Source organism: Sphingomonas silueang (genome assembly GCF_040049155.1).
Lineage (GTDB): Bacteria > Pseudomonadota > Alphaproteobacteria > Sphingomonadales > Sphingomonadaceae > Sphingomonas > Sphingomonas silueang.
The window spans coordinates 1-222077 of record NZ_JBDZDK010000005.1 but is presented as its reverse complement, the minus strand read 5'-3'; the positions used below and the strand labels follow the sequence as shown (position 1 = coordinate 222077).

The window sequence follows — 222077 nt, the reverse complement described above, 5'->3', positions numbered from 1 at the left end:
GAGCGGTAACGACAGCTGGACCATCACGCCCGCGGACGGATCGTCCAGCGTGGACGGCGGCGAGGGCACCGACACGCTGACGGTCGACTGGTCGACGAGCACCGATTGGGGCTATTTCTACTATTACGCCAACGGTTACGGCTATGGATATGCCTCGAGCGCAAACGGCTTGCTCAACGTCAGCCTGCAAAGCATCGAGCGGCTGAACCTCACCTTCGGCAGCGGCAACGACGATTTCTACCATAGTTCGCCCGAAAGCGACGGTTCGGCGACCATCGCCAACGTCAATGGCGGCGGTGGCATCGACACCTTCCACGGCAACTACGCCCTGTCGAACGCCAACATCACCTTCGTGCTCAAGGCGAACGGTGCCGCATCGACCGTCACCGGCATCGGCGACGTCCTCACCAACTTCGAGGCGGTGGACATCACCACCGGCAGCGGTAACGACAGCCTGACCGGCGGCGACGGCAACGATATCCTGCGCGGCGGCAGCGGGAACAACGTCCTGACCGGCGGCGGCGGCAATGACCAACTCTACACCGACTTCGGCACCGATACGGTCAGCGGCGGCGACGGCGACGACACGATCTATACCAACAACGGCCGCGGCACGGTCGACGGCGGGGCCGGTTTCGACACGTGGAACGGTAATTTCTCGCAGGCGACCACCGGACTTACCATGACCCGGACGGCCAGCGGCTACAGCCTGTCGAACGGCATGACGCTGACCGGTATCGAGCGGACCAACGTCACCGGCACCGACTTCAACGACAGCTTCGTCGGCGTGGACAGCGGCAGTTACGACGGTCTTGGCGGTACCGACACGCTGACGGTCGACTGGTCGACGAGTACCGATTGGGGCTATTTCTACTATTACGCCAACGGTTACGGTTACGGATATGCCTCAAGCGCAAACGGCTCGCTTAACGTCTTCACCAACAATATCGAGCGGCTGAACCTTACCTTCGGCAGCGGTAATGACGATTTCTACCATAGTTCGCCCGAAAGTGGTGGTTCGGCCACCATCGCCAACGTCAACGGCGGCGGCGGGATCGACACCTTCCACGGGGACTACACCGCGTCGAGTGCCAACATCACCTTCGTGCTGAAGGCGAACGGTGCCGCATCGACCGTCACCGGCATCGGCGACGTCCTGACCAACTTCGAGGCCGTGGACATCAGCGCCGGCAGCGGCAACGACAGCCTGACCGGCGGCGACGGCAACGATATCCTGCGCGGCGGCAGCGGGAACAACGTCCTGACCGGCGGCGGCGGCAACGACCAGCTCTACACCGACTTCGGCACCGATACGGTCAGCGGCGGCGACGGCGACGACGACATCTACACCAACAACGGCCTCGGGACGGTCGACGGCGGGGCGGGGTACGACCGTTGGTCCGGCGATTTCTCGCAGGCGACGACCGGCCTGACCATGACCCGGACCGCGAGCGGCTATAGTCTGTCGAACGGCATGACGCTGACCGGCATCGAACAGACCAACGTCGGCGGGACCAGCTTCAACGACAGCTTCGTCGGCGTGAACAGCGGTTACTACGACGGTCGCGACGGCACCGACGCGCTGACCTTCGACTGGTCTTCGGGCACGGAAACGGACTATTTTTCCTATTACGGCAGCGGGTACGGCAGCGGGTATAACTACAGCACCGGCGGCTCGCTCTCCATCAACAGCATCGAGCGGCTGAACCTGACGTTCGGCAGCGGCGACAACCGTTTCTACCACAGCACCTCCGACAGCAACGGTGTCGCCACGATCGCCAATGTCGACGGCGGTGCGGGTATCGACAGGTTCTACGGCGAATACGGTCAGTCGAGCGCCAACATCAGCTTCGTGCTGAAGGCCAATGGTGCCGCATCGACCGTCACCGGCATCGGCGACACGCTGACCAACTTCGAGCAGGTGGACATCACCACCGGCAGCGGCAACGACAGCCTGACCGGCGGCGACGGCAACGATATCCTGCGCGGCGGCGGCGGGACCAACGTCCTGAACGGCGGCGGCGGCAACGATACGCTGTACACCGACTTCGCTACCGACACGGTCAGCGGCGGCGACGGCGACGACACCATCTATACCAACAACGGCCTCGGCACGGTCGACGGCGGGGACGGGTTCGACGTCTGGTACGGCAATTTCTCGCAAGGTGCCACCGGCATTACCATGACCCGGACGGCCAGCGGCTATACCCTGTCGAACGGCATGACCCTGACCGGTATCGAACAGACCAACGTCACCGGCACCAACTTCAACGACAGTTTCGCCGGAACGAGCGGCAGCTTCAGCGGCCTCGACGGCACCGATACGCTGACCGTCGACTGGTCGTCGGGCACGGAAACGGACTATTTCTATTACTACGAAGGCGCTTACGGCAACGGGTACAGCTACGGCACGAATAGCTCGATCGGTATCAGCAGCATCGAGCGGCTGAACCTGACGTTCGGCAGCGGCGACAACCGCTTCTATCGCAGCACGTCCGACGGTACCGATCGTGTCTCGGTCGACGGCGGTACCGGTATCGACCGTTTCGATGCCAATTACACGCTGTCGACCGCCAACATCACCTTCGTGCTGAATGCGGGCGGTGCCGCCTCGACGGTCGCCGGCATCGGCGACGTCCTGACCAACTTCGAGTCGGTCGGGATGACCACCGGCAGCGGCAACGACAGCCTGATCGGCGGTGCGGGCAACGACTATTTCGCGGCGGGTGCGGGCAACGACTATGTCGAGGGCCGCGACGGCGATGACCAGATCGACGGCGGCGAAGGCAGCGATACGCTGTCCTATGCCTCTGCCAGCAGCGCGGTGACGGTCACGTTGCAGGGTCAGAACTATTATTACGGGGTCGCGTCCGGCGGCGGCGGTTTCGATACGGTCGCCAATTTCGAGAACCTGATGGGCTCGAACCTCAACGACACCCTCACCGGCGACGGCGGCAACAATATCATCGAGGGTCTGGGCGGCAACGACACTCTCGTCGGCGGCCTCGGCACCGATACCGCCTCCTACGCCAACGCGCTGGGCGGCGTCACGGTCAGCCTCGCGCTCACCACCGCGCAGAACACCGGCGGGGCGGGCATCGACACGCTGAGCGGATTCGAGAACCTGACCGGATCGGCCTATAACGACGTCCTCACCGGCAACGACGGCTTCAACCTGCTCTCGGGGCTGGCGGGCGACGATATCCTGAGCGGCGGCGTCGGCAGCGATACGCTGGACGGCGGCGAAGGGGTCGATATCGCCAGCTATGCGAGCGCATCGGGCGCGGTCGCCGTCAACCTCACGATCACCGTCGCCCAGAATACCGGCAGCTCGGGCAACGATACGCTGGTCCGGATCGAAGGGCTGATCGGTTCCGCCTACAACGACACGCTGACCGGCAATGCCGGTGCCAACCTGCTGGACGGCGGCGGCGGGGCGGACAATATGGCGGGCGGGCTCGGCAACGACACCTATGTCGTCGACAACGCCGGCGACGTCGTCACCGAGGCGGCGAACGCGGGCACCGATACCGTGCAGTCCTCGATCGCCTATACGCTGGGTGCCAACGTCGAGAATCTGACGCTGACGGGCACGGCCAATATCGACGGCACCGGCAACGCGCTGGCCAACGTCGTCACCGGCAACGGCGGCAACAACGTCCTCGACGGCGGCACCGGGGCGGATACGCTGGCGGGCGGCCTGGGCAACGACACCTATATGGTCGACAATGCCGGGGATACGGTGAGCGAGAACGCCGGTGAAGGCTATGACATCGTCTATGCCTCGGTCGGCTATGCCCTGAGCGCGAACGTCGAGCGGCTGAACCTGACCGGCACGGCCAACATCGACGGTACCGGCAACGCGCTCGCCAACGTCCTCGTCGGCAACAGCGGCGACAACGTCCTCGACGGCGGTGCCGGGGAGGATATCCTGCAGGGCGGGCAGGGCAACGACACCTATATCGTCGACGCCGCCGGGGACAGCGTGACCGAGAACGCCGGGGAAGGCACCGATAGCGTGCGGGCCTCGGTCGGCTATGTCCTGAGCGCGAACGTCGAGAATCTGACGCTGACCGGCGCGGCCAACATCAACGGCACCGGCAACACGCTGGCGAACGTCATCATCGGCAACAGCGGCAACAACGTGCTCGACGGCGGCGCGGGTGCCGACAGCCTTGCCGGTGGTCTGGGCAACGACACCTATGTCATCGACAACGCGGGCGACACCGTCACCGAACTCGCCGGAGAGGGCATCGACACGGTGCAGTCCTCGATCGGCTATGTCATTGGCGCCAATGTCGAGAATCTGACGCTGACCGGCACGGCCAACCTGAGCGGCACCGGCAACGCGCTGGCCAACGTCCTCACCGGCAACGGCGGCAACAACGTGCTCGACGGCGGCGCGGGTGCCGACACGCTGGTCGGCGGCGCGGGCGACGATAGCTATATCGTCGACAACACCGGCGATATCGTGACCGAGAGCAGCGGCCAGGGCACGGACACGGTCCGGTCCGCCGTCTCCTATGCGCTGTCGGCGAATGTCGAGAATCTGGTGCTCACCGGCACCGCGAACCTGACCGGCTTCGGCAACACCCTTGCCAATACGCTGACCGGCAATGCGGGCAACAACGTGCTCGACGGCTATACCGGCGCGGACACGATGATCGGCGGGCTGGGCAACGACACCTATGTCGTCGACAATGCGGGCGATCTCGTGGTCGAGAACGCGGGCGAGGGCACCGATACGGTGCAGTCCGCGATGGGCTATATCCTGGGTGCGAACGTCGAGAATCTGACGCTGACCGGTGCTGCCAATGTCAACGGGTACGGCAACGCGCTGGCCAACGTCCTGACCGGCAATTCGGGCAACAACTACCTCGACGGCGGCGCGGGTGCGGACGCCATGCAGGGCGGCGCGGGTAACGACATCTACGTCGTCGACAACGCGGGCGATGTCGTGACCGAGAATGCCGGCGAAGGCAACGACCTGGTGCTTTCCGCGATCAGCTATACGCTGGGCGCGAACGTCGAGTGGCTGAACCTGACCGGATGGGACGAAAACATCGACGGCACCGGCAATGCGCTCGACAACGTCCTGACCGGCAACAACGGCAACAACGTCCTGGACGGCGGGGCCGGGCAGGATGCGCTGATCGGCGGTATGGGCAACGATACCTATGTCGTCGACAACGTCGGCGACGTCGTGACGGAAGCCGCAGGCGAAGGGACCGACACCGTTCGGTCGTCGGTCGCGTTCGCACTCGGCGCGAACGTCGAGAATCTGATCCTGACCGGCACGGCCGATATCGATGGCACCGGCAACGGCCTCGCCAACGTCCTGACCGGCAATGCGGGCAACAACATCCTCGACGGCGGTGTCGGGGCGGACACGCTGGCCGGTGGCCTCGGCGACGACAGCTATGTCGTCGACGACGCGGGCGACACCGTTACCGAGAACGCGGGCGAAGGCACCGATACCGTCCGGTCGTCGATCGCCCATACGCTGGGCGCCAACCTCGAAAACCTGACGCTCACGGGTTCCGCGGCCATCAACGGCACCGGCAACGCGCTGGCCAACGTGCTGACCGGCAACAGCGGCAACAACGTGCTCGACGGCGGGGCCGGAGCCGATACGCTGCGCGGCGGTGCGGGCGACGACAGCTATATCGTCGACGATGCCGGTGATGCCGTCATCGAAAACGCCGGAGAAGGCATCGATACCGTGCGGGCGTCGGTCACCTATACGCTCGGGGCCAATATCGAGAATCTGATCCTGACCGGCAGCGCGGCGAACGGAACGGGCAACGCCCTCGACAACGTCCTCACCGGCAATGCCGCGGCCAACACGCTGCTCGGCCTCGACGGCAACGACACGCTCGACGGCGGCGCGGGGGCGGATACCCTGAACGGCGGCGCGGGGAACGACACCTATGTCGTGGACAATAGCGGCGACACCATCGTCGAGGCGGCGGGTGGCGGCACCGATACGGTGCGCGCGTCGATCAGCTACAGCCTGTCCGGGCAGCAGCTCGAGAATCTGGTCCTGACCGGCACGGCGAACCTGAACGCGACCGGCAACGGCATGGCCAACAGCCTGACCGGCAACAGCGGCAACAACGTGCTGGACGGTCTGGTTGGCGCGGACACGATGGCGGGCGGCCTCGGCAACGACACCTATGTCGTCGATAATGCGGGCGACGTCGTGATCGAGGCGGCGGGCGAAGGCACCGACAGCGTGCAGGCGTCGATCACCTACACGCTCGGCGCCAATGTCGAGAATCTGGTCCTGACCGGCACGGCGGCGATCAGCGCGTTCGGCAATGCGCTGGCCAACAGCCTGACCGGCAATGCCGCGAACAACACGCTCGACGGCGGCGCGGGCGACGACGTGATGGCCGGGGGGCTGGGCGACGACCGCTATTTCGTCGATTCGGTCGGCGACCGCATCGTCGAGGCCAACAACGCCGGGACCGACACGGTGCTGGCCTCGGTCAGCTACAGCCTCGCGGGGCAGTTCCTTGAGAACCTCACGCTCACCGGCACCGCCAACCTCAACGCCACGGGCAACGGCCTCGCCAATGTCATCACCGGCAATGCGGGCAACAACGTCATCGACGGCGGTTTCGGCAACGACGTGATGGCCGGTGGGCTCGGCGACGATACCTATTATGTCGACAGCACCGGCGACGTCGTGCAGGAAGCCAATAACGCGGGCAACGATACCGTGCTGAGCTGGGTCAGCTATACGCTGGCGGGCAGCTTCATCGAGAATCTGACGCTGCTCGGCCAGTTGACCAATACCAACGCCACCGGCAACAGCCTCAACAACGTCCTGACCGGTTCGGGCGGCAACAACATCATCGACGGCGGGCTCGGTGCCGATACGATGATCGGCGGCAACGGCGACGACATCTATTACGTCGACAACAGCGGCGACATCGTCGTCGAAAACGCCAGTCAGGGCACCGATACGGTGATCTCGTCGGTCGGCTTCACCCTGGCGGGTTCGCATATCGAGAATCTGACGCTCACCGGATCGCTCAGCACCTATGCCAACGGCAACGGGCTGGACAATGTGCTGGTCGGCAATGCCGGTGCCAACACCATGAACGCCCGCGGCGGGGCCGATCTGATCGACGGCGGGCTCGGTGCCGACATTCTCACCGGCGAGGCGGGGGCGGACAGCTTCCGCTTCTCCACCGCGCTCGGCAACGGCAATGTCGATACCATCACCGACTTCACCGTGGCCGACGACACGATCCTGCTGGACGATGCCGTCTTCGCCGCGGCGGGCAGCCTCGGCACGCTGGCGGCGGGGGCCTTCCGGATCGGCACCGCCGCGCAGGATGCGGACGACCGCATCCTCTACGACTCCGCGACCGGTGCGCTATACTATGACGCCGACGGCAACGGTGCCGGTGCGGCGGTCCAGTTCGCCACCATCGGTACCGGTCTGGCGCTGACCCATGCCGATTTCGTCGTGATCTGACGGACGACCGCCTGCCGCACCGCGAGGTGGCGCGTCAGGCGGTCGCTTCCCTACCCTGACGACAGGGCTCGGTGTCGTCGCATCGAGGGGAATGCCGGCATCCGGTGTACGCCGGCGCCGACGCCCCCCTGTCGGCAAGGGTCAGTTCGCAGCGGCGACCGGGGTTATCGCGACATAGTCGAAGTCCGCGGAAACGTTCGGGCTGCCGTTCGGATAGCAGACGAAGCCGAACACATCCCCTTCGTTCCAGCCGGAAAGGTCGACGCTGACCTCATAGGGCGCATAGCTGCCGGTCGCGGGCCGGGGGACGTTGCCGTGGAACTGACCGTTGCGGGTGATGATCGTGACCCATTCGCCGGTGGTCAGTGCCCCGGTCAGCTTCGCCCGATACTGGACGCGCTGGTTGGTGCGCGCCAGTTCCCGCCCGACCCGCAGCAGCGCGGAAAAGCACGAGCCCGGAATCTGCCGGTCGCAGCGCACGGCATGGCCCGCCGACGTATCGGCATCGCCGACGAAGCGGATCCTACCGCCGCCGGGCTGTCCGGTCGAAATGCCCCACCAGTTCGCGGCCGAGAGGAAGTGGTTGCGCGGCTGCGCGCGACCGCCGACGATCACCATCTCCCGGTCCGCCGCCAGCGTATCGATCGTCGCGCGCGGCGGATCGACATAGATCAGGCGGGGATGCCGCCCGATCGACAACTGGGCGTTGCGCGACGCATGGGTGATGCGCAGCCGCAGATCCTCCTGCGCATAGCCATAGTCGGTCGATGCGCCGTCGCTGACGATGCTGGGCGGTGTCAGCACGGTCGTCGTCGGATGCTCCAGCACGCATTCACGCGCATCGGGGCCGAGCTCGAACAACGGACCGTTCGACCAGAACGGCGAGACATAGCGGCCGCCATAGCCGTTGAGGTACAGATAGGCCCTGAGGTTGCCGCTGCCCGGCGTCTGCTCGAACAGCCCGCCGCTTTGCAGCGTCGTCTTGCTGGCGCTGTCCCACAGCATATACGCATCCTCGCCCGTGCGCGGATCGGCATTGCCCGCGTAGCGCAGGTCCACGACATTGTCGTTGCCGAACGTGCCGCTGCCCTGCAGCATCACATGGCGGTTGTTGCTGTACATCCGGCCGGAAACGTAACAATTGTCGCATCCCTTCAGCCAGAACGCGCGCCGCCAGCCTGCGAACTCGCAATTCGCCAGCACCTGTAGCTGGAACAGCTTGGCCGCCTTCAGGAAGTCGCCGGTCCCGCTGCCGGTGCCGACGCCGTAGATGCCGTCCAGGACCAGATTCATGACGAACCTGTGGTTGTCGGTATCGCTCGGATCATAGCTGGCGGGCCGGTTGATCGAGAAGATGGATGCGGACGGATCGACCGTCTCGAAGCTCAGCGCCTCGAACCGCCAATAGCCGGTCTGCGACGGGCCGCCGGTCGGAAAGTCGATGTCGAACAGGGCGTCGGTCCCCGTGAACCTGATCCGCGACGTGCGGTCGTACGGACCGTCGTTGTTCTGCCCGCTGCCCTGAAAGGTCAGGCCGGGCGGCAGCGCGAAGTCGGAACCGACGATCTGGCTGGTCCGCCCGACCCCGGACGGCACCTCGACGACCCGGATATTGTTCGTATCGGCATAGGTGATCGCGGCGCGCCACGCGGCCCTGTTATCGGTCAGGTCGTCGGCGACATAACCGAAATCGGAGAGTTTCACGACAGTTGCGGGCATTGGTACCTCGGCGGAATGGTTGCGAAGGACGCCTGCCATGTACTTGTTTTGTTCCTTCGTATCCAACAAAGACCGATGCGGCGGATGATGACCGGCGGCCAGCAGCGGGCAGCAGCGACGGGACCGGCGTGTCCGCTACGCGCCCTCATTTGACATGGCGACGCACCCGGAAGCGTGTAGGCGCGTGCAACGCAGAATGTCGTCGCGAGGGGGTTGCGTGATTCGTGCTTGGGTAGTCATCGGCGTCGCCGCCGTTTCGTTGGCGGCGTGCGGGGGCGGCGGGTCGACGTCCGGTACCGTCGCCGCCCCGGCACCCGGCGCGACACCCACGCCGACGCCGGGCCCGGCTTCGACCGCGATCGCCGGGGTCAGCAACCTTACCGCTGCCAGCCTGCCGCGATGGAAGGCGGCGCGTGCGGCGGTCATCGGCGGCAGGGCCAGGGCGCGGATCGCCGCCGTCGGGGATTCGACCACCGCCGGGCTCGGGTCCGCCGGGTCGCTGTTCGCGGACTCGGCGGCGCGGTCGTATCCCGCGGACATGGCGTCCTATCTCCGGTCCCGCGGATTGAACGCGCGCGCGACATCCTTCTTCGCCGATGCCGGATCGTCGGCGGAGCTGACGTTGAGCGACCGCCGCATCCTGTTGAACGCGGGCTGGGGCTTCGCGACCGCGACGCCCACGATCGGCGGCCATCCGATCGTCAATACGACCACGACGGCGCCGATCGCCTTTCGTCCCTTTTCCGCCGCCGATCGCGTCGACATCTATGACATACCCCGTACCGACGGGGCGACGATGGTCGTCGAGGTGTCGGGCACGCAGGTCGGCACCATCGCCCCGCCTGCCGGCGTTCCCGCCGGACTGCGCCGGACGCAGTTCGCCTTCGCGCGGGCGATCGACCCGTTCGTATCGCTCCATGCCACCGCCAACGGCGGGGCGATCGGCGGATTCCGGCTGGTCGGGATCGACGCCTATGACAGCACCGAGCGCGATGTCGCGGTCTGGCGGATGGGGGCCAGCGGGTCGACCACCGGATTCTGGCTGTCCGGCGGCTATCCGGGCAACCCGCTCGACGCGCTGAGCGCGGCGGCACCGGAACTGACGATCGTCTACCTCGGGCTGAACGACATGCTGCAGGGCGTGAGCACGGCCAGCTATCGCGCCAACATCCGCGAGATCCTGCGCCGGGCGAACGCGGTCGGCGACGTGATCGTCGTCGTACCGAACCGGATCCATCCGCGCCTCGTGCCGCTGGACGTGCAGCTGGCCTATGCGCAGGTGCTGGCGGATGCCGCGGCGGAGATCGGCGCGCCGCTGGTCAACCTGCCGCAGATACTGGGCGAGTATGACGCCGCGCAGGCCGCGGGCTATTATTTCGACGACGCGCATCTGAGCGGTCCGGGATATGAAAGGATCGCCGCGACGCTGGGCGAGGTGCTTCTGGCGTACTAGCGTTGAGCTTTCGGGACGTTGTTCATCCGGCATGACCGGGATGGGCAATCTCGACACGATCCGGTCCCCGATCGATCCGGCGATCGTCGTGGCGGACCGCATGCGTCCGGCGGTCACGCCGCAACCGGCATCCCGCACGACCTTCTGTCACGGCCCCGGACGATCGGCGGGCGGGCGGTCGGGGAATCACAGGGGCGGCGGCACGATGCCCGACGTGACCGACCCGTCGCCATCGTCGCTACCGCCCGCTCGGGCAGGCGGTGCGTTCGGATCGTGCGACGCTGTCGTCCGCCACCACCGCCCCGGTCCGTCGGCATCGACCGCGCGCATCGCGGACGTGCGACGTCACGGTCACGCGGTTCGGAGTCTCGCGGGGGGCGGTGAAGACGGACGAGGTCGGCGCGAAGGTCGTCATCGCCAGCGCGCTGTTCCGTCGCCCGGCTTCGTCGCTGACGGCCCGTTCCTTCGTCTGCGTGATCTGCGTTCCGTATTTTACGCCATGGCGCGGCGGATCGACCGGCATGACGATCGTCAGCACGTCATGGTCGTCGATGCGCCGCGTGCGCGACCGGCCGCCCCTCGTCGTCACGGTCGTCGAGTGGCGCGCGTCGTACCATTTGTCGTACCGGCCATCGTCGCGGGTCGCGATGACCTGCATGTCGAGGTCATAGGCGACGCGGGTGGTCGTGCGCCCCCGGGACGTCTCGACGTAGCCTTCGGCATAGCCCGATCGCCGGGCGGTCGTGACCAGCGTCCCGGTCCGATCGGGTTGCGTGCCCGGTCGCGTCTGGCGGGTCGCGACCATGGCCGGGGAAAGACGGCTGGCCACCAGTGCGCCCGGAACGACCGGGCGCATCGGATCGACGGTCGCGATCAGCGTGCCCGATAGCCGGAACAGCGTGCCCACCGCAGGCATGGCGAGGGTGACGTCATGCGGCCTTCCGTCGTTCAGCACCCCCGCGAACGGGGTCAGGTCGAGCCGGGCCGAGGGCAGGTTGAGTGCGTGCAGGCCCGGCGCCCGCCGCCACAGCGCCGGATTGATGCCGCCGGTGAAGATGACCGGCTGGACCGCGTGGATCGCGGCCAGTTGCCCGTCGATCCGCACCTCCACCTCGCGAAAGGGGGTACAGGGCGCGGCGGGAAACGGGTTGGGCCGGGCGAAGCCGGGCGGAATGCAGTCGAACCAGAATTCGTCGCGCTGCTGCCCGATCGCGAACAGGTCCATCTGCAACCCGGTCATGTTGCGCGGCAGGGTCAGCGTCCGCGAAACCGTGGGTTCCCGCGAAGACAGGTCGACGAACCCGGCGGTCACGGGAACGACGACCTGATGCCCGGCCGGAGCATCCCCGGCATAGAAGACCAGCCGCGCCCCCCACGATACCCGGCCGGTGTGATCCCCGTCGAGGAAGTTCACCAGCGTCGCCGCCCCGTCGGCCGGCTGCCGCAGCACCGCCGCAAGGTCGGTCACGTCCCGTTCGACATGCCAGTGCGGCGCATAGTCCTTGCCCGGCTCCATCGTCGTTCCGACGAACAGGGTCGCGCCGCCGATCGTCAGATCCGCCGTCCGGTCATATTGCAACCCGGCGGTCACGTCGAAATCCGCCTCCAGCACGACCTTCCGCCAGGGCCCCGGGCAATCGGCGGGCGGGCGATAGTCGAGTGCCAACGGCGCCTCCCCGCGGAATTCGCGCCGGTCGAACAGGGTGACGGTGCAGTGGCGGGTGCCGGGCCGCGGGACGGGGGGCGTCAGGTCGATCACCCGGTCGCCGATCGGCACGGACGCGACCGGCCCGTCCGCCGCGATCCCGGCACCGGCGAGGAACAGCGGCGCGAGCATCGCACCCGCGCGCATGATCGCTACCGCCATCGCGCTACCACCCCGCCGCATCGACCGCGACCGGCGTGGCGCGGACGTGCGCCCCCGCGCCCCGCGCCGTGACCGGCGGCGCGATATGCGTACCATGTTCCGGCAGGTCGCGCTTCGCCGACGGCGAGCGCGGTATGGAAGTGCGGCACCGTCCGCGCGCCCGTCATCAGTCGCGGCGTGTCGCGCAGCGAGCGTTGCTGGACGAAATCCTCCCGTGCCACGCCCGCGCCGTCGCGACGGTCATGGGCCCATGCGCCGAAGACGAGCGGGCGACTATCCTCATCACACTTCCCCATGCGGGCGATGTCCCTGCATTACATGGCGTGCCATGGCACGGCGCCCGGTCCGGCGTGCCGCCCGGCGCTGCCTATTTCGTCGCCACCACCTGTGCCGGGGTCACGACCTCGACCGGCAACCCCAGCGTTTCGAGCTGCGGGCGGATCGTCCCGGCGTCGCCGACCACGGTCCAGACCCATTTCGACGGTTGCAGATAACGGTGGAGCGCCGCATTCGCATCGGCGAGCGTCAGCGCGCGCAACCGGGCGGGAAAGCCGTTGTGGAAATCGTCCGGCCAGCCGTTGCGCCGCAGCTGCCGGGTGGCGGCGAGGATGAAGGATGCCGACCGGAAATTGGCCACGCCCTGGCGCAGGACGTTGGCGACCCCCTGATTGAACTCCTTCGCCGTGATCGGCCTGTCGGTCAGGACCGCGTTCAGTTCGCGCCGGATTTCGGCGATCGCCGGACCGACCTTGTCGGTCTGGACACGGGTGTCGACGCGATAGGTCGATCCCAGGTCCTGAATGCTGAAATCGGCCTGCGCGCCGTACGTCCAGTGCTTGTCCTCGCGCAGGTTCATGTTGATGCGCGACAGGAAACCCTGACCCAGTGCCAGATTGGCGATGCGCGGGGCAAGCGCCTCGTCGGTGCGCGGCAGGTCGACCATCTGGCCGCCCGCGATGGTCGCCTGCACCTGATCGGGCATGTCGATCAGCACGATCCTGGCGGGGCCGGTGGCGAGCGCGGGCGCGACCTTCAGCGCTTCGGGCGCGGGGCCATGGTCCGGCGTGCGCCACGCGCCCAGCGTGCGGTCCAGCTTCGGGAGCAGCGCCGCCAGCGGCTCGTTGGAAACCACGACCAATTCGGCCTTGTCGGGCCGCACCCAGCGCCGATAGGCAGCTTCGAGGTCGGCGCGGGTGACGGCGTTGACCTCGGCCTCCGTCGGTACGCTGGCCTCGCTGGCAAGCAACGTGCCCGGTGCGACGGCATGGGCAAACGCCACTTCGGTCAGCGTGCCGGGATTCTTCGGGGCCGAGGTGATGCGCTGCATCGCGTCCCGCCGTATTTCCTCCAGCCGTTCGCTCGGGAAATCCGGCTTGGTCAGCATCGTCATGACGGTGTCCAGCGTCTTGTCGAGCAGGGCGCTGGGCGCATCCAGATAGACCGTCGATTCCGTGGCCTGCGCCCCCGCGCCGAACGATGCGCCGGTCCGTTCGCGAAACTGCTGGAACCAGTGGTCGTCACGACCGCCCGCGCCCTGGTCGAGCATCTGGAACATCCAGGCGATCGCATTGGGCTTGCCCGCCGGATCGTCCACCCGGCCGACATCGAAAGCCAGCGTCGCGAGGGTGAAGGGCACGGTGGTGTTGTGGACATACGTGACCGGGATGCCGTTCGCCAGTCTGCCATGCTCGATCGCGGGGAAGCGCACGGTATCGACCGCGGCGGCGACGGCGGGCAGGGCGCCGCGGGTTCCGGTCTGCGGCGGAACGATCGCCGCCTTCGGTGCATCGGCGACCTCCGGTCCGGCGACGCTCTCGTCCCCCGGCGGGGTCATGCGCGGACCCGGCTTCAACGTCGCGCGATAGCCGGGCCGCCCCAGCCATGTCCGGGCCGCCGCCATGACCTGCGCGGGAGTCAGCGTCAGATAGGCCTTCAGGTCGTCCTTGTACGTGGCGGGCGAGCCGAAGACATTGTCGCGCTCCATCAGCAGCGAGCCGCGATTCTCCAGCAGTTCGTTGTTGCGGATCGTCGGCACGATCCGCGTGCTCTTCCACCGGTCCAGCGCCTCGACCGACGCTGTGCTGCGCAGGAAGGCGGCGATCGCCGCGTCCAGCGCGCGGGCCGCGACCTCCGGGTCGACACCGGTACGGACCGAACCGGTCACGCTGAACTCGCCGATCCCGCGATAGGTCAGATTGCTGACGTTGACATAGTTGAACAGCTTTTCCTGCCGGACGAGCCGTTCGGTCAGCGGCGCCGAGTCGATCCCGCCCATCAGGCTCGCCGCGGCGTCGAGCGCGAAATTGGTCTTGTCGAGCGCGCCCGGCACCGGCCAGGTGCGGGAGATGGTGGCGGTGGACACCGGCCCGGTCAGCACCTGGTCGACCGCCTTCTTCAATACCGGCACCGGTGCGACCGGCGGCGTGTTCTCCCGGCCACGCGGAATGTCGCCGAAATATTTTTCGACCTTCGCCCTGGCGGTGGCGAGATCGATGTCGCCCGCCAGCAGCAGCGTGGCGTTGTTGGGGCCGTAATAGTCCTTGAACCACTGGTGCACGTCGGCCAGCGACGCGGCGTTCAGGTCCTTCATCGACCCGATGACGCTGTGCCCGTAGGGATGCGACGCCGGATAGATGGCGTCGCGGCGGCTGTAGCCGAGGATGCTGTTGGGCTTGTTGTCGCCGTTGCGCTTCTCGTTCTGCACGACGCCGCGCTGCTCGTCGAGGACGTGCTGGGTGATCGCGCCGAGCAGATGCCCCATCCGGTCGCTTTCCATGAACAGCACCCGGTCGAGGCTGCCGGTCGGCACCGTCTCGTAATAATTGGTGTAGTCGAAGCTGGTGCCGCCGTTGATGTCGATCAGCCCGGCATCGCGCAGATGCTCGAAATAGTCGCCCGGCACATTCTCGCTGCCGTTGAACATCAGATGCTCGAACAGATGCGCGAAACCGCTGTGCCCCGCCGGCTCGAAGGTCGAGCCGACATGATAGGTGATGCTGGTATAGACCATCGGCACGGTGCGGTCGGTGAGGACGATGACCTTCAACCCGTTGGGCAGCGTGAACGTCTGGTAGGGAATGGTGAAGTCGTCGACCAGCTTGACCAGTTCCTTCGGCGCCACATAGCGGGCGGCAGCCGCCGGGCGCGCGGCACCGGTCCTGTTCGGCGCGGCATCCGCAACCATCGGCGTGAAGAGCAGCGCGGCACCGGCCAGCAACATCATACGCGGGGTCATCGACTATTCCTTGATCGTGAGGGCAGGCGCCACCGGAGCGTCGGGTCCACCGGGCGCCGATCCGACACGGGTCAGGGACAAGCGGTGCGGGCAAAGCCGTAACAGGGCGGGAACTTTTTCTTGCTTCGCGCGTGCGAAACGGATCGATGCGGATGCACCGCTCCCCCCGATGCAGGGAAAGCGGTGCACCGGGCGGGCGTCAGAATCCCTTGGTGACGCCCAGATAGAAGTTCCGCAGGCGAGGATCGCCGAACGGGCTGTAGAACAGCGGCTGCTGGGTCGCATCCAGCGGCGGCATCTTGTTGAAGACGTTGTTGATGCCTGCCCGGACCGTCATCTTCTGCGGGAAGCGGTAGGTGACGTTCATGTCGTGATAGGTCTGGCTGTCGACCTTCGCCGACCCTTGCGCGCTCACCACGGCCTGATCGGATCGCAGATAATAGCCGCTCATGTACCGCGCCTGCCAGCCGATGCTGAGCGCATCCCTGGTCCATTGCACCGAACCGCTGCCGCGCCAGCGCAGCGCGCCCTGGCCGCCGCCGATCGAGGCGAAGGCGTTGGTGATGCTCCCGGCGTAGTTCACCGCCGGAGCATCCCCGAAGGAGGCGATGGTCAGCGAGTCGACATAGGTCGCCCGGCCGACCGTCGACAGGGTGCCGCCGAACAGACTGGTGTCATAGTTGAGCGTGAAGTCGAATGCCTGCGTGCTGAGCGATTTCAGATTGACGATCGACACGTCGAGCGACGTGATCGGCCCCACCGCATACCCGCCCGACGGTGCGCCGCGGACGACGCGATCGGGGTTCTGCTGGATGAACAGTTCAAACTGTTCCTGGCTGCCGCCGAAGAACGGCGTCAGCAGCCTCGACGGATCGAAATAGACGTCCTTCTTCTGCAATTTCGTCCAGTCGATCGAGAAGCGCAGTCCGTCGATGAAATGCGGTTTCAGGATGATGCCGCCCGTAAAGGTCTTCGACGTCTCGGGCCGCACGTTCGGGTTGCCGCCGCCGAAGCCGGGCACGAGCCCGAAGCCGAACGGCGTCGCACCGATCAATTCGTTGCCGCGCAGGGGATCGTTCACCTGAAGCGCGATGAAGGGGACGGTCAGGCGCACCAGCTGGTTGAGCTGCGGCGGGAGATAGCCGGTCGTGTACGAGCCGCGCAACGTAACGCCATCGACCGGCGACCAGAGCATGCTGACGCTCGGGTCGGTGCGCGAATTGCGGGTCACGCTGCGCGGGATGATGGCGTCGGCCGTCGGGCAGCCGGCAAAATAATCGTACTTGCCGGTGACATAAGGCTCCGGGCAGGGAAAGGGGTCGACGCCGTCGCCCTTGTACGATTCATGGCGGGCGGAGAAGCGCAGTTCCAGCAGCCGGATGAGCGGCAGCGTGTGCTCGCCGCCAAGGAGCGGGAACGCGACTTCGCCATAGGCGGACCTCGCCGTCTGCCTGACCATCGGCGTATAGGTCGTGAAGGCGCCCTGATCCGTCAGGCTCGTCGCCCAGACCTCGCCGACCGTCTGGGTGTTAATTTCCGTGTTCAGGGTGATCCGCGGCCGCCCGCCCGGCAGCGTGAACGGCAGCGGCCCCGCCAGCCGCAGCGACGGCGCGATGTTCGACGAATGGCTGACACTGGACCGGTTGTTATAGGGTCCCGTATTATAGGGAACGTCCAGCGGGAAGGCGACGAGGTCGCGGAAGCCGTCGATCGCGCCTACCCCAAGGAGAGACAGATAGTTGTTGACCTGTGCCGGAGGCGTGGTTTCCCGCTCATAGCTCGCGCGGGAATAGCTCAGTTCGGCGACGGCCTGCCATTCCCACGGCAGCTGGATGATCGCGCCGCCCAGCGTCCGCAGGTTGGAATTGGTATTACGGACGTGCGTGTCGAAACGGCCGTCCGGCGGCGTGCCGAGGGCGATCGACTTCGTGAACGGATTGTTCGGCGCACTGGGCGAGATGGTGTAGACGCCGATCGAGTTGGAAAAGATGTTGACCGCGCTGGAATGTACCATGCCGACTTCGGCATAGGCGGTCAGCCAGCGATTGAACTCCCGGCGGACGGCCAGCGATCCGCTATACTGGTCGACCGGGTAGAGCAGCGGCGCGCGCTTGCCATAGCCGGAGGCGGTGTCGGGCTGGTCGAGATTATACTTGCCGATCCCCGCCAGCAGCGGGGCGATCCCGCTCTTCTGCAACCCGGCATAGCCTGCCGGAATATATCCGACCGCGGACGACAGCGTCTGGCCGCCATATTCCGGCTTGAGCTGCAACGGCGAGCCGTCGAACGTCTTGAAGTTCACCGCGCTGCCCAGCGGCGGATAGGCGAAGAAGCCGTAGAACTGCTCGGGATTATTCTTTTCGAGCGTGGTGATGCCGCGCTGGCGAATATTCTCGCGATCCCCATAGACCAGCGGATCCGCCTTGGTCCAGTTGCCGGTAAGCGAGATGCGCGTCCTGCCGTTTTCGATCGGCACCCCGGCGACGAGGTCGATCGAACCGCGGCCCTGCGCGAAATCCGTGGTGTTGCCGTAGTTGAGCGATAGTTCGCCGCCCCTGAAATCGCGGCGCAGCACGATGTTGATGACGCCGCCCGACGCGCCGCTGCCATAGATGCCCGATGCCGAGGAGGCGAGCACCTCGATACGCTCGACCGCGGAGATCGGGATGCCGGTGATCGACGGCTGGGTGATGTCGCCGCTGCCGATATTGACGCCCGGCTGGCGGCGCCCGTCGATCAGGATCAGCGTATCGCGCAGGCCGATGCCGCGCAGGTTGATGCTGCTGATCCCGACCGGCCGGTTGCCTGCGCCGCTGTTGCCCTCGTTCCCGCCGCTCACCTGGTCGCCGACGACGGGCGAGGCGTTGACGTTCAGCTGGTTGCGCAGGAACGCTTCCAGATTGGGCGCGCCGCTCTGTTCGATTTCCTTGCGGCTCATGACGATGAACGGCTGGCTGTCGTCCTGGGTGCGTTCGATGCCGGCGTTGAGCGACCAGCTCTTCTTGCCCTGCACCAGGATGTCCGGCGTCGCATTAGCGTCGAGTTCGTCTCCGGCCAAAGGGCGGAGTGCGATCGCGCCGTCCTCCGTCTCGACGATCTTCAGGTCGGTACCGATCAGCAGCGCCTGCAATGCCATCATTGCGCTATGTTCGCCGCGCACGCCGTTCGTCTGCTTCCGCCCGACATCGTCCATGCGGTAGACGATCTGCAGCTTGGTCGCCTTGCTCCAGCGCTGCAACGCTTCCGCAAGCCCCCCGGACGGAATGTCGAAGCGTTGCAGGGCCTTCTTCTGCGGCGCGGACTGCGCGGCGGCCCTGGTAGCGATGAACGGGCTAAGCGCCGTCGCGCCCATGGCGATCGCAACCACATATTTCTTCATATGCTTCCCCCGATTGCGAAACGACCTTCGTTCCGCCCCCCGGGAAAGATTGTCATTCCACGGCCGCAAATCCGTAACGGGGAATTTCAGGAAAGTTCACGATGTTGAAACATGCCGATGAATCGTCGTCATTTTCCGGGGCCTGCGCTTTTTTCGTTAGGGGTTTCGCGATGCGGGTTGTCATCGGTAGCAGGGCACTGACGACGAGGGAGTGTTTGGACGGCCGATGGTGAGCGATGCGCAGCTGGAGCGATGGTTCTGCGACGAGGTGCTTCCCCTGGAAGCGTCGCTGACCCGCTATCTGCGCCGCAACTGGCGTTCGTCCGAGCAGATCATGGACATCCGGCAAGACATATATGAGGCGGCGTTGACCGGTGGTCGGCAGGAGCTGCCCGCCAATACGGCGGGATATGTCTTCACGATCGCGCGCAACATCCTGGTCAACCGCGCCAAGCGCGAGACGATCGTCCGGTTCGATCATTACGCCGATCTGGAAAGCGTCGAGCAGGTGGTCGATCTGTCGGCGACCGATCGGCACATGGACGCCCGCGATGCGCTGCGGCGCGCGCAGGAGGGGATCGAGCGCCTGCCGCCGCGATGCCGCGAGGTCGTGCGCCTGCGCAAGATCGAGGGGCTGTCGACCCGGGAGGCGGCAGTGCGCATGGGTGTCGGCGTCGACACGATCGAACGGCAGCTGGTGCTGGGCATCCGCGCCATGGCCGATGCGATGCTGGGCGGCTCGGGCAAGATCCGCCGCGGTGCGGCGTCCGCCAGAGCCAGGGCCCGCCACCCATGAGCCGCGCCGGCGACATCGAGCAGACGGCGGCGGCATGGATCGTCCGGCAGGAAGGCGGCGACTGGTCCGACGAGGATGCCGCCGACCTTCAGGCATGGCTGGACGAGCAGATGGCGCACAAGGCCGCCTTCTGGCGGTTGCGGCATGGCTGGGCGGAGGCGGACCGGGTCGGGGCGCTGGGTTTCCACACCGCTGCGCCGCGGATGCGATCGTGGCGGACCTGGACGACGGCGCGACCGGCATGGGCCGGTGCCCTTGCCGCGTCGCTGGTGCTGGCGATCGGCGTCGGCACCCTCGCCGTGCGGCCGCCATGGTCCGGTGCGCCGAAGCCGGAGGTGATGCGGGTCCAGACGCCGGTGGGCGGACAGCGGACCATCGCCCTGAACGACGGCAGCCAGGTCAAGCTGAATACCGCGACGGTCGTGCGGACCGCCGCCGGTGACGACCCGCGCGAAGTCTGGCTCGACAAGGGCGAGGCCTATTTCGACATCGCGCATCGTCCCGACCGGCCGTTCGTGGTCCATGCCGGACCGCGCACCGTCACGGTGCTGGGCACGCGCTTCACGGTTCGGCGTGACGGCGAACGGGTGACCGTCGCCGTCCTGTCCGGCCGGGTGCGGGTGGAGGATGCCGTTGCCGATGCCGGCGAAGCGGCCCGGTCGGCGGTGATCGGGCGCGGCGATATCGCCTATGCCCAGCCGCATGGCACGCTGGTCGCGCTCGCCGCGCCGGCGCGGGTCGATGCGATGACCGGGTGGCGCGACGGGTTGCTGATCTTCGACAACCAGCGGCTGGCCGATGCCGTGGCGGACTTCAACCGCTACAGCCGCCGCCCGATCCGTATCGACGACCCAAAGGTCGCGAACATCCGCATCGGCGGCACGTTCCAGATCGGCAACAGCGCCGGTTTCCTGAACCTCCTGCATTCCGCTTACGGACTGGAAGTCCGCACGACCGATCACGAGGTGCTGGTCGGTCCCTGAACGCTATTGTCCAGTATCAATCATAGGGGGCCTCGTTGAAGGGTTTTGCACTTTTGACGGCGACGACGGCTGTCGCCTTGCTGACGCTCGTTTCGGAAACCGGGGCTGGCGCAGCAACAGGGGCGGCGGTCGCCGCTCGGGCTCAGCTTCGCGCGGTGAACCCGTCGAACGGGCTCGGCTGCCAGAGTCGATCCGCGCGCTATCCGTGGGGCCGGACAGCAATGCGGCAATGGACTCCGCGTGACACCCGGACGCCGGAGGACCCGTTCGCAACCCCAGGCCTGCTGACCGGTGCGCCGTTCTCCGCGCGCCTTGTCCAGGCATATGGCGAGGATAATGGCGAGGCCCGTCGCACCGTCATTCTCGAAATGGCGGATGGCTGTCGCCGCCAGTTCCGCGCGGAATCCTTCGTCGATGCCGATCGCGCACGCATCGATGCCGAGGTCACGCGCCATCCCAGCGCGCCTGATCCGGCGCATTATCGTCGTCGCGATGAATATGATGCCGATACGCAAAAGCTGATCGATGAAGGACGGCTCAGGGTGTATGAAACCCAGCATTTCGCGATTTGGTACGGCGTCAACAAGAACGGCTCTTTCTACAAGACGATGGCAGAGCAGGGACGTCCCTTCGACAAGGTGCTCGAGGAGACGGGCGCCTGGGCCGAGAAGCAATGGCTCATCAACCGCGACGTGCTGAACGCGCCGCTGCCCTATGCCGACAGCGCGGACAAGCAGAAGATCGGCATCCATTTTTGCGGCACCGGGCGCCCCCTGCCCGATGACGACGACATTCGGGATTGCGGCGCCAGTGGGGGAGGTGCGATCGCGATGGGCGGCCATTCGACGAAACGCGGATCGAACGTGCTGACCCATGAATTCGCGCACGTTATCCAGTTCTATACCGGCGGATACAGCGGCCGGAAAACAGCGGGTCCGTTCTGGGAAACAGGGGCGGAGTGGAATGCTTTCAAGATCAGTCCGACCTTCCCCGCCCAGCTCATCCCCTATTTCAACGCGCCCGAACGGGGACCGGTGTTCACCCAGTCCCGTTACAGCAATCACCCGGTGCTGAGCTTTCTGTTCGACAAGGACGATACCCGCGACCTCGTCTTCGGGGCATGGCGCCGCAACCTGCGCGACACCGACGGCACGTCCAGGGAGGATTATTTCCAGACCTTCGTCCGGATCGCCAAGGCGGACGGCGTCTATCCCAAGGGGTGGCGGTCTTTCGCGGACGATATGGGCTGGTATGGTGCGCGCCTCGTCAGCATGGACTTCGTGAACCAGCGAACGTTCCTCGACGTGCTCAGCATCCGCGAGCGTCCCTCTGCCGATTCCTTCGGGCGCAAGCACACCGTGCCGATCAATTTCTACACTGCGCTTACGCCGGTCGCGACCGGTGGCCAGGCAGCCGTCTACGCACCGCCGGCGCAGCGCGACCTGATGGAGTTCGGCACGCATATCGTTCCGCTGAAGGTAGTCGGCCGCTCGGTAAAGGTGACGCTGACCGGCGGCACGACCGCGAACGAGGCAGCATGGCGCTTCACGTTGGTGTCGGTCGATGCCTCGGGAGCGGCGACCTACGCGCCGATGGCCGCCGTCACCGGCAGGGGCAGTGCGACCGTCACGATGAAGCCTGCCGCGGGGGCGAAGCTGTTCCTCGCCGTCACCGCGACGCCGTACGTCTATGAGCCGATGGGCGCGGACGGGGCGAACAACCCCGGTTCTCCCACCCGCTTTCCCTATCGCGTGGACATCAGGGGCGCGACTCCCTGATCGGCTACCCGTTCCTTGCGTCGCCCGCCGGACCGCATCCGGCGGGAAGGCCGGGGTGGAACGGATGAACCGGACGATCGATGCAGCCATCTTTAGAGCGTGATGACGTGATGTTGACCCGTCGTGACGGAGCGGAATGTCGTTCGTGGACAGGAGCGAGGAAGGAACGGGGCTCTGCCCCCGTGACGGACGAGCCACGACGCCACGGAGGACATTCCGCCCGCCGCGCAGCGGTTGTCCTGAGCCGCCCGCCGGACATCGTCGCGCCGCTTGCACGGGCTACCAGCCCGCGCTGCGCGCCGCTCCTCGCCGACGAACGGCTCAGGACAATCACGACGGGTCAACACCACGTCATCCCGCTCTAAGGCATGGCAGAACGAGCCCGACCGGTTTGCATCGAACCCGCACCGCCAATCCGCCCGGATCAAACAGGGTAGACACCGCCGACTCCGCTGCGTTTGCAGCAGTCAGCCGTACCAAGCTGCTAATTCCCGAATTTTGATAAGATATTTAAATGCTTAAAAAATGGTGCCGGTTGCAGGGATCGAACCCGCGACCTTCGGTTTACAAAACCGCTGCTCTACCAGCTGAGCTAAACCGGCGTGGGGCCTGCCGTAGGATCGGCGGTCCGGCGGGTCAATCCCGAAGTCAGGCCCGAACTCAGGCGACCCCGAAGGTCCAGCCCTCGGTCCGCGCGACGGCGTCGGTCAGGCCGCCCGGTGCCCAGAGCGCGGCTTCGCCCGCCACCCGTCGCAGCCATGCCGCGCTCAGCAGCGCGTCGGTGGCATGGTCGTCATAGCGGTCGAGCAGGGCATGTGCCCCGCTGCCGAGGACGGCGAGCGCCGCGTCGAGCGTCGCCCCGTCGCGCAGCTTGCTGCGTCCCGCGCGGACCCCCGCCGCCCGCGCGGCGATGGTCGTGTAGATCTCGACCACGACCGGGCCGGTCGCGGGCAGCGGGTCGAACGGCCATACCGGCACCCGTCCGCGCAGGGCGTGCAGCACGCGCATGCCGGTCAGGCTCGACTTGCCGACCTGCGCCGCGCCGACGAGGTTGAAGCAGCTGGTGGGGGACAGGCCCGCGGCGCGCTGCCGCTCCTCGCATACGCGCAGCCGTCCGCGTCCGGCCTCGAACCGGTCGCCGCAGGCGCGGTGGCGGCGGAAATGCCGGGCGAGTTCCGCATGCGCGACGACGCTGGAGGCGGCGAGATGCGGATCGTCCGCCGCGATCGCCTCGACCAGCGCCCACAGCGTATGCGCGTCCGGGGGCGATTCCGGCCATCCGGGGAAATAGCTGCCGCGATCGCAGAAGGGCAGGGCGGGGGAGAGGTCGAGGCCGACCAGCATCTCCTCCCCGTCCGCCGCCGCCTGCCCCAGCCAGTCGGCGACGTCGCCGCGCGACCAGCCCCCGGCCCGCGTCAGCAGCACCGGCGCGTCCGGTCCCGCCGCGGCGACCGCGACCGCCAGTCCCTTCGGTCGCGCCACCGCCTGTCCCGACCAGTCGATCGCGGCGAAGCGGCGGAAGCGCCGCATCACGGGCGCGGGCCAAAGGCGCGGCGGGCGGCGATCGTCTGCCGGTCCCACCATGCGCGGCGCAGCAGCAGCGCGATCCGATCGGCGGCATCGGTGCCGTAACGGACCAGCACCACCGGATAGCCGCGATAATGATCGGTTTCCCAGAAGGTCGCCGGATCGGTCGCCAGCAGCACCTCCTTCTCTCCCTCCGCGACATGCAGCACGAAGCTGGCGGGATCAGGTGCGGTGGTGCCCGCGATGGTGCGCCCCCGCAGCCTGAGCGCCGGTTTCCCATAGCTGGTCCCGAGTTCGACGCCCGGCAGATCGGCGGCGAGCGCGACCACCGCGTCCCAGTCGTTCAGCCGCCCCGGCGACGTTCGTCCCACCATGCCATCCGCTCCGCGATACGTTGCTCGAACCCGCGTTTGGTGGGTTCGTAGAAGCGCTGGGCGTCCATCGCCTCGGGCCAGTAATCCGCGCCGGAAAAGCCGTCGGCATGGTCATGGTCATAGGCATAGCCCTTGCCATAGCCGATGTCCTTCATCAGCCGGGTGGGCGCGTTCAGGATCGACGGCGGCGGCATCAGCGATCCCGTCTCGCGCGCGCTGCGCCATGCCGCCTTCTGCGCCATGTACGCCGCGTTCGATTTGGGGGCGGTGGCGCAATAGAGGCACGCCTGCACGATCGCCAGTTCGCCCTCGGGACTGCCGAGGAAGTCATAGGCGTCCTTGGCGGCGAGGCATTGCACCAGCGCCTGCGGATCGGCGAGGCCGATATCCTCGCTGGCGAAGCGGGTCAGGCGGCGCAGGACGTAGAGCGGTTCCTCGCCCGCGGTCAGCATCCGCGCCATGTAGTAGAGCGCCGCCTGCGGGTCCGATCCGCGCAGCGACTTGTGCAGCGCGGAGATGAGGTTGTAATGCCCCTCGCGGTCCTTGTCGTACACCGCGACCCGCCGTTGCAGCAGCGCGGACAGCCCCGCCGGATCGAGCGGCGCGTCGAGCCGGATCGAGAACAGCGTCTCCGCATGGTTCAGCAGGAACCGCCCGTCGCCGTCGGCGCTGGCGATCAGTGCCGCCCGTGCGGCGGGATCGAGCGGCAGCGCGCGCCCCTCGATCGCCTCCGCCCGGTCGAGCAGTTCGCCGAGCGCGCCTGCGTCCAGCCGGTGGAGGATCAGCACCTGCGCCCGGCTGAGCAGCGCGGCGTTCAGCTCGAACGACGGATTCTCGGTCGTGGCGCCGACCAGCGTGACGGTGCCGTCCTCGACATAGGGCAGGAAACCGTCCTGCTGCGCGCGGTTGAAACGGTGGATCTCGTCCACGAACAACAGGGTGCGCTTGCCGATCCGGCCGTGCTCGCGCGCCTCGGCGAACACCTTCTTGAGGTCGGCCACGCCCGAGAATACCGCCGAGATCTGGGCATAGCGCAGCCCCACGGCGGCGGCGAGCAGCCGGGCGATCGTCGTCTTGCCGGTGCCGGGCGGCCCCCACAACACCATCGACGACAGCTTCCCCGCCGCGACCATCCGCCCGATCGCGCCGTCCGGCCCGGTCAGATGCGCCTGCCCGACCACGGCGTCGAGCGTGGTCGGGCGCAGCCGGTCGGCCAGCGGCCCGGACGGCGGCGGGGCGGGGGGTGCCGGGGGCGGATCGTCGGCGAAGAGGTCGGCCATGCCCCTGCATATAGGGCTGCTGCGAAAAGTCGGAAGCACCTCTTGCAGCTCGGCGCTTCCAAGATATATCGTAGTCTTCAAGATATATCGGAGAATGTCATGCGATTTGGAATGGGCTATGCGTCCTGGACCGGTGGGCCGCCGATGGGCGGGCGCGGGGGGCCGCGCGGGCGGGTGCTGGGCGGCGACGAACTGCGGCTGGTGCTGCTGGCGCTGATCGCCGAGAGCCCGCGCCACGGCTATGACCTGATCCGCGAGATCGAGGCGCGCACCGGCGGGGCCTATGCGCCGAGCCCCGGCGTCGTCTACCCGACGCTCACGCTGCTGGCCGACATGGGCCTGATCGAGGAACAGGCGAGCGAGGGCGCCCGCAAGCGCTTCGCCGCGACCGGGGCGGGGGCCGCGCAGGTCGAGGCCGAACGCGAGCAGGTCGCGCACCTCTTCGCACGGCTGGCGGCACTCGGCGAGCATCGCGCGCGGACCGACGGCGGGCCGATCCACCGGGCCAGGGCCAATCTGCGCGCGGCGATCCACCACCGCCTCGCCGGGCCGGAGGTGGATGCGGAGACGTTGCACGCGGTCGCCGCGATCCTCGACGAGGCGGCGCAGAAGGTGGAACGGCTGTGAGCGCCGCGACCGCCACGGCACGGGTGCCGACCGCGCACGCCGGCCGTTATCTGCAGCAACTCTGCAAGCATTGGCAGCATAATCTGGCGGTCGCGTTCACGCCCGATCACGGGACGGTCGTATTCCCGCGTGATGCGCGCGGGGCCGATCATCCGGGCGACGCGCTGGTGACGTTCGATGCCGTGCCCGATGCGCTGGACGTGCGGATCGATGCGAGTTCGCCCGAGCAGCTGGAAGGGCTGAAAGGCGCGGTCGCCCGCCATCTCGACCGCTTCGCCTTTCGCGAGGCACCGCTGGCGTTCGACTGGCGATGACCCGGCGCGCCACCCCGTGCGTTGAGGCGACATGAGCGAGACGATCGAACAACTACGCGCGCAGATGGAAGCCGCCGCCGCCGCGATGGATTTCGAGGCGGCGTCGCGGCTGCGCGACCGGATCACCCTGCTGCGCGGCGGGGCGGATGCCGATGCGGCGTCCGTCGCCGACACGCGCGGGCTGACCCGGCAGCAGCCCGGCGCGATGGGACTGGGCACCAGCCGCCAGCGCGTCGAGCCGCCCGAGGGGTGGAAGCCGCCGAAGAAGCCCGACCCGATGGTGACGCGCAAGCGGTAGGGCGGCACCGCACCGGTCCCCGCACGATCACAACGCGACCGTTCGTGTCGAGCGCAGTCGAGACACCTCATGCACCACGCGCGGCACGTCCCTCGACTTCGCTCGGGACGAACGGGGGAATCGCGAAGGGTCAGACCCCGGCGTCGGTCAGCCGTTCCAGCTGGTCCCTGCTCAGGTCCAGCCGCCACGCGCCGACCAGTTCCTCCAGTTGCGCCACGCTGGTCGCGCTGGCGATCGGCGCGGTCACGCCCTCCTGCGCCGCGAGCCATGCCAGCGCGATCTGCGCCAGCGTCGCGCCGGTTTCCGCCGCCACCGCGTCCATCGCCGCCAGCACCGCAGCGCCCCTGCCGTCGAGCAGGTCGCGCATCGATCCGCCGCGCACGCTTTTGCCGAGGTCGGCCTCGCTGCGGTACTTGCCGGTCAGGAACCCGGCGGCGAGTCCGTAATAGGGGGCGACCCCGATGTTGTGCTCGACGCACAGGTTCTGGAGTTCGCCCTCGTACTTGTGGCGGCTGACGAGATTGTATTCGGGTTGCAGCGCATGGAAGCGCGGCAGGCCCTCCGCCGTCGCCAGGTCCAGCGCCGCCTTCAGCCGCATCGCGCCGAAGTTCGACGCGCCGAGCACGCGCACCTTGCCCGCGTCGATCAGCCTGGCGAACGCGGCGAGATAGTCGCCCTGCGGCGTGTCGCTGTCGTCCTGATGTGCGTAATACAGGTCGATGCGGTCGGTGCCGAGCCGCTTGAGCGAGGCCTCCGCCGCCGCCGCGATCCGCGCGGGGGCCAGCTTCTCGCCGCCGTCGCCCGGCAGCATGCCGACCTTGGTCGCGATCAGCACCGCATCACGCTTGCCCGACGTGCGCAGCCATTCGCCGATGATCGTCTCCGACTCGCCGCCTTCGTGGCCGTCGACCCATGCCGAATAAACATCGGCGGTATCGATCATGGTGCCGCCATGATCGACGAACGCATCGAGGATGCGGAAGCTCTCCGCCCGGTCGATGGTCCAGCCGAAGACGTTGCCGCCGAGGATCATCGGCGGGGTGTGCAGGTCGGTCGCGCCCAGCGTGCGCATCGGCAGGTCGGTCATCGTCATTCCTTCGCCTCGCTGTTCACCGTCTCCGCCGACAGTGCATTGGCATCGAGCATCGCCGCCGCATCGTTGAGCGCGGCGGCCTCGCTCTCGCTCACCCCGCCTGCCGCGGGCGCATCGCCGTCGCCGCATCCGGCGAGCAACAGGGCGAAGGGAAGGGCAAGGACCGGCAGGCGACGCATGAGCTGCTCCAAACGAAGAAGGCCGCATCCCGTTGCACCGGGATGCGGCCTTCGCCTCTAGAGTCCGATCCGCTTGCGTGGAAGCGGCACCGGTGCCGCCCTGATCCAGCTTTGCGGGATCGGACTCTAACCGATCGCGGGGATCAGCGCTGCATGTCGCGACCGGCCTTTTCGAGTTCGCGGCCCGCCGCGGCGCTGGCGTTGTCTGCGGCGCGGTCGGCGCGCTCGGCACCGCGATCGATCGCCGCACCGGCGCGGTCGGTGGCATTGTCGATCTTGTCGGCGGCGCGGTCGGTCGCGTTTTCGGCGGCGCCGATCGCGCGTTCACCGGCGGCCTTCACGTCGCTGACCGCTTCGCCCATCGTCGAGTTCACGTCGGCGGCCACGGCATCGGCGGCCTCGCCGGTTTCGTTCTGGGCTTTCTGGCTGCACGCGCCGATCGAGAAGGCGGCGGCGGCGAGCGGCAGGAGGATCAGCTTCTTCATGGTCAGCCCTTTCACGTCGAGTAGGATTCGCCGCCCAACGCGTGGAACCGGGGCTGGTTTCATCAACGGAACGACATCGACGGTATTAAGCAAGTCGATTGACCTGATATAAAGATATCTTTATATCCCGCTGCATGATCGAGGCACTCGAGATATTGCGCGCGGCGAGCGACGCTACCCGCCTGCGGGTGCTGGCGCTGTTGCGCGCGATGGAGCTGTCGGTCGGCGAACTGGCGCAGGTGCTGGGGCAGAGCCAGCCGCGCGTCAGCCGCCATGTGAAGATCCTGTGCGACGCGGGGCTTACCGTCCGGCGCAAGGAGGGAAGCTGGGTGTTCGTCGCGCTGGGCAGAGCGGCGGTGGTGACGCCGCTGCTCGATGCGCTGGACGCATGGCTGCCCGAGGGCGACCAATGGGGCGCCGCCGACCGCGCGCGGCTGGCGGCGGTGCGCGCGGATCGCGCGGCGGCGGCGGCGGCATGGTTCGAGGCGCACGCCGGGGAGTGGGACGCTATCCGCTCGCTGCATGTCGCCGAGGAAGCGGTCGAGGCGGCGATGGCGCGGACGCTGGGCGGCAGCCGGATCGACCTGCTGGTCGATATCGGCACCGGCACCGGGCGGATGCTCGAACTGTTCGCACCGCAGGCGCGCGCGGCGATCGGCATCGATCGATCGTCCGAGATGCTGCGCCTCGCCCGCGCCAAGCTGACCGAAGGCGGGCTGGATCATGCCGAGCTGCGGCAGGCGGACCTGTACGCGCTGCCGCTGGCGGCGGGGGTGGCGGATGCGGCGGTGCTGCACCATGTCCTGCACTTCGCGCAACATCCCGGCGCGGCGATCGCCGAGGCCGCGCGCGTGCTGGGGCCGGGCGGGCGGCTGCTGATCTGCGACTTCGCGCCGCACCAGCGCGAGGAACTGCGCTCGCGCGACGCGCATGCCCGGCTGGGCTTCAGCGACGAACAGATATTGCGGTGGTTCGCCGATGCGGGGCTGGCCCCCGTGTCGGTCGAGACGCTGGACGGGGCCGAACTGACGGTCAAACTATGGATGGGGCGTCGCACCGGCGACGTGCAAGAGGTGAAGGCGGCATGACTCCGACCGTTTCCGACATGGAAGAAGCACGGCGCGCGCTCGACGCGCCGCTGTTCGCCGATCTGGCGGGCGACTGCACCGTTTCGTTCGAGTTCTTCCCGCCCAAGAACGAGAAGATGGAAGCGGCGCTGTGGGAAACCGTGCGCGCGCTCGAACCGCTGGCGCCGAAGTTCGTGTCGGTGACGTACGGCGCGGGCGGCTCCACCCGCGAGCGCACCCATGCGACCGTCGCGCGCATCGCCCGCGAAACCTCGATGCCCGCCGCCGCGCACCTGACCTGCGTCGAGGCGACCCGTGCCGAGATCGATCAGGTGGCGCAGGAATATTGGGCCGCCGGGGTGCGCCACATCGTCGCGCTGCGCGGCGATCCGCCGACGATGGGGCAGAAGTTCGTCGCCCATCCGAACGGCTATGCCAACGCCGCCGAACTGGTGGCGGGCCTCCAGAAGCTGCACCCGTTCGAGATTTCGGTCGCCGCCTATCCCGAATGCCACCCGGATTCGGCGCACCGGCAGGCCGATCTCGACAATCTCAAGCGCAAGATCGATGCCGGGGCGACCCGCGCGATCACGCAATTCTTCTTCACCCCCGAAGCCTTCTTCCGCTTTCGGGACGCGGCCGCCGCCGCGGGGATCAACGCCGATCTGGTGCCGGGCATCCTGCCGGTGTCGAACGTGGGGCAGGTGCGCAAGTTCGCGGGGCTTTGCGGCGCGACGATCCCGCCGTGGATGGACCGGCTGTTCGAGGGGCTGGACGACCACCCCGGCGCGCGCACGCTGGTCGCCGCGACCGTGGCGGCGGAGATGTGCCGCAAGCTGTATGCGGGCGGAGTGCGCGACTTCCATTTCTACACGCTCAACCGTGCCGAACTGTCCTATGCGATCTGCCACCTGATGGGGCTGCGTCCGAAGGCGAAACCGGTCGCGGTCGCGGCCTGAACCAAACAGCAATCCCGTTTGGTTCGAGCAGTTTCGAGCGAAGCCGAGAAACGACCGTCGAGAACGCCTTCTCGACTGCGATCTCGACAGGCTCGATCTTCGCTCGAAGCAAACGGGTAGGGATGACAATAACATGACCACCGCCCGCGAACGCCTGAACGCCGAAGCCGCCAAGCGCGTCCTCATCACCGACGGCGCCTTCGGTACCGAGATCCAGAACTGGAAACTGTCCGAGGCGGACTATGCCGGGCAGCTGACGCTCGGCCATGACCAGAAGGGCAACAACGACATTCTGGCGATCACGAAGCCGGAGGTGCCCGAGACGATCACCCGCGCCTATCTCGACGCCGGGTCGGACATCGTATCGACCAACACGTTCAGCGCGAACCTCATCAGCCAGGCCGACTATGGTGCGGAATCGCTGGTCGCCGACATCAACATCGAGAGTGCGAAGATCGCGCGTCGCCTTGCCGACGACTATGCCGCGCGCGACGGCCGGCCGCGCTTCGTGGCGGGTGCGATCGGGCCGACCAACAAGACGCTGTCGCTGTCGCCGGACGTGAACGATCCGGGTTATCGCGAGATCGATTTCGATTATCTGAAGAACGTCTATCGCGAACAGATCGACGCGCTGGTGCACGGCGGCATCGATTTCGTGCTGATCGAGACGGTGTTCGATACGCTGAACGCCAAGGCGGGCGTGATGGCCGCGATCGAGGCGGGGCAGGCGCTGGGCCGCGACCTGCCGATCATGCTGTCGATGACGCTGACCGACCTGTCGGGCCGCAACCTGTCGGGCCATACCGTCGAGGCGTTCTGGCACGCGGTCCGCCATGCGAAGCCGGTGACGATCGGGCTGAACTGCTCGTTCGGCGCGGAACAGCTGCGCCCGCACGTCAAGACGCTCTCCGACATCTGCGACACGCTCATCATGGTCTATCCCAACGCCGGACTGCCCAACGAACTGGGCGCCTATGACGAGGCACCGGCGACCACCGCCGGTCTGGTCGGCGACTGGGCGGACCACGGGCAGGTCAACATCCTCGGCGGCTGCTGCGGCTCCACGCCCGCGCATATCAGGGCGATGGCGGAGCGGGTCCGGGGCGTCACCCCGCGCAAGGTGCCGCAGGTGCCGGTGCGTACCCGCCTCGCCGGGCTGGAACCGTTCACGATGGCGGCGTAAGGCCCGCCAGCGGGAGAGGGCGAAACGATCCTCCCCGGCACCGGGAGGGGGACCATCCGCAGGATGGTGGAGGGGGGTCTCCGCCATCGCTATCGTGTCGTTCGAGGAGACCCCCCTCCACCATGCTGTCGCATGGTCCCCCTCCCCGCGGAGCGGGGAGGATTTGAGAAACCTCCATGACCAACGCCTCGACCAATTTCGTCAACATCGGTGAGCGCACCAACGTCACCGGATCGGCCCGCTTCAAGAAGCTGGTGATGGCGGGCGACTATGCCGCCGCGGTCGAGGTCGCGCTGCAACAGGTCGAAAGCGGCGCGCAGGTGCTCGACGTCAACATGGACGAAGGGCTGCTCGACGCGCATCACGCGATGACGACCTTCCTCAAGCTGATCCAGGCCGAGCCGGACATCGCCCGTATCCCGGTGATGGTCGACAGCTCGAAATGGGACGTGATCGAGGCGGGGCTGAAGTGCGTGTCCGGCAAGCCGATCGTGAACTCGATCAGCATGAAGGAGGGGGAGGAAGCGTTCCTCCACCACGCGCGCATCTGCATGCACTATGGTGCGGCGGTCGTGGTGATGGCGTTCGACGAGGTGGGCCAGGCCGATACCCGGGCGCGCAAGGTCGAGATCTGCACCCGCGCCTACGACCTGCTGACGGGGATCGGCTTCCCGCCCGAGGACATCATCTTCGACCCCAACATCTTCGCGGTGGCGACGGGCATCGAGGAGCACAACAACTACGGCGTCGACTTCATCGAGGCGTGCCGCGAGATCAAGGCGCGCTGCCCGCACTGCCATATCTCGGGCGGGCTATCGAACCTGTCGTTCAGCTTCCGCGGCAACGAGCCGGTGCGCCGCGCGATGCACTCGATCTTCCTCTACCACGCGATCCCGGCGGGGATGGACATGGGGATCGTGAACGCAGGCCAGCTCGACGTGTACGACACGATCGATCCGGAACTGCGCACCGCCTGCGAGGACGTGATCCTCAACCGCGATTCCGGTGCGACCGACCGGCTGATCGCGCTGGCCGAGACGTACAAGGGCACCGATGCGGTCGCCGAAAAGGCGGCGGCGGAATGGCGCTCGCTCCCCGTGGTCAAGCGGCTGGAATATGCGCTGGTCAAGGGCATCGACGCGCATGTCGTCGACGATACCGAAGAATGCCGCCGGCAGTTCGCCCGGCCGATCGAGGTGATCGAAGGCCCGCTGATGGACGGGATGAACGTCGTCGGCGACCTGTTCGGATCGGGCAAGATGTTCCTGCCGCAGGTGGTGAAGTCCGCCCGCGTGATGAAGAAGGCGGTCGCCCACCTGCTCCCCTTCATCGAGGCGGCGAAGGAGCCGGGTGCCAAGGGCAAGGGCAAGATCATCATGGCGACCGTCAAGGGCGACGTCCATGATATCGGCAAGAACATCGTCGGCGTGGTCCTGCAATGCAACGGGTTCGACGTGGTCGACCTGGGCGTCATGGTGCCGTGGACGAGGATATTGGAAGCGGCGAACGAGAATGACGCCGACATGATCGGGCTGTCGGGCCTCATCACCCCGTCGCTGGACGAGATGGTGACGGTGGCGGAGGAGATGAAGCGGGCGGGGATGACCATGCCGCTGCTGATCGGCGGGGCGACCACGTCCAAGGTCCATACCGCGCTGCGCATCTCGCCTGCGTACGACGGGCCGATCGTCCATGTGCTCGACGCGAGCCGCGCGGTCGGCGTCGCCACCACGCTGGTCAGCGAGACGGGCCGCGACGCCTATGTCGAACAGGTCGCCGCCGATTACGAGGCGGTGCGGATCGCGCGTGCGGGCAAGGGGCAGAGCGAGCTGACCCCGCTCAGCGATGCCCGCGCCAACGGCTTCAAGGCCGATTTCGCGCAGAAGCCCGCCGCCCCGGCGCGGCCCGGCCGCCATGTGTTCGACGACTGGGACCTGGCCGACGTGCGCGACTATATCGACTGGACGCCCTTCTTCCGCGCGTGGGAACTGGCGGGCAACTTCCCGGCGATCCTGAACGACGCGGTGGTCGGCGAGAGTGCGACCTCGCTCTACGCGGATGCGCAGGCGATGCTCGACCGTATCATCGCCGAGAAGTGGCTGACGGCGAAGGGCGTCGCCGCGCTGTGGCATGCCCGCGCGCACGGCGACGACGTGATCGTCGACGTGCCCGCCGAACAGATCGAACCCGCGCTCGAGGCGGGCCGCGTCTCGCCGCTGTCGGGGGTGCCGCACGACTTCGCCACGCCGATGCAGACGACCCACGCGACCCATGCGATCCGCATGCCGTTCCTGCGCCAGCAGGTGCAGAAGCGCGAGGGGCGGGCGAACATGTGCCTCGCCGATTTCGTCGATCCCGCGGGCGACTGGATGGGCGGCTTCGCGGTCGGCATCCACGGGATCGATCCGCATATCGCGCGGTTCAAGGCGGAGAACGACGACTATCAGGATATCCTGCTGAAGGCGCTGGCCGACCGGCTGGCGGAAGCGTTCGCCGAGCGGCTGCACCACCATGTGCGCACCGACCTGTGGGGCTATGCGCCCGACGAGCAGCTGACCAACGAGGCGATGATCCGCGAACAGTATCGTGGCATCCGCCCCGCGCCCGGCTATCCGGCGTGCCCCGACCACAGCCAGAAGCCGATCCTGTTCGCGATGCTGGGCGCGGAGGAGGCGACCGGCATCACGCTCACCGACAGCTTCGCGATGCTGCCGACCGCCGCCGTATCGGGCTTCTACTTCGGCCATCCCGACAGCGCCTATTTCGGCGTGGCGCGCATCGGGCGCGACCAGCTGGAGGACTATGCCGCGCGGCGCGGGGTGAGCATCGAACAGGCGGAGCGCTGGCTGCGCCCGAATCTGGATTGATCTTACTGCTTCTTCGTCACCCCGGACTTGTTCCGGGGACCACCTCGCCGCAGGCGCCGCCCCGGAAGCTGTAAGCGCACCGCCTGCCGAACGGTGGGCCCCGGAACAGGTCCGGGGTGACGGTCCGCAAGTGCGTCGAACCGAACGAACCAAAGCTCCCGCCGCTCGTTACCAGCCGCAATGAAACGATATGTTGTAACTTCGCGGCCGATGCGGCATAGCCGCGCGATGCGCAGTACCGCCATCCGTCCGGCCGGAGTCGAGGGCCGTCTCGACCGTATCGGCATGCTGCTGTCCGGGCTGTGCGCGGTGCATTGCGTTTCCACCGTGATCCTGACGCTTCTGCTCGCATCGGTCGGCGGCGTGTTGCTGCACCCGGCGATCCATGAGGTCGGGCTGGCGATCGCCGTCGCGATCGGCGTCGTCGCGCTGGGGAGCGGCTATCTACGGCACGGTCGCCGCCTGCCGACGCTGGTCGGCGGGATCGGGCTGGCCGTCATGGCGGGTGCGCTGGCATTGCCGCACGGCCTGCCCGAAGCGCTGGCGACGATCGCGGGCGTATCGCTGCTGGCGTTCGGCCATCACCTGAACCGTCGCGCCGCCTGATCGGCTTGCCGCCTGCGGTCGGTGCCCCTATTTCGGGCGGCATGGCGCACGAGCATCACGAACATCACGGGCCCGCATGGAACAAGGCCGCCGAAACCGCGCTGACCCGCGCGGGCGAGCAATGGACCGCGATGCGCGCCAGCATCTTCGACGTGCTCGCCTCGTTCGACAAACCTGCCTCCGCCTATGACATCGCCGATGCCGTATCGAAGGCGCAGGGGCGGCGGGTGGCGCCCAACAGCGTCTATCGCATCCTCGACCTGTTCGTGAATGCGAACCTCGCCCGGCGGGTGGAGAGCGCGAACGCCTATATCGCCAACACCCATCCCGACTGCATGCACGACTGCATCTTCCTGGTGTGCGACCGTTGCGGGCAGACGACGCATATCGACGACGACAGCATTACGCGGACGGTGCGGACGGCGGCGTCGGGCGCGGGATTCACCCCGGTGCGCCCGGTGATCGAGGTGCGCGGTACCTGCGCTGCGTGCAGTGCCGCATCGCCGGCTGCGTGAACCTGCACTGAATCTGCACGATAGTTTGTCCGGCGGCGACCCTGCGGCCAATCGACAGTCCGGTTGACCTGGGATACAGACCGCCGATGGCCGATACTCCTAGCACGCCGCTGCTCGACACCGTTCAGACGCCCGCCGACCTGCGCAAGCTCGCCCCCGGCGACCTCAGGCAACTCGCCGACGAACTGCGGCAGGAGACGATCAGCGCGGTCGGCACCACCGGCGGGCATCTGGGTTCGGGGCTCGGCGTGGTCGAGCTGACCGTCGCGATCCATTATGTGTTCGACACCCCCGCCGACCGGCTGGTGTGGGACGTCGGCCATCAATGCTATCCGCACAAGATCCTGACCGGGCGGCGCGACCGCATCCGGACGCTACGGCAGGGCGGCGGTCTGTCGGGCTTCACCAAGCGGTCCGAGAGCGAATACGACCCGTTCGGCGCAGCGCACTCGTCCACCTCGATCTCGGCGGCGCTGGGCTTTGCGGTGGCGAACAAGATCGCGGGCACGCCGGGCAAGGGCATTGCGGTGATCGGCGACGGCGCGATGTCGGCGGGCATGGCCTATGAGGCGATGAACAACGCCGAACAGGCGGGCAACCGGCTGGTCGTGATCCTGAACGACAACGACATGTCGATCGCGCCGCCGGTGGGTGGCCTGTCGGCCTATCTGTCGCGAATCGTGTCGAGCCGCGAATTCCTCGGCATCCGCGAGGCGTTCAAGAAGATCGCCCGCCGCCTGCCGCGCCCGCTGCACACCGCCGCGCGCAAGACCGACGAATTCGCCCGCGGCATGGCGACCGGCGGCACGCTGTTCGAGGAACTGGGCTTCTATTACGTCGGGCCGATCGACGGGCATAACCTCGACCATCTGATCCCGGTGCTGGAAAACGTCCGCGATGCGGAGGAGGGGCCAATCCTCGTCCATGTCGTGACCAAGAAGGGCAAGGGCTATGCGCCCGCCGAGGCTGCGGCGGACAAGTATCACGGCGTCCAGAAGTTCGACGTCATCACCGGCACGCAGGTGAAGGCCCCGGCCGGACCGCCGCAGTACCAGAACGTGTTCGGCCACACCCTGTCGTCGCTGGCCGACACCGATCATCGCATCTGCGCGATCACCGCCGCCATGCCTTCGGGCACCGGGCTCGATCGCTTCGCCAAGGCGCATCCCGACCGTTTCTTCGACGTGGGCATCGCCGAACAGCATGCGGTGACGTTCGCGGCCGGGCTGGCGGCGCAGGGGATGCGACCGTTCTGCGCGATCTATTCGACCTTCCTCCAGCGCGCGTACGACCAGGTCGTGCACGACGTGTGCATCCAGAACCTGCCCGTGCGCTTCGCGATCGACCGCGCGGGCCTCGTCGGTGCCGACGGCGCGACCCATGCGGGCAGCTTCGACGTGACCTATCTCGCCACGCTGCCCAACATGGTGGTGATGGCGGCGGCGGACGAGGCGGAGCTGGTCCATATGACCTATACCGCCGCCGAATATGACGCGGGGCCGATCGCGGTGCGCTATCCGCGCGGCAACGGCACCGGCGTGGCGCTGCCCGAAATTCCGCTGAAGCTGGAGATCGGCAAGGGGCGGCTGGTGCGCGAGGGGCACAAGGTCGCGATCCTGTCGCTCGGCACGCGGCTGGAGGAGGCGCTGAAGGCCGCCGATGCGCTGGAGGCCAAGGGGCTGTCGACCACCGTCGCCGACCTGCGCTTCGCCAAGCCGCTGGACGAAGCGCTGATCCGCAAGCTGCTGACCGCCCATGAGGTCGCGGTGACGGTCGAGGAGAATGCGGTCGGCGGTCTGGGCGCGCACGTCCTGACGCTGGCGAGCGATACGGGGCTGATCGATGCCGGGCTGAAGCTGCGCACGATGCGCCTGCCCGACATCTTCCAGGATCAGGACGCGCCCGCGAAGCAGTACGACCAGGCGGGCCTCAACGCGCCGCAGATCGTCGATACGGTGCTGTCCGCGCTGCGCTGGAACGAGAGCGGGGTCGCCGAAGCCCGCGCATGACCGGCGCGCAGAAGGCCGCGGCGATCATCGCGCTGGTGGTGATCGCGATGGCTGCGTTCAACTGGTCGCTGTGGCGGCGGCTGAAGGCGGCGCAGGCGGAGCGTGCCGGGTGGAGCGCGGCGGATTTCGACGCGCAACTGGTCGCCAACGGGGTGCCGGACGAGGTGGCGGTAGTGACGCGGGAGTTGGTCGCGGGCTATTATGGCGCGGACATCGCGCCGCATCCGGATGACGACTTCGGGCGGTTTCTTGGTGTGGATGAAACCGAAGTCGCTGACGTGGCCGCGACGGGATGCGAAGAACTCGGCCTGCCGCGACCGGACGCACACGCCATTCCTCCCATCCGCGACGTGCGTGATCTGGCGGAATATCTCGCAAGTCGAGCAGGTCTGGCGAACGTAACCGTTCGTCCTGAGTAGCCGCTGAGCGAAGTCGAAGCGGCGTATCGAAGGACTGTTGCGGTGTGTGCTTCGATACGGGCCTTCGACAAGCTCAGTCCCTACTCAGCACGAACGGTTCGGTATTTCGCCTTCGTGTGACGAACCCTCATCCCACCGCCGCGCGCACCGGCACCGACGCGCTGTACAGGCTGGCCCCCCGCTCGTCGCGCAGGTCGAACGACAGCAGGTCGCCCGCCACCTGCACCATGCCGAACCCGGCCGCCGCCTTGCAGAAGCGCGTGCCCTCGACCGGCGCGACCGGGCGCGCCTCCATGCCGCCGCCGCACTGGATCATGTCGATCCCGTCGCGGCGGATGTGCTGCAGGTCATGGTCGTGGCCCGCGATATAGGCCTGCACCCCGTGCCGCTTCAGGATGGGGAGCACGCGCGCGATGATCTCCGGCTGGTCGCCGTGCCCGCTGCCGCCCGATCGGATCGGATGGTGGCCGGTCACGATCTTCCACTTGGCGCGCGACTGGGCCAGCGCGCCGTCGAGCCACGCGAGTTGCGCCGCCGTGTCCTGCGACAGCGTGTTGCGCCCGATCGGCCTGGTCGCATCGGCGCGATAGCGTTCGACGAACGGCGACGTGTCGATCGCGAACAGATCGACGTCTGCACGCACCAGCGCCGGATCGCGCAACTGGTAATAGCGCGCGGGCATGCGCCAGCGGCGGCTCTTCGCCATATAGTCGATCTGCGCCTGCGGATTGCCGCGATAGTCGTGGTTGCCGAGCAGCGCGTACCACGGCACCTGCAACGCGGGGTGGGTATAGACCTGCTCGAACACGCTGTTCCACAGCGGGTCGTCGACCGACGCCACGCCGTCGCTGTAGAAATTGTCGCCGATCGCCAGCACGAAATCGCTCTGCGCGGCACCGGCGGTGCGGCCCATGGCGGCGGCGACATGATGCTGTTCGGGCGTGTCCCGGCCCCAGTCGCCCAGCACCACGAAGTTGCAGCCGCGCGGGGCGGGGCGGGCGGCGGCGGCGACGCCCCATCCGGCGGCCCCCACGGCGAAGCTGCCCAGAAGCGTGCGGCGGTCGATGCGGATCGTCATGGCGTGGAACCCCCTGAACACGCTCTAACCACCCGAATGTTACGATGCGGTTGCACCGTCGGGCGCTTCCCGTCCTAACCCGGCCTTAACCCGTCCCGGTCCATGTGCCGTACAGGAACGGGCGGAGCCGCATGGACGATCTGTTGCAGGAATTCATCGCCGAGACCCGCGAGACGCTGGAGGCGCTCGCGGGAGAGATCGTCGCGTGGGAAGCCGCGCCGGACGATCGCGCGCGGCTGGATGCCATCTTCCGCTTCGTCCATACGGTGAAGGGAAGCTGCGGCTTCCTCGATCTGCCGCGGCTGTCGCGGCTCAGCCATGCGGCGGAGGATGTGCTGGCCGACGTCCGCGACGGTCGGCGACGCCCGGATCGCGCGCTGGTCGATGCGGTGCTGGCGATCGTCGACCGGATCGGCGCGCTGGTCGAAGCGATCGATGCGGGCGCGCCGCTGAGCGACGAGGGCGAGGAACGGCTGATCGCGGCGCTGGCACCGGGCGGTTCCCCGCCGGTATCGCCGCCGGTCGAGCCGTCGCGGACCTCCGCGCGCGGCGTACGGCGCAACGTGCGGCTGAACATCGATCTGCTCGACCGGATGATGGTCGGCATGTCCGACATGGTGCTGGTGCGCAACGAACTGGTCCGGCGGCTGCGCGACATCGACCTCGATCCTGCGCTGGAGGCGGCGGTCGAGCGGCTGTCGGCCTCGGTCGCCGACATGCGCGACGCGGTGATGCGCACCCGGATGCAGAAGATCGAGACGCTGTTCTCGGCACTGCCGCGCATGGTGCGCGATACCGCCGCGACGCTGGGCAAGGCGGTGACGCTGACGATCGACGGCAGCGACGTCGAACTCGACCGCGAGATGGTCGAGGTCATGCGCGATCCGCTGCTCCACATCGTGCGCAACGCGATCGACCACGGCATCGAAGCGCCTGCCGAGCGCCGCGCGGCGGGCAAGCGCGAGACCGGGCGGCTGCACATCACCGCGCGCCAGTCGGGCAACCAGATCATGCTGGAGATCGCCGACGACGGGCGCGGCATCGATACCGACGCGCTGATCCGCAAGCTGGCGCGGCAGGGTGAGCGGAGCGAGGCGGAACTGCGCGCGCTGTCGCCCGCCGCACGGTGCGAACTGGTCTTCGCGCCGGGCCTGTCGTCGCGCGACACCGCGACCGAAATCTCCGGGCGCGGGGTCGGCATGGATGTGGTGAAGGCGGCGGTCGACCAGATCGGCGGCCGCATCGCGCTGGACAACATGCCGGGACGGGGCTTGCGCATCGCGCTCCAGATCCCGCTCACCCTGTCGATCGTCTCGACGATCATCGTCCGCGCGGGCGAGCACCATTTCGCCATTCCCCGCCAGTCGATCGGCGAGATCGTCAACCGGCGCGCGGCGAACATCCGGGTCGACCGGATCGGCGGCGCGCAGGTCGCGACGGTGCGCGACCGGCGGTTGCCGGTGGTCGACCTGTGCGACCTGCTCGGCGTGGAGCGTGGCGCGGCACCGGGCGGGGAGATGCTGGTCGTGATCGGCATCGGCGCGGGCGACTATGCGCTGGCGGTCGATCAGCTGTGCGATACCGAGGAACTGGTGGTGAAGCCCGCCGCGCCGGCGGTGATGGCGGTCGGCCTCTATACCGGCCAGACGCTGCCCGACACCGGACAGCCGATGCTGCTGCTCGACTGCGCCGGGGTGGCGCAGGTCGCCGGGCTGCATTTCGGCGACCGGCTGCAACCCGCCGACGACGCGCAGGAACAGGCCGATCCGGCTATCCCCGCCCTGCTGTTCGAGGATCTCGACGGGGAGCGTCGGGTGATGGCCCTGGCCGTCATCGACCGGATCGAGAAGGTCGCGCCCGGGAACCTTCGCACGACCGCCGGGCGGTTGCGCCTGTCGATCGACGGGCGGATCGTGCCGGTCGAGGCGATGGGACCGTGCGACCTGACGTGCCCGGTCGAGCTGCTTCGCCTGACCGACGGTACCGTGGAAGTCGCCTATGCGATCCGCGCGGCGCTGGATATCGTCGGCCTGCCGGAGGAAATGGTCCCGGCGACGGTGGCGGGGCCGGTGGCGGGCGTGGTGATGCTCGACGGCGAACAGGTGGAACGGATCGATCCGCTGTGGCTGTTTGAACAGCATGTCGCGGTCGGCGCCGCCGGGCGGGCGGCGCGCCCCACCTGCCTGCTGACCGATGCGGGCGGGTGGATGGGCACCTTCCTGCGCCCGATGCTGGAGCAGGCGGGCTATCGCACCATCGACCGGATCGAGGGCGACGCGACGCCTGCGCTGATCCTCGCCCCGGCGGGCGAGGCGGTCGCGGGCGGCGTGCCGGTGGTACGGCTGCGCGACCGGGCGGACGATACCGGCGACGGCAGCATCTATCGCTACGACCGGGAAGGCGTGCTGCGGGCGGTGCGCCGCGTGACGGGGGCATGAGCATGGCCGAACTGCTGCTGCTGGCGACGATCGACGGGCAGGACGTGGTGATCCGGTCCGATCAGGTCGAATCGGTGGTCGACATCGGGCCGGTGACGCCGGTCCCGCGCGCGCTCCGCGCGGTGCGCGGACTGGCGGCGCTGCGCAGTCGGGTGGTGACGGTGATCGACACCGGGATCGCGCTGGACCCCGCCGCCGTCGCGCCGCCGCGCCGCCGCGCCGTGGTCACGCGGGTGGAGGGGCATTATTACGCGCTCCTGCTCGACAGGCTGAATGACGTGGCCGAATTTCCGGTCCTGCCGCTCACCCCCGGCCTCGTCCTCGATCCGCGCTGGGCGCAGGTCGCCGATGCGATGATCGAGCGGGACGGGCATCCGATATTGCTGATCGACCTGCCCGCGGTGATCGCCCGCGCGACCGGCGAACGGCGCAGCGCGGCTTAACGCGACGGTTACGAAGTCCGGCGCAAGGTCGGACGATACAGGGGGAGCAGGGGCTGACGATGAAGACGTGCTTGGTGGTGGATGATTCGAAGGTGATCCGCAAGGTTGCCAGGCATATCCTCGAAGCGCTCGCCTATGACGTGCGCGAGGCTGCCGACGGGCGCGAGGCGCTGGCGATCTGCGCGGAATCGTCGCCCGACGTGATCCTGCTCGACTGGAACATGCCGGTGATGAGCGGCATGGATTTCCTGCGCGCGCTGCGCCAGAGCGAGGGCGGCCACCGGCCCAAGGTGGTGTTCTGCACCACCGAGAACGGCATGGCCTATATCCGCGCCGCGATCGAGGCGGGGGCGGACGAATATGTCATGAAGCCGTTCGACCGCGAGACGCTGGAGAGCAAGCTCCAGATCGTCGGCCTTTCCTGAACCCCGCGGGCGGCACGATGGGGCTCGCTCGTCTCCGCACCGAAGCGACGGTCGAAACGCCGGTACGCATCATGCTGGTCGACGATTCGGTGGTGGCGCGCGCGGTGATCGCCCGCATCGTCGAGGGGATGGCGCACCACCGCATCGTCGCGGCGGTCGGCGGCGTGGTGGCGGCAGGCCAGGTACTGGCGCGCGAGCGGGTGGACGTCATCCTGCTCGACCTGAACCTGCCCGGCGTCGACGGGCTGGCGGGACTGCCGATGCTCGCCGCACTGGCCCCCGATGCCGCGATCATCGTGCTGTCGGGCAGGTGCGACGACGGTTCGCCCACCGCGCTCCACGCGCTGTCGCTCGGGGCGGCGGCGACGATCGCCAAGCCCGCATCGGCTGCGATGAACGCCGGGTTTGCCGATCGGCTGGAGCATGCGATCGACGTCGCGCTGCGCCGGCAGCCGGGCACCCGTGCCTGCGCCTTCGACGTGGTGGCGATCGGCGCATCGACCGGCGGCATCCATGCGCTGGCACCGCTGCTTGCGGCGATTCCGATCGACGATCCCGTACCGATCCTGGTGACGCAACATCTGCCTGCGGCATTCACCGACTATTTCGCGCGACAACTGGCGTCGATGTCGGGCCGTCCGGTCGATATCGGGGACGACAGCCTGCGCGTGCGGCGCGGGCGGATCATCCTTGCGCCGGGCGACGCCCATCTGCGCGTGGTCGCCACCACCGAAGGTGCCGCGATCCGCCTCGATCGCACCCCGCAGCCGAGCGGCTGCCTGCCCTCGGTCGATCCCATGTTTCAATCGGCCGCACGGGTGTTCGGCAGCCGGACGCTCGGCATCGTGCTGTCGGGCATGGGGCGCGACGGATGCCGCGGCGCGATGCATATCCATGCGGCGGGCGGCATCGTCGCCGCGCAGGATCAGGGAAGCTCGGTGGTCTGGGGGATGCCCGGCGCGGTCGTCGATGCAGGGATCGCGCGGGTGATCGGCACCCCCGGCGAACTGGGCGCATTCGTGACCCGGGGTCGGCGACCGGCATGATGCCGCGTCCCGCCCTGACGCTGCGACGCTCGGCGAACGACGCGATCACCGCGCTGCTCGAGGCGCGTACCGGGCAGCAGCTCGATCCGGGGCGCAACTGGCGCATCGACAGCGCGCTGCAACCGCTGCTGCACGACGGAGGCTTCGCCAGCCTCGACGATCTGGTCGCGCGGGTCGTCGAGGGCAACGAGCGCGAACTGGCCGATGCGGTCGTCGACGCGCTGCTCAATCACGAGACGTCGTTCTTCCGCGACGGGCCGGTGCTCGATCACGTCGCGCGCGCGGCGGCCGACATGATACAGGCGAACCCGGCCCGGCGGCTGCGGCTGTGGTCCGCGGCATGTTCGAGCGGGCAGGAGCCGCTGTCGCTGGCGATGCTGTTCGGCGAAAGCCCGGAGCACTTCGGCGCGATGCTCCCCGAAATCCGGGCGAGCGACGTTTCCGCGCCGGTGCTGCGCCGTGCGCGGGCGGGACGCTATACCCATTTCGAGGTGCAGCGCGGGTTGCCGATCCGGCGGCTGATGCAATGGTTCGATCCGGTCGAGGACCAGTGGCAGGCCAAGGCCGAACTGCGCTATCGCATCCTCTATTCGCAGCAGAATCTGATCGCCGACCTGCCGCCCGCGGGACGGTTCGACATCATCCTGTGCCGCAACGTGCTGATGTACCTCGCCCCGCCGATGCGGCGGCGGGTGCTCGACCGGCTGGCATGCGTGCTGCGTCCGGACGGGCTGCTGGTACTGGGCGCGGGCGAGACGGTGATCGGGCACAGCGACGCGCTGGTGCCGTCCGAAACCTATCGCGGCTTCTATCGTCCGGCGCGGCGTTGACGGGCGGGCGCTGTTGCCTTTCGCGGGCGTCGGGGCCTAAGTCGGTGGCGACGGTGAACAGGCGGAAGGGCCGGACGTGCAGATGATCGAAACGCCTTCGCCCAATTTCGGCGAACGGCGGCTGCCGGTGACGATGCTGGTGCTGCATTATACCGGCATGGCCGATGCGGCGTCGGCGATCGCGCGGCTGACCGATCCCGCGTCGCAGGTGTCGGCGCATTATGTCGTCGAGGAGGACGGCACCATCCACCGGCTGGTGGCCGAGGACAAGCGCGCATGGCACGCCGGGCGATCGCACTGGCGCGGCATCACCGATGTGAACAGCGCGTCGGTGGGGATCGAGATCGTGAACCCGGGCCACGAATGGGGCTATCGCGCCTTTCCCGATGCGCAGATCGAGGCGCTGATCCCGCTGGTCCATGCCGTCAAGGAACGCCACGGCATCACCCGCGGCAATGTGGTCGGCCATTCCGACATCGCGCCCGCGCGCAAGCAGGACCCGGGCGAACTGTTCCCCTGGGGCAGGCTCGCCCGGCTGCGCCTCGCGCTGCCGCGCCCGACCAGGGGGCTGATGGACCCCGAATGGAGCGATGCGGGCTTCCTGCTGGCGCTGGAGCGCTTCGGCTATGACGTGTCGGACAAGGAGGCGGCGGTCGTCGCCTTCCAGCGGCGCTTCCGGCCCGAGATGATCGACGGGGTGATCGACGGCGAATGCCGCATGCTGCTGCTCGCGCTGCTGCTGCCCAGGCCGCAAGGCGACGATTGAACCTTGGCGCCCGCTCGGCTAGGGGCGGGCAGGTCAGAGGGTCGGGCGGCCGCGTCGCGTGTCATGCGCGCCGAGGAAAGTCCGGGCTCCACGGAAACGACGGTGCCGGGTAACGCCCGGCGGGCGGATCGCCTTCGGCGGTGCGTTCAGGGACAGTGCCACAGAGAGCAGACGGCCTTTGGCTTCGGCCGGGTTACGGTGAAAGGGTGCGGTAAGAGCGCACCGCGCGGACGGTAACGGACGCGGCATGGCAAACCCCACCGGGAGCAAGACCGAATAGGGGCGGCAAGGGGCGCAGCGATGCGCTCCGGGGCATGTTCCGGCCCGCTGCCCGGGTTGGTTGCTGGAGGCGGCGCGCAAGCGTCGCCCGAGAGGAATGGTCGCCTATCCCGCCCCCGGGCGGGTGGACAGAACCCGGCTTACAGACCCTCTGACATCTTCCCCGTGCGACGCCTTGCGCGGGCGGCGGCACGGCTTATTTCGGACAGCTATGGCACGGCATACGCGATCGAACGACTGGGGCTTTCCTCGCTGGCGCGGCTATTCCGCCGGGCGTGAGGCGGCACCGGTGCGGCTGTGCGACCGCCACGGCTGCGACGCGCCGGGGGACCGGCCCGCGCCCAAATCGCCCAACAGCCCCGAACGCTGGTACTTCTGCGAAGCGCATGCCGCCGAATACAACAAGGGGTGGAATTACTTCGAGGGGCTGAACGAGGAGGAAGCGCGCGCCCGCGAGGCGGCCGAGCGGCGCACCGCCAACGGCTATGCCGCCTCCGCGTCGAACGCATGGGCCGGATCGGGCGACGGCAGCCGCTCGCGCGACGAGATGAAGGCGCTCGAAATCCTCGAATGCGATCCCGACGCCGATTTCGACACGATCCGCCTTGCATGGCGCAAGCTGGCCAAGGTCCACCACCCCGACGTGCGACCGGGCGATGCCGAGGCGGCCAAGCGCTTCCACGCGATCCAGGCCGCATATGACGTGCTGCGTACCGCCGAGGAGCGCCGGACCTGGAAACCGGCGTGAGGGACCATGTCCGCGCCCGCTGGGGCAAGGCGGTGCTGGTCTGCGCCAAATGCTCGCGGAAGCTCGACGGCGGCTTCGGCGACGGCGGCAAGCCGCTGGCCAAGGCGCTGCGCCGCCATCTGAAGCTGAAGAACGGGCCGAAGGCGGCGGCGGGCGTGGTCGAGGTCAGGTGCCTCGACGTCTGTCCGAAGGGGGCGGTGGTGGTGGTCGACGGCGAGCGCCCCGGCGACTGGCTGCTGGTGCGCCCCGGCGACGATCTCGACGCGGTGGCGGCGCGGCTGGGGCTGGCGCGGTAGCGGGTCAGCGGCGTGGCGTGATGCCGGGCCCAATCGGCATTCAACAATTTCCTTCGTCACCCCGGAACAAGTCCGGGGTGACGACGTGGCTATGAATATCGATCCGACCTACCGCTGCGACGCATTGCCCCAAAGGTCATCCAGCCCTTCCTTGGCGAACAAGGCGCTGACCGCCTCCAGCGCATCGACCTGATCGCGCCGTTCCTTCAGCGGGCATTCGCCGATCCGCTTCGCCGTGACCAGCCAGCGATAGCCGACCTGCCGCTTGCCTCCGCTCCAGCCCGCGCCGCCGCCGCGTTCGATGCCGTCATGGTCCTGTTCGACGATATAGGTCAGCGACAGGCTGCGCGCGTCGTAGCGCCCTGACAGGTCGAGCCGGTCCGACGTCGCTTCGGTCATGCCGATGTTGTTGGGGTCCAGCCCGCTCCTGGTGCAGATGCGCGAACCGCTCAGCCGCCCGTCGCCGAACTTCATCGTCATCCGGCTGCACCGCGCGGAGGCGGGCGCCAGCATGCCCTCGCCGCTCGCCCGGCGCAGCATCGCCTCAATGGCGCCGGGGGGCAGGCATTGGGTGAAGTTCAGCCGCCCGGCAACGGGGCCTCCGCCGAACGACATCGTCGCGGTGCGGTTGAACTGCCACAGCCCGCCGCGCATCGTCGGGCGGTCGCCGGTCACGACGATGTCGGGTTCGATCTGCGCGGTGACGACGATGTCGGAGTCCGTCGGAGCGCTGCGCTGCGGCCTGGCGGCGGGCGGGGGCGGCGGCACGGCGGCGATCCGCGCGCCGGGATTCGCCAGCAACGCGGCTTCGGCGGCGGCGTCGAGCGAATCGATCCGGCCGGCGATACAGGCCTTGGCCGCATCGACCTCCGCATGCCCCGCCTTCACGCAGGCGCGCAGGATGCCGCACATGATCCGGTCGATACGTTCGTCGCCGCTCGAAATCTCGGCGGTGCAACTGCGCACCCACGAACCGCGCATGACATAGTTGATGCGGACCTTGCGCAGCTTGCGCGCGATGACGACGATGTCGGCGTCGTACACCGTGGGGTCCTGTTGCGGCTGCGGCGCGGCGGCACCGAGCGGGAGGGTGGCAACGGCGGCGATCGTCGCTGCCCAGCGTAATCCTGCCGCCATCCGCTCGTCCCCCGGCTGCGCCCGGTCGATCGCCGGGCCTGTGTCGGTGCAGCCTATGCCGGAAAGCCGTGGTTCGCCAGCGGCTTCATGCCAGCCGGGCGGCGGTTTCGCGGATCAGCGCGATCATGTTGGGAATGCCCTGCGTCCGGTTGGAACTCAGCTGGTTGCGCAGGTCGAACGGGGCGAGCTTCCCTTCGATATCCGTGTTCAATATGTCGGCGGCGCTGCGGTCCTGCACCGTGGCGAGCACCAGCGCGATGATCCCCTTGGTGATCGCGGCGTTGCTGTCCGCGAGGAAATGGAGCGTGCCGTCGTCCTGCTGTTGCGGATAGACCCAGACCGATGCCGAACAGCCGCGCACCAGCGTCGCATCGGTCTTGAGGGGGTCGGGCATCGGCTCCAGTTGCCGCCCCAGGTCGATCAGCAGGCGATAGCGGTCGTCGCCGTCGAGGAAGTCATATTCGTCGCGGATGTCGTCGATGCTCTGCATGGACGCCGCTATAGGGATTTGCCCCTAGAGTTCCACCCCGGCGGCGATCGCCTCGAGCTTGCGGATGCGTTCCTTCAGGTCGGCGATCTCGATGCGGGTGCCCGCATTGGGGGTGGGGGCGGCGAACGCCTTGTCCCCAAGACGCTGCTGCTGGAGCGCCAGCCAGCCGCGCCAGCCGGACAGGGCCGTGACCGATACGATCGCGACGGCGGCGAGGGACGTGACGGCGAGGGCGAGGAGGAAGGTCGGGGTCATGGGACGATGCTCCCTTGCGATCAGTTGAGGGGGGCGTCGCGCAGCCGCTCGATCTCGTCGGAGAGATCGACGCCGCGGTCGGTGATGATGCGTTCCAGCACGCGGACGCGCTGTTCGAGCCGTTCGGTCTGCGCGGCATATTGCGCGGCCTTTTCGGCGAGCATGTTCGCTTCGAGGGTCAGGCGGCGCTCGCGGTGTTCCAGCCACGGCTTGAAGACGAGATTGGCGAGAATGGCGATGACCGGGATCGAAATGCCGAGCAGCGGAATGAGAAGCGGACTCATCGGGGTTCCTCCTAGTTCGCGCGGCCGCGCAGCTGCTCGATCTCGCGATCCAGCGAATGGGCGCCGTCGGTCACGATCCGCTCGACATTGGCGAGCCGGTCCTTGATCGATCCCAGTTCGGCCTTGAGCTGGGCGTTTTCCTGGCTCAGCAGCTTCACCCGCTCGACCGTCTCGTCGTTGTTGCGGGGATAGACGCTCTGGCCCCAGCCGCCCTGCAGCGGATAGCCGTGCTTGATCCGCAGCCAGGTCGTGACGACCCATCCCGCGATGGCGATGGCTACGACCGTGCCGATGAAGGGCAGCAGCAGCTGCAGCACCGCCACCTTCTCCGGGGTCATGTTGTCGGTGTACATCATGGTCGAAAACCTCCGGGTTTCAGCGCAGCGCGTCGATTTCGCGCGCGGTGCGGGTGGCGGGGTCGGTCGCGATGCGTTCGAGGACGGCGATGCGTTCCTCGAGGCGCAGGACCTTGGCCTGCAACTGTTCGTTCTGCTGCGCCATCAGCCAGGCCTGGCGCTGCGCATCGGGATCGTCGTGCCGCTTGCGCTCGCCGTCCCCGTCACGTCCGTGCTTCGCGCGGATCGATGCCTTCATCACGCCCGCGATCATGGCCATGGCGATGATCGCCAGCACGAAACCCGGTCCACCCCAACTCATCGTCTCTCTCCCTCACATGTTCCCCCGGCGGGGACCGGATCAGCGCAGGCTGTCGATCTCGTCCGCCAGACGGGTGTTGCGGCTGGTATAGTACATCTCGATATCGGCGAGGCGACGGTCGATGTCGCGGAAGGTCGAGCGCATTTCCGATGCGGTGCGGGTCGGGTTCGACCGTACGCCCTGCCAGAACTTCTCGTCCTCGCGGCTTTCATAGAGGCCGTAAGGCTTCTTCGCCGCCATCCAGGCGATCATGAAATAGGCGATGACGGTCCAGGGGAAGCCCCCGGCGAGCGTCAGCAGCACCGTGCCGATGCGGATCCACATCACCTCGACGCCGGTATAGTCGGCGATGCCGGCGCACACGCCCGACAGCTTGCCGTTGGCCTTGTCGATGTAGAATTTCGTGCGGGGGCCGGACATCAGTTCCTCCGTGAAAAGTCGTTGTTGTTGCGGAAGTTGTCTTCCGGAAATTCCCGGCGGGGGGCCAGGGGGCGGAAATCCGGATTGTCGGCGGCGATGATCCGCTCGATGGTCTGGAGCCGCTCCTCGAGCCGCCGGGCGGTGAGGTGCATGTCGTCCAGCAGGCGCTCGTCCTCGTTGGTCAGCGTCGGCGACTGTTTCCACTTGGTGATATAGTGGAGGATCAGCCACGGCAGCCCGATGAACAGCACGCTGATCGCAACCGCTGCGGTCAGGAAGTCGCCCATCGCCTCAGCCCTCCCGGTTGAGGCGGGCCTTCAGCGCGGCCAGCTCGGCATCGATCTTGTCGGACGAACGCAACTCGGCGATCTCGTCTTCCAGGCTCTTCTGCCCCTGGCCCATGCCCGCCGCTTCGGCGCGCCCCTCGGCGAGGTCGGCACGGCGTTCCAGCACGTCGAACCGGCTGAAGGCTTCCGCGGTCTTGCTGCCCGCATACATCTCGCGCAGCTTGGTGCGGTTGTTGGCGCTTTCCATCCGGGTCTGGATGGCGCTCTGCCGGGCACGCGCCTCGCGCAGCTTGGACTGGAGCTTGGCGATGTCGACTTCCGAGGCGCGCAGCGCGTCGTCGAGCACCACGATCTCGGCGTTCAGCTGGTCGGCCATGTCGACCGCCTTCTGCCGTTCGACCAGCGCCGCCTTGGCCAGATCCTCGCGGTCCTTGCTCAGCGCCAGCTCGGCCTTTTCGGTCCAGCTTTCCTGGAGCTTGTCCAGCTTCGCGATATGGCGGCGCATTTCCTTCTGGTCGGCGATGGTGCGCGCGGCGGAGGCGCGAACCTCGACCAGCGTTTCCTCCATCTCGAGGATGATCATGCGGATCATCTTGGCGGGGTCTTCGGCCTTGTCGAGCAGGTCGGTGACGTTGGCGGCGATGATGTCGCGGGTGCGGGAAAAGATACCCATCGGTTACTCCTGATGAAAGCTGTTGGCCGGAGCGGAACGGGGCAGAACCGCCCCGGCCTGCCGCGTCACGCGATCGGTGCCGCGGCAAGGGTGAGGGCGATCGGACCGGAAGCGGTCGTCAGCCCAAGGACGAACAGGCTCGCCGCGACCGCGCCGACCATGGCGGTGAGCGACTGCGGGAGCGAGAGGTTCGACGTGTTGCGCATTGGGGTTCTCCCTGAACCTGGAATGTTGCGCCCTGTAGCGGGCTTGCACAATACATTGCAGGGACCGTGCCAATTCAGAAAACGGCGGTTTTCCAAGGGATTTCGTTACGACGGCGACGACCGGCAAATGACCGCTTGCGAACTATTGGGAAATTACGCCACAGGTTGCGGCCATGGAGCGTGCAACCCAGGTCGTCGGCCAGTCCGGCCCGTTTCTCGATGCATTGGAACGCGCCAGCCGCGCCGCCGCGCTCGATCGCCCGGTGCTGGTGATCGGCGAGCGCGGGACCGGCAAGGAGCTGGTCGCCGAACGGCTCCACCGCCTCTCGGGGCGGTGGGACCAGCCGCTGGTGGTGATGAACTGCGCCGCGCTGCCCGAGACGCTGATCGAGGCCGAGCTGTTCGGCCATGAGGCGGGCGCCTTCACCGGCGCGACCAAGGCGCGCGCCGGCCGGTTCGAGGAGGCGGACGGCGGCACGCTGTTCCTCGACGAACTGGGCACGCTGTCGATGGGCGCGCAGGAGCGGCTGCTGCGTGCGGTCGAATATGGCGAGGTGACGCGGATCGGATCGTCGCGCCCGATCCGGGTCGACGTCCGCATCGTGGCGGCGACCAACGAGCATCTGCCCGACCGGGTGGAGCGCGGCACGTTCCGCGCCGACCTGCTCGACCGGCTGAGCTTCGAGGTGGTGACGCTGCCGCCCTTACGCGCACGGCCGGGCGACATCATGGTGCTGGCCGATTTCTTCGGGCGGCGCATGGCGGCGGAGATCGGGCGCGACGACTGGCCGGGGTTCGGGCCGAACGCGGTCGACCAGCTGATGGAGCATCGCTGGCCGGGCAACGTCCGCGAGCTGCGCAACGCGGTGGAGCGTTCGGTCTATCGCTGGGAACGGCCCGGCCCGATCGATCTGGTCGAGATCGACCCCTTCGCCTCCCCCTATCGCCCGCGCACCGCCGCCGCACCGGTCGCCGCCCCCGCCGAAGGCGCGGCGGCGCCGGTCGATCCCGGCGAGCGCGACGATCCGGGCGACGACTTCAAGACGCGGGTCAACCGCTTCGAGCGCCAGTTGCTGACCCGGGCGATGGCCGAGGCGCGCTACAACCAGCGGACCTGCGCCGACACGCTGGGGCTGACCTACGACCAGTTGCGCCATGCGCTGAAACGCCACGGATTATTGGGGCAGGGCGGCTGACGGCGGTTGCGTCTCGGCCCGGCGCGCCTAGATGTTGCCCCGACGTAACGACCGGAGCCAAGCCCAGCGCGCGGCGTTCGGTCGATCGACGTTAGTGCCCACAGGAGGACTTGATGGCTTTCACCCTTCCCCCGCTGCCCTATGCCTATGACGCGCTGGAGCCGACGATCGACAAGGAGACGATGACGCTCCACCACGACAAGCACCACCAGGCCTATACCGACAAGCTGAACGAGGCGGTGTCGGAGGATGCGTCGCTGGAAGGCAAGTCGATCGAGGAGCTGCTGGCCAACATCGGCAGCGGTTCGGCCAAGCTGCGCAACAACGGCGGCGGCTACTGGAACCACAATTTCTTCTGGGAAAGCATGAAGGGCGGCGGGTCGCAGCCCTCGGGCGCGCTGGCAGCGGCGATCGACGAACAGTTCGGCGAGCTGGAAGCGCTCAAGGAAAAGTTCAACACGGCGGGCGCCAACCAGTTCGGATCGGGCTGGGCATGGCTGATCGTCGGCGCGGACGGCAAGCTGGCCATCACCTCGACGCCGAACCAGGACAATCCGCTGATGGACGTGGCCCCGGTGAAGGGCACGCCGATCCTCGGCAACGACGTGTGGGAACACGCCTATTACATCACCTATCGCAACGCCCGCCCGGCCTATCTGAAGGCGTGGTGGGACGTGGTCGACTGGGACAAGGCCGGCGAGCGCTACGACGCGGCGGTGAAGTAAGGGGGCGGGGGCAGTCGAACGACTGCCCCGTCCTTTTTGTCCCGACCGTTCGTGTCGAGCGTAGTCGAGACACGATGCGCATCGCGTGCGGCACGTCCCGCGACTTCGCTCGGGACGAACGGTCGGACGGTGCGTCAGGCGGCTTTCGTCTCGCCTGCCAACGTCCGCCGCACCGTCTCGTAACAATCGTCGATATGGCTGTTGCCGACCAGCTTCATCGCGCCGAAGCTGATCCCCGCCGCCGCCGCCTGTCCGGCGAAGGGCACGAAGCGCAGCGCCGATTTCGTCGCATAGCGCGCCGCCACCCGCCGCACGAGCGCGGTGACGATCCGCCGGGTGATCGACCGCCCGATCACGCCGTTGCCGAGGTTCGCGGCGATCAGCAGCACCTGCTTCGCCCGGTCCGGCTCGAGCGCCTGCACCTGCTTCTCGCTCAGCCCGAAGCGCGCGTTGATCTCCGGCAACAGCCTGGTCAGGATGTTGGCGTCGACCAGCAGGTCCGCGCCCGGCAGCGGCACCACCGCCGCGCCCGCCGACACCAGCGCCCGCTTCGTCACCAGCCTGCGCGCCTCGTCGCGCACCCGGTCCAGTTCGGCCAGCGTCGTGATGTGCATGGTGGCTGCGTCCCCGTATCGTTTCGTTGCCGCGTGAACGCGCGACCTTGCCAAGCGGCTCCCGTCGGATAGATTTAGCGATATTCGATATTGGGAACGGGTTTATTGATGCATATCGCGCTCGGACTGCTGATGGCCTCCACCGCGCTCGCGCTGCCGCTGGCGGCGGGTGCGCAAACCACCGCCGCCTCCGTCGATGCGACGCCGCTGACCGCGAAATGGCCCGGTCCCTATGAAGGGGTGCCGCCGTGGGACAAGGTGACGCCCGCGATGTTCCCGGTCGCCTTTCCGGTGGCGATGGCCGAGATGCGCCGCGACATCCACGCCATCCGCGACGACAAGCGCCCCGCCACCTTCGAGACGGTGATCGTGCCCCTGCAACTTGCGGGCAAGACCATGGACCGGGTGGGCGCGATGTGGGGCGTCTATACCAGCAACCTCGCCACCAGGGAGGTGCAGGCGATCGACCGCGAATGGTCGCCGAAGCTGTCGGCGTTCAACGACGAACTGTTCCTCGATCCCAAACTGTTCGCACGGGTGAAGGCGGCATATGACAGCCGCGCGACCCAGAAGCTGAACCCGCAGCAGTTGCGGCTGCTCGAGCGCACCTATCGCAGCTTCGTGCGGCGCGGCAGCCTGCTCACCGATGCGCAGCGGGCGCAGGTGAGCGGCATCAACCAGCAGCTTTCGGTCGCCTACAACGAATTCAGCCGCAAGGTGCTGGCCGACGAGGAGACGTGGATCGTCGTCGATGACGCGAAGCATTTGGCGGGGCTGCCCGACAGCTTCGTCGCCTCGTTGAAGGCCGCGGCGGACGAGCGTGGCCTCGCGGGCAAATGGGCGATCGTCAACACGCGGTCGTCGGTGGCGCCGGTGCTGACCTATGCCACCGACCGGGCGCTTCGGGAGAAGGTGTGGCGCGCGTTCGTGATGCGCGGCGACAATGGCGGAGCGAACGATACCAAGGCGACGATCGCCACCATCCTCAAGCTTCGACAGGCGCGGGCGAAGCTCCTCGGCTTCCGCAACCATGCGTATCTGCGGATGGACGATACGATGGCGGAAACGCCCGCCAACGCCCGCGCACTGATGATGCGCGTCTGGCCCGCCGCCGTTGCGCGGGTGCGCGAGGAAGTCGCCGACATGCAGGCGCTTGCCGTCAAGGACGGCGCGAAGCTCACCATCGAGCCATGGGACTATCGCTTCTATGCCGAGAAGGTGCGCAAGGCGAAATACGACCTCGATGAGAGCGAGGTAAAGCCCTACCTCCAGCTCGACAATATCGTGGCTGCGGCCTTCTATGCGGCGGGGCGGCTCTACGACCTGAAGTTCACCGAGAATACCGGGCAGATCCCGGTGTTCGAGAAGAACGTCCGAACCTTCGTCGTCACCGATGCGCGTTCGGGCAAGAACGTCGGCGTGTTCTACCTCGACAATTTCGCGCGCAGCGGCAAGCGGTCGGGCGCATGGGCGACGCGCTATCGCGGGCAGCAGAAGCTGGGCGGCGAGACGAACGTGCTGGCGTCGAACAACAACAACTTCGTGAAGGGCGCGGCGGGCCAGCCGACGCTCATCAGCCTCGACGATGCGACGACGCTGTTCCACGAATTCGGCCATGCGATCCATTCGCTGGTGCAGGACGTGACCTATCCGGGGCTTGCCGGCACGCCGCGCGACTTCGTGGAATATCCGAGCCAGGTGAACGAGAACTGGCTGCTGACCCGCGACGTGCTCGACCGCTATGCGAAGCATTACCAGACGGGGCAGCCGATGCCGCAGGCGCTGGTCGACAAGATCGAGAAGTCGTCGACCTTCAACCAGGGGTTCGCCACGGTCGAGTATCTGTCGTCGGCGATCGTCGACATGGAGTTGCATGACCGCGACACGCCCGTGACCGACGTGGCGGCGTTCGAGCGCGATACGCTGGCGAGGATCGGCATGCCCAGGCAAATGGTGATGCGGCACCGCCTGCCGCAGTTCAATCACCTGTTCTCCTCGGACGCCTATTCGGCGGGTTATTATTCCTACCTCTGGTCGGAAACGATGGACGCCGACACCTGGGCGGCGTTCGAGGCGACGGGCAACGTTTGGGACAAGGCGACCGCCGACCGTTTCCGCAAGACGTTGCTGTCGACGGGCAACGAAACCGATCGCAAGGAAGCGTACCGCGCCTTCCGCGGGCGCGACCCGGATGTGACCGCGCTGTTCAAGCGGCGGGGGTTTCCGGTGGAGTGAAACGATCCTCCCCGGCACGGGGAGGGGGACCGTTCGCGAAGCGAATGGTGGAGGGGGGTATCCTCCGGATGCAACGTCAGCATGCGTGGATAGCCCCCTCCACCAGCCTTCGGCTGGTCCCCCTCCCCGTACCGGGGAGGACCTAGAGGCGTTCCGGCCAGCGGCCCGCCGGTACCGACCGTTTCGCGCGGATCGCTTCGCCGCCGAGTTGCGTCCGCACCCCGTCCGCCCCAAACACAAGTTCCTCCGGTCCCAGCGCGTGGAGCGTCTCGCCGACGCCGCCGACGCCGCCGGTGCTGACCACCACATAGGCGATGGCGTTGTCACCGCAGCCAAGCATCGCATCGACGATGGTGCCGACGCCTTCCCCATCGGGCCCCGTCAGTCGCGCGCCGATTACCCCGCCCGCTGCGTAGAGCGACGGCACCGCCGCCGCGGCACTCGCGTCGGCGGCGGCGTGGCTGCCCTTGTCGTAGGTCGCCTGCCGGCCGAGCCAGCGCCAGATGCCGATCAGGTTCACGATCGTCAGAAAGCCGTTGGACAGGACGAGATTGGTCTGCCCGCTCGACAGTCCCACGATCGTCCACGCGACCGAGCCGACCGAGAACACGACGAAGCCCCAGCCCGTAACGCGCGCGCCGAGATTGGCGGCGGTCATCATCGCCGCGATCATCGTGGCGGCAGGGGCGACCCAGCCCGCGATCTCGTCCAACCTGCCTCTCCTAACGGTTTCAACGGGATACGGGTGAAGCGCCCGGCGGTTCCGACGAAAGATGCGGGACGGACGCAACCACCCCCTCGCCAAGTCCGTTGAAATTATATAACAAGCATTTGTAACGAGTCTGCGCGACCGGGAACCGGCGACGCAGGGTACATGGAGAGTGCATGACCGGCGAACGTCGCCCCAACCTGCCGCGCCTGGCGCTGCACGTGCCCGAGCCGAAGTTCCGCCCCGGCGACACGGTGGACTTCGCCGATGTGCGGGTGCCTGCCGCAGGGGCACAGCCCCGCCCGGATACCGCGGCGCAGCCCGACAGCTTCCATGATCTGGCCTATACGCTGGTCCGGGTGCTCGACGAGCAGGGGCAGGCGGTCGGTCCGTGGAACCCGCGCCTGTCGCCCGACACGCTGCGGCGGATGCTGCGCCACATGGCGATGGTCCGCGCGTTCGACGAACGGATGTTCCGCGCGCAGCGGCAGGGCAAGACCAGCTTCTACATGAAGTGCACCGGCGAGGAGGCGATCGCGGTCGCGGGCACCATGGCGCTCGACCGCGACGACATGACCTTTCCCAGCTATCGCCAGCAGGGTATCCTGATCGCGCGCGACTATCCGCTCACCGAGATGATGAACCAGATCTACTCGAACCGCGGCGACAAGTTGCAGGGCAAGCAGCTGCCGATCATGTATTCGGCGAAGGACCATGGGTTCTTCTCGATCTCGGGCAATCTGACCACGCAATATCCGCAGGCGGTCGGCTGGGCGATGGCGTCGGCGTCGAAGGGCGACACGCGCATCGCCGCGACGTGGTGCGGCGAGGGCAGCACGGCGGAGGGCGACTTCCACTCCGCGCTGACCTTCGCCACCGTGTACCGCGCGCCGGTGATCTTCAACGTGGTCAACAACCAGTGGGCGATCAGCAGCTTCTCCGGCTTCGCAGGCGCGGAGGCGACGACCTTTGCCGCGCGCGCGATCGGCTATGGCATCGCGGGCCTGCGCGTCGACGGCAATGACGCGCTGGCGGTCTATGCCGCCACCGCCTGGGCCGCGGAGCGTGCGCGGTTGAACGCCGGGCCGACGCTGATCGAGCATTTCACCTATCGTGCCGAGGGGCACTCCACCTCCGACGATCCCAGCCAGTATCGCTCGGCGGGCGAGCCGACCGCATGGCCGCTGGGCGATCCGATTGCGCGGCTCAAGGCGCATCTGGTGGCGATCGGCGAATGGGATGACGAACAGCACGCGGCGATGGATCGCGAGGTCGCGGAGCAGGTGCGTGCGGCGCAGAAGGAAGCGGAGGCCAACGGCATCCTCGGCCACGGACTGCATCAGCCGCTCGACACGCTGTTCGACGGCGTGTTCGAGGACATGCCGTGGCACCTGCGGGAACAGCAGGCGCAGATGCTGGCCGAGGAGGATGCCTCCGGCCGACCCTGGGCGCGCAAGGAGGGCCACTGACATGGCGCGGATGAACATGATCCAGGCGATCAATTCCGCGATGGACGTGATGATGGCGCGCGACGCGGGCGTCGTCGTGATGGGCGAGGACGTCGGCTATTTCGGCGGCGTGTTCCGCGCGACCGCGGGGCTCCAGTCGAAATACGGCAAGACGCGGGTGTTCGACACGCCGATCACCGAATGCGGCATCATCGGCGTCGCGGTGGGGATGGGGGCATACGGCCTGCGCCCGGTGCCCGAAATCCAGTTCGCCGACTATATCTACCCCGCGCTCGACCAGCTGGTCAGCGAGGCGGCACGGCTGCGCTATCGCTCGGGCGGGGAATTCACCGCGCCGATCACGGTGCGCTCGCCGTTCGGCGGCGGCATCTTCGGCGGGCAGACCCATTCGCAGTCGCCGGAGGGCATCTTCACCCATGTGTCGGGCATCAAGACGGTGATCCCCTCGACGCCCTATGACGCCAAGGGGCTGCTGATCGCCGCGATCGAGGATAACGACCCGGTGCTCTTCTTCGAGCCCAAGCGCATCTACAACGGCCCGTTCGACGGCAACTGGGACCGCCCGGCGCAGAACTGGTCGAAGCATGCGGGCGGCGATGTGCCGGAGGATTATTACCGCATCGAACTGGGCAAGGCGAAGGTCGTGCGCGAGGGGCAAGACCTGACGATCCTCACCTATGGCACGATGGTCCATGTCGCGCAGGCGACCGTCGAGGCGGCGGGCGTGGATGCCGAAATCCTCGACCTGCGCACGCTGGTGCCGCTCGACATCGACGCGATCGAGGCGTCGGTCAGAAAGACCGGGCGCTGCATGATCGTGCACGAAGCGACGCGCACCGGCGGCTTCGGTGCCGAACTGTCGGCGCTGGTGCAGGAGCGCTGCTTCCACCATCTCGAGGCGCCGATCGAGCGCGTGACCGGGTTCGACACGCCGTACCCGCACAGCCTCGAATGGGCCTATTTCCCGGGGCCGGTCCGCATCGGACAGGCGCTCAAGAAGATCATGCAGGACTGAACCGCCATGGCACGTTTCTCTTTCCGCCTGCCCGACATCGGCGAAGGCATTTCCGAGGCCGAGATCGTCGCATGGCATGTCGCCGTGGGCGACCGCGTCGAGGAGGATGGTCGGCTCGCCGACATGATGACCGACAAGGCCACCGTCGAGATGGAAACCCCGGTCGCGGGCACCGTCGTCGAACTGGCGGGCGAACCGGGCGACCAGATCGCGATCGGATCGACGCTGGTGGTGATCGAGACGGCGGAAGAGGTGGTGCAGCCCGCCGAACCGGAGCGGGTCGAGGCGGAGAATCTGGGCGTGGAGGAGGGCGCAGCCTCTCCCGAGACGGAACCGCAAAATCCTCCCCGGGACGGGGAGGGGGACCATGCGCAGCATGGTGGAGGGGGAGCGCAGCCGGACGCACCACCCGCCGTATCCTCCCGACCGGTGCCGCAGGAGGCGCACCCCCTCCACCATCCGGCTGCGCCGGACGGTCCCCCTCCCCGTGCCGGGGAGGATCATAGAGTCCTTGCCTCGCCCGCCGTGCGCCAGCGTGCGAAAGACCTCGGAATCGACCTCGCCTCGGTCCGCCACGACGGCCCGCACGTCCGCCACGCCGATCTCGACGCCTATCTCCGCTACGGCAACGCGCAGGGCTATCATGCCGCCAACGCCAGCCGTGCGCGCCCCGACGAGACGGTGAAGGTCATCGGCATGCGCCGCCGCATCGCCGAGAACATGGCCGCCGCCAAGCGCCACATCCCGCACTTCACCTATGTCGAGGAGATCGACGTCACCGCGCTGGAGGCGATGCGCGCCGACCTGAACGCGGCACGGGGCAGTCGCCCGAAGCTGACGATGCTGCCGCTGCTGATCGTCGCGATCTGTCGCACGCTGCCCGACTTCCCGATGCTGAACGCGCGCTACGACGACGAGGCGGGCGTGGTAACGCGGTCGGGCCGGGTGCATCTCGGCATGGCGACGCAGACCGATGCCGGGCTGATGGTGCCCGTCATCCGTGACGCGCAGGACATGAACCCGTGGATGCTGGCGAGCGAGATCGTCCGGCTGGCCGATGCCGCGCGCACCGGCAAGGCGAAGTCCGAGGAACTGTCGGGCGGCACGATCACCATCACCTCGCTGGGGCCGCTCGGCGGGATCGCCACCACGCCGGTCATCAACCGCCCCGAAGTGGCGATCATCGGCCCCAACCGCATCGTCGAGCGCCCGGTGTTCCGCGCGCGGGCGGGCGGCGGTGAGGAGATCGTCAAGGCCAAGCTGATGAACCTGTCGATCAGCTGCGATCACCGCGTCGTGGATGGGCATGACGCCGCCAGCTATGTTCAGGCGTTGAAGCGGCTGATCGAAACGCCGGTGCTGCTGTTCGCCGACTGACCCGTCCGGTCATCGCCGGTACAGCCGCCCCGGCATAGCCATGGTTGCAGGAGGTACCGTTGATGCGGATGACGGCGATGGTGTTGGTAGCGGCGCTGGCGGCCCCGGCGGCGGCGCAGGGCACGGCGGACTATGACTTCACCTACCGCTATCCGCCGCAGGCCGCGCGCATCGCACCGCTGAAGGCGTGGCTGGAGGCGGACAAGGCGAGGCTGCGTACCGCCACCGCGCGCGATGCCGCGGAGGATCGGCAGGAGGCGAAGCGCGGCGGTTTCCCGTTCCGCAAGTACGAGACGCAGCGCGAATGGAAGCTGGTGACGGACACGCCGCGCTTCCTGAGCCTGTCGTCGCAGCTCTATACCTATACCGGCGGTGCGCATGGCGGGACGGCCTCGGGCGGCATGGTCTGGGACAAGCGTGCCGGGCGGCGGCTGGACCCCAGGGCGCTGTTCGTGTCGAACGCGGCGCTACAGGCGGCGGTGATGCCCGCGTGGTGCAAATGGATGGTTGCCGAACGCAAGCGCCGGGTGGGCGTGGGGGCAGACCAGATGTTCGGCAAGTGTCCAGCGATCAAGGACGTGACGGTGCTGCTCGGATCGTCCAACGGGCGCGCGTTCGACCGGATCGGGGTGATCGCCGACCAGTATCTCGTCGGCTCGTACGCCGAGGGGCAGTATGAGACGACGCTGCCGGTGACGGCAGCGGTGCTGCGCGCGGTGAAGCCCGAATATCGCGCGGCGTTCGTAGCGCGGTAAAATCCTCCCCGGCACGGGGAGGGGGACCGTCGCCGAAGGCGATGGTGGAGGGGGGTATCCGCAGACGCGACGATTGCGTTCGCGGGCAACCCCCTCCACCATGCTGCGCATGGTCCCCCTCCCCGTGCCGGGGAGGATATCAGGCGATCGCCTCGCCGAACATCAGCGCCCGCACATAGCGCACCGGCGGAGAGCCGTGGGAGATCACCGCGTCGTTGTAGCGCATCAGGTCGAACTTCGCGCCCGCGCGCCGCTCTGCCTCGCGGCGCAGGTCCATATGCTCGCTGTAGCCGACGAAATAGCTCGGCAACTGGGTCGATCCCAGCCGCGCGCGGGTCCATTTGCCCGCCGCCTCGCGCTCCTGCTGGAACGCGCCGCGCATCATCATGTCCATCGCGCTCGCCTCCGACAGCCCCTCGGTATGGATGCCGATATCGAGCAGCGCGTTGGTGATCGATCGCATCCGCATCTTGAGGACGGTCAGCTTGAACAGCGGATCGCCGTCGAGATAATCGGCATCGGCCATCAGCCGCTCGGCATAGACCGCCCAGCCCTCGACGAACGGCCCCGACGACAGCACGGCGCGCAGCACCGACCGGTTCTCGTTGCTGTGCGCGATCTGGAGGTAATGCCCCGGCATCGCCTCGTGAATCGACAGGTCGTGGAGCATATAGTCGTTGTATTCGCGCAGGAACGAGGTCGCCTGCGCATCGGTCCAGTCCGCCGGGATCGGCGAGACGGCGTAGAAGGTGCCGAGATGCTTTTCGAGCGGCCCCGGACTGTCGCAATAGGCGACGGCGACGCCCTGCTGGAACTTGGGCATCTCGATGATCTCGACCGGGGTGGCGGGCACGCGCACCAGCTTCTTCTCGCGGACGAAGGCGGTCGCGGTGGCCAGCGTCGCGCGCGCCTTGGGCATGACCTGCGACCGGGTGGGGCGGCGGGCATAGGTCATCTCCAGCGCCGCCTCGATCGCCTTCTGCTGCTGGGCCGGGGTCGGGCGGGGCGGGGTGGCGGGTGCGCCGGGGCGACCGCGCAACACCCGGCGGGCGAGATCGTACATCTCGGCGCGGGTTTCGCTCGCCGCGCGGGTGGCGCGCGCCTTGATCTCGGCACGCGACAGCGGCGAGACGAGCGCGAACTTCAGCTTCTGGTCGTACAGCGCCGCGCCCAGCCGGAAATCGCCCCCGGCGGCGGGGACCAGCACCGTGTCGAGCCAGCGCTGCTGTTCGGCCACCGCGCCGCGCAGCGTCTCCACCGCCCGGTCGAATCGCGCCCGGTCGGCGCGCGACAGGCCGTCCTTATGGGGTGCCAGCATCGTGTCGACGATCTGGAGGATGCCGCCGTTCTGCTTGGCGACCGTGGTGGCGAAGATCGCGGGCACCCGCGCGGGCACGATGCTCTCGCGCATCTGCGCGTACATCGCGGGCACCTGTTCCATGCGCAGCGTCGCCGAGCGCAGCCGGTCGGGCCAGGGCGCGAAGTCGCGCGCCGCCAGCGCATACAGCCCGCCCGAGATGGTGCCGTTCGCCCCCTGCGGGTCCCACGCGAAGGGTTGCAGCACCTCCAGCGTCCACAGCTGATAGCGCAGGTCGTTGTCGAGCAGCGCGGCATCGACCTGATCGTCGCGCGACAGGGCGCTGCGATCGATCCGCCCCAGTTCGTCCAGCGTCGCACGCAGGAAGGCGGCATCGCGCGCGCGCCCCGCCGCCGACAGGTCCTCGACTTCCCCGTCATGCGCGTGGTTGCCGAGCGCGGTGGCATAGCCCGGATGCAGCTTCGCCATGCCGTCCAGATAGCGCGCCGACAGCCGGGCGAAGTCGCCCGCCGCCCCGGATTGCGCGACGGCGGGGATCGCGCGCGCAAGCGGTGCCAGCGCCATCAGCGCGACGAAATGGCGGCGGTACATCAGGCGTCATCCCCCTCGTTCAAGACGGCCACGCTATCGTCGGCCACGGCGGGTACAAGCGGAATCATGGGTTCACCGCGCAGTTCGATCGCGCGGGCGAAGACGGCGGCGAACATCTCAGGCGTCAGCCGCCCGGTGTTCTGGTTGTAGCGCGAGCAGTGATAGCTGTCGATCAGCACTACCCCGCCCGGCATCCGGTGTTCCGCCAGATGGGCGAAGCGCGCCTTGGGCAGCCGTCCGCCCAGCACCTTCACCGCCGACTGGTGCGCGATGGCCCCCAGCGCGACGACGACCCGCAGCGACGGCATCGCGGCCAGATCGGCGTCGAGGAACGGGCGGCAGGTGCGGATTTCCTCGGGCGTCGGCCGGTTCTCGGGCGGCAGGCAGCGCACTGCGTTGACGACGGCGATGCCGCGCGGGACCGGGCCGTCCTCGGCGCGGCCGGTATAGCTGCCGTCCGCCAGCCCCGCCGCGACCAGCGTGTCCCAGAACAGCGGCCCCGACCGGTCGCCGGTAAAGGGGCGACCGGTGCGGTTCGCCCCCTGCAATCCCGGCGCGAGGCCGACGATCGCGAGCCATGGGTCGACATCGCCCAAAGGCGGGACGGGCGCGTTCCACCAGTTGGGATGTTCTTCGCGCAAGGCTTCGCGGAGGGTGACGAGGCGGGGGCAGCGCGGGCAGTCACGCGGCGGGGCGGCGGGGGTGGCGGTTTCCATCGGCAGGCGATAGGCGCGGGCGGTGACGACCTCAACCTATGCCATCGCCATCGGATCGAACCGGCGCGGGCGGCACGGCGCGCCGGTCGCCGAAGTCCGTGCCGCGATCGCCACGCTGGAGGGCGTGCGCGCGGTCGCGCCGATCCTCGCCAGCGCGCCGCTCGGCCCCTCGCTGCGCCGCTACGCCAATACCGTCGTGTTGCTCGACAGCCCGCTTCGGCCCGATGCGCTGTTGCGGCGGCTGAAGGCGGTCGAACGTCGCTTCGGGCGCAGGCGGGGGCGGCGCTGGGGCAGCCGGGTGATCGACCTCGACATCGTCGCGTGGGGCGGGGGGTGCTGGCGCTCGCCCGGGCTGGTGGTGCCGCATGTCGCGTTCCGCGAGCGCGACTTCGTGCTGCGGCCCTTTGCGGCCATCGCGCCCGACTGGCGCGATCCGGTGAGCGGGCGGACGATCGCGCAGCTGCGCCGCCTGCTTGACCAGCCCCGCCCGCGGGCTTAGGGGGCCGGGTTCGGGATGGGCCCGTAGCTCAGTTGGTAGAGCAACGGACTTTTAATCTGTAGGTCTCGGGTTCGAATCCCGACGGGCTCACCATTTCCCCTTGCCGGAGGCTGCCGCCATGGCGCTTCGCCTGCTGTTGATCGGCGTCGCCGTCGTGCTGGTGCTGCTGGCCGTCGATGTCCGCGCGGGGGCGGTGTTCGCGCTCGACCGGCATCTGATCCTCGCGCTGCGCCATGCCGACGGGGTGCCGGTGGGATCGGCGAAGTTCGCTTCCGCCGTACGCGACGTGACCGCGCTCGGCGGTGCGACGGTGCTGACCATGGCGGTGGCGCTCGTCGCCGCGATGCTGGCCGGTGCGCGGCGGTGGCGCGCGGCGCTGCTCGTGGTCGCGGCGACCGGGCTGGGTTGCTGGGCCAACAGCCTGCTCAAGGCCTTCGTCCACCGCGCCCGCCCCGACATCGTGCCGCACATGATGGACGAGACCTCCGCCAGCTTCCCGAGCGGCCATGCGGCGCATTCGGCCATCGTCTATCTGACGATCGCGCTGCTGGTGCTGCCGATGCTGCGGCATCGCGCGACGCGGGCGGTGACGGTCGGCGCTGCCTGCCTGCTGGTGCTGCTGATCGGGATGAGCCGGGTGTATCTGGGCGTCCACTGGCCGAGCGACGTGGCGGCGGGGTGGCTGTTCGGGACGCTGTGGGCGATCGGCTGGTGGCGGATCGAATTGCGCCTGTTCCCGCGGGGTTGACGCCGGTCGCCGTCGCGGGCCACCCAGGTCTGAGCGACGGGAGGATGCGATGCGGGTGATGACGGCGATGCTGCTGGGTGGGTTCATCGCGGGCCCGGCATGGGCACAGGATGCACCCCCGCGCGGGACCGGTCGCCCTGCCGCCCCCGAAGGCTGGAGCGTGACGATCGGCGCGGCCCCGGTGCTGAGCCCCGCGTGGCAGGGATCGCGCGACATGGCGCTGTCGATCTTTCCCGACCTGCGCGTCAACTACGGCGACGTGCTGTTCGCGTCGGTGCCGGACGGGATCGGCTGGAACGCGGTGAACGCCGACGGCTGGCGCGCCGGGCCGCTCGTCAAGATCCGCTTCGGCCGGGACGAGCGCGACGGCGGATCGCCGTTCCTGATCGCGGGCGGCAGCGACGCGCTGGAAGGCATGGGCAATATCAGGGCGGCGGGCGAGGCGGGCGGCTTCGTCGAGAAGACGCTGGGCCCGTGGCGGCTGCGCGGCGAGGTGCGGCAGGGCTTCGGCGGGCATCGGGGGCTGGTGGGCGACGCCTCGGCGGCATGGCGCGTGCGACAGGGGCGCACGGCGTTCAGCATCGGTCCGCGCCTGACCGCCGCGAGCGGGAATTTCCAGCGGACCTACTTCGGGATCGATGCGGGCCAGTCGGCGCGTACCGGGCTCGCGCGCTATGCGCCCGGCGGCGGGCTGGTGTCGTACGGCGTCGGCGGCAGCGTGGTGCGCCCGATCGACCGGCGACAGGCGGTGACGCTGTTCACCGGGCTGGACCGGCTGGCGGGCCCGGCGGGGGATTCGCCGCTGGTACGCGAGCGCGGGCGGCGGACGCAGTTCACGCTCGGGATCGGCTACGGCTTCCGTTTCGGGCTGTAGTTCGGTTCAGCGCAGCGCGGGCGTGCCGCGCGCCTCCGCCCGGCGCAGCAGCGCCAGCGCTACGGCAGAGATCACCAGCGCTGCCGCCAGCGCCACGGCAAAGGCGACCGCCCCCGCCTGCTGCCCGCCCGCCGCATAGATGGCGGACAGCGCCCACAGGAACACGACCGCATAGGGCAGGTTGCCGTTGCCCCGGACGATCGCGACGGCGGCGATCAGCCCGCCGACGATCAGCACCCCCGCCGCGATGCCGGGGGTGATCGATCCGCCGTCGACCCCGTAGAAGCGCAGCGTGGCGGCGATGTTGACGATCGAGGCGACGGTCAGCCAGCTTGCCAGTGCGCTGAGCGGCACCATCGCGCCCCAGCGCTGTACCGGGGTAAAGGGGTGGGGCCGGTGCGCGAAACCGCGGTAGCAGGACAGCAGGCAGGCGAGCGTGAACAGGATGATGACCACCGACGGCAGCGCGAGGCCATAGACCTGGGTATAGGCCGCCCATAGCGCATTGCCGAGGAACGCGCCCGCCGCGGGCAGCCGCAGCGGCGCGAACAGCGGATCGTCGCGGCGCGCGGGCAGTGCCTGCACCACCGCGAACACCAGCGACCCGAAATACAGCACGCCCCAGATCGAGAACGCCCAGCCCGCCGGGGTAACGAGCGTGCGCACCGCATCCGACTGTTCCCCGATCGGTCGCCCGATGCCGAGGAACGGCAGCGTCGGCGTCGCGATCTGGAGCAGCGCGAACAGGATCGGCAGGGCGCGGGAGAAGGGGGCGGCGGTCATGGCGCTGACAACCCGCGAGGGTCGTGCGGGTTGCCTTGGATCGCGCGGCGCCGTATGGCGCGGCCATTCGCAAGGACCCGGTGAAACTCCGGGTGGCTATTCCGGCCGCCGATCCGCCGGACAACAACACGCACCCGTTTCCTCTGCGTACCGCCCCATGGGGCGGTGCCGCGTGCCCTGTTGTGGAATTTCCATGTCATTCGATTTCGCATCCTACCGCCGCCAGTGGTTCACCGACGGCGCGACCGCCCGCCGCGACGTGTTGGCGGGCATCGTCGTCGCGCTGGCGCTGATCCCCGAGGCGATCGGCTTTTCTATCATCGCCGGGGTCGATCCGCGCGTCGGGCTGTACGCATCGGTCGCGATCGCCGTCACCATCGCGCTGATCGGCGGGCGGCCCGGCATGATCTCCGCCGCGACCGCCGCCGTCGCGGTCCTCGTCGGCCCGCTGGTGCGCGAGCATGGCGTCGAATATCTGTTCGCCGCGACGATCCTGATGGGGCTGATCCAGATCGCCGCCGGGCTGCTGCGGCTCGACCTGCTGATGCAGTTCGTGTCGCGGTCGGTCATCACGGGCTTCGTCAACGCATTGGCGATCCTGATCTTCGTGGCGCAGCTGCCCCAACTGACCGGCGTCGGTTGGCAGACCTATGCGATGGTCGCGGGCGGGCTGGCGATCATCTACGGCGTTCCGCGCATCACGCGGGCGGTGCCCTCGCCGCTGGTCGCGATCCTCGTGCTCAGCGCGATCGCCATCGGTTTCGGCGTGCCGGTCCATACCGTCGGCGACATGGGGCGCTTGCCCGAGGGGCTGCCCGCCTTCGCATGGCCCAAGGTGCCGCTGACGCTGGAGACGCTGCGCATCATCCTGCCCTATGCGGTGACGATGGCGGCTGTCGGGCTGCTCGAATCGCTGCTGACCGCGCAGATCGTCGACGACCTGACCGATAGCGACAGCGACAAGCGGCAGGAGTGCGCCGGGCAGGGCGGGGCGAACATCGTCGCCGCACTGCTGGGCGGCATGGGCGGGTGTGCGATGATCGGCCAGTCGGTCATCAACGTCACCTCGGGCGGGCGGACGCGGCTGTCGACCTTCGTCGCGGGCGCGTTCCTGCTGTTCCTGCTCGCGGTGCTTGGGCCGTGGGTCGGGCGGGTGCCGATGCCCGCGCTGGTCGCCGTCATGGTGATGGTGTCGATCGGGACGTTCAGCTGGAACTCGATCCTGAACCTCAGGCGGCATCCGCCGACCTCGTCGATCGTGATGCTGACGACGGTGGTCGTCGTCGTCGCGACCCGCGACCTGTCGCTCGGCGTGCTGGCCGGGGTGCTGCTGTCGGGCATCTTCTTCGCCGGCAAGGTCCGGCGGATGTTCGCGGTCGAGCGCGATCTGTCCGCCGACGGTGCACGGGCGACCTACCGCGTCAGCGGCGAAATCTTCTTCGCGTCGGTCGATCGCTTCACCGGCGCGTTCGCCGGGGCCGACGATGCGCGGGAGGTGCGGATCGACGGGTCGGCGGCGCGCTTCTGGGACATTTCCGGCGTCGGCGCGCTTGACAAGATCGTCGCGCGGCTGCGGCGCGAGGGGCGGCATGTCGAGGTGGTCGGATACGACCGGGCGAGCGCCGACCTGATCGATCGCTTCGCGCTGCACGACAAGACCGGGGTAGAACTGGGGCTGGCCCCGCACTGACGCGAGGGATCAGCCCCCCAATTGCGCCAGCAACGCCTTGGCCGCCGCCGTCTCCGCTTCCTGCTTCGACGTGCCGGTCGCCTCGACCGCCGCCAGCTTGCCGATCGTCACGCGCACGGTGAAGCGCGGCGCGTGGCCGGGGCCGGACTTGTCGACGATCACATATTCGGGCGCGCGGCGGTTGTGCGCGGCGGCCCATTCCTGCAGCGCGGATTTGGGGTGGCGCGGCACCTTTAGCTGCGCATCGATCCGCCCCGCCCACAGCCGCCGGACCAGTTCGGTCGCGGCGGCATGGCCGTGGTCGAGATAGAAGGCGCCGATCAGCGCCTCCATCACGTCGCCCAGCACATTGTCGCTGTCGCCCGCGCCGTCGTCGCGCGCCTGTTTGCCGAGCTTCAGGTGCGGCACGACGCCGATCCCGCGCGCGATCTCGGCACAGACCGCGCCGGTGACGAGCGCGTTGAACCGTTTGGACAGCGCGCCCTCGCTCTCCGCGGGAAAGCGTTCGTAGAGCCATTCGGCGACGGCGAGGCCGAGCACCCGGTCGCCGAGGAACTCGAGCCGTTCATAGGTCGCCGCCGCGGTGCTGCCGTGCGTCAGCGCGCGGGCATAATCGTCGATCCGGGTCGGCGCGCGGCCCAGCGCCGCCGCGACCCAGCCGTCCAGCGCGCCGCTCAGAAGGTTTCCCCGATCCGGCCCCAGCGCGCGGCGCTCACCCACGTCCACGGCAGCAGCCAGTTGGCCGAACCGTCGGTCGAGAAGAAGTTCACCACCGCCTTGCCCTCGATATTCTCGAGCGGCACGATGCCGATCCCGCCGCCTTCGCGCGCGGGGAAGCGGCTGTCGGCGCTGTCGTCGCGGTTGTCGCCCATCAGGAAGGCGTGACCGGCGGGCACGGTGAACACGCCGGTGTCGTCCGCCTCGGTCGTGCCGAGGTCGAGCACGTTGTAGCTCTTGCCGCCGGGCAGCGTCTCACGGAACTGCGGATAGGCGCAGACCGGACGCTCGGCGACGACGCGGCGGAATTCCTCCATGCAGTCGGTGTTGGGCGACACCGGCACGACGAAATCGGCGATGCGCTGCTTCGGCACGGCGGTACCGTTCAGGAACAGCTGGCCGCCGCGCATCTGGATCGTATCGCCGGGAATGCCGATCACGCGCTTGATGTAATCCTGTCTGGCGGTCGGCGGCGCCTTGAACACCACCACGTCGCCGCGCGCGGGCGTGCGCGGCAGGATGCGCCCGGGGATCAGCGGCATGCTCCACGGCAGCGAGTGGCGCGAATAGCCGTAGTTCCACTTGGTGATGAACAGATAGTCGCCGATCAGCAGCCGCGGCTGCATCGACCCGGAGGGAATCGAGAAGGGCGAGAACAGGAACGAGCGGATCACGAACACCACGATCGCCAGCTTCAGCAGGAACAGCAGCAGGTCCGCCCCCTCCGAACGCTTCGGTTTGGCGGGTGCGGTTGCGGGAGTCGCGGGGGCGGGATCGAGTGCCATGGAAGCGTCCATGCTTGGGGCGGGCGGGGTGCGTCAAGCGGGATGCTTGCAGTTAGACGCTGGACCTGCCCCCGGTATCGGTCCTAGGGCCGGGGAGAACGCAAGACACGGCATGACGAGGGATAGTATGGCGATGCACGACTGGACGGCGATCGAGGGACTTCCGCAGACGAAGCTGACCGACCTGTTCGCGAATGACGCCGACCGGCTGGCGAAGCTGACCGTCGATGTCGGCGGCATCCATTTCGACTTCGCCAAGACGCATCTGGACGACGCGGCGCTCGACGCCTTTGCAGGCCTCGCCACGACGATGGAACTGTCGGCCAAGCGCGACGCGCTGTACTCGGGCGCGGTGGTCAACCCGACCGAGGGGCGCGCCGCGACCCACACCGCCGAGCGCGGCGAGGGATCGGCGGCGGATGTCGCACAGGCACGCGGCTTCCAGGCACGGATGCGCGCCCTGATCGACGCGATCGAGGCCGATGCGTTCGGTCCGGTGCGCCATATCCTGCACGTCGGCATCGGCGGGTCGGCGCTGGGGCCGGACCTGATCTTCGATGCGCTGGGCCGCGACGAGAACAAATATGACGTGGCGATCGTGTCCAACGTCGACGGCGTGGCGATGGAGGAAGCGGTCAAGGACTTCGATCCCGCCGCCACGCTGCTGGTCGTCGCCTCCAAGACCTTCACCACCACCGAGACGATGCTGAACGCGGGTTCGGCGCTGGCATGGATGCGCGAGGGCGGGGTCGAGGACCCGTTCGGTCGCGTCATCGCGCTGACCGCCGCGCCCGACCGCGCGGTGGAATGGGGCGTGGACGAAACGCGGGTGCTGCCCTTCGCCGAATCGGTCGGCGGGCGCTATTCCTTGTGGTCGACGCTCGGCTTCCCCTTCGCGCTGGCGCTGGGATATCAGGCCTATGAGGAGCTGCTGGAGGGCGCGGCGGAGATGGACCGCCATTTCCGCCTGACCGACGTGAATCACAACGCCCCCGTGCTCGCCGCCTTCGCCGACCTCTATTATTCGCAGGTCAAGGGCTGCGAGACGCGCGCGACCTTCGCCTATGACGAGCGGCTGCGGCTGCTGCCGTCCTATCTCCAGCAGCTGGAGATGGAGTCGAACGGCAAGTCGGTGACGGCGGCAGGCGAGCCGCTGGGGCGCAATTCGGCGGCGATCACCTGGGGCGGGGTCGGCACCGATGCGCAGCATGCGGTGTTCCAGCTGCTGCACCAGGGCACGCGCATCGTGCCGCTGGAATTCGTGGCGGTGATCGAGGCGGGCGACGTGCTCGACCCGGCGCATCACCGGCAGCTGCTGCTCAACGCGCTGGCGCAGGGCGCGGCGCTGATGGCGGGCAAGACCAACGACGATCCGGCGCGCGCCTATGCCGGGGATCGCCCGTCGTCGACGATCCTGCTCGCCGATCTGGACGCGCGCACGCTGGGCGCGCTGATCGCCTTCTACGAGGCGCGGACGTTCGTGAACGCGGCGCTGCTCGGGATCAATCCGTTCGACCAGTTCGGCGTGGAGCTGGGCAAGGAAATGGCCAAGGCAGCCGATCGCGGCGGTCAGACGTTCGATGCGTCGACCAACGATCTTCTGGCACGGGCGGGCCTTGCATGAGCGATTACGACTACGACCTGTTCGTCATCGGCGCCGGATCGGGCGGCACCCGCGCCGCCCGCGTCTCGGCGGCCTATGGCGCGAAGGTGGCGGTGGCGGAGGAATATCGCGTCGGCGGCACCTGCGTCATCCGCGGCTGCGTGCCCAAGAAGCTGCTGGTGTACGGCGCGCATTTCGCCGAGGATCTGCGCGATGCCAATGCGTTCGGCTGGGACGTGCCGTCGCAGTGCCATTTCAGCTGGGAGCGGCTCCGCGACAATGTGCTGAAGGAAGTCGACCGGATCAACGGCGCGTACACCAGCACGCTGGAGAACCACGGGGTCGAGATCATCCACGAGCGCGCGACCGTCACCGGGCCGCATTCGGTGAAGCTGGCGAGCGGCCGCGAAGTCACTGCCGAACGCATCCTGATCGCGGTCGGTGCGCGTCCCGCCGTGCCGTCCTGCCCCGGCGCGGAGCATGGCATCACCTCGAACGAGGCGTTCCATCTCGACGCCATCCCCAAGCGGGTGCTGATCGCGGGTGCGGGCTATATCGCCAACGAGTTCGCGGGCGTGTTCCACCAGTTCGGCGCGCACGTCATCCTCATCAACCGCACCGACGTGATCCTGCGCGGCTATGACGAATCGATCCGCGACCGGCTGTTGCAGATCTCGATGACCAAGGGGATCGAGTTCCGCTTCCATGCGGAGTTCGAGGGGATCGAGAAGGGCGACGACGGCTGCCTGACGGTGAAGATGTCGAACCATGAGCCGGTGACGGTGGACATGGTGATGTTCGCCACCGGGCGCGTGCCCAATACCGACGGGCTGGGACTGGAGTCGGCAGGCGTCGAGCTGGACGCCAAGGGGGCGGTGCAGGTGAACGACGATGCGCAGTCGTCGTGCCCGTCGATCTATGCGGTCGGCGACGTGACCAACCGCGTGCAGCTGACCCCGGTCGCGATCCGCGAAGGGCAGGCGTTCGCCGACCGGACCTATGGCGGCAAGGACGTGACCGTCGATTACGAGAACATCCCCTCGGCGGTGTTCAGCCATCCGCCGATGGCGGGCGTCGGCATGACCGAAGGCGAGGCCAAGTCGAAGCTCGGGTCGGTGAAGGTCTATCTCTCCGACTTCCGCCCAATGAAGAACGTGCTGGCGGGCCGCAACGAGCGCGCGCTGTACAAGATGATCTGCGACGACGTGACGGGCAAGATCGTCGGGCTGCACATGATCGGGCCGGACGCGCCGGAGATATTGCAGGCGGCGGCGATCGCGGTGAAGGCCGGGCTGACCAAGGAGGCGTTCGACCAGACGGTGGCGCTGCACCCGACGATGGCCGAGGAACTGGTGCTGATGAAATAGGGGGGCGAGGGGGGCGTTCCGGCGCACGGAACGCCCACGATCCTCCCCGGCACGGGGAGGGGGACCGTCGCCGAAGGCGATGGTGGAGGGGGAGGGCCGCGAACGCCACCGTTCCGTATGCGGGCACCCCCCTCCACCATGCTGCGCATGGTCCCCCTCCCCGCGAGCGGGGAGGATTTAGCCGTCCGCCAGGATCGCGTCGGCCTCGCTCGCCCCACCGCCGCCGACGCGCTCGCCGATCGTCGCCGTCACCGCGACGTTCATCGTGACGTTGCCGAGCGTCCGCACGATATCGGGCAGCGTCTCCACCGCGACCAGCAGTGCCAGCGGCTCGACCGGTACGCCCATCGCCACCGCGATCGGCGCGATCGACGAGACGAAGCTGATCTGCCCCGGCAGGCTGGCCGCGCCCATCGTCGTGATCGCGCCTGCCGCAATGCCCGCCGCGATCTGCCCGGCGCCCAGCGGCACCCCGAACACATGCGCGACATACAGCGCGACGCCGAGGTTCATCGCCGGCCCCGTGGCCCGAAACAGCGCCACCGCCATCGGCAGCACCACGCCCGAGGTGGAAACCGGCACGCCCAGATCGCCCGACCCTTTCAGCATCGCAGGCAGCGAGGCGAGCGAGGACTGGGTCGAGATCGCTACCGCCTGCGCCGGGGCGGTGCTCTTCAGGAAGCGCCCGATCGGCACCCGCCCGCCGAAGCGCGCCAGCGGATAGGCGAGCAGCCACACGCACAGCCCGACGCTCATCAGGATCAGCACATAATGGACCAGCGCCCCGAACGCCGCCGTGCCCGCGCGCGCACCGACGACATAGCCGAGCGCAAACACGCCGACCGGCCCCAGCCACAGCACCCAGTTGATGACGATCAGCATCGTGTCGGCGATCGCCTGGAACAGCCGGACGAGAAACGAGCGCGGATCGGAGGGCAGGCGGGTCAGTGCGAAGCCGAACACGAGGGTGAAGAGGATCAGCGGCAGGAACTGGTCGTTCGCCGCCGCCGACACCGGGTTGGTCGGCACGATCGCGACGAGGAAGTCGGTGAACGGCGGCACCTTGTCCGCGGGCGCGGCGCTGCCGAAGGTCGAACGCAGCGCCTGCGCCGCCGTGTCGCCCAGCGGGAACAGGTCGAGCAGCGAGAGGGTGACGAGCGCGCCGAGCGCCGAGGAGGTCCACAGAATGGCGACGAACAGCAGCAGCGAGCGCGTGGCGATCCGCCCGGCGCGCGCGGCCTCCGCCGTCTGGGCGATGCCGGTGATGAGCAGCGCCACCACCAGCGGCACGATCGTCATCCGCAGCGCGTTCAGCCATGCGGTGCCGACCGGCTCGGCCACCGCGATCCCCGATACCGCCGCGTCCGGCGCCTGTGCCGCCAGCCCGATGCCGAGCGCCAGTCCCGCGCCCAGTCCGATCAAAATCCGTGTCGCCTGCGACATGCTCGCCCTTTTGATAAAGTGGCGGTAGTAGCGTCGCCACGCAAAGGCTCAACCTGAAGGCGTAGCGCACGATGGCAAGGAAATATTTCGGCACCGACGGTATCCGTGGCCTGACCAACAGCAAGCCGATGACCGCCGAGATGGCGATGCGGATCGGCATGGCGGCGGGCGCGCACTTCCGCCGCGGCGATCATCGCCACCGCGTGGTGATCGGCAAGGATACGCGGCTGTCGGGCTATATGCTCGAGAATGCGATGGTCGCGGGGTTCACCGCGGTCGGCATGGACGTGGTGCTGGTCGGGCCGATGCCGACCCCGGCGGTGGCGCTGCTGACGCAGTCGATGCGCGCCGATCTGGGCGTGATGATCTCCGCCAGCCATAATCCGTTCCACGACAACGGCATCAAGCTGTTCGGGCCGGACGGGTACAAGCTGTCGGACGAGGCCGAACTGGCGATCGAGGCGCTGATCGACAGCGAGGTCGAACTGGCCGCGCCGGGCGACATCGGCCGGGCCAAGCGGATCGAGGACGCGCGCGGACGCTATATCCACTTCGCCAAATCGACGTTCCCGGAGAATATGCGGCTCGACGGGATGAAGCTGGTGATCGATTGCGCGAACGGTGCGGCGTACAACGTCGCCCCCTCGGCGCTGTGGGAACTGGGCGCGGAGGTGATCGCGATCGGCGTGACTCCGAACGGCAAGAACATCAACGACCGGGTGGGGTCGACCGCGCCGCAGCTTTTGTCGGAAACCGTGGTCGCCTCGGGCGCGCAGATCGGGATCGCGCTGGACGGCGATGCCGACCGGCTGATCGTGGTGGACGAGGCGGGCCGGGTGATCGACGGCGACCAGCTGATGGCGACGATCGCGGCGGGCTGGGCGCGGGCCGGGCGGCTGAAGGGCGGCGGGCTGGTCGCCACCGTCATGTCGAACCTCGGGCTGGAACGGCATCTGTCGGCGCAGGGGCTGGGGCTGGTGCGGACCGCCGTGGGCGACCGGCATGTCCTCGAGAAGATGCGCGGCTCGGGCTATAATGTCGGCGGCGAGCAGTCGGGGCATATCATCCTGTCCGACTATGCGACCACCGGCGACGGGCTGGTCGCCGCGCTTCAGGTGCTGGCCGAACTCCAGCGCGCGGGGGCGCCCGCCAGCGAGGTGCTGCACCGCTTCGATCCCCTGCCGCAGCTGCTCAAGAACGTGCGGTTCTCGGGCGGCAGGCCGCTCGACGATCCGCGGGTGAAGGACGTGGTGGCGGGGGTCGAGGCGGAACTGGCCGGGCGCGGGCGGCTGGTGCTGCGTCCGTCGGGGACCGAGCCGGTGATCCGGGTGATGGCCGAAGGCGACGACAAGCGACAGGTGGAGGCGGTGGTCGACCGCATCTGCGACGCGGTGCGGCAGGTCGCGGCCTGATGCTGGCGATGAAACCGGCATGCGAGCGGTGCGACGCGCCGCTGCCGCCGCAGGCGCACGGGGCGTTCATCTGCTCGTACGAGTGTACCTTCTGCGCGGAATGCGCCGACGAACTGGACGAGGTGTGCCCGAACTGCCGGGGCGAACTGGTCGATCGCCCGGTGCGGCGCAGGTAAAGATCCTCCCCGGCACGGGGAGGGGGACCGCCGCGAAGCGGTGGTGGAGGGGGACTGCCGCATACGGAACGGCAGCGGTTGCGGCCAACCCCCTCCACCAGCTTCGCTGGTCCCCCTCCCCGTAAACGGGGAGGAGCTTGATCGTAGCGCTTGGGATGCTAACGCGCCTTCCATGACCACCCCCCGTATCCTGATCGTCGCCGGTTCCGATTCCGGCGGCGGGGCCGGTATCCAGGCCGATATCAAGACCGCGACGATGCTGGGCGTCCATGCCACGACCGCCGTCACCGCCATCACCGCGCAGAACACGCTGGGGGTCGATGCCGTTCATGCCGTGCCGACCGACATGGTGATGGCGCAGATCGATGCGGTGGTGCGCGACATCGGCGTCGATGCGGTCAAGATCGGGATGATCGGATCGGCGCGTACCGCCCATGCGCTGGCCGACAAGCTGGCCGAGCTGCCGGGCATTCCGGTGGTGTTCGATCCGGTGATGATCGCGACCAGCGGCGCGCGGCTGGCCGACGAGGCGACGATCGCCGCGTTCGAGCGGCTGATGCGGCTGGCCACGCTGACCACCCCCAACCTGCCCGAGGCGAAGGCGCTGGGCGGCGTGCCTGCGATGCTGGCGAAGGCGCGCGCGGTGCTGGAAAAGGGCGGGCACGGCGAGGGCGAGGTGGTGATCGACCGGCTGCACCAGAGCGGCGCGGGGCTGCCGCCGCTGGTCGAATGGTCCGCGCCGCGCATCGACGGGATGGCGACGCACGGCACCGGCTGCACCCTGTCCACCGCGATCGCGTGCGAACTGGCCAAGGAATGGACCTTGCCCGAGGCGATCGAGCGTGCGCGCTGCTTCGTGCGGATCGCGATGCTGGGCGCGGAGGAACTGGGCAGGGGCGCGGGGCCGATGGCGCAGCAGGGGGTGCGGCTCGACCTCAACCCCTCGCGCTGGGCGCCGATGCTGAACCAGGTGACGGTGCCCGCCGACGATGTGGGCGCGAGCGAGCATTTCTACCGGCTGCTCGGCCTGAAGCAGATCGTGCGCTCCAGCCGCCGCTATGCCCGGTTCGAGACCGAGGGCGGGGCGACCTTCTCGATCGAGATGACCGAGGAGCGCAGGCGGCCGCTCGTCTTCTTCGAGGTCGGCGATCTCGACGTGATCGTGCCGTTCCTGAAAGGACAGGGCCTCGGCTTCACGCAGGAGCCGACCGACCGGCCATGGGGCTGGCGCGAGGCGCGGCTGCTCGATCCGGCGGGGAACGAGGTGTGCCTGTACGAGGCGGGCGAGATGCGGCGTTTCCCGCCGTGGCGGATCAGGAGTGCCTGACTTCGCGCATGAGGCGCGCTATCCCGCTCCGGTGGCGGGCGTGGACGAGGCGGGGCGCGGGCCGCTGGCCGGGCCGGTGGTGGCGGCGGCGGTGATCCTCGATCCGGCGCGCGTGCCGCCGGGGCTGAACGACAGCAAGGCGCTGTCGGCGAAGCGGCGCGCGGCGCTGCATGCGCAACTGCTGGCCTGTGCGCAGGTGGGGGTCGGGGTGGCGAGCGTCGAGGAGATCGACCGGCTTAACATCCTGTGGGCATCGATGCTGGCGATGGAGCGCGCGGTGGATGCGCTGCCGGTTGTACCCGCGATGGTGCTGGTGGATGGCAACCGCTGTCCGGACTGGCGCTATGCATCACAGGCGATCGTAAAGGGCGATGCGCTGAGCCTGTCGATCGCCGCCGCGTCGATCGTCGCGAAGGAAACGCGCGATGCGATGATGGTCGCAGCGGACGCGGACTGGCCGGGCTATGGCTGGGCGTCGAACAAGGGCTATGGCGCGGCGGTGCATCTGGCGGCACTTCGCACGCTCGGGCCGACCCCGCTGCACCGCCGCAGCTTCGCGCCGGTCGCGCAGGCGCTGCTCGCGCTATAGGTTCTCGGCGACCCCGGCGGCCCGAACGGCGTAGAGTTGATCAAGAACAAATAGCGAACAAACTATTTTCCTACACTCCCTGACGCGATCTATGCCGACGTACCGCTCCGGAACGGATGCAGTCCGGCAGGCCGTTAGCGGCAGTGGAAATCAGCGCAAGGAGGGTGTCGTCATGACCGACTTTACGGGTGTACCTGCCGATGCGGTAACCGGCGGCAACATTACCGGACCCGATCGATCGTCGCAGGTGGAAGCCTTTTTCCAAGGCACGGGCAAGAACAAGATCGTCGAGGTCATCGGCGGATATAATACGGCGACGTACAGCGGCGGTTATCTGATCGGCGATGCGGCGGTAAAGATTCCCTATGGTACGTCGATCCAGGGTACCGGCATCACTGCCCGCTTCTATGCCGACATCGGATCGGCCAATCCGCTGTTCGCGATCAATACCGACGGCAACGGCAATCTGATCGTCCAGTCGGGTACCAATGTCGGTCCGGGATTGGGGAACGCCTATTACCGCGATTTCGTGATCCATGCCCTGAAGGCGAGCGAGACGAGCGACATGGCGCTGGTTCCGGCGTTCGAGGTCGGCGACAGTTCGACGTTCGAGAACATCGCCACGCACGGGTTGCAGACGCTGGTCCGCTCGCCCGGTTCGCTGTATCTCGACCAACTGACCGTCCGCAAATGCGTGGTCAACCGGCAGCCCGACGGCGACAAGTTCGCCGTCGATCTGGGCGCCGTTCGTCGCGTTGGCGACGGGCTGGTCATCGACCAGTTGCATGTCGTCTACAACCCCGACAGCATCAATCGACCGCGTGCGGTGAAAGTTGCCACCGCGCGAGGTGCAAGTATCCTGAACGGGATCAATGGCGACCACGAGTTCGTGTCCTGCACAAGTCTTCGCTTCTCGAATTTTCACGGTGAGGGTGGCAAGATCAGCTTCATCGGGACGCACGGCGTCGCGTCGGACAACGTTTACTGGATGCATGCAAATCTGGTTCGCGCCTGTACGCCGTTGAACGTCCTGCGAGTACCGGGTGCGGGTAGCTTGGTAGCGAGCAACGTCAAGCTCGAACGACAGATGTTTGCCTATGAAGATGGTTCCCCACATTTCGCTTACGATACCGTCCAGACGAACCTGTTCGTCGAGACGGGGTGCGGTTTCGTGCAGATTGAAGACTGTTACTGCGCGACGTTGCTTGGTGGAATTTCCTCTTCGCCTGTGGGTAAGGCCGGGATCAAGACAGGCGACGCCGTGTTCGATGCGTACAGTCATTTTGCCAGCGTCCGCTCGCGCTACGACGTCGATCGCTGGCTGATCAGCGGCGAGCACCCGGCCCTCGGCCGGATGTCGGGCGATACTTATATGTTCCCCTATGGGCTGCAACCGGGGGTAAGCGGGATCGACAGTGCCGTCGGTCGATGGGGGCTGCCCACCGGCAAGTATTTCTTCAGGGTCGTGGCGTGGGTCGATCTTCCGCGGCGGATCGGCTCCACCACCGCAAACGAACTGTCGTACGACATGGTCGAGGGCGGCGGCGCGGCGCGGCTGTTCCTTGATATCGGGCGCGGGCCGAAGATGCTGCGCGTCTATATCGGTACCAGCAGCGGCAGCTATGATCGCTACATCGACGTGCCGTGGGTCGGCGGAAACTACATCGGGGTGCAGGGGGACCGCGTGATGGGGTTCGCGGCGCAGACGCGACCGGCGGGACCGGTCGATGCCAGTTCCGGCGTGCGCGTCGCGCAATATGCGCTGCAACCCGGCGACCCTACGAACACCGTCGCCTATGGCAACGTCACGGTCACGAACTTCCTGAACGCACTGCCGGGCAACGGGACGTGGAACCGCGGCGACGTGGTGTTGTGGGCCAAGCCGACCGGCGGCAAACGCGGCCACCAGCGACTGACCACCGGATCGACGCATGTCCTCAACCAGGACTGGATCGAACTGAGCGTCTGACCTTGCGAAGGGCCGACCGGGCGGGGCTTCGGTCAGCCCTTCGGAAATTTGCGACGAACGGAGTTGCTACCAGATATGGAGCCCCGTGTGGCGGCGCGGACTCCATATCTGGTTTGTCGCGAATCGGAAGACCGTGATCGCGATTCCCGATTCCACCAGGAGTCAACCCACCCCCTTGACCGCGACTCGCGGATTCGCCGAAATAGCCGGCTGTAAGGGGAAAAATACGATGGTCGCGACGAAAACCCGGACCCGGGAGCCCAAGACGGTCAGCCTGCCGCTCGACCGCATCCTGATGGACGATTGCATCGATGCGATGCGGTCGCTGCCGGCGAAGTCGATCGACTGCATCTTCGCCGATCCGCCCTACAACCTGCAACTGGGCGGCGACCTGCTGCGCCCCGACGGCAGCCAGGTCGATGCGGTGGACGACGACTGGGACAAGTTCGACAGCTTCGCCGCCTATGACAAGTTCACCAAGGCGTGGCTCACGGAAGCACGTCGCCTCCTGAAGCCCGACGGCACGATCTGGGTCATCGGCAGCTATCACAACATCTACCGCGTCGGCGCGACCGTGCAGGACCTCGGCTTCTGGATCCTGAACGACATCGTGTGGCGCAAGTCGAACCCGATGCCCAATTTCAAGGGGACGCGCTTCACCAACGCGCATGAGACGATGATCTGGGCGTCGATGGGGGAAAAGGCGCGCTACACCTTCAACTATCGCCAGATGAAGACGCTGAACGACGAGTTGCAGATGCGTTCCGACTGGGAATTCCCGATCTGCGGCGGGCAGGAGCGGCTGCGCCGGGAAGGGACCAAGGTGCATCCGACGCAGAAGCCCGAGGCGCTGCTGTACCGCGTGCTGCTCGCCTCGACCAGGCCCGGCGACGTGGTGCTCGACCCGTTCTTCGGCACCGGCACCACCGGCGCGGTCGCGCGGCGGCTGGGGCGGCGCTTCATCGGGATCGAGCGCGATGCGACCTATGTCGAGGCGGCGACCGCGCGGATCGAGGCGGCGCTGCCGCTGGACGAATCCGCGATCCGGGCGATGCGCGCGCCGACCAGGCCGCCGCGCGTGGCGTTCGGCGTGCTGGTGGAGAACGGCCTGCTGCCGCCGGGCAGCGTGCTGACCGATGCGAAGCGGCGGTGGCGCGCGACGGTGCTGGCCGACGGATCGCTGGCGTCGGATTGCGGGCTGGCGGGATCGATCCACAAGCTGGGGTCGCTGGTACAGGGTGCCCCGACGTGCAACGGCTGGACCTTCTGGCAGGTCGAGCGGGCGGGCAAGCTGGTGCCGGTCGATACGCTGCGGCAGGAATGGCTGCTCGCGACCCAGCCTTGATGCGGTCGGGCCTGCAAGGGCGATAGGGCCTTCTTCTCCTCTCCCTTGTCAGGGAGGGGAGCGCGCGCGTGCGAACGGATAGCCGGTTGATCCCGTCCCCGCCACCGGGCAGGGGCGGGGCATGAACCCCTATCTCCGCCCCGTCCGCTTCGTCGATACCCCCGTGGGCCTGCCCGAGGGCAGCGTGCAGCGACTGGCCGGGGGGATGCTCTGGTTCGCCGCCTATGAGGCGCGGTGGCGGGGCGGGCGGCGGGAGGTCGTGCCGGTCGAGGATTTCGCGGCATGGGTCGAACGCCTGCCCGCCGCCGAAGCCGGGCGGGCGCGGCTGCTCCACGCGCGCATCGTCGCCCCGCGCGCGCCGCTGGTGCTGGGCGAACGGGTGATCCGGTTCGACCAGCCGCAGGTCATGGGCATATTGAACGTCACCCCCGACAGCTTCTCGGACGGCGGCGCGCATGTCGGCGATCCGGCGGACGCGGCGGCGGCGGGAGTCGCGATGGCGGCGGCGGGGGCGGCGCTGATCGACCTCGGCGGGGAATCGACCCGCCCCGGCGCGGCGACCGTGTGGGAAGACGACGAGATCGCCCGCGTCGTGCCGGTCGCGCAGCGGCTGGCGGCGGCCGGGGTCGCGGTATCGGTCGATACGCGCAAGGCAGGCGTGATGGCCGCCGCGCTCGACGCGGGGGCGCATGTCGTCAACGATGTCGCCGCGCTGGCATGGGACGACCGGGCGCTGCCGCTGGTCGCGGCGCGCGGCTGCCCGGTGGTGCTGATGCATTCGCCCGCCCCGGCGCAGGGGCCGCACGGCGGCGAAGGGTACCGCGACGCGCTGCTCGACGTGTTCGACTGGCTGGAGGGGCGGGTGGCGGCGGTCGTTGCCGCCGGGGTCGATCCCGCGCGGATCATGGTCGATCCGGGCATCGGCTTCGGCAAGGCGCTGTCCGACAATCTGGCGCTGGTGAACGGCCTTTCGCTGTTCCACGGCCTTGGCTGTCCGCTCTTGCTCGGCGCGAGCCGCAAGCGCATGATCGGCGCGCTCGCGAACGAGGCACCGGCCGAACAACGGCTGGGCGGGTCGGTTGCGCTGGCATTGGCGGGGATCGAACGCGGGGCCCAGATGGTCCGCGTGCATGACGTGATCGAAAGCGTACAGGCGATTCGCGTGTGGCGCGGCCTGCGCGATGCCGCGCTGGTTGCGGGCTGATCGCCGGCCGGACCGGACAAATAACTGATTTTGTTGGAACGGGCCCGGTATTAACCAACTGTAAGAACCTTTTGCCGCATGGCGTATCACCGGAAGGAAGCGATATGCGACGCGATGTGAGCGCTCTTCTCGACAAGCTCGGGAAACCCGGTTTCCGATATGAAGCCTTCGCCGATCCGATTTCGGATCTGGAGCCGTGGCCGCTGTTCGCCGCGCTGCTGGAGGATCCGCGCGTGGTCGGCGTGGCGCAGCGCGAGACGGAGCGGGCGGTGCCGCCGCCGATGGCGCCGATGTTCGCGCGCTATGCGACGAACACGCCGCCCACGCCCCCGCGCGAGACGCCTGCATCGGGCAACCTGCGCGCCTTCCTGTCGGGCCTGTCCGACGATCGCCGGGGAGGGCGCTGAGATGCCGCTGATCCTGTGTCATGCGCCGACCGGCGGGGTGGGAACCAGCTTCATCGCGGCGCACCTGTCGCTGGGGCTGGCCGCACGCGGGCATCAGGTGACGGCGGTGGACTTCACCCATGCCGATGCGCTCAAGCTGTTCTTCGGCATGCTGCCGACGCAGGCGGTGCCGGAAATCGGCGAGGCCGACGACGAGGGCATCATCGTCGAGGGCGTCGAACTGCTCCAGGGCTACAGCTTCGTGCAGGGCGGGGCGATGACCCGCGGCGGGCGCGGCGCGGGCGCGCTGCTGGGCGACCGGGTGGTGGTGGCCGACGTCGCCTCCGCCGATCTCGCCACGCGCGACGCGCTGCTGCCGCTGGCGGCGCTGCACCTGTGCGTGCTGATGCCGCAGCCGGTGTCGCTCGCGGGCCTTGCGCGGGTGCGGAGCGACGTGGCGGCGATCGACCTCGAATCGACCGCCTTCGTGCTCAACCAGGCCGACGACACCCGCAAATTGTCGCGCCACAGCCAGTTGTTCCTGCGCGAGCTGTTCGACGACCGGATGATCGCCGCGGTCCGCCGCGACGAAGCGGTGAACGAGGCGCTGGCGTCGTTCCAGCCGATCGCGCGCTATGCGCCGCAGAGCGTGGTCCTGCCCGATCTCGCCGCGCTGGCGGTCGCGATCGAGGCGCGCTGCGGCCTGACGATTCAGGAGGATGCGGCATGAGGGTCGCGGCGGTCCCGCAACTGCTGATGCTGGCCGCGCTCGGCCTGCTCGCGCTGATCGTGGTGACGGTCCCGCTCGACCTGCAATCGCAGTGGATCTTCGCCGGCGTCACCATCGTCGGCGCGATCGTGCTCGGGCGGATGCAGACGCGCCGGGCGACGCTGGTGCTGGCGCTGCTGTCGCTGCTGGCATCGACCCGTTACCTGTTCTGGCGGACGACGACGACGCTGGAGTTCGACGGGCCGATCGGCGCGGCGCTGGGCATCGGGCTGTACATGGCCGAACTCTATGCGTGGGTCATCCTCGCGCTCGGCGTGGTGCAGACCGCATGGCCGATGGAGCGCGAGGCGGTGGAGCTGGACGGGCCGCCCGAACAATGGCCGACGGTCGACGTCTATGTCCCGACCTATAACGAAAGCCTCGACATCGTGCGCAACACGGTGCTGGCGGCGATGGACATGGATTATCCGCGCGACCGGTTCCGCGTCTATCTGCTCGACGACGGACGCCGCCCCGAATTCCGGGCGTTCGCGCGGGCGGCAGGTTGCGGCTATGTCACCCGTTCGGACAACAACCATGCCAAGGCGGGCAATCTGAACGCCGCCATGTCGCGCACCGACGGGTCGCTGATCGCGATCTTCGACTGCGACCACGTGCCGACGCGCGCCTTCCTCCAGATGACGGTCGGCTGGTTCCAGCGCGACCGCAAGCTGGCGCTGGTGCAGACGCCGCACCATTTCTATTCGCCCGATCCGGTGCAGCGCAACCTGGGATCGGTGAAGGACCTGCCGGGCGAGGGCGACCTGTTCTACGGCGCGGTGCAGCGCGGCAACGACCTGTGGGACGCGGCCTTCTTCTGCGGATCGTGCGCGATCATCCGCCGCGCGGCGCTGGCCGATACCGGCGGCTTCGCGTTCGAGACGGTGACGGAAGATGCGCACACCGCATTGAAATTGCAGCGCAAGGGCTGGTCGACCGCCTATCTCGGCATGCGGCTGTCGGCGGGCCTCGCGACCGAGCGGCTGGTGCTGCACATCGGCCAGCGCATCCGCTGGGCGCGCGGCATGACCCAGATCCTGCGCATCGACAATCCGCTGTTCGGGCGCGGCCTGAGCCTCCAGCAGCGGCTCTGCTACCTGAACGCGATGCTGCACTTCCAGTTTCCGCTGCCGCGCATCGCGTTCCTGACCAGCCCGCTCGCCTATCTGATCCTCGGCGAGAACATCATCCGCGCCTCCGCGTCGATGATCTTCGCCTATGCCGCCGCGCACCTCTATTGCTCGCAGGTGTCGGGCGCGCGGTTGCAGGGGGGCGACCGCAGGCCGCTGTGGGGCGAGGTGTACGAGACGATCCTCGCCTTCCACCTCGCCAAGCCGACCGTGTGGACGCTGTTCCGCCCGCACGGCGGCAAGTTCAACGTGACCGACAAGGGCTCGCTGCTCGACAAGACGCATTTCGACATCGCGACGGTCAAGCCGCACCTGATCTGCATCGGCCTCGTGCTGTTCGGGATCGTGTTCGGGCTGGTGAAGTGGCTGTTCTTCCCGCACCTGTTCAACATCCAGGGCGATACGCTGCTGCTGAACACCGCCTGGGCGGTCTTCAGCCTCGTCATCCTGCTGGCCGCGGTGTCGGTCGCGCGCGAGACGCGGCAGGTGCGCGAATATATCCGCATCCCGGTCGAGCTGCCGGGCACGCTGTATTTCGCGGACGGCCATGTGGTGGAGGCGCGCACCATCGACCTGTCGATGGGCGGCCTCGCGATCGCCGCGCCCCGGGACGTGGTGCTGCGCGACCGCGAAGTCACCCATGTCGCGCTGCCGATGGGCGACGAGATGCTGACGCTGCCGGTACGGTTGCAGCGGATGGGCAAGCAGGTGCTGAACCTGCAATTCCGGGAGCTGGACGTGCTGCAACAACGCCAACTGGTACGCGCGGTGATGGGGCGCAGCGATGCGTGGCAACCCGCCGGGCCGTTGGCACCCGTATCCACGCTGCAATCGCTGGGGGACATCGTGAAGGTCGATCTGCTGACGCTCAAGCGCCTGCTGGGCCTCAACCGTGCCGAACGCCGGCAGGAACGCCAGGCGCTGGCGGCCAAGGCGAAGACCGCGGGGCTGGCGAAGGCGGCGGCGGTCGCGGCGCTGGTCGGCATCGGCGGCACGCTCGCCCTGCCGCGACCCGCCGTGGCGCAGGCCGCCGCGCAGCCGGTCGAGACCACCGAAGCGCAGCCCGGCGTCCGCGGCGTGCGGCAGGAACGGCTGAGCTTCCGCGACCTGCGCGTGCGCCAGGCGATCCGGCTGGCGGGCACGCGCGGCGAGATCGCCATCCCCTTCGGCCTGCGCGCCAACGAGGTGGTGACGAACGCCAATCTGACGCTGAACCTCGCGTGGTCGCCCGCGCTGCTGGGCGATCTGAGCCAGCTGGTCGTGATCCTCAACGGCGAGGTCGTGCGCACCCTTCGCCTCGCCCCCGACGGCGCGGGCGGGCAGCAGGTCACGATCCCGGTCAACCCCGCGCTGTTCCTGCCGGGCGACAACCAGCTCAACCTGCGGCTGGTCGGCCATTATGCCCGCGATTGCGAGGACCCGTTCCACAGCTCGCTATGGGCCAATGTCAGCAACACGCGGTCGGCTTTCGACCTGACGATCCAGACGCTGCCGCTCAACCCCGATCTCGCGCGGCTGCCCGCGCCGTTCTTCGACCGGTCGGACAATCTGCCGCTGCGGCTGCCGTTCGTGTTCGCCGCCTCGCCGACCGACGGCGAGCTGGAGGCGGCGGCGAGCGTGGCGTCGTGGTTCGGCCGCCTCGCCAGCTATCGCGGCTTCGCGTTCAAGCCCAGCTTCGGCGCGATCCCGCGCGGCAATGCGATCGTGTTCATGCGGCCCGGCATGCGCATCGGCGATTTCGTGCCGACGATTGCCGGACCCTCGGCCATCGTGATCCGCAACCCCTATGACCCGTTCGGCGAGCTGTTGCTGGTGATGGGTCGCGACGAACGCGAGATGAAGCTGGCCGCCGCCGCGCTGGCGGTGGGGCGCGGCACCATCGGCGGTGCGTCGGCGCGGTTCGACGGGGTGCGCATCCCGACATGGGAACGCTATGGCGCGCCGCGCTGGCTGCGCTCCGACCGGCCGGTGAAGCTGGGCGAACTGGTCGATCCGCGCAGCCTGCAGGGCGTCGGCCTGCCGCCGGGGCCGCTGACCGCGGGCTTCCGCGTCGCGCCCGACCTGTTCTTCTGGCCGCGCGAGGGCGCACGGCTCGACCTGCGCTATCGCTATCCGACCGCGTCGTGGCTCGACCGGCGGGCGTCGCGGCTCGATATCTCGATCAACAACCAGTATCTGCGCACCCTGTCGCTCGCCGGGGCGGGATGGTGGCAGCGGCTGCTGGGGCAGGCCGACGGCGCGACCAGCAACACCGGCACCGCCAGCGTCGTACTGCCGAGCTATAACCTGTTCGGCCAGAACGAGCTGATCTTCGACTACAACCTCATCATCGCCAACAAGAAGAAGTGCGAAGGCACGCTGCCCGAGAATGTGCGGGTCGCGATCGATCCCGATACCGAGATCGACCTGACCCATGCCTATCACGCGGCGCGCATGCCCTCGCTCGCGACCTTCGCCAACGCGGGCTATCCCTTCACGGTCAGCCCCGACCTCGGCGAGACGACGGTACTGCTCCCCGCCAATGCCGATGCCGCGACCGTCGAGGCGTATCTGACGCTGATGGGCCGGTTCGGCGATGCGACGGGCGCACCGACGACGGCGGTGGCGGTCGAACGATCGGCCAGTTCGGACGCGCTGACCGGGCGCGACGTGCTGGTGGTCGGCACGCCGTCGAACAACCTGTCCGGCCTGTTCGAGGGGGCGCCGGTATCGATCCAGAACGGCCGCATCCGCGTGACCGAGCGCAACGTGATCGACCGGGTGTTCGGCCTCGTCTCGCCCTATGGCGAGGACGATGTGGGGGAAACCAACGCCTTCCTGACCACCGCCGACCGCTTCACCGGCTTCGTCAGCTTCCGCTCGCCCTATGACAAGGGGCGGACGGTGGTGGCGATGCTGGCGACCGATCCGACCGACCTGCCCGGCCTCGTCCAGGGCCTTGCCGACCAGCGCACCAACGCGCAGGTGCAGGGCGACCTGTCGGTCGCGACCGGCGATACCGTGCGCAGCTTCGCGGTCGGGCAGAGCTACTGGAGCGGGTCGCTGCCCGCATGGATGCGGGTGGCGTGGTGGTTCAGCGAGCGCCCGCTGTTGATGGGCCTGAGCGGATTGCTGGTCGCGATCCTGCTGGCCGGGCCGCTGTATCTGCTGCTCAGGCGGCAACAGGCCAAGCGACTGGGAGAGGACAAGGCATGATGCGCCGCACGACGATCGCGCTGCTGCTGGCTCAGGCGGCGGTGACCATACCCGCCGTCGCCCAGCCCGGTGTCGCCGCGCTGCTGCAACAGGGGCGCTACTGGCAGGGCAAGGGGCGGGCCGACCTGGCGCGCACCGCCTATCGCCGGGTGCTGGCGCTCGATCCGGGGAATGAAGAGGCGCGGCGGGCGCTGCGCGGGGCGACGACGCCTGCGCCGTCGCCTACCCCGGCACCCGCGCCGGTGCTGACGGGGGCGCCGCAACCGGCCCCGGCGGCACGCGCGTCCGCGCCCGCGGCTTCGGCCCCGACCGCCGCCGCGCCGTCGCGGCGAACCGCACCCGATCGCGGCGGCGATGCCCGCGCGGCGGGGTTCCGCGCGCTCGAGGCCGGGCAGCTGGCACAGGCCGAGCGGCTGTTCGACCGCGCGCTGGCGGTCAACGCCAATGATGCCGATGCGTCGGGCGGCCTCGGCATCGTCCGCCTGCGCCAGTCGCGCTTCGCCGATGCGGCGCGGCTGCTGACCCGCGCCTCGTCGCGCGGCAATGCGTCGCGCTGGGCGGAGGCGCTCGCCTCGGCACGCTTTTTCGCCGGGCTGGCGGAGGCGCGCGACAAGCTGGAACGCGGCGACGTCCTCGGCGCGCAGACCGATGCGGAGCAGCTCGCCCGCCTGTCGGTGCGCGACCGGGGACCGGCGCTGGCGCTGCTGGCGGACATCTACGAACGGCAGGGGCGCTATGCCGACGCCGCCGACCTCGCGCGCCAGGCCGGGGCGGCGGGCGGCACCGAGAAGCAGTTGCAGGCGCGCGTGGCACGCGATGCGGCGTTGCAGGCGGTCCAGCGCGGCGACACGCAGGCCGCCGAGGCGCAGTTCCAGCGCGGCCTTCAGATCGACCAGAGCGATCCGTGGATCCGCTATGAATTCGCCCGCTACCTGCTGGCGCGCGGGCGCGTGCCGGAAGCGGATTCGCTGATCCAGTCGCTCCAGACGATCGGGTCGGCGGACGCGAACTATGCCGCCGCGATGCTGCATGCCCAGCTCGGTCGCCTGACGCAGGCGAATGCCATGCTCGCCCGGATTCCGGAGGGACAGCGGACCGCCGCGATCCGCCGGTTCGAGGGGCAGTTGACCGTCGACGCCGCCATCGCCCGTGCCCGTTCCCTCGCGGCGCAGGGCCGGGGCGGGGAAGCGGTGGCGGCGCTGCGCGGGATCGGCGACACGCCGGGCCTGTCGGCGGCGTCGCTGTCCAGTGTGGCGGGTGCGCTCGACGAACTGGGCGACAGCGCGGGCGCGGTGCCGCTGGCGCAGCGCGCGCTGGCGGCATCGCCCGCCAGCCCCGCCGACTATGAACCGATCGTCCGCATCTTCGCGCGCGGCGGCGAGGATGCGGCGGTGACGGACGCCATCGCCCGCGCGCGCAGCGCCGGGGCGGGATCGGCGGGCGGCGAGGCGGAGGTCGCGCGGCTTCAGGCGATCGCGGCGGCGGGGCAGGCGGACAAGCTGCGCCTTGCCGGGCAATATGCCCCGGCGTTCGACCTGTTGCAGCAGGCATGGACCGCCGCGCCGAACGATCCGGAAGTGCTGGCGGCGCTCGGTCGCCTCTATCAGTCGGGCAACATGCCGTCGCAGGCGGCGCAGACCTATCAGCTGGCGCTGGCGCGCAATCCGCGCGACAAGGGCGCGCTGACCGGGCTGATCGGTGCGGCGGGGGCGGCGGGGGACCACGACCTCGCCGTCGCGACCGTGGAGCGCGCGCTCCAGGCCTTTCCCGACGATCCGCAGGTCTATGCGGCGGCGGGGCAGATGGAGCAGGCGCGCGGCAACACCGGTGCGGCGCGGCGCTATCTGAAGCGGGGCGAGGCAGCCTATGCCGCGCGCAGCGGCGCGGTGCGCGGCGCGGTGGCGGCGAGCGGCAATCCGTTCGCGGCGAGCCCGACCGGCACCAATCCGTTCCGCACCGCCGAGGCGGCGGCACCGGCGGCGAACGTCAATCCCTTTGCGCTGAGCGGCGGGAAGATCCCCGCCATGGCGCCGGGCGGACAGGCGGCGAGCGCCTTCACCGCGCCTGCGGCGACGGTCGGCGACCCCGAACTGCAACGGCTGCGCGCCGAGATCACCCGCCAGGCCGGGGACAGCGGCCCGCGCATCGACATGACGCTCGGCTATCGCGAGCGCTCGGGCGAGACGGGGCTCAGCCAGTTGCGCGAACTGTCGGGCACGGTGCGGGCCTCGACCACGGTCGGCGGCGGCCGTATCGGCATCGCCGCCACGCCGGTGGTGATCGATTCGGGCCGCCCGACCGGATCGGCGCTCGCCCGCTTCGGCCGCAACGCGACGCCGGAGGCCGAGGCGATCGTCGCGCGCGAGGCGGCGCGGCTGACCCAGGCGGAGACGCAGCATGCCTCGGGCGTGGCGGTGCAGGCCAGCTACGACAGTCCGGCCGTGCGGATCGAGGTGGGGACCACGCCGATCGGGTTCGACGATACCAAGGTGACATGGGGCTTCACCGCCCGGCCGCGCCTGTCCAGCACCGTGTCGGCCCAGGGCTGGGTCCGGCGCGAGGCGGTGAGCGACAGCATCGCCTCCTACGCGGGCACGCGCGATCCGGTGACGGGCGCGCGCTGGGGGCAGGTGCTGCGCACCGGCGGCGGTGCGTCGCTGTCGTGGGACAGCGACGGGGTCGGCATCTACGGCGATATCTCGGGCTATCGCTATACGGGCGACAACGTCCGCGACAACCGCGGCTATCAGGCGAACATCGGCGGCTATCTGCCGATCTATCGCGACGGCACGTCCAACTTCACCGCCGGGATCAACGTCAACTGGCAGGCGTTCGACAACAACCAGAATTATTTCACCTTCGGCCATGGCGGCTATTTCAGCCCGCAGAGCTTCCTGAGCATGAGCCTGCCGGTGCGCTACACCTATACCGGCAGGCGCTGGGAGGCGCGGCTGGCGGGGGCGCCGGGCTATCAGAGCTTCGAGCAGGATCGCGCGCCGATCTATCCCACCGATCCTGCGGCGCAGGCAAGCCTGGATGCACTCAAGGCACAGGACAGCGACGTGCGTTCCTATTATGACAGCCTGAGCGTCACGGGTTTTGCCTTTGCCGCCGACGGCTCGCTCTATTATCGTATCACGCCGAACACGCGGGTCGGAGCCACCGCCAGTGTCAGTACGTTCGGCACCTATGACGAATATCGCTCGACGTTCGAGCTGCGCCAGTCGTTGGGAGGAGCCAGATGACCGCCATGCCGCCATGGGCCGACGAACGCGCGATCGAGACCAGCACCGCCGCATTGCTGCTGAGCGGGGTCGCCGCCGAGATCGCCGCCACCACGCCGCGCGGGCAGCAGGCCGCCTTCTATCGCGCGGTCGGCGCACGGATCGCGGCGATCCATCCGGTCGGCGTGGTCGACGACCTTGCGGCGCTGACCGGCGCGGTGAACCGGGTGTGGATGGAATATGGCAGCGGCGAGGCGCGGTTCGAGATGGCGGCGGACGGCATCGTCATCATCCACAACGATGCGGTGCGCGGCCTCGCCCCCCTGCTCGGCAACGCTACCGAAGGGCTGATGCGCCCGGTGCTGGAGGGGGTGTACGACGCCTGGCTCCGCCCGCTGGGCAGCAGCGCCGACGTCACGACATGGACCCTGTGGTGGAGCGAGGGCGAGGTCCGGCTGAAACACGGCCTGCGCCGGGGCTGAGCCTGCGGAACATCGCGAAGGAACAACCCCCGCGACGCACGCCGTCGCGGGGGTTTTCGCATCAGAACTTCACGCCGATCCGTGCATAGCCGAACCGGTCGGGCATGTCGTAGGTCGTCGGATCGAACCCGCCGCAGCTCAGGCAGTCGGGTGCGCGGCGGTTCAGCAGGTTGTTGACGCCCAGCGTCACCGACAGCCGCTGTTCCCAGAACGCCGGTGCCCAGCCGACCTGCGCGTCCAGATACAGCGTCGGGTTCATCACCCGGTCGTCGATCCCCGGTTCCGTGACGCGACCGATATAGCGACCGGTCAGCGCGGCGGTGAACGACGGACTGGACCAGTCGAGCGTCGCGGTGCTCTTGAACCGGGGATAGGCCTGGTCGCCGCGTTCGGTTCCCTGACGCTCCAGCGTGGTGCTGCCGGTCGCGGTCGGCAGCGTCGTCGAATATTCCAGCAGGATGTTGCCCGACCAGACCAGCCCGATCGTGCCCGCCCCGACCGCGGGCGAGCGATAGTTCAGCGTCAGGTCGACGCCCTCGCTCTTGAGCGACGCGATGTTCTGCAACAGCCCGCGAATCTGGGTGATCGCGCCCGAGGTGGAGCGGGTGATCGCGCCGCAGGCGACCGGATCGTTGGTCTGGGTGCAGTTGGCGAGCAGCACGTCGGCCCCGATCGATGCGACCGCGTTGTCGACGGTGATCGTGTAGTAATCCGCCTCGAGGCTCAGCCGCCCGATGCCGCTGGCCCATGACGGACTGTAGACGCCGCCGAGCACCCAGCTCTCCGAGATTTCCGGCTTCAGCGCACGGTTGCCGCCGGTCAGTACCGGCAGCTGCTGGTTCGTCTGCACATAGCTGCCGTTCGCCGGAACGCCGCGGGCGATGCAGTTCGTCTTCACGGTCGCCGAAACGCCGGTGTTGTTGAAGTCCGAACACGGATCGCTCACGCCGCCGTCGAAGCGCGAGGGCGTGCCGAACAGTTCGCCGATGCTGGGCGCGCGGAATCCCTGGGCCCAGGTGCCGCGCAGGCGCAGATCCTCGATCGGCTTCCAGCTGACGCCGCCCTTCATCGTCGTGCGGGTGCCGCTGGTCGAATAGTCCGAGTAGCGCGCCGCGAACGACCCTTCGAGCAGGCGGAAGAACGGCACGTCCTTCAGCACCGGAATGCTCAGTTCGCCGTAGATCTCGTTCACGTCGAACGCGCCGCTGGTCGGCTGTGCGGGAATGTCCGAACCCAGCCCCGCGGCGACGATCGCATCGGGGGTGAACGATCCGGTCTGCTTGCGGAACTCATAGCCCGCCGCGAGGCCGAGCGGACCGTAGGGAAGCTGGAGCACCGTGCCGGTGATGTTGAACGTCGCGTCGGTCATCGTCTGTTCGCTGCGGTCGCGCTGCTCGAACGTGACATAGTCGATCATCGCCCGGGTGATCGATCCCTCGCCGCCGAAGATGTTGAACGGCACGCACGCGCCGGTGCAGTTCGCCACCGGGCCGAGTGCCCGCGCGAGGTTCGCGGCGTTCACGTTGCCGTGCGCGACCTGCTTCGCCGAATTCTCGGCATAGATGACGTTCGCGTCCCAGTACCAGGTGCCGCCGCCGATCGGGATCTGCCCGTCCAGCGTCGAGGCGATGTACATGGTGTTGACTTCCTGGCTGTAATGCCGCGGGCCGTTCTCGACGAAGCGGCGGCCGATGAAGTCGTAGTTGCGCGGCAGCCCCGCATTCCCGGCCGCCAGCGTCACCCCGAACGGGTTGAACGGGTTGGTCCGGTCGATCGAGATGGTGTCGAGCAGGTTGCCGTTGCCCGCATCGGGACCGACGAACAGCGGCAGCGGCGCGGCCTGGTTGTCCGACGTGCGGCGGTTGTAGATCAGCCTGGTGCTGAAATGCGACCCTTCGCCGAGGTCCGCCTTGAAATTCACGAATGCGCCGAACCGCTCCTGCGGTGTCAGCAGATAGTTGTACGGGCGGAAGTTGAACCGGTCGGCGACGGTGAACTGCTTGAAATCGCTGTTCGCGCCGGTCGGATCGGCCGGGTCGAAGCGCGGCACGACCAGCGGGTTCGACTTGAGCGTCAGGTTCATGCCGGCGCCGGTCACCGGATTGTTGATCAGGAAGCGGCCGTTGGGCGTGCCCGAGCTGCAACTGGAGGTGCAGGCGGTCGCGCCGGGATTGGGAAAGGCGTAATGGGACCGGTCGCCCGCGAACACCGCGCCCTGCTTGATGTAGTTCGCGCCCGCGACGAGCGACACGCCCGCCTCTTCGTCGCGATGCCCCCAGCTCAGCTGGTAGTTCTGCGTCACGCCGTCGCCCTGCGGATAGGCGCCGACCTGCGCGCTGGCGATGAACCCGTTCTGTCGCGTCTTGGAGATGATGTTGACCACGCCCGCGATGGCGTCCGAGCCATAGGTCGTCGATGCGCCGTCGCGCAGCACCTCGATCCGTTCGATCATGCTGTCGGGGATGGCGTTGAGGTCGACCGCGCCGGGCACGCCGCTGGCCGCGGTGCCGTTGATGAAGCGCTGTCCGTCGAGCAGCACCAGCGTGCGGCGGCTGCCGAGATAGCGCAGGTCGATTTCCGTCGAACCGGCGCCCACGCCGCCGCCGTCGGGCGGGTTGCCGTTGTTGCCCGAACGGTTGAAGCGCGAGTTCAGCCCGCCCGCCGCGCCGGGGAGCCGCTGGAGCACGTCGCCGATCGACGACAGGCCGGTGCGGGCGATGTCGGTGCTGTCGACGGTGGTCAGCGGCGTCGCCTGCGCCAGGGGATCGCGGCGGATGCGCGATCCGGTGACGACGATCTCGCCGCCGCTCGTGTCGTCGTCCGGTGCCGCCTGTCCGGCCGGATCGGCAGGCGCGGGTGCGGTCTGCGCATGGGCGGGCATCGCCGCCGCCATCGCCCCCAGCGCCACGCCCAGACAGGCGCGATGCCGCATCGTCGCCAGCGCAAGACTCATCGATCGGTCCCCCTTCATCTTCGGTCTCCTTGTGGTTGCTCCTCCGCTCCTGCGTCGATTGCGCGGCGGGCCTCTGCCGGGCCGCCTGTCGCTCGATCCCTCAGTAGGTGCCGGTCGTCGCCCGGATGAGCCGGGGCGTGGCACCGAAATTGAATCCGTAATCGGTCTCGTCGCCGTTCAGCCAGCGGCGCGCCGTCCACGCCCCGTCCGCGTAGGTGCCTTCCTCGACCCGCAGCAGCTGGCCGTGGCGACCGTCGCTCTCGTCGCGGCGCAGCTCGACGCGCGCGTCGATGCCGGACACCAGCAGGCTGCCGTCGGGCATGCGGATCAGCATCGCCCGGCCCGACCGTTTCGGCGAATTGGCGACGATCGCGGGCGTATCGCCCCACGGCGGCGGACCGAAGGCGATGTCGGCGCGCCAGCCGTCGCCCAGCGCGATCGACTGTTTGGCGCGGCCCGGCTCCTCGACGGCGGCGAACAGCCGACGGTCGAACGCGGCCTGCGCGACGATGTCGCGGATCGGATCGATCAGCGCGAAATTGGCGCGGTGCGCGGCGATCGCGGCTTCATTGGCAGGGGTCACCGGATCGGTATCGATCCCGAATACCGAAAAGCCGATTCCGCCGCGTTCGAGGACATAGAACAGGAACGGCGCGGTCGCCGCATCGAACCCGGTTTCCGACACCCATGACGGATTGTCGGGCCGGGCATACTGGTCCAGCACCTTGCGATATTCGCCCGCATCCTCGGTATAGATGTCGGTGCCGATGAAATCGACCGAGGGGCTGACCGCGCGCCACAGGTCGAACATCGTCCACACCGCACCGCCGCTGGGATAGTCGATGCCGGGATATTTCTTGTCCTTGTAGCGCAGCCACGTGTTCACATAGACCGGCAGCGGATAGGCCGCCTTGCCCGCCGCGGCGACGGCGTCGATGTAGCTGGCGGTGGCCCATGCGGCGAACGCCTCGTCGGCGTCGGGGCCGAAGGTCGCCCGCCAGTCGAGGCCGACCGGTTTGCCCAGCCGCGTGGCGAGCGCGGCGGGGACCGGCGCGGCAAAGGCCTGCGCGGCGGCGGGGCCGTGATCGCGGATCGCGCCGATCGATCCGGGCTCGTTCTGCACCTGCACCGCGATCACGGTATGCCGGGTGCCGTCGATCGCTTTCAGGTGGTGCATCAGCGCGGCGAAGGCGTCGCGGTCCGCCGCCAGGTTGGCGGGGGCGTGCGGCGACATCACCTCGACCGGCTGGCCGTTGGCGGCGATCATCCGCGGGTAGCGCGCCGGATCGGCCTTCATCCACGCCGGGACATAATGCGCCTGCCCGTTCTTCCACGTGCCGAACCACAGCAGGATCAGCCGCTTGCCGCTACCGCGCGCCCTGGCGACCAGCGCATCGACCAGCGTGAAGTCGTAGCGCCCGCGCGTCGCCTCCATCTGCTCCCAATAGACCGGGGCCTCGACCGTGTTCGCGGCCATCGCCTCGACGGCGGACCATGCGCGCGGCAGTTCAGACGGCCATGCGCTGGAATTATGCAGCTGCGCGGCGAGGATGAAGAAGGGCTTGCCGTCGACGACCAGCATCGTGCGCCCGTCGCGCCGCGCCAGCCGCGGCATCTCCCCGGCGGCGAGCGGTGCCGCGATCGTCGCGGCGAGCGCCGCCCCCAGCATGAGCCAACGGCGCATCACGATTCCCTCCCCATCATTTCGGTTTCGATCAGCGACAGCGGGATCACCCCCGGCGCGCCCAGGTCGCGGATCACGGCGGCGGCATCGAACGGCGCTCCCGCCTGCGCCGCCCGTTCCGATGCGCGCGAGAGCAGGTCGTCGAGCTGGGCCTTGCCGACGATATAGCTGGCGCCATAGCCCGGCTGGCGCAGGTAGAGCAGCTGCTCGAACGCGACGAGCGGGCTGGCCGGGTCCGACCAGCCGCGCGGCGTCCAGCGCGCATGGAACCGCCCGGCCTCCGCCAGCGTCATGCGATTGTCCTGCACATAGAGCGAGGCGAGCCCCCGCGCCGCCCGGTTGGCGAGCATGATCCACACCAGTTCGCGCCCGCGCGGCAGATCGTCGTACAGCCCGGCCTGCATCGCCAGCTCTTCCATCGCGGTGGCGACGCCTTCGGACCGGTCCATCCAGATGTTGAAGGGCAGGGCGCCCCGGCGGATCGGGTCGGGATGCGGCGCATGGTCCAGCCGCGCCAGTTCGATCCAGTGGAAGAAATGGCTGTAGAGCGGCAGCGGATCGACCGCGACGACATGGCCGAAGAAATTGCGTCCGGCGGGCGGGGTGTAGCGCACCAGTTGCGCCGGGACCGCCGCGCGGTACGCGGGAGTGTCGGCCACGAACCGCTTGTCGATCAGGAAGCCGGTGAAGCGCTTCGCCTTGTCCAGCGACAGCCGGTCGAAGGCGGCGGCGTCGTCCGGCATCGCGAGCGGCGGCAACCCGCGGTTGCGCACTTCCTCCAGCGCCAGCCCGGCCCAGGCGCGCGACAGTTCGCGCCTGAGCAACGCCTCCTGCGCCGCCCAGTCGTAGGGCGACAGATAGACATGGCGCGCCGCCCAGTCATAATGGTCGCGCCCGACGCCCGACGGGCCGGTCCGCTTCGGGGCCTCCGCCTCGACCCAGGCGGCGAACCGCTCGCTCGCCTCGCGCGCGGCCCGGATGGCGGGGATCAGTCGCCGCCCTTCGCCCGACAGGTCCGCGCGCCGTTGCCCGGCAAGGCTGCGCAGGTCGAGCGTACCCGCCTCCAGCGCGACAAGCCGTTCCGCCTGTTCGTGAAACGCGCGTGCGCCATAGGCGAACAGGTCGTGCGCGTTGCTGTCGGCCAGGTTGCGCCGCGCGGCGGCCAGCAGCGGCGGCACGGTGCGCAGCGCCGCGTCCAGCGCCGTGGCATCCGCCGCCGACAGCGGAAAGCGATAGCGCCACAGGTCGATGACCGGTGCGAACGGCCCCTCGTGCGCGGGAACGTCGCTCCGGTCGGCGATGACGGTGGCATAGAAGCCGGGATCGCGCGCCCAGGGGCGCAGCACCCGCAGCTGGAAATCGAGGCCGTTCGCCTGCGCGTCGAGCAGCGCGGCGTCGGTCGCCGCCTCGCGCGACAGCGCCCGCCGATCCACCGCCGCCAGCGTCGCGCGCGCCGCAGCGAGACGTTCCCGCCAGCGGGCCAGAGCGGCGGGCGAATAGTCGGGGATGCCGCCCGCCATCGGCGGCTCGACCGCGGATTGCCAGGTCCGGGCGGCGTCGACCAGCGGCGGCGGCACCTGCGCCCACGCTGCGGACGGCACGGCCGCCGTCATCACTGCCCATCCCAACAACGCCTTGCGCATCGTCGCCACCCCTATCAACTGAATACAGTATGATCGTATACGATATAAGTTGTCAACACGCTTCGTTGCAGGGGCGTGACGAGGCGTTCCGGTCGGGGCGCCTGTGGGAATTCACCACGATTGTAGCATTTTAGAGCCCGACGATCGTGATGCGTACCCGTTCGTCCCGAGTAGCTGTTGAGCTCGTCGACATGGCGTATCGAAGGACTGCCTGAGGCGGATGCTTCGCGACGAGGCACGAACGTGCCACCTGAAGTCATCCCGTTCCAATGACAGCGACGTCGTGCCGCGGGTTCACGGCTACGGTGACGGCGGGTCCGCCGTTTCGACCAGTTCGACGACCTCGAAGGCATGGCCGGTCCATCCGCGCATCCGCTGCGCCTCGGGAATCGCCGCGCGCTTCGCCTTCGCTTCCTTCAGCGACGCGGCATGGCCCCAGAAGACCTCGGTGCCGCCGCCGGGCAGCCGGGCGACGATCCGCCAGTAATGGGTGAAGCGCGCGTTGGTCGGCCCGATCGTCTTGACATAGCCGTCGGCCATGGTCGCGGTCAGGTAACGCTTCTTGCGGGCCATGGCGGCGGTTCCGAAGGGGAGGGGCGATTCGCGCCCCCGCGGCGGACAGAACCGCCGGATTCTCTGGTCGGGGCGACAGGATTCGAACCTGCGACCCCCACACCCCCAGTGTGATGCGCTACCAGGCTGCGCTACGCCCCGACGAGAGAGCGGGCGCTTTAGGCGGGTCGCGCCGATCATGCAAGCCCGAAGCGTCGCGCCGAGGCATATGTTGCGTGGGCTCCGCGCAGATGATAGCTGCCCGCACCTGACAGGACGCCGTTCGCGCGGCAGCCGCTCTCATATTCGGACATTCAGGCCAGCAATGCTCGTACCCTCCGCCTTCGCCCAATCCGCGACCGCGCCCGCCGGATCGGCCGGTTTCCTCGGCACGCTCGTCGGCATCGCGCCGCTGCTGCTGATCTTCGTCGCCTTCTACTTCCTGCTGATTCGGCCGCAGCAGAAGCGGATGAAGACGCTGCAGGCCTCGCTCGCGGCGATCAAGCGCGGCGACACCGTCGTCACCTCGGGCGGGATCATCGGCAAGGTGACGAAGGTCGAGGACGCGATGCTCGAGGTCGAGATCGCCGCCAACACCCGCGTCCGCGTGGTCAAGGCGACCATCGCCGAGGTCACGCCGCCCGCCGGCGCCAAGCCCGCGAACGACTGATGCTCGACTTTCCCCGCTGGAAGCGGATCGCCATCTGGGCGTCCGTCATCCTCCTGTCGCTGTTCGCGGTGCCGAGCCTGTTGCCCGAGGCGACGCGCGCGAAGCTCCCCGGCTGGGTGCCGACGCCGACGATCAACTTCGGGCTCGATCTGGCCGGGGGCAGCTACATCCTGCTCGAAGCCAAGACCGAGGACGTCGCGGGCGTCCGGATCGAGGCGATGCGCGACATGATCGCGACCGAGATGCGCCGGTCGCCGCAGGTCGCGGTGGGCGACATCTCGACGCGGAACGGCCAGATCAGCTTCATGGTGCGTGACGCCGCGCAGGTCGATGCCGCGCGCGAGAAGCTGCTGGGCCTGACCGGCGGCGGCGCGGGCATGACCGGCCAGCGCGAATGGGACATCGAGGTGCGCGACACCACGCGCTTCGTGCTGACCCCGACCCAGGCCGGGCTGCGCCTCGCGATCCAGAATGCGATGAAGGACGCGACCGAGGTCGTGCGCCGCCGCATCGACGCGCTGGGCACCCGCGAACCGACGATCATCCAGCAGGGCAGCAACCGCATCGTCGTGCAGGTGCCCGGCCTTTCGGACCCGAAGGCGCTCAAGGATCTGCTCGGCAAGACCGCGCGGCTGGAATTCAAGCTGGTCGACCTGACCGCCGATCCCGCCGCCGTGGCGCAGGGGCGCGCCCCGGCGGGCAGCCAGGTGCTGCCGAACGCCGACGGCCCCGGCTTCGTCGCGGTCAAGCGCTCGACGATCATCTCGGGCGATCAGGTCGCCGACGCCAAGCAGAGCTACGACCAGAACAACCAGCCCAACGTCACGATCAACTTCAACGCCGACGGCGGCCGCCGCTTCGCGCGCACGACCGCCGAGAACGTCGGCAAGCCGTTCGCGATCATCGTCGACAACAAGGTGATCTCCGCCCCCCGGATCAACGAGGCGATCCCGAGCGGGCAGGCGACGATCAGCGGCGGCTTCACCGTCGACAGCGCCAACCAGCTCGCCATCGCGCTGCGCTCGGGCAAGCTGCCGGTCGATCTGGCGGTCGTGCAGGAAAGCACGGTCAGCCCCGAACTGGGCGCCGATTCGGTCAAGGCGGGCGTCACCGCCGCGATCATCGCGACCATCGCGGTCATCGCCTTCATGGTGATGACCTATGGCCGCTTCGGCATCTATTCGACGATCGCCGTCGTGCTCAACATCCTGATGATCATTGCGGTCATGGCGTTCCTGAACGCCACGCTGACGCTGCCCGGCATTGCCGGTTTCGTGCTGACGATCGGCACCGCGGTCGACGCCAACGTGCTCATCAACGAACGCATCCGCGAGGAACGGCGGCGCGGGCGGTCGGTGCTCCAGTCGCTGGAGCTGGGTTACAAGGAAGCCAGCCGCACGATCTTCGAGGCGAACGTGACCCATGCGATCGCGGGCGGGATCATGCTGATCCTCGGCTCCGGCCCGATCCGCGGCTTCGCGGTCGTGCTGCTGCTCGGCATCGCCAGCTCGGTGTTCACCGCCGTCACCTTCACGCGCATGCTGGTCGCCGGATGGATGCGCCGCCATCGCCCGACCGACATCACCATCTAGGCCCTGACCCCATGCGTCTCATCAAACTGGTACCCGACAATACCAACATCCGCTTCGTCGCGGTGCGGAAGGTCGCGTTCGCGGTCACGCTGGTGCTCAGCCTGCTGGCGGTGGGCCTCGTCTTCGCGCGCGGGCTGAACTTCGGCGTCGACTTCATGGGCGGCGTGGCGATCGAGGAGAAGTTCGCCGCGCCCCCCGCGATCGACCAGGTGCGCGCCACCATCGAGCGACTGGGCGTGGGCGAACCCGCGATCCAGCAGTTCGGCGATCCGAAGCTGGTGTCGATCCGCCTGCCGGTGCCCGAGGGCGACGCGGGCGCGACCGACCGGCTGGTCGAGCAGGTGAAGTCGGCGCTCGCCACCGAATTCCCCGGCGCGACCTTCAGCAACTATTCGACCGTGTCGGGCAAGGTGTCGGAGGAGCTCGTCACCAACGGCGTGCTGGCGGTGCTGCTGGCGATCGTCGGCATCGCGATCTTCTCGTGGTTCCGCTACGAATGGCAGTTCGGCGTGTCGACCGCGGTCGCGATCATCCACGACGTGCTGATGACGCTCGGCTTCTTCGCGCTGACGCAGATGCCGTTCGACCTGACGATCGTCGCGGCGGTGCTGACCATCATCGGCTATTCGATCAACGACAAGATGGTGATCGATGACCGTATCCGCGAGAACATGCGCAAGTTCCGCAAGATGGAGATGCGCGAGCTGATCGACCTGTCGGTCAACGAGACGCTGCCGCGCACGGTCATGACCTCGCTGACCATCCTGCTGGCGCTGACCGCGCTGATCGTGTTCGGCGGGCATGTGCTGCGCGGCTTCACCGCCGCCATGATCCTCGGCGTGATCGTCGGCACCTATTCGTCGATCTATGTCTCGTCGTCGCTGCTGATCTCGCTGGGGCTGAAGCCCGGCGCGCCGGTGGGCGAGGGGACGGTCAAGGAGCCGGTGCCGACCAAAACGGCCAAGCGCCGGTGAAGCTCGACCGGGTCCGGCAGGGCGACGGTCCGGTCGTCTCGGGGCTCAGCGCCGCCGGGTTCCGGGTGGACGACGGCATCTACGGCGCGCTGCTGCTGACCCCGAAGCGGGCCGAAGGGTGGGAGCCGCCCGCGTTCGACACGCTCGACGTGGCCGCGCTCGACGCGGTGCTCGCGATCGATCCGCCGCCGGAGTTCCTGCTGCTCGGCACCGGCGCGACGCTGCGCCAGCCGCCGCGCGCGCTGGTGCGGGCGCTGGATGCGAAGGGGCTCGGCATCGAGGCGATGGACAGCCGCGCCGCCGCCCGCGCATGGGGCGTGCTGCGCGACGAGGGTCGCTGGATCGCAGGCGCGCTCTACCCGCTGTAACCCTCTCGATGCGGGTGGGGGCTGCCGAATGTTCAATTGGCTCAAGCGCTGGATACGGCCCGGGCGTCAGATGCCGCCGGCAACCCTGCCGATCGATCCTGCCTTGTTCGATCAGGACGGGGCCAGCCTATATGCGGCGCTTGGCGGCCGCTGGGCGTCGTCCGACCCGTTTATCTACACCCGCCATCGCACCCGCGCAGCTGCTGATGCGCTGGAGCAGCGGTATGCATTGCGACTGCCCGAGGATTTCCGGGCCTATCTCGGCCATGCGGCACCTGCTGCGACCTTCATGGACGACTTCGGCACTCAATGGTGGGGCGTGGCGGACATCAAGCCGCTCTCCGAGGAATGCGCCGACTGGAAAGCGGAGGACATCGGCCGGACGATCATGGCGGAAAGCGGCGCCTATCTCGTTTTCGCCGATTATCTCCTGTGGTGCTATGCGTGGGCCATTTGCTGCTCCGATGGTCCGAACCGCGGGCGGATTGCGTTGATCGGCGGCGGCCGGGATGCGTTCGTCGCCGACGATTTCCGGACGTTCGTGCGGATGGCACTCGTCGATGACGTGACGATCCACCAGGCGCCGGGCAGGCGGGGGAACACCGATGGCCGATAGCCGCGTTCGTCAAACCGCGCGCGATCCCGTTGGATACGCCGCCACCAGCCCGGCGAGATGGGCGCGCAACTCGCGGGCGTTGCGTTCCCAGCTATAGGCATCGACGGTCGTCTTCGTTGCGGCAGGGTCGCTCGGCTGCGACAGGACCGCGGCGATACCTTGCGCGAAGGCGGCGGAATCGCGGGCGGCGATCCGTCCGGCGGCGGGGGCGGTGACGACCTCGCGCGCCGCCCCTGCATCGGGGATCACGACCGGGGTGCCCGATGCCAGCGCCTCGACCCATGCATTGGCGAGACCCTCCGACGCGGAGGCCAGCGCCATCACGTCGGCGGCGGCGAGCAGGTCGGGCAGGGTATCGTGCGGCAACGGCCCGGTCAGCCGTACCCGGTCGCCGACGCCCAGTTCGGCGATGCGCGCGGCCAGCATCGCACGGTCCGGCCCGCCGCCGACGATCCACAGCGCGACGCCGGGCAACGCCGCCACCGCCTCCAGCACGATGCGGTGCCCCTTGCGCGGGATCAGCGCGCCCAGCGACACCACCAGCGGCCCGTTAACCTCCAGCCGCGCACGTGCGCCTGCACGATCGATGCTGCCGAAGCGGGTGCGGTCGATGCCGGTGCGGTGGACGCGGACCGGGCGGGTGATCCCGGCGGCGGCGATATCGTCGGCCATCGACTGCGACACGGCGAGCATCCCGTCCGCCGCCATGCCCGCCGCGCGGACCTGCGCCGCCGTCGCCGGGGCGTGGCCCCAATGGTGGATGTCCGCCCCGCGCGCCTTGATCGACACCGGCACGCCGAACGCCGTGCCGAGCGCGACCGCGGCCGGGCCGTCGGGAAAGAAGAACTCGGCATCGATCACGTCGAACGCGAAATCGCGCCGGATGCGCGCGAGCAACGGGCGCAGCGTGCGGATCAGCATCGGCACATGGAACCGCCCCCCGGTCAGCGGCAGATTGGCGAAGCGCGGTCGTTCGACCGACAGGCCTTTCCAGCGTTCGGACAGGGGCAGGGCGGCGAGGGGGCGATAGCGGCGCGCGAGCCGGAGCGGAAAGGGCGGCAGACCGACGGGCGCGACCACCCGCACCGCCACATCGGGCAATGCGGCGAGCCCCAGCGTCTGGCGCTCGACGAACACCCCGAAATTGGGGCGCGTCGCATCGGGGAACAGCGTGGCGAGGGTAAGGACGCGCAACATCGGGCGGCACGATAGCGCGAAATGGTGAAGCGTTGGTGGTCAAACGGCGATGCGCCCCGCCACACCCGAAACCGGACATGGCGAGGCAGCGACCGTGTCAGCCGTTCAGCGTGTGCTCCAGCGTGATCTCGGCATTGAGCAGCTTCGAGATCGGGCAGCCCGCCTTGGCACCTGCCGCGATCTCCTCGAACTTGGTAGGGTCGATGCCGGGGACGGTGGCGGTCAGCGTCAGCGCCGACTTGCTCACCTTGAACCCGTCGCCGTCCTTGTCGAGTGTGACCTTCGCGGTCGTTTCCAGCGTGCCGTCGCCATAGCCCGCACCGGCGAGGGCGAAGCTCAGCGCCATGGTGAAGCAGCTCGCATGGGCGGCGGCGATCAGTTCCTCGGGGTTGGTGCCCTTGCCGTCCTCGAACCGGGTATTGAAGCCGTACGGCTGGTCGGCCAGCACGCCCGACTGGGTGGACACATGGCCCTTGCCGTCCTTGCCCAGACCTTCGTACCGGGCGGAAGCGCTGCGGATCATCGCGGAAATACCTCATGCAGGAAAAGGGGCGGGCCCGTCGCCGGACCCGCCCCTCAGAATACGTCAGCTCCGCGAAGGTTCAACGGCAGCGGCCACGGCTGCCGCTGCGCTCGATCTCGCGACCGGCCAGCGCGCCCGCGGCACCGCCGATCAGCGTGCCGAGCGTGCGGTCGCCGCGCGTGTCGACCGTGCGACCCACCAGCGCGCCCGCGACGCCGCCGACGACCAGGCCGGTGGTGCCGTCCGACCGGCGGCAGTAGCGGCGACCGTCACGGCCGCGCCATTCGCGATACTTGTAGCGGCGCTGCGCCTCGGCCTCGGTCTTGCCGACCGAGATGCCGTGCTTGCTCCAGGTCGCGCCGACCGGGGCCATCAGCGATGCGGCGGCAAGCGCCAGGACGATGTTACGCATGGGAATGATCCTTCTCTTCCGCGTCGTTGCTGGGGGGCTTAACGCAGGCGGCGGCTGACGGTTTCATGAACGAAACGACAGCATTTCCGCGGAGTCGCGACGAGCGGAGCGGGCGGGCGGGATCAGTCGAGCGGATAGCGGACGACGGGTTCGTACCACGCGCCGTCGGGCGACAGGTGACTTTCGTACAGCACGAATCGATCGAAGCGCACCGGCGGCGAGGTCAGGGCGGCATGGGCGGCAAGGAAGCCGTCGATCGGTCCGCAGCCCCGGTTCAGCCGGGCGAGCGTGACGTGCGGCACGAAGGCGCGCCCCTCGGGCGGCAGGCCGATCGCGACCAGCGCATGGTCGATCTTGTGGTGCAGCGCCTTCACCGCATCGCCGGGCGCGACGCCTGCCCAGACCGAACGTCCGCCGCGCTTGGCGTCGAAATGCCCGACACCGTCGAGCGCGAGGTCGAGCGCGGGTGCGTGGACGCGGTGCAGCGCCAATGCGACATCCTCGGCGACCGGGCGCTCGACCGCGCCGATGTAGCGCAGGGTCAGGTGCAACTGTCCGTCGTCCTGCCACCGGGCGCCGTCGATGCCGTCCATCGTCGCCAGCAATGCGGCACGCATCGCCGGGGGCGGGCGCAGGGCCACGAACAGTCGGTGCATCGGCAGTTCCTCATTTCCCGCTTGTCGAACGCCACCGGCCATCGATGGTGGCGGCGGCGTAACAAAATGTTGCTCCCCGCCTTTGCCTTGAAAACCGGCGCGGCGAGCGCGATATTTCCCCTGACCGGCCCATTGCCGGCAAGAGGAGTTACTCATGGCGAACTGGTCCGACCCCCGGACGACGGCCGCACCGATTACCCGTACGCGCACCCGCGACATGGCGCGCGACGAAGGGCTGCGGTCCTATATGTTGTCGGTGTACAATTACATGGCCTCGGGCGTACTGCTGACCGGCATCGTGGCGCTGCTCTTTTCGTGGGGCGGCGACACCTCGCCCGCCGCGGCCGTGTTCTACCAGCCCGGCATCCTGAAATATGTCATCATGTTCTCGCCGCTCATCTTCGTGATGGTGATGAGCTTCGGCATCAACCGGCTGTCGACCCCGGCGGCGCAGGGGTTGTTCTGGGCGTTTGCGGCGGTGATGGGTCTGTCGATGTCGACGATCTTCCTGCGCTTCACCGGGCCGTCGATCGCGCTGACCTTCTTCGCGACGACGTCGGCGTTCCTTGCGCTCAGCCTGTACGGCTATACGACCAAGAAGGATCTGTCGGGCTTCGGCACGTTCCTGATCATGGGCGTGGTCGGGTTGATCGTCGCGTCGCTGCTGAACCTGTTCTTCCAGTCGGGTACGCTCAGCCTCGTCATCAGCGCGGTCGGCGTGCTGCTGTTCGCGGGCCTGACCGCCTATGACACGCAGCGGATCAAGGAGATGTACTTTCACGTCGCGGGTACCGACTTCGCGGGCAAGGCCGTGATCCTCGGCGCGCTGTCGCTCTACCTCGACTTCGTGAACATGTTCCAGTTCCTGCTGTCGTTCCTCGGCAACCGCGAATAGGCGTTGCGCCGGACATGACGGGCGAGGGGCCGGGCGGGCGACCGTCCGGCCCCTTTGCTTTGTGCGGAACGCGGGGCCGCTCCCTGTCGTTGATGGCGGCGAAGGAGTGAGGGACATGGATAACGATACCAAGGGCTTCGACGACAAGGCGCTCGATTCGCTGGCGGTCGCCCCCGACGGCAGCGAGGCAGGGGCAGGCATCCCCGGCCGCGGCGATGCGGCGCAGGACGCCGACGTGACCGACCGGGTCGAGGCGAACCCCGGCAGCGCCGACGCACGGCTGGACGAGGGGCTGAACGAGTCGATGGACGCCTCCGACCCGATCTCCGCCACGCAGCGTCCCGAGCAGAATGATCCGGCACCGTCGTCGGGCTATGATGCCGAGGCCGAGGCGGCGCGCGCGCGGCACGACTGAGAGTCCGTTTGGAAACTCGCCGAAGGGCGAGCTTCGCGCGGTGCCTGCCCGCTCCCCCACCCGGCCACCCATCGAGGATACCATGTGGGTGGCCGGGTGGGGGAGCGGGCAGGCACCGTAAAACGTCCAGCATGCACGTTTCCAGACCGACCCTGAGCGATACGGTACGACATGGAACGGCGCGCGCGCTGGAGCGGACGCGCCGTTTGCGCTATCCGGGGCGCATGACGATCGATCGATCCCGACGGATGCTGGCGCAGGCGGTGGCGGCGTTGCTGCTGCTGATCGGAACGATCGTTCCCGCACAGGCGGCGGTGACGATCACCTTCTGGTCGCAGGAGTTCGGCCAGAATTTCCCGCACGCCTTCTTCACGCTGGCCGGGACGCCCGACGCCGGGGGCGCGGCGATCGACGAAAGCTACGGCTTCACCGCCAGGGCGCTGACCCCGGCGATCCTGATGGGCACCGTCGGCGGCATGATCGACCGGCCCAAGCCCAATTATATCGCGAAGAGCAACGCCCATTTCTCGGTCGTGATGACCGATGGGCAATATGCCGCGGTGCGATCGCTCATCGACGAATGGGGCGAGAAGGGCAATTCGCGCTACAATCTCAACCGCCGCAACTGCGTGCATTTCGTGGCGGAGGCGGCGCGGCGCGTCGGGCTGCTGGTGGTCGAGCCGCCGAAGCTGATGAAGAAGCCGCGCTCGTTCCTCCAGTCGCTGGAGGCGCCCAATGCCGCGCGGGTAAAGGTGATCGAACTGCCCGCCGCCGCCTATCGGGCATCGCTGGCGGCCCCGGTGGCAGCGGCCCCGGCACGCTGAGCCGCGACCGGCACGGGGCGACCGGCGCTAGGCCGTCTTTCCCTCCATCCGGTTTTGCGGCAGTCGTGCCGCGGCAAGGCGCGGACAGGAGCAGGCGATGCGGTGGTGGATGACGGGTGCGTTGACGCTGGTGGCGGCCTGCAGCGCCGCGCCGGAGACGAATAGCGCCGCACCGCAGGAACCCGCCGCCGAAGCGCCAGCACCGTTGCCCGCCGCCACGCCCGAGGCACTGGCCGCGATCCCGGCGCGATTCGTCGGCAGCTGGGATGTCGATGCCGCGTCCTGCCGTGCGCCGGTGGCGGGGGCGCAGCGGCTGCTGGTCGGGGCCGACCGGCTGACGCTGGGCGACGACGAACTGCCCGCACGGGGGATCACCGCCGCCGAAGCCGGTGCGGTCGACGTCGATGTCGTGCTCGACCGGTCGGGGATCACCACCCAGCGCCGCTGGCGTCTGGCGCTGGTCGAGGGCGGCGCGATCGAGCTGACCGGCGAGGGGCAGGCGGTGCGCCGCATCCGCTGCGACGCGCCCGCCGGGGCGGAAGCCGCCGCCCGCAACGCGGTGGCGCTGAACCTTGCGCCCGACGGCCTTGCCACCGTTGCCGGGGCGAGCAGCCGGGCGATCCCCTTCGGCACCCCGGCGGAGGTCGTGCTGCGCGTCGCCGAGGCGGCGATGCAGGCGCTTCCCCAGCGCAGCCGCAATGCGGACTGCGGTGAAGGTCCGCTCGACTTGGCGAGCTATCCGCGCATCCGGCTGTATTTCCAGGACGACCGCTTCGTCGGCTGGGCGGCGCGCGGGCGTGGCCTCACGACCATGGCCGGGGTCGGGATCGGATCGAAGCAGGCCGAGGTCGAATCGGTGATCGACGCCCCGGTCGGCGAGACGAGCCTCGGTCGCGAGTTCAGCAGCGGCGGGCTGTCGGGCCTGTATGACGCCAAAGGGGTCGTGACCGACCTGTGGGCCGGTCGGGCATGTATCGCCCGGTGATCGCCGATGCGATGGCCGAGGATGCGGCGCAGGTCGTCGCACTGTGGGAGGCATGCGGCCTGACCCGGCCGTGGAACGACCCGCATGCCGATTTCCACCGCGCGCTGGCGACGCCGACCGCCACCGTCCTGATCGCCCGCACGGCGGGGCAGGTCGTGGGCAGCGCGATGGTCGGCCACGACGGGCATCGCGGCTGGGTCTATTATCTGGCGGTGGCCGCCGATGCGCGACGGCAGGGGATCGGACGGGCGCTGATGGACGCTGCCGCCGACTGGCTGCTGGTGCGCGGCGTACCCAAGCTGCAACTGATGGTGCGCGACGACAACGGTATCGCATTGAATTTCCACGAGGCATGCGGGCTGGAGCGGTAATCGGTCGCCGTGCTGGGGAAGTTCCTTCCATAACTGGCTAATGATAGTGACTTGCAAAAGCGGATACTGCGGCCTACCCGGCGCGAAACAGCAAAGGGAAGTTCCGCATGTCCACGCTCGCCGCGCTGCTCGCCGCAGTCGCCGCCACGACCGATCCTGTCGCCGCCGCCGACGAGCCGCAGCGTAGCGACGAGATCGTCGTCACCGGCCAGCGCAGCGAGGGCAGCGACGACTATGCGGTCACGCGCCAGAGCACAGCCACCCGCCTGCCGCTCAGCCAGCGCGAGACGCCGCAGTCGGTCAGCGTCGTCACCCGCGCGCAGATCGAGGATTTCCAGCTGAACGACGTCAATGCGCTGCTGGCAACCGTGCCCGGCGTGAACGTGCAGGCGCAGGAAACCGACCGCTTCTACTATTCGGCGCGCGGCTTCGATATCCAGACGTTCCAGATCGACGGCATCGGCCTGCCCTTCGCGTTCGAGGTCCAGACCGGTTCGATCGACACCGCGATCTATGACCGGATCGAGGTGGTGCGCGGCGCGCCGGGGCTGCTGTCGTCGACCGGCAATCCGTCGGCGGTCATCAACTTCATCCGCAAGCGCCCGACCCGCGACTTCCACGCATCGGCGGCGGCGCAGTACGGATCGTTCGGCAACCTGCGGCTCGACGGGGACGTCAGCGTGCCGCTGACCGCCAACGGGACGGTGCGGGCGCGGGCGGTGGGCGCCTATGTCGACGGCGACAGCTATCTCGACCGCTATCGGCTGAAGCGCTGGACCGGGTACGGCATCGTCGAGGCGGACATCGGCCCCGATACCGTGGTCAGCGCTGCCTATGGCCATCAGGATCACGCCACGCGCGGGGCGATGTGGGGTGCGCTGCCGCTCTATTACACCGACGGCGGGCGGATCGACCTCGACCGCTCGGCCAATGTCGCGCCGGACTGGGCGCGCTGGAACGTGACCGATCGGCAGATCTTCGGCGACGTGACCCACCGCTTCGGCGACTGGACCGCCAAGCTGTCGCTGCTGCGCCGGGCGATCGGCGAGGACGACCGGCTGTTCTACGTCTATGGCAATCCCGACCGGGCGACGGGGCAGGGCGTGTTCAGCTATCCCGGCGCCTTCCGGGGTGAGACCCGCAACCTGACCGTGGATGCCTATGCGGGCGGCCCCGTCGCCCTCTTCGGGCGGGCGCATGACGTGATGTTCGGCGTCAACCGTTCGGCACAGCGCTATCGTCAGGACTCGGCGTACGACTTCAGTCAGGTGAACATTCCGCTGCCGCTCGCGACGCTGTTCGACGGGACGTTCCCGGAACCGGACTTCCCGGCCTTCACCAACAGCCTCGACACGCATCAGGTGCGCGAGACGGTGTACGGCCTCGTGCGGATCAACCCGGCGGATGCGCTCAAGGTGATGGTCGGCGCCAACCTGACCCGCGCGTTCAGCGAGGGCGTATCGTACGGGGCACCGACCGACTATCGCCGCACCCGCTTCCTGCCGTTCGTCGGCACCACGCTCGACCTGAGCGGCAGCATCAGCGCCTATGCGAGCTTCGCGACGATCTTCAATCCGCAGACGCAGGTCGATGTGAACCGCCGCCTGCTCGACCCGATCGAGGGCGACAATCTGGAAGTCGGGCTGAAGGGCGAATGGTGGGGCGGCAAGCTGAACGCCAGCGTCGCGCTGTTCCAGGCGCGGCAGAACAACACCGCCGAGGCGGCGGGCTTCGACGCGACGATCGGCCAGACGCTCTATCGCGGCGTCGATGCGAAGTCGCAGGGGATCGAGTTCGAGCTGAGCGGGCAGATCGTGCCGGGGCTACAGGCGACGGCGGGCTTCACCACGATGCGCATCCGGGGCGAGGACGACGAGGCCGTGCGCACCTTCGTGCCGCGCGACACCGCGCGCCTGAACCTGTCGTGGACCCCCGCCGCGCTGCCCGCGTTGAAGCTCGGCGCTTCGGGGCAGTACCAGAGCCGCATGTATCTGGAGCCCGGCGCGCTGGTGCCCGGCACGACGACGCCGATCCGGATCACGCAAGGCAGCTATGCGACGCTCGACCTGCTGGCGCGCTACGAACTGACGCCGCGCGTGGCGCTGAGCGCGAACGTGCGCAACGTGACCGATGCCAGCTATCTGGGGGCGCTGAACTACGACCAGGGCTATTACGCCGCGCCGCGCACGGTGCTGGGGACGATCCGGGTAAGTTACTGAGGGGGCGCTTCCCCCTCACACCCCCGTTCGGTTCGAGCAGCTTCGAGCGCAGTCGAGAAGCGTCCGTCGAGAACGCCCCGCCCCGGGCCAGGCGTTCTCGATACGCGCTCTCGACTTCGCTCGATCGCTACTCGAACCGAACGGGTTTGTCGGGAGGGTAGATTAGCCGACGAACGCGCGTTCGATCACATAGTCGCCGGGCTTGGCGTTCGACCCTTCCTCGAACCCCAGCCCTTCGAGATATTGCGAGAAGTCGCGGATCATCTCGGTCGATCCGCACAGCATGATGCGGTCGGTTTCCGGATCGAATGCCTGTGCGCCCCCGATCCGCGAGGAGAACAGCGTGCCGTTCTCGACCAGCGCGTCGATGCGGCCCGTCGTGTGAAACGGCTCGCGGGTGACGGTCGGCACATAGGTGAGTTGCTGCGCCGCCTGGTCCTCGACCAGCGGATCGCCCGACAGGTGCGATTCGAGCGTGGTGCGGAACGCGAGGTCGCTGACCCGGCGCACCGAATGGACGACCACCACCGACGAATACATCTCGTACACGTCCGGGTCGCGGATCAGCGACAGGAACGGGGCGAGGCCGGTGCCGGTCGACAGCATGAACAGGCGGCTGCCGGGCTTCAGCGCATCGGTGACGAGCGTGCCGGTCGGCTTCTTGCCGAGATAGATCTCGTCGCCCGGCACGATCTGCTGCAGCTTGCTGGTCAGCGGACCGTCCGGCACCTTGATCGACAGGAACTCCAGCTCCTCGGCATAGGCGGGGCTCGCGATCGAATAGGCGCGCAGCAGCGGCTTGCCGTTGTCGCCGGGCAGGCCGATCATCACGAACTCGCCCGAACGGAAGCGGAAGCTGGGCGGGCGGGTGATGGTGAAGCTGAACAGATGCTCGTTCCAGTGACGCACCGAACGCACGCGCTCGACGCTCAGCGCGTTGGTCGGTTCGAGGCCGTGGGTCACGGCGGTGCGGTCGCTCATCGGTAATCCTTACGTCCGGACGCTGGACCCCGGCGGCAGCCCGATCTGGCCGAGCATCGCCGCCGTACGGGCCAGCGCGCAAAAAATGGGTGCGATCGCCTGATCGGCGACCAGCAGCGAAAGCGTGGTCCGCGCCTTCGCATCGCGCCCCGTTACGAGATCGCGCGCCAAGGTCAAGAGAACCGATTCATCGTCGGTCACAAGCCCGCATTTACAGTTGATCTGGATCGGCACGCGGGCATGCGCCGCAAGCTGCGTCATCCACAGGTCGAAATCGTCCAGCGCGTCGAGCGCGCCCGCCCGCGCGAAGCGGGCGGCGAGCATCGCCGGTGCGTTCTGGCAGGCGGTGCCCGCCACCACCCACAGGCGGATCGCGTCCACCAGAAAACGGTCGCCGGGGGACAGCACGGACAGCGGACGATCGATCAGCGCGTACATATTGCCTCGCTATTGATACTCATTCGCAAAGGCTATCGGGCGTCCGGGCATGCGTCAATGCCGTTGTCGCCGCGGTAAAGCATATCTTCAGCAATTGGGTGCAGCACCTCCGCGAAGAGGGGAGAGCAATTCATGAAACTGAAGGTGCGCGGTCGAATCAACCTGATCGGCGTCGTCGCGGCGCTCGGCCTGATCGCGGTGCTCTGCATCAGCCTGTTCCGCCTGTCGGCGGTGATGCACGACGATATCGCCCGCAGCACGCAGCAGGTGGTCGAAACCGCCCGCGCCGTCGTCGTCCACTATCACGACGAGGAAGTCGCGGGGCGGATGACGCGCGCCGATGCGCAGAAGGCCGCGCTCGCGACCGTCGGCACGCTGCGCTACGGCGACGGCGACTATTTCTGGATCAACGACATGCATCCGCGGATGCTGATGCACCCGGTCAAGCCCGAGTTGAACGGCACCGATCTGACCAACAACCGCGACACCAACGGCAAGCAGCATTTCGTCGAGATGGTGCGGATCGTGAAGGCGAAGGGGGCGGGCTTCCTCGAATATAACTGGACCAAGCCGGGGCAGCCGACGCCGCTGCCCAAGCTGTCCTATGTCACGGGCTTCGCGCCATGGGGCTGGGTGATCGGGTCGGGGGTCTATATCGACCGGATCGATGCGGCGGTGTGGAAGGCCGCTGCGGTGCTCAGCGGCCTTGGCCTGCTGGTGCTGGTGCTGGTCGGCCTTGCCTCGCGCGGGATCGGCCGCTCGCTGTCGTTGCCGGTCGAGGCGCTGTCCGCCCGGATGCGCACGCTGGCGGCGGGCGATACCGACAGCGACATTCCCGGCATCGGGCGCAGGGACGAGATCGGCGAGATGGCCGATGCGCTGCAGGTGTTCCGCGCCGCCGCCGTCGTCGCCCGCGAACGCGAGGCGGAGCAGCAGCAGGTCGTGGCGGAAGTCGGCACCGCACTCGACGCGCTGGCCCGGGGGGATTTGACCGCGCGGATCGATGCCGAGTTCACCGGCGGCTTCGCCAAGATCCGCACCGATTTCAATCAGGCGATGGCCGCGCTGGCGGAGGCGATGGTCGCGGTGTCGCGCTCGGCGGGGGCGATCCGCACCGGCGCTACCGAGATCAGCAGCGCATCCGACGACCTGTCGCGCCGTACCGAGCATCAGGCGGCGTCGCTGGAGGAAACCGCCGCCGCGATGGACGAGATCACCACCACCGTCCGTCGCACCGCGGCGGGCGCGCAGCAGGCGGACCGGACGATGGCCGCCGCCCGCGCCGACGCCGAGGAAGGCGGGCGGATCGTGCGCGACGCGGTGGAGGCGATGGGCCGGATCAAGCGCGCATCCGACGAGATTTCGCAGATCATCTCGGTGATCGACGGGATCGCGTTCCAGACGAACCTGCTGGCGCTGAACGCCGGGGTCGAGGCGGCGCGCGCAGGCGAGGCCGGGCGCGGCTTCGCGGTCGTCGCGTCGGAGGTGCGCGCGCTGGCGCAGCGCTCGGCCGATGCCGCGCGTGACGTGAAGTCGCGCATCCAGGCGAGCGGGGCGCAGGTCGAGAACGGCGTCGGGCTGGTCGGCGAAACCGGGCATGCGCTCGACCGCATCGTCACCCGCGTGACCGAGATCGGCGATCTGGTCGCGACGATCGCTTCGGGCGCGGACAGCCAGGCGCTCGGCCTGCAACAGGTCAATACCGCGGTGAACGAGATGGATTCGGTCACGCAGCAGAATGCGGCGATGGTCGAGGAAAGCACGGCGGCGGCGCGCAGCCTCGCGACCGAGGCGGAGGCGTTGTCCCGCCACGTAGCGCGTTTCCGGCTGGGCGACGCGGCGGCAACGGCGGCCGCACCGCACGATCGCGCCCGGCGCTATCGCCATGCGGCGTGATCGCGGCGGGTTTATGTGACGGACGGAACGGGTTGCGGGGAACGCCGACATGGCGCACACCCGCAATCCTTGGTCCGCACAGGTGGCCGTTGACGGGGATCGGCCATGATCGCAACGCTGCTCGCGCTGATGCTGACACCGGGCCAGACGGTGTTGCGCGACGCCGGACCGCCCGCGAAGGCGCCGCCGGACCCGGAGATGCGCCGGACGGTCCTGCCCGGGCGGCCCGAGCCGCGGTTGCAGCCCATCCCCGGTTTCCTGTGCCGCAGCTTCGTCGGCTACAATGCGGTGCAGACCGCGTTCAATCTCCAGACGGGCGATACCGCCTGTTCGGGCGAGGTCGTCGATCCGGTCGCGCGGGCGTTTCGGCAGGTGAACTATCTGCCGACCCCGGCAGGGCGGCTGATGACCGTCATCCATGGCCGGGGCGGGCCGGTCGATGCGCGCAGCCGGATCGTGGTACTGCTGAACGGCGGGCCCCGGCTGGCCGCCACCGAGCATCCGATCGCCGCCCGGCTGGTCGCGGCGGGCTATGTCGTGCTGCTGCCGCTGTATCGCGGCGAACTGGAGAGCCGTCATCCCGAACCCGATCTGCCCGACGCCATCCGGCAGGTCCGCGCGCTGGAGGCATGGGCGGGCGACCGGCTGGTCGCGACGATCGGGATCAGCGCGGGCGGCTATCTGGCGGCGGCGGCGTGCACCGCGCGCTGCCGCCCGCGCATCCTGCTCGCCCCGCTGATGACCAGTCCCGAGGAAGGGCTGTCGGACCAGCGCACCGACTGGCGCCGGCTGAACGCCACCATCTGCCAGTGGCAGCCGGACGGCATGCGGCGGACCTGCGCCCCCGAACGGGCGATGCGGACCTCCTTCTGGGGGCCGGACCATTACCGCCGCAGCCTGGCGCAGGTGCTGCTCGGCAACTGCGCGCGGGTGCGCATCATCGTCTCCCCCGCCGACCAACGGGTGTATGACGCGGCGGCGGTCGCCGCGCTCCGGTCGGCGGGGTGCCGGGTCGAAACGCCCGAGGGGATCCCGCACCATGCGATCGATTCCGACCCGGCGATCCTTACGCGGCTGGTCGCGCTGGTCGAACCGCTGCGGCACGGTCCCGCTCGCGGTCCGCGCCGTTCCGCGTTATCGCCTGCGCCATGACCGAGACGACCCTCTACGGAATCCCGAACTGCGACACGATGAAGAAGGCGCGGGCGTGGCTCGACGCTGCGGGGATCGCGTATCGCTTCCACGACTATCGCAAGGACGGGCTCGATCCCGCGCTGCTCGCCGGATGGGTCGATGCGCTCGGCTGGGAGGGGTTGCTGAACCGTTCGGGCACGACGTTCCGCAAACTGCCGGAGGCGGAGCGCGCCGATCTCGATCGGGATCGTGCGGTCGCGCTGATGCTGGCGCAACCGGCGATGATCCGGCGGCCGGTGCTGGTCGACGATCGGGGGATCGAGGTCGGGTTCAAGCCCGATCGCTATGCGGCGCGCTTCGGCTGATTTCGGACGATTGCGGTCGCCGGCAGAATCATTACGCTGACGAGCCGAATCATGCTTTGGGGGAAGCATATGTCGTCGGTCTTCGTCCGCCAGCCGCCGCGCTGGTTCCGCATCGTCGCGGTGTTGCTGGTGCTGTGGGGCTTCGCGGGGATCGCCGCCTTCTACTACCATGCGACGATGGGCGACGCGGCGCTGTCGACGCTCACCGAATATGAGCGGCGCTTCTATTTCGCCCGGCCCGGCTGGTTCGACTGGGTCTATGCCACCGCGACATGGAGCGGGCTGTTCGGTGCGCTGGCGCTGGTGGTGCGGCGGCGGATCGCGGCGGGGCTGTTCGCGCTGTCGCTGCTGGCGGTGGCGGTCCAGTTCGGCTGGGTCTTCGCCGCGACCGATCTGATCGCGGTGAAGGGCGCGCCCGCGACGGTGCCGTTCCCGCTGCTGATCTTCGTGATCGCGCTGGGGCAGCTGGCGCTGGCCCGGCACGCCGTCGCGCGCGGGTGGCTTCGCTGAGGTTCGTCCGCTAAGGCGCGGAAATGTCCACGACCTTCACCATCGATACCGCCACCAGCCACGCGACGCCCACGCCCGCGCCGATGAAGCGCCTGACCATCCCCGCGATCCGCGCCGCCAAGGGGCGGACGCCGCTGGTGATGCTGACCGCCTATACCGTGCGCATGGCGCAGCTGATGGACGCGGAATGCGACATGCTGCTGGTGGGCGACAGCCTGGGACAGGTGATCTACGGCCTGCCCTCCACGGTGCCGGTCACGCTGGAGATGATGGCGGCGCATGGGGCCGCGGTGGTGCGCGGCAGCTATCACGCGCTGGTCGTGATCGACATGCCCTTCGGCAGCTACGAAGCCAGCCCGAGCCAGGCGTTCGAGAGCGCGGCGATGCTGCTCAAGGCCACCGGCGCGGCGGCGGTGAAGCTGGAGGGCGGCACGGCGATGGCCGAGACGGTCGCCTTCCTGTCGCAGCGGGGCATTCCGGTGATGGGCCATGTCGGGCTGACGCCGCAGGCGGTGAACCAGCTCGGCGGATACGGCGCGCGCGGGCGCAGCCCCGAGGAAGCGGCGAAGATCGTGGCCGATGCGACGGCGATCGCCGAAGCGGGCGCGTTCGCGGTGGTGATCGAGGGCGTGGTCGAACCGATCGCGGTCGAGATCACGCGGACGATCGCGGTGCCGACGATCGGCATCGGCGCGTCGGCGCAGTGCGACGGGCAGGTGCTGGTCGCCGAGGACATGCTCGGCCTGTTCGAGCGGACGCCGCGCTTCGTGAAGACCTATGGCGGCCTTGCGGGCCATATTTCCGCCGCGGTCGGCGAATATGCCGCCGATGTCCGATCGCGCGCCTTTCCGGGTGCGGCGCAACTCTATCCGCCCAAGGGCTGAGCCGCCCGCTTTCGTTTCGCGCGACCCTCGGCTAAAGGAGCGCGCTTGATCGTTACCCTGGAGCTTCCCCCTTGGCGCTGACCCCGCAGAACAACGACGCCTTCATTCGCGAAGTGGACGATGAACTGCGTCGCGAGCAGATGTCGAACATCGGCAAGCGCTATGGCGTCCTCATCATCGCGGCGGTGCTGATCGCGCTTGCCGGCTTCGGCGCCTGGACTTGGTGGCAGCATCACCAGCGCACGCAGGCGGGCGAGCAGGGCGAGAAGCTGGCGCTGGCGCTCGACGATGTCGCGGCGGGGCGCGTGGCGGAGGCGACCGCCGCGGTGCAGGCGCTCACCACCTCGAACCGCGACGCGGTGCGCGCCACGGCGTTGCTGACGCAGGCCGACCTGCTGCTCGGCAAGAAGGATCTGAAGGGCGCCGCCGCCGCCTTCGGCAAGGTCGCCGCCGACGAATCGCTGGCGCAGCCGTTCCGCGACCTCGCGCTCGTCCGCCGGACCGCGGTCGAATATGACAGCCTTGCCCCGCAGGCGGTGATCGACCGGCTGCGCGGTCTTGCCGACAAGAACAGCCCGTGGCTGGGCAGCGCGGGCGAGATGGTGGCGATCGCCTACCTCCGCCAGAACAAGTTGCAACAGGCGGGACAGACCTTTGCGCTGGTCGCGCAGACCGACGGCGTGCCGCAGTCGGTGCGGGCGCGCGCGGTGCAGATGGCGGGCTCGCTCGGCGTCGATGCCGGCGGCGCGACCGCGCGCTGATCCGCAACCCCATTCCATCCAGTCCGGAAGCTTTCCCCATGAAGATGCACCTGAAACTCTCGGCGGCGGTCGCGGCGCTGGCGCTGCTCGGCGGCTGCGGCGCGTTCAAGGGGAGCGGGCGTAGCAAGACGCCGATCGTCGGACAGCGCGTGCCGATCCTCGCGTCCGAAGACCTTGCCACCGCCGATCCGGCGCTGGCGGCGGTGCAGGTCGTGCTGCCGCTCGCCGAAACCAATGCGGCATGGAACCAGCCGGGCGGCAACGCCTCGAAGTCGATGGGCCATCTGGCGCTGGGCGCGAGCCTCACCCAGCTGTGGTCGCAGCGCATCGTCGGCGGCAACACCCGCACCCGCCTCGCCGCCGCGCCGGTGGTGGAGGGCGATCGGCTGTACGTGATCGACGTCGACGGCAAGGTGACGGCGATGGCCGCCGGCACCGGTGCTACGATCTGGACCGCGCAGACGGTGAAGGGCGACGAGAACCCGCGCGCCCGCTTCGGCGGCGGCGTCAGCACCGAGGGCGGGCGCGTGTTCGCGACCGACGGTCTGGGCGACGTGGTGGCGTTCGACGCGGCGGACGGCAAGGAGGTGTGGCGCGCCAAGCCCGGCGGCCCGCTGCGCGGCGCGCCCTCGCTCGCCAATGGGCAGGTCTATGTCGTCAGCCAGGACAATCAGCTCTTCGCGCTCGACCAGGCCGACGGCAAGGTCGTGTGGACCCAGTCGGGCAGCCTCGAGGCGCAGGGCGTGTTCGGCGTGGCCGCCCCGGCATCGGCGCAGGGCACGGTGGTCGCGGGCTTCTCGTCGGGTGAACTCAACGCCTATCGCTACGAGAACGGTCGGTCGGTGTGGGGCGACAGCCTGTCGCGCACCTCGATCTCGACCTCGGTATCGGCGCTGGCGGACATCGATGCCGAACCGGTGATCGACAACGGCCGCGTCTATGCGGTCGGGCAGGGCGGGCGCATGGTCGCGCTCGAACTCACCTCGGGCCAGCGGCTGTGGGAACAGAATCTGGCGGGCATCTCGACGCCGTGGGTCGCGGGCGAATGGATCTTCGTCGTGACCGACGACGCGCGGCTGCTGTGCATCTCGCGCGGCAGCGGCAAGCTGCGCTGGGTGCAGCAGCTGCCCGGCTTCCGCAACGTCAAGAAGAAGAAGGGGCCGATCAGCTGGGTCGGCCCGATCCTCGCGGGCGACCGGCTGATCCTCGCCAATTCCGAAGGGCAGCTGGTGTCGGCCTCGACCACCGACGGCAGCATCACCACGACGCAGGAAACGCGCGCGAAGGCGGGCTATACCCTGTCGCCGGTGGTGGCGAACGGCGTGCTGTACCTGCTCGACGATGCGGGGCAGCTGACCGCCTGGAAGTAATTCTCCGTTCCCGTCATCCCCGCGAAGGCGGGGATCCATAGACGCAGCGCTGCCGATGGAAGCGCTGCGTCGGCGTATATGGGTTCCCGCCTGCGCGGGAACGACGAGCGTGGGCACCCTCTCGACCCCCCGACCCATAATCCCTACACTCGTGCGCATCCGCACACCCCAGGAATCCCCATGCCTCTTCCCGTCGTCGCCATCATCGGCCGTCCCAATGTCGGCAAGTCGACGCTGTTCAACCGGCTGGTGGGCAAAAGGCTGGCGCTGGTCGACGACCAGCCCGGCGTGACCCGCGACCGGCGCGAGGGCGAGGCGACGCTGCTCGGCCTCGACTTCACCATCGTCGATACGGCGGGGTTCGAGGATGAGGACGCCGCGACGCTGCCCGGCCGCATGCGGATGCAGACGCAGGCGGCGGTCGAGATGGCCGATGTCGCGCTGTTCATGATCGACGCGCGCGCCGGGATCACGCCGCTGGACGAAGAGATCGCCCGCTGGCTGCGTTCCTCGGGCGGCACCGTCGTGCTCGTCGCGAACAAGGCGGAGGGCCGCGCGGGCGAGAACGGCGTGCTCGAATCGCTGGCGCTGGGCTTCGGCGATCCGGTGCAGCTGTCCGCCGAGCATGGCGAGGGCGTCGCCGACCTGTTCGAGGCGCTGCGCCCCTATATCGAGCGCGAGGACGAGGAACTCGCGGAGGAGGAAGAGGGCGAGTACGACCCGCAGACCGCCGTGCTCAAGCTGGCGATCGTCGGCCGCCCGAATGCCGGAAAATCGACGCTCATCAACCGTTTCCTCGGGCAGGACCGGCTGATTACGGGGCCGGAAGCGGGGATCACCCGCGATTCGATCGCGGTCGACTGGGAATGGACCGATGCCGAGGGCAACGCCCGGCCCGTCCGGCTGATCGACACCGCGGGCATGCGCAAGAAGGCGCGGGTGCAGGAGAAGCTGGAGAAGCTGTCGGTCGCCGACGCGCTCCACGCGATCGACTTCGCCGAGGTCGTCGTGCTGCTGCTCGACGGGACGCGGGGCCTCGAGTTGCAGGACATCAAGATCGCCGATCGCGTGTTGCAGGAAGGGCGCGCGCTGGTGATCGCGCTGAACAAGTGGGACGTGGCGGAACATGCCTCGTCACTGTTCAACGGGGTGAAGGGCGCGCTGGACGAAGGGCTGGCGCAGGCGAAGGGCGTGCCGCTGCTGACCGTGTCGGCGGCGACCGGCAAGGGGCTGGACGTGCTGATGAAGGTCGCGTTCGAGACGCGCGAGGCGTGGAGCCGCCGCGTGTCGACCGGCCAGCTCAACCGCTGGTTCGACCGCGCGCTGGAGGCGAACCCGCCGCCCGCACCCGGCGGCAAGCGGGTCAAGATGCGCTACATCACCCAGAACAAGACGCGCCCGCCGAGCTTCGTGCTGTTCGGCACCCGCGTCGATCAGCTGCCGGAGAGCTACAAGCGCTATCTCATCAACGGGTTGCGCAAGGAATTCGGCTTCGGCGCGGTGCCGGTCCGCCTGAACCTGCGCGCGCCGAAGAACCCGTTCGACCACAGCAAGTGATCCGCATCGACGCGCGGGGGATGCGGTGCCCTTGGCCCGCGATCCGGCTGGCGCGGGCGTTGCGCGACGGGGCGAGCGTCGTGGAGATCGCGGCGGACGACCCGCGCGCGGCGGGGGAGCTGGCCGGTGCGGCGGCGGCGGTCGGTGCACGCCTGTCGCCGGTCGCGGACGGGGTGTTCCGGATCGAGCGGTAGCGCTTGTCCGCCGGTCGTCCGTATCCTATCCTCCCTCCGACCTGTTGCAGCGAGGCGGTTCGATGCGGGTGAGCGGATATGTTCGTTTGGCGATCGCAGGCATGCTGGGCATGACGGCGGCCCCTGCCTTCGCGCAAGGCGTCGATGACGGCGGCAGGATCCTGCCGATGACCTATACGCAGCCGGGCTGGGCGGAACGGGCGGTCGCCAACAACAGGCTATGGGCGCGGACCCGCGATTTCGAGGATCGCAACTGCGTCCGGATCGGCTGCCTCATCATCCTGAACCAGACCAGCAATTACGTCGTCACCGGCCTGTATTTCGTCCGCGGCGAACGCGACGGCGTGCGCCAGTGGACGCCCAACCAGTTCGACCGGCCGCTGGTGCCGAAAACGATGTTCTACGCGCCCAAGGCGGGCGACGACAGCATGTGCAACCTGCCGGTCCGGCTGGTCGTGCGCGACATCGATTCGGGCGAGACGCTGGACGTCGAGGGGGTCGCGGGGCTGTGCCGTCGCGACAAGGCCAGCACGGTGTTGCGGGTGAACGTGGTCCGCCCGAACGTGACCGTCACCCCATAGAGTCTGATCCAGCAAAGCTGGAGCGGGCCGGCACCGCTTCCACGCAAGTGGATCAGACTCTGGCCGATCCGCCGCTACGCCTTTCCCTCCCACGGCTTGTCGCGCAGGTTGAGGTGGGTGATCCCGCGCGCCTTCAGTCGCGGCCCCAGGAACCGATAGAAGAACCAGTCCTTCGCCGCGAACGGGGTGGCGTGATAGAGCAGCCGCTCGGCCAGCGTCCAGCGCACCCGCCGCCGGTCGGCCCGGCGCGGCGAAGGCTTGGCCCAGAAGCGATAGGGATAGACGACGCGCCCGAGCTTCGCGACGCGCTGCATGATCTCATGGTCGAGCAGGACATAGGGCCAGTGCTTCTCGGAGAAGCCGCCCGCCGCCACCAGCGCCCGTGTACGGAACGCCTGGCCATAGCCGCCGGTATGCGTCTGCTTCGACAGCAGCCGGGTGACGATGCCCGAATAGAGCGCGCGCCGGACCGGCTGGCCGCTCGAATCCACCCCGAGCGCCATCACCGCCACCGTGCGCGGATCGGCATCGAACGCGCGCTCCGCCTCCGCCAGATAGTGCGGCGGGTAGAAGGTGTCGGCATCGCCGAACGCGCAGAACTCGGTAGTGAGCTCGGCCATCGCCGCTTCCAGCGCGTGGATCTTGCCCGGTCGCGCTTCGTGGAGGTGGACTAGCTCCACCCCCGGCGCGGTGAACCGCCGCGCGATCGCGGGCGAGGCGTCGGTCGAGCCGTTGTCGACCAGCACCAGCCGGAACGGCACGCGCTGCGCCGCCAGCGCTGCCAGCGTGGCGGGCAGGAAGTCGGCCTCGTTGTAATAGGCGATGACGAAGGTCCAGCGGGTCATGCGCAAAGCTCCATCAACCGGGTGCAGGCGGCTTCGGACGATCGCGGTCCGTGCGTCGCCACGACATGCGCCCGCGCCGCCTGTCCCATCGCGTCCATCGCCGCCGGATCGGCCAGCAGCGCGGCGACCTTCGCCGCATAGTCGCCGTCGCGCACCAGCAGGCCGCAGGCGGGCGGGATCACGTCCGGCCCGATCCGGTCGTCGAACGCGGCGACGGGCAGGCCGCACGCCATCGCTTCGGGAATAGCGCGCGGGAAATAGTCGCGCCGCCCGGCGTGGAAGAACAGCCGCGCCTGCGCCAGCAGGCCGGGCACCTGCGCATTGGGGACATGGCCGAGCCATTCGACCCTGGGAAAGCGCGCGCGCAGCCGCGTCGCCTGCGGCCCGTCGCCGATCACCGCCACCCGGTGGTTGTCGGCCAGCACCGCGATCTCGTCGAACTTCTTGTACGGGGTCAGGCGGCTGGTCGCGATCACGTCGTAGCGCTTGTCCGCCGCCATCGGCGCGAAGCGCTCGGTGTCGATCGTCTTGGGCAGGCGCTGCATCGCGTGGCGGGGGATTGCCCGCCGCCAGAAGCGCCGGCCGGGATGCGCCAGCCGCACCTCCTGCACCGCCGATTCGGGAAAGACGAAGGCGGCGTGCGGCACGATCCGGCTCCACCAGTCGCCGCCGATGATGACGGCGAAACGGCGATGGTCGGGGCGCAGCACCCGGTTGAACAGGTCGAAGCCCGCGCCGCCGTTGCTGCCGATCAGCACGAACAGGTCGGCCGGGTCGGCACGCGCCGCGGCGACCAGCGTGTCGCTCACCTGGTCGCGGGTCCGCGCCTGCGGGTTGGACGGCGCGAACAGCCGGATGGGGTAGGGCGCGATGCCGGGCAGCGCCGACACGGTGTCGAGCGGCTCGCGCGCCAGCCCCCACAGCGCCACCGACACGCCGCGTTCGGCGAGGATGCCGGGCATCCGCCGGTCGCGATTGTCCCAGCGCAGCCATTCGGCGCGGTCGGCGATGCCGTGATGCGTGGGATAGGTCAGGACGAAGACGATGCGCATGACGCGGCTTCCGCTATCAGCCGGGCGGCGTCCGCGCCAGTGCGGGCCGGGCCCATTGCTCAAACCCGGTCCGGCGCTTAAGGCGCGGGCGATGAACTGGTCGGACGATGGCGCGCGCGTCAGCTGCGTGATGGTGACGGCGAACCGTGCTCGCCTCGCGCGGCGGGCGGTGGATTGCTTCCTGGCGCAGACGCACGGCAACCGCGAACTGGTGGTGATCGACGACGGCGACGCGGATTATACGCCGCTGTTCGCCGCGATCCCGCCCGACCGGCTGGTCTATGACCGGGTGGCGAAGACCCCCGACACTACGCTCGGCCGGTTGCGCAACCGTTCGCTCGACCGGGCGCGGGGGCAGGTCGTGGCGCAGTGGGACGACGATGACTGGTATCACCCGACCCGCCTGTCGCGGCAGTTGGCGGTGCTGGATGCGGGCAAGGCCGCCTGCGTGCTGCGCGGCACGCTGATGCACCTCGATGCGCCCGAATGGTTCGACCACCCCTATGTCGGCACGCTGGAGCCGGGCGTACCGGGCAGCATCGTCCACCGCGCCGACCGGCAAGCGCGCTATCCCGAGAAGCGGCGCGGCGAGGATACCGATTTCCTCGGCCACTGGGCGGCCGATGCGATCGGCGTGCTGGACGCGCCGGGGCTGTTCGTCCGCGCCTTCCACGGCGGCAATACGTGGGAGCGCGATCATTTCGAGCGGCGGGTGCGCAATACTCCCGCCGCCGCGATCGAATATGCGCTGCGCCGGTTCCTGCCGGGCGGGGTATGGCGCCATTCGCGCTTCCGCCTCGATGCCGGGACGCGCGCGGCATTCGCGGCGTTCGTCGCCGATTCGCGCCGCGCCGGGGTGTTCGCTTGACCTTCGCCGAGCGGTTGGCCGCGTTGCAGGCGTGGTCGGAAACCCCGGCGGCGAAGATCGCCGGGCGGGTGCTGCGCGCGCTGTTCTTCGTCGGCGTGCTCGTGTGGCTGATCCTGAAGGTGCGCGCGATCGGCTGGGGTGCGGTGGCGGCGGCGCTGCCGCGCAACCCGTGGTTCTACCTCCTGTTCGTCGTGATGTTCATGGCGCTGCCGGTGTCGGAGGTGTGGATCTTCCGCCTGCTGCTCGGTCGCCCGCTGCCCGGCGCCCTGCCGGTGTTCGTGCGCAAGCGGGTCTTCAATTCCGCGTTCGTCGGCTATTCGGGCGAATTGTACCTGTTCGTCTGGGCGCGCCAGCGGCTGGGCATCGCGAGCAGGACGCTGCTGCTGGCGATCAAGGACAATGCGATCCTCTCCGCGCTCGCCTCGGCGGGGATCACCTCGGCGCTGCTGCTGGTGTTCATGGCGACGGGCCGGGCGAAGTGGATCGCCGACTGGCTGCATTCGGCGGGCGGGGTGGTGATCGCCGCGCTGCTGGCCGCGGGGTTCCTGCTGCCGCTGCTGCTGCGGTTGCGCCGTCAGATCCTGACGATCACCTGGCGCACGGCGGCGGCGGTGTTCGGCATCCATGTCGGGCGCATCGCGGTGGTGGTGCTGTTGCAGGCGACGCAATGGGCAGTGGTGCTGCCCACCGAGCCGTGGAGCGTGTGGGTCACGTTCCTGACGGTGCAGATGGTCATCAGCCGCCTGCCGGTGGTGCCCAACCGCGACCTGCTGTTCCTGTCCGCCGCGCTGGAGATGAGCCATATCGTCGACGGCCCGCGCGCGGCGATGGCCGGGCTGCTGCTGGCGGGCGGCGCGCTGACGCAGGGCAGCAACCTGCTGTTCTTCCTGCTGACCAGCTTCGAGCGGCGGCGCAGCGGCGTTCCCGCCGCGCCTGCCGACCCGGAATTCGACGCGGCGGTCGCGCCGCCCGCCGTGCCGCCGGTCAAGGAATAGCGCGTCAGGCGCTGGCGCGGTCGCAGATGAAGCGCGACAGCTCCTGGCGCAGCGGCATGCCGTCGGTCGAGCGCAGCGGGCCGTCGTGGGCGGTATAGGTTTCGACATGCGCGCGGGTATCGGCGACCCCGACGATGTGGAACTGGTTGTTCGCGCAGTCCACCTCGGTCCGGGCATAGGCCACGCGGTCGCCGCGCTGCTGGCGCAGGATCGCGATGGTCGTGCCGACGGCGGTGCGGCGCTGGCGCAGCAGTTCGTAACGCGACTGCGGATCGGACGGCGTCGGGATCACCGTGCCCTCCAGCGGATAGCGTTCGCGCCCGTCGCCCGCGACCGGCGTGTCCACCAGCGTGCGCAGGCTCACCCCATTCTCGCTGGTCGGGACCTCCACGGTCCGCGAATTGGCGCCATTGCAGGCCGCAAGCAGGGCGCAGGCCATCGTCGCAACGAACGGTCGCATATTCATTCCTCGTATAGGTCGTTCCACGGTACCGCAGCCGCAGCGATGCTGCGGCGCGGCGGGATTGCTTCGTCTTCGCTCAGCGGGCGCGGATCATGCCGACGAGGGACATGAACGCCACCGCACCGATCGCGAGGATCAACGCCCCGGTTTCCTCCCAGCCGACCGACATCAGTCGGTCGAACGGTTCGGAATGAAGCACTTGGCTGCGAAGCATCTGAAAGGTTTCCACCATGATGCGACGCAACATAACCACCGGATCGTGGTTGTGAATACGCGCCAACCCGGCTTCGGCTCCGCTCATCGCGGGGGACATCATATGTTACATCCGCGCAAGCCGGGCGCGGCGAAGCGGCAAGGTTCGGGCAGGAAACGGACCGGAAAAATCCCGTCTTGCGCGGGGCGGGCGTGCGCCATACACCTTGCCCATTCCGATTATCGATATCGATGGGGGTTTGCGAATGCTTCGTACCTTGGCGTCCGTCCTGCTGGCTTCGAGCGCGCTGGGGGGCGTGCCCGCGCTTGCCCAGACCAACCAGCCCGCGCCTCCGCCGGTGAAGGCCGCGCCGCTCTCCGCGCTCGTCGCGCCGGTCAACATTCCCTATGAGAAGTTCACCCTGCCCAACGGGCTGACCGTCATCACCCATACCGATCGCAAGGCGCCGATCGTCGCGGTGTCGGTATGGTATGACGTCGGCTCGAAGCATGAACCGGAGGGCAAGACCGGCTTCGCGCATCTGTTCGAGCATCTCATGTTCAACGGTTCGGAGAATGCGCCGGGCGATTTCTTCGATCCGCTGCGCTCGATCGGCGCGACCGACCTTAACGGCACGACCAGCTATGACCGCACCAATTATTTCGAGACGGTGCCCAAGCCCGCGCTCGACCGGGCGCTGTTCCTCGAATCCGATCGCATGGGCTATCTGCTCGGCGCGGTGACGCAGGGCGTGCTCGATGAACAGCGCGGCGTCGTGCAGAACGAGAAGCGGCAGGGCGACAACCAGCCCTATGGCCTCGTCCGCTACAAGATTACCGAAGGTATCTTCCCGCAGGGCCATCCCTATCGCCACTCGGTGATCGGTTCGATGGCCGATCTCGATGCCGCCAGCCTCGAGGATGTGAAGTCGTGGTTCCGCGGCCATTACGGTCCGAACAACGCCGTCCTCGTGCTCGCGGGCGACATCGACGCCAAGGAAGCGCGCCCGCTGGTCGAGAAATATTTCGGCGCGATCCCGAAGGGCCCGGAATCGGTCCTGCCGAAGATCGACGTGCCGACGCTCGCCGCGCCGGTCCGCGAGGAGATGAAGGATCGCGTCGCCGCGACCATGATCATGAAGGTCTGGCCGGTGCCGGGCCTGAACGATCCCGATTCGCCCGCGCTCGACGTGGCGATGGGCGCGTTCGGCGGGCTGGCCTCGTCGCGGCTCGACAATGAACTGGTCAAGCGCGAGAAGCTGGCGGTGCAGGTGTCGGCGGGCGTCCAGTCGCTGTCGCAGGCGGGCATGCTGATCGTGCGCGCGGTCGTGCGGCCGGGCGTCGATGCCAAGCTGGTCGAGGCGAAGCTGGACCAGATGATCGCCGACTATCTGCGCACCGGCCCCACCGCCGACGAAGTGGCGCGGGTGGTCACGACCAACGTGTCGCGGACGATCAGCGGGCTGGAATCGGTCGGCGGCTTCGGCGGCAAGGCGGTCGCGCTGGCGCAGGGGGAGCTCTATTCCAACGACCCCGGCTTCTACAAGAAGGAGCTGACCGCGATGGCCGCCGTCACCCCGGCGCAGGCGAAGGCGGTCGCCGCCAAGTGGATGTCGCGCCCGGCGTACACGCTGGTCGTCGTCCCCGGCGCGCGCGAGGGCTATGAGGAGGCCAAGGCGGTCCCCAAGGTCGCCGACACCAGCAAGCCGACCCCGGCGAGCGCCGAAGGCCCGGCCAAGGGCACGCGCGGCACCATGCCCGGCGTCAGCGACACCGGCGGGCAGCTTCAGTTCCCGCAGGTGGTACGCAGCCGCCTGTCGAACGGGATGGAACTGGTCTATGCGCAGCGCACCGCCGTGCCGGTGACGCAGGTGTCGCTGGCGTTCGACGCGGGCATCGCCGCCGACGTGCCCGGCAAGCTCGGCACCGCTGGCATGACGCTCGGGCTGCTCGACGAGGGTACCACGACGTACAACTCGATCGCGCTGGCGGAGGCCAAGGAGCGCCTCGGCATGTCGACCGGCGGCGGCAATTCCGCCGACCAGACCAATGTCGGCTTCGATGTGCCCAGCGCCAATCTCAACAGCGCGACGATGCTGTTCGCCGATATGCTCAAGAACCCGGCGTTCGACCCGGCGGAGATCGAGCGGGTGCGCGGGCAGACGCTGGCGCAGATCGGCCAGCAGCGCACCAGCCCGCAGGGGCTGGCCGACATGACGCTGCCGCCGCTGCTCTACGGCACCGATTCGCCCTATGCCAAGCTGGCGGCGGGCGTCGGCGATCCGGCGGCGGTCGCCTCGCTCAAGCGCGAGGATCTGCTGGCATGGCGCCAGGCCTGGCTGCGTCCGGACAAGGCGAAGGTGTTCGTCGTGTCCGACCGGCCGCTGGCCGAGGTGCAGGCGGCGCTGAACGCGGCGCTGGGCGACTGGCGCGCTACCGGCACGCCGGGCACCAAGACCTTCCCGGCGCAACGCGCGACGACGACGCCGAAGATCGTGTTGGTCGACCGGCCCGATTCGCCGCAGTCGCTGATCGTCGCCGCCGAGATGACGCCGCTGAACGCGAAGTCGGACACGCTGGCCGCCACCACCGCCAACACGGTGCTGGGTTCGGGCTTCCTCAGCCGGATCAACATGGACCTGCGCGAGGCGAAGCACTGGTCCTACGGCGCGGGCGGCGGCTACCGGCTGATGCAGAATGCGGTGCCCTATGTCATCACCGCGCCGGTGCAGGCGGACAAGACCGGTCCGGCGATCGCGTCGCTGCGCGAACAGATCAGCGGGTTCCTCGGGGCCAACGGGGTCACGCCGGTCGAATTCCGCCGCTCGATCGACGGCGAGACGCGGCAGCTTGCCGGAACCTATGAAACGTCCGGCGCGGTGCTCGCGGCGATGCGCAGCAACGACTTCCTCGGCCGTCCGGACAGTTACCAGGCGACGCTGCCGCAGAAGTACAAGGCGCTGACCCCGCAGCAGCTCGACGCGGCGGCACGCGCGACGCTCGACCCCAATCGCTTCGTCTATGTCGTGGTCGGCAATGCCGCGACCGTCCGTCCGCAGCTTGACGCGCTCGGCCTGCCGGTGGAGGTGGTGAAGCCGCAGGCTGCCGCGGCCGGAACCGGCGGCAAGTAAGGAGAGCGACGATGGCGAACGTGGATGGAAGCTGGGATACCGTCACCAAATCGCCGATGGGCGACCAGCAGGCGACGCTGAGCGTGAAGAGCGACGGGTCGACCTTCACCGGCGCCTATTCGGGGGTGATGGGATCGGTCCCGATCACCGACGGCAAGGTGGACGGCGACAAGCTCAGCTGGAAGGTCGCCATCGTCGTGCCGTTCCCGATGACGCTCGACTGCGAGGCGACCGTCGAGGGCGACACGATCAGCGGCACCGTGGGCGCGGGCGCCTTCGGCAGCTTCCCGATGGCGGGATCGCGCGTCGGCTGATGGCTGGTTGACGGACGAGGGACGGCCTGTCCGCAGGAATGCGGGCGGGCCGTCTGCGTCTCGGGCTTTTGCCCTCGCTGACAAGGATTTCTGTACGAAAGTCCAAGGTCAGCGCTTGATCCTGCCGTACCCCCGCGCAGGCGGGGGTCCAGAGCCAGGTAGAACAACGGCTTGCGTCCGCGGCTCCTGGACCCCCGCCTGCGCGGGGGTACAGAAAGGGACTTTCGCAGAGGAATCCTGACAAGGGAGGGGAGCTTCAATCCTCCAGCACCGGCGGTCGCGGCTTCTCCCCCGGTTCCGGCGCATAGCCGGTCAGCAACCGTGCGCCCCGGCCATAGGTGAACCACGACCACGACCAGTTGACGTACACCGCCACCCGGCTGCGGAAATCGACCAGCAGCATCAGGTGGACGAGCGACCACGCCAGCCATGCGACGAAGCCCTTGAGCTTCATCCCCGCGATCTCCGCCACCGCGCGCGAGCGGCCGATCACCGCCATCGTGCCGTAATCGCGGTAGCGGAACCGGTCGGGCGCCTGCCGTCCGGCGATGCGGGCAGCCAGCAGTCTGCCGACGAACGCCCCCTGCTGCTTCGCGACGGGCGCGAGGCCGGGGAGGGGGCCGTCGCCGCCGTCGAAGCTCGCCACGTCGCCGATCGCGAAGATTTCGGGATGGCCCGGCACCGAACAATCGGGACCGACCTTGACCGCGCCGTTGCGCGCGGCGTCCGCGTCCAGCCATTTCGCCGCCGGACGCGCCGCCGTGCCCGCCGCCCACACGACGGCGGCGGCATCGATCCGCTCCTCGCCCAGCGTCAACCCGTCGGCGTCGATCGCCTGCACCGCCGTGCCGGTGCGCACCTCGACGCCGAGCGATTCGAGCGCGCGCTTCGCCGATGCCGACAGCGCGGGATCGAACGCGCTCAGGATGCGGTCCCCCATCTCGCACAGGATCACCCGGCTGGCGCGCGGGTCGATGTGCGCGAAGTCGCGGGCGAGCGTGGTGCGCGCGAGTTCGGCGATCGTTCCGGCCATCTCGACGCCGGTCGGGCCGCCGCCGACGACCGCAAAGGTCAGCAGTTGCCGTACCTGCGCCGGATCGTCGCACTGCTCCGCCCGCTCGAACGCGCCGAGCAGCGCGGCGCGGATCGCCAGCGCATCGTCGATCGACTTAAGGACATAGGCATGGTCCGCCCAGTCGTCGTTGCCGAAGAAGCTGTAGGCCGCCCCGGTCGCGAGGATGAGATGATCATAGCCGATCCGCCGCCCGTCCGACAGGCACAGTTCCCGCGCGTCGACGTCCACGCCGCTCGCCTCCGCCATCAGCACCCGCACGTTGCGCTGCCGCCGCAGCAGCGCGCGGTTGGCGGTGGCGATATCGGCGGGCGACAGCGCCGCGCCCGCGACCTGATACAGCAGCGGCTGGAACAGATGATGGTTGGTCCGGTCGATCAGCGTGATCTCGGCATCGCTGTTCCTCAGCGCCTGGGCAGCGGCGATCCCGCCGAAACCTGCACCGACGATGACGATCCGCTGGGCCATGCGCCTGCGCTCCCCTGTCCTTGCGTCCGCGGCGGACGAAGCCTGCCGCCCCCGGAACAACTCGCGGCGCAGCATAGGTTTCCGTGGTGCCTGTCGCCGCATCGCAGCACCGCTGTGGCCATGTTGCTACCCAAATTCGGGCAGTCTGCCTTGGTTCGTTCATCCGGGCGACAGATACCGTTGCCGTGGTGCAACAGGTTCCGCCTTCCGTATCCAATATGTCTGGCGCGATGCAACAACCCACCGGCCACGGGGTTCAGAGGGGCCACGGCCAAACCGGCGCGCGTTCGATGCCGGGGTCGTTAGTACGAAGAGGTTATGTATGCGTACGCTTATCACTGTCGCCGCCGCAGCCGCCGCGTTCGTCGCCGCGCCGGCCTTCGCACAGGATACCACCTATGCGCAGGATCCCGCCGCCCCCGCGACCACCGAGCCCGCCCCCGCCGTGCGCGCACCCGACGGCACCAGCGGCATCGGGTTCGAGCCGTACGTCGCCGTCATGGGCGGCTGGGAGCAGTTCGATTCCGAGCGCACCAAGGCCGGTATCCCGCTGGTCCCGCGCAACGACAAGCTGAACGGCGCGCTGGTCGAGGGTATCGTCGGCTTCAACGTGCCGCTGGGCCCGGTGTTCGTCGGTGCCGAGGGCAGCGTGTCGAAGGGCGTGTCGGGCGACATCGACTGGGATTACGGCGCGGCGGGCCGGTTCGGCGTGCGCGCCGGCGACTCGGGCCTGATCTACGGCAAGGTCGGCTATCGCTGGGTCAATTTCGACCGGTTCGGCAACGACAGCCGCGACTATCACGAGATGACCTATGGCGCCGGTTTCGAGGTCGGCCCGAAGGACATCGGGCTGGGCGGCATCACCGGCAACTCGGGCGTCCGCCTGCGCGGCGAAGTGTCGACCTTCGGTTCGGCGCACAGCTTCCGCCCGATGCTGGGTCTGACGACCCACTTTTAAGCGACGGTTCGGGCGGGTCCGGCGTATCGGGACCCGCCCCGGTAATTGCGTAACGGAAACCCCGGGCGGCGACGTCCGGGGTTTTTCGTTGGGCGTGAAAAAAGGCCGCCGGGCGCGAACCCGGCGGCCTGTTCCCCGTAGGACGTGGGGGAGCGCTTATTCCTCGACCGTGACCCGGCCGTTGCGCACGATCATGCCGCGTTCGGCCATTTCCTTGCGGAAGTCGTGTTTCGCATCGGCGATCTCGCGGCGGTATTCGGCCCACGCATCCTCGCGCGAGGCGGCATCGTCGGCGCGGGCGAGATCCTTGCGCAGTTCGCGCTTCGCTTCGGAGATGTCGGTCTTGTAGTCGAGATAATAGTGGTTGTAGTCCGAATAGACCGGTACGCTGCGCGGGCGTGCCATCGACGGGGTGGCGGTCAGCGCGGTTGCGGTCGCGGCGATCAGCAATGTCATGCGGTTCATGGGGTTTCTCCCTTTTGCCTTAACTTGCCGCTGCTCAACCATTGTACGCTGCGGACGGTTCCTTCATCTGGCGTTCATCTGCGGGGCGGGGCCGGGAACTGCCGCTCCACTTGCGATCGTCCGGTCGGATGCCGATATTGCTCGATACGGCGACGGGAGCGATCGGCATGGCAGGACGGGTGAAGCGCAAGGCGGGGCTCGCCGCTGCCGAAGCGCTGGCCGCGCGGGCGGCGGAACCGGTCGTCTGCGCGCTGTGCGGCCGGGTGATCGGCACGCAGGTCGAATGGCACCACCGCGTGCCCAGGAGCGAGGGCGGGCGCGAGACGGTGCCGGTCCACCCGATCTGCCACCGCACCATCCACGCCAGCGCGACCAACGCCGAACTGGCGGGGCCGCTGGCCGATCTCGACGCCTTGCGCGCGGTCCCGGCGGTGGCGCGGTTCGTGGCATGGGTGGCGGACAAGCCCGCCGACTTCCGGGTGCCGGTGCGGCGGGGGCGGTAACGACCTGTCGTCACTCCCTCGGAGGCGCGAGTCCATAGGCGCTGACGTTGCGGTTTCAGTATCACCGACGGTGGTTATGGCTTCCCGCCTGCGCCGGAATGACAGCAGGTAAGCAAAACGCCTTTCCTACACCACCCGGACCGTGACAGGCTCTCGCCGGTCTTTCCCAGCGTCGATTCCACACACCGTGTCTTCGGCTTCGCGACACATCCAAAAACACCGTCACGAGTGTAAAGTTTGTATAGTTTGGAGCCGGCACGGGCATAGCCCGTGCCGTCGGTCGGCGCTTTCCGCGCCGCCGGCCGGCCGCGCCTGTTGGCGCGGGGCAGCGTATGCCGCCCCTTGCCCGGCGCGGCTCACTCCGCCGCCACGCCCCCGAACATATCCCCCATCCCGCTCGCCTCCTCGGTGGCCACCGGCAGCGCCTTGGCCTTGCGGCGCTTGTCGAAGCCGTCCCACACCTCGTTCCAGTTGCCGCGGGTCGCCGCCTTGGAATATTCGGTCGCGCGCTGCTCGAAGAAGTTGGCGTGCTCCACGCCGTTCAGCAGCGGGGCGAGCCACGGCAGGGGGTGTTCGTCGATCAGGTAGATCGGCTTGAGGCCCAGTTGCCCCAGCCGCCAGTCGGCGATGTAGCGGATATACTTCTTGATCTCCTTGGCGGTCATGCCGTGGACCGGGCCCATCTCGAACGCCAGGTCGATGAACGCATCCTCCAGCCGCACCGTCGTCTGGCACATGTCGGCGATGTCGTCCTTGACCGACTTGGTCAGGCAGTCGCGCTCCTTGGTGAAGGCGTGGAACAGGCGGATGATGCCTTCGCAGTGCAGGCTCTCGTCGCGGACCGACCACGATACGATCTGCCCCATGCCCTTCATCTTGTTGAAGCGCGGGAAGTTCATCAGCATCGCGAACGACGCGAACAGCTGCAACCCCTCGGTAAAGCCGCCGAACATCGCCAGCGTCTTGGCGATATCCTCGTCGGTATCGACGCCGAAGTTCTGGAGATAGTCGTGCTTGTCCTTCATCTCGCTATATTCGAGGAAGGCGCCATACTCGCTCTCGGGCATGCCGATGGTGTCGAGCAGGTGGCTGTACGCCGCGATGTGCACCGTCTCCATGTTGGAGAAGGCGGCGAGCATCATCTTGATCTCGGTCGGCTTGAAGATGCGGCCGTATTTCTCGTGATAGCAGTCCTGCACCTCCACGTCCGCCTGGGTGAAGAAGCGGAAGATCTGGGTCAGCAGGTTGCGTTCGTGCGGGGTCAGCTTCTGCGCCCAGTCGCGGCAGTCCTCGCCCAGCGGCACCTCTTCGGGCATCCAGTGGATCTGCTGCTGGCGCTTCCAGAAATCGAACGCCCAGGGGTATTCAAACGGCTTGTACTGCTTGCGGGCTTCGGTGAGCGACATGGGGGTACTCCGGGGAACGATGAGGTTGCTTTGAATCTTGGTGCTCCCGCGTAGGCGGGAGCCTAGGGTCGCGAACGTCGTCGCTTGTGGCTCTGGACCCCCGCCTTCGCGGGGGTACGGTCGGATCGGTTCATGGCGCGCTGCTCCACGACCATTGCGCGATCCCAAAGATCGTCAGGATGATCCCGAGCGCCAACCCCATGACCCCGACCATGCCGTGCGCATAGCGGCTTTGCGGCGTCGCGCGCGACTTGAGCCGCAGCAACAGCCGCAGGCCTGCCACGCTCGCGACCAGAGCAAGCGCCAGCATGATTATCACATTCCGGGTCATGCGACCAACGGCGGGGACGTGCGTTTCACCGCCGCCCCCAACGGAGGATTATCATGGCCGATCTCAGCAACATCAAGGAACATGCCGAAGTCATCGGCGCCGACGGCGTCCATGTCGGCACCGTCGACCGGGTCGAAGGCGACCGGATCAAGCTGACCAAGAAGGACAGCGGTGCCGAGGTCGAGGGTGCCGAATCGGCGCATGCCGGGCATCATCACTATATCGACGGCGGCCTCGTCGCCGAGGTCGAGGGCGACACGGTGCGCCTGTCGGCCAACGCCGATGTCGCGGTGACGTTCGAGACCGAGGAGGACGGCACCGCCGTCTGATCCCAAGGACCGATGCCGAGGGGAAAGGGGGCCGCGCGCCCCCTTTTTCCTGGGGCGGGCAGCGGTGGCGCACCGGCGATATCGCATGTCTCGGCCAGCCCCCGTGCAGCGTCATGTGGTGAAGGAATCGATGGCGCGCACGCTACGCATAACGCTTCGCCGCCGCCAGCCGAAAATCACGGTTCCCTAGATCGAAATTTTCATGTTTCGGCTATATGTTGATCGCCCCGATGCGCGATGACGCAATATCTGGTGGGCCGATCGTGCGATCGCGTACCCGATATGTTTCCCGAAACGATCCGCCGCACACCGAAATACGCTGTCGTTTCGCGACGCGCCGTGGCAGCAGGGGGCCATGCCGCACCCGCCCCACGCCCCTGCACAGAATGTCGCCGATACCGAGCATCACGGCCTGATCGCGCTGCTGCCTCCGCCCGCGCGCCCCTTCGCGCTGCTCGCGCGGTTCGACCGGCCGATCGGCTGGTGGCTGCTGTTCTGGCCGGGGGCGTGGGCGATCGCGCTGTCGGGTCGCGCGGTCGAGCGGTGGGACATGCTGCTCTGGTTCCTGCTGGGATCGATCGCGATGCGTGGCGCGGGCTGCGTCTACAACGACATCGTCGATCGCGACCTCGACCGGCAGGTGGCGCGCACGGCCAGGCGACCGCTGGCGAGCGGCGCGGTGTCGGTGAAGGCGGCGTGGGTGTGGCTGGTGGTGCTCAGCCTGATCGGCTTCGTCGTGCTGCTGCAACTGAACTGGACCGCGGCGGTGGTGGCGCTGGCCAGCCTCGTGCTGGTCGCGGCCTATCCGTTCATGAAGCGGATCACCTGGTGGCCGCAGGCGTGGCTCGGCATGGTGTTCTCCTGGGCCGCCCCGGTGGCATGGGCGCAGATGGCGGTCGGCGACTGGCCGGTGCTGGCGCTGCTCTATGCCGGGTCGATCGCATGGGTGATCGGCTACGACACTATCTACGCCTGCCAGGATATCGAGGACGATGCGATGGTCGGGGTGCGATCGTCGGCGCGGGCGATGGGGGCGAAGGTGCGCCCCGGCGTGACGCTGCTCTACCTCGTCGCCATCGCCTGCTGGCTGGGGGCGGTGTGGCGGGTATATCCCGCCGTGCTGGCGCTGGTCGCGCTGCTGCCCGCCGCGCTGCACCTGTCGTGGCAGGTCGCGACGCTGCGGCAGGGCGACGGCGCGAACACGCTGCGCCGGTTCCGCAGCAACCGCGATGCCGGGCTGCTGGTGTTCCTCGGCCTGCTCGTCGTCGGGCAGGCGGCGTGAGCGTTGCGCGCGGGAGCCACGCTTCCCATGTCGGCACGATGCTGACCCCCGCCATTGCCGCCGATCGTGCCCATGCCGCCACCCGGCGCGCCCGTGCGCACGGTGCCGATGCGGCGGATGCGATCCTCGTCGCCGATACCGTGCTGGCGGTGTCGGTGCGGCTGGGTGCGCTGGAGGATGTCGAGCGGTCGGAGGGGGCCGAACTCGGCCTGCGCGCCTTCGTCGGCGGACGATCGGCGAGCGTCTCGACCTCCGACCTGTCCGACGCCGGGCTCGATGCACTGGCCGAGCGGCTGGTGGCGATGGCAAAGGCCGCGCCCGAGGATCGCTGGGCGGGCCTCGCGCCACAGGAGCGGCTGTTGCACGGCGCGCCGCCGCTGCTCGACCTCGACGATGGGGGCGAGGTGTCGCCGCAACAGCTGCGCGAGACGGCGATGGCCGTGGAGGATGCCGCGCGCGCCGTCACGGGCGTGACCAATTCCGAGGGCGGATCGGCCAGCGTCAGCCGCGCGATCGTCGCGCTCGCTACCAGCCACGGCTTCGCGCAGGGCTATGCCGTCACCAGCCACGGCCTGTCCGCCAGCGTCGTCGCGGGGCAGGGTGACGGGATGCAGCGCGATCATGCCCATCACGCCGCACGCCACCGCGCGATGCTCGAATCGGCGGCGGAGGTGGGGACCCGTGCGGGCGAACGCGCGGTGGCGCGGCTGGGGCCGGTGCGGATCGACGGCGGGGTCATGCCGGTGGTGTTCGACCCGCGCGTCGGATCGAGCCTGATCGGCCATATCCTTGGCGGCATTTCCGGCCCGGCGATCGCACGCGGCACCAGCTTCCTGCGCGACCGGCTGGGCACCGCCATCCTGCCGACGAACCTGTCGATCCTCGACGATCCGCACCTGCCCCACGGCCTGCGCTCGCGCCCGTTCGACGGCGAGGGACTGGCGGTGTCGCCGATGGCGCTGGTCGATCACGGGGTGCTGGAGACATGGCTGCTCGACAGCGCATCGGCGCGGCAGCTGGCGCTGGCGCCGACCGGCCATGCCTCGCGCGGCTTGAGCGGTCCGCCGGGCGTCACTACCGGCAACGTTCATCTAGCCGGGGGCAGCGGCAGCCGTGACGCGCTGATCGCCGACATCGACCGTGGCGTGCTGGTGACCGAACTGATCGGGCAGGGGGTGAACGGCGTCACCGGCGATTACAGTCGCGGCGCATCGGGCTTCCTGATCGAGCGCGGCGAGATCACCCGGCCGGTGTCGGGCATCACCATCGCGGGCAATCTGCGCGACATGCTGCTGAACCTGTCGGCGGCGGGCGATCTGGAGTTCCGACAGGGGGTCAATGTCCCCACGCTGCGCGTCGCGGCGATGACGGTCGCCGGTGGCTGACGCGGCGCTGCTGGCGCGCACGACCGCGATCGCGGGGGAGGCGGCGGCGCTGGCGCTGACGCAGTTCCACGGCGACTTCGCGACATGGGAAAAGGCGCCGGGCAATCCGGTGTGCGAGGTCGATCTGGCGGTCGACCGGCTATTGCGCGACCGGCTCGAAGCGCTGCTGCCCGATGCGGGCTGGCTGTCGGAGGAGACCGCCGACGATGCGGTGCGGCTGGCGCGGCGGCGGGTGTGGATCGTCGATCCGATCGACGGCACGCGCGACTATATCCGCGGGCGCGACGGCTGGGCGGTGTCGATCGCGCTGGTCGAAGACGGACAGCCGGTGCTGGGCGTGCTCCACGCCCCGGCGCGTGGGCAGTTGTGGACCGCGACGGCGGGTGGCGGCGCGTTCTGCAACGGCGAGCGCATCGGGGTGAGCGGGCGCACCGCCTTCGACGGCAGCCGGACGCCGGTCGACGCGCTGGCGAAGATCGACCGCGATCTGGCCATGGTGGTCAAGCCCAATTCGATCGCGCTGCGCATGGCGATGGTGGCGAACGGCGAGGCGGATTTCCTCGCCACGCTGCGCTGGGGCAATGAATGGGACGTGGCGGCCAGTATCCTGCTGGCGCGGGAGGGCGGCGCGACCGTGACCGACGCCATCGGGCGCAAGCTGCGCTTCAACCAGCCGCGCCCGCAATTCTTCGGGGTGATGGCGGCGACTCCCGGCATCCACGCCGCCGCGGTCGAGCGGGTGCGCGAGCGGGCGATCGTGGCGCTCGGGCGGCGGTAGGCGTCGAGGCCGGATCGTTCGTGCCGGGCGCGGTCGAAACACGATGCACGGCACCTGCGGCACGTCCCTCGACTTCGCTCGGGACAAACGGCAGGAGATAGATTCCTCCCCTTACCGCAGCACCGTCGCGCTATCCACCAGCCGCACGTCGTGCATCTGGTTCAGATACGCCTCGTAATATCCCTTGTGCGACGCCCCGACGATCGCGAGCAGCCGCGTGCCCGGTCGCTGTGCCAGCACGTCGCGGATGTTGGCGACCATCCGCAGGTTGCGCACCTCCCAATAGCCGAGATAGCCGCGCCCGAAGCGTTCGGGCGACGGCTCCATCATCGCCGCGCCGAAGTCCGACGGGAAGACCAGCGCCTGCGTCTCCGGCGCGTTGTACGCGCGGTAGAGTGCGAGCACCCCGCCGGGCTTCGCCAGGTCGGCGGTCAGCGCGTTGTCGATCGTCCTGCGGCGCTTGCTCGCCGGATTGTCCCACGCGCGGGTGATCGCGGCCTCATATCCCTTTTCCTGCTCGGGCGGCGTCGGTGAATCGGCGCTGTGATCGTCGACCGACCACAGCCGCTCCAGCCCCAGCCGCGCGGCGAGCGGCGCGGAGATCAGTGTCGTCTCGTTGCGCTGGACGCGGCGGCGCTCCAGTTCGGTGACGAGCGGTTCGGGGAAATCGGGCGCGACACGCCGTTCGGCGATCGGCAGCCGCAGCCACTGGACCAGCGCCGACCCCGGCTCCCCGGCGGCGAGGAACAGCGCGGCGAGGCGGCGGCGCTGATCCGCCGTCGGTGCCTTGGGCCATGCCGCGAGCAGCTTCTCGGCTTCGGCAGTCGCGGCGGGTACGTCCAGCCCGGTCGCCTGCGCGCCCGCGGTGGTCGACGGGCAATAGTCGAGCGTGCCTTCGCCATAGCGCCGGGGATAGCGACGCAGCATGTCGCATTGCAGCCCCGAGAGATCCTCGGTCGCGATCGCTTCCGGTCGCCATGCCGCCAGCCGGTCGATCAGCGGTTGCAGCAGCGCCGGATCGAACCCCCTGGGCAGACCCGACAGATGCGTCGTGCCAAGCACGAGCACTTCGTTGGCGGGGCCGGGCGGCGGTCCCTTCATCCGATCGGGACGGAAGGCCGGGCGATATTCCTGCGCCGCCGCAGCGGCCCCCGCCGTCAGCAACGCGCCCGCGACGATCCCCGCCAACAGCCGTAGCACCATGTCGCTTCCCCCATCCCGTCCACTACGACTGTGTTAGTCGCATAGTACGGATCGGAGCAAGCGCGATCAGGCCGCGGGCAGTTCCGGTTGGAGCAGGCGGTGGAGATGCACCACCACATATTTCATCTCGGCATCGTCCACGGTGCGCTGCGCTGCGGCACGCCAGGCCTTTTCGGCGCTGGCATAGTCGCCGAACACGCCGACGATATCGATCGCCTTCAGGTCGGCGAAGTCGAGCGTCCGGGGATCGGTCACGCGGCCGCCGAAGACGAGGTGGAGTTTGCTCATGGTCGCTCCCGCACTGCAAAAAAGATACGCCCCGACCGCATAGCGGACGGGGCGCAGCCTTCAACCCATAAGTTGGGACGGATCGGAGTCCGTTTGAAAACTTGCCAAACGGCGAGTTTTGCTGGCGGTACCGCGAAACGCGCCCGGCGCGTTTCCTAACAGTCGATCAGCCCTTGACGGCGGCCTTGCCGCTCTCGGTCGCGGCCTGCACGACGTTGCCGATCACCGAGCGGAGCTGTTCCTTCGCACCGTCCTTGCTGGGCAGTGCGGCGGTCAGCTGCTCCTTGCCGACGTCGCGCGCGGTCGCGGCGGCGGCGGTGGCGGCGGCGGAGATGCGCTTGCCGAGCGGACCGAGCACCTTGGCTTCCTGCTGCGACTTCGGGATCAGCGCACCGGCAAGCGCGCCGAGCGCCAGGCCACCGGCGAGCACGGCGAGCGGGTTCGCCTCGATCCCGTCGGCGGCGCGCTGGGCGGCGTCATGTGCGGCGTCGCTGGTCGCGTGCGCGGCGGTCGATGCCTTCTCGCGGACCGTTCCGGCGGTGGCCGCGGCCTTTTCCTTGATCTGGTCGATGGTGGCGGTGGTGTTGGGGTCGGTCATGCTGCGGTTCCTTGTCCGGGGAGCGTCGGGGGCGGGGGAGCGGCGGGGTCGGGCCGGGGCGGGGCGGGCTGCCTGCGGAACAGCCGCGCGATCCGCTTGCGGGCGAGGATCGCGATCAGGCCGGTAGCGATGCCTGCCGCGACGGCAGGCCGTTCGCGGACGGCGGTGACGCCGTCCTCCGCCTTGCCGCGCAGGTCGTCGGCGATGCCGCCCGCTATCGTCGCGGGGGACAGGCGATGCTTCGCCTCGGCGATGCTGGCCTGCAACCTCGCCCGCTTGACGAGGACGTCGGCACGGGCGGCGGCGAGCGCGGGGGTCGTCATGCGTCGTCTCCCAACGGTGCCGTCACCTGTCTGAACTGGCCGATGGCTGCCCTGGCCAGCAGCGCGGCGACGATCAGCGCGACGACCACCACGATCAGCGTCGCCCAGCCCGGCCCGACCAGCGGGCGCAAGGCGAGGATCGCACCCACCAGCAGGGCGGTGAGCGCGGCCAGCGCGATCAGCACCGCGCCGATGCCGAGGCCCGCCGCGATTCCCGCTTGCGTGCCCCGGCTGGTCGCCACGGTTTTCCACAGCGTCACCTCGGCCTGGACATAGGCCCTGGTATCCGCGACGACGCGGCTGACGACCTGTCCGAGGCCCTCGTCCCCCATGATGCGATCAGACCCGGCTGAGCGGGTCGGTCGGGGTGGCGACGGCGGTGGTCGGCGTCGTCGTCGCAGGAGTCGTCGTTGCAGGCGTCGTGTCCACCCCCGCCTTGACGATGCGCGCCAGCACGAAGCCGAGCGCGGCGGCGGTGCCGATCGCGACCGCCGGGCTCTTGCGCACGAACGCGCGCGCATCATCCAGCAACTCGTCGACATCCTTGTCGCGCAGGCTGTCGGAGAAGCCCGAGATCGCCTGTGCCGCCGACCGGGCGTACTGGCCGTACTGCTCGCCGAGCTTCTCGTCGACGGTGCCCGCGGCGTCTTCCATCAGCTTGGAGAATTCGTCGAGCGCGCCGGTCGCCCGCGCCTTGCCCTCGTCGGCCAGACCGCGCGCCTTTTCGGTCGCCTTGGCGGACAGCTTGCCCGCCTCGTCCTTCAGCGTCTGCTTGGCGCCGCCGACGTTCGCCGCGGTCGTGTCCGCCGCGTCGTCGAAGCTGCTGCTCGCGGGCGTGAAGCCGGTGGTGGTCGTCGTCGGGGTCGCCAGATCGGCGTCGAACGCAACGGCGGTGTCGCTGGTCGTCGGGGACCCGGTGGTGCCGGCGGGCCGATTGAAGTCGGTCATAACGAATCCTTTCGTCGTTTCGCGCTCACAACCATGCGGGCGGCCCTAGGGTTCCGCTTTCGCGCACAGGAATTGCCGCAGGCGCGCACAGCCGATAGAGGGGCCGCGACATCGCCCGATCCGACCATAGAAGGAGTCGTTACGTGACCGCAATCATTCAGGTCCATGGCCGCCAGATCCTCGACAGCCGCGGCAACCCGACCGTCGAGGTCGACGTACTCCTCGAGGACGGCAGCTTCGGGCGGGCGGCGGTCCCCTCCGGCGCATCGACCGGCGCGCATGAGGCGGTCGAGAAGCGTGACGGCGACAAGTCGGTCTATCTCGGCAAGGGCGTGCTGGCGGCGGTCGAGGCGGTCAACGGCGACATCGCCGAAGCAGTGCTCGGCATGGATGCCGAGGACCAGAGCGACATCGACGCGGCGATGATCGCGCTCGACGGCACGGAGAACAAGGGGCGGCTGGGCGCGAACGCGATCCTCGGCGTCAGCCTCGCGGTGGCGAAGGCGGCGGCGGACGCGCGCGGGCTGCCGCTGTATCGCTATGTCGGCGGGGTGTCGGCGCACCTGCTGCCGGTGCCGATGATGAACATCATCAACGGCGGCGAGCATGCCGACAACCCGATCGATTTCCAGGAATTCATGGTGATGCCGGTCGGCGCCGACAGCATCGCCGAGGCGGTGCGCTGCGGCTCGGAAATCTTCCATACCTTGAAGAAGGGCCTGTCGGAAAAGGGCCTCGCCACCTCGGTCGGCGACGAGGGCGGCTTCGCGCCCGCACTCAGCAGCACGATCGACGCGCTCGACTTCATCATGGCGAGCATCGAGCGCGCCGGGTACAAGCCGGGCGAGGACGTGATGCTCGCGCTCGATTGCGCCGCGACCGAATTCTTCAAGGGCGGCCGCTACGAGATGGTGGGCGAGGGCAAATCGCTCAGCCCGCACGAGATGGCCGACTATCTGGCGGACCTCGCCGCACGCTACCCGATCCTGTCGATCGAGGACGGCATGTCGGAGGATGATTTCGAGGGCTGGAAGGCGCTGACCGACAAGATCGGCGACAAGGTGCAACTGGTCGGCGACGACCTGTTCGTCACCAACCCGAAGCGGCTGGCGATGGGCCTCGAGCAGGGCCTCGCCAACTCGCTGCTGGTGAAGGTCAACCAGATCGGCACGCTCTCCGAGACGCTGGAGGCGGTGAACCTCGCGCATCGCAACCGCTACACCGCCGTCATGTCGCACCGCTCGGGCGAGACCGAGGACGCGACGATCGCCGACCTCGCGGTCGCCACCAACTGCGGCCAGATCAAGACCGGGTCGCTGGCGCGCTCGGACCGGCTCGCCAAGTACAACCAGCTCATCCGCATCGAGGAGGAACTGGCGGGCGCGGCGCGCTATGCGGGGCGTTCGATCCTGCGCTGAGCGCGTGAGGGGCGGACTGAAAAGGTGGGGTGTCGGTGAAAACCGGCACCCCTTTTTGCGCTTCCCGGCGAACGCCTTTATCTCGCACCCCGGCGAAGGCCGGGGTCCAGTCAGGTAACGCCGGTAAGGTACGGAAAAATCAATCCAACTGGACTTCGGCCTTCGCCGGGCTGCGGACGGTTCGGGTTCGGTACGCGATCCTTGCGCAGGAAGCCCTTTTTGCCGGATCGACCGTCCGGCAGAATTCGGTATTCGATTCGGGATTGCGGACGTCCCATCGTCTTTTAGTCTCCGCGGCATGCGCATCCTTCCCTTCGCCGTCGCGGCGACGTTCGCCGGTCTTTCGACCGTCCTGCCCCCGGCGGCACATGCCGCCGATAGCTGCGCCGTGCCCGACGGCTGGGCGGAGGTCGTGCGAAGCAATCCACGCTATGTCGTCTTCGGCGAAATCCATGGTACGCAGCAATCGCCTGCGTTCGTCGGCGATCTGGCCTGCGGCCTTGCGACGCGGGGTGAACGGGTGCTGGTCGCAGTCGAGTTGGGATCGCCGTACAACGATGCTTTCCAGGCGGCCTGGCGATTGCCGCCGGTGCAATTCGTGGCGGCGTTGCTCAAGCAGGGCTGGGCCGGGCGGAGCGACGGGGTCGGCAGCGTCGCGATGCGTGACATGCTGGTCCGGCTGCATGCACTGAAAAGCGCGGGTCGCCCGATCGAGATCGTTGCGTTCAACGGTGCGCGAGATGCCGTACAACGTGCGAAGTTCGCCGACCAACCGGGGCAGGGGCCGCATGAGGCGGCACAGGCCGAAAATATCCGCACCACGGCAACCGCCGGTCGCTATGATCGGGTGCTGGTGCTGGTCGGGAACCTGCACGCGCGCAAGGAACCGGTCGAGCGTGGGGGGATCACCTTTCGTCCGATGGCGATGCAACTCGCCCCGGCAGAGCAGGTGCTGTCGCTGAACATGGCATCCGCCGGCGGATCGACATGGAGTTGCCAGATGCGGGGGGATGCGAAGTTTGAACCCGGCAAACCGATCGCCAGCGATGCGATCGAGTGCTCAGGCCATCCGGTACGACCGGATGCGACGATCGACCGTCCGCCGTTCGTGACGCTCCAGCCACTGCCGGGCAGGGTGCGCGATCCGGCCTATGACGGCAGCTTCTGGCTCGGCCCCGTCACCGCATCCCCGCCCGCCGTTCCAGCGGGCTGACGCGCGTTCAGTCGGTGTCCCCCGGATCGCGGAACAGCGCCAGCGTCACCATCGCCGCGATCGCCGCGCGGCGCTCGCCCGTCGCCTGCGGCACGATCAGGCGGCGGTTGCCCAGACCGTTGGTCTCGATCGCGCCGACCGTCTGCCCGTCGGCCCGATCGACGAAATAGCCGATCGGGGTGCCGGTGGGCGAGCGGACCCCCGCGATGCGGTGGCTCGAGCGCAGCGTCAGTTCCGTGCCGTCCAGTTCGATCGTGCCGAGGCGCGGCTCGGCGACCGTCGGCTCGACCGGCAGCAGCGCCGCGAGGTCCATGCCGCCCGCATCCCGCCCGTCGAGGCGATAGGCGCAGGCGAGCCGCAGCGGGCGCAGCACCGTGCCGCTGGTCAGGATGCCGCCGCGCACCTCCCCCTCGACCCGGCCATAGCGGCAGCGGCCCTCGATCCGCCCGCCCACCTCCGGCCCGGCGAGGTCGAACGCGATCGTGCCGGTGCGCTCGATCACCGCCGCGCTCAACTCGCCCCATGGATCGTCGCTCCATTCGCGGGTCGCGCCGATGTCGCGGCGGCGGACATGGCCCTGCGACAGGCCCAGCCGGAAGCTGCCGTTCTCCCATAGCGGGATACCGCTCAGGTCCAGCCGCTCGCCCTGTGCCGGGGCGATCGCATCGAACCCGTCCATCCGCGCCATCGTGCATCCGCCGAGCAGCAGCGCCGCCCCCAACAGCAATCCCCGCATCGCTTCCTCCCGTTCGTTATCGTCGCGCAACGATTGCCTGCCGGGGATTTCGCGGGGCTGAACGGATCAGAACAGCCGCCCGCCGTTCGGCACCGGCAGGTCCGGCGCGAACAGCACCACCGCGCCCGATTCGTCGGGAAAGCCCAGGGTCAGTACCTCCGACACGAACTTGCCGATCTGGCGCGGGGGGAAGTTGACCACCGCCGCCACCTGCCGCCCGATCAGGGCCGCGCAGTCATAATGTTCGGTAATCTGCGCGCTCGACCGTTTGATGCCGAGAACGGGGCCGAAATCGATCGACAGCTTGATCGCGGGCTTGCGTGCCTCGGGATAGGGTTCGGCGGCCAGGATCGTGCCGACGCGGATGTCGATCTTCAGGAAGGTGGCGAAGTCGGTCGGTTCGGCAAGCGTCGCGGGATCGTGGAGAAGGTGCATGTCGGCTCCGGTCGCATGGGTAGCCGCTTGCGTGACGCGCGGCGATGTCCGAGATACGCGCCCATGCCGCGTTCCTCGCCCCTTCGCCAGATGCTTGCCCGCGCCGGATGGCCCGCGCTGGTGATCCTCGTGATCGGCTTCTTCGCCTATCACGCCATATTGGGGCCCAACGGCATCCTCGCGTACCGCGACTATCAGCGCAAACTGGCGGCGCGATCGCTGCAATATGCCTGTCTCGACAAGGTGCGCGCGGAGCTGCGCAACCGCGTGGAACTGCTCGATCCGCGCCATGCCGACCCCGACATGGTCGACGAACTGGTGCGGCGAAAGCTTAATGTCGCCCACCCCGACGAGTTCATCGTCCCCATCGGCACGGAACAGGCGGCGCGCACCCGGTGCGGAATCCGCATCGATGAATGAATCCGGTACGGAATGCCGGGCGTTCGGTTGCGCGCGCGCGCAAATGCGGTCATAGGCGCGGTTCCAGACCATCCTTTCAGGAACGAGGCATCGTGGCAAAAGCACCGGCACCAGGCCGCACCAGCGAACCCGTCATTCCCAATCGCGAACGGCCGGGTGAACCCAAGCGCTACGAAGCGTCGAAGGAAGAGCTGCTGGCCTTCTACAAGGAAATGCTGCTCATCCGGCGTTTCGAGGAGAAGGCGGGGCAGCTGTACGGCCTCGGCCTGATCGGCGGGTTCTGCCACCTCTACATCGGCCAGGAAGCGGTCGCGGTCGGCCTGCAGTCCGCGCTCGAGGTCGGCAAGGATTCGGTCATCACCGGCTATCGCGACCATGGCCACATGCTCGCCTACGGCATCGATCCCAAGGTCATCATGGCCGAGCTGACCGGGCGCGAAGCGGGCATCAGCCGCGGCAAGGGCGGGTCGATGCACATGTTCTCGACCGAGCACAAGTTCTACGGCGGCCACGGCATCGTCGGCGCGCAGGTGTCGCTGGGCGCGGGCCTCGCCTTCGGGCACAAATACGCCGACGACGGCGGCGTGTGCATGGCCTATTTCGGCGACGGCGCGGCGAACCAGGGCCAGGTGTATGAATCGTTCAACATGGCCGAGCTGTGGAAGCTCCCGATCATCTTCGTGATCGAGAACAACCAGTACGCCATGGGCACCAGCGTCAACCGCGCTTCCGCCGAGGATCAGCTGTACAAGCGCGGCGAGAGCTTCCGCATCCCCGGCATCCAGGTGGACGGCATGGACGTGCTCGCCTGTCGCGGCGCCGCCGAAGAGGCGCTGGCATGGGTGCGCGCGGGCAAGGGGCCAATCATCCTCGAGATGAAGACCTATCGCTATCGCGGCCATTCGATGTCGGACCCGGCCAAGTATCGCAGCCGTGACGAGGTGCAGGCGATGCGCGACAAGTCGGACCCGATCGAGGGGCTGAAGCGCGAACTGGCCGCCGCGGGCGTCGAGGAAGCCGAGCTGAAGACGATCGAGGCCGAGATCCGCAAGGTGGTGAACGAAGCCGCCGACTTCGCCGAGAGCGCGCCCGAACCGGACGCCAAGGAACTGTACACCGACGTGCTGGTGGAGAGCTACTGAGATGCCGATCGAACTGAAGATGCCGGCGCTGTCGCCCACGATGGAAGAGGGCACGCTGGCCAAATGGCTCGTCAAGGAAGGCGACACGGTCAAGTCCGGCGACATCATGGCCGAGATCGAGACCGACAAGGCGACGATGGAGTTCGAGGCGGTCGACGAGGGCACGATCGCCCAGATCCTCGTGACCGAGGGCACCGATAACGTGAAGGTCGGCGCGGTCATCGCGATCCTCGCCGCCGAGGGCGAGGATGTCGACGCGGCGAAATCGTCGGGCGGCGGCGAGGCACGCTCGGGCGAGGCGGCGGCGCCGGCGCCGAAGGCCGAGGCGAAGAACGACGACCAGGCCCCCTCGACCCCCGAAGGCACGACGCCGCAGCACGCCGAAACCGGCGCGCGCCAGCTGTTCGACGCCGCCGACCAGGAAGGCGAGACCGCCCCGGAAATCCCCGAGGGGACCGAGATGGTCAAGACGACCGTCCGCGACGCGCTGCGCGACGCGATGGCCGAGGAAATGCGCGCCGACGACCGCGTGTTCGTGATGGGCGAGGAAGTCGCCGAATATCAGGGCGCGTACAAGGTCACGCAGGGCCTGCTCGCCGAATTCGGTCCGCGCCGCGTCATCGATACGCCGATCACCGAATATGGCTTCGCGGGCATCGGCACCGGCGCGGCGATGGGTGGCCTGCGCCCGGTGATCGAGTTCATGACGTTCAACTTCGCCATGCAGGCGATCGACCACATCATCAACTCGGCGGCCAAGACCAACTATATGTCGGGCGGGCAGATGCGCTGCCCGATCGTGTTCCGCGGTCCCAACGGCGCGGCGAGCCGCGTCGGTGCGCAGCATTCGCAGAACTACGGCCCGTGGTACGCTTCGGTCCCCGGCCTGATCGTGATCGCGCCCTATGATGCGGCGGATGCCAAGGGGCTGCTCAAGGCCGCGATCCGTTCGACCGATCCGGTCGTGTTCCTCGAGAACGAGCTGATGTACGGTCGTACGTTCGACGTGCCCAAGCTCGACGATTTCGTCCTGCCGATCGGCAAGGCGCGGATCATGAAGCCGGGCAAGGACGTGACGATCGTGTCCTATTCGATCGGCGTCGGCATCGCGCTGGAAGCCGCCGAGAAGCTGGCGGGCGAGGGCATCGACGCGGAGGTCATCGACCTGCGCACGCTGCGCCCGCTCGATACCAAGACCGTGCTCAAGTCGCTGAAGAAGACCAACCGCCTCGTGGTGGTCGAAGAGGGCTGGCCGACCTGCTCGATCGCGTCGGAAATCGCCGCCGTCGTGATGGAAGAGGGCTTCGACGACCTCGACGCACCGGTGCTGCGCGTCGCCAACGAGGACGTGCCGCTGCCCTATGCCGCCAACCTCGAAAAGCTGGCGCTGATTACCAGCGACAAGGTGATCGCGGCGGTCAAGAAGGTGACGTACAAGTAACGTCGCCGCTACGGCAGCTTGCAGACGCCCGCTCCGCCATCCCGGCGGGGCGGGCGTTGTCGGTTCAGGCGGTGTAGCGGTCGCAGGTCATCCGCTCGGACGCGGCGGGCTGCGGGTTGGTGATCCCGGCGTCCAGCTCGCGATTGTCGCGCACGATGAACGATCCGACCTGTTGCAGCTTGCGGTCGCCGAGGAAGAAGGACGCGACCAGCGGCTGATAGTCGTAGTTGATCTCGACGAAGATCACCGCCGCGGCGGGCGGGGCCATGACCGGCGCGCCGCTGCGCCCCATGCCCCGGAACGCGGTGCCGGTGCGCCCGCCGTCGCCCTCACGCCCGAAGCTGGAGTCATAGCCCGCGCCGCGCTTCAGCCCGACGCAGCGCTGCCAGTGGATCCACTGCTCGCCGTCGCGTACTTCGAGGCTGGAGATGGTGACGCGGCCGTTGGTGGTGAGGTCGAGGTCGGCGGTCTGGAGCCGCAGCCCCTGCACGATCTCGTTGATGTCGACCTCGCGCAGCTGCTGCGTCGCCATGTTGGTGTCGGCGCCGACGCGCGATGCATTGTCGGCCAGCGTCAGCGCCGCCTGGCTGAGTTGCATCTGGCGCAGGCTGAAATTGCCCAGCTCGACGGCGTACAGCCCGATCGGCAGCACGATCGGCAGGCCGAGCGCGAATTCGAGCAGCGCCAGCCCGCGCCGGTCGCGGCGCAGCGCACGCAAGGGCGCAATCATCCGCATCGCTGCACCGGCGTACCGCCGCCCTGCGCGCCGTAGGGCTGGTTCTTCAGCATCGTGCTGGCCGTGACCGACTGGTCGGCGGGGATGCCGATCATTCCGGCCAGCGGAAAGGGGCGGGGATAGGTGATGGTGATGGTATAGACGGTGATGTCGTTCGCCCCGCCCTGACCGGTCGCGCCGGGATCGCCGTCCCAGCGGCGGTTGTCGTTGACGTCGGAATAGCATTCGCCGTTGTCGCGCACGCCGTTGCGGTTGGCGTCGTCGAACGGCTCGGCGCGGATGTCGCCGAACTTGCGATAGCTCTTGCGGGTGCTGTTCCAGCGCAGGTCGTGGCCGAGCAGCCGCATCTGCTCGACGATCGCGGCGTCGAGCGCGGCGGTGGTCGTCTCCGACGAATTGCCCTCCAGCGTCGCCTTGCGCGCGGCGGCCTGCACCGCGCCGCTCAGCAGGTTGCGGGCATAGGCCTGGAAGCCGAGGTCGAACAGCCCGATCAGCAGCAGGAACAGCACCGGCGATACCAGCGCGAATTCGACCAGCGTCGCCCCGCGCCGGTCGCGCACCAGCCGCCTCATTTCGATACCCGCAGCTTGGCGATCTGCGCCGCGATATTGGCGAAGGCGGTGTTGAGTTGGTCCGCGTTCGCCGCCTGGAACGCGCGGCCCCCGCTGGAACAGGTGCGCAGCGTCTGGGTGAGCGAGGTGCCGAACGCGATGACCCAGACGGTCATCCCCTTGTTGCGGGCCGACTGGCACAGTGCGGTCAGCCGCTGTTCGGTGATGGCGTTCTGCTCGGCATCGGTCGGCAGCCCCAGCGTACGCCGCCGGTCGATCGTGGAGATGCCATAGGCGTCGTAATTCTCGCGCCGGGTCGATGTCTGCCCGTCGGTCATGAAGATGATGTGGCGGCTGATCTCGCCGCCGTTCGCCGCGCGCTGGTTGTCGGCACCGAAGATGCCGGTCGGCGACAGCAGGCGCGCCCCCCACAGGAAGCCGACGTCGTGATAGGTGAAGCCGCCGACCCGCATGTTGTCGACATAGGTCTTCAACTCGTCCCGGCTGATCGGACGCAGCCGCATCGCCGGGGACGGGCATACCGCAACGTCGCCGCCGCGGTCGCCGGTGGCGGTGACGTTCTGCGATGCGCGGACGGCGTCGATGGTCCAGCCGTTCAGCCCGGTCCGGTCGTAGATCAGCTTGGGCAGCGCCGGTTTCCACTGGGTATCGGGGTCGCCCGGCGTCGGGACCAGATCGATGTCCATGTCGCGCGCCTCGATCGGGATCGAGGGGAACAGGCTCTGCTGCACCGTCCGCCGTTCCTCGATACAGGCATTGTCGGTGGACCATTCGATCCGGCGCGGCTGGTGGTTGTTGGCGATGTTGGTCGTGAAGCTGCCGCCGCTGACGGTGGTGCCCGACCCCTTCAGCACGGTCAGGTCATAGTCGACCGGGCGATATCGCCACCAATAGGTGGTGACGGGAACGGTCGTCTGCCTGCCCTTGTTCGGGTTCGGGCGGCGACTTTCGGTGCGGGTGCGGCGATAGTCGACATAATCGTCGCGGGTGATCGTGCACCCGCCCGACTGGCTGGTGCCATAGACGGTGCCGTTGCGCACCTGCGTCACGGTGCGCGTCTGGGGATTGCCGCCGCTCCATGCCGGATCGTCGGTCGAGACGGTCGAGGTGCTGGCGGGCGCGACGCAATTCTCGGCCGCCCCGGCGGTGGTGGATGACGTGCGGCTGCCCCCCGCATCGGTCCACGCGCCATAGGTGTAGACATAGTCGTTGGTGTCGGTGGTGGTCCGCTCGCTCTCGGTCGTGCCGTCGGCGATCCGCGACTGATAGTGCCAGCGGTCGGCGATCCAGTCGGGCCGCAGCAGCATGCCGACGTTGACGTTGGCGCTATAGGGCACCGCGCCATAGCGGATGTCGGTTCCCGGCTGGCGCGCGCGGTCCATCGTGTCGTAGAAGTTGACCACCGCGGTGCGCAGCGCGGTGATCTTGTTCACCAGATCGCCGCGATTGGTTTCGGCCATCGATCCGGTGGTGTCGAGCACGAACATCACGTCGAGGTTCGGTACCTCCAGCTTCGCTTCGCAGGTGACGGTCAGCGCGACCGGCTTCATGCCGATCATCTGGGTCAGCGTCATCGGCACGGTCACGCTGGCGGTGCCCGCGACCTGGAAATCGGCGGTGCGCACCGCGACGAAACTGGGGGTGCCGGAACCCATCATCCCGGCCTGGAAATTGTTGGCGAAAAAGGCATTGGCCTGGGTCTGGGCGCGCTGGTCGAACTCGCTGCCCTTCATGAACTTGCGGCCCGCCAGCGCGCCCGCGTCGCACGCCTGTTGCAGCCGCGTCTTGACGAACATCACGCGGCCCGTGTCGATCGCCGATCCGCCGAGCGCGGTCAGCGGGATGAGCGCGATCGCCATCATCGCCAGCGTGTTGCCGCGCCGGTCGCGCGCCAGGCACATCAGCACGCCCCGTTCCCGCCGATCGTCGCCCCGTACCCCGCCGTTCCGCCGCATGCCTCGTCCACAACCCCGTTCCGCCGTACCGTGGCGGGTTTCGGGCAAGTCTGTGCACGATCGGGGTTGACGCGGCGTTAAGCCGCCCGTTGGACGAAGCGATGAGCAACGATCCCGAACGCGCGCTGGCGCTGACCTATGCCCCCGCCGGTGCGCGGCGCGACGCGCTGTCGGCGCTGCTGACGCTGGACGAGACGCTGGGCGACGTGGTGCGCACCACCACCCAGCCTGCGATCGGGCAGATCCGCCTTGCTTGGTGGCGCGATTCGCTGCGGCGGCTCGACACCGCCCCGCCGCCCGCCATGCCGGTGCTGGAGGCGGTGGCGGCGACGCTGCTGCCGCTGGGTACGACCGGCGCGGCGCTGGCGGAGATGGTCGACGGCTGGGACGTGCTGATCGAGGAGGAGGTGCTGGACGACGCTGCACTGACCCGTTTCGCGGGCCTGCGCGGCGGGCGACTGTTTGCGGTCGGCGCGCGGGTCTTGGGCGGTGACGCGCGGCACGGCGCGGCGCTGGGCAGCGGCTGGGCACTGGTCGATTTCGCCCGCTACAGCGAGGATGCGGCGGTGGGTGCGCGGGCGATGGCGCTGGGGCGCGAGCGGCTGCGCGGATCGCTCGGCGGGGTGGCGAAGCCGCTGGGGATGCTGGCGCTCGCCGCGCGGCTCGATGCCGATGGCGCACCGCATGGCGGGCCGAAGCGTGCCGCGCGGCTCGCATGGTTCGGCCTCAGCGGGCGCTGACGCTTTCGCTCGGGCATCCGCTCGCCTAGCATCGGGCGCAAAGGGGGACGGGCGATGTGGCGATTCTTGGCAGGGGCGGGCGCGGCACTGGCGCTGGCGGCGGCGGGACTGTTCTTCTTTCGCAGCGAGGCGACGCCCGAGCGCCTGCCGCCGGCGCCGCAGGCGCCCGCCGCAGCGGCGCAGACCGCCGACGAACCGTTGCCCGATGCCCCCGCCGCGACCGCGCGCAGCCGCGAACAGAAGCGCTTCGACCGCTATGACAAGGACCGCGACGGGCGGATCACCCGCGACGAATATCTGGCGGCGCGGCGTAAGGCCTATGCGAAGCTCGACACCGACGGCGACGGACGGCTGAGCTTCGACGAATGGGCGGCCAGGACGACGGGCAAGTTCGCCGCCGCCGACAAGGGCCGTGACGGTAGCCTCGACGCCGCCGAATTCGCGACGACGGCGGTGAAGCGCAAGCCGGCGAAGCGCACCAACTGTCCACCCGCGACCGTCGCCGCCGACGAAGATTGACGTTCACGTAAACGTAATGCATCCTGCTGGCCATGGTTGCACCATCCGCCGATAGCTCCGAGTGTTTTTCGATCACCGACCTGTGCGCCGAATATGGCGTCACGCCGCGCGCGCTGCGCTTCTATGAGGACGAGGGGCTGATCGCCCCCGAGCGGCGCGGCCTCGCCCGCATCTATTCGCAGCGCGACCGGGCGCGCCTCGCCTGGATATTGCGCGGCAAGCGGGTGGGGTTCAGCCTCGCCGAGATCCGCGAGATGATCGACCTGTACGACATCGGCGACGGCCGCCGGGTGCAGCGGCAGGTGACGCGGCAGAAATGCTGCGACCGGATCACGCTGCTCGAAAACCAGCGGCGCGACATCGATGCCGCCATCGCCGAACTCAGGGACTTCGTCGCGACGCTCGACGCCCTGCCACAACAAGCCGCCGCCGCGAGCGACGGCACGGAGAAGGATTGACCCGATGCCCAGCTATACCCCCCCGGTGCGCGACACCCGCTTCATCCTCGACCATGTGCTGCGCGTGGCCGATCACGGCAATCTGCCGGGCTTCGCCAATGCCACGCCCGACGTGATCGACCAGGTGCTGGAGGAGGGCGGGCGCTTCGTCGCCGAAGTGCTGTTCCCGCTCAACCAGTCGGGCGACCAGGAGGGGTGCACGCGCCATGCCGACGGCAGCGTGACGACGCCCACCGGGTTCAGGGAAGCCTATCGCCAGTTCGTCGAGAGCGGCTGGGGTACGCTCGCCGCGCCGGAACAGTTCGGCGGGCAGGGGATGCCGCATGTCGTGGCGACCGCGTTCGAGGAATATCTGATCTCCGCCAACATGGCCTTCGCCATGTATCCCGGGCTGACGCAGGGCGCGACCGCCGCGCTGCTGGCCAAGGGATCGCCGGAGCAGCAGGCGATGTATGTGCCGAAGATGGTGTCGGGCGAATGGGGCGGCACCATGAACCTGACCGAGCCGCAATGCGGCACCGACTTGGGCCTCATCAAGACGCGGGCGGTGCCGAACGACGACGGGTCGTGGGCGATCACCGGTACCAAAATCTTCATCTCGTCTGGCGAGCATGACCTGACCGACAACATCATCCACCTCGTGCTGGCCAAGACGCCGGACGCGCCGGACAATGTGAAGGGCATCTCGCTGTTCGTGGTGCCCAAGTTCCTCGTGAACAGCGACGGTTCGCTGGGGGACCGCAACGCGGTGTCGTGCGGCTCGATCGAGCACAAGATGGGCATCCACGCCAATTCGACCTGCGTGATGAACTACGACGGCGCCAAGGGCTGGCTGGTCGGCGAGGAGACGAAGGGGCTGGCCGCGATGTTCATCATGATGAACGCGGCGCGGCTGGGCGTGGGGTTGCAGGGGCTGGGCGTGGCCGAGGTCGCGTACCAGAATGCCGTGACCTATGCGGGCGACCGGCGGCAGGGGCGCGGCCTCACCGGCGCGCAGGAGCCGGGCGAGAAGGCCGACACGCTGTTCGTGCACCCCGACGTCCGGCGGATGCTGATGGAAGGCAAGGCGCTGACCGAGGGGTTGCGCGCCCTGTGCCTGTGGGGCGCGCTCCAGGTCGATCTGGCGCACATGGGCGCGGACGCGGCGACGCGCGAGTTGGCCGACGACCTGATCGGGCTGCTGACCCCGGTCATCAAGGGCTATGGCACCGACAAGGGCTATGCGATCGCGACCGATGCGCAGCAGGTGTACGGCGGGCACGGCTATATCGCCGAATGGGGCATGGAACAGTATGTCCGCGATGCCCGGATCGCGATGATCTACGAAGGCACCAACGGGGTGCAGGCGATGGACCTCGTCGGGCGCAAGCTGGCCAGGAACGGCGGGCGCGCGGTCCAGCATTTCTTCCGGATCGTCGGGGAGGAGATCGCGACGGCGAAGCAGGACGAATCGACCCGCGATTTCGCCGAACGGCTGGGCAAGGCGCTCAATGATCTTCAGGCGGCGACGATGTGGTTCGTCGCCAACGGCATGCAGAACCCGAACAACGTCGGCGCGGGCGCGCACAGCTACATGCACGTGATGGGCATCGTCACTACCGGGCTGATGTGGCTCAGGATGCTGGTCGCCGCCGAAGCGCTGGCCGCGTCGGGCGAGGGCGACCCGGCGTTCGTCGAGGGGAAGCGGGTGACGGCGCGCTTCTATGCCGAGCGCATCCTGCCCGATACCGGCGCCCTCCGCCGCAAGATCGAGGGCGGCAGCGCGGCGGTGATGGCGCTGGACCCGGCGCTGTTCGCGCGGGGGTAGGCTCGACCCGGCAAGCGTACCCCCGCGCAGGCGGGGGTACGGTTCGCTCCGGAGGTTGCGGCCTTACTTCTCGCGCTTCTTGCGGTGCACCTCGAGGTCGAGCACCGCCGAGTCCGCGCCCTCGGGCAGCAGCCCCAGCCGCCGGGCGACTTCCTGATAGGCTTCCACCTCGCCGCCGAGGTCGCGCCGGAAGCGGTCCTTGTCGAGCTTTTCGTTGGTGGCCATGTCCCACAGGCGGCAGCCGTCCGGGCTGATCTCGTCCGCGAGGATGATGCGGCTGAAGTCGTTGTCCCAGATGCGGCCGAACTCCAGCTTGAAGTCGACCAGCCGGATGCCGATGCCGGCGAACAGGCCCGAGAGGAAGTCGTTCACCCGGATCGCCATGTCGGCCATCTCGTGCAGCTCGTCCTGCGCGGCCCAGCCGAAGCACAGGATATGTTCGTCCGACACCATCGGATCGCCGAGCGCATCGTCCTTGTAATAATATTCGATGATCGTGCGGGGCAGCTGCTGCCCTTCCTCGATCCCCAGCTTCTTCGACAGCGAACCCGCCGCGACGTTGCGCACCACGACCTCGATCGGCACGATCTCGACCTGGCGGATCAGCTGCTCGCGCATGTTCAGGCGGCGGATGAAATGGGTCGGCACGCCGATGTTGCCGAGCAGGGTGAAGACATGCTCGGAAATGCGGTTGTTCAGCACCCCCTTGCCGCTGATCGTGCCCTTCTTCTGGGCGTTGAAGGCGGTCGCGTCATCCTTGAAATACTGGATCAGCGTGCCGGGTTCGGGACCCTCGTAGAGGATCTTTGCCTTGCCTTCATAGATCTGGCGGCGGCGAGCCATGCGATTTCCTTCGACGAAGTTGGCAGGGGCGGTCCCGCCGCCCGATAGAAGCCCGCCGCATAGCCGAAGGGCCGCGCGCGCGCAATCAGGCGGCGCGCGGCTGCCGCAGCCGCCACGCACGCCGGGCGCGCTGCCATGCCCACCAGCCGAGCAGCCCCAGCAGCAGCGGCGGCAGCCCCACCCCGAGCAGCGCGAGCGTGGTACCGATCGTCCAGCGGGTGGATGCGATCGTCAGGCCGGCGGCGCGGGTCAGCGGCGATGCCGGATCGAACCCGCGGATCGCGGCGCCCGAGCGATAGTCGAACACGACCGGCGTCGCGGCCAGTGCGGTGCGTTGTTTGGCCATGCCCGCCGTAGCCTGTCGTGCCGCATCGTTCGCGGCGGCGCGTTGCCGCTCCAGCTCGGCGCGGGCCTCGCGCGTCGTACCGGCGGTGCGTGCGTCGAGTTGCGTGCGGTCGGCCACGGCGGCATCGCGTGCCTGCGCCAGCTGGTCAATGCGCGCGCCAGCATCCTCGCCGGTGATCTCGGCATTCAGCAACATGCCGTCCGCCGCCTCGACCGCGCGAATCGCATCGCGACCGAAACCCCGGGCCAGATCAAGGGCGAGCGCGAACGGAAGCATCGCGTCGATCCGGTTGTCCTCGTCACGGGCGTAGCGCATGCCGGTGATGCGGCAGCGCGCCGTGCCCAGCCGCTCGCACGCCGCGGCATGCGCTTCCTGCAGCGTCGCGATCCGCGCGGCGGGCAGGCGGAAGCCGTAGCGATAGCGAAAGGCGACCCCCGGTGCGGCGGTGACGTTTACGCCGGGCGCGGCATCCTGCGGTTCCGACGCATCCGGCGCCCGCCCGCATCCCGTCGCCAGCAATGCCAGCGCACCTACCGAAGCCCGCAGCCACATTGAACGCTCCCGCCTCAATTGAGGCGTAAATGTGACCTAAATGTGGCAGGGAGGTCAAGGGGAGCGGAAGTAGAGTGCCCGGCCCACCCGCTCGACCGCGCAGCCCCATGCGTTGCTGCCCGGCGCGATCAGTTCGACATGTCCGCCCTCTACCCGGTGGAGCGTCGCCGCATCGCCTGCCGCCACCGCGGCTGCCTGATAGTCGGTGGCCATATAGGCGGGGACGATCCGGTCGCCCTCGGCATGGACCAGCGCCTGCGGCACGCCGATCGGCAGCAGTTCGGGGATCGAGGTGTCGGCGAAGCGATCCGCGCGGTCGCCGACCAGCGATGCGATCACCTCGGTCCCGCAGCCGTTGGCCGGATCGCGCTCGACCGCCGCAAGGTCCGGCAGGCCGCCGAGGCAGACGACGTGGGCGATCGGCAGCGGATCGTCGGTCACGAGCGGGCTTCCGGTCGGCAGGCGCGGTCGCGCCGCCAGCCACAGGGCGAGGTGCCCGCCCGCCGAATGGCCGATCGCGACGATCCGCGACAGGTCGATCGGTACTTCGGCCGCCGCGTCGCGGATCAGATCGGCAGCGGCGGCCACGTCGCGGAAGGTGCCCGGATAGCCCCCGCCCGCGCGATCGACTCCGCGATAGTCGATGTTCCATACCGCCATGCCCCGCCCGCGCAGGTCGGCCGCCGCCCAGTCCATCAGCCGCCGGTCCGCGATCGAACTCTGCCAGCAACCGCCATGGACCATCACCACGCCCGGCCAGCCGCCCGGCGGCGGCGGGCCTGCGGGCAGCCACAGGTCGGCCGTCTGAAGCGAATCCGGCCCATAGGGATAGGCGCGATCGGCCTGCGGGCGGGGCCGGTCGGTCAGGTCGGCCCATGTCATCGGCAGTGAAACGCTTGCGGCGGCGGACGGATCGGGCATGATCGGTGCATGGTCCATCAAGAGTGAAATAGTACCAAATGGCAGTGACAGATTTCGTATAATAAATGTGTCTTTTCCGGATAGATTTCGGTTAAGAGCCGAATCGACGATGTGCGGTCCCGGGGGGGGATGGCCGCTAAGGGGTTTGAACGTGGGTAGAATTCGGACGATCGAACGCGACGGCATCCTCGACGCGGCGGAAGCGGTAACGCTGGCAAAGGGACCGACCGGCTTGACCATCGCCGCGGTGGCCGAACAGATGGGGATCACCAACGGCGGCGTGCAATATAGCTTCCGCAGCAAGGAAGCGCTGATCGCCGCGATGTTCGAGCGCTGGCGGACCGAATATGCCGAGCGGATGGCCGGATCGATCGATACCGTGCCCAACGGCCATGCGATGACCCGCGCGCATATCGCCTATGCCAGCGACTATGACGATCGATCGCAGCGCGGCGCGCCGAGCCTGCTGGTATCGGTGCTCAATTCGCCGATGCACATGAAGCTGGTGCGCGTCTTCTATCGCGAACGGATCGATGCGATCGACGTGTCGACCCCGGAGGGCCGCTGGCTGCGGCTGGCGTTCCTGGCGATGGAAGGGGCGTTCGTCATGCGGCTGTTCGGGCTGGTCGAGTTCGGGGCGGACGAATGGGATGCGATCGTCGCCGATGTCGTGGCGCTGTGCGACGGGCAACTGCCGCAGGCATCGGCGGCAACCGACACGCGGTCACAGGCTGCCTGATCCCGGTTTGTTCCATTTCGGCGCTCGCAAGGGGGCGGGCGGCCTGCTAAGGCGGTGGCGATGGCTACCGACCTGACCGACCCCTCGACGCCGATCGGCGTGTTCGACGCACCGTTCGACAGCGCGCTGTCCGAACGCTACCTCGTCTATGCGCTGTCCACCATCACCGCCCGCTCGCTGCCCGATGTGCGCGACGGGTTGAAGCCGGTGCATCGCCGCCTGCTCTGGGCGATGCGGCTGCTGCGGCTCGATCCGGCGTCGGGCTACAAGAAATGCGCGCGCGTCGTCGGCGACGTGATCGGCAAATATCACCCCCACGGCGACCAGTCGGTCTATGACGCAATGGTCCGCCTCGCGCAGGATTTCGCGCTGCGCTACCCGCTGGTCGACGGGCAGGGCAATTTCGGCAACATCGACGGCGATAACGCCGCCGCCTATCGCTATACCGAGGCACGGCTGACGCAGGTCGCGATCGACCTGATGGCGGGCCTCGACGAGGACGCGACCGATTTCCGCGCGACCTACAACGGCGAGGAGCAGGAGCCGGAGCTGTTCCCCGGCATGTTCCCCAACCTGCTGGCCAACGGCGCCAGCGGCATCGCGGTCGGCATGGCGACCAGCGTGCCGCCGCACAATGCCGCCGAACTGCTCGACGCGGCGATCGTGCTGGTCGACCAGCCCGAGGCGGACGACGCGGCGGTGCTGGCAAAGGTGCAGGGGCCGGACTTTCCGACCGGCGGCATCGTCGCCGACAGCCCGGCGGCGATCCGCGAGGCCTATGCCAGCGGTCGCGGCGGCTTTCGCGTGCGGGCGCGTCACAGCATCGAGCGCGAGAAGGGCGGCGGGTGGCAGATCGTCGTCACGCAGATTCCGTACGGCGTGGCGAAGGGCAAGCTGATCGAACAGATCGCGGCGCTCATCAACGACAGGAAGCTGCCGATCCTGAGCGACGTGCGCGACGAATCCGATGCCGAAATCCGCATCGTGCTCGAACCGCGCAGCCGCACGGTCGATCCGCAGGTGCTGATGGACGGGCTATTCCGCCTGACCGACCTCGAATCGCGGATTCCGCTCAACCTCAACGTGCTCGACAAGGACCGCACCCCGCGGGTGATGTCGCTCCGCGCAGCGCTCAAGGCGTGGCTCGACCACCAGTTCGTGGTGCTGCGCCGCCGCAGCGAGCATCGGCTGGCGAAGATCGCCGACCGGATCGAACTGCTCGACGGCTATCTGGCGGCCTATCTCAACCTCGACCGGGTGATCGCGATCATCCGCAGCGAGGACGAGCCGAAGCCGGTATTGATCGCCGAATTCGCCCTGACCGACCGGCAGGCCGAGGCGATCCTCAACATGCGGCTGCGATCGCTGCGCAAGCTGGAGGAGATGGAAATCCGCGGCGAGCGGACCAAGCTGGAGAAAGAGCAGGCCGAACTGACCCTGCTGCTGTCCAGCGAGGCGCGCCAGCGCACCCGGATGAAGCGTGACCTGACGAAGATGCGCGACCGCTACGGCCTCGACACGCCGCTCGGCGCCAGGCGGACGACGATCGAGGAAGCCGCGCCCGCACGCGAGATTCCGGCGGAGGCGATGATCGAGCGCGAACCGCTGACCGTCATTCTCTCGCGGCGGGGCTGGGTGCGGGCGTTGAAGGGTCATGTCGAGCTGGCCTCCGCCGATACCGCGAAGTTCAAGGAGGGCGACGGCCCCGCCTTCGCCTTTCACGCGCACACGACCGACAAGCTGCTGCTGGCGACCGACGGCGGGCGGTTCTTCACCATCGGCGCGGACAAGCTGCCCGGCGGGCGCGGCTTCGGCGAACCGGTGCGGGCGATGATCGATCTGGAAGGCGAGGCGCAGATCGTCGCGCTGCTCAAGGCGGCGGCATCGGACCGGCTGCTGCTGGCGGCGAGCGACGGGCGCGGCTTCATGGTGCGGGTGGCCGATGTGCTGGCCGAGACGCGCAAGGGCAAGCAGGTGATGAGCCCGCGCCCCGGTGCGCGGATGCGGGTGGTCCGCCCGGTCGCGCCGGACGACGATTATGTCGCGGCGATCGGCGACAACCGCAAGCTGGTGCTGTTCCCGTTGAGCGAACTGGCGGAGATGGCGCGGGGGCAGGGGGTGCAGTTGCAACGCTTCCGCGACGGCGGCCTGTCCGATGCCCGGACGCTGCGCTTCGCCGACGGGCTGCACTGGACGATGGGCGGCGACAGTGGTCGGACGCGGACCGAAAGCGACCTGTCGCCGTGGCGCGCGGCGCGCGGGGCGGCGGGCCGGATGCCGCCCAACGGCTTCCCCCGTGACAACCGCTTCTAGAATCCGATCCACTTGCGTGGGAGCGGGCCGGTACCGCCCCGACCCGGCGTTGCCGGATCGGACGCCGAAATAGTCGGGGTGCCGATTTAGGAGGCGTTAACCCCCGTTTGTATACGCTCGCGGCGATGGTGTTCCGTCGGCTTATCCTTCCTGCGTTCAGGGCGAAAGCCTTGCCGCCCGCCGCTGGGGAGCGGGACGATACCCCGTGTCCGCCGTCGTTGCCGACGCCGCCGCCACCCGCACTGCCCGACGATATCGAGCCGATGCTGGATCTTGCCCCGGTCGCGATGGCGATCGTGTCGCTCGGTCCGGACGGGCTGGCCTTCGACATCGTGAACCAGCCGTTCCGCGCGGCGGGGTTCGGCAGCGTCGCGGGCGAATCACCGTTGATCGGGCCGATCGGCGACCGGATCGTGGCGTTCCTGCGATCCGATGCGGAGCGGCTGACCTTCCCGCTGCGCATCGGCGATGCGATCGACAGCCGCCATTTCGACGTGCAACTGGCGCGACGGGCGGCCGCGCGCGCGATCCCGCGCTGCCTGATGACGTTGCTCGACCATACGCCGGAACACCGGACGGAGGCGAGCCTGCGCCGCGAGATGAGCACCGATTCGCTGACCGGACTGCTCAACCGCACCGGGTTCAGCGACCGGATCGAGGACCGCATCACCGACAGCAACCGCAGCGGGTTCGCCGTGCTGGCGATCAATCTCGACCGGTTCAGCCGCATCAACGCCTGCATGGGATCGCTGTCGGGCGACGAGTTGCTGATCTCGGTGGCGCGGCGGTTGCGCGGTGCATTGCGCGGGCGCGACATATTGGCGCGTACCGGCGGCGACGAGTTCGCGGTGTTGCTGTCACTAGCCAACGGGTCGGACGAGGCGCTGGAAGTCGCCAGGCGGATTCAGCAGGCGCTGGTCCAGCCGTTCCGCCTGTCGGATTTCAACATCCACATCAACTGTGCGATCGGCATCGCGCTCGGCGACGATGCACCGGATGAGACCGAGGATCTGATCCGGCACGCCCAGTTCGCGGTGAAGCGCGCGAAGAAGACCGGCCAGACCGAGGTCTATCGTCCGCACCTGTTCGACATCGTGCGCACCCAGTTCTCGATCGAAACCGAATTGCGCGATGCGGTGGAGCATCGCCAGCTTACCCTTGCGTTCCAGCCGATCTGCGATCTGTCGACGGGCAACATCAGCAGTTTCGAGGCGCTGGCGCGCTGGACGCTGCCCGACGGACGGGCCATTTCGCCGATCGACTTCATCCCGGTGGCGGAAGAGGCGGGGCTGATCGTGCCGCTCGGCCGCTGGGCGATGGACGAAGCGGCGCGGACGCTGGCGCTGTGGGATGCCCGTTCGGGCGGCGACTGCGGCGTGCGCATCGCGGTCAACCTGTCGGCGGTCCAGTTGCAGCGCGACCAGATCGAGACGATGGTGGCGGGCGTCCTGTCGCGCCATGCGCTCGGCGGGCGGCGCTTCATCCTCGAACTGACGGAAAGCGCGTTCGTGGTCGATCCCGACCGGACGCTGCACACGATGCTGGCGCTCCGGGAGCTCGGCATCAGCATCGCGATGGACGATTTCGGCACCGGTTATTCCAACCTCGCCTATCTCCAGAAGCTGCCGATCGACAAGCTGAAGATCGACCGCAGCTTCATCACCGGCATGCTGGCCGATCGCGACAAGGTGGCGATCGTGCGCGCGATTCTCAGCCTGTCGCAGGCGCTAGGGATGCGGACCATCGCCGAGGGGATCGAATCGCGCGAACTGGAACAGACGCTCGTCGCGCTCGGCTGTGCCTTCGGTCAGGGGTATTACTACTCCCGCCCGATCGACGAGGACGCGGCCTACCGCCTGCTCGTCGCCCGCAACCAGTGAGCCGCGACCTCGTCGGCGATCGCTGCCGTGCGCGCGGCGTCGGGGAAGCCCTCCGCGATCCAGCGGTCCTCGACCATCCGCAGCGCCCTGGCCACGTCCGGCCCGCGTGCCAGGCCCCGCTCGACCAGCGCGCCCCCGCCGATCGGTAGCGTCGGGCGCTCCCAGCCGGTGAGGGCAGCGGCGGCGGCGCTGTCGCCTGCCAGCAGCAACCGGTCGACCGCGCCTTCGGTGCCGAGGCGATAGCCCATTTCATGCGGCGACCCCGCAGGTCCGTCGCCCAGTGCCAGCGCGACCCGCTTGCGCTGCGCGTTCGACAGTTTCAGCCGTGCGGTCACGCCTTCGGCCTGCGCGGCGGTAAGCAGCGCCGCCAGCCGCCGGATCGCATCGGGCGCGACTCCGGCCGCCGCCTCCGCTTCGGCCAGCGCGGCGAGGCGCTCCGCCGAATCCTCGTTCACCTCCGGCAGCACCGGGCGGAAGATGCCCTGCTCCGCCATCAGCCGGACGATCGCCACCGCGCGCGGGGCGACCAGCAGCTTGAGCAGTTCGTCGGCGATCCGTTCGCGCGACAGGGCCATCAGGTCGTTGGCGCGCGCGACGCTCGCCGCGAGTCCCTCCGCATCGGGGGTGTCGCCGAAGCGGGCGAGGAAGCGGAAGAAGCGCAGGATGCGCAGGTGGTCCTCGGCGATGCGCTGCAACGGATCGCCGATGAAGCGCACCCGCCCGGCGGCCAGATCGGTCGTGCCGTCGAAATAGTCGTGCACCGCGCGGCTGCCCATGTCGGCGTAGAGCGCGTTGATCGTGAAGTCGCGGCGCGCGGCATCGGCGCGCCAGTCGTCGGTGAAGGCGACCTCGGCATGACGGCCGTCGGTCGCGACGTCGCGGCGCAGCGTCGTCACCTCGACCACGGTGCCGTCGCTGACCGCGGTGACGGTGCCATGGGCGATGCCGGTCGGGATCGCCTTGATCCCCGCCGCCTCCAGCAGCGCGACGGTCCGGTCGGGGGCATGGGTCGTCGCGACGTCGATGTCGGCGACCGGCAGGCCGAGCAGCGTGTCGCGCACCGCACCGCCGACATAGCGGGCATGACCCCCGGCGGCGTCGAGCGCCGCCGCCAGCCGGTCGAGCCCCGGACGGTCCATCCAGTCGGCGTGGGGCAGGATCAGGGCCATGTCAGTCGCTTGCTCAGGTTGACGATCATCGCCGCGGTCGCACCCCAGATGCGCCGTTCGCCGAAGACCAGTTCGTGGAAATGCCGCTCGCGCCCGCGGAACCAGCCGCTGCCGGTCGCATGGTTCGCGGTGTCGAGCAGAAAGGCGAGCGGCACCTCGAAGATCGCCCCGACCTCGCCCGGCGCGGGAACCAGCGGCAGGTCGGGCGGCACCACCGCCAGCACCGGCGTCACCGCAAAGCCGGTGACGGTGCGATAGGGGTCGAGCGTCGCGACCAGCTCGGCACGATCGGCGGGCAGCGCGATTTCCTCCCATGCCTCGCGCAGCGCGGCGGCGGGGGCGTCGGCATCGTCCGGATCGATGCTGCCGCCGGGAAAGGCGATCTGCCCGGCATGGTTGCGCAGCGTATCGGTTCGCTGGGTCAGCAACACCCCCGGCTCGGCCCGGTCGGTCACGGCGATCAGCACCGCCGCGGCGCGCGGCGCATCGACCAGCGCCTCGTCGATCAGGTCGCCCGCCAGCACCTCATCACGCGGCGGGCCGAGCCGCGCCCGCAGCGCATCGGCCAGCGTCATGCCGCCTCGAACGGAAAGAACGCCCCTTCGCTCCACAGCCCGCGCGCGCCGTCCGGCCCGGTCTCCAGCCGCTCGACCAGTTCGTAGAACACCGGTCGCGCGATCAGCGCGTCCATCCCGCCGCGTACGCGCAGATAGGGGCGCGGGGCGTCGGCGCCACCCTCGATCCGGATCGCATGGGTCGCATCCGCCACCACCGGCTCGTCGGTATTGAGGCGGAAGGCGATGCGCTGCGCCGGTCCCTCGCCCGAGAACTTCGCCTCGACCGCGACGAACGGCGCATCGTCCACCGCGATCGACAGCTTCTCGACCGGGGTGACGAGGACGTGGCTGCCGTCCTCCTCGCGGCGCAGGATGGTGGCGAACAGCCGCACCATCTCGGCCCGTGTGATCGGGCTGCCCTGGTGATGCCAGCTGCCGTCGGCGGCGATCCGCATGTCGCTGTCGCCGCAATGCGTCGGGTTCCAGCGATCGACCGGCGGCAGCTTCGCCTCGGCGGCAAGGCGTGCCACCTCGGCAAGCGAGAGACTGGCGAAATCGACGGGGGGCTGCATCGGCATGCTTCCCGTTACCTCCGGGAATCGGGGCGCGACAAGTGTTTGTTGCCGTTTCGTACCTCGATGGTCAGACGAGGGCCGTCGTGCGCGCCGCGATCATGCCCGCCGCATCCGGCACCGCGCCCCTCGCCAGCAACCGGTGCGGCTCGAACGGACCGGGCAGCCGCCAGCGCGCGGTGCGTGCCGCGCCGAAGCCGAAGCGCCGGTAATAGTCGGGATCGCCCATCAGCATCAGCGGTGCGTCCGCCCCCGCCGCCGCGATTGCGCGCTCCATCAGCCGCCGCCCGATGCCGGTGCCCTGCCTGGGCGGCGCCACCGCGACCGGCCCGACCATGACGAGCGGGACCGATCCGCCGCCGTCGGTATCCAGTTGCACCGGCCAGCACTGGATGCTGCCGACCAGTTCGCCGTCCTCGATCAGCGCGAAGCTCAGATCCGCGATCGGTTGCAGCCCGGCACGCACCCGGTACACCGTGCGCCGGCGTCGATCCGCACCGAACGCCGCGTCGAGCAGCGCTTCGAGGGCGACCGGATCGGCATGGGCCAGGGGAACGAGATCGGGCAACGGCATTCCATTCGTGCAAACGGGCAGGGGCCTGTACCGCCGATGACGCGCGACGCAAGCCTTACGCTTTGCTACCGCGCCGATATTCCCGAACGATGACAGGTGCGACGTGCGCGATTCGCTACAGCTTGAAGTCCATGACCTGGAAGTGAACGTCCTGACCGGCGTCTATTCCGAAGAGACCCATCTGCCGCAGCCGCTGCGCATCTCGATGACGGTCGATCTCGACTGTCCCGAGCATTTCGCGCCCGATACGCCGCTGTCGGCGTCGAAGAGCTATCTCGACCTGAAGCACGCCGCGACGACCGCGCTGCCGCAGGGGGTGCATTTCACCCTGATCGAAGGGGTCGCCGACCATATCGCCGACACGCTGTTCCTGTCCGACCCGCGGGTGCAGCGGGTGAAGATCCGGATCGTGAAGCTGGCCATCGCCGAGGCGGGCGAGGCGATCGGCGTCACCATGGTCCGGCACCGGCGGTGAGCCGCCGCCTCGCGCTCGTCACCGGCAGCTTCCGGCGGCTGGGCGCGGCGATCGCGCTGCGGCTGGCGCAGGCGGGGCACGACGTGGCGCTCCATGCCTCGCGCAAGGGCGATCCCGATCCGACGCTGGTGACGGCCATCGAGGCGGCGGGGGCGACCTGCGCTTGGTTCGCCGCCGATCTCGCCGATGCGGCGCAGACGGCGGCGCTGGTCCCGGCGGTCGCGGCGCGGTTCGGGCGACCGGTCGAGCTGTTGGTCAACAACGCCTCCTGCTTCCGCGCGACCGACGATGCGGTCCCGTCGCCCGAGTCGCTGGCCGCCCATTTCGCGGTGAACGCCGCCGCGCCGTTCGTGCTGGCCAGCGCGCTGGCGGCGCAGGGCGGGGCGGCGGTGGTCAACATCCTCGACCAGCGGATCGCCCACCCGCACCGCGACCAGCTCGCCTACACGCTCTCGAAACAGGCGCTGGCGGAGGCGACGCGGACGCTGGCCGCGGCACTCGCGCCGGGCGTCCGCGTCAACGGCGTGGCACCCGGACTGACGCTCGCCACCGACGAGTATGACGCGGGACAGATCGACCGGTTGCGCGCGCTAATGCCGCTCGAACGGCTGCCGACGACCGACGACGTGGCCGATGCGGTATTGTTCCTGTCCACCGCGCGCGCCAGCACGGGACAGCTGCTGTTCGTCGACGGCGGGGCGGGAATGGTGCGCTACGAACGCGACTTCGTGCACCTCGCGCGTCAGCCGGACTGAGCGCGCCGCCCGTCGTCGCACCGGCCCAGCGCTTCCCGTACGAAGCGATAATCCTCGCGCGCGGTCGTCGCATCGTCGCCGGTCGACTGGACGCTGGCATCGGGCAGCTGCTCGGGCAGGGTGCAGGCCAGCCGGTACCATGCCAGCGTGTCGCGCCGCGGCGGGCCGCCCGCCTCGTCGATGATGTCGCCCAGCGCCAGCGCCCAGCGCCGCTGCTCGCCCGGACGACGCAGCACCAGCAGCGATACCGGATCGCCGGTCGCGGTCTGCAGGAAGATCTGCGTCTCGCCCTCGCCCGGCAGCGTGCCCGGTACGTGGAAGGCGTTGCCGATGCCGGTGATCGCGGGCGGCGCGGCGGGATCGATCACCTCTCGCACCACGCCGCGCACCTGCGCGTCGAGCGCCGGGGTCCAGCCGAACCGCGCATCGGCGGTGATGAGCTGCACCTGATCGGCGCTGCCCGCGACCGGGCGGGCGAAGGCGATCACCCGCTGCTTCTTCAGACTAGGCGCACGTCCCCGCGAATCGAACGGCACGTCGACCAGAAAGCCGATTCGCGCGGGCAGCGGCCCGGCGGCGCGGACCAGCGCCCCGACATCGGCGGTGACGAAGAAACGGACATGGCCGGGTGCGAGGCCGGTCGCCTCGGCAGGCGGGATTCGCGCCGCCGACCGGATCGTCGCGTCGATGACCAGCGGTGCGTCGAGCACCAGCCGCGCGAGCCGGGCGTAACCGGGACCGCCCGAATCGGCAGCAGCTACAACGGCATCGCCGCCGGTCTGGCCGACGGCAGGGGGTGCGGCGACGGCGAAGAGAAGCGCGGCGCTGGCCGTCGCGGCGGGGATCGACCTCATGGGGGACATAGATAGGCCGCGGACCGGCGGCGTTACAGACTTATTTTCGTCATGTCGCGATTGTACGATTGTTTCGTCCGACAAAGCGTTTGCGTCGCACAAAAGGCCGCGATAGACAATCGATGTCCGGAATGCCGCGTAGCCCCGGACGTACGGTTGTGGCGCGTCGAAGTTCCGACATGCCGTGATCCAATGTACCGGGCTAGAGGAGTTTGGTTGCTGAATGGCTTACGCTGACCAAAAAGCAGGTAACGGCCGGATTGTCGCGCTGGTCCTCGTGGGGTTGCTCCACGTGTTGATCGGGTATGCGTTCATTTCCGGTCTCGCCTATAAATATGTGAAGAAGGCGGTCGAGGATACCGAGACGTTCGACGTCCAGGAACCGCCGCCCCCGCCCGAGGAGATTCCTCCGCCCCCGCCGCCGCCCGAACAGCCGCAGCCGCAGTCGCCGCCCCCGGTCGTGACTCCGCCGCCGATCGTTCGGACCCAGGCCCCGCCGCCGGTGGTGGTGCAGTCGGTGACGACCCCGCCGCCGACGTACAACCCGATCCCGGTCGCCGCGCCGCCGGCCCCGCCTGCTCCGGCTGCGCCTCCCGCGCCGCCTGCGCCGGTGATCAGCAAGGCCGCCGCGATCAAGGGAAATCCCGCGTCGTGGGTCACCAACGACGATTACCCTGCCGCCGCGATCAACTCGCAGGATCAGGGCGTCAGCGGCATCACGTTCGAAGTGAACGCGCAGGGGCGGATCGAGAACTGTCGCGTGTCGTCGAGTTCGGGCTCGGCGCTGCTGGATCGCACCGCATGCCGTCTGGTGACGTCGCGCGGCCGCTATTCGCCGGCACTCAATGCCGCGGGACAGCCGGTGCCCGGCGGAACGAAGACGCTTCGTTTCACCTGGAAGCTGCCCGAAGACCGGTAACGACCGGTAACGACCCGGCTTTCCGGTCCGTGCGACCGGGAAGGGCGGGGTCGCGATAGCTCGAAAACATCTCCTGTTGGTCATACTCTCTTAAGGAAAACCAGTCGATGCTCACCCCCATCCTCGCCGCCGGCGCGCCTGCCGGTCAGCCGAACTTCGGCTTCTTCGAGGCCCTGCAGCAGGGCGGCGCGATCGCCTTCACCACGCTCGGCATCCTCGTGATCATGTCGGTCGGCTCGTTCTACATCCTGTTCACCAAGCTGGTCGAACAGCAGAAGATCATCAACCAGGCGAAGCGCGTCCGCGCCACCTTCTGGCAGTCGAACTCGCTGCGCGAAGGCGCCGCGAAGCTCGAGAAGAACTCGGCCTATCGCCAGATCGTCGACGACGGCCTCGCCGCGCAGGAACAGCACGGCAAGCTGACCGATCCGGTCGAGGCGCATGACTGGCTGCACGGCTCGCTGGCGCGTTCGGAAGCGGCGATCAACTCGAAGCTCAACGGCGGCCTCGCCTTCCTCGCGACCGTCGGCGCGACCTCGCCGTTCGTCGGTCTGTTCGGTACCGTGGTCGGCATCTACCGCGCGCTGGTGAAGATCGGTGCCGCCGGTCAGGCCGCGATCGGCGACGTCGCCGGCCCGGTCGGTGAAGCGCTCATCATGACCGCCATCGGTCTGGTCGTCGCGGTTCCCGCGGTGCTCGCCTACAACTGGCTGCAGCGCCGCAACAAGGGCATCGCGGAAGACCTGTCGGCCTTCTCGAACGACGTGCTCGGCTTCCTCGCCTCGAACGGTGCGGTCCGCCCGGCCGTCGCTTCGGTCCGCGGCCCGGCCCCGACCGCCAAGCCGGTGACCACCGGCAGCACGACCGCCGGCCAGGCCGGTGGCGTGCCGACCGCGCCGCGCTCGTAAGAGACGACGCCGGATACCGCCGGGCGATGCGAACGCCCGCCCGGCGGTTCGACTGAGTAGAAGTGGATAGGATAGCCTCATGGCGATGAGTGTTGGCGGCGGCGGCGATGAAGCCCCCCTCTCGGACATCAATACCACGCCGCTCGTGGACGTCATGCTCGTGCTGCTGATCATCTTCCTGATCGCGGTTCCGGTCGTGGTCCAGCAGGTGAGCGGCCTCAAGCTGCCCAAGGTCGTGTTTGAGCCCACGACGACCAAGCCCGAGAACGTCTCGCTCTCGGTACAGGGTCTCGACGGCGAATGCGCGGTCTACTGGGGTCTGACCCGGGTGAAGGCGGGCGAGCTGCGCGATCGCGCGGTCAAGAAGCTGGAAGACGAAATCGCCCGGCAGGGTGGCGTCGGCAACCCGAACCTCGAACTGCCCGAAGTGCACATCCGCGGCGACGTGAACACGCCGTACCGGTGCATCGGCGGCACCATCTATACGATGCAGTCGGCCGGGTTCACCAAGGTCGGGTTCATCTCCGAACCGGACCCCAACACCACGCCGCGCGCGCGTCAATAGGAGTAGCCTGACATGGCAATGAGTGGTGGCGGTCGCGCAGACGACGAACCGATGATGGACATGAACACGACGCCGTTGATCGACGTGCTGCTCGTGCTGCTTATCATGTTCATCATCACCATCCCGATCCAGAGCCACGCGGTGAAGGTCGACCTGCCGCAGCCGGACAACCGGCCGCAGAACAACATCGACCCGCAGAAGAACAAGATCACGATCAACGCGCAGGGCGTGGTGGCGTGGAACGGGACGCCGGTCGACGAGGTGACGCTGACCCAGTATCTGGACCAGACCGTCGGCATGAACCCGCAGCCCGAACTCCATTTCCAGCCCGACGCCACGGCGCGCTATGAAGTGGTCGACGGGACGCTGGCGATCATCAAGCGGTCGAACGTCACGAAGCTCGGCTTCGTCGGCAACGAACAGTATCGCAACGACTTCTGATCGTTGCCTGACATCGGAGCGGCTTTCCGCTCCGGTTCGCATGAGGGCGGCTTCGGCCGCCCTTTTTTTGTGCCTGCACGGTACGAATGAACGCTTGTTCCCGTGTCGTGAAAGTGAAACATTGATGTCATCATGACGTAACAAACAGGAGATGACGACATGCGAATCGGAACGAAGACCCTGCTTGGCGCGGCGCTGTCCGCGGTGGTGTTCGCGGGCAGCGCACAGGCGCAGGACGCGCAATATGTCCATGCCGCGATTACCAGCGGCAAGCTGAGCCAGGCCGAACGCGATCTGGAGCGCGATACCCGCGCGGGTAGCCGCGAGCCGCAGGTTCTGCTGAATCTCGCAGCGGTCTATGCGATGACCGACCGCCCGGCGGAAGCGCGCACGCCGTATCAGCGCGTGCTCGAGGGCGAGGACGCCTCGCTGCTGCTCGCATCCCAGCAGGTCGCCAGCGCGCATGCGATCGCGCGCAAGGGGCTGGGCCGCCTCGATCGCTCGGTCGCGACGCGGATCACGGCGCGCTGACCAGTACGGCGGCGCACCGTGGTTCCGCGGTGCGCCGCGTCGTGCGGCGGCGGGTTCCCCCTTTCGAATCGACATGCAACTGCGCAGCCGCCGGAATGGCCCGCAGATCGGGAACTGCCTTTCTGTCCCGAATCCCCACCGGAGTGCGGTGGTCGTGCGCGGGGCGTCCCTTTGGAGTGCGGGGATCATGCCGGACCCTGATGCGGCGCAGATGCGAAACTGCCTCGCCGCCTGCATCGGCTGCGTAGGTACGACGTAGCGACGGCGATGCCGGATGGCCTTTCCACCGGTCATGGAAGGGTCGAACGCCGGATCAAGCGTACGTGATCGCTATCCTGCGAACGGCTTGCCCCGGATCAGCCCGAATGGATCACGCGCTGGCGGGAGCCTGTGCCGGAGTTCCGGACCGCTCAGACGCTCGACATATGGCACCGGCATGGATGAAACCGCTCGCACCGGACAAGACGGGTGCGACAGAAGGTCGCGTATGTCAGGCGCTACGCTTCGCGAGTAGGGCGGACCCAAACGGTTCAGGTCATACCGGCGGGGGCGACCGACCCGACCCGAAACGCCACGGCGAACGAGCGACACCGAACCGCGTCGAGGTCGATCCGGCTTGGCCGGCATCGGCGGCGGAAGACGGTGCGTCTTTGCCGGCGCTACCACCGGTCCGGGACCTGCGACGTCCGCCCGCCGCCGGAACTATGCCGGGTTCAGCAATCCGAAGTGCTTCTTGCCCGCCGAAAGCCGCACCGGCTTGTCCACGACGATGACCTGCGCTTCGTCGGCGATCTTCTCGCCGTCGATGCGCGCGCCGCCGCCCTTGATCAGCCGCCGCGCCTCGCCCTTCGACGCGGCGAGGCCGAGTGCGACCAGCGCGTCGACCACGGCGATGCTGCCCGAGACGGCATGGGTCGGGAGGGCGGCACCCGCAGCGCCCTCCTCGAAGGTGCGGCGTGCGGTTTCGGCGGCTTCGGCGGCAGCGGCGTCGCCACGGCACATGGCGGTGGTGGCGTCGGCGAGGATCTTCTTCGCCTCGTTGATCTCCGCGCCCTGCAAGCCTTCCAGCCGGGCGATCTCGTCCAGCGGCAGGTCGGTGAACAGCCGCAGGAAGCGCCCCACGTCGCGGTCGTCGGTGTTGCGCCAGAATTGCCAGTAATCATAGGCCGATAGCTGATCGGGGTTCAGCCACACCGCACCCGACATGGTCTTGCCCATCTTGCCGCCGTCCGCGGTGGTGATGAGCGGCGTGGTGATGCCGTACACCTCGGTCCCGTCCATCCGGCGCGCCAGTTCGATGCCGTTGACGATATTGCCCCACTGGTCCGACCCGCCCATCTGCAACCGGCAGCCCGCGCGGCGCGACAGTTCCATGAAGTCATAGGCCTGCAGGATCATATAGTTGAATTCGAGGAACGACAGCGACTGTTCGCGGTCGAGCCGCAGCTTGACCGAATCGAAGCTGAGCATCCGGTTGACCGAGAAATGCTGCCCCACGTCGCGCAGGAACGGGATATATTCGAGCACGTCGAGCCACTGCGCATTGTCGAGCATCACCGCATCGGTCGGCCCGTCGCCGAACGTCAGGAACCGCTCGAACACCGTCTTGATCGACGCGACGTTGCCGGCGATCACGTCGTCGGTCAGCAGGCGGCGGGCCTCGTCCTTGAAGCTCGGGTCGCCGATCTTGCCGGTGCCGCCGCCCATCAGGACGATCGGCTTGTGGCCGCTCTGTTGCAACCGGCGCAGCAGCATAATCTGGACGAGGCTGCCGACATGCAGCGACGGCGCGGTCGGATCGAAGCCGATATAGCCCGGCACCACCTGCCGCGCGGCGAGCGCGTCGAGCCCGGCGGCATCGGTCAGCTGGTGGATATAGCCCCGCGAGGACAGCAGGCGCAGCAGGTCGGACGTATATTCGGTCATGATGTGCCGCTTTAGCGTCGAGTGCGGGCGCAAGTCCACGCCTCTCGACAGCGGCGAAGGGGGCGATAGGGTGGCGGCGACAGACAAGGGGAAGAGATGGCCATGCTCGCGATCGGTTTGATGTCCGGCACCTCGCTCGACGGGATCGATGCCGCGCTGCTCGATACCGACGGCGAAGGGCTGGTACGCCCGCGCGGGTTCGTGGGGCTGCCGTACAGCGATGCCGATCGTGCGACGCTGGCGGCGGCGACCGAACTGGCGTTGCTGTTCGACGATCCGGGCGAACATCCGCTGATCGCGCGCGCCGAGGAACTGCTGACCCGCACCCATGCCGCGGCGGTTGCGGCATTGCTGGCGGAAACGGGTGTGTCGGCGCGGGCGGTGGATGTAATCGGCTTTCACGGCCAGACGGTGGCGCATCGCCCCGACAAGGGCTGGACGTGGCAGCTGGGCGACGGCGCGGCGCTGGCCGCCGCGACCGGCATCGATGTCGTCGCCGAGTTGCGCATCGCCGATGTCGCGGCAGGCGGGCAGGGGGCGCCGCTGCTGCCGGTCTATCACGCCGCGCTGGCGGGAGAGATGGCGCGACCGATCGCGGTGCTGAACCTGGGCGGCGTCGGCAACATCACCTTCATCGGGGGCGACGGCCTGCCGATCGCGTTCGATACCGGCCCGGCCAACGGGCTGATCGACAGCTGGGTCGAGGCCGAACTGGGCGCGCGGTTCGATGCCGACGGCGCATTGGCCGCAAGCGGGCGGGTGGACGAGGCGGTGTTGACCGCGATGCTCGACCACCCGTTCTTCGACCTTGCCCCGCCCAAGTCGCTCGACCGGCACGACTTTACCATCCAGCCCGCGCGCGGCCTGTCGGCGGCGGACGGGGCGGCGACGCTGACCGCCTTCACCGCCGCCTGCGTCGCCGAGGCGATCGACCGCTGCCCCGAGCGACCGCGGCGGCTGATCGTCGCGGGCGGCGGGCGGCGCAATCCGACGATGCTGGCGATGATCGCGGCGCGGACCGGCCTGACCCCGGAGCTGAGCGACGCGCTGGGGTGGAACGGCGACGCGCTGGAGGCGGAGGGCTTCGCCTATCTGGCGGTGCGGTCGCGCAACGGGTTGCCGATCAGCTTTCCCGGCACCACCGGCGTCGATCGCCCGCTGACGGGCGGCACGCTCTACCGTGCGCCGCGCGGCGGGCTGGCGCTGCGCGTCGTCGGGGGCTAACCCGCCCGCCATGCATACCGGACTGATTTTCGCGACGGAGGAGGCCGAACGCCAGAGCGGCGTGCTGGCGGCGACGCTGCCGTTCGGCGGCATGACGCTGATCGAATATCAGGCGCGGCTGCTGGCGAAGGCGGGCGCGGGGCAGTTGCTGGTGGTGGTGGCGCGCGTCACGCCCGCGCTGGCGGCGGCGGTCAACCGCATCGGACGGCGCGGGCTGACCGTCGATATCGTCCGATCGGCCGAGGAGGCGCTGGCGAAGGCGCACCCGCAGGCCGTCATCATCGCCCTCGCCGACGCGCTGGTGACGACCGAGGCGGTGGTATCGGGCATGGCGCGCGAGCCGGCCGATACGCTGCTGGTGACGCCGACCGGCGATACGGCGGCGGTCGAGCGGGTCGATGCCGCGCATTGCTGGGCCGGGGTCGCGACGCTCTCGATCGACCGGCTGGCGGAGGCGGCGCGGCTGCCGCGCGAATATGATTTCCAGTCGAGCCTGCTCCGCGTCGCGACCCAGGCGCGCCCGGCCCATGTCCTGCTCGCCGCCGGGGCGGTGCGATCGGGACATGGCGTCGAGCGGGACGCCGGGACGCTGGAGGTGCGCGGGCGCGACCTGCTGGCATCGCTGGCCCGTACGCGAACCGGATGGATCGATCGGTTCGTCCTCGGCCCGCTCGGGCGCCTCCTCCTGCCGTCGCTGGTCCGCCATCGCGTGCCCGATACGGCGGTCGTGGCGACGGGCGCGGCGCTGGGGCTGGGCGCGCTGGCGGCGATCCCGCTATGGAGCGCCGGGGCGGCGGCGCTGCTGTGCTGCCTGGCGCTGGTGCTGCTGTCGACCGGGGGGCTGCTCGCCCGGCTGCGCGGCGAGGACGGGCATGCGCGGGTCGCCGGGCACGGCATTGCCGCGACCGGCTTCGCGACGCTGTTCGGGGTGGCGCTGGTCCAGTCGCTGGTCGTGGAGACGGGGACCGCCGTGACGCTGGGGATCACCGCCGTCGTCGCCACCGTCGTCGCGCAGCGGGCCGCAGTGCGGGCGCTGCCGTGGGGCGCATCGGCGGCGACCGCGCCGGTCCTGTTGCTGCCGTTCGCGGCGGCAGGGCAGGTGACGGTCGGGCTCGTGCTGGTCGCGCTGCACGCCGCGGCGACGCTGGTCGCGACAATCGAAACCGCGCGGCGGGCTTAGCTTAACCTTAACCCGCCGGGTTATAAGGCCGATACAATGGCATACGACCCGGTTGATTCTTTTGGTCCGTCCTCCCTGCCCGATCGCGTGGCCGCGGCGGAGCGTGGCGGACAGCGCCGGGTGCGCGCCGTGGCCGACAGCTTCCACCTGCTCCACGAAGCGCGGATCGACGATCGGACCGCCGCCGCGCTGGATGCGGCGATGCGCGCCGCCGTCGCCGGGGTCGAGGCGACGCTCCGCGCGCAGGCCGCCCGGCTGCTGACCGCGCGCGGCGATGCGGCGGCGGCGCAGGCGGTCGCTTCCGGCCCGTCATTGTTCGACGCGGTGGTGCGCGCCGGGCTGTTCCGCGACGCGGCGCTGTTCGGCGAATTGTTCGCGCGGGTGCGGCTGGCGGCGCTGTCGGCGGCGATGCCGCTCACCCCGAACGAAAGCGGCGATCGCCCGACGATGCTGGCCCGGCTGGTGCAGGCGAGCGACCGGCTGGTGTCGGCCGCCGCCGTGGCGATGCTGGCGGCGGAGGCGCGCCGTGCCGCCCCGGCGCAGCCGCACGCCGATCTGCCGCGCGCGATGCAGGGGCGCATGGCATGGTGGGTCGCGGCGGCGCTGCGGGCGCAGGCCGATGCGGGCGTCGCCACGCTGCTCGACCTGGTGATCGGTGATGCGGTGCGGCGCGCGACCGATCGGCAGGGGGCGTCGGTCGCGCCCGAAGTCGCGGCGATGCGGCTGGCCCATGCGATCGACCCGGTGCCGGAACAACTGCCGCCCCTGCTCGAGGAAGCGATCGAGGAAGCGCATCTGCCGCTGTTCCTCGCGATCGCGGCGCGGGGCGCGGGCCTTGAATATGAGCGGATGCGCGACCTGCTGATCGACCGCGACGACAGCCGGTTGTGCGTGGTGCTGCGCGCGCTGGGGCTGGAGCGGGCAACGATCGCGCGCATCGGCTATGCGCTGTGCGCGGCGGATGCCGGGCGGGATGTCGCTGCCTTTGCCGCCGGGCTGGATGCGGTGATGGCGGTCACGCCGGAGGCGGCGACGGCGGCGCTGATGCCGATCAGCCTCGATCCCGAATATCATGTCGCGCTGCTGGCACTGGACGGCGCGCGATGACCCGATCCGGCTATGTCGCGCCGCCCGCCTTTGCGCGGGTGTCGGCCGATGGCCTGCTGCTCGACGCCGAACCGCGTCTCGCCGAGCTGAACCGTCGCGCCGGAGGAGCGCCCGGACAGCCGGTGGCGGTGCCGCAGATCGGCATGCTGGTCGCACTGGCCGGGCGGCTCGGCATCACCATTTCCCGCACGATCGTCGCCGCCGACGGCGAGGATGACCTGGAACTGACCGTCACCGCACGGCCCGACGACCTCGGCATCCGGCTGGAGGCGACCGGTTGGGATGCACGCGCGCCGTGGCAACCCTCGGGCGGCGGGGAAGCGGATTTCCTGCGCGCCGACGCCGACCTGCTGTGGACCACCGATGCCTCGCTGCACCTGACCGCCCTCACCGCCGTGACCGCGGACGCGCCGTCGATCGATCCGGCGCAGGTGCTGGGCCGACCGGTCACGCGGCTGTTCGTGCTGGACGACGACGGCGAGGGCGGCTTCGCGTTGATGGGGGCAGTGGCGGCGCAGGCGGGCTTCGACCGGCAGACGGCCAGCGTCGGCGACGATGCGGCGCGGATGCGGCTGGCGGCGGTGCCGCGGCGCGATGCCGCCGGGCGCTTCGCCGGGTTCGACGGCGCGGCGTGGCGCATCGTCGAGGAAGCCGAAGACGGCGACGGCGGGCCGGGCGACCTGTCCGACGCCTTCAGCCGCCGCATCGGGCGGGCGCTGCGCGATCCGCTGGGGCGGATCATCGCCGATGCCGACAGCATGTCCGCCGAGACGGAGGGGCCGCTGGGCGATGCCTATGCGGGCTATGCCGCCGATATCGCCGGGGCGGGGCGGCACCTCTTGGCGCTGGTCGACGATCTCGACGATCTCTCCGCGATCGAGCGTGCCGATTTCGTGGTCAGCGTCGAGGATCTCGACCTCGCCGATGTGGCGCGGCGCGCGGCCGGGCTGCTGGCGCTCAGGGCGGCGCAGGGCGATGTGCGGATCGATCGCCCGTCGCTCGACCAATCGATGGCGGCCAGCGGCGAGTTCCGCCGCGTGTTGCAGATCCTCGTCAACCTGATCGGCAATGCCGTGCGCTATTCGCCGCCGGGCGGGATGGTGTGGATCCGGCTGGAGCGCGACCGCGAATCGGCGTGCGTCATCGTCGCCGATCAGGGAAAGGGCATCGCGCCCGAGGATCAGGAACGCATCTTCGAGAAATTCGGCCGGGTCGATCCGGGCGAGCCGGGCGGCAGCGGCCTCGGCCTCTATATCGCCCGGCGGCTGGCGCGGGCGATGCGCGGCGACATCCTGGTCGACAGCGCGCCGGGCGAGGGTGCGCGCTTCGTGCTGCTGCTACCGGCGCGGTAGCCGCCGCGCGATCAGCACCAGCAGCAGTCCCAGCGCGGCGATCACCGATCCGGTGACGACCCACAGATACTGGTCGATCATGAACGAACTGGCAGGCCAGCGGATGATGCCCATCCCCTGACCCAGCCAGAACAGTCCGACGAACGCGAGGATCGCGCCCGCGATCATCAGCACCCGCCGGACGATACGCATCAGCGCTGGCCCACCGGCACATAGTCACGCTGCGCAGGCCCGGTGTAGAGCTGGCGCGGGCGACCGATCTTCTGCTCGGGGTCGGAGATCATCTCGTTCCACTGCGCGACCCAGCCGACGGTGCGGGCGAGCGCGAACAGCGCGGTGAACATGGTGGTCGGGAACCCGATCGCCGAGAGGATGACGCCCGAATAGAAATCGACGTTCGGGAACAGCTTCTTCTCGATGAAATAGTCGTCCGACAGCGCGATCTCTTCCAGCCGCAGTGCGGTCTCGAACACCGGATCGTTGACGCCGAGCGACTCGAACACCTCGCGCACGGTCTTCTGCATCACCGTCGCGCGCGGGTCGTAGTTCTTGTACACGCGGTGGCCGAAGCCCATCAGGCGGAACGGGTCGTCCTTGTTCTTGGCGCGGGCGATATACTCCGGAATCCGCTCGGGCGTGCCGATCTCGCGCAGCATGTTGAGCGCCGCCTCGTTCGCGCCGCCATGCGCCGGACCCCACAGGCAGGCGATGCCCGCCGCCATGCATGCGAACGGATTGGCGCCCGACGAACCGGCAAGCCGCACGGTCGAGGTCGAGGCGTTCTGTTCGTGGTCGGCGTGGAGGATGAAGATGCGGTCCAGCGCCTTTTCGACGACCGGGTTCACCTCATACTTCTCGGCAGGCACCCCGAAGGTCATCTTCAGGAAATTGCCGGTGTAGCTCAGCGAATTGTCCGGATACTGGAACGGCTGGCCGACGCTGTACTTATACGCCATCGCCGCGATCGTCGGCATCTTGGCGATCAGCCGGTGCGACGCGACCATCCGCTGGTGCGGATCGGTGATGTCGGTCGAATCATGGTAGAAGGCCGACAGCGCGCCGACGACGCCGCACATGATCGCCATCGGGTGCGCATCGCGGCGGAACCCGCGATAGAAGGTCGCGAGCTGTTCGTGCAGCATCGTGTGGCGGCTGATCGTATGGGTGAAATTGCCGAGCTCGTCGCCGGAGGGCAGTTCGCCGTTCAGCAGCAGATAGGCGACCTCCATGAAGCTCGACTGTTCGGCCAGCTGCCCGATCGGATAGCCGCGGTGGAGCAGCACGCCTTCGTCGCCGTCGATATAGGTCAGCGCCGAATCGCAGCTGGCGGTCGAGGTGAAGCCGGGGTCGTAGGTGAAGGTGCCGGTCTGGGCATAGAGCTTGCGGATATCGATGACGTCCGGCCCGATCGTGCCCGATCGAACCGCGAATTCGACGTCCTTGCCCGCAACCTGCAATTTCGCGTTATCGGCCATCTGGCGTCTCCTGTCTCGGTTATGCGGCCGGTGCGGCCATCTGGTCTTTGATGCGGCCCAGGCTCTCGTCGCGGCCCAGCAGGGCCAGCACGTCGAAGATGCCCGGAGAGGTGCGCGAACCCGTCAGCGCGGCGCGAAGCGGTTGCGCGGCGGCACCCAGCTTCAACCCCGCCGCCTCCGCCACTTCGCGTACCGCAGCTTCGATCGTCTCCGTATCCCATGCTGCGAGTGCGTCAAGCTTGGCGTGCAACTGCGCCAAGGTCGCGCGCGCTTCCGGCGTCAGCAGCGCGGTCGCGCCGTCGTCCATCGGGAGGGGGCGGGTGCGGAAGAAGAAGGCGGCGTTGGCGGCCAGTTCGTTCAGATCGGCGGCGCGGACCTTGAGCACCGGCATGGCGCGGTGCAGCAGGTCGCGGTCGATTCCGTCCGGCAGTCGTGCGGCGACCAGATCGGTCAGGCGGGCATCGTCCGCCTCGCGGATATAATGGCCGTTGAGGTTCAGCAGCTTCTTGGTGTCGAAACGCGACGGTGAACGCCCGACGCCCGACAGGTCGAACACCTCGGTCGCGCGTTCGCGGCTGATGATCTCCTCGTCGCCATGACCCCAGCCGAGCCGCAGCAGATAGTTGTTCAGCGCCTCGGGCAGCACGCCCAGTTCGTCGCGATACGCCTCCACGCCCAGCGCGCCGTGCCGTTTCGACAGCTTGGCCCCGTCCGTGCCGTGGATCAGCGGCACATGGGCATAGACGGGATCGCCCCAGCCACCCTCGACCGCATCCATCGCGCGGATCAGCGCCAGCTGGCGGAAGGCGTTGTTGAGATGGTCGTCGCCGCGGATGACATGGGTCACGCCCATGTCATGGTCGTCGACGACCACCGCCAGCATATAGGTCGGTGTGCCGTCCGAGCGCAGCAGGACGAAATCGTCCAGTTCGGCGTTCGCCACGGTCACGTCGCCCTGTACCTGATCGGGGATCGTGACCGAGCCTTCCTTCGGCGCCTTCAGCCGGACGACGAACGGCGCGCCCGCCGGAGCATCGTCGGGCGAGCGGTCGCGCCAGCGCCCGTCGTAGCGGATCGGGCGGCCCGCGGCACGCTGTTCGTCGCGCAGCGCGGCCAGTTCCTCCGGAGTCGCATAGCAGCGATAGGCATGGCCGGCGGCCAGCAGCTGGTGCGCGACGGCGGCGTGGCGGTCGGCACGGGCGAACTGGAACACGGCATCGCCGTCCCAGTCGAGGCCGAGCCAGCGCATGCCGTCGAGGATCGCGTCGATTGCGGGCTGGGTCGAGCGCGCGCGATCGGTATCCTCGATCCGCAGCAGGAACCGTCCGCCATGGCGGCGGGCATAGAGCCAGTTGAACAGCGCGGTGCGCGCTCCCCCGATATGGAGGAAGCCGGTCGGCGACGGCGCGAAACGGGTGACGACTTGCGCCGTGGAATTGGTTGCGCCCAAGCGCGGATGCTCCCAGACTTCGGGTGGAACGATGATGGCCGGATCAGCCGCGAGCGCCTCTAGCATGGCCCCCCGCCTGCTTCAAACCTCGGGAGCCCCCGCCGGGTTCCTGGAGGCGATCGAACGTCGGCTGGAGGCGGAGCGCAGCCAGTTGCCGCTGTGGATTCCGGTGGCGCTGGGGGCGGGGATCGCGGCGTGGTTCCTGCTGCCGGATGCGGCGGCATGGGCGGGATTTCTGGCGCTGGCGGCGGCGGTGGCGCTGATCGGCGCGGCCTTGCCGGGCGGCACGCGGCTGGGGCGGGTGATCGGCTGGGCGGGGGTGCTGGCGATGCTCGGCTGCGTACTGGTGTGGTGGCGGGCGGAGCGGGCCGCCGCACCGGTGCTGGCGCGGCCGGTGGTGGCGGCGTTCGCGGCGCGGGTGGTCGGCGTCGAGCCGCAACCAGCGCGGGAAGCGGTGCGGCTGACCCTGGCGCCGGTTCGCGATCCGGACTGCCGTACCCCGGCGGAGGCCGGGGTCCAGCAACGGCACCGCTGCGTAACGTCCCCAACCTCCCCCGACTGGACCCCGGCCTCCGCCGGGGTACGAGCGCCGCCTTCGGAGGAGGGCGCGCCCCGGCCCCGTGCCGCGTTGCCGTCGCTCGTCCGGCTCAATGTGGCGCAGGGCGACCTGCCCGACGGCATCTTCCCCGGCGCGGTCATTTCCCTGCGCGCGCGGCTGATGCCGCCGCCCGATGCGGCGGTGCCGGGCGCCTATGACTTCCGCCGGGTCGCGTGGTTTCAGGGGATCGGCGCGACCGGACGCGGGTTCGCGCCGATCGCAGTCGTGACGCCGGGCGATGCCGGAAACGCCGGACTGCGCGCGCGCCTGACGGCGCATATCCAGTCGCGCGTCGGGAGCAGCGCGGGCGGGATCGCCGCCGCCTTCGTCACCGGGGATCGCGGCGCGATCGCGGAAGGCGATGCGGAGGCGATGCGGCGATCGGGCCTCGCGCACCTGCTGTCGATCAGCGGGCTGCATGTCACCGCCGTGGTCGTCGGCACGATGGCGATCGTCCTGAAGCTGCTGGCGCTGGCGCCGTGGATCGCGCTCCGGGTGCGGCTGCCGGTGGTGGCGGCAGGGGCGGGGGCGTGCGCGGCGGTCGGCTATACCTGGCTGTCGGGGGCGGACGTGCCGACGGTGCGGTCGTGCATCGCGGCGCTGCTGGTGCTCGTCGCGCTATCGCTGGGGCGCGAGGCGATCACGCTGCGGATGATCGCGACCGGCGCGACGCTGGTGCTGCTGATCCTGCCCGAATTGCTGGCGGGACCCAGCTTCCAGTTGAGTTTCGCCGCCGTCACCGCGATCGTCGCGCTGCACGAACATCCCCGCATCGCGCGCCTGTTCGCGCGGCGCGACGAGCCCGGATGGCGCAAGGCCGCACGCAGCCTCGCCTCGCTGCTGCTGACCGGGGTGGCGGTGGAGGCGGCGCTGATGCCGATCGGGCTGTATCATTTCCACAAGGCCGGGCTGTACGGCGCGCTGGCCAATATCGTCGCCATTCCGCTGACCACCTTCGTCACCATGCCGCTGGAGGCGCTGGCGCTGGCGCTCGACATGGTGGGGCTGGGTGCGCCCGCATGGTGGCTGGCGGAGCGGTCGTTGTGGCTGCTGCTGTGGATCGCGCGCAGCGTCGCGGCGGCCCCCGGATCAGTCGCGGCGCTGCCCGCCATGCCCGACGGCGCGTTCGCGGCGATGGTCCTGGGCGGGTTGTGGATCGCGCTGTGGCGTACGCGCATGCGGCGCTGGGGGCTGCTCCCGTTCGCGATCGGCCTGGGCTGGGCGCTGGCGACGCCCGCGCCCGACCTGCTCGTCACCGGCGACGGGCGGCATCTGGCGCTGCGCACGGCGGACGGCGGCATGGCGATCCTGCGCGACCGGGCGGGCGACTATGTCCGCGCGACGCTGGGCGAGGGCGGCGGCGTGGACGGCGAACTGCCGCCGCTGTCCGAACAGCCGGGCGTCGCGTGCAGCCCCGACCTGTGCATCGCGACGCGGACGGCGGGCGGCAGGCGCTGGACCATCCTCGCCACGCGCAGCGGCCATACGGTGCCGTGGGGCCAGCTGGTCGCCGCCTGCGCCCGCGCCGACATCGCGGTCAGCGACCGACGGCTGCCCAGGGGGTGCGTGCCGCGCTGGCTGAAGCTCGACCGGGCGATGCTGGCGCGCACCGGGGGCGTCGCGATCACGCTGGCAAACGGGCGGGTGCGGACGGTGCGCGGCGGGGGGCGGCATCCGTGGGAGGCCGCGGGCGGTCGCTGAGCCGGCGCTACAGCCTCGGCAGCGTCACCCCGCGTTGCCCCATATATTTGCCCGCGCGGTCGGCATAGCTGGTGCCGCACGGACGGTCGCCCTTCAGGAACAGGAACTGGCACGCGCCCTCGTTGGCATAGATCTTGGCGGGAAGGGGCGTGGTGTTGGAGAATTCCAGCGTCACATGCCCCTCCCACTCGGGCTCCAGCGGGGTGACGTTCACGATGATGCCGCAGCGGGCATAGGTCGACTTGCCGAGGCAGATGACCAGCACGTCGCGCGGCACGCGGAAATATTCGACCGTGCGGGCCAGCGCGAAGCTGTTGGGCGGGATGATGCACACGTCGGTCTTGCGATCGACGAAGCTGTTGGGGGCGAAGTCCTTAGGGTCGACCACCGCCGAATCGACGTTGGTGAAAATCTTGAACTCGTCCGACACCCGCGCGTCATAGCCGTAGGACGACAGGCCGTAGCTGATGCAGCCGTCGCGCCGCTGCGATTCGACGAACGGCTCGATCATGCCGGTCGCCAGTGCCTGTTCGCGGATCCAGTGGTCCGACAAGATGCTCATGCGTGTCCCCCGATGCCCAGATTGGCCGGTCCGAACGCATGCGGCAGCAGCTCGGACAGGCGATGCGTTTCGATCTCCCCGCCGCCGAGGCCGGAGCAGAACACGGCAAGGTCGCGCCCGCCGATCTGCGCCGCTTCGTTGAGTACCTGACGGCAGCGGCCGCAGGGGCGGATCGGATCGGTGTCGCGTTCGCCCATCCGGCCGCCGACGATCCCGACCGCGACGATCTGCCCCAGTCGCCCCGATGCGCTCGCGCTGGCGGTCGCGACCGTCTCGGCGCACAGCGACAGGCCGTAGCTGGCGTTCTCGAAATTCGCGCCGGTCACGACCGATCCGTCGGTCAGCAGCAGCGCGGCCCCCACCGCGAAGCGCGAATAGGGGGCGTGGGCATGGGAAGCGGCGGCGCGGGCGGCCTCGATCAGGGCGGCGGAATCGATCATCGGGCAGCGACACTCCAGGCAACGGGACCGGCGACGCCGTCGATGCGCCGCACGGTGCTCGCCTGCCACAGCCGCCACGGTCGCGCCAGATAATCGGGCGCGAGGAAGGCGCGCTCGGCCCATAGCGGGCGGACGATCGCCGCGCTCACCCGGTATTCGGCCTCGAACGCGGGCGAGATGCGCAGCAGCATCGGTCGCCCGTCATGATATTCCGCCGGACCCAGGAAGCCGCGGATCGCGGTGAGCACCTGCGCCCGCGTCGGTCGCGCCGCGCAATCGGGCGTGAAGTCGAGCGCCAGCGCTGCGGGCAGCGCATCCGCCTCGCGCGGGACGGTGGTCAGATAGGCGGTGAGTTGATCGGCGGTCGGCTCGCACAGCGAGAAACGGTGCAGCGCGCCGTGACGCAGCCCGGCGGCATGCGCGCCGTTCCAGTTGTTCTCGAACGCCGGATCGCGGGCGATGCCGTCCGATGCGGTGACGAAGGCGAAGTCCGCCCCTTGTGCCCGCACCATCGCCCAGTCGATCGCGCCGTCGCGCGCGGCCACGCTCAAGCCCTGCACCGGATAGTCGGCGACCGAAGGCTGCCAGCCGGGCACGACCCCGCGCCACGCGGCAAGGCCGCCCAGCGCCAGCACCGCCAGCGCAGCGATGATCCAGCGGGGCCGCATCATCCCTTGATATGCAGCACGCAGATGAGGGTGAACAGCCGCCGGGCGGTGTCAAAATCGATCTCGACCTTGCCTTCCAGCCGTTCCTTCAGCGCCTCTGCGGCATCGTTGTGGATGCCCCGCCGCGCCATGTCGATCGTCTCGATCTCGTGCGGGGTCGCCTGGCGGATGGCTTTGTAATAGCTGTCGCAGATCGCGAAATAGTCGCGGATGGGGCGGCGCAGGCGGGCCATGCCGAGCACCAGCGTCTCGACCGGGCTGCCGTCCTCGCGCGCGATGTCGATCGCGAGGCGTCCCTCCGGCACCGACAGCGCGATGCGATACGGCCCGGCATAGCCGTCCGGCGTCGGGCGGGCGGGCGCGAAGTGATTGGATTCGAGCAGGTCGAAGATCGCGATGCGACGCTCCTGCTCGATATCGGCGCTGCGCCACAATATGGTGCGCTCGTCGAGGGTCACGTCGATGATCCGGGGATCGGCCATGGCATCCTCTTGCCGCTCCGCAGCCCCACGTCCACCGCAAAATCATTGTCGGCGAGGCCAAGGTCTGGGAAAAGGGGCGATGGCCACTGTTCACAGCATCGCCGGGGGCAATCCCCCCGCACCGCCGCGCGTACCCCATAACGTCGATGCCGAAGCCGCGCTGCTCGGCGCGATGCTGATCGACAACGGCCTTGCCGACGACATGGTCGAGCGGCTGGACGGCGAGCATTTCTACGATCCCGCCCATGCCCGCATCTTCGAGCGCATCCGCGACGTGCGCCGCACCGGGATGATCGCCAGCCCCGTGACGCTCAAGCCCATGTTCGACGGCGACGAGCTGCTCGCGGCGCGCGGCGGCCCGCAATATCTGGTCGAGATCACCGGATCGAACGCCAGCCTGCTCGGCGCGCGGCAGTTCGCGCAGCAGATCTACGACCTGGCGCAGCTGCGCGCGCTCATCACGGTCGGGCGGACGCTGGTGGAGAATGCCACCGACACCTCGACCGAGGTGGACCCCAAGAAGCAGATCGAGGCAGCGGAAGAGGCGCTGTTCAAGGTCGCGGCGGAGGGCAATTCGTCCAACGCGGTCAAGTCGTTCGCGCAGGCGACGACGATGGCGGTGCGCATGGCCGAACGCGCGATGAATTCGGGCGGCGGGCTGTCGGGCGTCACCACCGGGCTCGATTCGGTCAACGGGCGCATCGGCGGCATGCACCACAGCGACCTCATCATCCTTGCCGGGCGTCCGGGCATGGGCAAGACCTCGCTCGCGACCAACATCGCGTTCAACGCGGCGCAGCGCTACATGGACGACCAGCGCGCGGGGATGGAGAAGGGCAAGTCGGTCGGCGCGAAGGTCGCGTTCTTCAGCCTCGAAATGTCGGCCGACCAGCTGGCCACCCGCATCCTCGCCGAACAGGCGGCGATCAGTTCCGAATCGCTGCGCATGGGCAAGATCCGCAAGGAGGATTTCACCCGCCTCGCCAACGCCGCCGCCGATCTGGAGCAGCTGCCGCTGTATATCGACGATACCGCTGGCCTCTCCATCTCCGGCCTGCATACCCGGGTGCGCCGCCTGCACCGCAAGCTGGACGGCGAGCTGGGGCTGGTGGTGGTCGATTACCTCCAGCTGTTGCAGGGGTCGGGCAAGGGATCGGACAACCGCGTGCAGGAAATCTCGGAGATTTCGCGGGGGCTGAAGACGCTGGCCAAGGACATCGGCGTGCCGGTGGTGGCGCTGTCGCAGCTGAGCCGTGCGGTCGAGCAGCGCGAGGACAAGCGCCCGCAGCTGTCCGACCTGCGCGAATCGGGGTCGATCGAGCAGGACGCCGACATGGTGTGGTTCGTCTATCGCGAGGATTATTACGTCGCGGCCAAGGAGCCCAAGCGCCCGCGCGACGGCGACGATGCCAAGATCTTCGAGGATCACGCCAAATGGGCGATGGACATGGAGCGGGTCTATGGCCTTGCCGAGCTGATCATCGCCAAGCAGCGCCACGGCGCGACCGGCAAGGTGACGCTGAAGTTCGAGCCGTCGATCACCAAGTTCAGCGACTATGCCGGCGCAGGGTTCAGCGGGCTGGACGAGTAGCGGCGGCGCGAAACTTTACAAACTTTACACTCATGGCGTTGGTTCGCGCCGTTGGAAGCGCGGCGGCGGGCCGGACAGTCGCGGCCCGGCGCGAAGCATGACAGGGAAGGGGCGTGTAGGAAAGCGTCAGAGCGGGCGGCACATGGGGGAGTTGCGCGCTTCCGCCCACTTCGCGCAGGAACCGGCGCGCCCGTTCGTTCAGATGCCGTCGCCGCATGTCGTTCCCCCTGTGGCCGGGGGATCGCACGGCTGCCGGGCGTCTGCCGAGTCCCCTCGCGCGGGCGGTCAGCGGTCGCCGGGCGGGCGCAGGCCGAGCAGCGTGAGCAGCATCCCGGCCAGCGCCTCGGTGTCGTCGGCGGGCAGCCGTACCGCATCCGCCTCGACCGGCTCGAACCCGTGGTTGACGCCGAGGTTGGTCAGCGGGGTGAGCGTCACCCGGTCGCCGTCGCCCTCGAGATCGACCCGGCGGGCGTCGCGCATGAAGGTCTTGAAATTCTTGACCGCCGCCGCGTCCTGGAACGGGATGAACTGCCGCCGTGCCTGTTCGGGGGCGGGGTCGGGGACGGCGGCGGTCGATGCCGCCAGCGCGTCGGCGATGGCGGTGGCGAGGATCGGCTTCTTGACCGACTTGCCGAACCAGCGCGGGGCGTGCGCCAGCGTATCGCCGCCGATGGTGGGCGACACGGGCGCGACGATCAGGCGACCGTTGGTGAAATAGGCGACGGCGGACTGCATCGCGCGGCTGTGCGCCGGTTCGCGCGGACTGGCAAGCGCGAGCAAACTCGCCTCCGGCATCGGCAGGGCCGGGCAGGGTATGATCCGGGGAGGGGCGATCCGCTCCCTAGCGGGCCGACCCATCCCCGGCCGCCCTTCCTGCAAGGATTTCTCTGCGAAAGTTTAAGGTCAAGCCTTGATCCTGCCGTACCCCCGCGCAGGCGGGGGGCAAGAGCCAGGTAGAACAACGGCTTGCGTCCGTGACTCTTGGACCCCCGCCTGCGCGGGGGTACGGAAAAGGACTTTGGCGGAGGAATCCTTGCCCGGGGAGGGGAGGAATTCTGCGCGTCAGAAGCTCGGCAGGTTCGGATCGCCGTCGAGGATCGGCTTGTGGATGCCGCATTCGACCTTTTCCCAGCCCGCCCAGCGGCCCGAGCGCGGGTCTTCGCCGGGCTTCACCCGGTTGGTGCAGGGCGCGCAGCCGATCGAGGGGAAGCCCTGTTCGACCAGCGGGTGGCGCGGCAGGTCGTGGGCCGCGAAATAGGCGTCGATGTCCGCCGGGGTCCAGGTGACGAGCGGGTTGACCTTCAGCCGCCCCGCCGCATCCGCCGTATCCAGCTCGAACCGGGGGAGCGCGGTGCGCGTCGCCGACTGGAACGCCTTGCGCCCGGTGAAGCTGGCGTCGAACCCGGTCAGCGCGCGCGCCAGCGGCTCGACCTTGCGAATGTCGCAGCAGCCGTCGGGGTCGTAGGACCAGCGCAGCCCGCTCTGGTCATTGCGCGCCAGCAGGTCGGGGTCGGGATACAGGTTGCGGAAATCGGTGAGGCCGAGGCGTTCGACCAGCCGGTCGCGATAGGCGAGCGTTTCGGGGAAATGCTTGCCCGTTTCGAGGAACAGCACCGGCACCGATCGGTCGATCGATGCGATCAGGTGGAGCAGCACCGCCGATTCCGCGCCGAACGACGATACCGCCGCGACCGCGCCCAGCAGGCGTTCGGTCAGGATCGCGCGCAGCATGTCGCCGGTGTCGGCACCCTCGAACCGATCGTTCAGTCGATCGACATCGGCGGGGGTGAAGCGCGGGGCGGTATCGATCCGGTCGCGGATACGAATGTCGGCGTCAGCCATGGCGGCGTTTCCATACCGGCACATGGCTATCCGCCGCCGCCTGATAGACGTGATCGTAGCGGGTCAGCGCGCGTTCCAGCGCGGCGGGATCGATCGGCTGGGCGGGGGCGAAGCTGTCGAAGCCGCAGCGGCGCATCAGCGGCACCTGATCGACCAGCACGTCGCCCTCGGCGCGAAGTTCGCCGGTATAACCCGATTCGCGCAGGATGCGCGCGACCGAATAGCCCCGCCCGTCGCGGAACTTGGGGAAGCTGACCTCGATCAGCGACAGCCGGTCGAGGTGCGGCAGCAGCGCGCGGGCATCGTCGCCCGCCTCGATCCGCACGGCGGTAGCGTTCGACTGGCCGAGGAAGGCGTCGAGGGTGACGGCGGGTTCGTCATGCCCCGCATCGTCGCGGAAGCGCAGCGCCTCAACCATAGATGGCCTCCTTGAACGGTTCCATGCCGATGCGGCGATAGGTGTCGACGAAGCGCTCGCCCTGCGTGCGTTCCGCCAGATAGCGGTCGGTGACGCGCTCGATCGCATCGACCACGCCGTCCTCGGAGAAGCCGGGGCCGGTGATCTTGCCGAGGCTCACGTCCTGCGCGCCCGATCCGCCGAGGAGGAGCTGGTAATTCTCGGTCCCCTTACGGTCGACGCCGAGGATGCCGATGTGCCCGGCATGGTGGTGGCCGCAGGCGTTGATGCAGCCGCTGATCTTGAGCTTCAGTTCGCCGAGGTCACGCTGGCGCACCGGATCGGCGAAGCGGTCGGCGATCTTCTGCGCCAGTGGGATCGAGCGCGCATTGGCGAGGCTGCAATAATCGAGGCCGGGGCAGGCGATGATGTCGGTGATGAGGTCGAGGTTCGCCTCCGCCAGCCCGATTTCGACCAGCCGGTCGTAGACGGGGCGCAGGTCGCGCGAGCGGACGTGCGGCAGGACGATGTTCTGCGCATGGGTCACGCGCAGTTCGGCGAAGCTGTATGCCTCGGCCAGATCGGCCATCGCATCGATCTGGTCCGCCGAGGCATCGCCGGGGATGCCGCCCGCCGGCTTCAGGCTGATGGTGACGATCGTGTAGCCGCTACGCTTGTGGGCGTGGGTGTTCTGGTCGAGCCAGGCGGCGAAGCCGGCGTCGCTGCGGTCCACGGCTGCGTCGGCGGACGTGTCGGCGAAGGCCGGGTCGGCGAAGAAGGCGGCGATGCGGTCGAACTCGGCCTGCGGCGGGTCGATCCCCAGCGTCTTGATATGCGCGAATTCCTGCGTGACCTCGGCACGATATTGCTCGACGCCGATCTCGTGGATCAGGATCTTGATCCGCGCCTTGTACATGTTGTCGCGGCGGCCGTAGCGGTTGTAGACCCGCAGGCAGGCTTCGAGATAGCTCATCAGGTCGCTAAGCGGCACGAAGTCGGCGACCAGCGGCGCGATCATCGGGGTGCGGCCCATGCCGCCGCCGACATAGACCTGCGCGCCCGCAACGCCGTCCTGCGAGGTGATGCGCAGGCCGATGTCGTGGAGCCGCATCGCCGCGCGGTCCTCGTCCGCCGCGATCACGGCGATCTTGAACTTGCGCGGCAGGTAGCTGAATTCGGGGTGGAAGGTGCTCCACTGGCGCAGCAGCTCGGCCCAGGGGCGCGGGTCGGTCAGCTCGTCGGCGGCGGCGCCGGCGAACTGGTCCGAGGAGATGTTGCGGATGCAGTTGCCGCTGGTCTGGATGGCATGCATCTCGACCTTCGCCAGCTGTTCGAGGATGTCGGGCGTGTCGGCCAGCTTGATCCAGTTGAACTGGAGATTCTGCCGCGTGGTGAAATGGCCGTAGCCGCGATCATAGGTGCGGGCGATGTCGGCCAGCACGCGCATCTGCGTGGACGACAGCGTGCCATAGGGGATGGCGACGCGCAGCATATAGGCGTGCAGCTGGAGATACAGGCCGTTCATCAGCCGGAGCGGCTTGAACTGGTCCTCGGTCAGATGGCCCGACAGGCGGCGTTCCACTTGATCGCGGAACTCCGCGACCCGGGCATCGACGATCGACTGGTCATAGGTGTCGTACTGGTACAATTCTCGATCCTCCCCGGCACGGGGAGGGGGACCGTCGCGCAAGCGATGGTGGAGGGGGTTCTCCACCGGCGTTGCGCTTTAGGGTACCCCCCTCCACCAGCCTGCGGCTGGTCCCCCTCCCCGTGACCGGGGAGGAGCTTGGTTAGATGACCCACGCCCCCGCATCGGGATCGGCGGGCTTCAGCGTCAGGTCCGCGCGGACCGTCGGGCCGAGCGCGCGGATGCGGTCCTTGATATGCGCGGGGCGGGGGCCGTCGGGGGTCGCCACCGCATCGATCACATAGGGCACGTTGACGCGGCGGGCGGCTTCCTCGGCCAGCGCGATCGCCTCGCCGTCCTCGCCCACGTCCACCGCATCCTCGACATGGCGCGACCAGTCGTGGCCGGTCCACCACGTCACGTCGCCGGTGGGCAGGTCGTTGCCGGTCAGCAGCTTCATGCCATCGCCTCCGCCGCCTTCGCCCACTTGCCGAGCTTGTCCTCGGCATCGGCGAGTTGCACCACTTCGCCGACCACGATTACCGCCGGGCTCGCCACCTTCTCGCGTGCGACCATCGGCCCCAGATCGGCCAGCAACGTGCGCAGCGCCCGTGCGTCGGCATAGGTGCCGCGCTCCAGCACCGCGACGGGCATGTCGGGGGCGACGCCGTCGGCCATCAGCTTGTCGGCGATCGCCTCCGCCGTCGCGACGCCCATGTAGATCACCAGCGTCCGCCCCTGTCCGGCAAGGCCCGACCAGTCCTGTTCGGACAGCCCCTTGCATTGGCCCGCGACGAAGCTGACCGCCGACGACCAGTCGCGGTGGGTGAGCGGCAGCATCGCCCCCGCCGCGCAGCCGAGCGCCGCCGACACGCCGGGGATGACTTCCACCGGCAGGCCCGCCGCGCGCACCGCCTCCACCTCCTCGCCGCCGCGGCCGAAGATGAACGGGTCGCCGCCCTTCAGCCGGACGACGATCGCGCCGGTCTTCACATGCGCGACGATCAGCGCGTTGATCGCCTCCTGCGGCAGGGTGTGGCGCGCGCGCTGCTTGGCGACCGAGATGCGCTGCGCGGTCGCGGGTGCATGGTCGAGCACGCGCGGGTCGATCAGCCCGTCGTGGACGACGACATCGGCGGACCGCAGCGCCTCGACGGCGCGGACGGTGAGCAGGCCGGGATCGCCCGGACCTGCGCCGACGAGGATGACGCGCCCGCGCGCGGTCGGATCGAGGAGACTTGCCATGGGAGCGTAGATGCGGGGCGGGCGCTCCCCACGCAACCGACGCTTGCTTGGGGGAAGGGTAGGGATTCTTTGCCGAGGCTCGTCATCCCGGCCTGCGCCGGAAGGACGGGTGTCGGTGGTCGGGATCAGCCGATCGCCGCCATGGCCCTCGCCTGCGCCGACACCAGCGCCAGCGTGGAGGCGTCGGTGTCGAACACGCCGTACCAGCCCTGCGGTTCGTGCGGCGGATCGCCCATGTACTGGAGGTCGCCGGGGTGGAAGCGCCAGTCGGCGTGCCTGGTCCGCGCCTCGCCGTTCCATGCCCAGAAGTTGGTGCCCGCGGTCGGCCCGCCGCTCTGCGCGTCGGTGAGCGCCAACCGGTGGAGCAGGCGGTAGAAACGGTCCTTGTAGACGATGCTCGCCTGCGGATCGTTGCTGCCGCCGTCGCGGGGATAGCCGAATTCCTCGATCACCATCGGCTTGTTCAGATCGCGCGCGATGGCGATGTGGCGGCGGACATAGTCCTCGACCAGCGTCTCGCCCTTCGCATAGGTGCCGGGCAGGTCGTTCTGGTCGACCCACGTCCAGTTGTTCGGCCAGACATGGACCGTCAGATAGTCGATCGCATCCGAACGGTGCGCCGCGATCGTGATATCGGCCTGTTCGAGGCTGCCCTTCAGCCCCTCGCTGCCGGTCGAGACGAGGTGGTTGCCGTCGAGCGACTTGATGAGCCGGGCGGTGCCGTCGATCCAGGCGTAGAATTCGGGCAGCCTGGCATGCGCCGGATCGCCCGCCGGACGCGGTTCGTTGCACAGCTGCCACGCCATGATCGTGGGGTCCTTCGCATAGGCGACGCCGGTCACGCGGTTGGTCCGCGTCACGACCGCGCGGACATAGGCGTGGTAGAGCGCGATCGCCCGTGCGTTGCCATAGAAGCGCGCGTTCGCGTTGGGGAATTCGGGCCACGGATGCGCGGGGTCGCCCATGTCGATCCACGGTTCGCCGACATAGCTGAGATAGGTCATCAGCCCGCCCGACCATTCCCAGAAATTGGTGAGGCACAGCACCGCCGTCATGCCCCGCCGTGCGATCTCCGCCATCGCCCAGTCGAGGCCGGTCAGCATCGTCTCGTTATAGTCGGTCCCCGCCGTGCGGAAGCCGGGCCTGATCGAGTTCTTCAGCGGCCCTTCCTCCGCCGATGCCATGATGCGCAGGTTGGTGACGCCCGCCGCCTGCAACCGGTCGAGCTCGCGCGAGAGACGGGCGCGGTCGCCATAGGGCGCATCGGCACCCAGCCATGCGGCATACCAGAGATTGGCACCCGCAAAGCGATAGGGCCGGTCGCCTTGCATCAGCCGCATGCCTTCGCGCCGGATGAACGGCTTCGCAGCGGCCGGCGCAGGCGGCGTCTGCCCGGTCGCGGCGCATCCCGCCAGCACCAACCCACCCGCAAGGACGGAACGACGATCGACCACGGCATCTTCTCCCTATTTGTTTTTCTTATTTCCTTTTTATCGTATGGGAGGAGCCAGACAAGCTCATTCGTTGCGCAGGCCGATGCCGATCGAGGCGCGCGCCTGTTCGGCCTCCGCCGAGACGACCGGATAGGCGCAATAGTCGGCGGCGTAATAGGCCGAGGGGCGATGGTTGCCCGACCAGCCGATCCCGCCGAACGGCGCGGCGGACGACGCGCCGTTGGTCGGGCGGTTCCAGTTGACGATACCGGCGCGGATATTGGCCCAGAAGCCGTCGTACAGCTTGGGATCGTTCGAGATCAGCGCGGCGGAGAGGCCGTAGCGGGTGTGGTTCGCCTCGGCGATGGCGTCCTCGAAGCTGTCGCTGCGGAATACCTGCAACAACGGCCCGAACAGCTCGACATCGCTGCGCGCGTCGGTGTCGGACATGTCGAGGATGCCGGGGGTGAGGAACGGCCGCCCCTCGACCGGGCGGCGCAGGTAGCGCAGCGGACGCCCGCCGCGGGTGCAGAGCGACAGGAAGCTCTCGGTCAGCTGGTCGGCGGCTTCGTTGTCGATCACCGGGCCCATGAACGGCGCGGGGTCGGCGTGCGGCTCGCCGATGATGAGCCGGTCGGTCAGCCGGGTGATCTCCGCCAGCAGCGGCTCGGCAAGGCGGCGCTCGACGATCAGGCGACGCGCGGCGGTACAACGCTGCCCGGCGGAGGTGAACGCCGACTGCACCACCAGCACCGCGGCGGAATAGAGGTCGCTCGCGCCCCACACCACGATCGGGTTGTTGCCGCCCATCTCGAGCGCGAGGATCTTCTCCGGTGTCTCGGCGAACTGGCGGTTGAGCGCGATGCCGGTGCGCGCCGATCCGGTGAAGAGCAGCCCATCGATATCGGGATGCCCGGCGAGCGCGCGCCCCGCGTCCGCCGCGCCGATCAGCAGGCGGACGCAATCCTCCGGCACGCCCGCCGCGCGGTAGCAGTCGATCAGGAACGCGCCGCTGGCCGGGGTCTTTTCGGACGGCTTGAACACCACCGCATTGCCCGCGAGCAGCGCGGGGACGATATGGCCGTTGGGCAGGTGCGCGGGGAAGTTGTACGGCCCCAGCACCGCCAGCACGCCGTGCGGCTTGTGGCGCAGCGCCATGCGCGTGTTGATCGGCGAATCGAGCCGCCGCTGGCTGGTGCGTTCGCCATAGGCGGTGATCGATATCTCGACCTTGGCGATCACCGTCTCGACCTCGGTCCGCGCTTCCCACAGCGGCTTGCCGGTTTCGCGGGCGATCACGTCGGCAAAGGCCTCGGACCGCTGGCGCACGACATTGGCGAAGCGGCGCAGCGTTTCGATGCGATAGGCGAGCGGGCGCGAGGCCCAGCCTGCCCATCCGGCGCGGGCGGCGGCGACCTCGGCATCGGCGTCGCCGATCGCGCCCTGCCACAGGGTCGCGCCGGTCGCGGGTTCGGTCGAGACGAGTTCGGCCATGGGCGGTCATCTACTCCTGCAGTTTTTGCGCGTTCTTGGACCAGAAGCGGGACGGATGCCAGATCGGGGCATGGGGGTTACGATCCCGTTGCCGACGGGGCGTTGCTCGCCTTGTCGGGATTTGCCTGCGAAAGTCCTTTTCCGTACCCCCGCGCAGGCGGGGGTCCAGGAGTCCCGGATGCAAGCCGTTGTTTTACTTGGCGCTGGACCCCCGCCTGCGCGGGAGTACGGCAGGCTCAAGGGCTGGCCTGGGGCTTTCGCAGCGAAATCCTTGTCAGGGAGGGGGGAAGGTCACTCCAGCGCTTCGCCCATCCGGCGGATCGCGGCGAGCTTCGCCTCGAACGGCCCCCAGTCGTCGGTGTCGGCGATCGGCGACCAGATCGCCTCGACCTCGTCGATCAGCATCGAACAGGGGCGCGGGTCGGACCAATAGGGGTGGCTGCGATCCTTGCGCGGGCGATAGTCGGACAGGCGGGCGCGCACCTCCTCGAACGGGGTCCATTCCTCACCTTCGGGCAGCCAGCCGCCGAATGCCGCGTGGAAGAAATCGTCGAGCGGCATTTTCGACGCGACCAGCGCCCGGACCGTCGCGTCGTGGAGCGGGCCGTCGTCGTCGGCCCCGCGCGGCACGACGCCCATCCGCCACAGCAGGGCCTCCGCCGCCGCCGCGCGGAAGCGATCGGGGAAGGTCTCCAGCACCGCGATCAGCGGTTCGGCGGGCGCGACCGTGCGTAGCGCCACCGCCAGCTGCATCGCGTTCCAGTGCATCGCATCGGGCTGGCGACCATAGGCGTAGAGGCCCTGATGGTCAAAATAGGCGGCGGTGAACCCGGCGTCCCAGTCGCGCGCGAAGCGCCACGGGCCATAGTCGAAGCTCTCGCCGGTCAGGTTGATATTGTCGGTATTGAGCACGCCGTGGACGAAGCCCGCCGCCATGAACCGCGCGGCGAGGGTGGCGATGCGCCCGACCGCTTCGTCGAACAGCTCGACCGCCGGCTCGGCGCCCGGCGTGCGGTGGTAGAGGCGGGTGAGGACATATTCGACCAGCCGGTGCATGGCGTCCGCATCGCGTTCATAGGCCAGCCGCTGGAAGGTGCCGATGCGGACATGGCTGTGGTTGAGACGCACCAGCACCGCCGAGCGCGTCGGGCTGGGTTCGTCGCCGCGCACCAGTTCCTCGCCGGTTTCGACCAGCGAGAAGCTGCGCGAGGTGGGGACGCCCAGCGCCTCCAGCATCTCGGTCGCCAGCACTTCGCGCACGCCGCCCTTCAACGTCAGTCGCCCGTCGCCGAAGCGGCTCCAGGGCGTCTGCCCCGATCCCTTGGTGCCGAGGTCGAGCAGCCGGTCGTCGCCGTCGGTCAGTTGCGCGAACAGGAAGCCGCGCCCGTCGCCGATCTCGGGGTTGTACGACTGGAACTGGTGGCCGTGGTAGCGCAGCGCGAGCGGGTGGGGGAGGTTGCCGGGGAGGGGCACGAAGCGGGCGAAATGGTCGAGCCACTGCGCGTCGGTGAGGGGGAGGGAAGTGTCCTCATCCGCTTCCGTACCCCCGCGCAGGCGGGGGGCCAGGGTATCGATCGCTGCCGTTCGTTCTGCCTGGCCCTGGACCCCCGCCTGCGCGGAGGTACACTCGGTCGGTAGCGCCGGCACGATACCCACTTGCGACGCCGCGCGATCGTTGCGGAAGCGCAGGACGTGCTGCGGAAATGCCGCCGCCTCGACCGGATCGTAGAAGCGCTCGCCAAGTCCGAGAATATCGGTGCGGGGGCGGTAGCGGGCGGGTTGCGGGAAATCGGCCATGCGGCGATATGGGGGGCGATGGCGCCCAACGACAAGCAACGCTGCACCGATGGCTATTGGTGGTCGAACGACGGCCTCCGCCTCCATTACCGCGACTATGCCGGGCGCGCCGACCGGCCCGCGATCCTGTGTCTCCACGGGCTGACGCGCAACGCGCGCGACTGGGAGGATGTGGCCGAGCGGCTGGCGGGCGAATGGCGGCTGATCGTGCCCGAGATGCGCGGACGCGGCGAGAGCGGCTATGCCCGCGATCCGATGACCTATGTGCCGCTGGTCTATCTCCAGGATGTCGAGGCGCTGCTGAACCATCTCGACCTCAAACAGGTGGTCGCGTTCGGCACCTCGCTCGGCGGCATATTGACGATGCTGCTGGCGGCGACCGACCGCGACCGGATCGCCGCCGCGCTGCTGAACGACGTGGGGCCGGAACTGGACCCGGCGGGCCTCGGGCGCATCCGCGGCTATGTCGGCAAGCAGGTGAGCCACCCGACGTGGATGCATGCGGCACGGGCGATGGCGGAGGGCAACGGCGACGCCTATCCCGGCTACGGCGTGCACGAGTGGCTGCACATGGCCAAGCGACTCCACCGGCTGACCTCCAACGGGCGCATCCAGCTCGATTACGACATGAAGATCGCCGAGCCGTTCCGCGTGCCGGGCAACGAGGCGGGGCCGGACATGTGGCGCGCGTACGAGGCGCTGGCGGGCAAGCCGGTGGCGATCGTGCGCGGCGGCCTGTCCGACATATTGCCCGCGGCCGTGGCCGAGGCGATGGCGACGCGGATCGACGGCGCGGATCTGACCGTCGTGCCCGACACCGGCCATGCGCCCACGCTGACCGAGCCGGACGCGATCGGGGCGATCGACCGGCTGCTGGCGCGGGTGGCGCGGGCATGAGCGCGCCGGTCCGCATCCTCCACCTCCATTCGTCCTTCGCCTATGGCGGCAAGGAGGCGCGCGCGATCCGGCTGATGCATGCGTGGGGCGACCGGGCGGTGCACATGATCGTGTCCGGCGTGCCCGAGCGGACCGAGGCGCGCGCCGCGATCGGCAGGCACATCCGATACGAGATCGCGCAGAACCCGCCGCCGCTGACCGGCAAGCCCTCGGTCGCGCGCTACGAGGCGATCGCCGCCTGTATGCGCCGGTTCGATCTGGTGCTGACCTATAACTGGGGCGCGATCGACGGGGTGATGGCGCGGCGCGTGTTCCCCAGGGGCACGCCGCCGGTGGTGCATCACGAGGACGGCTTCAACGAGGACGAGGCGCACCGGCTGAACCCGGTGCGCAACATGTACCGGCGGATGGCGCTGGGCGCGGCGCATGCGCTGGTGGTGCCGTCCGGGCGGTTGCTCGGCGTCGCGCGGGGGGCGTGGAAACAGCCCGAGGCGCGGCTCCACCTGATCGGCAACGGCGTGCCGGTGGAGAAATATGCGCGCGGGGTAGCCGCCGACGCCATCCCCGGATTCCGCCGCAGGCCGGGCGAGATCGTGATCGGCGCGGTGGTGGGGCTGCGCGCGGTCAAGGACCTGCCGCTGCTGGTCCGCGCGGTCGGCGGCATCGCGGTCAAGGTGCGGCTGGTGATCGTCGGCGACGGCCCCGAGCGGCAGGCGATCGAGGACGCCGCCGAGGCGATGGGCATCGACGACCGGGTGCACCTGCCCGGCTTCCTGCCCGAGCCGTGGCGCTACATGGGGCTGTTCGACATCTTCGCCCTCTCGTCGCAGAGCGAGCAGCAGCCGATCTCGGTCATGGAGGCGATGGCGGCGGGGCTGCCGGTGGTCGCGCCGCCGCTCGGCGACATCCCGAAGATGGTCGCGGAGGAGAACCGGCCCTATATGGGCGTCGACCGGCACGAGGTGCACCTGCGCGACCGGTTGCAGGCGCTGGCCACCGACGCCGAGGCCCGCCGCCGCGTGGGCGAGGCGAACCAGGCGAAGGCGCGCGCGGAATATGACGAGGCGGCGATGATCGCACAGTACAAGGCGTTGTATGAGGGGGCGATCGGGCGGCCGGGGGCGTTGGGGTAGGGTTGTGTTTGTCGATCGATGCCCGGTACGGCCAGACTTTCGCGGTTGCTGACAGCCTTGCTGTAAACCTCAAGCTAAAGCCGGACGAGGGGCGGCGGGTCCGGACAAGCATGGCGAGCAGTTCGGCGACAACCGCCGGGTGGTGTGCGACCGGCAATCTTGACGCATGCGGCGTTCGGGCTAGTCTGATCCCGAACGGGGGGATCATGAGAGTTCTGATATCTGTTGTCGCCGCGGCGACGCTGTCGGCGTGTGTGCCGCCCACGGCGGGGAACGATGCAGCGGCCGATGCCGCATCCGATAACCTTGAAATGATGGCGGACAACCTCGAAGCGGTCGCCGCTGCCATGGAAGCCGACGCGACGGCGGCGGGGAGAACCGGTTCCGCCAGCGGATGGTCCTATTCCGAGGATGTCGACAAGATGCGGGGTGGCAAGAACAAGGTCGCGAGCGTGTCGGCGACCGAGCCTATCCACCTTCCCTTTCCCTATGGCGAAAGCACGCCGACGCTCAATATCCGGCGGGACACCAAATTCGGGTTCGACATATATGTGTCCGCCAACGGTCAGTTCCTGTGCCGGTCCTACGATGATGACAGTATCGCGGTGAAGTTCGACGACGGGCCGGTGCGGGACTGGCGATGCGCCGAGGCCGACGGCGGATCGTCCGACATCGTGTTCGTACTTCAGGCGCAAAAATTCCTTTCGGAAATCAAGAAGGCGCGCGAAGTGACGATCGAGGCGCCGATGTACGAGGCCGGTCGCCAGCAGATGACGTTCAAGGTCGCCGGTCTGAAGTGGTAGGCGGTGCCCCAACCGTTGGTGGACGGCTTCCCGGCGACAACGCAGCCCGACCGCATCGGGAAGGCCCGTCATGCCTGCGTCGCCCGTCACGCAATTTGCTCGCCATCGCGCATTCCAGCCACTAATGACGGCCGGATACAGCGGCGCGCGTTGCGCAGCCGCCCCGAGAAGTTCCGCCGGAGGTATCGTGTTCAAAGGTCTGTCGCCCATCGTCTATAACGGCCGCGAAGTCTGGCCGCTGATCGAAGGGGGCAAGGGCGTCGCCGCCACCAACCACGCATCCGCGGGCGCATGGGCGGCGGCGGGCGGCATCGGTACCGTCTCGGCGGTCAACGCCGACAGCTACGACCCCGACGGCAGGATCATCCCGCAGGTGTACAAGGCGCTCACCCGCCGCGAACGCCATGAGGAACTGATCGAATATGCGATCGAGGGCGCGGTGCAGCAGGTGCGGCGCGCATGGGAGATCGCGGGCGGCAAGGGTGCGATCAACATCAACGTGCTCTGGGAAATGGGCGGGGCGCAGCGCATCCTGCACGGCGTGCTGGAGCGGACGCGCGGCCTCGTCTCCGGCGTCACCTGCGGCGCGGGCATGCCGTACAAGCTGTCGGAGATCACCGCGTCCTACGGCGTCAGCTATCTGCCGATCGTGTCGTCGGGCCGCGCCTTCCGCGCGCTGTGGAAGCGCGCCTATTCCAAGGCGTCGGAATGGCTTGCCGCCGTGGTCTATGAGGACCCGTGGCTCGCCGGAGGCCACAACGGCCTGTCGAACGCCGAGGACCCGCTTGCGCCCCAGGACCCCTATCCCCGCGTGAAGGCGCTGCGCGAGACGATGCGCGAGGGCGGCATTTCCGACGACGTGCCGATCGTGATGGCGGGCGGCGTGTGGTACCTGCGCGACTGGAACGACTGGATCGACAATCCCGAGCTGGGCAAGATCGCGTTCCAGTTCGGCACCCGTCCGCTGCTCACGCAGGAAAGCCCGATCCCCGACGGCTGGAAGCAGAAGCTGATGGAGATCGAGGAAGGCGATGTGCTGCTGCACCGCTTCTCGCCGACCGGTTTCTATTCCTCGGCCGTCCGCAACCCGTTCCTGCGCGCGCTGGAGGCGCGGTCGGACCGGCAGATCGCCTTTTCCAAGCAGGAAGCGGGCGACCATGTGTTCCAGCTCGACGTGGGCGTGAAGGGCAAGAATTTCTGGGTGACGCAGGGCGACCTGCTGCGCGCACGCGAATGGTATGGGCAGGGGTTCACCGACGCGCTCAAGACGCCGGACAATACGCTGGTGTTCGTGACACCGGAGGAGAAGGGCGAGATCCGCAAGGACCAGGCCGACTGCATGGGCTGCCTGTCGCAGTGCAGCTTCTCGAGCTGGGCCGACAGCGAGACGAACTCGACCGGGCGGCTGGCCGATCCGCGCAGCTTCTGCATCCAGAAGACGCTGCAGGACATCGCGCACGGCGGCGATACCGATCGCAACCTGATGTTCGCGGGCCATGCCGCCTATAACTTCAAGCGCGATCCCTTCTATTCCAACGGCTTCGTGCCGAGCGTGAAGCAGCTGGTCGACCGCATCCTGACCGGCGACTGACCCCGATGCCGTCGTCGCTGTCGCCGGATCATGTCGCGGCGCTGGCGGCGGTCGCGCGGATGCTGGCGGAGGCGCAGGGGCCGTGGTGGGTGATTGCCGGGGCGGCGGTGGCGCTGCACGGCGCGCCGGTCGAGGTCGACGATATCGACATTCTGTTCAGCGCGAGCGATACCGCGCTGGTCAGCAGCCTCCCCGCAATGTGCCGCAACTATGGTGCTGGCACGACGCTGTTCCGTTCGGGGTTCTATGCCGCTTCGACGATCGGGACGGTCCGCGTCGAATGGATGGCGGACTTCGAGGTGTCCATCGGTACGGGCTGGCACCCGGTCCTGCCCCGATCGCGCGAACCGGCCCACATCGGCGAAGCGACGGTCTTCGTACCCGACCGAGGCGAATTGATCGCCATGCTCGCCAGTTTCGGCCGACCAAAGGATCACGACCGGATCGCGCTGCTGACTATGTGACCGGGACGCTCATGCGCCCCGGCCCCTGTCGATCAATCGTCGGCGACGGTGCCGACCACCGCGCCGCCGACGCCGCCGACCGCCGCGCCCTTTTCGACACTGCCGCCGGTGGCCGCCGCGATACCGGCACCGCCCGCCGCGCCGATGCCTGCGCCGCGCAGCGTCGAACAGGCCGCCAGCGACGAACCGGCGGCAAGGGCGAGTGCGATAGTTGCAAGCTTCTTCATGGGGTTACCTCCTGTTACGCGGGATGCCCCAAGGAATGTATTGCATCGCAGCAGGTTCCGAACCGTCGCTTGGGCAATGGAAAGAAACATTGCAGCCGAGGTTCAGCCTCGCCAGACTAGGCTGCGATGATGAAGTGTGCCTTGATCGTCCGCCACGTCCCCTATGAAGGTTGCGCCGGATACCGCGCGCCGATCGAGGCGGCGGGCTATGCGCTCGACCGGATCGACGTGACCGATCCGGCCTTCGCCACCGCCGATCTGACCGCGCCCGACCTGTTGATCGTGATGGGCGGGCCGATGGGGGTGTACGACACCGCCGAGCATCCGTGGATCCCCGGCGAGATCGCCGCGCTGCGGCGGCGGCTGGCGGCGGATCGCCCGACGCTCGGCATCTGCCTCGGCGCGCAGATGATGGCGGCGGCGCTCGGCGCGGCAGTCTACAAGGGGCCGTCGTGCGAGATCGGCTTCGCGCCGGTCGACCTGACGCCGGACGTCGCCTCGCCCCTGGCGCATGTCGCGGGGGTGCCGGTGCTGCACTGGCACGGCGATACCTTCGACCTGCCCGAGGGGACCGAGCTGCTGGCGACGACTCCGGCCTATCGCCAGGGGTTCCGGCGGGGCGCCAACCTGCTGGCGCTGCAATTCCATGCCGAGATGGGCGAGGATGCGCGCTTCACCGCGTGGCTCGACTATCTCGACTGCCCGGTGCGGCGGGACGAACTGACCGGGCAATATGCCCGGTTCGGCCCGGCGGCGGTGCGCGCGGGACAGGCGATGATCGCGCAGTGGCTGGCGGGGATCGATGCAGGCGCGCCGCGCACGGCGGCAGCGCGGCAGGCGGACTATATCCCGTCGAGCACCTGATCGGGCGGGCGGTGGCCGTCCGCCCAGACGCGGATGTTGGTGATGACCTTCTCGCCCATCGCGATGCGCCCTTCGAGCGTGGCCGATCCCATGTGCGGCGTCATCACCACATTGGGCAGCGCCAGCAGCCGGGGATCGATCCGCGGTTCGTGCGCCCAGACGTCGAGCCCCGCGCCCGCCAGTCGTCCGCCCTCCAGCGCATCGACCAGCGCCTCCTCGTCGAGGATGCCGCCGCGCGAGGCGTTGATGACATAGACGTGGGCCCGCAGCAGCGCGATGCGGCGCGCGTCGATCAGATTCTCGCTGTCGGCGTTGCGCGGGGTGTGGATCGTCAGCAGGTCGATCGCGCCCAGCATCGCGTCGAGGTCGCCGTGCCACGTCGCGCCCAGTTCCGCCTCGACGACGGCGGGCAGGCGGCGGCGGTTGTGGTAATGGATCGACAGGCCGAACGCGCGGGCGCGGCGGGCCACCGCCTGGCCGATGCGGCCCATGCCGATGATGCCCAGCGCCTTGCCGCCGATGCGGTGGCCGAGCATCCCGCCGGGGCTCCACCCCTTCCACTCGCCCGAGCGCACCAGCTTCTCACCCTCCGCGAGGCGGCGGGGCACGGCGAGGATCAGCGCCATGACCATGTCGGCGGTATCCTCGGTCAGGACGCCCGGCGTGTTGGTGACGGGGATGCGCCGCGCGCGCGCCGCCTTCAGGTCGATATGGTTCACGCCCGCGCCGTAATTGGCGATGAGCCGCAGCCGATCGGGCGCGGCGGCGATCAGCGCGCCGTCGACCGAATCGGTGACGGCGGGCACCAGCACGTCGCAATCCGCCATCGCCGCGGCGAGTTCGGCTTGCGAAAAAGGATGATCGTCGGGATTGAGCACCGCATCGAACAGCGTGGTCATGCGTTCTTCTACCGCTTGCGGTAGCCGGCGCGTCACATGCACGCGCGGACGACGGGGCGGGGGCGTTGTGGCGACCATCGCCACGGCTTGGCGGGAAGCGGCAGCGGCGTCAACGCCCTGCGGCGTTCGGGACAGGGAAGATTGGGAAGCGAATGATGCGACAGGGCCGATGGCTGGGGATTGCGGCCGTGGCGGCGGTTTTGCTGGCGAGCGGCGTCGCCGATGCGCAGCGGCGCAAGACCCCCTATTACGCATCGATCGCCGCGGGCGAGGCGCGGATGCGCAGCGGCCCCGGCAAGAATTATCCGACGCAATGGGTCTATCGCCGGGCCGACCTGCCGATCAAGGTGATCGACATCTATCAGGACTGGCGGCGGGTGGAGGACCCGGACGGCACGCGCGGCTGGTTCCAGGTCGGCCTGCTCAGCGACCGGCGCACCGCCTATGTGCCGGGCGAGACGGTCGAACTGCGCGCATCGCCGCAACCGGGCGCGGCGGTGGTGTGGCGCGCGGCCCCCGGCGTCGTCGGGCGATTGTCCCGCTGCAACGGCGGCTGGTGCCATTTCGACGTGCAGGGTAAGGGCGGCTATGTCGAACAGGCGCGGCTGTGGGGCGTGGCGCCGGGCGAGAAGATGTAGGCGTTGCCTGCTCTCCTCCCCGACAAGGATTCCCCTGCGAAATTTCTCTGCCGTACCCCCGCGCAGGCGGGGGTCCAGAGCCAGGTAGAACAGCGGCTTGCATCCGTGACTCCTGGACCCCCGCCTGCGCGGGGGTACGGACAGGGACGTTCGCAGCGGCATTCTTCTCAGGCAGGGGAGCGAACGTGCGACCGCGTGGTCGCGCCGAACCCACCGAAATTTCCGCCATTTACTGACTGCCCGTATCCGGCGATACCATCGCGGTAATCGGAGACGGGGCAGTATGGTGAAATGGTGGTTGGGCGTGGCGTTGCTGGCATTGGGGCAGGCGGGCATGGCGAGTGAACCGGCGGCCCCGGCCAAACCGGGCGACCTGACGCTCGAACGGGTCTTCGCCAGCCCTGACCTGAACGGCCCCGCGCCGCAGAGCCTGAAGCTCTCGCCCGACGGGCACTATGTCACGCTGCTGCGCAACCGCCCCGACGAGCGCGAGCGGTTCGACCTGTGGGCGATGGACACCGCCACGCGCGAATGGCGGATGCTGGTGGACAGCAAGAAGGTGGGCACCGGCGCGGAACTGTCCGAGGCGGAGAAGATGCAGCGCGAGCGCGACCGCTCGCTGACCGGCAAGCGCGGCATCCTCGCCTATGACTGGTCGCCCGACGGCAAGTCGATCCTCGTGCCGCTGGACGGCGACCTGTATCTGGCGACGATCGACGGCGAGGTCCGCCGCCTGACCAACAGCGAGAGCGGCGAGCTGAACCCGGTGGTCAGCCCCGAAGGACGCTATGTCAGTTTCGTGCGCGACCAGAATCTGGTGGCGCTGGACCTGCGATCGGGGCGCGAGACGCCGCTGACGACCGAGGGCAAGGGCACGGTCCACTTCGGCGAGGCCGAATTCGTCGCGCAGGAGGAAATGGGGCGGCGCACCGGATACTGGTGGTCGCCCGACGACCGGCTGGTCGCGGTCGAACGCTTCGACGAGGCGCCGGTCGGCATCGTCACCCGCTCGGCGATCGGCGCGGAAGGCACGAGCATCTACCAGCAGCGCTATCCCAAGGCGGGGACGGCGAACGTACTGGTCGAGCTGTACGTCATGCGCCCGGACGGGTCGGGCAAGGTCAAGGTCGATCTCGGCCCCGACGCCGACATCTATCTGGCGCGGGTCGACTGGACGCCCGACGGCAAGGCGCTGCTGGTCCAGCGGCAGAACCGGGCGCAGACCCGGCTGGACATGCTGCGCGTCGATCCCGCCACGGGCACGTCCACGGTGCTGTTCAGCGAGGAATCCGGCCCCAAGAGCTGGGTCAACCTGTCTGACGCCTATCAGCCGATGCGGGACGGGTCGCTGATCTGGTGGTCCGAGCGCGACGGCTATGGCCATCTCTATCGCTGGAAGGCGGGCAGGTGGACCCAGTTGACCAGGGGGCAATGGGCGGTCGGTGCGCTCGCGGGCGTGGATGAGGCGAAGGGCCGCATCTATTTCACCGCGAACAAGGACGATGTGCTCGAAAAGCAGCTCTACACCGTCGATCTGGCGAAGCCCGGCGTCGTGACCCGGCTGACCGAGCGCGGCTGGTCCTACGGCGCGTCGATGGACGGGAAGGCGACGCGGCTGATCGTCACCCGCTCCAACCCGGACCAGCCCGCGCAGACCTATCTCGCCGATACCTCGGCCAGGCGGCTGGCGTGGATCAACGAGAATGCGCTGACCGGCGACCATCCCTATGCCCCCTATGTCGCCAGCCACCGCCCGACGCAGTTCGGGACGGTGAAGGCGAAGGACGGATCGACGCTCTACTGGAACATGATCACCCCGGCGCTGGAGCCGGGCAAGCGCTATCCGGTGTTCTTCTCGCACTATGGCGGGCCGCACAGCCAGGTCGTGCGCCGGGCATGGGGCGGGGCGCTGCGCCAGTATCTGGTCGACCGCGGCTGGATCTGGTTCGAGATCGACAATCGCGGCTCGCCCGATCGCGGCAAGGCGTTCGAGGACCAGATCCATCAGGCGATGGGCAGCGTCGAGGTCGAGGACCAGCTGACCGGCGCCGACTATCTCAAGTCGCTGCCGTTCGTGGACCCGGAAAAGATCGCGATCTACGGCTGGTCCTACGGCGGCTACATGACGCTCAAGATGCTGGAAAAGGCGCCGGGCGTGTTCGCCGCCGGGGTCGCGGGCGCGCCGGTCAGCCGGTGGGAGCTGTACGACACCCATTATACCGAGCGGTATATGGGCGATCCGCGACAGGTGCCCGACGCCTATGCAAGGTCGGCGACCGTGGCGGATGCGGCGAAGATCGCCGATCCGATGCTGCTGATCCACGGCATGGCCGACGACAATGTCGTGCTCGAACATTCGACCGCGATGATGGCGGCGATGCAGAAGTCGAAGACGCCGTTCGAGCTGATGCTCTATCCGGGGCAGACCCACCGGGTCGGCGGTCCGGGCATCAGCGAGCATCTGTGGACGACGATCCTCGACTTCCTCGACCGGCATGTGACCGAAAAGTAACGAAAAGCTCCCGTTCGTCCCGAGCAAGGTCGAGGGACGGGCGGCAGGCGTATCGCACGGTGTCTCGACTGCGCCCGACACGAACGGCAGGAACTGGAGGGCCCGCTGATGGTGGCCTGATCTATGCTGTTGGCAGGTGACTTGCCCCCATGGTACGCTACGCGCCGTACTTCGGGGGGAGTCGGAACATGAGCGGGGATGCGGTCGGAATTGCGCCGGTGACGGGGCGGGCGCGGATCGATGTCCTGGACGTGCTGCGCGGCCTCGCCATCCTGTTCATCTTCTACATGAATGTCCCGATCCAGGCGTCGTCGGTGACGAAGCTGTTCGCCGATCCGCGGCTGGTCGGCTGGACCCCGATCGACAGGACGGCATGGGTGCTGGTCGACGTGCTGCTGGAGGGGACGCAGCGCGGGATGCTGGAGCTGCTGTTCGGCGCGGGCTTCATGGTGCTGACCGCGCGGGCGATGCGGCCCGACGGGCCGGTCGCGGTCGCCGACCTGTTCTTCCGCCGGACGCTGTGGCTGCTCGCCTTCGGCCTCGTCAACGTGTTCGTCGTGCTGTGGGTCGGCGATATCCTGACCGTCTATGCCATCGCCTCGTTGTTCCTGTTTCCCTTCCGCCTGCTGGGGCCGAAGGCGCTGGTCGCGATCGGCAGCCTGTTCGCGCTGCTGACGGCGGTGATGGGCGGCATGGAATATGCCGAACGGGTCCAGCTCCAGACCAGGGTCGAGCGCGCGCAGGCCGCACAGGCGGCGGGGCGCACCGTCGCGAAGGACGACGCCAAGGCGCTGGCCGAATGGAACAAGAAGATCGCCGCGCGCCAGCCCAACGAGAAGCTGGCGAAGGACCTGGTCAAGGAGCGCAAGGCGCATGCCGGCGGCTGGTTCCCCTATGCCGCTTTCTTCTGGGAAGCATGGCTGAAGTTCATGGTGGGCAAGGGTTTCATCGGCATGGCGGCGGTCGAGGCGTTCTGCGTCATGCTGATCGGCGCCGCGCTGTGGAAGTGGCGCGTGATCCAGGGCGGACGCTCGGCGCGCTTCTATCTGGTGATGACGCTGGTCGCCTATGGCTTCGGCATCACCGCGCGGGCGGTGGGGGCAGGCGAGGTGCTGACCTTCTCGCCCGCCCCCAAGACGATCTGGATCACCGAGGAGGCGGCGCGGATCGCGGTGTCGATCGGGCATGTGGCGCTCGTCAATCTGGCGATGCGGTCGGTGGCGGGCACGCGGCTGCTCAGCCCGTTCAAGGCGGTCGGGCGGACGGCCTTCTCGGTCTATTTCCTCGAACAGATCATCGGGCTGCACATCCTGTTCGCGCCATACGGGCTGAACCTGTGGGACCGCTATGGCCATGCCGCGCAGTTCGCGATCGCGACCGGGGTGATCGTGCTGTGCACCATAGTCGCGAACCTGTGGGTGCTGCGCTTCGCCAACGGGCCGCTCGAATGGGCGTGGCGCAGCCTCGCCTATTGGCAGCGGCAGCCGTTCCGCCGCCGCCCGGCGGCGGTCGCCGAACCGCTGCCGGGACCCACGCTCGCCGCCGCGTGACTTTACAAAAGGTGCAAAGCGGCTATTCCGCGCGCAAGATTTGATCGCGGAGAAGGCAAGTGGGTTATCGGGTAGTGGTTGCGGGCGCGACCGGCAATGTCGGGCGCGAAATGCTGAACATCCTCGCCGAGCGGGAATTCCCGATCGACGAGCTGGCGGTGCTGGCCTCGTCGCGCTCGGCGGGCGACATGGCGGACTTCGGCGAGACCGGCAAGCAGTACAAGATCCAGAATATCGAGCATTTCGACCCGACCGGATGGGACATGGCGCTGTTCGCGATCGGCAGCGAGGCGACCAAGGTGTACGCGCCCAAGTTCGCCGCCGCCGGGTGCACCGTGATCGACAATTCGTCGCTCTATCGCATGGACCCCGACGTGCCGCTGATCGTGCCGGAGGTGAACCCGGAGGCGATCGACGGGTACAAGGCACGCAACATCATCGCCAACCCCAATTGCTCGACCGCGCAGATGGTGGTGGCATTGAAGCCGCTGCACGACGCCGCCACGATCACGCGCGTCGTCGTCGCGACCTATCAATCGGTGTCGGGCGCGGGCAAGGCGGGGATGGACGAGCTGTTCGAGCAGAGCCGCAACATCTTCGTCGGCGATTCGGCCGACCCCAAGAAGTTCACCAAGCAGATCGCGTTCAACGTGATCCCGCACATCGACAGCTTCCTCGACGACGGGTCGACCAAGGAAGAATGGAAGATGGTGGTCGAAACCAAGAAGATCCTCGATCCCAAGATCAAGGTCGTCGCCACCTGTGTCCGCGTGCCGGTGTTCGTCGGCCATTCGGAAGCGATCAACATCGAACTGGAACGCGAACTGTCGGCGGAGGATGCGCAGAAGATCCTGCGCGAGGCGCCCGGCATCATGCTGGTCGACAAGCGCGAGGACGGCGGATACGCGACGCCGATCGAATGCGTCGGCGACTTCGCGACCTATGTCAGCCGCGTGCGGGAGGATTCGACCGTGGAGAACGGCCTCGCGCTGTGGTGCGTGTCGGACAATCTGCGCAAGGGCGCTGCGCTCAACGCGGTGCAGATCGCGGAATTGCTGGGGCGCCGCCACCTGCAAAAGGCCTGATCGGTACGATCGGGACCGGGTTTGCCGGTCCGTCCGCGCAACGCCTAAGCGATCGTTAACGTCATCGCGCTATGTCCGGAACACGGGAGTAGCGTGATGACGACGGAACGGATCGGGTATTCGGGTACATGGGATGCGATCTGCCGGTCGCAGCTCGTCGTCGAGCTGGGGCTGGACGGCACGATCCTGTGGGCGAATGATCGCTTTCTCGACGTCATGGGCTATCGGCTGGGCGAGGTGCAGGGGCGGCATCATCGCATGGTCTGCGCGGGCCATGATGCCGCGTCGCCCGAATATGCCGAATTCTGGCACAAGCTGGGCAGCGGGGCGTTCGATGCGGGCCTGTACCGCCGCATCGCGCGCGACGGCAGCGAACGCTGGTTGCAGGCGACCTATAATCCGATCCTCGAGGACGGACGCCCGGTGAAGGTCGTCAAGATCGCGACCGACCAGACGCGGCAGGTGCGGCTGGAACAGGAAGTGCAGCAGGCGTTCGACGAAGGCATGCGCTATCACCGCGAATTGCAGGTGCAGCGCAACGAATTGCAGGCGGCGGTCACGCAGCTGGCGGGAATCGTCGCCGCGATCAGCGGCATCGCGTCGCAGACGCGGCTGGTGGCGCTGAACGCCGCGATCGAGGCGGCGCGTGCGGGCGATGCGGGCCGCGGATTCGCGGTCGTCGCCAACGAGGTGCGCAAGCTGGCGGAGGATACCCGCACCGCGACCGAGCGGGCGAGCACGATGCTGCACGATCATCGCGACATCATCGCCGCCTGACGGCCGCCGCGCTCAATAGCCGGTGTAGCGCCCCGGCCGGTGCCATGCGATCAGGATGCCGCTGATCGCCGCCGCGCTCAGCGCCGACCACGCGACCTGCGCCGGGGCCACCACCGCGAACGACACGGCAAGGATCGCGAGGTCGATCAGCACCTGCGTGCGCCCCGCGTTCCAGCCGCGCGTGCGTTGCAGCCACAGCGTCACCACGCCGGTCCCGCCGACCCCCGCGTCATGCCGGGCGAGCGCGAGGATGCCCATGCCGATGACGGTGCCGCCCGCGATCGCGGCAAAGGCGGGATGCACCTCGACGATGCGAAAGCCGTAGCGCGCCATGCTGGAGAAGCCCGCGATCCCGGCGTTGACCGCGATCGTGCGCCACATGAACCGGCTGCCCATCGCGCGCTTGGCGAACAGGAAGAAGGGGATGTTGATGAGGGTGAACAGCACGCCGGTCGGCAGCGGCACCAGATAGGAGACCAGCAGCGCCACCCCGGCGATGCCGCCCGTCACCAGCCCGGCGGCATGGAGCAGCGCGAGGCCGAGCGCGATCATCACGCAGCCGACGGTGATGGCATAGACATCCTCGGAACGGCTGTGGGGTACGGCATGGGGCGGGGCGGCGGGGGCGATGGCGGCGGACTCCGGACTGGCGGCCGGCACCCTCTCCCGCATGTTCTTTTGTTGCGCGAACTCTATCGCGCCGCGGGCGACGGGGGAAGGGGGTGCGTCGCCTCGACAGGCGCGCGCTCGCGGCCTATCGCCGGGCGTCCCACCGCCTGCCGGAGCGCGCGCCTTGTCCGAAGCCACCGTCACCACCCACCGCTTCGCCAGCTTCGACGGCGAGGAGATCGTCTGGCACGAACTGGGCACGGGGCGGCCGACCATCCTGATCCACGGCTATTTCAGCGACGCCCGGACCAACTGGATCCGCTACGGCCATGCCGCGAAGGTCGCGGCGCTGGGGCGTCGGGTCATCATGCCCGACCTGCGCGCGCATGGGCAGAGCGCCCGGCCGCACGACGCCGCCGCCTATCCGCCCGACGCGCTGGCGCTGGACGGCATGGCGCTGCTCGCGCATCTCGGGCTCACCGACTACGACCTCGGCGGCTATTCGCTGGGAGCGCGGACGGTGGTGCGGATGCTGACGATGGGGGCGGCCCCGGACAAGGTGGTGCTGAGCGGCATGGGGCTGGAGGGGCTGCTCGACACCGGCGCACGCGCGGCGCATTTCCGCCGCATCCTGACCGGCCTCGGCAGCTTCGCGCGCGGCACGCCCGAATGGATGGCGGAGGCGTTCCTCAAGACGACGGGGGGCGATCCGGTGGCGCTGCTCGGCATCCTCGACACCTTCGTCGATACGACGCGCGCGGAGCTGGCCGCGATTACGCAGCCGGTGCTGGTGCTGGCGGGCGAGGAGGACGACGACAACGGCAGCCATGCGGCGCTGGCCGAACTGCTCCCCGACGCGCGGCTGGCCGAGGTGCCGGGCGGTCACATGAGCGCGGTGACGAAACGCGAACTGGGCGAGGCGATCGCGGCGTTCCTGGGGTAGCAAATCCTCCCCGGCACGAGGAGGGGGACCGTTCGCGAAGCGAATGGTGGAGGGGGATCGCCGCCAACGCGACGGTACCGTATGCGGACACCCTCCTCCACCATGCTGCGTATGGTCCCCCTCCCCGTGCCGGGGAGGAGCGTGCGTCACTTCACCGGCTGCTCATATTGCTCGAGCACCCATTCCTCCTCCTGCGCGGCGGCGATCCAGTCCTGCATCCACGGGTGGTTGATCAGGGTGATGATGTACCCCATCGCGAAGCGCGGGCAGGGCAGCGAATAGGTGACGATGCGCGTTGCGACCGGTGCGAACATGATGTCCGCCGCGCCGAATTCCCCGAACAGATAGTCGCCGCCATGGCCGAAGCGCGCCCGCGCCTGCGCCCAGAGTTCGTAGATGCGGGTCAGGTCGGCGGCGACATCGGCGTCGGGCTGGGTCGGTTCATAGACCTGGCGCACGTTCATGCTGTGCTTGCGACGCAGCGGGGCGAAGCCCGAATGCATCTCCGCCGCCATCGACCGCGCCATCGCCCGCGCCGCCGGATCGACGGGCCAGAACCGATCCCCGCCCGACTTCTCGTTGAGATATTCGACGATGGCGAGGCTGTCCCACACCACGATCTCGTCGCCGTCCCACAGGATCGGCACCTTGCCCGACGAGGGTGCGAACTCGTCGCCCTCGCGCCGCTTGTCCCAGTCGGCGTCGTACAGCGGCACGACCACTTCCTCGAACGGCAGGCCCGACTGCTTGGCCGCCAGCCAGCCGCGCAGCGACCAGGAGGAATAGGCCTTGTTCCCGATGATGAGCTTCAGCATGGACCGGGTGTAGCGGGGGCGGGGGGCGTCTGTCGACCGTTTCGGAACCGTTATTGCGGCGACGGGTTGCGATACCCATGGATGGAAACGAACAGGGCGGCGACCCGCACAGCGTCGGCGAAGTGCTTGATCGGCTGAAGGAACTCGGGGCTCAGGCAGGCGACGAGAAGGCGAAGCTGGGCGACATGCTCGAGGCGCTGGGTCAGCGGGCGTACGGTCCGTTCTTCATCCTCTTTCCGCTGATCGACATCTCGCCGGTCGGCGGCATCCCCGGCCTGCCCACCGCAATGGCGGTGGTGATGATCCTGCTGGCGGTACAGCTGATCCTGGGGCGCGAGCATCTGTGGCTGCCGGGGTTTCTCGCCAATCGCGGGCTGAAGGGCGACAAGCTGGTCAAGGTGGCCGACAAGACGCGCGGCATCGCCCGGCGCATGGACCAGTGGTTCCACGGACGGTTGCCCGCGCTGACCAGGGGGCCGATGGTGAAGGTCGCGGGGGTGGCGGTGATCCTGCTGTGCCTGACGGTGCCGCCGCTCGAGCTGCTGCCCTTTGCCAGCACCGCGCCGATGGCGGCGATCATGGCGTTCGGCATCGCGCTGCTGGTGCGCGACGGGGCGCTGATGATCGTCGCGCTGCTGCTGTCGGCGGGCGCGGTGGCGCTGGGGGCCGGGTTGTTCGCGTCGCGCGGGGGGTGAGGGACGGGGGCTGCCTGTCGTCGTCGATCCGTCATCCCGGCGCAGGCCGGGATCCATGGATCGGCGACGTCCGCGGTAGAGTCGCCGGCACCCGACACCATGGATTCCGGCCTTCGCCGGAATGACGCATTACCCGATCGACTCGATCACCGCCGCGCGCAGTTCGGCGATGCCCATGCCCTTCTCGCTCGACGTGGCGATCACGTCGGGGTGGGCGGCGGGGCGTTTGCGGACCTCTTCGGACACGGCATGGTACACCGCGTCGAGTTCGGTCGCCTTCACCTTGTCCGCCTTGGTCAGCACGATGCGATAGCTGCTCGCCGCCTTGTCGAGCATCGTGAACACCTCGCGGTCGACGTCCTTGATGCCGTGGCGCGAATCGATCAGCACCAGCGTGCGCTTGAGAACCTGTCGCCCGCGCAGATAGTCGTTCACGAGGTAGCGCCACTTGCGCACCATGTCCTTGGGTGCCTTGGCGAAACCATAGCCGGGCATGTCGACCAGCCGCAGCCGGAGCGGCGCGCCCACGTCGAAGAAGTTCAGCTCCTGCGTCCGCCCCGGCGTGACCGAGGTCCGCGCCAGCGAGGTGCGCCCGGTCAGCGCGTTCAACAGCGACGACTTGCCCACGTTCGAGCGGCCCGCAAACGCGATCTCGGCCACCTCCGGCGGGGGCAGGTGTTCGAGCGACGGGGCGGACTTCAGGAAATCGATCCGTCCGGCGAACAGCTTGCGCGCCGCCTCGACCAGTTCGTCGTCGAAGCGGACGTCCCCCGGCGGGGCGGGGGGCGTGTCGCTCACTTCGCCGCCGCCTGGCGCAGCGCCGGGTGCCGCGCGTACAGCAGCTGCTGCTGCGCGATGGTCAGCACGTTCGACGTGATCCAGTACACCTGCAAGCCGACCGCGAACGGGGCCATGATGAACATCAGCACCCACGGCATCAGCCCGAAGACCTGCTTCTGCATGTCGTCCATCGGCGCGGGGTTCAGCTTGAACTGGAAGTACATCGAGATGCCGAGCAGCACCGGCACGATGCCGATCGCGAGGAAATGCGGCGGGGTGAAGTCGAGATAGCCGAACAGGTTCAGGATCGTCGCCGGATCGGGCGCGGACAGATCCTTGATCCAGCCGACGAACGGCTGGTGCCGCATCTCGATGGTCAGCAGCAGCACCTTGTACAGCGCATAGAAGATCGGAATCTGGATCAGTGTCGGCAGGCAGCCTGCGACCGGATTGACCTTCTCCTGCTTGTAGAGCGCCATCATCTCCTGCTGCAGGCGCGGCTTGTCGTCCTTGTAGCGTTCCTGCAGCACCTTCAGCTTGGGCTGCACCGCGCGCATCGCCGCCATCGACGCGAACTGGCGCTGGGCGATCGGGAACATCAGCCCGCGGATGGTGAGCGTCAGCAGGATGATCGCCACGCCGAAGTTGCCGACGAGGCGGAACAGCCAGTCGAGATAGACGAAGATCGGCTCCTCGACGATGCGGAACCAGCCCCAGTCGATCGCGCGCGAGAAATAGGGCACGCCCTGTTCCTCATAGGCATTGAGCAGCTTGTTCTCCTTGGCACCCGCGAAGAAGCGCACGCCCTGCGTCAGCACCTGTCCGGGCGCCAGCGTGGCGAGCGTTGGCGAGCTGTAGTCCGCCTGGTGCCGCTGGTCGCCGCCCTTGAGCGACAGCTTGTGATCCACGCCCTGGTCGGGGATCAGCGCGGTCATCCAGTAATGATCGGTGAAGCCGAGCCAGCCGCCCCGGGTCGCGAACGTTTCGGGTTTCTCGTCGATGTCGGTGTAGTTGACGTCGAACTTCACGCCGTTGCCCGCTTCATAGACCGGGCCGACCTGGATCGTCATCGTATCCTTGTCGACCGGCGCGCCGCGGCGGCTCAGCAGGCCGTAGGTCGCGACCTGGATCGGCTGCGGACCCGCGTTCGCCACGCTCTGGCGGATGGTGAACATATAGCCGTCGTCGACCGCGACCTGCATCTGGTAGCGCTGGGTGCCGACGGTGGTCGACAGCGTGACCGGGGTCTCAGGGGTCAGCTTGCTGCCCGAAGCGGTCCAGACCGCGTCGGCGGGCGGGGCGGTGACGCCGGTGCCGCTCCAGCCGAACTGCGCGAAATAGGCGTCGGCCGTGCCCGACGGCGACAGGAGGCGCACCGGCGGCGAATCGGCGGCGATGGTTTCCTTGTGACGGAGCAGCACGAGGTCGTCGATGCGCCCGCCGCGCAGGTTGATCGAGCCGCGCACGCTGGGCGTCTCGATCGCGATGCGCGGGGTCTCGCGCAGCACCAGCGCGCGGTCGCGGATCGCGTTCACGCTGTCGGCGGCGGGATCGGCGGACGGATTGGCGACCGGCTTGGCCTTGCCGTCCTCCACCTTCGCCACCGGCGGGTTGGCGGCGGGGAAGAAGGTGTTGGCGAGATAGGGCCAGCCGAACAGCACCAGCGCGGCCAATACTGCGAACAGCAGGAAATTCTTCTGATCGTCTTTCACGCGCTTGGTCCTTACGGCGTCAGTCTTTCAAGGCACCGGATCATGGCCGTGCCCGCCCCAGGGATGACAGCGCGCGATGCGTTTCGCGGCCAGCCACCCCCCCTTGATCGCGCCATAGCGGCGAAGGGCGGTGATTGCATAGGCCGAACACGACGGCTGATACCGGCAGCAGGGGGGCAGGACCAGCGACGGCCCGAGTTGCCAGCCGCGCGCGACCAGCATCAGCGCACGTGCGGCAAGTCCGGGGCGAGCGTCGCTCACCGTCGGACCTTGCGCAGCGCCTTCGTCAGATCGGCCTTGAGATCGTCGAACGGGCGTTCGATGCCGCCGGCCCGCCCGATCAGGACGTGATCCGCCCCCGCCAGCCCGTGTTCGGGCAGCATCCCGGCGGCGAGCGCGCGGAACCGCCGCTTCATCCGGTTGCGGACGACGGCGTTGCCCACCTTCTTCGACACGGTGATGCCGATTCGCATCGCGTCATCGGCTGCCGCCAGCTCGCCTGCGCGCCGCTGGCGGACCAGCAGGACGAAGCCCGGCATCGGGGCACGTCGTCCTGCATTCGCCGCCAGATAGTCCTGGCGGCGCAGCATCTTGATCAGGCCGACAGCTTCTTGCGGCCGCGCGCACGACGGGCGCGGATCACGTTGCGGCCGCCCGGCGTCGCCATGCGCGAGCGGAAGCCGTGACGACGGGCACGCACCAGGTTGCTCGGCTGAAAAGTCCGCTTCATCACTCATCCCCAGGTATTCGAACTGCGATATAACGTAAAAGGCCGCCCATGACGGCGGCCGTGTGTGGGGAGCCCTTAGCCAGCGCAGGCGGCAAAGTCAACGCGCTACCCCGCGCAACCGCCGCCGCTTCGCACTGGGACGGCGCAGCGCGCGATCGGCGAAGGCGGAGATGCGCGGAAAGCGCCGCATCGTCCGCGCGAACCGCTTCCGCGCCCGGCGCGAGTTGCGCAGGATCAGCGCCAGCCCCGCGGCGAAGGTGAAGATCCCCGCCGGTCCCGGCAGCACCGCGACGACCGGAGTCGCCAGAATCAGCATCGCGCCGAGCATCAGGAGCAGGATCTGCATGATCCCGTTCCCTGCCACCTGTGTGTTGCACTGGCAAGGCAGCGTGCAGGGCGTTCCATCGCGGGAACGAACCGGCTAGACCCTCATGCCGGGGAACAGGGGCGAAAGGCGAACATGGTCGCGATCGTGTCGACGGCGGCGTATCTCGGGCTGGAGGCGCGCCGGGTCGAGGTGCAGGTGCAGCTGGCGCCGGGCATCCCCGCCTTCGTCGTGGTCGGTCTGCCCGACAAGGCGGTGGGGGAAAGCCGCGAACGGGTGCGCGCCGCGATCGCCGCGATCGGGCTGTCGCTTCCACCGAAGCGCATCACGGTGAACCTGTCGCCCGCCGACCTGCCCAAGGAGGGGTCGCATTACGACCTGCCGATCGCGCTGGGGCTGCTGGCGGCGATGGGGGTGGTCGATGCCGAGGGGCTGGCCGACTATCTGGTGGTCGGTGAACTGGGCCTCGACGGGCGGATCGCAGCCTCGCCCGGCGTGCTGCTGGCGGCGATACTGGCGGCGGAGGCGGAACTGGCGCTGATCTGCCCGGCGGCGCAGGGGTCGGAGGCGGCGTGGGCGGGCACCACCATCGCCGCCGCGCCCGACCTGCTGGCGCTCATCAACCATCTGAAGGGAGAGCAGCTGCTGCCCTCGCCCCGGCCCGGCGGGGCGGAGGACGGCGTCCACGGCAACGACCTGGCGCAGGTGAAGGGGCAGGAGGTCGCCAAGCGCGCGCTGGAGATCGCGGCGGCGGGCGGGCACAATCTGCTGATGGTCGGGCCGCCGGGGGCGGGCAAGTCGCTGCTCGCGTCGTGCCTGCCCGGCATATTGCCGCCGCTCGACGCCGCCGAGGCGCTGGAGGTGTCGATGGTCGCCTCGGTCGCGGGGACGCTGTCGGGCGGGCGGATGACGCGGGTGCGCCCGTTCCGCAGCCCGCATCATTCGGCATCGATGGCGGCGCTGACCGGCGGCGGATTGAAGGTCAAGCCCGGCGAGATCAGCATGGCGCATCTGGGCGTGCTGTTCCTCGACGAGCTGCCCGAGTTCCAGCGCGCGGTGCTCGATTCGCTGCGCCAGCCGCTGGAGACGGGGCAGGTGAGCGTGGCGCGGGCGAACGCGCATGTCACCTTTCCGGCGCGGGTGCAGTTGATCGCGGCGATGAACCCGTGCCGCTGCGGCCATCTGGGCGATGCCGCGCTTGCCTGCGCCCGTGCGCCCAAATGCGCGGCGGACTATCAGGCGAAGGTGTCGGGGCCGCTGCTCGACCGCATCGACCTGACGATCGAGATGGCGGCGGTCAGCGCCGCCGATCTCGTGCTGCCGCCGCCCGCCGAAGGATCGGCTGAGGTCGCGGCGCGGGTGCGGCGGGCGCGGGGCGTGCAGCGGGAGCGCTATGGCACGAATGGACCGCGGACCAATGCCGAGGCGGACGGCGCGGTGCTGGCGGAAGCCGCGGTGCTCGACGAACCGGCCCGCGCGCTGCTGGCGCAGGCGGCGGAGGCGATGCGGCTGTCGGCGCGCGGCTATCACCGCGTGCTGCGCGTCGCGCGGACGATCGCCGATCTGGCCGGGGTCGAGCCGATCGGCCGGGCACAGGTGGCGGAAGCGCTCAGCTATCGGCGGCGTGCGCCGGTGAATTGAGACTTCAACGGTTGATACGGGGGCATGACGATGGAATGGATGATCCTGCCGCTCAGGCGCTATTTCGAGATCGGCGGCAGGTCGCGCCGCAACGAATTCTGGATGTTCACGCTGTTCACCATTCTGGTCGGCGTGCTCGCGACGATCGTGGACGGGGCGCTGGGCTTCGGCTGGGACGATACCGGGCCGGTCAACGGCATCACCAGCCTGTTGCTGTTCATCCCCAGCATCACCGTGTCGGTCCGGCGGCTGCACGATATCGACCGGTCGGGCTGGTGGCTGCTGCTGGTGTTCGCGATCGTGATCGGGTGGATCGTGCTGTTCGTGTTCTATGTCACCGAGGGGACGCATGGCCGCAACCGCTTCGGCCCCGATCCCAAGGGCTATCCCGATGCGGATTACCACGATGTCTTTTCCTGAGGTTGCGACGCCGCGCACCATGCGCTAACGGCGTCGCCAGCGTGCCCCTGTGGTGAAATTGGTAGACGCGTCCGACTCGAAAAGCCATGTTGCGATGGCATGCTGGTTCTATGCGGTGAAAGGAGTTCTGTTCAGATTTCAGGCCCTTAGGGGTGATGGAGGCTTGGTGTGGAGATCGTCCGATTCCGCGCTGGGAGCCACATAGGAGCCGACAGAAATCTAGCCGTGGCGAACTCGATCGTAGTCTCGGGATGCGCGCTTCGTTCGACGCATGAACGAAACGCGCTTCCGGTCGGCCGATTGAGGAGATAGAGGGTCGAGCGAGCGGCCGGCGCCCAGCGAAGGCACGACGCTTTGTGGGTCTAGAGATTTCTAATCGACAGATCTATTAGAATACGCAAGTCCACGTTGCGGGCGTGGCGAAATGGTAGACGCAGTGGACTCAAAATCCACCGGAGAAGTCCATGTCGGTTCGAGTCCGACCGCCCGCACCAACTTCAGACCCAGTCGCATCACTTCTTTGTGTTGAAGTCAGTTGTGCTGTCGAAAACCCCTTTATCGGCCCATTCTTCGAGGTCGTGCCGGTCATATAGAACCCGCCGCCCGAACTTCCTGAACCTTGGGCCGCCGCCAACCACGCGTTGCTTTTCAAGGGTTCTGGGCGACAATCCCAAGAAAGCCGCTGCCTCTCGGTTGTTGAGATAGACTGGGCTGCTCGCCGGCAATGGTGAGGGTAGAGGGTCTGCCATGCGGGCCTCATCTGTTCAAATTCGCCACTGCCCGCCTACCGTGACAGACCGAGCGTATCCGATGATCCTCGCTTCCGAAACGGATAGGGCACTGAAGTGCCGATTGCGCAAATTTTGGCCCATTTTAGCGGACGAGAGCTTTCCGTTCCCAAACCGGAGGTCGGCGAGCTCGTTTTTGCCGTCGTGGTGAAAGCGGTTGCGCCACCCGCTCGGTTCTCATCCTGATCGTCCGCTAGACGCGCTCGCCCGGTCACTCACGGCCCGCCAAGGGTGAGGATCGGCCTGACGTCCTCCCTGTTTTTTCATCCAAGCTGAGTGAGAGTTTTCCGGCCCTTTGAAGCCCGCGGGCAAGGAGCTGGGACATGAAGAAGTCGAGATATACGGAAGAGCAGATCGCGTTCGCGCTGAAGCAGGCGGAGATGGGCACGCCGGTGGTCGAGCGGCGGAACCGCCAAAGGTTCCGGCGATGCGTAGCATCGTTGGAAAGAAGGTGGAGGGGTATCGGAGCAGACCTTCTACCGCTGGAAGAAGGTGTATGGTGGGCTGAGGGTCGGCGAGCTGCGGCGGTTAGGGCAACTCGAGGAGGAGAACCGCAAGCTGAAGCAGCTCGTCGCGGACCTGAGCCTGGACAAGCATATCCTGCAGGATGTCCTGGCGAAAAAGCTCTGACGCCCGGGCGACGGCGAGAGATGGTCGCGCACGTCCAGGTGTCCCATGGCGTCAGCGAGCGGCGCAGTTGCCTCGCGCCCGGCGTCGACCGCTCATCGGTGCGATACGTGTCGCACAAGCCGGACCAGGCGCCGCTGCGGCTGCGCATTCATGATCTGGCGGCAGCACGGGTGCGCTATGGCTATTTTCGGATCTACATCCTGCTGCGCCGGGCGGGCTGGCTGGTGAACCACAAGCGGGTTTGCCGGCTGTATCGGGAGGATCGATTGAGCCTTCGGCTCAAGCGTCCTCGTCGCAACGTCAGCGTGGCGAACCGCGAACGCCAGCCTGCGCCCTCGGCGCGCAATGAGGTGTGGTCGATGGACTTTGTCTCGGAGGCCTTGTTCGATGGCCGACGGCTGCGGGCGTTGACGGTGGTCGACGCGTTCACCCGCGAGGCGCTGGCGATCGACGTCGATCAGGGCATCAAGGGCGAGCAGGTTGTCGCGGCGGTGACGCGCATCGCGTCGATGCGTGGTGCGCCAAAGACCATTCGGGTGGACAACGTCCTATGTCGGGAAGCAGCGGCGGGTTTTTGCCAGCAGATATCCATGCACCGACAACCATCGGCACGGCATGCATTCTGAGCCAGATGGCTCCCACCGTCAACGGGATCGCTCCCTGCCATAGCAAACACAGGATCCAGCGGCGCCGGGGCGGCCGTGGTCCTCATCATCCTTAAAACGAGATACGCACCCAGGTGGAAGGCCCGAACATTATCTACAGGGTCGCTCGACGAGCGCCCTCACGGCACTTGCAGAGAGGGGTCCTTCCACCTGGCATCCGACCGTTCGAGGAACGGCCGGTACTCTGTCCCCGTCTTGACGACGGCGTGAGCCACGCGCGCCATCTTGGCGGTGAGCGCCGTCATCGCCTTGCGGCGACGGTCGGCATCGTCCGCGTGCCCGGCGGTGTACCGTCCGAGCTTGTCGCGGAAGCTGTTGTCGCGCTGACGCGCAGCGACCTGGGCAGCCATCCAGAAGGTCCGGCGCAGGCGCGCGTTACCGTACTTGGACAGCTTTGTGCGGCCGCGGAACGTGCCTGACTGGCAGGTCGCGAGATCGAGACCGCAGAATTTCAAAAACTGACGATGATGATTGAAGCGCCGCAGATCACCGGCCTCGGCCAGGATGGTCAGCGCGTTGATCGGACCAATGCCCGGAATGTTGCGCAGCAACTGGTAGTCGACATCATCGGCGAGCCGCGCATGGGCCAGCCGCTCGATCTCGTCACGCTGGTGGATTAGGCTGCGGCCCTGCGCGATGACCATGCGGAACATGGTGACGGCGGCCGAGTCCTC

At 68.6% G+C, this 222077-nt stretch carries 215 protein-coding genes, 4 tRNA genes, 1 other RNA gene, 2 pseudogenes and 1 other annotated feature (1 of these 223 running past the window's edge); of the genes and pseudogenes, 124 read left to right on the top strand and 98 right to left on the bottom strand.

Going from position 1 to position 222077, the window contains the following annotated elements:
- On the top strand, positions 1 to 7489 hold the 3' portion of the coding sequence (locus ABLE43_RS07775) for a calcium-binding protein (protein WP_348977909.1). 20 nt of this gene lie to the left of the window's left edge; the window shows 7489 of its 7509 coding nt (coding positions 21-7509); its start codon lies off the left edge, out of view; it ends in the stop codon at positions 7487 to 7489.
- A gap of 141 nt (positions 7490 to 7630) precedes the next feature.
- Here the strand turns inward: ABLE43_RS07775 and ABLE43_RS07770 are convergent, their stop codons facing one another.
- The gene (locus ABLE43_RS07770) at positions 7631 to 9247 is read right to left on the bottom strand and encodes a hypothetical protein (protein ID WP_348977908.1); all 1617 of its coding nucleotides are present in this window, start codon (positions 9245 to 9247) and stop codon (positions 7631 to 7633) included.
- Positions 9248 to 9425: 178 nt separating this feature from the next.
- Here ABLE43_RS07770 and ABLE43_RS07765 point away from each other — a divergent pair, with 178 nt between their 5' ends.
- Positions 9426 to 10661, top strand: coding sequence for an SGNH/GDSL hydrolase family protein (locus tag ABLE43_RS07765; protein WP_348977907.1), 1236 nt, complete (start codon positions 9426 to 9428; stop codon positions 10659 to 10661).
- Positions 10662 to 10899: 238 nt separating this feature from the next.
- Here ABLE43_RS07765 and ABLE43_RS07760 read toward each other — a convergent pair whose 3' ends face one another.
- The 4 genes from ABLE43_RS07760 to ABLE43_RS07745 form a co-directional block, all read right to left on the bottom strand.
- Positions 10900 to 12528: a peptide-N4-asparagine amidase gene (locus ABLE43_RS07760; protein WP_348977906.1), complete on the bottom strand. Its 1629-nt coding sequence runs from the start codon at positions 12526 to 12528 to the stop codon at positions 10900 to 10902.
- Positions 12519 to 12824, bottom strand: coding sequence for a hypothetical protein (locus ABLE43_RS07755; protein ID WP_348977905.1), 306 nt, complete (start codon positions 12822 to 12824; stop codon positions 12519 to 12521). Before ABLE43_RS07755 ends, ABLE43_RS07760 begins: the two co-directional genes overlap by 10 nt.
- A 71-nt stretch (positions 12825 to 12895) precedes the next feature.
- Positions 12896 to 15763, bottom strand: coding sequence for a M16 family metallopeptidase (locus ABLE43_RS07750; protein ID WP_348977904.1), 2868 nt, complete (start codon positions 15761 to 15763; stop codon positions 12896 to 12898).
- Between the two features lie 199 nt (positions 15764 to 15962).
- The gene (locus ABLE43_RS07745; RefSeq protein WP_348977903.1) at positions 15963 to 19142 is read right to left on the bottom strand and encodes a TonB-dependent receptor; all 3180 of its coding nucleotides are present in this window, start codon (positions 19140 to 19142) and stop codon (positions 15963 to 15965) included.
- Between the two features lie 226 nt (positions 19143 to 19368).
- Here ABLE43_RS07745 and ABLE43_RS07740 point away from each other — a divergent pair, with 226 nt between their 5' ends.
- From ABLE43_RS07740 to ABLE43_RS07730, 3 genes are all read left to right on the top strand, one after another.
- Positions 19369 to 19938 (top strand): RNA polymerase sigma factor, encoded by a 570-nt coding sequence (locus ABLE43_RS07740; protein WP_348977902.1) that lies wholly within the window; start codon positions 19369 to 19371, stop codon positions 19936 to 19938.
- Positions 19935 to 20921, top strand: a complete 987-nt coding sequence (locus ABLE43_RS07735) for a FecR family protein (RefSeq protein ID WP_348977901.1) — start codon at positions 19935 to 19937, stop codon at positions 20919 to 20921. Before ABLE43_RS07740 ends, ABLE43_RS07735 begins: the two co-directional genes overlap by 4 nt.
- A gap of 221 nt (positions 20922 to 21142) precedes the next feature.
- A complete protein-coding gene (locus ABLE43_RS07730) occupies positions 21143 to 22699 on the top strand; it encodes a DUF6055 domain-containing protein (RefSeq protein ID WP_348977900.1) in 1557 nt (518 codons plus the stop codon).
- Positions 22700 to 23225: 526 nt separating this feature from the next.
- Here the strand turns inward: ABLE43_RS07730 and ABLE43_RS07725 are convergent.
- From ABLE43_RS07725 to ABLE43_RS07710, 4 genes are all read right to left on the bottom strand, one after another.
- A tRNA-Thr gene (locus ABLE43_RS07725) sits at positions 23226 to 23301 on the bottom strand.
- 58 nt (positions 23302 to 23359) lie between these two features.
- Positions 23360 to 24229 carry a hypothetical protein gene (locus ABLE43_RS07720; protein WP_348977899.1) on the bottom strand — a complete coding sequence of 290 codons (870 nt, stop codon included), beginning with the start codon at positions 24227 to 24229 and terminating at the stop codon, positions 23360 to 23362.
- On the bottom strand, positions 24229 to 24600 hold the full coding sequence (locus ABLE43_RS07715) for a hypothetical protein (protein ID WP_348977898.1): 372 nt from the start codon (positions 24598 to 24600) through the stop codon (positions 24229 to 24231). Before ABLE43_RS07715 ends, ABLE43_RS07720 begins: the two co-directional genes overlap by 1 nt.
- The gene (locus ABLE43_RS07710) at positions 24570 to 25880 is read right to left on the bottom strand and encodes a replication-associated recombination protein A (protein ID WP_348977897.1); all 1311 of its coding nucleotides are present in this window, start codon (positions 25878 to 25880) and stop codon (positions 24570 to 24572) included. The genes ABLE43_RS07715 and ABLE43_RS07710 overlap by 31 nt, the downstream gene beginning before the upstream one ends.
- A gap of 99 nt (positions 25881 to 25979) precedes the next feature.
- Between ABLE43_RS07710 and ABLE43_RS07705 the strand changes: the two genes are divergently transcribed.
- From ABLE43_RS07705 to ABLE43_RS07695, 3 genes are read left to right on the top strand one after another with little or no spacing between them, the layout of a single operon-like run.
- Positions 25980 to 26507 (top strand): PadR family transcriptional regulator, encoded by a 528-nt coding sequence (locus ABLE43_RS07705; protein WP_348977896.1) that lies wholly within the window; start codon positions 25980 to 25982, stop codon positions 26505 to 26507.
- Positions 26504 to 26821 carry a DUF2218 domain-containing protein gene (locus ABLE43_RS07700; RefSeq protein ID WP_348977895.1) on the top strand — a complete coding sequence of 106 codons (318 nt, stop codon included), beginning with the start codon at positions 26504 to 26506 and terminating at the stop codon, positions 26819 to 26821. The genes ABLE43_RS07705 and ABLE43_RS07700 overlap by 4 nt, the downstream gene beginning before the upstream one ends.
- 31 nt (positions 26822 to 26852) lie before the next feature.
- Positions 26853 to 27119: a UvrB/UvrC motif-containing protein gene (locus ABLE43_RS07695; protein WP_348977894.1), complete on the top strand. Its 267-nt coding sequence runs from the start codon at positions 26853 to 26855 to the stop codon at positions 27117 to 27119.
- A gap of 130 nt (positions 27120 to 27249) precedes the next feature.
- Here ABLE43_RS07695 and ABLE43_RS07690 read toward each other — a convergent pair whose 3' ends face one another.
- The 3 genes from ABLE43_RS07690 to ABLE43_RS07680 all read right to left on the bottom strand — a co-directional run bounded on the left by ABLE43_RS07690 (position 27250) and on the right by ABLE43_RS07680 (position 28876).
- Positions 27250 to 28206: an aldo/keto reductase gene (locus ABLE43_RS07690; RefSeq protein ID WP_348977893.1), complete on the bottom strand. Its 957-nt coding sequence runs from the start codon at positions 28204 to 28206 to the stop codon at positions 27250 to 27252.
- Positions 28207 to 28208: 2 nt separating this feature from the next.
- Positions 28209 to 28391: a hypothetical protein gene (locus ABLE43_RS07685; protein ID WP_348977892.1), complete on the bottom strand. Its 183-nt coding sequence runs from the start codon at positions 28389 to 28391 to the stop codon at positions 28209 to 28211.
- A 143-nt stretch (positions 28392 to 28534) separates the two neighbouring features.
- Entirely contained in the window at positions 28535 to 28876 is a 342-nt protein-coding gene (locus ABLE43_RS07680) for a hypothetical protein (RefSeq protein WP_348977891.1), read from the bottom strand.
- A gap of 134 nt (positions 28877 to 29010) precedes the next feature.
- On the opposite strand from ABLE43_RS07680, the gene ABLE43_RS07675 reads away from it, so the two are divergent.
- The 8 genes from ABLE43_RS07675 to ABLE43_RS07640 all read left to right on the top strand — a co-directional run bounded on the left by ABLE43_RS07675 (position 29011) and on the right by ABLE43_RS07640 (position 38501).
- The gene (locus ABLE43_RS07675) at positions 29011 to 29964 is read left to right on the top strand and encodes an ArsR/SmtB family transcription factor (protein ID WP_348977890.1); all 954 of its coding nucleotides are present in this window, start codon (positions 29011 to 29013) and stop codon (positions 29962 to 29964) included.
- Positions 29961 to 30902 carry a methylenetetrahydrofolate reductase [NAD(P)H] gene (gene metF, locus ABLE43_RS07670; RefSeq protein ID WP_348977889.1) on the top strand — a complete coding sequence of 314 codons (942 nt, stop codon included), beginning with the start codon at positions 29961 to 29963 and terminating at the stop codon, positions 30900 to 30902. The genes ABLE43_RS07675 and metF overlap by 4 nt, the downstream gene beginning before the upstream one ends.
- A gap of 133 nt (positions 30903 to 31035) precedes the next feature.
- The gene (locus ABLE43_RS07665; protein WP_348977888.1) at positions 31036 to 32085 is read left to right on the top strand and encodes a homocysteine S-methyltransferase family protein; all 1050 of its coding nucleotides are present in this window, start codon (positions 31036 to 31038) and stop codon (positions 32083 to 32085) included.
- A 176-nt stretch (positions 32086 to 32261) separates the two neighbouring features.
- Complete coding sequence (metH, locus tag ABLE43_RS07660; RefSeq protein ID WP_348977887.1) at positions 32262 to 34952, top strand: methionine synthase; 2691 nt, start codon at positions 32262 to 32264, stop codon at positions 34950 to 34952.
- Positions 34953 to 35180: 228 nt separating this feature from the next.
- The gene (locus ABLE43_RS07655) at positions 35181 to 35558 is read left to right on the top strand and encodes a MerC domain-containing protein (RefSeq protein WP_348977886.1); all 378 of its coding nucleotides are present in this window, start codon (positions 35181 to 35183) and stop codon (positions 35556 to 35558) included.
- A 41-nt stretch (positions 35559 to 35599) separates the two neighbouring features.
- Positions 35600 to 36073 carry a Fur family transcriptional regulator gene (locus ABLE43_RS07650; protein WP_348977885.1) on the top strand — a complete coding sequence of 158 codons (474 nt, stop codon included), beginning with the start codon at positions 35600 to 35602 and terminating at the stop codon, positions 36071 to 36073.
- 86 nt (positions 36074 to 36159) lie between these two features.
- On the top strand, positions 36160 to 38082 hold the full coding sequence (dxs, locus tag ABLE43_RS07645) for a 1-deoxy-D-xylulose-5-phosphate synthase (protein ID WP_348977884.1): 1923 nt from the start codon (positions 36160 to 36162) through the stop codon (positions 38080 to 38082).
- A complete protein-coding gene (locus tag ABLE43_RS07640) occupies positions 38079 to 38501 on the top strand; it encodes a hypothetical protein (RefSeq protein WP_348977883.1) in 423 nt (140 codons plus the stop codon). Before dxs ends, ABLE43_RS07640 begins: the two co-directional genes overlap by 4 nt.
- A 127-nt stretch (positions 38502 to 38628) precedes the next feature.
- Here ABLE43_RS07640 and ABLE43_RS07635 read toward each other — a convergent pair whose 3' ends face one another.
- Positions 38629 to 39579, bottom strand: a complete 951-nt coding sequence (locus ABLE43_RS07635; protein ID WP_348977882.1) for a purple acid phosphatase family protein — start codon at positions 39577 to 39579, stop codon at positions 38629 to 38631.
- Positions 39580 to 39710: 131 nt separating this feature from the next.
- On the opposite strand from ABLE43_RS07635, the gene ABLE43_RS07630 reads away from it, so the two are divergent.
- The 9 genes from ABLE43_RS07630 (at position 39711) to ABLE43_RS07590 (ending at position 46850) form a co-directional block, all read left to right on the top strand.
- Complete coding sequence (locus ABLE43_RS07630) at positions 39711 to 42017, top strand: chemotaxis protein CheA (RefSeq protein WP_348977881.1); 2307 nt, start codon at positions 39711 to 39713, stop codon at positions 42015 to 42017.
- Positions 42018 to 42019: 2 nt separating this feature from the next.
- Complete coding sequence (locus ABLE43_RS07625) at positions 42020 to 42460, top strand: chemotaxis protein CheW (RefSeq protein ID WP_348977880.1); 441 nt, start codon at positions 42020 to 42022, stop codon at positions 42458 to 42460.
- Positions 42461 to 42519: 59 nt separating this feature from the next.
- Positions 42520 to 42885, top strand: coding sequence for a response regulator (locus tag ABLE43_RS07620; RefSeq protein ID WP_348977879.1), 366 nt, complete (start codon positions 42520 to 42522; stop codon positions 42883 to 42885).
- 17 nt (positions 42886 to 42902) lie between these two features.
- Positions 42903 to 43931 carry a chemotaxis protein CheB gene (locus tag ABLE43_RS07615; protein ID WP_348977878.1) on the top strand — a complete coding sequence of 343 codons (1029 nt, stop codon included), beginning with the start codon at positions 42903 to 42905 and terminating at the stop codon, positions 43929 to 43931.
- Entirely contained in the window at positions 43928 to 44761 is an 834-nt protein-coding gene (locus ABLE43_RS07610; protein WP_348977877.1) for a CheR family methyltransferase, read from the top strand. Before ABLE43_RS07615 ends, ABLE43_RS07610 begins: the two co-directional genes overlap by 4 nt.
- An 82-nt stretch (positions 44762 to 44843) precedes the next feature.
- The gene (locus ABLE43_RS07605; protein WP_348977923.1) at positions 44844 to 45527 is read left to right on the top strand and encodes an N-acetylmuramoyl-L-alanine amidase; all 684 of its coding nucleotides are present in this window, start codon (positions 44844 to 44846) and stop codon (positions 45525 to 45527) included.
- A 33-nt stretch (positions 45528 to 45560) separates the two neighbouring features.
- Positions 45561 to 45965: RNase P RNA component class A (rnpB, locus tag ABLE43_RS07600), an RNA gene on the top strand.
- Between the two features lie 52 nt (positions 45966 to 46017).
- Complete coding sequence (locus ABLE43_RS07595; protein ID WP_348977876.1) at positions 46018 to 46554, top strand: J domain-containing protein; 537 nt, start codon at positions 46018 to 46020, stop codon at positions 46552 to 46554.
- Entirely contained in the window at positions 46551 to 46850 is a 300-nt protein-coding gene (locus ABLE43_RS07590; RefSeq protein WP_348977875.1) for a (2Fe-2S) ferredoxin domain-containing protein, read from the top strand. Before ABLE43_RS07595 ends, ABLE43_RS07590 begins: the two co-directional genes overlap by 4 nt.
- Positions 46851 to 46958: 108 nt before the next feature.
- Here ABLE43_RS07590 and ABLE43_RS07585 read toward each other — a convergent pair whose 3' ends face one another.
- The 10 genes from ABLE43_RS07585 to ABLE43_RS07540 form a co-directional block, all read right to left on the bottom strand.
- Complete coding sequence (locus ABLE43_RS07585) at positions 46959 to 47987, bottom strand: hypothetical protein (protein ID WP_348977874.1); 1029 nt, start codon at positions 47985 to 47987, stop codon at positions 46959 to 46961.
- 85 nt (positions 47988 to 48072) lie between these two features.
- A complete protein-coding gene (locus ABLE43_RS07580) occupies positions 48073 to 48477 on the bottom strand; it encodes a SufE family protein (RefSeq protein ID WP_348977873.1) in 405 nt (134 codons plus the stop codon).
- A gap of 24 nt (positions 48478 to 48501) precedes the next feature.
- On the bottom strand, positions 48502 to 48732 hold the full coding sequence (locus tag ABLE43_RS07575) for a hypothetical protein (RefSeq protein ID WP_348977872.1): 231 nt from the start codon (positions 48730 to 48732) through the stop codon (positions 48502 to 48504).
- A 20-nt stretch (positions 48733 to 48752) separates the two neighbouring features.
- Entirely contained in the window at positions 48753 to 49016 is a 264-nt protein-coding gene (locus ABLE43_RS07570) for a hypothetical protein (RefSeq protein WP_348977871.1), read from the bottom strand.
- An 11-nt stretch (positions 49017 to 49027) separates the two neighbouring features.
- Entirely contained in the window at positions 49028 to 49354 is a 327-nt protein-coding gene (locus ABLE43_RS07565) for a hypothetical protein (protein ID WP_348977922.1), read from the bottom strand.
- Positions 49355 to 49391: 37 nt separating this feature from the next.
- Positions 49392 to 49673 carry a hypothetical protein gene (locus tag ABLE43_RS07560; protein WP_348977870.1) on the bottom strand — a complete coding sequence of 94 codons (282 nt, stop codon included), beginning with the start codon at positions 49671 to 49673 and terminating at the stop codon, positions 49392 to 49394.
- A 39-nt stretch (positions 49674 to 49712) separates the two neighbouring features.
- Positions 49713 to 50093 (bottom strand): envelope stress response membrane protein PspC, encoded by a 381-nt coding sequence (gene pspC / locus ABLE43_RS07555; RefSeq protein WP_348977869.1) that lies wholly within the window; start codon positions 50091 to 50093, stop codon positions 49713 to 49715.
- On the bottom strand, positions 50093 to 50380 hold the full coding sequence (gene pspB, locus ABLE43_RS07550) for an envelope stress response membrane protein PspB (RefSeq protein ID WP_348977868.1): 288 nt from the start codon (positions 50378 to 50380) through the stop codon (positions 50093 to 50095). Before pspB ends, pspC begins: the two co-directional genes overlap by 1 nt.
- Positions 50381 to 50384: 4 nt before the next feature.
- Complete coding sequence (pspA, locus tag ABLE43_RS07545; RefSeq protein WP_348977867.1) at positions 50385 to 51053, bottom strand: phage shock protein PspA; 669 nt, start codon at positions 51051 to 51053, stop codon at positions 50385 to 50387.
- A gap of 65 nt (positions 51054 to 51118) precedes the next feature.
- Positions 51119 to 51259 carry a hypothetical protein gene (locus tag ABLE43_RS07540; RefSeq protein WP_348977866.1) on the bottom strand — a complete coding sequence of 47 codons (141 nt, stop codon included), beginning with the start codon at positions 51257 to 51259 and terminating at the stop codon, positions 51119 to 51121.
- 173 nt (positions 51260 to 51432) lie between these two features.
- On the opposite strand from ABLE43_RS07540, the gene pspF reads away from it, so the two are divergent.
- Both pspF and ABLE43_RS07530 read left to right on the top strand, forming a co-directional pair.
- Positions 51433 to 52455: a phage shock protein operon transcriptional activator gene (gene pspF / locus ABLE43_RS07535; RefSeq protein WP_348977865.1), complete on the top strand. Its 1023-nt coding sequence runs from the start codon at positions 51433 to 51435 to the stop codon at positions 52453 to 52455.
- A 113-nt stretch (positions 52456 to 52568) separates the two neighbouring features.
- On the top strand, positions 52569 to 53180 hold the full coding sequence (locus ABLE43_RS07530; protein WP_348977864.1) for a superoxide dismutase: 612 nt from the start codon (positions 52569 to 52571) through the stop codon (positions 53178 to 53180).
- Positions 53181 to 53314: 134 nt separating this feature from the next.
- Here ABLE43_RS07530 and ABLE43_RS07525 read toward each other — a convergent pair whose 3' ends face one another.
- The gene (locus ABLE43_RS07525; RefSeq protein ID WP_348977863.1) at positions 53315 to 53794 is read right to left on the bottom strand and encodes a hypothetical protein; all 480 of its coding nucleotides are present in this window, start codon (positions 53792 to 53794) and stop codon (positions 53315 to 53317) included.
- A gap of 108 nt (positions 53795 to 53902) precedes the next feature.
- Between ABLE43_RS07525 and ABLE43_RS07520 the strand changes: the two genes are divergently transcribed.
- Positions 53903 to 56029, top strand: coding sequence for a M3 family metallopeptidase (locus ABLE43_RS07520; protein WP_348977862.1), 2127 nt, complete (start codon positions 53903 to 53905; stop codon positions 56027 to 56029).
- Positions 56030 to 56171: 142 nt separating this feature from the next.
- On the opposite strand, the gene ABLE43_RS07515 is transcribed toward ABLE43_RS07520, so the two are convergent.
- Positions 56172 to 56741, bottom strand: a complete 570-nt coding sequence (locus ABLE43_RS07515; RefSeq protein WP_348977861.1) for a PRC-barrel domain containing protein — start codon at positions 56739 to 56741, stop codon at positions 56172 to 56174.
- Between the two features lie 173 nt (positions 56742 to 56914).
- Between ABLE43_RS07515 and ABLE43_RS07510 the strand changes: the two genes are divergently transcribed.
- The 4 genes from ABLE43_RS07510 to ABLE43_RS07495 all read left to right on the top strand — a co-directional run bounded on the left by ABLE43_RS07510 (position 56915) and on the right by ABLE43_RS07495 (position 61354).
- Complete coding sequence (locus ABLE43_RS07510) at positions 56915 to 58207, top strand: 3-methyl-2-oxobutanoate dehydrogenase (2-methylpropanoyl-transferring) subunit alpha (RefSeq protein WP_348977860.1); 1293 nt, start codon at positions 56915 to 56917, stop codon at positions 58205 to 58207.
- Positions 58208 to 58217: 10 nt separating this feature from the next.
- Positions 58218 to 59222 (top strand): alpha-ketoacid dehydrogenase subunit beta, encoded by a 1005-nt coding sequence (locus tag ABLE43_RS07505; protein ID WP_348977921.1) that lies wholly within the window; start codon positions 58218 to 58220, stop codon positions 59220 to 59222.
- Between the two features lie 6 nt (positions 59223 to 59228).
- Positions 59229 to 60599: a dihydrolipoamide acetyltransferase family protein gene (locus tag ABLE43_RS07500; protein ID WP_348977859.1), complete on the top strand. Its 1371-nt coding sequence runs from the start codon at positions 59229 to 59231 to the stop codon at positions 60597 to 60599.
- A 62-nt stretch (positions 60600 to 60661) separates the two neighbouring features.
- Positions 60662 to 61354, top strand: a complete 693-nt coding sequence (locus ABLE43_RS07495; RefSeq protein ID WP_348977920.1) for a DUF4163 domain-containing protein — start codon at positions 60662 to 60664, stop codon at positions 61352 to 61354.
- A gap of 139 nt (positions 61355 to 61493) precedes the next feature.
- On the opposite strand, the gene ABLE43_RS07490 is transcribed toward ABLE43_RS07495, so the two are convergent.
- Positions 61494 to 63263, bottom strand: coding sequence for a DUF885 domain-containing protein (locus ABLE43_RS07490; RefSeq protein ID WP_348977858.1), 1770 nt, complete (start codon positions 63261 to 63263; stop codon positions 61494 to 61496).
- Entirely contained in the window at positions 63263 to 63979 is a 717-nt protein-coding gene (locus ABLE43_RS07485; RefSeq protein WP_348977857.1) for a uracil-DNA glycosylase, read from the bottom strand. Before ABLE43_RS07485 ends, ABLE43_RS07490 begins: the two co-directional genes overlap by 1 nt.
- Positions 63980 to 64001: 22 nt before the next feature.
- Here ABLE43_RS07485 and folK point away from each other — a divergent pair, with 22 nt between their 5' ends.
- The 4 genes from folK (at position 64002) to ABLE43_RS07465 (ending at position 66100) form a co-directional block, all read left to right on the top strand.
- Positions 64002 to 64478 (top strand): 2-amino-4-hydroxy-6-hydroxymethyldihydropteridine diphosphokinase, encoded by a 477-nt coding sequence (gene folK, locus ABLE43_RS07480; protein WP_348977856.1) that lies wholly within the window; start codon positions 64002 to 64004, stop codon positions 64476 to 64478.
- 17 nt (positions 64479 to 64495) lie between these two features.
- Positions 64496 to 64571: transfer RNA gene (locus tag ABLE43_RS07475), tRNA-Lys, on the top strand.
- 25 nt (positions 64572 to 64596) lie between these two features.
- Positions 64597 to 65226 (top strand): phosphatase PAP2 family protein, encoded by a 630-nt coding sequence (locus tag ABLE43_RS07470; RefSeq protein WP_348977855.1) that lies wholly within the window; start codon positions 64597 to 64599, stop codon positions 65224 to 65226.
- 49 nt (positions 65227 to 65275) lie between these two features.
- On the top strand, positions 65276 to 66100 hold the full coding sequence (locus ABLE43_RS07465) for a MipA/OmpV family protein (RefSeq protein ID WP_348977854.1): 825 nt from the start codon (positions 65276 to 65278) through the stop codon (positions 66098 to 66100).
- A 6-nt stretch (positions 66101 to 66106) separates the two neighbouring features.
- Here the strand turns inward: ABLE43_RS07465 and ABLE43_RS07460 are convergent, their stop codons facing one another.
- Complete coding sequence (locus ABLE43_RS07460; protein ID WP_348977853.1) at positions 66107 to 66883, bottom strand: hypothetical protein; 777 nt, start codon at positions 66881 to 66883, stop codon at positions 66107 to 66109.
- Between the two features lie 70 nt (positions 66884 to 66953).
- Positions 66954 to 67009: a sequence feature (sul1 is cis-regulatory element that is thought to sense ions involved in sulfur or methionine metabolism; They are found in Alphaproteobacteria), on the top strand.
- 67 nt (positions 67010 to 67076) lie between these two features.
- Here ABLE43_RS07460 and ABLE43_RS07455 point away from each other — a divergent pair.
- Positions 67077 to 68573 (top strand): SulP family inorganic anion transporter, encoded by a 1497-nt coding sequence (locus ABLE43_RS07455; RefSeq protein ID WP_348977852.1) that lies wholly within the window; start codon positions 67077 to 67079, stop codon positions 68571 to 68573.
- Between the two features lie 9 nt (positions 68574 to 68582).
- Here ABLE43_RS07455 and rnc read toward each other — a convergent pair whose 3' ends face one another.
- Complete coding sequence (rnc, locus tag ABLE43_RS07450) at positions 68583 to 69293, bottom strand: ribonuclease III (RefSeq protein WP_348977919.1); 711 nt, start codon at positions 69291 to 69293, stop codon at positions 68583 to 68585.
- Positions 69248 to 70075: a signal peptidase I gene (gene lepB / locus ABLE43_RS07445; RefSeq protein WP_348977851.1), complete on the bottom strand. Its 828-nt coding sequence runs from the start codon at positions 70073 to 70075 to the stop codon at positions 69248 to 69250. The genes rnc and lepB overlap by 46 nt, the downstream gene beginning before the upstream one ends.
- Positions 70076 to 70187: 112 nt before the next feature.
- Here lepB and pgi point away from each other — a divergent pair, with 112 nt between their 5' ends.
- Positions 70188 to 71699 carry a glucose-6-phosphate isomerase gene (pgi, locus tag ABLE43_RS07440; protein WP_425475238.1) on the top strand — a complete coding sequence of 504 codons (1512 nt, stop codon included), beginning with the start codon at positions 70188 to 70190 and terminating at the stop codon, positions 71697 to 71699.
- Entirely contained in the window at positions 71696 to 73045 is a 1350-nt protein-coding gene (gene gorA / locus ABLE43_RS07435; protein WP_348977850.1) for a glutathione-disulfide reductase, read from the top strand. The genes pgi and gorA overlap by 4 nt, the downstream gene beginning before the upstream one ends.
- Positions 73046 to 73222: 177 nt before the next feature.
- Here gorA and ABLE43_RS07430 read toward each other — a convergent pair whose 3' ends face one another.
- Complete coding sequence (locus ABLE43_RS07430) at positions 73223 to 74488, bottom strand: dicarboxylate/amino acid:cation symporter (protein ID WP_348977849.1); 1266 nt, start codon at positions 74486 to 74488, stop codon at positions 73223 to 73225.
- Between the two features lie 71 nt (positions 74489 to 74559).
- Here ABLE43_RS07430 and glmM point away from each other — a divergent pair, with 71 nt between their 5' ends.
- From glmM to bcsD, 12 genes are all read left to right on the top strand, one after another.
- Positions 74560 to 75900 (top strand): phosphoglucosamine mutase, encoded by a 1341-nt coding sequence (glmM, locus tag ABLE43_RS07425; RefSeq protein ID WP_348977848.1) that lies wholly within the window; start codon positions 74560 to 74562, stop codon positions 75898 to 75900.
- Complete coding sequence (locus ABLE43_RS07420; RefSeq protein WP_348977847.1) at positions 75900 to 76076, top strand: DUF1272 domain-containing protein; 177 nt, start codon at positions 75900 to 75902, stop codon at positions 76074 to 76076. The genes glmM and ABLE43_RS07420 overlap by 1 nt, the downstream gene beginning before the upstream one ends.
- A 172-nt stretch (positions 76077 to 76248) precedes the next feature.
- Positions 76249 to 77403 (top strand): bifunctional hydroxymethylpyrimidine kinase/phosphomethylpyrimidine kinase, encoded by a 1155-nt coding sequence (thiD, locus tag ABLE43_RS07415; RefSeq protein ID WP_348977846.1) that lies wholly within the window; start codon positions 76249 to 76251, stop codon positions 77401 to 77403.
- Positions 77396 to 77992 (top strand): ribonuclease HII, encoded by a 597-nt coding sequence (locus tag ABLE43_RS07410; protein ID WP_348977845.1) that lies wholly within the window; start codon positions 77396 to 77398, stop codon positions 77990 to 77992. Before thiD ends, ABLE43_RS07410 begins: the two co-directional genes overlap by 8 nt.
- Positions 77993 to 78164: 172 nt before the next feature.
- On the top strand, positions 78165 to 79961 hold the full coding sequence (locus ABLE43_RS07405) for a hypothetical protein (protein WP_348977844.1): 1797 nt from the start codon (positions 78165 to 78167) through the stop codon (positions 79959 to 79961).
- 229 nt (positions 79962 to 80190) lie between these two features.
- A complete protein-coding gene (locus ABLE43_RS07400; RefSeq protein WP_348977843.1) occupies positions 80191 to 81306 on the top strand; it encodes a site-specific DNA-methyltransferase in 1116 nt (371 codons plus the stop codon).
- Between the two features lie 121 nt (positions 81307 to 81427).
- On the top strand, positions 81428 to 82510 hold the full coding sequence (gene folP / locus ABLE43_RS07395) for a dihydropteroate synthase (RefSeq protein WP_348977842.1): 1083 nt from the start codon (positions 81428 to 81430) through the stop codon (positions 82508 to 82510).
- A gap of 104 nt (positions 82511 to 82614) precedes the next feature.
- Entirely contained in the window at positions 82615 to 82917 is a 303-nt protein-coding gene (locus tag ABLE43_RS07390) for a hypothetical protein (protein ID WP_348977841.1), read from the top strand.
- Position 82918: 1 nt separating this feature from the next.
- Entirely contained in the window at positions 82919 to 83626 is a 708-nt protein-coding gene (locus ABLE43_RS07385) for a cellulose synthase operon protein YhjQ/BcsQ (RefSeq protein ID WP_348977840.1), read from the top strand.
- Positions 83623 to 87990: a UDP-forming cellulose synthase catalytic subunit gene (gene bcsA, locus ABLE43_RS07380; protein WP_348977839.1), complete on the top strand. Its 4368-nt coding sequence runs from the start codon at positions 83623 to 83625 to the stop codon at positions 87988 to 87990. The genes ABLE43_RS07385 and bcsA overlap by 4 nt, the downstream gene beginning before the upstream one ends.
- Entirely contained in the window at positions 87987 to 91235 is a 3249-nt protein-coding gene (locus tag ABLE43_RS07375; protein ID WP_348977838.1) for a cellulose biosynthesis protein BcsC, read from the top strand. Before bcsA ends, ABLE43_RS07375 begins: the two co-directional genes overlap by 4 nt.
- Entirely contained in the window at positions 91232 to 91696 is a 465-nt protein-coding gene (gene bcsD, locus ABLE43_RS07370; RefSeq protein WP_348977837.1) for a cellulose biosynthesis protein BcsD, read from the top strand. Before ABLE43_RS07375 ends, bcsD begins: the two co-directional genes overlap by 4 nt.
- 61 nt (positions 91697 to 91757) lie before the next feature.
- Here the strand turns inward: bcsD and ABLE43_RS07365 are convergent, their stop codons facing one another.
- The 5 genes from ABLE43_RS07365 to ABLE43_RS07345 all read right to left on the bottom strand — a co-directional run bounded on the left by ABLE43_RS07365 (position 91758) and on the right by ABLE43_RS07345 (position 98690).
- Complete coding sequence (locus ABLE43_RS07365; RefSeq protein WP_348977836.1) at positions 91758 to 94667, bottom strand: TonB-dependent receptor domain-containing protein; 2910 nt, start codon at positions 94665 to 94667, stop codon at positions 91758 to 91760.
- Positions 94668 to 94749: 82 nt separating this feature from the next.
- Positions 94750 to 96333: a DUF5597 domain-containing protein gene (locus ABLE43_RS07360; RefSeq protein ID WP_348977835.1), complete on the bottom strand. Its 1584-nt coding sequence runs from the start codon at positions 96331 to 96333 to the stop codon at positions 94750 to 94752.
- On the bottom strand, positions 96333 to 97946 hold the full coding sequence (locus ABLE43_RS07355; protein WP_348977834.1) for a DUF885 family protein: 1614 nt from the start codon (positions 97944 to 97946) through the stop codon (positions 96333 to 96335). The genes ABLE43_RS07360 and ABLE43_RS07355 overlap by 1 nt, the downstream gene beginning before the upstream one ends.
- A gap of 330 nt (positions 97947 to 98276) precedes the next feature.
- Positions 98277 to 98549 (bottom strand): hypothetical protein, encoded by a 273-nt coding sequence (locus tag ABLE43_RS07350; RefSeq protein WP_348977833.1) that lies wholly within the window; start codon positions 98547 to 98549, stop codon positions 98277 to 98279.
- 64 nt (positions 98550 to 98613) lie between these two features.
- A tRNA-Pro gene (locus ABLE43_RS07345) sits at positions 98614 to 98690 on the bottom strand.
- 163 nt (positions 98691 to 98853) lie between these two features.
- On the opposite strand from ABLE43_RS07345, the gene yajC reads away from it, so the two are divergent.
- From yajC to ABLE43_RS07320, 5 genes are read left to right on the top strand one after another with little or no spacing between them, the layout of a single operon-like run.
- Positions 98854 to 99198 (top strand): preprotein translocase subunit YajC, encoded by a 345-nt coding sequence (gene yajC / locus ABLE43_RS07340; RefSeq protein ID WP_348977832.1) that lies wholly within the window; start codon positions 98854 to 98856, stop codon positions 99196 to 99198.
- On the top strand, positions 99198 to 100790 hold the full coding sequence (gene secD / locus ABLE43_RS07335; protein WP_348977831.1) for a protein translocase subunit SecD: 1593 nt from the start codon (positions 99198 to 99200) through the stop codon (positions 100788 to 100790). The genes yajC and secD overlap by 1 nt, the downstream gene beginning before the upstream one ends.
- Positions 100791 to 100801: 11 nt before the next feature.
- On the top strand, positions 100802 to 101764 hold the full coding sequence (gene secF / locus ABLE43_RS07330; RefSeq protein WP_348977830.1) for a protein translocase subunit SecF: 963 nt from the start codon (positions 100802 to 100804) through the stop codon (positions 101762 to 101764).
- Positions 101761 to 102132, top strand: a complete 372-nt coding sequence (locus tag ABLE43_RS07325; RefSeq protein WP_348977829.1) for an MTH938/NDUFAF3 family protein — start codon at positions 101761 to 101763, stop codon at positions 102130 to 102132. The genes secF and ABLE43_RS07325 overlap by 4 nt, the downstream gene beginning before the upstream one ends.
- Positions 102133 to 102160: 28 nt before the next feature.
- Positions 102161 to 102748: an SMI1/KNR4 family protein gene (locus ABLE43_RS07320; protein ID WP_348977828.1), complete on the top strand. Its 588-nt coding sequence runs from the start codon at positions 102161 to 102163 to the stop codon at positions 102746 to 102748.
- Positions 102749 to 102757: 9 nt separating this feature from the next.
- Here the strand turns inward: ABLE43_RS07320 and ABLE43_RS07315 are convergent, their stop codons facing one another.
- The 4 genes from ABLE43_RS07315 to thpR form a co-directional block, all read right to left on the bottom strand.
- The gene (locus ABLE43_RS07315; protein WP_348977827.1) at positions 102758 to 103945 is read right to left on the bottom strand and encodes a glycosyltransferase; all 1188 of its coding nucleotides are present in this window, start codon (positions 103943 to 103945) and stop codon (positions 102758 to 102760) included.
- A 97-nt stretch (positions 103946 to 104042) separates the two neighbouring features.
- Positions 104043 to 104468 (bottom strand): OsmC family protein, encoded by a 426-nt coding sequence (locus tag ABLE43_RS07310; RefSeq protein WP_348977826.1) that lies wholly within the window; start codon positions 104466 to 104468, stop codon positions 104043 to 104045.
- A gap of 79 nt (positions 104469 to 104547) precedes the next feature.
- Positions 104548 to 104880 (bottom strand): glycine zipper 2TM domain-containing protein, encoded by a 333-nt coding sequence (locus ABLE43_RS07305; RefSeq protein WP_348977825.1) that lies wholly within the window; start codon positions 104878 to 104880, stop codon positions 104548 to 104550.
- 122 nt (positions 104881 to 105002) lie between these two features.
- Positions 105003 to 105536 (bottom strand): RNA 2',3'-cyclic phosphodiesterase, encoded by a 534-nt coding sequence (thpR, locus tag ABLE43_RS07300; protein ID WP_348977824.1) that lies wholly within the window; start codon positions 105534 to 105536, stop codon positions 105003 to 105005.
- 154 nt (positions 105537 to 105690) lie between these two features.
- On the opposite strand from thpR, the gene ABLE43_RS07295 reads away from it, so the two are divergent.
- From ABLE43_RS07295 to ABLE43_RS07270, 6 genes are all read left to right on the top strand, one after another.
- The gene (locus tag ABLE43_RS07295) at positions 105691 to 106431 is read left to right on the top strand and encodes a Bax inhibitor-1/YccA family protein (protein WP_348977823.1); all 741 of its coding nucleotides are present in this window, start codon (positions 105691 to 105693) and stop codon (positions 106429 to 106431) included.
- A gap of 115 nt (positions 106432 to 106546) precedes the next feature.
- Positions 106547 to 106846 carry a hypothetical protein gene (locus ABLE43_RS07290; RefSeq protein WP_348977822.1) on the top strand — a complete coding sequence of 100 codons (300 nt, stop codon included), beginning with the start codon at positions 106547 to 106549 and terminating at the stop codon, positions 106844 to 106846.
- 224 nt (positions 106847 to 107070) lie between these two features.
- Positions 107071 to 107670 carry a hypothetical protein gene (locus ABLE43_RS07285; protein WP_348977821.1) on the top strand — a complete coding sequence of 200 codons (600 nt, stop codon included), beginning with the start codon at positions 107071 to 107073 and terminating at the stop codon, positions 107668 to 107670.
- Between the two features lie 97 nt (positions 107671 to 107767).
- Positions 107768 to 108655, top strand: a complete 888-nt coding sequence (locus ABLE43_RS07280) for a hypothetical protein (RefSeq protein WP_348977820.1) — start codon at positions 107768 to 107770, stop codon at positions 108653 to 108655.
- On the top strand, positions 108640 to 109026 hold the full coding sequence (locus ABLE43_RS07275; RefSeq protein ID WP_348977819.1) for a GNAT family acetyltransferase: 387 nt from the start codon (positions 108640 to 108642) through the stop codon (positions 109024 to 109026). The genes ABLE43_RS07280 and ABLE43_RS07275 overlap by 16 nt, the downstream gene beginning before the upstream one ends.
- Before the next feature lie 107 nt (positions 109027 to 109133).
- The gene (locus ABLE43_RS07270; RefSeq protein WP_348977818.1) at positions 109134 to 111245 is read left to right on the top strand and encodes a TonB-dependent siderophore receptor; all 2112 of its coding nucleotides are present in this window, start codon (positions 109134 to 109136) and stop codon (positions 111243 to 111245) included.
- Positions 111246 to 111407: 162 nt separating this feature from the next.
- Here the strand turns inward: ABLE43_RS07270 and ABLE43_RS07265 are convergent, their stop codons facing one another.
- Together ABLE43_RS07265 and ABLE43_RS07260 are read right to left on the bottom strand one after the other, a co-directional pair.
- Positions 111408 to 112226, bottom strand: coding sequence for a ferredoxin--NADP reductase (locus ABLE43_RS07265; RefSeq protein ID WP_348977817.1), 819 nt, complete (start codon positions 112224 to 112226; stop codon positions 111408 to 111410).
- Between the two features lie 9 nt (positions 112227 to 112235).
- Complete coding sequence (locus tag ABLE43_RS07260; RefSeq protein WP_348977816.1) at positions 112236 to 112664, bottom strand: hypothetical protein; 429 nt, start codon at positions 112662 to 112664, stop codon at positions 112236 to 112238.
- 132 nt (positions 112665 to 112796) lie between these two features.
- Here ABLE43_RS07260 and ABLE43_RS07255 point away from each other — a divergent pair, with 132 nt between their 5' ends.
- The 10 genes from ABLE43_RS07255 to ABLE43_RS07210 all read left to right on the top strand — a co-directional run bounded on the left by ABLE43_RS07255 (position 112797) and on the right by ABLE43_RS07210 (position 121916).
- On the top strand, positions 112797 to 114560 hold the full coding sequence (locus ABLE43_RS07255) for a methyl-accepting chemotaxis protein (RefSeq protein WP_348977815.1): 1764 nt from the start codon (positions 112797 to 112799) through the stop codon (positions 114558 to 114560).
- A 105-nt stretch (positions 114561 to 114665) separates the two neighbouring features.
- Positions 114666 to 115712: an alpha/beta hydrolase family protein gene (locus ABLE43_RS07250; RefSeq protein WP_348977814.1), complete on the top strand. Its 1047-nt coding sequence runs from the start codon at positions 114666 to 114668 to the stop codon at positions 115710 to 115712.
- Positions 115709 to 116059 (top strand): ArsC family reductase, encoded by a 351-nt coding sequence (locus ABLE43_RS07245; protein ID WP_348977813.1) that lies wholly within the window; start codon positions 115709 to 115711, stop codon positions 116057 to 116059. The genes ABLE43_RS07250 and ABLE43_RS07245 overlap by 4 nt, the downstream gene beginning before the upstream one ends.
- A 69-nt stretch (positions 116060 to 116128) precedes the next feature.
- Positions 116129 to 116569, top strand: a complete 441-nt coding sequence (locus ABLE43_RS07240) for a hypothetical protein (protein WP_348977812.1) — start codon at positions 116129 to 116131, stop codon at positions 116567 to 116569.
- Positions 116570 to 116592: 23 nt separating this feature from the next.
- Positions 116593 to 117453, top strand: coding sequence for a 3-methyl-2-oxobutanoate hydroxymethyltransferase (gene panB, locus ABLE43_RS07235; protein ID WP_348977811.1), 861 nt, complete (start codon positions 116593 to 116595; stop codon positions 117451 to 117453).
- A gap of 71 nt (positions 117454 to 117524) precedes the next feature.
- Positions 117525 to 118214 (top strand): tetratricopeptide repeat protein, encoded by a 690-nt coding sequence (locus ABLE43_RS07230; protein WP_348977810.1) that lies wholly within the window; start codon positions 117525 to 117527, stop codon positions 118212 to 118214.
- 38 nt (positions 118215 to 118252) lie between these two features.
- On the top strand, positions 118253 to 119584 hold the full coding sequence (locus tag ABLE43_RS07225) for an outer membrane protein assembly factor BamB family protein (RefSeq protein WP_348977809.1): 1332 nt from the start codon (positions 118253 to 118255) through the stop codon (positions 119582 to 119584).
- A gap of 180 nt (positions 119585 to 119764) precedes the next feature.
- Positions 119765 to 121141, top strand: coding sequence for a ribosome biogenesis GTPase Der (gene der, locus ABLE43_RS07220; protein WP_348977808.1), 1377 nt, complete (start codon positions 119765 to 119767; stop codon positions 121139 to 121141).
- Entirely contained in the window at positions 121138 to 121335 is a 198-nt protein-coding gene (locus ABLE43_RS07215) for a sulfurtransferase TusA family protein (RefSeq protein WP_425475237.1), read from the top strand. The genes der and ABLE43_RS07215 overlap by 4 nt, the downstream gene beginning before the upstream one ends.
- A gap of 110 nt (positions 121336 to 121445) precedes the next feature.
- Complete coding sequence (locus tag ABLE43_RS07210; RefSeq protein ID WP_348977807.1) at positions 121446 to 121916, top strand: hypothetical protein; 471 nt, start codon at positions 121446 to 121448, stop codon at positions 121914 to 121916.
- A gap of 74 nt (positions 121917 to 121990) precedes the next feature.
- Here the strand turns inward: ABLE43_RS07210 and ABLE43_RS07205 are convergent, their stop codons facing one another.
- Positions 121991 to 122761 carry a glycosyltransferase family 2 protein gene (locus ABLE43_RS07205; RefSeq protein ID WP_348977806.1) on the bottom strand — a complete coding sequence of 257 codons (771 nt, stop codon included), beginning with the start codon at positions 122759 to 122761 and terminating at the stop codon, positions 121991 to 121993.
- Positions 122758 to 123813: a glycosyltransferase gene (locus tag ABLE43_RS07200; protein WP_348977805.1), complete on the bottom strand. Its 1056-nt coding sequence runs from the start codon at positions 123811 to 123813 to the stop codon at positions 122758 to 122760. Before ABLE43_RS07200 ends, ABLE43_RS07205 begins: the two co-directional genes overlap by 4 nt.
- Before the next feature lie 91 nt (positions 123814 to 123904).
- On the opposite strand from ABLE43_RS07200, the gene ABLE43_RS07195 reads away from it, so the two are divergent.
- Positions 123905 to 124681 carry a glycosyltransferase family A protein gene (locus ABLE43_RS07195; protein WP_348977804.1) on the top strand — a complete coding sequence of 259 codons (777 nt, stop codon included), beginning with the start codon at positions 123905 to 123907 and terminating at the stop codon, positions 124679 to 124681.
- Positions 124678 to 125676, top strand: a complete 999-nt coding sequence (locus ABLE43_RS07190) for a hypothetical protein (protein WP_348977803.1) — start codon at positions 124678 to 124680, stop codon at positions 125674 to 125676. The genes ABLE43_RS07195 and ABLE43_RS07190 overlap by 4 nt, the downstream gene beginning before the upstream one ends.
- A 4-nt stretch (positions 125677 to 125680) precedes the next feature.
- Here the strand turns inward: ABLE43_RS07190 and ABLE43_RS07185 are convergent, their stop codons facing one another.
- Both ABLE43_RS07185 and ABLE43_RS07180 read right to left on the bottom strand, forming a co-directional pair.
- A complete protein-coding gene (locus ABLE43_RS07185; protein ID WP_348977802.1) occupies positions 125681 to 126136 on the bottom strand; it encodes a hypothetical protein in 456 nt (151 codons plus the stop codon).
- Between the two features lie 79 nt (positions 126137 to 126215).
- Entirely contained in the window at positions 126216 to 126455 is a 240-nt protein-coding gene (locus ABLE43_RS07180) for a hypothetical protein (protein ID WP_348977801.1), read from the bottom strand.
- Between the two features lie 142 nt (positions 126456 to 126597).
- Here ABLE43_RS07180 and ABLE43_RS07175 point away from each other — a divergent pair, with 142 nt between their 5' ends.
- Together ABLE43_RS07175 and ABLE43_RS07170 are read left to right on the top strand one after the other, a co-directional pair.
- Positions 126598 to 129462, top strand: coding sequence for a M16 family metallopeptidase (locus tag ABLE43_RS07175; RefSeq protein ID WP_348977800.1), 2865 nt, complete (start codon positions 126598 to 126600; stop codon positions 129460 to 129462).
- 11 nt (positions 129463 to 129473) lie between these two features.
- Positions 129474 to 129776: a hypothetical protein gene (locus ABLE43_RS07170; RefSeq protein ID WP_348977799.1), complete on the top strand. Its 303-nt coding sequence runs from the start codon at positions 129474 to 129476 to the stop codon at positions 129774 to 129776.
- 256 nt (positions 129777 to 130032) lie between these two features.
- Here ABLE43_RS07170 and ABLE43_RS07165 read toward each other — a convergent pair whose 3' ends face one another.
- Positions 130033 to 131316 carry an NAD(P)/FAD-dependent oxidoreductase gene (locus ABLE43_RS07165; RefSeq protein ID WP_348977798.1) on the bottom strand — a complete coding sequence of 428 codons (1284 nt, stop codon included), beginning with the start codon at positions 131314 to 131316 and terminating at the stop codon, positions 130033 to 130035.
- Between the two features lie 322 nt (positions 131317 to 131638).
- On the opposite strand from ABLE43_RS07165, the gene ABLE43_RS07160 reads away from it, so the two are divergent.
- Positions 131639 to 132274, top strand: a complete 636-nt coding sequence (locus ABLE43_RS07160) for an outer membrane protein (RefSeq protein ID WP_348977797.1) — start codon at positions 131639 to 131641, stop codon at positions 132272 to 132274.
- 156 nt (positions 132275 to 132430) lie between these two features.
- On the opposite strand, the gene ABLE43_RS07155 is transcribed toward ABLE43_RS07160, so the two are convergent.
- Positions 132431 to 132739 carry a hypothetical protein gene (locus ABLE43_RS07155; RefSeq protein ID WP_348977796.1) on the bottom strand — a complete coding sequence of 103 codons (309 nt, stop codon included), beginning with the start codon at positions 132737 to 132739 and terminating at the stop codon, positions 132431 to 132433.
- A 167-nt stretch (positions 132740 to 132906) separates the two neighbouring features.
- On the opposite strand from ABLE43_RS07155, the gene ABLE43_RS07150 reads away from it, so the two are divergent.
- Positions 132907 to 133242, top strand: coding sequence for an HNH endonuclease family protein (locus ABLE43_RS07150; protein WP_348977795.1), 336 nt, complete (start codon positions 132907 to 132909; stop codon positions 133240 to 133242).
- Positions 133243 to 133598: 356 nt separating this feature from the next.
- Here ABLE43_RS07150 and ABLE43_RS07145 read toward each other — a convergent pair whose 3' ends face one another.
- Positions 133599 to 134648 (bottom strand): ribonucleotide-diphosphate reductase subunit beta, encoded by a 1050-nt coding sequence (locus ABLE43_RS07145; protein ID WP_348977794.1) that lies wholly within the window; start codon positions 134646 to 134648, stop codon positions 133599 to 133601.
- Between the two features lie 130 nt (positions 134649 to 134778).
- Positions 134779 to 134958: a hypothetical protein gene (locus ABLE43_RS07140; protein ID WP_348977793.1), complete on the bottom strand. Its 180-nt coding sequence runs from the start codon at positions 134956 to 134958 to the stop codon at positions 134779 to 134781.
- 74 nt (positions 134959 to 135032) lie between these two features.
- On the opposite strand from ABLE43_RS07140, the gene ABLE43_RS07135 reads away from it, so the two are divergent.
- The 4 genes from ABLE43_RS07135 (at position 135033) to ABLE43_RS07120 (ending at position 138753) form a co-directional block, all read left to right on the top strand.
- On the top strand, positions 135033 to 135308 hold the full coding sequence (locus tag ABLE43_RS07135; protein WP_348977792.1) for a DUF2171 domain-containing protein: 276 nt from the start codon (positions 135033 to 135035) through the stop codon (positions 135306 to 135308).
- A gap of 355 nt (positions 135309 to 135663) precedes the next feature.
- A complete protein-coding gene (gene ubiA / locus ABLE43_RS07130; RefSeq protein ID WP_348977791.1) occupies positions 135664 to 136590 on the top strand; it encodes a 4-hydroxybenzoate octaprenyltransferase in 927 nt (308 codons plus the stop codon).
- A 38-nt stretch (positions 136591 to 136628) separates the two neighbouring features.
- Positions 136629 to 137975, top strand: a complete 1347-nt coding sequence (locus ABLE43_RS07125) for a TldD/PmbA family protein (protein ID WP_348977916.1) — start codon at positions 136629 to 136631, stop codon at positions 137973 to 137975.
- Positions 137968 to 138753, top strand: a complete 786-nt coding sequence (locus ABLE43_RS07120; protein WP_348977790.1) for a 3'(2'),5'-bisphosphate nucleotidase CysQ — start codon at positions 137968 to 137970, stop codon at positions 138751 to 138753. Before ABLE43_RS07125 ends, ABLE43_RS07120 begins: the two co-directional genes overlap by 8 nt.
- Before the next feature lie 111 nt (positions 138754 to 138864).
- Here ABLE43_RS07120 and ABLE43_RS07115 read toward each other — a convergent pair whose 3' ends face one another.
- From ABLE43_RS07115 to ABLE43_RS07090, 6 genes are all read right to left on the bottom strand, one after another.
- A complete protein-coding gene (locus tag ABLE43_RS07115) occupies positions 138865 to 139956 on the bottom strand; it encodes a DUF5694 domain-containing protein (protein WP_348977789.1) in 1092 nt (363 codons plus the stop codon).
- A gap of 66 nt (positions 139957 to 140022) precedes the next feature.
- A complete protein-coding gene (locus tag ABLE43_RS07110) occupies positions 140023 to 140244 on the bottom strand; it encodes a DUF4170 domain-containing protein (RefSeq protein ID WP_348977788.1) in 222 nt (73 codons plus the stop codon).
- A 166-nt stretch (positions 140245 to 140410) separates the two neighbouring features.
- Complete coding sequence (locus tag ABLE43_RS07105; protein WP_348977787.1) at positions 140411 to 140842, bottom strand: hypothetical protein; 432 nt, start codon at positions 140840 to 140842, stop codon at positions 140411 to 140413.
- Positions 140839 to 141165 (bottom strand): hypothetical protein, encoded by a 327-nt coding sequence (locus tag ABLE43_RS07100; RefSeq protein WP_348977786.1) that lies wholly within the window; start codon positions 141163 to 141165, stop codon positions 140839 to 140841. The genes ABLE43_RS07105 and ABLE43_RS07100 overlap by 4 nt, the downstream gene beginning before the upstream one ends.
- The gene (locus ABLE43_RS07095; RefSeq protein ID WP_348977785.1) at positions 141162 to 141497 is read right to left on the bottom strand and encodes a phage holin family protein; all 336 of its coding nucleotides are present in this window, start codon (positions 141495 to 141497) and stop codon (positions 141162 to 141164) included. The genes ABLE43_RS07100 and ABLE43_RS07095 overlap by 4 nt, the downstream gene beginning before the upstream one ends.
- A 7-nt stretch (positions 141498 to 141504) precedes the next feature.
- Positions 141505 to 142113 carry a hypothetical protein gene (locus tag ABLE43_RS07090; protein WP_348977784.1) on the bottom strand — a complete coding sequence of 203 codons (609 nt, stop codon included), beginning with the start codon at positions 142111 to 142113 and terminating at the stop codon, positions 141505 to 141507.
- Positions 142114 to 142256: 143 nt separating this feature from the next.
- Between ABLE43_RS07090 and eno the strand changes: the two genes are divergently transcribed.
- Entirely contained in the window at positions 142257 to 143531 is a 1275-nt protein-coding gene (gene eno / locus ABLE43_RS07085) for a phosphopyruvate hydratase (protein ID WP_348977783.1), read from the top strand.
- Positions 143532 to 143829: 298 nt separating this feature from the next.
- Entirely contained in the window at positions 143830 to 144744 is a 915-nt protein-coding gene (locus ABLE43_RS07080; RefSeq protein WP_348977782.1) for a hypothetical protein, read from the top strand.
- A 7-nt stretch (positions 144745 to 144751) separates the two neighbouring features.
- Here ABLE43_RS07080 and ABLE43_RS07075 read toward each other — a convergent pair whose 3' ends face one another.
- Positions 144752 to 145480: a hypothetical protein gene (locus tag ABLE43_RS07075; RefSeq protein WP_348977781.1), complete on the bottom strand. Its 729-nt coding sequence runs from the start codon at positions 145478 to 145480 to the stop codon at positions 144752 to 144754.
- 66 nt (positions 145481 to 145546) lie between these two features.
- Positions 145547 to 145915 carry a tRNA-binding protein gene (locus ABLE43_RS07070; RefSeq protein ID WP_348977780.1) on the bottom strand — a complete coding sequence of 123 codons (369 nt, stop codon included), beginning with the start codon at positions 145913 to 145915 and terminating at the stop codon, positions 145547 to 145549.
- Positions 145916 to 145978: 63 nt separating this feature from the next.
- Between ABLE43_RS07070 and ABLE43_RS07065 the strand changes: the two genes are divergently transcribed.
- From ABLE43_RS07065 to ABLE43_RS07055, 3 genes are all read left to right on the top strand, one after another.
- The gene (locus ABLE43_RS07065; RefSeq protein WP_348977779.1) at positions 145979 to 146335 is read left to right on the top strand and encodes an FtsB family cell division protein; all 357 of its coding nucleotides are present in this window, start codon (positions 145979 to 145981) and stop codon (positions 146333 to 146335) included.
- 92 nt (positions 146336 to 146427) lie between these two features.
- On the top strand, positions 146428 to 147477 hold the full coding sequence (gene pdhA / locus ABLE43_RS07060; RefSeq protein WP_348977778.1) for a pyruvate dehydrogenase (acetyl-transferring) E1 component subunit alpha: 1050 nt from the start codon (positions 146428 to 146430) through the stop codon (positions 147475 to 147477).
- 1 nt (position 147478) lies between these two features.
- On the top strand, positions 147479 to 148918 hold the full coding sequence (locus tag ABLE43_RS07055) for a pyruvate dehydrogenase complex E1 component subunit beta (RefSeq protein WP_348977777.1): 1440 nt from the start codon (positions 147479 to 147481) through the stop codon (positions 148916 to 148918).
- Positions 148919 to 148982: 64 nt separating this feature from the next.
- Here the strand turns inward: ABLE43_RS07055 and ABLE43_RS07050 are convergent, their stop codons facing one another.
- The 3 genes from ABLE43_RS07050 to ABLE43_RS07040 are packed head-to-tail and all read right to left on the bottom strand — an operon-like array spanning position 148983 to position 152127.
- Positions 148983 to 149648 carry a TadE/TadG family type IV pilus assembly protein gene (locus tag ABLE43_RS07050; protein ID WP_348977776.1) on the bottom strand — a complete coding sequence of 222 codons (666 nt, stop codon included), beginning with the start codon at positions 149646 to 149648 and terminating at the stop codon, positions 148983 to 148985.
- On the bottom strand, positions 149645 to 150226 hold the full coding sequence (locus ABLE43_RS07045; RefSeq protein WP_348977775.1) for a TadE/TadG family type IV pilus assembly protein: 582 nt from the start codon (positions 150224 to 150226) through the stop codon (positions 149645 to 149647). The genes ABLE43_RS07050 and ABLE43_RS07045 overlap by 4 nt, the downstream gene beginning before the upstream one ends.
- Entirely contained in the window at positions 150223 to 152127 is a 1905-nt protein-coding gene (locus tag ABLE43_RS07040; RefSeq protein WP_348977915.1) for a pilus assembly protein, read from the bottom strand. The genes ABLE43_RS07045 and ABLE43_RS07040 overlap by 4 nt, the downstream gene beginning before the upstream one ends.
- A 155-nt stretch (positions 152128 to 152282) precedes the next feature.
- On the opposite strand from ABLE43_RS07040, the gene ABLE43_RS07035 reads away from it, so the two are divergent.
- The 4 genes from ABLE43_RS07035 to ABLE43_RS07020 are packed head-to-tail and all read left to right on the top strand — an operon-like array spanning position 152283 to position 155705.
- A complete protein-coding gene (locus ABLE43_RS07035; protein ID WP_348977774.1) occupies positions 152283 to 152921 on the top strand; it encodes a squalene/phytoene synthase family protein in 639 nt (212 codons plus the stop codon).
- A gap of 54 nt (positions 152922 to 152975) precedes the next feature.
- Complete coding sequence (locus tag ABLE43_RS07030) at positions 152976 to 153440, top strand: EF-hand domain-containing protein (protein WP_348977773.1); 465 nt, start codon at positions 152976 to 152978, stop codon at positions 153438 to 153440.
- Positions 153441 to 153472: 32 nt separating this feature from the next.
- A complete protein-coding gene (locus tag ABLE43_RS07025; protein WP_348977772.1) occupies positions 153473 to 153898 on the top strand; it encodes a MerR family transcriptional regulator in 426 nt (141 codons plus the stop codon).
- Between the two features lie 4 nt (positions 153899 to 153902).
- A complete protein-coding gene (locus ABLE43_RS07020) occupies positions 153903 to 155705 on the top strand; it encodes an acyl-CoA dehydrogenase C-terminal domain-containing protein (RefSeq protein WP_348977771.1) in 1803 nt (600 codons plus the stop codon).
- Between the two features lie 63 nt (positions 155706 to 155768).
- Here the strand turns inward: ABLE43_RS07020 and purC are convergent, their stop codons facing one another.
- The 3 genes from purC to ABLE43_RS07005 all read right to left on the bottom strand — a co-directional run bounded on the left by purC (position 155769) and on the right by ABLE43_RS07005 (position 158367).
- Positions 155769 to 156548 (bottom strand): phosphoribosylaminoimidazolesuccinocarboxamide synthase, encoded by a 780-nt coding sequence (gene purC / locus ABLE43_RS07015; RefSeq protein WP_348977770.1) that lies wholly within the window; start codon positions 156546 to 156548, stop codon positions 155769 to 155771.
- Between the two features lie 85 nt (positions 156549 to 156633).
- Positions 156634 to 157446, bottom strand: a complete 813-nt coding sequence (locus ABLE43_RS07010; RefSeq protein WP_348977769.1) for a hypothetical protein — start codon at positions 157444 to 157446, stop codon at positions 156634 to 156636.
- A 54-nt stretch (positions 157447 to 157500) separates the two neighbouring features.
- Positions 157501 to 158367: an alpha/beta fold hydrolase gene (locus tag ABLE43_RS07005; protein WP_348977768.1), complete on the bottom strand. Its 867-nt coding sequence runs from the start codon at positions 158365 to 158367 to the stop codon at positions 157501 to 157503.
- A 151-nt stretch (positions 158368 to 158518) separates the two neighbouring features.
- Here ABLE43_RS07005 and ABLE43_RS07000 point away from each other — a divergent pair, with 151 nt between their 5' ends.
- The 3 genes from ABLE43_RS07000 to ABLE43_RS06990 all read left to right on the top strand — a co-directional run bounded on the left by ABLE43_RS07000 (position 158519) and on the right by ABLE43_RS06990 (position 163299).
- Complete coding sequence (locus ABLE43_RS07000) at positions 158519 to 159106, top strand: TetR/AcrR family transcriptional regulator (RefSeq protein WP_348977767.1); 588 nt, start codon at positions 158519 to 158521, stop codon at positions 159104 to 159106.
- A gap of 60 nt (positions 159107 to 159166) precedes the next feature.
- The gene (gene parC, locus ABLE43_RS06995) at positions 159167 to 161419 is read left to right on the top strand and encodes a DNA topoisomerase IV subunit A (RefSeq protein WP_348977766.1); all 2253 of its coding nucleotides are present in this window, start codon (positions 159167 to 159169) and stop codon (positions 161417 to 161419) included.
- Between the two features lie 263 nt (positions 161420 to 161682).
- Positions 161683 to 163299, top strand: coding sequence for a putative bifunctional diguanylate cyclase/phosphodiesterase (locus tag ABLE43_RS06990; protein WP_348977765.1), 1617 nt, complete (start codon positions 161683 to 161685; stop codon positions 163297 to 163299).
- Here ABLE43_RS06990 and ABLE43_RS06985 read toward each other — a convergent pair.
- The 4 genes from ABLE43_RS06985 to ABLE43_RS06970 form a co-directional block, all read right to left on the bottom strand.
- Positions 163269 to 164468 (bottom strand): CCA tRNA nucleotidyltransferase, encoded by a 1200-nt coding sequence (locus ABLE43_RS06985; protein WP_348977764.1) that lies wholly within the window; start codon positions 164466 to 164468, stop codon positions 163269 to 163271. The two genes, ABLE43_RS06990 and ABLE43_RS06985, sit on opposite strands and share 31 nt — an antisense overlap.
- The gene (locus ABLE43_RS06980) at positions 164459 to 165043 is read right to left on the bottom strand and encodes a CoA pyrophosphatase (protein WP_348977763.1); all 585 of its coding nucleotides are present in this window, start codon (positions 165041 to 165043) and stop codon (positions 164459 to 164461) included. Before ABLE43_RS06980 ends, ABLE43_RS06985 begins: the two co-directional genes overlap by 10 nt.
- Positions 165040 to 165603, bottom strand: a complete 564-nt coding sequence (locus ABLE43_RS06975; protein WP_348977762.1) for a DUF1285 domain-containing protein — start codon at positions 165601 to 165603, stop codon at positions 165040 to 165042. The genes ABLE43_RS06980 and ABLE43_RS06975 overlap by 4 nt, the downstream gene beginning before the upstream one ends.
- A 64-nt stretch (positions 165604 to 165667) precedes the next feature.
- Positions 165668 to 166165 carry a GNAT family N-acetyltransferase gene (locus tag ABLE43_RS06970; RefSeq protein WP_348977761.1) on the bottom strand — a complete coding sequence of 166 codons (498 nt, stop codon included), beginning with the start codon at positions 166163 to 166165 and terminating at the stop codon, positions 165668 to 165670.
- Between the two features lie 109 nt (positions 166166 to 166274).
- On the opposite strand from ABLE43_RS06970, the gene ABLE43_RS06965 reads away from it, so the two are divergent.
- Together ABLE43_RS06965 and ABLE43_RS06960 are read left to right on the top strand one after the other, a co-directional pair.
- On the top strand, positions 166275 to 166646 hold the full coding sequence (locus ABLE43_RS06965) for a dihydroneopterin aldolase (protein ID WP_348977760.1): 372 nt from the start codon (positions 166275 to 166277) through the stop codon (positions 166644 to 166646).
- The gene (locus ABLE43_RS06960; RefSeq protein WP_348977759.1) at positions 166643 to 167401 is read left to right on the top strand and encodes an SDR family oxidoreductase; all 759 of its coding nucleotides are present in this window, start codon (positions 166643 to 166645) and stop codon (positions 167399 to 167401) included. The genes ABLE43_RS06965 and ABLE43_RS06960 overlap by 4 nt, the downstream gene beginning before the upstream one ends.
- Here the strand turns inward: ABLE43_RS06960 and ABLE43_RS06955 are convergent.
- Entirely contained in the window at positions 167389 to 168255 is an 867-nt protein-coding gene (locus ABLE43_RS06955; RefSeq protein ID WP_348977758.1) for a hypothetical protein, read from the bottom strand. The two genes, ABLE43_RS06960 and ABLE43_RS06955, sit on opposite strands and share 13 nt — an antisense overlap.
- A 292-nt stretch (positions 168256 to 168547) precedes the next feature.
- Here ABLE43_RS06955 and ABLE43_RS06950 point away from each other — a divergent pair, with 292 nt between their 5' ends.
- From ABLE43_RS06950 to ABLE43_RS06930, 5 genes are all read left to right on the top strand, one after another.
- Positions 168548 to 169174 (top strand): energy transducer TonB, encoded by a 627-nt coding sequence (locus ABLE43_RS06950; protein ID WP_348977757.1) that lies wholly within the window; start codon positions 168548 to 168550, stop codon positions 169172 to 169174.
- Between the two features lie 107 nt (positions 169175 to 169281).
- The gene (locus tag ABLE43_RS06945; RefSeq protein ID WP_348977756.1) at positions 169282 to 170082 is read left to right on the top strand and encodes a MotA/TolQ/ExbB proton channel family protein; all 801 of its coding nucleotides are present in this window, start codon (positions 169282 to 169284) and stop codon (positions 170080 to 170082) included.
- 79 nt (positions 170083 to 170161) lie between these two features.
- Positions 170162 to 170647, top strand: a complete 486-nt coding sequence (locus ABLE43_RS06940; RefSeq protein WP_348977755.1) for an ExbD/TolR family protein — start codon at positions 170162 to 170164, stop codon at positions 170645 to 170647.
- Between the two features lie 12 nt (positions 170648 to 170659).
- Complete coding sequence (locus ABLE43_RS06935) at positions 170660 to 171088, top strand: ExbD/TolR family protein (RefSeq protein ID WP_348977754.1); 429 nt, start codon at positions 170660 to 170662, stop codon at positions 171086 to 171088.
- Between the two features lie 159 nt (positions 171089 to 171247).
- Positions 171248 to 171619 (top strand): tetratricopeptide repeat protein, encoded by a 372-nt coding sequence (locus tag ABLE43_RS06930; protein ID WP_348977753.1) that lies wholly within the window; start codon positions 171248 to 171250, stop codon positions 171617 to 171619.
- A gap of 702 nt (positions 171620 to 172321) precedes the next feature.
- Here the strand turns inward: ABLE43_RS06930 and tyrS are convergent.
- Complete coding sequence (gene tyrS, locus ABLE43_RS06925) at positions 172322 to 173545, bottom strand: tyrosine--tRNA ligase (protein WP_348977752.1); 1224 nt, start codon at positions 173543 to 173545, stop codon at positions 172322 to 172324.
- Positions 173546 to 173647: 102 nt separating this feature from the next.
- Between tyrS and ABLE43_RS06920 the strand changes: the two genes are divergently transcribed.
- From ABLE43_RS06920 to ABLE43_RS06905, 4 genes are read left to right on the top strand one after another with little or no spacing between them, the layout of a single operon-like run.
- Positions 173648 to 174769 carry an anhydro-N-acetylmuramic acid kinase gene (locus tag ABLE43_RS06920; protein ID WP_348977914.1) on the top strand — a complete coding sequence of 374 codons (1122 nt, stop codon included), beginning with the start codon at positions 173648 to 173650 and terminating at the stop codon, positions 174767 to 174769.
- 10 nt (positions 174770 to 174779) lie between these two features.
- Positions 174780 to 175949, top strand: a complete 1170-nt coding sequence (locus ABLE43_RS06915) for a glycosyltransferase family protein (protein WP_348977751.1) — start codon at positions 174780 to 174782, stop codon at positions 175947 to 175949.
- A gap of 36 nt (positions 175950 to 175985) precedes the next feature.
- Entirely contained in the window at positions 175986 to 177056 is a 1071-nt protein-coding gene (locus tag ABLE43_RS06910; protein ID WP_348977750.1) for a hypothetical protein, read from the top strand.
- A complete protein-coding gene (locus ABLE43_RS06905; RefSeq protein WP_348977749.1) occupies positions 177053 to 178408 on the top strand; it encodes a sensor histidine kinase in 1356 nt (451 codons plus the stop codon). Before ABLE43_RS06910 ends, ABLE43_RS06905 begins: the two co-directional genes overlap by 4 nt.
- Here the strand turns inward: ABLE43_RS06905 and ABLE43_RS06900 are convergent.
- From ABLE43_RS06900 to gltX, 3 genes are read right to left on the bottom strand one after another with little or no spacing between them, the layout of a single operon-like run.
- On the bottom strand, positions 178394 to 178600 hold the full coding sequence (locus tag ABLE43_RS06900; protein ID WP_348977748.1) for a hypothetical protein: 207 nt from the start codon (positions 178598 to 178600) through the stop codon (positions 178394 to 178396). The genes ABLE43_RS06905 and ABLE43_RS06900 overlap by 15 nt on opposite strands.
- Positions 178600 to 179883 (bottom strand): citrate synthase, encoded by a 1284-nt coding sequence (locus ABLE43_RS06895; RefSeq protein WP_348977747.1) that lies wholly within the window; start codon positions 179881 to 179883, stop codon positions 178600 to 178602. The genes ABLE43_RS06900 and ABLE43_RS06895 overlap by 1 nt, the downstream gene beginning before the upstream one ends.
- Before the next feature lie 19 nt (positions 179884 to 179902).
- A complete protein-coding gene (gene gltX / locus ABLE43_RS06890; RefSeq protein WP_348977746.1) occupies positions 179903 to 181399 on the bottom strand; it encodes a glutamate--tRNA ligase in 1497 nt (498 codons plus the stop codon).
- Between gltX and ABLE43_RS06885 the strand changes: the two genes are divergently transcribed.
- A complete protein-coding gene (locus ABLE43_RS06885) occupies positions 181398 to 183632 on the top strand; it encodes a ComEC/Rec2 family competence protein (RefSeq protein WP_348977745.1) in 2235 nt (744 codons plus the stop codon). The two genes, gltX and ABLE43_RS06885, sit on opposite strands and share 2 nt — an antisense overlap.
- A gap of 7 nt (positions 183633 to 183639) precedes the next feature.
- Here the strand turns inward: ABLE43_RS06885 and dcd are convergent, their stop codons facing one another.
- From dcd to ABLE43_RS06865, 4 genes are read right to left on the bottom strand one after another with little or no spacing between them, the layout of a single operon-like run.
- Positions 183640 to 184194, bottom strand: a complete 555-nt coding sequence (gene dcd / locus ABLE43_RS06880; protein ID WP_348977744.1) for a dCTP deaminase — start codon at positions 184192 to 184194, stop codon at positions 183640 to 183642.
- Positions 184191 to 184634: a cytidine deaminase gene (locus tag ABLE43_RS06875; RefSeq protein ID WP_348977743.1), complete on the bottom strand. Its 444-nt coding sequence runs from the start codon at positions 184632 to 184634 to the stop codon at positions 184191 to 184193. Before ABLE43_RS06875 ends, dcd begins: the two co-directional genes overlap by 4 nt.
- Positions 184631 to 185305 (bottom strand): GH25 family lysozyme, encoded by a 675-nt coding sequence (locus ABLE43_RS06870; RefSeq protein WP_348977742.1) that lies wholly within the window; start codon positions 185303 to 185305, stop codon positions 184631 to 184633. Before ABLE43_RS06870 ends, ABLE43_RS06875 begins: the two co-directional genes overlap by 4 nt.
- Positions 185302 to 185784 carry a UPF0262 family protein gene (locus ABLE43_RS06865; protein WP_348977741.1) on the bottom strand — a complete coding sequence of 161 codons (483 nt, stop codon included), beginning with the start codon at positions 185782 to 185784 and terminating at the stop codon, positions 185302 to 185304. The genes ABLE43_RS06870 and ABLE43_RS06865 overlap by 4 nt, the downstream gene beginning before the upstream one ends.
- 79 nt (positions 185785 to 185863) lie before the next feature.
- Here ABLE43_RS06865 and ABLE43_RS06860 point away from each other — a divergent pair, with 79 nt between their 5' ends.
- Positions 185864 to 187375: a replicative DNA helicase gene (locus ABLE43_RS06860; protein ID WP_348977740.1), complete on the top strand. Its 1512-nt coding sequence runs from the start codon at positions 185864 to 185866 to the stop codon at positions 187373 to 187375.
- A 285-nt stretch (positions 187376 to 187660) separates the two neighbouring features.
- Here the strand turns inward: ABLE43_RS06860 and ABLE43_RS06855 are convergent, their stop codons facing one another.
- The 9 genes from ABLE43_RS06855 to ABLE43_RS06815 all read right to left on the bottom strand — a co-directional run bounded on the left by ABLE43_RS06855 (position 187661) and on the right by ABLE43_RS06815 (position 197210).
- Entirely contained in the window at positions 187661 to 188155 is a 495-nt protein-coding gene (locus tag ABLE43_RS06855; protein ID WP_348977739.1) for a hypothetical protein, read from the bottom strand.
- 282 nt (positions 188156 to 188437) lie between these two features.
- On the bottom strand, positions 188438 to 189217 hold the full coding sequence (locus ABLE43_RS06850; protein WP_348977738.1) for a phosphoadenylyl-sulfate reductase: 780 nt from the start codon (positions 189215 to 189217) through the stop codon (positions 188438 to 188440).
- Complete coding sequence (locus ABLE43_RS06845) at positions 189210 to 189635, bottom strand: DUF934 domain-containing protein (RefSeq protein WP_348977737.1); 426 nt, start codon at positions 189633 to 189635, stop codon at positions 189210 to 189212. Before ABLE43_RS06845 ends, ABLE43_RS06850 begins: the two co-directional genes overlap by 8 nt.
- The gene (locus ABLE43_RS06840; RefSeq protein ID WP_348977736.1) at positions 189628 to 191262 is read right to left on the bottom strand and encodes a nitrite/sulfite reductase; all 1635 of its coding nucleotides are present in this window, start codon (positions 191260 to 191262) and stop codon (positions 189628 to 189630) included. Before ABLE43_RS06840 ends, ABLE43_RS06845 begins: the two co-directional genes overlap by 8 nt.
- 142 nt (positions 191263 to 191404) lie before the next feature.
- The gene (locus tag ABLE43_RS06835; protein WP_348977735.1) at positions 191405 to 191701 is read right to left on the bottom strand and encodes a DUF2849 domain-containing protein; all 297 of its coding nucleotides are present in this window, start codon (positions 191699 to 191701) and stop codon (positions 191405 to 191407) included.
- Positions 191698 to 192486, bottom strand: coding sequence for a uroporphyrinogen-III C-methyltransferase (gene cobA, locus ABLE43_RS06830; RefSeq protein ID WP_348977734.1), 789 nt, complete (start codon positions 192484 to 192486; stop codon positions 191698 to 191700). Before cobA ends, ABLE43_RS06835 begins: the two co-directional genes overlap by 4 nt.
- A gap of 125 nt (positions 192487 to 192611) precedes the next feature.
- Positions 192612 to 193940 carry a glycoside hydrolase 5 family protein gene (locus ABLE43_RS06825; RefSeq protein WP_348977733.1) on the bottom strand — a complete coding sequence of 443 codons (1329 nt, stop codon included), beginning with the start codon at positions 193938 to 193940 and terminating at the stop codon, positions 192612 to 192614.
- Positions 193941 to 194003: 63 nt separating this feature from the next.
- Positions 194004 to 195413 (bottom strand): succinylglutamate-semialdehyde dehydrogenase, encoded by a 1410-nt coding sequence (gene astD, locus ABLE43_RS06820; RefSeq protein WP_348977732.1) that lies wholly within the window; start codon positions 195411 to 195413, stop codon positions 194004 to 194006.
- 291 nt (positions 195414 to 195704) lie between these two features.
- Positions 195705 to 197210, bottom strand: a complete 1506-nt coding sequence (locus ABLE43_RS06815) for a protein adenylyltransferase SelO family protein (protein WP_348977731.1) — start codon at positions 197208 to 197210, stop codon at positions 195705 to 195707.
- A gap of 18 nt (positions 197211 to 197228) precedes the next feature.
- Here ABLE43_RS06815 and ABLE43_RS06810 point away from each other — a divergent pair, with 18 nt between their 5' ends.
- The 5 genes from ABLE43_RS06810 to ABLE43_RS06790 all read left to right on the top strand — a co-directional run bounded on the left by ABLE43_RS06810 (position 197229) and on the right by ABLE43_RS06790 (position 202098).
- Positions 197229 to 198107 carry an alpha/beta fold hydrolase gene (locus ABLE43_RS06810; protein ID WP_348977730.1) on the top strand — a complete coding sequence of 293 codons (879 nt, stop codon included), beginning with the start codon at positions 197229 to 197231 and terminating at the stop codon, positions 198105 to 198107.
- Positions 198104 to 199240 carry a glycosyltransferase family 4 protein gene (locus ABLE43_RS06805; RefSeq protein ID WP_348977729.1) on the top strand — a complete coding sequence of 379 codons (1137 nt, stop codon included), beginning with the start codon at positions 198104 to 198106 and terminating at the stop codon, positions 199238 to 199240. The genes ABLE43_RS06810 and ABLE43_RS06805 overlap by 4 nt, the downstream gene beginning before the upstream one ends.
- A gap of 8 nt (positions 199241 to 199248) precedes the next feature.
- The gene (locus tag ABLE43_RS06800) at positions 199249 to 200043 is read left to right on the top strand and encodes a hypothetical protein (protein WP_348977728.1); all 795 of its coding nucleotides are present in this window, start codon (positions 199249 to 199251) and stop codon (positions 200041 to 200043) included.
- A 187-nt stretch (positions 200044 to 200230) separates the two neighbouring features.
- The gene (locus ABLE43_RS06795; protein ID WP_348977727.1) at positions 200231 to 201634 is read left to right on the top strand and encodes an NAD(P)H-dependent flavin oxidoreductase; all 1404 of its coding nucleotides are present in this window, start codon (positions 200231 to 200233) and stop codon (positions 201632 to 201634) included.
- A 5-nt stretch (positions 201635 to 201639) separates the two neighbouring features.
- Positions 201640 to 202098, top strand: coding sequence for a nucleotidyltransferase family protein (locus tag ABLE43_RS06790; protein WP_348977726.1), 459 nt, complete (start codon positions 201640 to 201642; stop codon positions 202096 to 202098).
- A 32-nt stretch (positions 202099 to 202130) separates the two neighbouring features.
- On the opposite strand, the gene ABLE43_RS06785 is transcribed toward ABLE43_RS06790, so the two are convergent.
- Positions 202131 to 202325, bottom strand: a complete 195-nt coding sequence (locus ABLE43_RS06785; protein ID WP_348977725.1) for a hypothetical protein — start codon at positions 202323 to 202325, stop codon at positions 202131 to 202133.
- 129 nt (positions 202326 to 202454) lie between these two features.
- Between ABLE43_RS06785 and ABLE43_RS06780 the strand changes: the two genes are divergently transcribed.
- Positions 202455 to 203189: a glutamine amidotransferase gene (locus tag ABLE43_RS06780; RefSeq protein WP_348977724.1), complete on the top strand. Its 735-nt coding sequence runs from the start codon at positions 202455 to 202457 to the stop codon at positions 203187 to 203189.
- Here ABLE43_RS06780 and ABLE43_RS06775 read toward each other — a convergent pair.
- Positions 203168 to 204166 carry a 2-hydroxyacid dehydrogenase gene (locus ABLE43_RS06775; RefSeq protein ID WP_348977723.1) on the bottom strand — a complete coding sequence of 333 codons (999 nt, stop codon included), beginning with the start codon at positions 204164 to 204166 and terminating at the stop codon, positions 203168 to 203170. The genes ABLE43_RS06780 and ABLE43_RS06775 overlap by 22 nt on opposite strands.
- 110 nt (positions 204167 to 204276) lie before the next feature.
- Here ABLE43_RS06775 and ABLE43_RS06770 point away from each other — a divergent pair, with 110 nt between their 5' ends.
- From ABLE43_RS06770 to ABLE43_RS06750, 5 genes are all read left to right on the top strand, one after another.
- On the top strand, positions 204277 to 204726 hold the full coding sequence (locus ABLE43_RS06770) for an SH3 domain-containing protein (RefSeq protein ID WP_348977722.1): 450 nt from the start codon (positions 204277 to 204279) through the stop codon (positions 204724 to 204726).
- 283 nt (positions 204727 to 205009) lie between these two features.
- Positions 205010 to 207238, top strand: a complete 2229-nt coding sequence (locus ABLE43_RS06765; RefSeq protein ID WP_348977721.1) for a S9 family peptidase — start codon at positions 205010 to 205012, stop codon at positions 207236 to 207238.
- Positions 207239 to 207426: 188 nt separating this feature from the next.
- Complete coding sequence (locus tag ABLE43_RS06760; RefSeq protein WP_348977720.1) at positions 207427 to 208788, top strand: DUF418 domain-containing protein; 1362 nt, start codon at positions 207427 to 207429, stop codon at positions 208786 to 208788.
- A 59-nt stretch (positions 208789 to 208847) separates the two neighbouring features.
- A complete protein-coding gene (locus ABLE43_RS06755; protein ID WP_348977719.1) occupies positions 208848 to 209873 on the top strand; it encodes an aspartate-semialdehyde dehydrogenase in 1026 nt (341 codons plus the stop codon).
- A gap of 96 nt (positions 209874 to 209969) precedes the next feature.
- Entirely contained in the window at positions 209970 to 210650 is a 681-nt protein-coding gene (locus ABLE43_RS06750) for a methyl-accepting chemotaxis protein (RefSeq protein WP_348977718.1), read from the top strand.
- 12 nt (positions 210651 to 210662) lie between these two features.
- On the opposite strand, the gene ABLE43_RS06745 is transcribed toward ABLE43_RS06750, so the two are convergent.
- Complete coding sequence (locus ABLE43_RS06745; RefSeq protein WP_348977717.1) at positions 210663 to 211310, bottom strand: DUF6198 family protein; 648 nt, start codon at positions 211308 to 211310, stop codon at positions 210663 to 210665.
- 133 nt (positions 211311 to 211443) lie between these two features.
- On the opposite strand from ABLE43_RS06745, the gene ABLE43_RS06740 reads away from it, so the two are divergent.
- Positions 211444 to 212202 carry an alpha/beta fold hydrolase gene (locus ABLE43_RS06740; RefSeq protein ID WP_348977716.1) on the top strand — a complete coding sequence of 253 codons (759 nt, stop codon included), beginning with the start codon at positions 211444 to 211446 and terminating at the stop codon, positions 212200 to 212202.
- Positions 212203 to 212348: 146 nt separating this feature from the next.
- Here ABLE43_RS06740 and ABLE43_RS06735 read toward each other — a convergent pair whose 3' ends face one another.
- Positions 212349 to 213017 carry a glutathione S-transferase family protein gene (locus ABLE43_RS06735; RefSeq protein WP_348977715.1) on the bottom strand — a complete coding sequence of 223 codons (669 nt, stop codon included), beginning with the start codon at positions 213015 to 213017 and terminating at the stop codon, positions 212349 to 212351.
- 77 nt (positions 213018 to 213094) lie between these two features.
- Between ABLE43_RS06735 and ABLE43_RS06730 the strand changes: the two genes are divergently transcribed.
- Positions 213095 to 213712, top strand: coding sequence for an exopolysaccharide biosynthesis protein (locus ABLE43_RS06730; protein ID WP_348977714.1), 618 nt, complete (start codon positions 213095 to 213097; stop codon positions 213710 to 213712).
- A 129-nt stretch (positions 213713 to 213841) separates the two neighbouring features.
- Here ABLE43_RS06730 and yihA read toward each other — a convergent pair whose 3' ends face one another.
- From yihA to ABLE43_RS06700, 6 genes are all read right to left on the bottom strand, one after another.
- Entirely contained in the window at positions 213842 to 214510 is a 669-nt protein-coding gene (gene yihA, locus ABLE43_RS06725; protein ID WP_348977713.1) for a ribosome biogenesis GTP-binding protein YihA/YsxC, read from the bottom strand.
- Positions 214507 to 216204 carry a membrane protein insertase YidC gene (gene yidC, locus ABLE43_RS06720; RefSeq protein WP_348977712.1) on the bottom strand — a complete coding sequence of 566 codons (1698 nt, stop codon included), beginning with the start codon at positions 216202 to 216204 and terminating at the stop codon, positions 214507 to 214509. The genes yihA and yidC overlap by 4 nt, the downstream gene beginning before the upstream one ends.
- Positions 216205 to 216231: 27 nt before the next feature.
- Positions 216232 to 216426 carry a membrane protein insertion efficiency factor YidD gene (gene yidD / locus ABLE43_RS06715; RefSeq protein ID WP_348977913.1) on the bottom strand — a complete coding sequence of 65 codons (195 nt, stop codon included), beginning with the start codon at positions 216424 to 216426 and terminating at the stop codon, positions 216232 to 216234.
- A 35-nt stretch (positions 216427 to 216461) separates the two neighbouring features.
- Entirely contained in the window at positions 216462 to 216794 is a 333-nt protein-coding gene (gene rnpA, locus ABLE43_RS06710) for a ribonuclease P protein component (protein WP_348977711.1), read from the bottom strand.
- A 5-nt stretch (positions 216795 to 216799) separates the two neighbouring features.
- Positions 216800 to 216934, bottom strand: coding sequence for a 50S ribosomal protein L34 (gene rpmH, locus ABLE43_RS06705; protein ID WP_055760664.1), 135 nt, complete (start codon positions 216932 to 216934; stop codon positions 216800 to 216802).
- A 97-nt stretch (positions 216935 to 217031) separates the two neighbouring features.
- The gene (locus ABLE43_RS06700; protein WP_348977710.1) at positions 217032 to 217280 is read right to left on the bottom strand and encodes a hypothetical protein; all 249 of its coding nucleotides are present in this window, start codon (positions 217278 to 217280) and stop codon (positions 217032 to 217034) included.
- A gap of 114 nt (positions 217281 to 217394) precedes the next feature.
- Here ABLE43_RS06700 and ABLE43_RS06695 point away from each other — a divergent pair, with 114 nt between their 5' ends.
- The 3 genes from ABLE43_RS06695 to ABLE43_RS06685 all read left to right on the top strand — a co-directional run bounded on the left by ABLE43_RS06695 (position 217395) and on the right by ABLE43_RS06685 (position 219814).
- Positions 217395 to 218900: a YifB family Mg chelatase-like AAA ATPase gene (locus ABLE43_RS06695; RefSeq protein ID WP_348977709.1), complete on the top strand. Its 1506-nt coding sequence runs from the start codon at positions 217395 to 217397 to the stop codon at positions 218898 to 218900.
- A gap of 30 nt (positions 218901 to 218930) precedes the next feature.
- Positions 218931 to 219320, top strand: coding sequence for a DUF805 domain-containing protein (locus ABLE43_RS06690; RefSeq protein ID WP_348977708.1), 390 nt, complete (start codon positions 218931 to 218933; stop codon positions 219318 to 219320).
- A gap of 410 nt (positions 219321 to 219730) precedes the next feature.
- A tRNA-Leu gene (locus ABLE43_RS06685) sits at positions 219731 to 219814 on the top strand.
- Positions 219815 to 219832: 18 nt separating this feature from the next.
- On the opposite strand, the gene ABLE43_RS06680 is transcribed toward ABLE43_RS06685, so the two are convergent.
- Complete coding sequence (locus ABLE43_RS06680; RefSeq protein ID WP_348977707.1) at positions 219833 to 220069, bottom strand: helix-turn-helix transcriptional regulator; 237 nt, start codon at positions 220067 to 220069, stop codon at positions 219833 to 219835.
- 362 nt (positions 220070 to 220431) lie between these two features.
- On the opposite strand from ABLE43_RS06680, the pseudogene ABLE43_RS06675 reads away from it, so the two are divergent.
- A pseudogene (locus tag ABLE43_RS06675) lies at positions 220432 to 221364 on the top strand (DDE-type integrase/transposase/recombinase).
- A 133-nt stretch (positions 221365 to 221497) separates the two neighbouring features.
- On the opposite strand, the pseudogene ABLE43_RS06670 reads toward ABLE43_RS06675, so the two are convergent.
- A pseudogene (locus tag ABLE43_RS06670) lies at positions 221498 to 222077 on the bottom strand (transposase); the annotation flags it as partial.

What these genes read in the sequence shown, in the direction of transcription:
- ABLE43_RS07210 (WP_348977807.1), top strand. Translation starts at nt 121,446, where the DNA reads ATGACGGCGGCCCCTGCCTTCGCGCAAGGCGTCGATGACGGCGGCAGG.
- ABLE43_RS07510 (WP_348977860.1), top strand. Translation starts at nt 56,915, where the DNA reads ATGACCGGCGAACGTCGCCCCAACCTGCCGCGCCTGGCGCTGCACGTG.
- ABLE43_RS07745 (WP_348977903.1), bottom strand. Translation starts at nt 19,142, where the DNA reads ATGAAGAAATATGTGGTTGCGATCGCCATGGGCGCGACGGCGCTTAGC.
- ABLE43_RS07505 (WP_348977921.1), top strand. Translation starts at nt 58,218, where the DNA reads ATGAACATGATCCAGGCGATCAATTCCGCGATGGACGTGATGATGGCG.
- ABLE43_RS06975 (WP_348977762.1), bottom strand. Translation starts at nt 165,603, where the DNA reads ATGCCGATGCAGCCCCCCGTCGATTTCGCCAGTCTCTCGCTTGCCGAG.
- parC (WP_348977766.1), top strand. Translation starts at nt 159,167, where the DNA reads ATGGCTACCGACCTGACCGACCCCTCGACGCCGATCGGCGTGTTCGAC.
- tyrS (WP_348977752.1), bottom strand. Translation starts at nt 173,545, where the DNA reads ATGACCGAATATACGTCCGACCTGCTGCGCCTGCTGTCCTCGCGGGGC.
- thpR (WP_348977824.1), bottom strand. Translation starts at nt 105,536, where the DNA reads ATGCACCGACTGTTCGTGGCCCTGCGCCCGCCCCCGGCGATGCGTGCC.
- cobA (WP_348977734.1), bottom strand. Translation starts at nt 192,486, where the DNA reads ATGGCAAGTCTCCTCGATCCGACCGCGCGCGGGCGCGTCATCCTCGTC.
- ABLE43_RS06790 (WP_348977726.1), top strand. Translation starts at nt 201,640, where the DNA reads ATGCCGTCGTCGCTGTCGCCGGATCATGTCGCGGCGCTGGCGGCGGTC.
- ABLE43_RS07090 (WP_348977784.1), bottom strand. Translation starts at nt 142,113, where the DNA reads ATGACCGACTTCAATCGGCCCGCCGGCACCACCGGGTCCCCGACGACC.
- ABLE43_RS07400 (WP_348977843.1), top strand. Translation starts at nt 80,191, where the DNA reads ATGGTCGCGACGAAAACCCGGACCCGGGAGCCCAAGACGGTCAGCCTG.
- gorA (WP_348977850.1), top strand. Translation starts at nt 71,696, where the DNA reads ATGAGCGATTACGACTACGACCTGTTCGTCATCGGCGCCGGATCGGGC.
- panB (WP_348977811.1), top strand. Translation starts at nt 116,593, where the DNA reads ATGTCCACGACCTTCACCATCGATACCGCCACCAGCCACGCGACGCCC.
- ABLE43_RS06835 (WP_348977735.1), bottom strand. Translation starts at nt 191,701, where the DNA reads ATGAAGCTGCTGACCGGCAACGACCTGCCCACCGGCGACGTGACGTGG.
- ABLE43_RS07285 (WP_348977821.1), top strand. Translation starts at nt 107,071, where the DNA reads ATGACGATCGATCGATCCCGACGGATGCTGGCGCAGGCGGTGGCGGCG.
- ABLE43_RS06845 (WP_348977737.1), bottom strand. Translation starts at nt 189,635, where the DNA reads ATGGTTGAGGCGCTGCGCTTCCGCGACGATGCGGGGCATGACGAACCC.
- ABLE43_RS06885 (WP_348977745.1), top strand. Translation starts at nt 181,398, where the DNA reads ATGGCCCCCCGCCTGCTTCAAACCTCGGGAGCCCCCGCCGGGTTCCTG.
- metH (WP_348977887.1), top strand. Translation starts at nt 32,262, where the DNA reads ATGACCAACGCCTCGACCAATTTCGTCAACATCGGTGAGCGCACCAAC.
- ABLE43_RS07295 (WP_348977823.1), top strand. Translation starts at nt 105,691, where the DNA reads ATGGCGAACTGGTCCGACCCCCGGACGACGGCCGCACCGATTACCCGT.
- ABLE43_RS06810 (WP_348977730.1), top strand. Translation starts at nt 197,229, where the DNA reads ATGGCGCCCAACGACAAGCAACGCTGCACCGATGGCTATTGGTGGTCG.
- ABLE43_RS07155 (WP_348977796.1), bottom strand. Translation starts at nt 132,739, where the DNA reads ATGAACCGCATGACATTGCTGATCGCCGCGACCGCAACCGCGCTGACC.
- ABLE43_RS07565 (WP_348977922.1), bottom strand. Translation starts at nt 49,354, where the DNA reads ATGACCCCGGAGAAGGTGGCGGTGCTGCAGCTGCTGCTGCCCTTCATC.
- ABLE43_RS07010 (WP_348977769.1), bottom strand. Translation starts at nt 157,446, where the DNA reads ATGTGGCTGCGGGCTTCGGTAGGTGCGCTGGCATTGCTGGCGACGGGA.
- ABLE43_RS07585 (WP_348977874.1), bottom strand. Translation starts at nt 47,987, where the DNA reads ATGGCGGCAGGATTACGCTGGGCAGCGACGATCGCCGCCGTTGCCACC.
- dcd (WP_348977744.1), bottom strand. Translation starts at nt 184,194, where the DNA reads ATGAGCATCTTGTCGGACCACTGGATCCGCGAACAGGCACTGGCGACC.
- pspC (WP_348977869.1), bottom strand. Translation starts at nt 50,093, where the DNA reads ATGTCCGGCCCCCGCACGAAATTCTACATCGACAAGGCCAACGGCAAG.
- ABLE43_RS07200 (WP_348977805.1), bottom strand. Translation starts at nt 123,813, where the DNA reads ATGCGCATCGTCTTCGTCCTGACCTATCCCACGCATCACGGCATCGCC.
- ABLE43_RS07465 (WP_348977854.1), top strand. Translation starts at nt 65,276, where the DNA reads ATGCGGGTGATGACGGCGATGCTGCTGGGTGGGTTCATCGCGGGCCCG.
- ABLE43_RS07020 (WP_348977771.1), top strand. Translation starts at nt 153,903, where the DNA reads ATGCCCAGCTATACCCCCCCGGTGCGCGACACCCGCTTCATCCTCGAC.
- ABLE43_RS07315 (WP_348977827.1), bottom strand. Translation starts at nt 103,945, where the DNA reads ATGTTGCGCGTCCTTACCCTCGCCACGCTGTTCCCCGATGCGACGCGC.
- ABLE43_RS07080 (WP_348977782.1), top strand. Translation starts at nt 143,830, where the DNA reads ATGCGCATCCTTCCCTTCGCCGTCGCGGCGACGTTCGCCGGTCTTTCG.
- ABLE43_RS07355 (WP_348977834.1), bottom strand. Translation starts at nt 97,946, where the DNA reads ATGACGGCGGCCGTGCCGTCCGCAGCGTGGGCGCAGGTGCCGCCGCCG.
- ABLE43_RS07525 (WP_348977863.1), bottom strand. Translation starts at nt 53,794, where the DNA reads ATGCACATCACGACGCTGGCCGAACTGGACCGGGTGCGCGACGAGGCG.
- ABLE43_RS07735 (WP_348977901.1), top strand. Translation starts at nt 19,935, where the DNA reads ATGAGCCGCGCCGGCGACATCGAGCAGACGGCGGCGGCATGGATCGTC.
- ABLE43_RS06985 (WP_348977764.1), bottom strand. Translation starts at nt 164,468, where the DNA reads ATGGCCCTGATCCTGCCCCACGCCGACTGGATGGACCGTCCGGGGCTC.
- ABLE43_RS07650 (WP_348977885.1), top strand. Translation starts at nt 35,600, where the DNA reads ATGGCGCACGAGCATCACGAACATCACGGGCCCGCATGGAACAAGGCC.
- ABLE43_RS07680 (WP_348977891.1), bottom strand. Translation starts at nt 28,876, where the DNA reads ATGAAGAAGCTGATCCTCCTGCCGCTCGCCGCCGCCGCCTTCTCGATC.
- ABLE43_RS07290 (WP_348977822.1), top strand. Translation starts at nt 106,547, where the DNA reads ATGGATAACGATACCAAGGGCTTCGACGACAAGGCGCTCGATTCGCTG.
- ABLE43_RS06895 (WP_348977747.1), bottom strand. Translation starts at nt 179,883, where the DNA reads ATGGCCGATAACGCGAAATTGCAGGTTGCGGGCAAGGACGTCGAATTC.
- ABLE43_RS06905 (WP_348977749.1), top strand. Translation starts at nt 177,053, where the DNA reads ATGACCCGATCCGGCTATGTCGCGCCGCCCGCCTTTGCGCGGGTGTCG.
- ABLE43_RS07705 (WP_348977896.1), top strand. Translation starts at nt 25,980, where the DNA reads ATGCGATTTGGAATGGGCTATGCGTCCTGGACCGGTGGGCCGCCGATG.
- ABLE43_RS07320 (WP_348977828.1), top strand. Translation starts at nt 102,161, where the DNA reads ATGTTCAATTGGCTCAAGCGCTGGATACGGCCCGGGCGTCAGATGCCG.
- metF (WP_348977889.1), top strand. Translation starts at nt 29,961, where the DNA reads ATGACTCCGACCGTTTCCGACATGGAAGAAGCACGGCGCGCGCTCGAC.
- ABLE43_RS07180 (WP_348977801.1), bottom strand. Translation starts at nt 126,455, where the DNA reads ATGATGTCCCCCGCGATGAGCGGAGCCGAAGCCGGGTTGGCGCGTATT.
- ABLE43_RS07540 (WP_348977866.1), bottom strand. Translation starts at nt 51,259, where the DNA reads ATGCGCAACACGTCGAACCTCTCGCTCCCGCAGTCGCTCACCGCCATG.
- ABLE43_RS07135 (WP_348977792.1), top strand. Translation starts at nt 135,033, where the DNA reads ATGGCCGATCTCAGCAACATCAAGGAACATGCCGAAGTCATCGGCGCC.
- ABLE43_RS06945 (WP_348977756.1), top strand. Translation starts at nt 169,282, where the DNA reads ATGCTCACCCCCATCCTCGCCGCCGGCGCGCCTGCCGGTCAGCCGAAC.
- ABLE43_RS07655 (WP_348977886.1), top strand. Translation starts at nt 35,181, where the DNA reads ATGCGCAGTACCGCCATCCGTCCGGCCGGAGTCGAGGGCCGTCTCGAC.
- ABLE43_RS07030 (WP_348977773.1), top strand. Translation starts at nt 152,976, where the DNA reads ATGTGGCGATTCTTGGCAGGGGCGGGCGCGGCACTGGCGCTGGCGGCG.
- folP (WP_348977842.1), top strand. Translation starts at nt 81,428, where the DNA reads ATGAACCCCTATCTCCGCCCCGTCCGCTTCGTCGATACCCCCGTGGGC.
- ABLE43_RS07625 (WP_348977880.1), top strand. Translation starts at nt 42,020, where the DNA reads ATGGCCGAACTGCTGCTGCTGGCGACGATCGACGGGCAGGACGTGGTG.
- ABLE43_RS07055 (WP_348977777.1), top strand. Translation starts at nt 147,479, where the DNA reads ATGCCGATCGAACTGAAGATGCCGGCGCTGTCGCCCACGATGGAAGAG.
- ABLE43_RS07675 (WP_348977890.1), top strand. Translation starts at nt 29,011, where the DNA reads ATGATCGAGGCACTCGAGATATTGCGCGCGGCGAGCGACGCTACCCGC.
- ABLE43_RS06690 (WP_348977708.1), top strand. Translation starts at nt 218,931, where the DNA reads ATGGAATGGATGATCCTGCCGCTCAGGCGCTATTTCGAGATCGGCGGC.
- ABLE43_RS07385 (WP_348977840.1), top strand. Translation starts at nt 82,919, where the DNA reads ATGCCGCTGATCCTGTGTCATGCGCCGACCGGCGGGGTGGGAACCAGC.
- ABLE43_RS06915 (WP_348977751.1), top strand. Translation starts at nt 174,780, where the DNA reads ATGCATACCGGACTGATTTTCGCGACGGAGGAGGCCGAACGCCAGAGC.
- ABLE43_RS06765 (WP_348977721.1), top strand. Translation starts at nt 205,010, where the DNA reads ATGGTGAAATGGTGGTTGGGCGTGGCGTTGCTGGCATTGGGGCAGGCG.
- ABLE43_RS07125 (WP_348977916.1), top strand. Translation starts at nt 136,629, where the DNA reads ATGCTGACCCCCGCCATTGCCGCCGATCGTGCCCATGCCGCCACCCGG.
- ABLE43_RS07110 (WP_348977788.1), bottom strand. Translation starts at nt 140,244, where the DNA reads ATGAGCAAACTCCACCTCGTCTTCGGCGGCCGCGTGACCGATCCCCGG.
- ABLE43_RS07485 (WP_348977857.1), bottom strand. Translation starts at nt 63,979, where the DNA reads ATGGAAACCGCCACCCCCGCCGCCCCGCCGCGTGACTGCCCGCGCTGC.
- ABLE43_RS07040 (WP_348977915.1), bottom strand. Translation starts at nt 152,127, where the DNA reads ATGTGCCTGGCGCGCGACCGGCGCGGCAACACGCTGGCGATGATGGCG.
- secF (WP_348977830.1), top strand. Translation starts at nt 100,802, where the DNA reads ATGCGTCTCATCAAACTGGTACCCGACAATACCAACATCCGCTTCGTC.
- ABLE43_RS07260 (WP_348977816.1), bottom strand. Translation starts at nt 112,664, where the DNA reads ATGTACGCGCTGATCGATCGTCCGCTGTCCGTGCTGTCCCCCGGCGAC.
- ABLE43_RS06695 (WP_348977709.1), top strand. Translation starts at nt 217,395, where the DNA reads ATGGTCGCGATCGTGTCGACGGCGGCGTATCTCGGGCTGGAGGCGCGC.
- ABLE43_RS07615 (WP_348977878.1), top strand. Translation starts at nt 42,903, where the DNA reads ATGGGGCTCGCTCGTCTCCGCACCGAAGCGACGGTCGAAACGCCGGTA.
- ABLE43_RS07495 (WP_348977920.1), top strand. Translation starts at nt 60,662, where the DNA reads ATGCGGATGACGGCGATGGTGTTGGTAGCGGCGCTGGCGGCCCCGGCG.
- secD (WP_348977831.1), top strand. Translation starts at nt 99,198, where the DNA reads ATGCTCGACTTTCCCCGCTGGAAGCGGATCGCCATCTGGGCGTCCGTC.
- ABLE43_RS06805 (WP_348977729.1), top strand. Translation starts at nt 198,104, where the DNA reads ATGAGCGCGCCGGTCCGCATCCTCCACCTCCATTCGTCCTTCGCCTAT.
- pspF (WP_348977865.1), top strand. Translation starts at nt 51,433, where the DNA reads ATGGAGCGTGCAACCCAGGTCGTCGGCCAGTCCGGCCCGTTTCTCGAT.
- der (WP_348977808.1), top strand. Translation starts at nt 119,765, where the DNA reads ATGCCTCTTCCCGTCGTCGCCATCATCGGCCGTCCCAATGTCGGCAAG.
- ABLE43_RS07095 (WP_348977785.1), bottom strand. Translation starts at nt 141,497, where the DNA reads ATGGGGGACGAGGGCCTCGGACAGGTCGTCAGCCGCGTCGTCGCGGAT.
- ABLE43_RS07560 (WP_348977870.1), bottom strand. Translation starts at nt 49,673, where the DNA reads ATGAGTTGGGGTGGACCGGGTTTCGTGCTGGCGATCATCGCCATGGCC.
- ABLE43_RS07635 (WP_348977882.1), bottom strand. Translation starts at nt 39,579, where the DNA reads ATGACGATCCGCATCGACCGCCGCACGCTTCTGGGCAGCTTCGCCGTG.
- ABLE43_RS07145 (WP_348977794.1), bottom strand. Translation starts at nt 134,648, where the DNA reads ATGTCGCTCACCGAAGCCCGCAAGCAGTACAAGCCGTTTGAATACCCC.
- ABLE43_RS06910 (WP_348977750.1), top strand. Translation starts at nt 175,986, where the DNA reads ATGGCATACGACCCGGTTGATTCTTTTGGTCCGTCCTCCCTGCCCGAT.
- ABLE43_RS07695 (WP_348977894.1), top strand. Translation starts at nt 26,853, where the DNA reads ATGAGCGAGACGATCGAACAACTACGCGCGCAGATGGAAGCCGCCGCC.
- ABLE43_RS06730 (WP_348977714.1), top strand. Translation starts at nt 213,095, where the DNA reads ATGGATGGAAACGAACAGGGCGGCGACCCGCACAGCGTCGGCGAAGTG.
- ABLE43_RS07640 (WP_348977883.1), top strand. Translation starts at nt 38,079, where the DNA reads ATGACCGGCGCGCAGAAGGCCGCGGCGATCATCGCGCTGGTGGTGATC.
- ABLE43_RS07740 (WP_348977902.1), top strand. Translation starts at nt 19,369, where the DNA reads ATGGTGAGCGATGCGCAGCTGGAGCGATGGTTCTGCGACGAGGTGCTT.
- ABLE43_RS07025 (WP_348977772.1), top strand. Translation starts at nt 153,473, where the DNA reads ATGGTTGCACCATCCGCCGATAGCTCCGAGTGTTTTTCGATCACCGAC.
- ABLE43_RS07665 (WP_348977888.1), top strand. Translation starts at nt 31,036, where the DNA reads ATGACCACCGCCCGCGAACGCCTGAACGCCGAAGCCGCCAAGCGCGTC.
- ABLE43_RS07720 (WP_348977899.1), bottom strand. Translation starts at nt 24,229, where the DNA reads ATGCGGCGCTTCCGCCGCTTCGCCGCGATCGACTGGTCGGGACAGGCG.
- ABLE43_RS07045 (WP_348977775.1), bottom strand. Translation starts at nt 150,226, where the DNA reads ATGAGGCGGCTGGTGCGCGACCGGCGCGGGGCGACGCTGGTCGAATTC.
- ABLE43_RS07005 (WP_348977768.1), bottom strand. Translation starts at nt 158,367, where the DNA reads ATGCCCGATCCGTCCGCCGCCGCAAGCGTTTCACTGCCGATGACATGG.
- ABLE43_RS06980 (WP_348977763.1), bottom strand. Translation starts at nt 165,043, where the DNA reads ATGACGCTGGCCGATGCGCTGCGGGCGCGGCTCGGCCCGCCGCGTGAT.
- ABLE43_RS07270 (WP_348977818.1), top strand. Translation starts at nt 109,134, where the DNA reads ATGTCCACGCTCGCCGCGCTGCTCGCCGCAGTCGCCGCCACGACCGAT.
- ABLE43_RS07280 (WP_348977820.1), top strand. Translation starts at nt 107,768, where the DNA reads ATGCGGTGGTGGATGACGGGTGCGTTGACGCTGGTGGCGGCCTGCAGC.
- ABLE43_RS06775 (WP_348977723.1), bottom strand. Translation starts at nt 204,166, where the DNA reads ATGGTCGCCACAACGCCCCCGCCCCGTCGTCCGCGCGTGCATGTGACG.
- pgi (WP_425475238.1), top strand. Translation starts at nt 70,188, where the DNA reads ATGACGAGGGATAGTATGGCGATGCACGACTGGACGGCGATCGAGGGA.
- ABLE43_RS07730 (WP_348977900.1), top strand. Translation starts at nt 21,143, where the DNA reads ATGCGGCAATGGACTCCGCGTGACACCCGGACGCCGGAGGACCCGTTC.
- ABLE43_RS07250 (WP_348977814.1), top strand. Translation starts at nt 114,666, where the DNA reads ATGATCGCAACGCTGCTCGCGCTGATGCTGACACCGGGCCAGACGGTG.
- glmM (WP_348977848.1), top strand. Translation starts at nt 74,560, where the DNA reads ATGGCAAGGAAATATTTCGGCACCGACGGTATCCGTGGCCTGACCAAC.
- ABLE43_RS07255 (WP_348977815.1), top strand. Translation starts at nt 112,797, where the DNA reads ATGAAACTGAAGGTGCGCGGTCGAATCAACCTGATCGGCGTCGTCGCG.
- ABLE43_RS07225 (WP_348977809.1), top strand. Translation starts at nt 118,253, where the DNA reads ATGAAGATGCACCTGAAACTCTCGGCGGCGGTCGCGGCGCTGGCGCTG.
- ABLE43_RS07610 (WP_348977877.1), top strand. Translation starts at nt 43,928, where the DNA reads ATGATGCCGCGTCCCGCCCTGACGCTGCGACGCTCGGCGAACGACGCG.
- ABLE43_RS06920 (WP_348977914.1), top strand. Translation starts at nt 173,648, where the DNA reads ATGCTCGCGATCGGTTTGATGTCCGGCACCTCGCTCGACGGGATCGAT.
- ABLE43_RS07575 (WP_348977872.1), bottom strand. Translation starts at nt 48,732, where the DNA reads ATGACCCCGACCTTCCTCCTCGCCCTCGCCGTCACGTCCCTCGCCGCC.
- bcsA (WP_348977839.1), top strand. Translation starts at nt 83,623, where the DNA reads ATGAGGGTCGCGGCGGTCCCGCAACTGCTGATGCTGGCCGCGCTCGGC.
- ABLE43_RS07715 (WP_348977898.1), bottom strand. Translation starts at nt 24,600, where the DNA reads ATGGTGGGACGAACGTCGCCGGGGCGGCTGAACGACTGGGACGCGGTG.
- ABLE43_RS06955 (WP_348977758.1), bottom strand. Translation starts at nt 168,255, where the DNA reads ATGAGGTCGATCCCCGCCGCGACGGCCAGCGCCGCGCTTCTCTTCGCC.
- ABLE43_RS07245 (WP_348977813.1), top strand. Translation starts at nt 115,709, where the DNA reads ATGACCGAGACGACCCTCTACGGAATCCCGAACTGCGACACGATGAAG.
- ABLE43_RS07360 (WP_348977835.1), bottom strand. Translation starts at nt 96,333, where the DNA reads ATGCGCCGTTGGCTCATGCTGGGGGCGGCGCTCGCCGCGACGATCGCG.
- ABLE43_RS07305 (WP_348977825.1), bottom strand. Translation starts at nt 104,880, where the DNA reads ATGCGTAACATCGTCCTGGCGCTTGCCGCCGCATCGCTGATGGCCCCG.
- ABLE43_RS07755 (WP_348977905.1), bottom strand. Translation starts at nt 12,824, where the DNA reads ATGGGGAAGTGTGATGAGGATAGTCGCCCGCTCGTCTTCGGCGCATGG.
- ABLE43_RS07310 (WP_348977826.1), bottom strand. Translation starts at nt 104,468, where the DNA reads ATGATCCGCAGCGCTTCCGCCCGGTACGAAGGTCTGGGCAAGGACGGC.
- ABLE43_RS07455 (WP_348977852.1), top strand. Translation starts at nt 67,077, where the DNA reads ATGTCATTCGATTTCGCATCCTACCGCCGCCAGTGGTTCACCGACGGC.
- ABLE43_RS06760 (WP_348977720.1), top strand. Translation starts at nt 207,427, where the DNA reads ATGAGCGGGGATGCGGTCGGAATTGCGCCGGTGACGGGGCGGGCGCGG.
- ABLE43_RS07160 (WP_348977797.1), top strand. Translation starts at nt 131,639, where the DNA reads ATGCGTACGCTTATCACTGTCGCCGCCGCAGCCGCCGCGTTCGTCGCC.
- ABLE43_RS06875 (WP_348977743.1), bottom strand. Translation starts at nt 184,634, where the DNA reads ATGATCGATTCCGCCGCCCTGATCGAGGCCGCCCGCGCCGCCGCTTCC.
- ABLE43_RS07265 (WP_348977817.1), bottom strand. Translation starts at nt 112,226, where the DNA reads ATGAGCGACCGCACCGCCGTGACCCACGGCCTCGAACCGACCAACGCG.
- ABLE43_RS07710 (WP_348977897.1), bottom strand. Translation starts at nt 25,880, where the DNA reads ATGGCCGACCTCTTCGCCGACGATCCGCCCCCGGCACCCCCCGCCCCG.
- ABLE43_RS07420 (WP_348977847.1), top strand. Translation starts at nt 75,900, where the DNA reads ATGCTGGCGATGAAACCGGCATGCGAGCGGTGCGACGCGCCGCTGCCG.
- rnpA (WP_348977711.1), bottom strand. Translation starts at nt 216,794, where the DNA reads ATGCTGCGCCGCCAGGACTATCTGGCGGCGAATGCAGGACGACGTGCC.
- ABLE43_RS06750 (WP_348977718.1), top strand. Translation starts at nt 209,970, where the DNA reads ATGACGACGGAACGGATCGGGTATTCGGGTACATGGGATGCGATCTGC.
- ABLE43_RS07150 (WP_348977795.1), top strand. Translation starts at nt 132,907, where the DNA reads ATGGCAGGACGGGTGAAGCGCAAGGCGGGGCTCGCCGCTGCCGAAGCG.
- ABLE43_RS07050 (WP_348977776.1), bottom strand. Translation starts at nt 149,648, where the DNA reads ATGATTGCGCCCTTGCGTGCGCTGCGCCGCGACCGGCGCGGGCTGGCG.
- ABLE43_RS06735 (WP_348977715.1), bottom strand. Translation starts at nt 213,017, where the DNA reads ATGCTGAAGCTCATCATCGGGAACAAGGCCTATTCCTCCTGGTCGCTG.
- ABLE43_RS07350 (WP_348977833.1), bottom strand. Translation starts at nt 98,549, where the DNA reads ATGGCCCGCAAGAAGCGTTACCTGACCGCGACCATGGCCGACGGCTAT.
- ABLE43_RS07580 (WP_348977873.1), bottom strand. Translation starts at nt 48,477, where the DNA reads ATGCAGAGCATCGACGACATCCGCGACGAATATGACTTCCTCGACGGC.
- ABLE43_RS07035 (WP_348977774.1), top strand. Translation starts at nt 152,283, where the DNA reads ATGAGCAACGATCCCGAACGCGCGCTGGCGCTGACCTATGCCCCCGCC.
- ABLE43_RS06815 (WP_348977731.1), bottom strand. Translation starts at nt 197,210, where the DNA reads ATGGCCGATTTCCCGCAACCCGCCCGCTACCGCCCCCGCACCGATATT.
- ABLE43_RS06940 (WP_348977755.1), top strand. Translation starts at nt 170,162, where the DNA reads ATGGCGATGAGTGTTGGCGGCGGCGGCGATGAAGCCCCCCTCTCGGAC.
- ABLE43_RS07760 (WP_348977906.1), bottom strand. Translation starts at nt 12,528, where the DNA reads ATGGCGGTAGCGATCATGCGCGCGGGTGCGATGCTCGCGCCGCTGTTC.
- ABLE43_RS07405 (WP_348977844.1), top strand. Translation starts at nt 78,165, where the DNA reads ATGACCGACTTTACGGGTGTACCTGCCGATGCGGTAACCGGCGGCAAC.
- ABLE43_RS07490 (WP_348977858.1), bottom strand. Translation starts at nt 63,263, where the DNA reads ATGTACCGCCGCCATTTCGTCGCGCTGATGGCGCTGGCACCGCTTGCG.
- ubiA (WP_348977791.1), top strand. Translation starts at nt 135,664, where the DNA reads ATGCCGCACCCGCCCCACGCCCCTGCACAGAATGTCGCCGATACCGAG.
- rpmH (WP_055760664.1), bottom strand. Translation starts at nt 216,934, where the DNA reads ATGAAGCGGACTTTTCAGCCGAGCAACCTGGTGCGTGCCCGTCGTCAC.
- pspA (WP_348977867.1), bottom strand. Translation starts at nt 51,053, where the DNA reads ATGGGTATCTTTTCCCGCACCCGCGACATCATCGCCGCCAACGTCACC.
- ABLE43_RS07595 (WP_348977876.1), top strand. Translation starts at nt 46,018, where the DNA reads ATGGCACGGCATACGCGATCGAACGACTGGGGCTTTCCTCGCTGGCGC.
- ABLE43_RS07375 (WP_348977838.1), top strand. Translation starts at nt 87,987, where the DNA reads ATGATGCGCCGCACGACGATCGCGCTGCTGCTGGCTCAGGCGGCGGTG.
- ABLE43_RS07570 (WP_348977871.1), bottom strand. Translation starts at nt 49,016, where the DNA reads ATGAGTCCGCTTCTCATTCCGCTGCTCGGCATTTCGATCCCGGTCATC.
- ABLE43_RS07070 (WP_348977780.1), bottom strand. Translation starts at nt 145,915, where the DNA reads ATGCACCTTCTCCACGATCCCGCGACGCTTGCCGAACCGACCGACTTC.
- ABLE43_RS07065 (WP_348977779.1), top strand. Translation starts at nt 145,979, where the DNA reads ATGCCGCGTTCCTCGCCCCTTCGCCAGATGCTTGCCCGCGCCGGATGG.
- ABLE43_RS06935 (WP_348977754.1), top strand. Translation starts at nt 170,660, where the DNA reads ATGGCAATGAGTGGTGGCGGTCGCGCAGACGACGAACCGATGATGGAC.
- ABLE43_RS06780 (WP_348977724.1), top strand. Translation starts at nt 202,455, where the DNA reads ATGAAGTGTGCCTTGATCGTCCGCCACGTCCCCTATGAAGGTTGCGCC.
- ABLE43_RS07520 (WP_348977862.1), top strand. Translation starts at nt 53,903, where the DNA reads ATGCATATCGCGCTCGGACTGCTGATGGCCTCCACCGCGCTCGCGCTG.
- ABLE43_RS07605 (WP_348977923.1), top strand. Translation starts at nt 44,844, where the DNA reads ATGATCGAAACGCCTTCGCCCAATTTCGGCGAACGGCGGCTGCCGGTG.
- ABLE43_RS07100 (WP_348977786.1), bottom strand. Translation starts at nt 141,165, where the DNA reads ATGACGACCCCCGCGCTCGCCGCCGCCCGTGCCGACGTCCTCGTCAAG.
- ABLE43_RS07105 (WP_348977787.1), bottom strand. Translation starts at nt 140,842, where the DNA reads ATGACCGACCCCAACACCACCGCCACCATCGACCAGATCAAGGAAAAG.
- gltX (WP_348977746.1), bottom strand. Translation starts at nt 181,399, where the DNA reads ATGCTAGAGGCGCTCGCGGCTGATCCGGCCATCATCGTTCCACCCGAA.
- ABLE43_RS06850 (WP_348977738.1), bottom strand. Translation starts at nt 189,217, where the DNA reads ATGGCTGACGCCGACATTCGTATCCGCGACCGGATCGATACCGCCCCG.
- ABLE43_RS07530 (WP_348977864.1), top strand. Translation starts at nt 52,569, where the DNA reads ATGGCTTTCACCCTTCCCCCGCTGCCCTATGCCTATGACGCGCTGGAG.
- ABLE43_RS07430 (WP_348977849.1), bottom strand. Translation starts at nt 74,488, where the DNA reads ATGTCGCAGGCGACACGGATTTTGATCGGACTGGGCGCGGGACTGGCG.
- ABLE43_RS06930 (WP_348977753.1), top strand. Translation starts at nt 171,248, where the DNA reads ATGCGAATCGGAACGAAGACCCTGCTTGGCGCGGCGCTGTCCGCGGTG.
- ABLE43_RS07275 (WP_348977819.1), top strand. Translation starts at nt 108,640, where the DNA reads ATGTATCGCCCGGTGATCGCCGATGCGATGGCCGAGGATGCGGCGCAG.
- ABLE43_RS06680 (WP_348977707.1), bottom strand. Translation starts at nt 220,069, where the DNA reads ATGGCAGACCCTCTACCCTCACCATTGCCGGCGAGCAGCCCAGTCTAT.
- ABLE43_RS07170 (WP_348977799.1), top strand. Translation starts at nt 129,474, where the DNA reads ATGGCGAACGTGGATGGAAGCTGGGATACCGTCACCAAATCGCCGATG.
- ABLE43_RS06785 (WP_348977725.1), bottom strand. Translation starts at nt 202,325, where the DNA reads ATGAAGAAGCTTGCAACTATCGCACTCGCCCTTGCCGCCGGTTCGTCG.
- ABLE43_RS07620 (WP_348977879.1), top strand. Translation starts at nt 42,520, where the DNA reads ATGAAGACGTGCTTGGTGGTGGATGATTCGAAGGTGATCCGCAAGGTT.
- ABLE43_RS06860 (WP_348977740.1), top strand. Translation starts at nt 185,864, where the DNA reads ATGGCCACTGTTCACAGCATCGCCGGGGGCAATCCCCCCGCACCGCCG.
- lepB (WP_348977851.1), bottom strand. Translation starts at nt 70,075, where the DNA reads ATGGCACTCGATCCCGCCCCCGCGACTCCCGCAACCGCACCCGCCAAA.
- ABLE43_RS07500 (WP_348977859.1), top strand. Translation starts at nt 59,229, where the DNA reads ATGGCACGTTTCTCTTTCCGCCTGCCCGACATCGGCGAAGGCATTTCC.
- thiD (WP_348977846.1), top strand. Translation starts at nt 76,249, where the DNA reads ATGACCACCCCCCGTATCCTGATCGTCGCCGGTTCCGATTCCGGCGGC.
- ABLE43_RS07075 (WP_348977781.1), bottom strand. Translation starts at nt 145,480, where the DNA reads ATGCGGGGATTGCTGTTGGGGGCGGCGCTGCTGCTCGGCGGATGCACG.
- ABLE43_RS07165 (WP_348977798.1), bottom strand. Translation starts at nt 131,316, where the DNA reads ATGGCCCAGCGGATCGTCATCGTCGGTGCAGGTTTCGGCGGGATCGCC.
- ABLE43_RS07470 (WP_348977855.1), top strand. Translation starts at nt 64,597, where the DNA reads ATGGCGCTTCGCCTGCTGTTGATCGGCGTCGCCGTCGTGCTGGTGCTG.
- ABLE43_RS06900 (WP_348977748.1), bottom strand. Translation starts at nt 178,600, where the DNA reads ATGCGTATCGTCCGGCGGGTGCTGATGATCGCGGGCGCGATCCTCGCG.
- ABLE43_RS07630 (WP_348977881.1), top strand. Translation starts at nt 39,711, where the DNA reads ATGGACGATCTGTTGCAGGAATTCATCGCCGAGACCCGCGAGACGCTG.
- ABLE43_RS06990 (WP_348977765.1), top strand. Translation starts at nt 161,683, where the DNA reads ATGCTGGATCTTGCCCCGGTCGCGATGGCGATCGTGTCGCTCGGTCCG.
- bcsD (WP_348977837.1), top strand. Translation starts at nt 91,232, where the DNA reads ATGACCGCCATGCCGCCATGGGCCGACGAACGCGCGATCGAGACCAGC.
- ABLE43_RS07115 (WP_348977789.1), bottom strand. Translation starts at nt 139,956, where the DNA reads ATGGTGCTACGGCTGTTGGCGGGGATCGTCGCGGGCGCGTTGCTGACG.
- ABLE43_RS07460 (WP_348977853.1), bottom strand. Translation starts at nt 66,883, where the DNA reads ATGACCGCCGCCCCCTTCTCCCGCGCCCTGCCGATCCTGTTCGCGCTG.
- astD (WP_348977732.1), bottom strand. Translation starts at nt 195,413, where the DNA reads ATGGCCGAACTCGTCTCGACCGAACCCGCGACCGGCGCGACCCTGTGG.
- ABLE43_RS07365 (WP_348977836.1), bottom strand. Translation starts at nt 94,667, where the DNA reads ATGAAGGGGGACCGATCGATGAGTCTTGCGCTGGCGACGATGCGGCAT.
- ABLE43_RS07140 (WP_348977793.1), bottom strand. Translation starts at nt 134,958, where the DNA reads ATGCTGGCGCTTGCTCTGGTCGCGAGCGTGGCAGGCCTGCGGCTGTTG.
- ABLE43_RS06870 (WP_348977742.1), bottom strand. Translation starts at nt 185,305, where the DNA reads ATGATGCGGCCCCGCTGGATCATCGCTGCGCTGGCGGTGCTGGCGCTG.
- ABLE43_RS07770 (WP_348977908.1), bottom strand. Translation starts at nt 9,247, where the DNA reads ATGGCAGGCGTCCTTCGCAACCATTCCGCCGAGGTACCAATGCCCGCA.
- yajC (WP_348977832.1), top strand. Translation starts at nt 98,854, where the DNA reads ATGCTCGTACCCTCCGCCTTCGCCCAATCCGCGACCGCGCCCGCCGGA.
- pspB (WP_348977868.1), bottom strand. Translation starts at nt 50,380, where the DNA reads ATGGGCGACTTCCTGACCGCAGCGGTTGCGATCAGCGTGCTGTTCATC.
- ABLE43_RS06865 (WP_348977741.1), bottom strand. Translation starts at nt 185,784, where the DNA reads ATGGCCGATCCCCGGATCATCGACGTGACCCTCGACGAGCGCACCATA.
- ABLE43_RS07195 (WP_348977804.1), top strand. Translation starts at nt 123,905, where the DNA reads ATGAACTGGTCGGACGATGGCGCGCGCGTCAGCTGCGTGATGGTGACG.
- ABLE43_RS07390 (WP_348977841.1), top strand. Translation starts at nt 82,615, where the DNA reads ATGCGACGCGATGTGAGCGCTCTTCTCGACAAGCTCGGGAAACCCGGT.
- ABLE43_RS07690 (WP_348977893.1), bottom strand. Translation starts at nt 28,206, where the DNA reads ATGACCGACCTGCCGATGCGCACGCTGGGCGCGACCGACCTGCACACC.
- ABLE43_RS07185 (WP_348977802.1), bottom strand. Translation starts at nt 126,136, where the DNA reads ATGCGACCGTTCGTTGCGACGATGGCCTGCGCCCTGCTTGCGGCCTGC.
- ABLE43_RS06700 (WP_348977710.1), bottom strand. Translation starts at nt 217,280, where the DNA reads ATGCAGATCCTGCTCCTGATGCTCGGCGCGATGCTGATTCTGGCGACT.
- yidD (WP_348977913.1), bottom strand. Translation starts at nt 216,426, where the DNA reads ATGCTGGTCGCGCGCGGCTGGCAACTCGGGCCGTCGCTGGTCCTGCCC.
- ABLE43_RS07175 (WP_348977800.1), top strand. Translation starts at nt 126,598, where the DNA reads ATGCTTCGTACCTTGGCGTCCGTCCTGCTGGCTTCGAGCGCGCTGGGG.
- ABLE43_RS07750 (WP_348977904.1), bottom strand. Translation starts at nt 15,763, where the DNA reads ATGACCCCGCGTATGATGTTGCTGGCCGGTGCCGCGCTGCTCTTCACG.
- purC (WP_348977770.1), bottom strand. Translation starts at nt 156,548, where the DNA reads ATGGCTCGCCGCCGCCAGATCTATGAAGGCAAGGCAAAGATCCTCTAC.
- ABLE43_RS07240 (WP_348977812.1), top strand. Translation starts at nt 116,129, where the DNA reads ATGTCGTCGGTCTTCGTCCGCCAGCCGCCGCGCTGGTTCCGCATCGTC.
- ABLE43_RS07685 (WP_348977892.1), bottom strand. Translation starts at nt 28,391, where the DNA reads ATGCGTCGCCTGCCGGTCCTTGCCCTTCCCTTCGCCCTGTTGCTCGCC.
- dxs (WP_348977884.1), top strand. Translation starts at nt 36,160, where the DNA reads ATGGCCGATACTCCTAGCACGCCGCTGCTCGACACCGTTCAGACGCCC.
- ABLE43_RS07205 (WP_348977806.1), bottom strand. Translation starts at nt 122,761, where the DNA reads ATGACCCGCTGGACCTTCGTCATCGCCTATTACAACGAGGCCGACTTC.